The organism is Streptomyces sp. RG80 (assembly GCF_040446465.1).
Classification (GTDB): Bacteria; Actinomycetota; Actinomycetes; order Streptomycetales; family Streptomycetaceae; genus Streptomyces.
Genome location: NZ_JBEAAJ010000002.1, coordinates 331,832 through 556,817 on the forward strand (window position 1 = coordinate 331,832; position 224,986 = coordinate 556,817).

209 protein-coding genes, 2 tRNA genes and 4 pseudogenes (2 of these 215 cut by a window edge) are annotated in these 224,986 nt (G+C 71.4%); 92 read left to right on the plus strand and 123 right to left on the minus strand.

All coding sequences use genetic code 11. The features are described 5' to 3' along the window. Positions 1-185, plus strand: partial view of an SAM-dependent methyltransferase gene (locus ABKA17_RS07540; protein WP_353691099.1) — the end only. It extends 793 nt beyond the left edge of the window; only the last 185 of its 978 coding nucleotides appear in the window; its start codon lies beyond the left edge, outside the window; it ends in the stop codon at positions 183-185. 18 nt (positions 186-203) lie between these two features. Here the strand turns inward: ABKA17_RS07540 and ABKA17_RS07545 are convergent, their stop codons facing one another. Together ABKA17_RS07545 and ABKA17_RS07550 are read right to left on the minus strand one after the other, a co-directional pair. After that, entirely contained in the window at positions 204-1,103 is a 900-nt protein-coding gene (locus tag ABKA17_RS07545; protein WP_353691100.1) for a glycosyltransferase, read from the minus strand. Continuing rightward, entirely contained in the window at positions 1,100-3,157 is a 2,058-nt protein-coding gene (locus tag ABKA17_RS07550) for an O-antigen ligase family protein (protein WP_353691101.1), read from the minus strand. Before ABKA17_RS07550 ends, ABKA17_RS07545 begins: the two co-directional genes overlap by 4 nt. Positions 3,158-3,237: 80 nt before the next feature. Between ABKA17_RS07550 and ABKA17_RS07555 the strand changes: the two genes are divergently transcribed. Further along, positions 3,238-3,909 carry a hypothetical protein gene (locus ABKA17_RS07555; protein WP_353691102.1) on the plus strand — a complete coding sequence of 224 codons (672 nt, stop codon included), beginning with the start codon at positions 3,238-3,240 and terminating at the stop codon, positions 3,907-3,909. 38 nt (positions 3,910-3,947) lie between these two features. Here the strand turns inward: ABKA17_RS07555 and ABKA17_RS07560 are convergent, their stop codons facing one another. The 8 genes from ABKA17_RS07560 to ABKA17_RS07595 form a co-directional block, all read right to left on the minus strand. After that, complete coding sequence (locus tag ABKA17_RS07560) at positions 3,948-4,994, minus strand: glycosyltransferase family 2 protein (protein ID WP_353691103.1); 1,047 nt, start codon at positions 4,992-4,994, stop codon at positions 3,948-3,950. Positions 4,995-5,068: 74 nt separating this feature from the next. After that, the gene (locus ABKA17_RS07565) at positions 5,069-8,671 is read right to left on the minus strand and encodes a DUF4082 domain-containing protein (RefSeq protein WP_353691104.1); all 3,603 of its coding nucleotides are present in this window, start codon (positions 8,669-8,671) and stop codon (positions 5,069-5,071) included. Between the two features lie 69 nt (positions 8,672-8,740). Further along, positions 8,741-9,859 carry a DegT/DnrJ/EryC1/StrS family aminotransferase gene (locus ABKA17_RS07570; protein ID WP_353691105.1) on the minus strand — a complete coding sequence of 373 codons (1,119 nt, stop codon included), beginning with the start codon at positions 9,857-9,859 and terminating at the stop codon, positions 8,741-8,743. Further along, entirely contained in the window at positions 9,856-10,587 is a 732-nt protein-coding gene (locus ABKA17_RS07575; RefSeq protein WP_353691106.1) for an acetyltransferase, read from the minus strand. The genes ABKA17_RS07570 and ABKA17_RS07575 overlap by 4 nt, the downstream gene beginning before the upstream one ends. Then, on the minus strand, positions 10,584-11,723 hold the full coding sequence (locus ABKA17_RS07580; protein WP_353691107.1) for a DegT/DnrJ/EryC1/StrS family aminotransferase: 1,140 nt from the start codon (positions 11,721-11,723) through the stop codon (positions 10,584-10,586). The genes ABKA17_RS07575 and ABKA17_RS07580 overlap by 4 nt, the downstream gene beginning before the upstream one ends. After that, positions 11,720-12,694 carry an NAD-dependent epimerase/dehydratase family protein gene (locus ABKA17_RS07585; protein WP_353691108.1) on the minus strand — a complete coding sequence of 325 codons (975 nt, stop codon included), beginning with the start codon at positions 12,692-12,694 and terminating at the stop codon, positions 11,720-11,722. The genes ABKA17_RS07580 and ABKA17_RS07585 overlap by 4 nt, the downstream gene beginning before the upstream one ends. A 31-nt stretch (positions 12,695-12,725) precedes the next feature. Continuing rightward, the gene (locus ABKA17_RS07590) at positions 12,726-13,781 is read right to left on the minus strand and encodes a Gfo/Idh/MocA family protein (RefSeq protein ID WP_353691109.1); all 1,056 of its coding nucleotides are present in this window, start codon (positions 13,779-13,781) and stop codon (positions 12,726-12,728) included. 23 nt (positions 13,782-13,804) lie between these two features. Next, a complete protein-coding gene (locus ABKA17_RS07595) occupies positions 13,805-15,244 on the minus strand; it encodes an exopolysaccharide biosynthesis polyprenyl glycosylphosphotransferase (protein ID WP_353691110.1) in 1,440 nt (479 codons plus the stop codon). A gap of 258 nt (positions 15,245-15,502) precedes the next feature. Here ABKA17_RS07595 and ABKA17_RS07600 point away from each other — a divergent pair, with 258 nt between their 5' ends. From ABKA17_RS07600 to ABKA17_RS07610, 3 genes are read left to right on the plus strand one after another with little or no spacing between them, the layout of a single operon-like run. Further along, positions 15,503-16,345 carry a glycosyltransferase family 2 protein gene (locus tag ABKA17_RS07600; protein WP_353691605.1) on the plus strand — a complete coding sequence of 281 codons (843 nt, stop codon included), beginning with the start codon at positions 15,503-15,505 and terminating at the stop codon, positions 16,343-16,345. A gap of 25 nt (positions 16,346-16,370) precedes the next feature. Beyond that, entirely contained in the window at positions 16,371-17,672 is a 1,302-nt protein-coding gene (locus tag ABKA17_RS07605) for an MFS transporter (RefSeq protein ID WP_353691111.1), read from the plus strand. Between the two features lie 32 nt (positions 17,673-17,704). Beyond that, positions 17,705-18,727, plus strand: a complete 1,023-nt coding sequence (locus tag ABKA17_RS07610) for a TolB-like translocation protein (RefSeq protein ID WP_353691112.1) — start codon at positions 17,705-17,707, stop codon at positions 18,725-18,727. Between the two features lie 10 nt (positions 18,728-18,737). Here ABKA17_RS07610 and ABKA17_RS07615 read toward each other — a convergent pair whose 3' ends face one another. Continuing rightward, entirely contained in the window at positions 18,738-20,117 is a 1,380-nt protein-coding gene (locus tag ABKA17_RS07615; RefSeq protein ID WP_353691113.1) for a glycoside hydrolase family 43 protein, read from the minus strand. A gap of 233 nt (positions 20,118-20,350) precedes the next feature. Here ABKA17_RS07615 and ABKA17_RS07620 point away from each other — a divergent pair, with 233 nt between their 5' ends. From ABKA17_RS07620 to ABKA17_RS07635, 4 genes are all read left to right on the plus strand, one after another. Further along, on the plus strand, positions 20,351-21,778 hold the full coding sequence (locus ABKA17_RS07620; protein ID WP_353691114.1) for an amidase: 1,428 nt from the start codon (positions 20,351-20,353) through the stop codon (positions 21,776-21,778). Positions 21,779-21,804: 26 nt separating this feature from the next. Beyond that, positions 21,805-22,023 carry an NfeD C-terminal domain-containing protein gene (locus tag ABKA17_RS07625; RefSeq protein ID WP_353691115.1) on the plus strand — a complete coding sequence of 73 codons (219 nt, stop codon included), beginning with the start codon at positions 21,805-21,807 and terminating at the stop codon, positions 22,021-22,023. Positions 22,024-22,156: 133 nt separating this feature from the next. Beyond that, a complete protein-coding gene (locus tag ABKA17_RS07630; protein WP_353691116.1) occupies positions 22,157-23,638 on the plus strand; it encodes a flotillin family protein in 1,482 nt (493 codons plus the stop codon). 43 nt (positions 23,639-23,681) lie between these two features. Then, positions 23,682-24,128: a type II toxin-antitoxin system PemK/MazF family toxin gene (locus tag ABKA17_RS07635; protein WP_353691117.1), complete on the plus strand. Its 447-nt coding sequence runs from the start codon at positions 23,682-23,684 to the stop codon at positions 24,126-24,128. Positions 24,129-24,134: 6 nt separating this feature from the next. Here ABKA17_RS07635 and ABKA17_RS07640 read toward each other — a convergent pair whose 3' ends face one another. Next, positions 24,135-24,950 carry a TIGR02452 family protein gene (locus tag ABKA17_RS07640; protein ID WP_353691118.1) on the minus strand — a complete coding sequence of 272 codons (816 nt, stop codon included), beginning with the start codon at positions 24,948-24,950 and terminating at the stop codon, positions 24,135-24,137. A gap of 277 nt (positions 24,951-25,227) precedes the next feature. Here ABKA17_RS07640 and egtA point away from each other — a divergent pair, with 277 nt between their 5' ends. The 5 genes from egtA to ABKA17_RS07665 are packed head-to-tail and all read left to right on the plus strand — an operon-like array spanning position 25,228 to position 29,836. Further along, positions 25,228-26,517 carry an ergothioneine biosynthesis glutamate--cysteine ligase EgtA gene (gene egtA, locus ABKA17_RS07645; RefSeq protein WP_353691119.1) on the plus strand — a complete coding sequence of 430 codons (1,290 nt, stop codon included), beginning with the start codon at positions 25,228-25,230 and terminating at the stop codon, positions 26,515-26,517. Continuing rightward, entirely contained in the window at positions 26,514-27,842 is a 1,329-nt protein-coding gene (egtB, locus tag ABKA17_RS07650; protein WP_353691120.1) for an ergothioneine biosynthesis protein EgtB, read from the plus strand. Before egtA ends, egtB begins: the two co-directional genes overlap by 4 nt. After that, entirely contained in the window at positions 27,842-28,618 is a 777-nt protein-coding gene (gene egtC, locus ABKA17_RS07655) for an ergothioneine biosynthesis protein EgtC (RefSeq protein WP_353691121.1), read from the plus strand. The genes egtB and egtC overlap by 1 nt, the downstream gene beginning before the upstream one ends. Continuing rightward, positions 28,615-29,577, plus strand: coding sequence for an L-histidine N(alpha)-methyltransferase (gene egtD, locus ABKA17_RS07660; protein WP_353691122.1), 963 nt, complete (start codon positions 28,615-28,617; stop codon positions 29,575-29,577). The genes egtC and egtD overlap by 4 nt, the downstream gene beginning before the upstream one ends. Before the next feature lie 43 nt (positions 29,578-29,620). Further along, positions 29,621-29,836: a dodecin gene (locus tag ABKA17_RS07665; RefSeq protein ID WP_353691123.1), complete on the plus strand. Its 216-nt coding sequence runs from the start codon at positions 29,621-29,623 to the stop codon at positions 29,834-29,836. 39 nt (positions 29,837-29,875) lie between these two features. On the opposite strand, the gene ABKA17_RS07670 is transcribed toward ABKA17_RS07665, so the two are convergent. Continuing rightward, on the minus strand, positions 29,876-30,367 hold the full coding sequence (locus tag ABKA17_RS07670; RefSeq protein WP_353691124.1) for a phosphatase domain-containing protein: 492 nt from the start codon (positions 30,365-30,367) through the stop codon (positions 29,876-29,878). 85 nt (positions 30,368-30,452) lie between these two features. Here ABKA17_RS07670 and ABKA17_RS07675 point away from each other — a divergent pair, with 85 nt between their 5' ends. The 4 genes from ABKA17_RS07675 (at position 30,453) to ABKA17_RS07690 (ending at position 34,180) form a co-directional block, all read left to right on the plus strand. Continuing rightward, the gene (locus ABKA17_RS07675; protein ID WP_353691125.1) at positions 30,453-31,655 is read left to right on the plus strand and encodes a right-handed parallel beta-helix repeat-containing protein; all 1,203 of its coding nucleotides are present in this window, start codon (positions 30,453-30,455) and stop codon (positions 31,653-31,655) included. A gap of 87 nt (positions 31,656-31,742) precedes the next feature. Beyond that, positions 31,743-31,913, plus strand: coding sequence for a 50S ribosomal protein L32 (gene rpmF / locus ABKA17_RS07680; protein WP_353691126.1), 171 nt, complete (start codon positions 31,743-31,745; stop codon positions 31,911-31,913). 4 nt (positions 31,914-31,917) lie between these two features. After that, the gene (locus tag ABKA17_RS07685) at positions 31,918-33,087 is read left to right on the plus strand and encodes a GTP-binding protein (RefSeq protein ID WP_353691127.1); all 1,170 of its coding nucleotides are present in this window, start codon (positions 31,918-31,920) and stop codon (positions 33,085-33,087) included. A 76-nt stretch (positions 33,088-33,163) separates the two neighbouring features. Further along, on the plus strand, positions 33,164-34,180 hold the full coding sequence (locus ABKA17_RS07690; RefSeq protein WP_353691128.1) for an LLM class flavin-dependent oxidoreductase: 1,017 nt from the start codon (positions 33,164-33,166) through the stop codon (positions 34,178-34,180). Positions 34,181-34,206: 26 nt separating this feature from the next. Here the strand turns inward: ABKA17_RS07690 and ABKA17_RS07695 are convergent, their stop codons facing one another. Both ABKA17_RS07695 and ABKA17_RS07700 read right to left on the minus strand, forming a co-directional pair. Then, positions 34,207-34,500 carry a hypothetical protein gene (locus ABKA17_RS07695; RefSeq protein ID WP_353691129.1) on the minus strand — a complete coding sequence of 98 codons (294 nt, stop codon included), beginning with the start codon at positions 34,498-34,500 and terminating at the stop codon, positions 34,207-34,209. 113 nt (positions 34,501-34,613) lie between these two features. Beyond that, entirely contained in the window at positions 34,614-35,834 is a 1,221-nt protein-coding gene (locus ABKA17_RS07700) for an AbeC-like domain-containing protein (RefSeq protein ID WP_353691130.1), read from the minus strand. Positions 35,835-36,723: 889 nt separating this feature from the next. Here ABKA17_RS07700 and ABKA17_RS07705 point away from each other — a divergent pair. Then, positions 36,724-39,078, plus strand: a complete 2,355-nt coding sequence (locus tag ABKA17_RS07705; RefSeq protein WP_353691131.1) for an ATP-binding cassette domain-containing protein — start codon at positions 36,724-36,726, stop codon at positions 39,076-39,078. Between the two features lie 32 nt (positions 39,079-39,110). Here ABKA17_RS07705 and ABKA17_RS07710 read toward each other — a convergent pair whose 3' ends face one another. From ABKA17_RS07710 to ABKA17_RS07750, 9 genes are all read right to left on the minus strand, one after another. Then, positions 39,111-39,638: a DUF1062 domain-containing protein gene (locus ABKA17_RS07710; protein WP_353691132.1), complete on the minus strand. Its 528-nt coding sequence runs from the start codon at positions 39,636-39,638 to the stop codon at positions 39,111-39,113. Positions 39,639-39,826: 188 nt separating this feature from the next. Further along, positions 39,827-40,240 (minus strand): VOC family protein, encoded by a 414-nt coding sequence (locus ABKA17_RS07715; protein WP_353691133.1) that lies wholly within the window; start codon positions 40,238-40,240, stop codon positions 39,827-39,829. Between the two features lie 48 nt (positions 40,241-40,288). Further along, a complete protein-coding gene (locus tag ABKA17_RS07720) occupies positions 40,289-40,657 on the minus strand; it encodes a helix-turn-helix domain-containing protein (protein ID WP_353691606.1) in 369 nt (122 codons plus the stop codon). A gap of 89 nt (positions 40,658-40,746) precedes the next feature. Continuing rightward, entirely contained in the window at positions 40,747-41,553 is an 807-nt protein-coding gene (locus ABKA17_RS07725; protein ID WP_353691134.1) for a lysophospholipid acyltransferase family protein, read from the minus strand. Further along, positions 41,553-42,320, minus strand: a complete 768-nt coding sequence (locus tag ABKA17_RS07730; RefSeq protein WP_353691135.1) for a GNAT family N-acetyltransferase — start codon at positions 42,318-42,320, stop codon at positions 41,553-41,555. Before ABKA17_RS07730 ends, ABKA17_RS07725 begins: the two co-directional genes overlap by 1 nt. A 156-nt stretch (positions 42,321-42,476) precedes the next feature. Next, positions 42,477-43,502 carry a hypothetical protein gene (locus tag ABKA17_RS07735; RefSeq protein WP_353691136.1) on the minus strand — a complete coding sequence of 342 codons (1,026 nt, stop codon included), beginning with the start codon at positions 43,500-43,502 and terminating at the stop codon, positions 42,477-42,479. Positions 43,503-43,601: 99 nt separating this feature from the next. Continuing rightward, positions 43,602-44,351: a succinate dehydrogenase/fumarate reductase iron-sulfur subunit gene (locus tag ABKA17_RS07740; protein ID WP_353691137.1), complete on the minus strand. Its 750-nt coding sequence runs from the start codon at positions 44,349-44,351 to the stop codon at positions 43,602-43,604. Then, the gene (locus ABKA17_RS07745; RefSeq protein ID WP_353691138.1) at positions 44,348-46,297 is read right to left on the minus strand and encodes a fumarate reductase/succinate dehydrogenase flavoprotein subunit; all 1,950 of its coding nucleotides are present in this window, start codon (positions 46,295-46,297) and stop codon (positions 44,348-44,350) included. Before ABKA17_RS07745 ends, ABKA17_RS07740 begins: the two co-directional genes overlap by 4 nt. A gap of 2 nt (positions 46,298-46,299) precedes the next feature. Next, entirely contained in the window at positions 46,300-46,971 is a 672-nt protein-coding gene (locus tag ABKA17_RS07750) for a succinate dehydrogenase (protein WP_353691607.1), read from the minus strand. A gap of 120 nt (positions 46,972-47,091) precedes the next feature. Between ABKA17_RS07750 and ABKA17_RS07755 the strand changes: the two genes are divergently transcribed. Then, the gene (locus tag ABKA17_RS07755) at positions 47,092-47,976 is read left to right on the plus strand and encodes a LysR family transcriptional regulator (RefSeq protein WP_353691139.1); all 885 of its coding nucleotides are present in this window, start codon (positions 47,092-47,094) and stop codon (positions 47,974-47,976) included. A gap of 1 nt (position 47,977) precedes the next feature. Here ABKA17_RS07755 and ABKA17_RS07760 read toward each other — a convergent pair whose 3' ends face one another. The 5 genes from ABKA17_RS07760 to ABKA17_RS07780 form a co-directional block, all read right to left on the minus strand. Next, positions 47,978-48,364 carry a nuclear transport factor 2 family protein gene (locus tag ABKA17_RS07760; RefSeq protein WP_353691140.1) on the minus strand — a complete coding sequence of 129 codons (387 nt, stop codon included), beginning with the start codon at positions 48,362-48,364 and terminating at the stop codon, positions 47,978-47,980. A 49-nt stretch (positions 48,365-48,413) separates the two neighbouring features. After that, positions 48,414-50,549 carry a putative bifunctional diguanylate cyclase/phosphodiesterase gene (locus ABKA17_RS07765; RefSeq protein ID WP_353691141.1) on the minus strand — a complete coding sequence of 712 codons (2,136 nt, stop codon included), beginning with the start codon at positions 50,547-50,549 and terminating at the stop codon, positions 48,414-48,416. Further along, positions 50,546-51,367, minus strand: coding sequence for an SAM-dependent methyltransferase (locus tag ABKA17_RS07770; protein WP_353691142.1), 822 nt, complete (start codon positions 51,365-51,367; stop codon positions 50,546-50,548). The genes ABKA17_RS07765 and ABKA17_RS07770 overlap by 4 nt, the downstream gene beginning before the upstream one ends. A 230-nt stretch (positions 51,368-51,597) precedes the next feature. Continuing rightward, on the minus strand, positions 51,598-52,575 hold the full coding sequence (locus ABKA17_RS07775) for an SCO0930 family lipoprotein (RefSeq protein WP_353691608.1): 978 nt from the start codon (positions 52,573-52,575) through the stop codon (positions 51,598-51,600). Between the two features lie 222 nt (positions 52,576-52,797). Then, positions 52,798-52,989, minus strand: a complete 192-nt coding sequence (locus ABKA17_RS07780) for a hypothetical protein (RefSeq protein ID WP_353691143.1) — start codon at positions 52,987-52,989, stop codon at positions 52,798-52,800. A 268-nt stretch (positions 52,990-53,257) separates the two neighbouring features. Between ABKA17_RS07780 and ABKA17_RS07785 the strand changes: the two genes are divergently transcribed. From ABKA17_RS07785 to ABKA17_RS07795, 3 genes are all read left to right on the plus strand, one after another. Next, the gene (locus tag ABKA17_RS07785; protein WP_353691144.1) at positions 53,258-53,386 is read left to right on the plus strand and encodes a hypothetical protein; all 129 of its coding nucleotides are present in this window, start codon (positions 53,258-53,260) and stop codon (positions 53,384-53,386) included. 15 nt (positions 53,387-53,401) lie between these two features. Next, a complete protein-coding gene (locus ABKA17_RS07790; RefSeq protein WP_353691145.1) occupies positions 53,402-54,166 on the plus strand; it encodes a bestrophin-like domain in 765 nt (254 codons plus the stop codon). 199 nt (positions 54,167-54,365) lie between these two features. Continuing rightward, entirely contained in the window at positions 54,366-54,896 is a 531-nt protein-coding gene (locus ABKA17_RS07795; protein WP_353691146.1) for a hypothetical protein, read from the plus strand. 102 nt (positions 54,897-54,998) lie between these two features. On the opposite strand, the gene ABKA17_RS07800 is transcribed toward ABKA17_RS07795, so the two are convergent. Next, positions 54,999-55,511 carry a hypothetical protein gene (locus ABKA17_RS07800; protein WP_353691147.1) on the minus strand — a complete coding sequence of 171 codons (513 nt, stop codon included), beginning with the start codon at positions 55,509-55,511 and terminating at the stop codon, positions 54,999-55,001. A 332-nt stretch (positions 55,512-55,843) separates the two neighbouring features. On the opposite strand from ABKA17_RS07800, the gene ABKA17_RS07805 reads away from it, so the two are divergent. Continuing rightward, positions 55,844-56,512, plus strand: coding sequence for a class F sortase (locus ABKA17_RS07805; protein ID WP_353691148.1), 669 nt, complete (start codon positions 55,844-55,846; stop codon positions 56,510-56,512). A gap of 31 nt (positions 56,513-56,543) precedes the next feature. Here ABKA17_RS07805 and ABKA17_RS07810 read toward each other — a convergent pair whose 3' ends face one another. Beyond that, positions 56,544-57,392, minus strand: a complete 849-nt coding sequence (locus ABKA17_RS07810) for a polysaccharide deacetylase family protein (RefSeq protein WP_353691149.1) — start codon at positions 57,390-57,392, stop codon at positions 56,544-56,546. An 89-nt stretch (positions 57,393-57,481) separates the two neighbouring features. Next, positions 57,482-60,760, minus strand: coding sequence for a bifunctional lysylphosphatidylglycerol synthetase/lysine--tRNA ligase LysX (gene lysX / locus ABKA17_RS07815; protein ID WP_353691150.1), 3,279 nt, complete (start codon positions 60,758-60,760; stop codon positions 57,482-57,484). Between the two features lie 89 nt (positions 60,761-60,849). Between lysX and ABKA17_RS07820 the strand changes: the two genes are divergently transcribed. After that, the gene (locus tag ABKA17_RS07820) at positions 60,850-61,311 is read left to right on the plus strand and encodes a universal stress protein (protein ID WP_353691151.1); all 462 of its coding nucleotides are present in this window, start codon (positions 60,850-60,852) and stop codon (positions 61,309-61,311) included. Positions 61,312-61,317: 6 nt separating this feature from the next. Here ABKA17_RS07820 and ABKA17_RS07825 read toward each other — a convergent pair whose 3' ends face one another. Beyond that, the gene (locus tag ABKA17_RS07825; protein ID WP_353691152.1) at positions 61,318-62,133 is read right to left on the minus strand and encodes an alpha/beta fold hydrolase; all 816 of its coding nucleotides are present in this window, start codon (positions 62,131-62,133) and stop codon (positions 61,318-61,320) included. A 49-nt stretch (positions 62,134-62,182) separates the two neighbouring features. Between ABKA17_RS07825 and ABKA17_RS07830 the strand changes: the two genes are divergently transcribed. Continuing rightward, positions 62,183-62,704 (plus strand): MarR family winged helix-turn-helix transcriptional regulator, encoded by a 522-nt coding sequence (locus ABKA17_RS07830; RefSeq protein ID WP_502994186.1) that lies wholly within the window; start codon positions 62,183-62,185, stop codon positions 62,702-62,704. A gap of 1 nt (position 62,705) precedes the next feature. On the opposite strand, the gene ABKA17_RS07835 is transcribed toward ABKA17_RS07830, so the two are convergent. Next, positions 62,706-63,863: a CapA family protein gene (locus ABKA17_RS07835; protein WP_353691154.1), complete on the minus strand. Its 1,158-nt coding sequence runs from the start codon at positions 63,861-63,863 to the stop codon at positions 62,706-62,708. A gap of 203 nt (positions 63,864-64,066) precedes the next feature. Here ABKA17_RS07835 and ABKA17_RS07840 point away from each other — a divergent pair, with 203 nt between their 5' ends. The 4 genes from ABKA17_RS07840 to ABKA17_RS07855 all read left to right on the plus strand — a co-directional run bounded on the left by ABKA17_RS07840 (position 64,067) and on the right by ABKA17_RS07855 (position 67,019). After that, positions 64,067-64,615 (plus strand): sigma-70 family RNA polymerase sigma factor, encoded by a 549-nt coding sequence (locus ABKA17_RS07840; RefSeq protein ID WP_353691609.1) that lies wholly within the window; start codon positions 64,067-64,069, stop codon positions 64,613-64,615. Between the two features lie 135 nt (positions 64,616-64,750). Further along, on the plus strand, positions 64,751-65,266 hold the full coding sequence (locus tag ABKA17_RS07845) for a hypothetical protein (RefSeq protein ID WP_353691155.1): 516 nt from the start codon (positions 64,751-64,753) through the stop codon (positions 65,264-65,266). A 171-nt stretch (positions 65,267-65,437) separates the two neighbouring features. Continuing rightward, positions 65,438-66,091: a zf-HC2 domain-containing protein gene (locus tag ABKA17_RS07850; RefSeq protein ID WP_353691156.1), complete on the plus strand. Its 654-nt coding sequence runs from the start codon at positions 65,438-65,440 to the stop codon at positions 66,089-66,091. A 64-nt stretch (positions 66,092-66,155) separates the two neighbouring features. Then, positions 66,156-67,019, plus strand: coding sequence for a hypothetical protein (locus ABKA17_RS07855; protein WP_353691157.1), 864 nt, complete (start codon positions 66,156-66,158; stop codon positions 67,017-67,019). On the opposite strand, the gene ABKA17_RS07860 is transcribed toward ABKA17_RS07855, so the two are convergent. The 3 genes from ABKA17_RS07860 to ABKA17_RS07870 form a co-directional block, all read right to left on the minus strand. Continuing rightward, positions 67,012-67,875, minus strand: a complete 864-nt coding sequence (locus tag ABKA17_RS07860) for an Fpg/Nei family DNA glycosylase (RefSeq protein WP_353691158.1) — start codon at positions 67,873-67,875, stop codon at positions 67,012-67,014. The two genes, ABKA17_RS07855 and ABKA17_RS07860, sit on opposite strands and share 8 nt — an antisense overlap. Before the next feature lie 64 nt (positions 67,876-67,939). Continuing rightward, positions 67,940-70,030, minus strand: coding sequence for a SpoIIE family protein phosphatase (locus tag ABKA17_RS07865; RefSeq protein WP_353691159.1), 2,091 nt, complete (start codon positions 70,028-70,030; stop codon positions 67,940-67,942). A 57-nt stretch (positions 70,031-70,087) separates the two neighbouring features. After that, entirely contained in the window at positions 70,088-71,329 is a 1,242-nt protein-coding gene (locus ABKA17_RS07870) for a DUF6777 domain-containing protein (protein ID WP_353691160.1), read from the minus strand. A gap of 136 nt (positions 71,330-71,465) precedes the next feature. Here ABKA17_RS07870 and ABKA17_RS07875 point away from each other — a divergent pair, with 136 nt between their 5' ends. Beyond that, positions 71,466-72,890 carry a lipase maturation factor family protein gene (locus tag ABKA17_RS07875; protein ID WP_353691161.1) on the plus strand — a complete coding sequence of 475 codons (1,425 nt, stop codon included), beginning with the start codon at positions 71,466-71,468 and terminating at the stop codon, positions 72,888-72,890. Here ABKA17_RS07875 and ABKA17_RS07880 read toward each other — a convergent pair. The 8 genes from ABKA17_RS07880 to ABKA17_RS07915 are packed head-to-tail and all read right to left on the minus strand — an operon-like array spanning position 72,878 to position 80,709. Then, complete coding sequence (locus ABKA17_RS07880; RefSeq protein WP_353691162.1) at positions 72,878-73,696, minus strand: amidohydrolase family protein; 819 nt, start codon at positions 73,694-73,696, stop codon at positions 72,878-72,880. The genes ABKA17_RS07875 and ABKA17_RS07880 overlap by 13 nt on opposite strands. Beyond that, positions 73,693-74,007 (minus strand): L-rhamnose mutarotase, encoded by a 315-nt coding sequence (locus ABKA17_RS07885; RefSeq protein ID WP_353691163.1) that lies wholly within the window; start codon positions 74,005-74,007, stop codon positions 73,693-73,695. The genes ABKA17_RS07880 and ABKA17_RS07885 overlap by 4 nt, the downstream gene beginning before the upstream one ends. Continuing rightward, positions 74,004-74,951: an aldo/keto reductase gene (locus ABKA17_RS07890; RefSeq protein WP_353691164.1), complete on the minus strand. Its 948-nt coding sequence runs from the start codon at positions 74,949-74,951 to the stop codon at positions 74,004-74,006. Before ABKA17_RS07890 ends, ABKA17_RS07885 begins: the two co-directional genes overlap by 4 nt. Further along, positions 74,948-75,703, minus strand: coding sequence for an SDR family NAD(P)-dependent oxidoreductase (locus ABKA17_RS07895; protein WP_353691165.1), 756 nt, complete (start codon positions 75,701-75,703; stop codon positions 74,948-74,950). The genes ABKA17_RS07890 and ABKA17_RS07895 overlap by 4 nt, the downstream gene beginning before the upstream one ends. Then, positions 75,700-77,088: an L-fuconate dehydratase gene (locus ABKA17_RS07900; protein WP_353691166.1), complete on the minus strand. Its 1,389-nt coding sequence runs from the start codon at positions 77,086-77,088 to the stop codon at positions 75,700-75,702. The genes ABKA17_RS07895 and ABKA17_RS07900 overlap by 4 nt, the downstream gene beginning before the upstream one ends. Before the next feature lie 36 nt (positions 77,089-77,124). Next, positions 77,125-78,150: an ABC transporter permease gene (locus ABKA17_RS07905; RefSeq protein ID WP_353691167.1), complete on the minus strand. Its 1,026-nt coding sequence runs from the start codon at positions 78,148-78,150 to the stop codon at positions 77,125-77,127. Next, positions 78,143-79,636, minus strand: coding sequence for a sugar ABC transporter ATP-binding protein (locus tag ABKA17_RS07910; RefSeq protein ID WP_353691168.1), 1,494 nt, complete (start codon positions 79,634-79,636; stop codon positions 78,143-78,145). Before ABKA17_RS07910 ends, ABKA17_RS07905 begins: the two co-directional genes overlap by 8 nt. Then, complete coding sequence (locus ABKA17_RS07915) at positions 79,633-80,709, minus strand: sugar ABC transporter substrate-binding protein (RefSeq protein ID WP_353691169.1); 1,077 nt, start codon at positions 80,707-80,709, stop codon at positions 79,633-79,635. Before ABKA17_RS07915 ends, ABKA17_RS07910 begins: the two co-directional genes overlap by 4 nt. Positions 80,710-80,879: 170 nt before the next feature. Between ABKA17_RS07915 and ABKA17_RS07920 the strand changes: the two genes are divergently transcribed. Further along, positions 80,880-81,581 carry a FadR/GntR family transcriptional regulator gene (locus tag ABKA17_RS07920; RefSeq protein WP_353691170.1) on the plus strand — a complete coding sequence of 234 codons (702 nt, stop codon included), beginning with the start codon at positions 80,880-80,882 and terminating at the stop codon, positions 81,579-81,581. Positions 81,582-81,589: 8 nt separating this feature from the next. Here the strand turns inward: ABKA17_RS07920 and ABKA17_RS07925 are convergent, their stop codons facing one another. Beyond that, entirely contained in the window at positions 81,590-82,729 is a 1,140-nt protein-coding gene (locus tag ABKA17_RS07925; protein WP_353691171.1) for a winged helix DNA-binding domain-containing protein, read from the minus strand. Between the two features lie 125 nt (positions 82,730-82,854). On the opposite strand from ABKA17_RS07925, the gene ABKA17_RS07930 reads away from it, so the two are divergent. Further along, positions 82,855-83,877, plus strand: coding sequence for an alpha/beta hydrolase family protein (locus tag ABKA17_RS07930; protein ID WP_353691172.1), 1,023 nt, complete (start codon positions 82,855-82,857; stop codon positions 83,875-83,877). A gap of 90 nt (positions 83,878-83,967) precedes the next feature. Here ABKA17_RS07930 and ABKA17_RS07935 read toward each other — a convergent pair whose 3' ends face one another. Both ABKA17_RS07935 and ABKA17_RS07940 read right to left on the minus strand, forming a co-directional pair. Next, positions 83,968-85,512: an alpha-L-fucosidase gene (locus ABKA17_RS07935; RefSeq protein WP_353691173.1), complete on the minus strand. Its 1,545-nt coding sequence runs from the start codon at positions 85,510-85,512 to the stop codon at positions 83,968-83,970. Between the two features lie 14 nt (positions 85,513-85,526). Beyond that, complete coding sequence (locus ABKA17_RS07940) at positions 85,527-87,359, minus strand: glycoside hydrolase family 20 protein (protein WP_353691174.1); 1,833 nt, start codon at positions 87,357-87,359, stop codon at positions 85,527-85,529. A 260-nt stretch (positions 87,360-87,619) separates the two neighbouring features. On the opposite strand from ABKA17_RS07940, the gene ABKA17_RS07945 reads away from it, so the two are divergent. Continuing rightward, positions 87,620-88,963 (plus strand): amidase, encoded by a 1,344-nt coding sequence (locus tag ABKA17_RS07945; protein WP_353691175.1) that lies wholly within the window; start codon positions 87,620-87,622, stop codon positions 88,961-88,963. A gap of 6 nt (positions 88,964-88,969) precedes the next feature. Here ABKA17_RS07945 and ABKA17_RS07950 read toward each other — a convergent pair whose 3' ends face one another. Genes ABKA17_RS07950 through ABKA17_RS07960 form a run of 3 tightly spaced genes read right to left on the minus strand, consistent with a single transcriptional unit; the run spans position 88,970 to position 90,230 of the window. Beyond that, positions 88,970-89,512 carry an SMI1/KNR4 family protein gene (locus tag ABKA17_RS07950; RefSeq protein WP_353691176.1) on the minus strand — a complete coding sequence of 181 codons (543 nt, stop codon included), beginning with the start codon at positions 89,510-89,512 and terminating at the stop codon, positions 88,970-88,972. Positions 89,513-89,527: 15 nt separating this feature from the next. After that, on the minus strand, positions 89,528-90,010 hold the full coding sequence (locus ABKA17_RS07955; RefSeq protein ID WP_353691177.1) for a GNAT family N-acetyltransferase: 483 nt from the start codon (positions 90,008-90,010) through the stop codon (positions 89,528-89,530). A 46-nt stretch (positions 90,011-90,056) separates the two neighbouring features. After that, a complete protein-coding gene (locus ABKA17_RS07960; RefSeq protein ID WP_107080540.1) occupies positions 90,057-90,230 on the minus strand; it encodes a hypothetical protein in 174 nt (57 codons plus the stop codon). 464 nt (positions 90,231-90,694) lie between these two features. Here ABKA17_RS07960 and ABKA17_RS07965 point away from each other — a divergent pair, with 464 nt between their 5' ends. Together ABKA17_RS07965 and ABKA17_RS07970 are read left to right on the plus strand one after the other, a co-directional pair. Then, positions 90,695-91,090, plus strand: coding sequence for a hypothetical protein (locus ABKA17_RS07965; RefSeq protein ID WP_353691178.1), 396 nt, complete (start codon positions 90,695-90,697; stop codon positions 91,088-91,090). A gap of 25 nt (positions 91,091-91,115) precedes the next feature. After that, complete coding sequence (locus ABKA17_RS07970; protein ID WP_353691179.1) at positions 91,116-91,922, plus strand: SDR family oxidoreductase; 807 nt, start codon at positions 91,116-91,118, stop codon at positions 91,920-91,922. A 175-nt stretch (positions 91,923-92,097) separates the two neighbouring features. Here ABKA17_RS07970 and ABKA17_RS07975 read toward each other — a convergent pair whose 3' ends face one another. The 5 genes from ABKA17_RS07975 to ABKA17_RS07995 form a co-directional block, all read right to left on the minus strand. Continuing rightward, positions 92,098-93,603, minus strand: a complete 1,506-nt coding sequence (locus tag ABKA17_RS07975) for an SDR family NAD(P)-dependent oxidoreductase (RefSeq protein ID WP_353691180.1) — start codon at positions 93,601-93,603, stop codon at positions 92,098-92,100. 103 nt (positions 93,604-93,706) lie between these two features. Then, positions 93,707-95,026: a wax ester/triacylglycerol synthase family O-acyltransferase gene (locus ABKA17_RS07980; protein ID WP_353691181.1), complete on the minus strand. Its 1,320-nt coding sequence runs from the start codon at positions 95,024-95,026 to the stop codon at positions 93,707-93,709. 159 nt (positions 95,027-95,185) lie between these two features. Beyond that, a complete protein-coding gene (glgC, locus tag ABKA17_RS07985; protein WP_353691182.1) occupies positions 95,186-96,406 on the minus strand; it encodes a glucose-1-phosphate adenylyltransferase in 1,221 nt (406 codons plus the stop codon). A gap of 48 nt (positions 96,407-96,454) precedes the next feature. Further along, positions 96,455-97,621, minus strand: a complete 1,167-nt coding sequence (glgA, locus tag ABKA17_RS07990) for a glycogen synthase (RefSeq protein ID WP_353691183.1) — start codon at positions 97,619-97,621, stop codon at positions 96,455-96,457. A gap of 40 nt (positions 97,622-97,661) precedes the next feature. Continuing rightward, positions 97,662-98,417, minus strand: coding sequence for a (2Fe-2S)-binding protein (locus tag ABKA17_RS07995; protein ID WP_353691184.1), 756 nt, complete (start codon positions 98,415-98,417; stop codon positions 97,662-97,664). A gap of 210 nt (positions 98,418-98,627) precedes the next feature. Here ABKA17_RS07995 and ABKA17_RS08000 point away from each other — a divergent pair, with 210 nt between their 5' ends. Further along, positions 98,628-99,785, plus strand: coding sequence for a DMT family transporter (locus tag ABKA17_RS08000; protein WP_353691185.1), 1,158 nt, complete (start codon positions 98,628-98,630; stop codon positions 99,783-99,785). Between the two features lie 33 nt (positions 99,786-99,818). On the opposite strand, the pseudogene ABKA17_RS47920 reads toward ABKA17_RS08000, so the two are convergent. Further along, positions 99,819-100,217, minus strand: a pseudogene (locus ABKA17_RS47920) (M23 family metallopeptidase); the annotation flags it as partial. 104 nt (positions 100,218-100,321) lie between these two features. Beyond that, a pseudogene (locus ABKA17_RS47925) lies at positions 100,322-100,970 on the minus strand (transglycosylase family protein); the annotation flags it as partial. 293 nt (positions 100,971-101,263) lie between these two features. Between ABKA17_RS47925 and gnd the strand changes: the two are divergent. Next, a complete protein-coding gene (gene gnd / locus ABKA17_RS08010; protein ID WP_353691187.1) occupies positions 101,264-102,703 on the plus strand; it encodes an NADP-dependent phosphogluconate dehydrogenase in 1,440 nt (479 codons plus the stop codon). 350 nt (positions 102,704-103,053) lie between these two features. Here the strand turns inward: gnd and ABKA17_RS08015 are convergent, their stop codons facing one another. Together ABKA17_RS08015 and panD are read right to left on the minus strand one after the other, a co-directional pair. Further along, on the minus strand, positions 103,054-103,398 hold the full coding sequence (locus tag ABKA17_RS08015) for a GNAT family N-acetyltransferase (RefSeq protein WP_353691188.1): 345 nt from the start codon (positions 103,396-103,398) through the stop codon (positions 103,054-103,056). 31 nt (positions 103,399-103,429) lie between these two features. Beyond that, positions 103,430-103,849: an aspartate 1-decarboxylase gene (gene panD, locus ABKA17_RS08020; RefSeq protein ID WP_353691189.1), complete on the minus strand. Its 420-nt coding sequence runs from the start codon at positions 103,847-103,849 to the stop codon at positions 103,430-103,432. Positions 103,850-104,038: 189 nt separating this feature from the next. On the opposite strand from panD, the gene ABKA17_RS08025 reads away from it, so the two are divergent. Next, the gene (locus ABKA17_RS08025; protein ID WP_353691190.1) at positions 104,039-105,379 is read left to right on the plus strand and encodes a diacylglycerol/lipid kinase family protein; all 1,341 of its coding nucleotides are present in this window, start codon (positions 104,039-104,041) and stop codon (positions 105,377-105,379) included. Here the strand turns inward: ABKA17_RS08025 and ABKA17_RS08030 are convergent, their stop codons facing one another. Further along, a complete protein-coding gene (locus ABKA17_RS08030; protein ID WP_353691191.1) occupies positions 105,380-109,261 on the minus strand; it encodes a glycoside hydrolase family 2 TIM barrel-domain containing protein in 3,882 nt (1,293 codons plus the stop codon). 172 nt (positions 109,262-109,433) lie between these two features. After that, on the minus strand, positions 109,434-111,323 hold the full coding sequence (locus ABKA17_RS08035) for an ABC transporter ATP-binding protein (RefSeq protein ID WP_353691610.1): 1,890 nt from the start codon (positions 111,321-111,323) through the stop codon (positions 109,434-109,436). A 215-nt stretch (positions 111,324-111,538) separates the two neighbouring features. Between ABKA17_RS08035 and ABKA17_RS08040 the strand changes: the two genes are divergently transcribed. Both ABKA17_RS08040 and ABKA17_RS08045 read left to right on the plus strand, forming a co-directional pair. Further along, positions 111,539-112,438 carry a lysylphosphatidylglycerol synthase transmembrane domain-containing protein gene (locus ABKA17_RS08040; protein WP_502994187.1) on the plus strand — a complete coding sequence of 300 codons (900 nt, stop codon included), beginning with the start codon at positions 111,539-111,541 and terminating at the stop codon, positions 112,436-112,438. 15 nt (positions 112,439-112,453) lie between these two features. After that, entirely contained in the window at positions 112,454-113,218 is a 765-nt protein-coding gene (locus ABKA17_RS08045) for a crotonase/enoyl-CoA hydratase family protein (RefSeq protein WP_353691193.1), read from the plus strand. Here ABKA17_RS08045 and ABKA17_RS08050 read toward each other — a convergent pair. The 3 genes and pseudogenes from ABKA17_RS08050 to ABKA17_RS08060 form a co-directional block, all read right to left on the minus strand. Beyond that, positions 113,131-114,108: pseudogene (locus tag ABKA17_RS08050) on the minus strand (FAD-dependent oxidoreductase); the annotation flags it as partial. The gene ABKA17_RS08045 and the pseudogene ABKA17_RS08050 overlap by 88 nt on opposite strands. Further along, positions 114,105-115,487, minus strand: a complete 1,383-nt coding sequence (locus ABKA17_RS08055) for an FAD-dependent oxidoreductase (RefSeq protein WP_353691194.1) — start codon at positions 115,485-115,487, stop codon at positions 114,105-114,107. The gene ABKA17_RS08055 and the pseudogene ABKA17_RS08050, both read right to left, overlap by 4 nt. Beyond that, positions 115,484-116,923 carry an FGGY family carbohydrate kinase gene (locus ABKA17_RS08060; RefSeq protein ID WP_353691195.1) on the minus strand — a complete coding sequence of 480 codons (1,440 nt, stop codon included), beginning with the start codon at positions 116,921-116,923 and terminating at the stop codon, positions 115,484-115,486. Before ABKA17_RS08060 ends, ABKA17_RS08055 begins: the two co-directional genes overlap by 4 nt. A 257-nt stretch (positions 116,924-117,180) precedes the next feature. Here ABKA17_RS08060 and ABKA17_RS08065 point away from each other — a divergent pair, with 257 nt between their 5' ends. The 10 genes and pseudogenes from ABKA17_RS08065 to ABKA17_RS08110 all read left to right on the plus strand — a co-directional run bounded on the left by ABKA17_RS08065 (position 117,181) and on the right by ABKA17_RS08110 (position 128,759). Beyond that, complete coding sequence (locus tag ABKA17_RS08065; RefSeq protein WP_353691196.1) at positions 117,181-118,155, plus strand: hypothetical protein; 975 nt, start codon at positions 117,181-117,183, stop codon at positions 118,153-118,155. Between the two features lie 25 nt (positions 118,156-118,180). Further along, on the plus strand, positions 118,181-119,698 hold the full coding sequence (locus ABKA17_RS08070) for an amino acid permease (RefSeq protein ID WP_353691197.1): 1,518 nt from the start codon (positions 118,181-118,183) through the stop codon (positions 119,696-119,698). 155 nt (positions 119,699-119,853) lie between these two features. Next, positions 119,854-120,930 carry a mechanosensitive ion channel family protein gene (locus ABKA17_RS08075; protein WP_353691611.1) on the plus strand — a complete coding sequence of 359 codons (1,077 nt, stop codon included), beginning with the start codon at positions 119,854-119,856 and terminating at the stop codon, positions 120,928-120,930. 148 nt (positions 120,931-121,078) lie between these two features. Next, positions 121,079-122,280, plus strand: a pseudogene (locus tag ABKA17_RS08080) (RNA-guided endonuclease InsQ/TnpB family protein). 158 nt (positions 122,281-122,438) lie between these two features. Then, positions 122,439-124,658 (plus strand): NADP-dependent isocitrate dehydrogenase, encoded by a 2,220-nt coding sequence (locus tag ABKA17_RS08085; protein WP_353691198.1) that lies wholly within the window; start codon positions 122,439-122,441, stop codon positions 124,656-124,658. Between the two features lie 233 nt (positions 124,659-124,891). Further along, positions 124,892-125,755: a helix-turn-helix domain-containing protein gene (locus ABKA17_RS08090; RefSeq protein ID WP_353691199.1), complete on the plus strand. Its 864-nt coding sequence runs from the start codon at positions 124,892-124,894 to the stop codon at positions 125,753-125,755. Continuing rightward, positions 125,752-125,982 carry a DUF397 domain-containing protein gene (locus tag ABKA17_RS08095; RefSeq protein ID WP_353691200.1) on the plus strand — a complete coding sequence of 77 codons (231 nt, stop codon included), beginning with the start codon at positions 125,752-125,754 and terminating at the stop codon, positions 125,980-125,982. The genes ABKA17_RS08090 and ABKA17_RS08095 overlap by 4 nt, the downstream gene beginning before the upstream one ends. A 23-nt stretch (positions 125,983-126,005) precedes the next feature. Further along, positions 126,006-126,596, plus strand: coding sequence for a hypothetical protein (locus ABKA17_RS08100; protein ID WP_353691201.1), 591 nt, complete (start codon positions 126,006-126,008; stop codon positions 126,594-126,596). 107 nt (positions 126,597-126,703) lie between these two features. Continuing rightward, complete coding sequence (locus tag ABKA17_RS08105; protein ID WP_353691202.1) at positions 126,704-127,483, plus strand: N-formylglutamate amidohydrolase; 780 nt, start codon at positions 126,704-126,706, stop codon at positions 127,481-127,483. Positions 127,484-127,541: 58 nt separating this feature from the next. Beyond that, positions 127,542-128,759 (plus strand): cytochrome P450, encoded by a 1,218-nt coding sequence (locus ABKA17_RS08110; protein ID WP_353691203.1) that lies wholly within the window; start codon positions 127,542-127,544, stop codon positions 128,757-128,759. Position 128,760: 1 nt separating this feature from the next. Here the strand turns inward: ABKA17_RS08110 and ABKA17_RS08115 are convergent, their stop codons facing one another. The 3 genes from ABKA17_RS08115 to ABKA17_RS08125 are packed head-to-tail and all read right to left on the minus strand — an operon-like array spanning position 128,761 to position 131,293. Next, positions 128,761-129,234 carry a hypothetical protein gene (locus ABKA17_RS08115; protein ID WP_353691612.1) on the minus strand — a complete coding sequence of 158 codons (474 nt, stop codon included), beginning with the start codon at positions 129,232-129,234 and terminating at the stop codon, positions 128,761-128,763. Between the two features lie 5 nt (positions 129,235-129,239). Further along, positions 129,240-129,815, minus strand: a complete 576-nt coding sequence (locus ABKA17_RS08120) for an RNA polymerase sigma factor (protein WP_353691204.1) — start codon at positions 129,813-129,815, stop codon at positions 129,240-129,242. 59 nt (positions 129,816-129,874) lie between these two features. Next, positions 129,875-131,293: a S8/S53 family peptidase gene (locus ABKA17_RS08125; RefSeq protein WP_353691205.1), complete on the minus strand. Its 1,419-nt coding sequence runs from the start codon at positions 131,291-131,293 to the stop codon at positions 129,875-129,877. 109 nt (positions 131,294-131,402) lie between these two features. Here ABKA17_RS08125 and ABKA17_RS08130 point away from each other — a divergent pair, with 109 nt between their 5' ends. After that, positions 131,403-134,006 carry a CHAT domain-containing protein gene (locus ABKA17_RS08130; protein ID WP_353691206.1) on the plus strand — a complete coding sequence of 868 codons (2,604 nt, stop codon included), beginning with the start codon at positions 131,403-131,405 and terminating at the stop codon, positions 134,004-134,006. Positions 134,007-134,309: 303 nt separating this feature from the next. Here the strand turns inward: ABKA17_RS08130 and ABKA17_RS08135 are convergent, their stop codons facing one another. Next, positions 134,310-136,217, minus strand: coding sequence for a LuxR C-terminal-related transcriptional regulator (locus ABKA17_RS08135; protein WP_353691207.1), 1,908 nt, complete (start codon positions 136,215-136,217; stop codon positions 134,310-134,312). 94 nt (positions 136,218-136,311) lie between these two features. Here ABKA17_RS08135 and absR1 point away from each other — a divergent pair, with 94 nt between their 5' ends. After that, entirely contained in the window at positions 136,312-137,397 is a 1,086-nt protein-coding gene (gene absR1 / locus ABKA17_RS08140; protein ID WP_353691208.1) for a beta-glucuronidase AbsR1, read from the plus strand. A gap of 268 nt (positions 137,398-137,665) precedes the next feature. Next, positions 137,666-137,914, plus strand: a complete 249-nt coding sequence (locus ABKA17_RS08145) for a hypothetical protein (protein WP_353691209.1) — start codon at positions 137,666-137,668, stop codon at positions 137,912-137,914. A 170-nt stretch (positions 137,915-138,084) separates the two neighbouring features. Here ABKA17_RS08145 and ABKA17_RS08150 read toward each other — a convergent pair whose 3' ends face one another. The 12 genes from ABKA17_RS08150 to ABKA17_RS08205 form a co-directional block, all read right to left on the minus strand. Further along, a complete protein-coding gene (locus ABKA17_RS08150; protein WP_353691210.1) occupies positions 138,085-139,212 on the minus strand; it encodes an LLM class flavin-dependent oxidoreductase in 1,128 nt (375 codons plus the stop codon). Further along, a complete protein-coding gene (locus ABKA17_RS08155; protein ID WP_353691211.1) occupies positions 139,205-140,278 on the minus strand; it encodes an LLM class flavin-dependent oxidoreductase in 1,074 nt (357 codons plus the stop codon). The genes ABKA17_RS08150 and ABKA17_RS08155 overlap by 8 nt, the downstream gene beginning before the upstream one ends. Further along, a complete protein-coding gene (locus ABKA17_RS08160) occupies positions 140,275-141,651 on the minus strand; it encodes an NtaA/DmoA family FMN-dependent monooxygenase (protein WP_353691212.1) in 1,377 nt (458 codons plus the stop codon). Before ABKA17_RS08160 ends, ABKA17_RS08155 begins: the two co-directional genes overlap by 4 nt. 22 nt (positions 141,652-141,673) lie before the next feature. Beyond that, positions 141,674-142,876, minus strand: a complete 1,203-nt coding sequence (locus ABKA17_RS08165; protein ID WP_353691213.1) for an LLM class flavin-dependent oxidoreductase — start codon at positions 142,874-142,876, stop codon at positions 141,674-141,676. An 84-nt stretch (positions 142,877-142,960) separates the two neighbouring features. After that, a complete protein-coding gene (locus ABKA17_RS08170; protein ID WP_353691613.1) occupies positions 142,961-143,032 on the minus strand; it encodes a putative leader peptide in 72 nt (23 codons plus the stop codon). 41 nt (positions 143,033-143,073) lie between these two features. Further along, positions 143,074-143,808, minus strand: a complete 735-nt coding sequence (locus tag ABKA17_RS08175; RefSeq protein WP_353691214.1) for a GNAT family N-acetyltransferase — start codon at positions 143,806-143,808, stop codon at positions 143,074-143,076. A gap of 19 nt (positions 143,809-143,827) precedes the next feature. Next, on the minus strand, positions 143,828-144,850 hold the full coding sequence (locus ABKA17_RS08180; protein ID WP_353691215.1) for an ABC transporter substrate-binding protein: 1,023 nt from the start codon (positions 144,848-144,850) through the stop codon (positions 143,828-143,830). A 129-nt stretch (positions 144,851-144,979) separates the two neighbouring features. After that, entirely contained in the window at positions 144,980-145,765 is a 786-nt protein-coding gene (locus ABKA17_RS08185) for an amino acid ABC transporter ATP-binding protein (protein WP_353691216.1), read from the minus strand. Further along, positions 145,762-146,751, minus strand: coding sequence for an amino acid ABC transporter permease (locus ABKA17_RS08190; protein WP_353691217.1), 990 nt, complete (start codon positions 146,749-146,751; stop codon positions 145,762-145,764). Before ABKA17_RS08190 ends, ABKA17_RS08185 begins: the two co-directional genes overlap by 4 nt. A 178-nt stretch (positions 146,752-146,929) precedes the next feature. Beyond that, complete coding sequence (locus tag ABKA17_RS08195; RefSeq protein ID WP_353691218.1) at positions 146,930-147,079, minus strand: hypothetical protein; 150 nt, start codon at positions 147,077-147,079, stop codon at positions 146,930-146,932. Positions 147,080-147,190: 111 nt separating this feature from the next. Beyond that, positions 147,191-148,060 carry a glutathione S-transferase C-terminal domain-containing protein gene (locus ABKA17_RS08200; protein ID WP_353691219.1) on the minus strand — a complete coding sequence of 290 codons (870 nt, stop codon included), beginning with the start codon at positions 148,058-148,060 and terminating at the stop codon, positions 147,191-147,193. 112 nt (positions 148,061-148,172) lie between these two features. Continuing rightward, the gene (locus ABKA17_RS08205; RefSeq protein WP_353691220.1) at positions 148,173-148,295 is read right to left on the minus strand and encodes a putative leader peptide; all 123 of its coding nucleotides are present in this window, start codon (positions 148,293-148,295) and stop codon (positions 148,173-148,175) included. Positions 148,296-148,523: 228 nt separating this feature from the next. Here ABKA17_RS08205 and ABKA17_RS08210 point away from each other — a divergent pair, with 228 nt between their 5' ends. Continuing rightward, on the plus strand, positions 148,524-149,327 hold the full coding sequence (locus ABKA17_RS08210) for a tetratricopeptide repeat protein (protein ID WP_353691221.1): 804 nt from the start codon (positions 148,524-148,526) through the stop codon (positions 149,325-149,327). A 4-nt stretch (positions 149,328-149,331) separates the two neighbouring features. Then, positions 149,332-149,619: a DUF1905 domain-containing protein gene (locus ABKA17_RS08215; protein ID WP_353691222.1), complete on the plus strand. Its 288-nt coding sequence runs from the start codon at positions 149,332-149,334 to the stop codon at positions 149,617-149,619. A 7-nt stretch (positions 149,620-149,626) separates the two neighbouring features. Here ABKA17_RS08215 and ABKA17_RS08220 read toward each other — a convergent pair whose 3' ends face one another. Then, positions 149,627-150,547: an EamA family transporter gene (locus ABKA17_RS08220; RefSeq protein ID WP_353691223.1), complete on the minus strand. Its 921-nt coding sequence runs from the start codon at positions 150,545-150,547 to the stop codon at positions 149,627-149,629. A gap of 69 nt (positions 150,548-150,616) precedes the next feature. Between ABKA17_RS08220 and ABKA17_RS08225 the strand changes: the two genes are divergently transcribed. Together ABKA17_RS08225 and ABKA17_RS08230 are read left to right on the plus strand one after the other, a co-directional pair. Beyond that, positions 150,617-151,480 carry a LysR family transcriptional regulator gene (locus tag ABKA17_RS08225; protein WP_353691224.1) on the plus strand — a complete coding sequence of 288 codons (864 nt, stop codon included), beginning with the start codon at positions 150,617-150,619 and terminating at the stop codon, positions 151,478-151,480. 120 nt (positions 151,481-151,600) lie between these two features. Next, the gene (locus ABKA17_RS08230; protein WP_353691225.1) at positions 151,601-153,565 is read left to right on the plus strand and encodes a right-handed parallel beta-helix repeat-containing protein; all 1,965 of its coding nucleotides are present in this window, start codon (positions 151,601-151,603) and stop codon (positions 153,563-153,565) included. A 75-nt stretch (positions 153,566-153,640) separates the two neighbouring features. Here the strand turns inward: ABKA17_RS08230 and ABKA17_RS08235 are convergent. Both ABKA17_RS08235 and ABKA17_RS08240 read right to left on the minus strand, forming a co-directional pair. Next, positions 153,641-153,714, minus strand: a tRNA-Pro gene (locus ABKA17_RS08235). 73 nt (positions 153,715-153,787) lie between these two features. Beyond that, the gene (locus ABKA17_RS08240; RefSeq protein ID WP_353691226.1) at positions 153,788-155,230 is read right to left on the minus strand and encodes an MFS transporter; all 1,443 of its coding nucleotides are present in this window, start codon (positions 155,228-155,230) and stop codon (positions 153,788-153,790) included. A gap of 176 nt (positions 155,231-155,406) precedes the next feature. On the opposite strand from ABKA17_RS08240, the gene ABKA17_RS08245 reads away from it, so the two are divergent. The 3 genes from ABKA17_RS08245 (at position 155,407) to ABKA17_RS08255 (ending at position 157,835) form a co-directional block, all read left to right on the plus strand. After that, a complete protein-coding gene (locus tag ABKA17_RS08245) occupies positions 155,407-155,985 on the plus strand; it encodes a TetR/AcrR family transcriptional regulator (protein WP_353691227.1) in 579 nt (192 codons plus the stop codon). 34 nt (positions 155,986-156,019) lie between these two features. Continuing rightward, complete coding sequence (locus ABKA17_RS08250) at positions 156,020-156,937, plus strand: alpha/beta hydrolase (RefSeq protein ID WP_353691228.1); 918 nt, start codon at positions 156,020-156,022, stop codon at positions 156,935-156,937. Between the two features lie 154 nt (positions 156,938-157,091). Next, a complete protein-coding gene (locus tag ABKA17_RS08255; protein ID WP_353691229.1) occupies positions 157,092-157,835 on the plus strand; it encodes an MBL fold metallo-hydrolase in 744 nt (247 codons plus the stop codon). Between the two features lie 69 nt (positions 157,836-157,904). On the opposite strand, the gene ABKA17_RS08260 is transcribed toward ABKA17_RS08255, so the two are convergent. The 7 genes from ABKA17_RS08260 to ABKA17_RS08290 form a co-directional block, all read right to left on the minus strand. Then, a complete protein-coding gene (locus ABKA17_RS08260) occupies positions 157,905-159,239 on the minus strand; it encodes an MFS transporter (RefSeq protein WP_353691230.1) in 1,335 nt (444 codons plus the stop codon). Between the two features lie 114 nt (positions 159,240-159,353). Continuing rightward, entirely contained in the window at positions 159,354-160,304 is a 951-nt protein-coding gene (locus ABKA17_RS08265; RefSeq protein WP_353691231.1) for a catechol 2,3-dioxygenase, read from the minus strand. Continuing rightward, entirely contained in the window at positions 160,301-161,359 is a 1,059-nt protein-coding gene (locus ABKA17_RS08270) for a 4-oxalomesaconate tautomerase (RefSeq protein ID WP_353691614.1), read from the minus strand. Before ABKA17_RS08270 ends, ABKA17_RS08265 begins: the two co-directional genes overlap by 4 nt. 32 nt (positions 161,360-161,391) lie before the next feature. Further along, positions 161,392-162,105: a 4-carboxy-4-hydroxy-2-oxoadipate aldolase/oxaloacetate decarboxylase gene (locus tag ABKA17_RS08275; protein ID WP_353691232.1), complete on the minus strand. Its 714-nt coding sequence runs from the start codon at positions 162,103-162,105 to the stop codon at positions 161,392-161,394. Next, a complete protein-coding gene (locus tag ABKA17_RS08280; protein ID WP_353691233.1) occupies positions 162,102-162,851 on the minus strand; it encodes a PIG-L deacetylase family protein in 750 nt (249 codons plus the stop codon). Before ABKA17_RS08280 ends, ABKA17_RS08275 begins: the two co-directional genes overlap by 4 nt. A gap of 49 nt (positions 162,852-162,900) precedes the next feature. Further along, on the minus strand, positions 162,901-163,551 hold the full coding sequence (locus ABKA17_RS08285; protein ID WP_353691234.1) for a GntR family transcriptional regulator: 651 nt from the start codon (positions 163,549-163,551) through the stop codon (positions 162,901-162,903). Between the two features lie 107 nt (positions 163,552-163,658). After that, positions 163,659-164,513, minus strand: a complete 855-nt coding sequence (locus ABKA17_RS08290; protein WP_353691235.1) for a LysR family transcriptional regulator — start codon at positions 164,511-164,513, stop codon at positions 163,659-163,661. A 68-nt stretch (positions 164,514-164,581) separates the two neighbouring features. Here ABKA17_RS08290 and ABKA17_RS08295 point away from each other — a divergent pair, with 68 nt between their 5' ends. After that, positions 164,582-165,514, plus strand: a complete 933-nt coding sequence (locus ABKA17_RS08295; protein WP_502994167.1) for an EamA family transporter — start codon at positions 164,582-164,584, stop codon at positions 165,512-165,514. Positions 165,515-165,625: 111 nt separating this feature from the next. Here the strand turns inward: ABKA17_RS08295 and ABKA17_RS08300 are convergent, their stop codons facing one another. Continuing rightward, positions 165,626-166,333, minus strand: coding sequence for a response regulator transcription factor (locus tag ABKA17_RS08300; protein WP_353691236.1), 708 nt, complete (start codon positions 166,331-166,333; stop codon positions 165,626-165,628). Positions 166,334-166,370: 37 nt separating this feature from the next. After that, complete coding sequence (locus tag ABKA17_RS08305) at positions 166,371-166,862, minus strand: MarR family winged helix-turn-helix transcriptional regulator (protein ID WP_353691237.1); 492 nt, start codon at positions 166,860-166,862, stop codon at positions 166,371-166,373. Between the two features lie 245 nt (positions 166,863-167,107). Here ABKA17_RS08305 and ABKA17_RS08310 point away from each other — a divergent pair, with 245 nt between their 5' ends. The 3 genes from ABKA17_RS08310 to ABKA17_RS08320 all read left to right on the plus strand — a co-directional run bounded on the left by ABKA17_RS08310 (position 167,108) and on the right by ABKA17_RS08320 (position 170,913). Beyond that, a complete protein-coding gene (locus tag ABKA17_RS08310) occupies positions 167,108-168,148 on the plus strand; it encodes a zinc-dependent alcohol dehydrogenase (RefSeq protein WP_353691238.1) in 1,041 nt (346 codons plus the stop codon). 67 nt (positions 168,149-168,215) lie between these two features. Beyond that, positions 168,216-169,358, plus strand: coding sequence for a sensor histidine kinase (locus ABKA17_RS08315; protein WP_353691239.1), 1,143 nt, complete (start codon positions 168,216-168,218; stop codon positions 169,356-169,358). A gap of 85 nt (positions 169,359-169,443) precedes the next feature. Beyond that, on the plus strand, positions 169,444-170,913 hold the full coding sequence (locus tag ABKA17_RS08320) for an MFS transporter (protein ID WP_353691240.1): 1,470 nt from the start codon (positions 169,444-169,446) through the stop codon (positions 170,911-170,913). A 51-nt stretch (positions 170,914-170,964) separates the two neighbouring features. Here the strand turns inward: ABKA17_RS08320 and ABKA17_RS08325 are convergent, their stop codons facing one another. The 3 genes from ABKA17_RS08325 to ABKA17_RS08335 are packed head-to-tail and all read right to left on the minus strand — an operon-like array spanning position 170,965 to position 173,440. Further along, positions 170,965-172,023 carry a maleylacetate reductase gene (locus ABKA17_RS08325; RefSeq protein ID WP_353691241.1) on the minus strand — a complete coding sequence of 353 codons (1,059 nt, stop codon included), beginning with the start codon at positions 172,021-172,023 and terminating at the stop codon, positions 170,965-170,967. Then, complete coding sequence (locus ABKA17_RS08330) at positions 172,020-172,862, minus strand: dioxygenase family protein (RefSeq protein WP_353691242.1); 843 nt, start codon at positions 172,860-172,862, stop codon at positions 172,020-172,022. The genes ABKA17_RS08325 and ABKA17_RS08330 overlap by 4 nt, the downstream gene beginning before the upstream one ends. 59 nt (positions 172,863-172,921) lie before the next feature. Continuing rightward, positions 172,922-173,440: a hypothetical protein gene (locus tag ABKA17_RS08335; protein ID WP_353691243.1), complete on the minus strand. Its 519-nt coding sequence runs from the start codon at positions 173,438-173,440 to the stop codon at positions 172,922-172,924. Positions 173,441-173,563: 123 nt separating this feature from the next. On the opposite strand from ABKA17_RS08335, the gene ABKA17_RS08340 reads away from it, so the two are divergent. Then, positions 173,564-173,908, plus strand: a complete 345-nt coding sequence (locus tag ABKA17_RS08340; protein WP_353691244.1) for a cupin domain-containing protein — start codon at positions 173,564-173,566, stop codon at positions 173,906-173,908. Between the two features lie 10 nt (positions 173,909-173,918). On the opposite strand, the gene ABKA17_RS08345 is transcribed toward ABKA17_RS08340, so the two are convergent. Then, positions 173,919-174,923, minus strand: a complete 1,005-nt coding sequence (locus ABKA17_RS08345) for a LacI family DNA-binding transcriptional regulator (RefSeq protein WP_353691245.1) — start codon at positions 174,921-174,923, stop codon at positions 173,919-173,921. A gap of 110 nt (positions 174,924-175,033) precedes the next feature. Here ABKA17_RS08345 and ABKA17_RS08350 point away from each other — a divergent pair, with 110 nt between their 5' ends. Continuing rightward, a complete protein-coding gene (locus ABKA17_RS08350; RefSeq protein WP_353691246.1) occupies positions 175,034-176,185 on the plus strand; it encodes a Gfo/Idh/MocA family protein in 1,152 nt (383 codons plus the stop codon). Here the strand turns inward: ABKA17_RS08350 and ABKA17_RS08355 are convergent. Continuing rightward, complete coding sequence (locus ABKA17_RS08355; RefSeq protein WP_353691247.1) at positions 176,175-177,206, minus strand: LacI family DNA-binding transcriptional regulator; 1,032 nt, start codon at positions 177,204-177,206, stop codon at positions 176,175-176,177. The two genes, ABKA17_RS08350 and ABKA17_RS08355, sit on opposite strands and share 11 nt — an antisense overlap. A 107-nt stretch (positions 177,207-177,313) precedes the next feature. Between ABKA17_RS08355 and ABKA17_RS08360 the strand changes: the two genes are divergently transcribed. The 4 genes from ABKA17_RS08360 to ABKA17_RS08375 all read left to right on the plus strand — a co-directional run bounded on the left by ABKA17_RS08360 (position 177,314) and on the right by ABKA17_RS08375 (position 181,409). Continuing rightward, on the plus strand, positions 177,314-178,480 hold the full coding sequence (locus tag ABKA17_RS08360; protein WP_353691248.1) for a phytanoyl-CoA dioxygenase family protein: 1,167 nt from the start codon (positions 177,314-177,316) through the stop codon (positions 178,478-178,480). Positions 178,481-178,494: 14 nt separating this feature from the next. Then, complete coding sequence (locus tag ABKA17_RS08365) at positions 178,495-179,271, plus strand: SDR family oxidoreductase (protein WP_353691249.1); 777 nt, start codon at positions 178,495-178,497, stop codon at positions 179,269-179,271. Between the two features lie 117 nt (positions 179,272-179,388). Beyond that, on the plus strand, positions 179,389-180,393 hold the full coding sequence (locus ABKA17_RS08370) for a Gfo/Idh/MocA family protein (RefSeq protein ID WP_353691250.1): 1,005 nt from the start codon (positions 179,389-179,391) through the stop codon (positions 180,391-180,393). After that, positions 180,390-181,409, plus strand: a complete 1,020-nt coding sequence (locus ABKA17_RS08375; protein ID WP_353691251.1) for a Gfo/Idh/MocA family protein — start codon at positions 180,390-180,392, stop codon at positions 181,407-181,409. The genes ABKA17_RS08370 and ABKA17_RS08375 overlap by 4 nt, the downstream gene beginning before the upstream one ends. Here ABKA17_RS08375 and ABKA17_RS08380 read toward each other — a convergent pair. Beyond that, the gene (locus ABKA17_RS08380) at positions 181,361-183,025 is read right to left on the minus strand and encodes a hypothetical protein (RefSeq protein WP_353691252.1); all 1,665 of its coding nucleotides are present in this window, start codon (positions 183,023-183,025) and stop codon (positions 181,361-181,363) included. The two genes, ABKA17_RS08375 and ABKA17_RS08380, sit on opposite strands and share 49 nt — an antisense overlap. An 82-nt stretch (positions 183,026-183,107) precedes the next feature. On the opposite strand from ABKA17_RS08380, the gene ABKA17_RS08385 reads away from it, so the two are divergent. Continuing rightward, positions 183,108-183,560, plus strand: a complete 453-nt coding sequence (locus ABKA17_RS08385; RefSeq protein WP_353691253.1) for a GNAT family N-acetyltransferase — start codon at positions 183,108-183,110, stop codon at positions 183,558-183,560. Here ABKA17_RS08385 and ABKA17_RS08390 read toward each other — a convergent pair. The 6 genes from ABKA17_RS08390 to ABKA17_RS08415 all read right to left on the minus strand — a co-directional run bounded on the left by ABKA17_RS08390 (position 183,532) and on the right by ABKA17_RS08415 (position 189,420). Then, positions 183,532-184,356 (minus strand): PhzF family phenazine biosynthesis protein, encoded by an 825-nt coding sequence (locus ABKA17_RS08390; RefSeq protein ID WP_353691254.1) that lies wholly within the window; start codon positions 184,354-184,356, stop codon positions 183,532-183,534. The two genes, ABKA17_RS08385 and ABKA17_RS08390, sit on opposite strands and share 29 nt — an antisense overlap. A 57-nt stretch (positions 184,357-184,413) precedes the next feature. Further along, positions 184,414-185,430, minus strand: a complete 1,017-nt coding sequence (locus tag ABKA17_RS08395) for a Gfo/Idh/MocA family protein (RefSeq protein ID WP_353691255.1) — start codon at positions 185,428-185,430, stop codon at positions 184,414-184,416. Positions 185,431-185,508: 78 nt separating this feature from the next. Then, a complete protein-coding gene (locus tag ABKA17_RS08400) occupies positions 185,509-186,408 on the minus strand; it encodes a sugar phosphate isomerase/epimerase family protein (protein WP_353691256.1) in 900 nt (299 codons plus the stop codon). Further along, positions 186,405-187,319, minus strand: coding sequence for an ATP-binding cassette domain-containing protein (locus ABKA17_RS08405; RefSeq protein WP_353691257.1), 915 nt, complete (start codon positions 187,317-187,319; stop codon positions 186,405-186,407). The genes ABKA17_RS08400 and ABKA17_RS08405 overlap by 4 nt, the downstream gene beginning before the upstream one ends. 5 nt (positions 187,320-187,324) lie before the next feature. Then, on the minus strand, positions 187,325-188,401 hold the full coding sequence (locus ABKA17_RS08410) for an ABC transporter permease (protein ID WP_353691258.1): 1,077 nt from the start codon (positions 188,399-188,401) through the stop codon (positions 187,325-187,327). Next, positions 188,401-189,420: a sugar ABC transporter substrate-binding protein gene (locus ABKA17_RS08415; RefSeq protein WP_353691259.1), complete on the minus strand. Its 1,020-nt coding sequence runs from the start codon at positions 189,418-189,420 to the stop codon at positions 188,401-188,403. The genes ABKA17_RS08410 and ABKA17_RS08415 overlap by 1 nt, the downstream gene beginning before the upstream one ends. A gap of 273 nt (positions 189,421-189,693) precedes the next feature. Between ABKA17_RS08415 and iolC the strand changes: the two genes are divergently transcribed. Genes iolC through ABKA17_RS08440 form a run of 5 tightly spaced genes read left to right on the plus strand, consistent with a single transcriptional unit; the run spans position 189,694 to position 195,137 of the window. Next, positions 189,694-190,671, plus strand: a complete 978-nt coding sequence (gene iolC, locus ABKA17_RS08420; protein ID WP_353691260.1) for a 5-dehydro-2-deoxygluconokinase — start codon at positions 189,694-189,696, stop codon at positions 190,669-190,671. Further along, positions 190,668-191,543: a Cgl0159 family (beta/alpha)8-fold protein gene (locus ABKA17_RS08425; protein ID WP_353691261.1), complete on the plus strand. Its 876-nt coding sequence runs from the start codon at positions 190,668-190,670 to the stop codon at positions 191,541-191,543. Before iolC ends, ABKA17_RS08425 begins: the two co-directional genes overlap by 4 nt. Positions 191,544-191,566: 23 nt before the next feature. Then, positions 191,567-192,448 (plus strand): 5-deoxy-glucuronate isomerase, encoded by an 882-nt coding sequence (gene iolB, locus ABKA17_RS08430; RefSeq protein ID WP_353691262.1) that lies wholly within the window; start codon positions 191,567-191,569, stop codon positions 192,446-192,448. Continuing rightward, positions 192,448-194,325 (plus strand): 3D-(3,5/4)-trihydroxycyclohexane-1,2-dione acylhydrolase (decyclizing), encoded by a 1,878-nt coding sequence (gene iolD / locus ABKA17_RS08435; RefSeq protein WP_353691263.1) that lies wholly within the window; start codon positions 192,448-192,450, stop codon positions 194,323-194,325. Before iolB ends, iolD begins: the two co-directional genes overlap by 1 nt. A 26-nt stretch (positions 194,326-194,351) precedes the next feature. Beyond that, positions 194,352-195,137 carry a GntR family transcriptional regulator gene (locus ABKA17_RS08440; RefSeq protein WP_353691264.1) on the plus strand — a complete coding sequence of 262 codons (786 nt, stop codon included), beginning with the start codon at positions 194,352-194,354 and terminating at the stop codon, positions 195,135-195,137. Here the strand turns inward: ABKA17_RS08440 and ABKA17_RS08445 are convergent. The 5 genes from ABKA17_RS08445 to ABKA17_RS08465 form a co-directional block, all read right to left on the minus strand. Beyond that, on the minus strand, positions 195,127-195,930 hold the full coding sequence (locus ABKA17_RS08445; RefSeq protein ID WP_353691265.1) for a DUF427 domain-containing protein: 804 nt from the start codon (positions 195,928-195,930) through the stop codon (positions 195,127-195,129). The two genes, ABKA17_RS08440 and ABKA17_RS08445, sit on opposite strands and share 11 nt — an antisense overlap. A 29-nt stretch (positions 195,931-195,959) precedes the next feature. Next, positions 195,960-196,943, minus strand: a complete 984-nt coding sequence (locus ABKA17_RS08450; protein WP_353691266.1) for an aldo/keto reductase — start codon at positions 196,941-196,943, stop codon at positions 195,960-195,962. Between the two features lie 85 nt (positions 196,944-197,028). Next, complete coding sequence (locus tag ABKA17_RS08455; RefSeq protein WP_353691267.1) at positions 197,029-197,697, minus strand: NUDIX domain-containing protein; 669 nt, start codon at positions 197,695-197,697, stop codon at positions 197,029-197,031. 119 nt (positions 197,698-197,816) lie between these two features. Then, positions 197,817-198,746: a carbohydrate kinase family protein gene (locus ABKA17_RS08460; protein ID WP_353691268.1), complete on the minus strand. Its 930-nt coding sequence runs from the start codon at positions 198,744-198,746 to the stop codon at positions 197,817-197,819. Beyond that, positions 198,743-199,429, minus strand: coding sequence for a class II aldolase/adducin family protein (locus ABKA17_RS08465; RefSeq protein WP_353691269.1), 687 nt, complete (start codon positions 199,427-199,429; stop codon positions 198,743-198,745). Before ABKA17_RS08465 ends, ABKA17_RS08460 begins: the two co-directional genes overlap by 4 nt. A 58-nt stretch (positions 199,430-199,487) precedes the next feature. Between ABKA17_RS08465 and ABKA17_RS08470 the strand changes: the two genes are divergently transcribed. Continuing rightward, a complete protein-coding gene (locus ABKA17_RS08470) occupies positions 199,488-200,183 on the plus strand; it encodes a TetR/AcrR family transcriptional regulator (protein ID WP_353691270.1) in 696 nt (231 codons plus the stop codon). A gap of 18 nt (positions 200,184-200,201) precedes the next feature. Here the strand turns inward: ABKA17_RS08470 and ABKA17_RS08475 are convergent, their stop codons facing one another. From ABKA17_RS08475 to ABKA17_RS08485, 3 genes are all read right to left on the minus strand, one after another. Further along, positions 200,202-200,495: a putative quinol monooxygenase gene (locus ABKA17_RS08475; protein ID WP_353691271.1), complete on the minus strand. Its 294-nt coding sequence runs from the start codon at positions 200,493-200,495 to the stop codon at positions 200,202-200,204. Positions 200,496-200,518: 23 nt separating this feature from the next. After that, positions 200,519-203,080: a GH32 C-terminal domain-containing protein gene (locus tag ABKA17_RS08480; RefSeq protein WP_353691272.1), complete on the minus strand. Its 2,562-nt coding sequence runs from the start codon at positions 203,078-203,080 to the stop codon at positions 200,519-200,521. Between the two features lie 174 nt (positions 203,081-203,254). Then, positions 203,255-204,217 carry a carbohydrate kinase family protein gene (locus ABKA17_RS08485; protein ID WP_353691273.1) on the minus strand — a complete coding sequence of 321 codons (963 nt, stop codon included), beginning with the start codon at positions 204,215-204,217 and terminating at the stop codon, positions 203,255-203,257. Between the two features lie 224 nt (positions 204,218-204,441). On the opposite strand from ABKA17_RS08485, the gene ABKA17_RS08490 reads away from it, so the two are divergent. The 4 genes from ABKA17_RS08490 to ABKA17_RS08505 all read left to right on the plus strand — a co-directional run bounded on the left by ABKA17_RS08490 (position 204,442) and on the right by ABKA17_RS08505 (position 208,524). Further along, the gene (locus ABKA17_RS08490; RefSeq protein WP_353691274.1) at positions 204,442-205,458 is read left to right on the plus strand and encodes a sugar ABC transporter substrate-binding protein; all 1,017 of its coding nucleotides are present in this window, start codon (positions 204,442-204,444) and stop codon (positions 205,456-205,458) included. Between the two features lie 123 nt (positions 205,459-205,581). Next, positions 205,582-206,595, plus strand: coding sequence for an ABC transporter permease (locus ABKA17_RS08495; protein ID WP_353691275.1), 1,014 nt, complete (start codon positions 205,582-205,584; stop codon positions 206,593-206,595). After that, entirely contained in the window at positions 206,592-207,428 is an 837-nt protein-coding gene (locus ABKA17_RS08500; protein WP_353691276.1) for an ATP-binding cassette domain-containing protein, read from the plus strand. Before ABKA17_RS08495 ends, ABKA17_RS08500 begins: the two co-directional genes overlap by 4 nt. 76 nt (positions 207,429-207,504) lie before the next feature. Further along, complete coding sequence (locus ABKA17_RS08505) at positions 207,505-208,524, plus strand: LacI family DNA-binding transcriptional regulator (RefSeq protein ID WP_353691277.1); 1,020 nt, start codon at positions 207,505-207,507, stop codon at positions 208,522-208,524. A gap of 57 nt (positions 208,525-208,581) precedes the next feature. Here the strand turns inward: ABKA17_RS08505 and ABKA17_RS08510 are convergent. Further along, positions 208,582-208,655: transfer RNA gene (locus ABKA17_RS08510), tRNA-Pro, on the minus strand. A gap of 102 nt (positions 208,656-208,757) precedes the next feature. Between ABKA17_RS08510 and ABKA17_RS08515 the strand changes: the two genes are divergently transcribed. The 4 genes from ABKA17_RS08515 to ABKA17_RS08530 are packed head-to-tail and all read left to right on the plus strand — an operon-like array spanning position 208,758 to position 212,708. After that, a complete protein-coding gene (locus tag ABKA17_RS08515) occupies positions 208,758-209,291 on the plus strand; it encodes a DUF309 domain-containing protein (RefSeq protein WP_353691278.1) in 534 nt (177 codons plus the stop codon). Positions 209,292-209,339: 48 nt separating this feature from the next. Then, positions 209,340-210,113, plus strand: coding sequence for a precorrin-6A synthase (deacetylating) (cobF, locus tag ABKA17_RS08520; RefSeq protein WP_353691279.1), 774 nt, complete (start codon positions 209,340-209,342; stop codon positions 210,111-210,113). Between the two features lie 58 nt (positions 210,114-210,171). Next, complete coding sequence (locus tag ABKA17_RS08525) at positions 210,172-212,244, plus strand: MDR family MFS transporter (protein WP_353691280.1); 2,073 nt, start codon at positions 210,172-210,174, stop codon at positions 212,242-212,244. A gap of 44 nt (positions 212,245-212,288) precedes the next feature. After that, the gene (locus ABKA17_RS08530) at positions 212,289-212,708 is read left to right on the plus strand and encodes a hypothetical protein (RefSeq protein WP_353691281.1); all 420 of its coding nucleotides are present in this window, start codon (positions 212,289-212,291) and stop codon (positions 212,706-212,708) included. On the opposite strand, the gene ABKA17_RS08535 is transcribed toward ABKA17_RS08530, so the two are convergent. Continuing rightward, the gene (locus ABKA17_RS08535) at positions 212,695-213,441 is read right to left on the minus strand and encodes a cobalt-precorrin-6A reductase (RefSeq protein WP_353691282.1); all 747 of its coding nucleotides are present in this window, start codon (positions 213,439-213,441) and stop codon (positions 212,695-212,697) included. The two genes, ABKA17_RS08530 and ABKA17_RS08535, sit on opposite strands and share 14 nt — an antisense overlap. Before the next feature lie 126 nt (positions 213,442-213,567). Between ABKA17_RS08535 and ABKA17_RS08540 the strand changes: the two genes are divergently transcribed. Continuing rightward, a complete protein-coding gene (locus ABKA17_RS08540) occupies positions 213,568-214,371 on the plus strand; it encodes an HAD-IIA family hydrolase (protein WP_353691283.1) in 804 nt (267 codons plus the stop codon). Here ABKA17_RS08540 and ABKA17_RS08545 read toward each other — a convergent pair. Together ABKA17_RS08545 and ABKA17_RS08550 are read right to left on the minus strand one after the other, a co-directional pair. Beyond that, the gene (locus ABKA17_RS08545) at positions 214,357-215,130 is read right to left on the minus strand and encodes a sulfite exporter TauE/SafE family protein (RefSeq protein ID WP_353691284.1); all 774 of its coding nucleotides are present in this window, start codon (positions 215,128-215,130) and stop codon (positions 214,357-214,359) included. The genes ABKA17_RS08540 and ABKA17_RS08545 overlap by 15 nt on opposite strands. 164 nt (positions 215,131-215,294) lie before the next feature. Further along, a complete protein-coding gene (locus ABKA17_RS08550; protein WP_353691285.1) occupies positions 215,295-216,482 on the minus strand; it encodes a thiolase family protein in 1,188 nt (395 codons plus the stop codon). A 168-nt stretch (positions 216,483-216,650) separates the two neighbouring features. Here ABKA17_RS08550 and ABKA17_RS08555 point away from each other — a divergent pair, with 168 nt between their 5' ends. The 5 genes from ABKA17_RS08555 (at position 216,651) to ABKA17_RS08575 (ending at position 219,604) form a co-directional block, all read left to right on the plus strand. Then, entirely contained in the window at positions 216,651-217,448 is a 798-nt protein-coding gene (locus ABKA17_RS08555; RefSeq protein WP_353691286.1) for an alpha/beta hydrolase, read from the plus strand. Positions 217,449-217,493: 45 nt separating this feature from the next. Then, positions 217,494-217,751 (plus strand): WhiB family transcriptional regulator, encoded by a 258-nt coding sequence (locus ABKA17_RS08560; protein ID WP_353691616.1) that lies wholly within the window; start codon positions 217,494-217,496, stop codon positions 217,749-217,751. Continuing rightward, on the plus strand, positions 217,748-218,227 hold the full coding sequence (locus tag ABKA17_RS08565; protein WP_353691287.1) for a Dps family protein: 480 nt from the start codon (positions 217,748-217,750) through the stop codon (positions 218,225-218,227). The genes ABKA17_RS08560 and ABKA17_RS08565 overlap by 4 nt, the downstream gene beginning before the upstream one ends. 100 nt (positions 218,228-218,327) lie before the next feature. Then, positions 218,328-218,660 (plus strand): DUF3140 domain-containing protein, encoded by a 333-nt coding sequence (locus tag ABKA17_RS08570; RefSeq protein WP_353691288.1) that lies wholly within the window; start codon positions 218,328-218,330, stop codon positions 218,658-218,660. 110 nt (positions 218,661-218,770) lie between these two features. After that, on the plus strand, positions 218,771-219,604 hold the full coding sequence (locus tag ABKA17_RS08575) for an SAM-dependent methyltransferase (protein WP_353691289.1): 834 nt from the start codon (positions 218,771-218,773) through the stop codon (positions 219,602-219,604). Here ABKA17_RS08575 and ABKA17_RS08580 read toward each other — a convergent pair. From ABKA17_RS08580 to ABKA17_RS08605, 6 genes are all read right to left on the minus strand, one after another. After that, a complete protein-coding gene (locus ABKA17_RS08580) occupies positions 219,601-220,296 on the minus strand; it encodes an SDR family oxidoreductase (RefSeq protein WP_353691290.1) in 696 nt (231 codons plus the stop codon). The two genes, ABKA17_RS08575 and ABKA17_RS08580, sit on opposite strands and share 4 nt — an antisense overlap. Next, on the minus strand, positions 220,293-221,168 hold the full coding sequence (locus ABKA17_RS08585; RefSeq protein WP_353691291.1) for a cupin domain-containing protein: 876 nt from the start codon (positions 221,166-221,168) through the stop codon (positions 220,293-220,295). Before ABKA17_RS08585 ends, ABKA17_RS08580 begins: the two co-directional genes overlap by 4 nt. After that, complete coding sequence (locus tag ABKA17_RS08590) at positions 221,165-222,517, minus strand: amidohydrolase family protein (RefSeq protein WP_353691292.1); 1,353 nt, start codon at positions 222,515-222,517, stop codon at positions 221,165-221,167. Before ABKA17_RS08590 ends, ABKA17_RS08585 begins: the two co-directional genes overlap by 4 nt. A 64-nt stretch (positions 222,518-222,581) precedes the next feature. Beyond that, positions 222,582-223,562 carry an alpha-ketoacid dehydrogenase subunit beta gene (locus ABKA17_RS08595; protein WP_353691293.1) on the minus strand — a complete coding sequence of 327 codons (981 nt, stop codon included), beginning with the start codon at positions 223,560-223,562 and terminating at the stop codon, positions 222,582-222,584. Beyond that, positions 223,550-224,527 (minus strand): thiamine pyrophosphate-dependent dehydrogenase E1 component subunit alpha, encoded by a 978-nt coding sequence (locus ABKA17_RS08600; RefSeq protein ID WP_353691294.1) that lies wholly within the window; start codon positions 224,525-224,527, stop codon positions 223,550-223,552. Before ABKA17_RS08600 ends, ABKA17_RS08595 begins: the two co-directional genes overlap by 13 nt. Continuing rightward, positions 224,527-224,986, minus strand: partial view of a M24 family metallopeptidase gene (locus ABKA17_RS08605; protein ID WP_353691295.1) — the final stretch only. Its footprint extends 866 nt past the window's final position; only the last 460 of its 1,326 coding nucleotides appear in the window; its start codon lies off the right edge, out of view — the gene reads right to left on this strand; its stop codon occupies positions 224,527-224,529. The genes ABKA17_RS08600 and ABKA17_RS08605 overlap by 1 nt, the downstream gene beginning before the upstream one ends.

Here is a 224,986-nt window from a genome sequence, read left to right on the forward strand (position 1 = left end):
TGGTGGAGGAACGGCCCTACGGGGGCACGGTGTTGCACATCGCGTTCTCCGGCATCGCCCACAACTTCAGGGACGACAAGCCGGAGACCCTGGAGCTGCTGGAGCGCTGCTTCGCCATCGAGGACGCGGCGCTGCCGGAGGTCGGGCACGACTTCATCGCGATGGTGTGCCGAGTCAGGCCGTAGGACGAGCGCGGCTCCCTGTCACGGTCCCGGTGTCTTTCGCAGGGCTCCGGGCCTGACCAGGGCGCCGGCTGCCGCTCGGCTCGCCTTCCTGCCCAGTGCCGCGCGTGCGGTCTCCCGGAGCAGGACCGCGCCGCGGAAGGCCGCCGTGGCGACAGCGCCGTGCCGACGCCCGTACAGCCGGACCCTGTTGAGCGTCAGCAGGGTCCACAGCCGGGGCGACACCTGGGAGTCACCGCCCAGGTGCACCGCCTCGGCCGCCGGCTCCAGCTGGGTGGCGTACCCCAGGTCCCGGGCCCGCAGGCAGAACTCCGTCTCCTCCGAGTAGAGGAAGAAGGACTCGTCCCAGGCCCCGCAAGCGGCCAGACACTCCCCCGAGACGGCCATGAGCGCGCCGGTCGCCCAGTCCGCCCGCGTGGGCCGACGGTACGCGGCGGGGTCGGTGACCAGCTCGCTCAGGCGCGGGAAGCGCCCGGCCCGGCGGTTGCCGATGACGGCCTCGCCGAGGGCCCGCAGGACGCTCGACTCCCGGCGCAGCGAGTGGTGCGGTGTGTCCCGGCCCTCCTCGTACAGCAGAGGTACGGCGATCCCGACGCCGTCGCCGAGGCTGTCGACGAGGAGTTTGGCGCAGCCCTGCCGCATCCGGATGTCGGGGTTGCAGACGAGCGCGACCTCGTACTCCCCGGCCGCGCCCAGCGCCGCGTTGACGCCCGCCGCGTACCCGGCGTTGCGGCCGGTCTGGACGACCGTGGCGTCCGGGGCCAGGGTGCGCAGCACCTCGACGGTGTCGTCGGCGGAGTCGTTGTCGGCGACGACGAGCCGCCAGTCCAGGCCGGCCATGCCCTCGGGCAGCGCGGCGAGGAACCCGGGGAGCACCGCGGCGCTGTTCCAGGTGACGACGATGACGGCGACAGTGCTCAACGGGACTCCACGAGTTCGGGGACGCGGGCTTCGGACGGCTCACCGGGCGCGGGGACCGCGGCCTCGGTCCGGGCCTTGGACTCGGCCTCCGCCTCGGCCGCCTCCCGGCGGATGAAGCCGAGGTAGCTGCCGCCGGCGCCCAGGACCAGGAAGAACATCCCCGCGTACATGGGGAAGCTCAACGCGTCGAAGGTGGCGCTGATGACCAGGGCGACCAGCGCCGAGGCGAGGAAGGCCTGACCCAGTTCCCGGTCCGAGTCGTTGCGGGCGAGGCGGCGGACGGCACCGCCGGTGTGGATGCCGGTGACGAACAGGGCGAGCAGCGCGACGAGGCCCAGGATGCCCATCTCGGCCAGGGTCAGCATGTACTGGTTGTCCGTGAAGAAGTACAGGTCGGGGGTGAAGGTGCCGAACCCGCGCCCGAACCAGGGGTGTTCCTCGAGGTAGGGGACGATCGCGCTGTACTTCACGGTGCGTGCCTGGGTGCTGCTGTCGGAGCCGGCCAGGAAGCTGGCGAAGAGGTTGGTGATGGTCCCGATCAGCCCGGGGATGATCACCTTGAAGCCGGCCACCGAGCCCACGATCAGCCCGATCGCCGCCCAGCGCCGCTGCGGCTTCCAGCGGGGCACCATCACCAGGATCACGATGAAGGCGCCGATGATGGACGTCCTGGACACGGTGAGCGGGAGCGCGCCCGCCATGATGGCGACGGGGGCCCAGCGGCGCAGGGCGCCCGCGTGCCGTCGTACCGGATCGAACGCCTGGTGGACGGCGAAGGGGACGAGGATGGCCAGCATCCCGCCGAACTCCAGGGGGTGGGCCGTGGTGGAGCGCGGCCGGGTGAACGAGCCGCGGTCCATGGCGCTGATCCCGGCGGAGCTCGACTGGAGGCCGGGGATGTGGATGGAGTCGGCGATGTTGGTCGCGGCGAAGAAGTCGTAGTAGCCGATCAGGGCGACCACCGTGCCCAGCACGACGAGCCGGCGCATCAGGGTCTCCAGCCGGCTGCGCTCCTGGATGCCGGCCGAGGCCAGCACCACCAGCGCCACCCACACGCCGAGCCCGATCAGGCCGCGGTCGGCTCCGAGGACCTCCTCGTGGGAGCTGTCGCGGGTCGCGTCCGCGAGGTACGACAGCAGCACCGCCGCGGCGAGCAGGCACATCGCCACGCGTGGCAGCCGGGTGCCCTTGGCCGGGACGATCCGGCCGCCGAGCCAGGTCGCGAGGTACCACAGGAGGCCGAGCAGGGCGAAGACGTTGGCCGGGGTGCCGACGCCGCCCAGCGCGGGCAGGGTGAGGTTGGAGGGGACGAAGAAGGCCAGCGCGAGATAGCCGGTGAGGATCGTGGTGGCGTCCAGCCGGCGCACCAGCAGTCCTCTGGGGGCCCGCTCGGGGGGCTTCAGGCGGTGGCGTCGGGGCACGTATCCGGCCTGGGCGCGTCCGCGACGGCGGACCACCGCGACGCCCTCGGCCAGGATGGACAGCAGGAACGCGCCGACGAGCCCGACGATGACGACCGCCGCGATGCTCTGGTAGCGGCTCTTCGGCTCCGAGACCGGGGTCTGCGGCAGGACGACCGGCGCGGTCTGCACCAGGTACGTCTTCGGCACCTTGGAGGCGGCCTGGAGGGCCTTGAGCTGTTCGCCGGCGAAGTCGGTGAGGACGGTGGTCTCGTGGAGCACCTTCTTCTGGTCGGTGCCGGTGACGCTCAGGGTGAGCAGCGGGCTGTCGGCGTCCGGTGCGAACCCGACGGTGTAGCGGTCGGTGACGCCGCGGGAGTGCAGTTCCTTGGCCGAGTCGCCGGACTGGAGCGTCCTGATCAGCACGTCGGCCGTGACGACCAGCGAACCGCCCGCGTTCGACAGGGGGTTGCCGAAGGTCGGTGCCAACTCCGCGATGGCAGTGGAGTCGAGCAGGGTCACCGAGCTCTGGGACTCGTAGGAGACGGGGACGGTCCGGTACAGGTAGCCGCCCGCGAGGAGGCTGATCAGGGTCAGGGGCACCATGAAGTACCAGCGCCTGCGCATGATCGCCAGAAGATCGCCGAGACTCATGTCCGCTCCCCCCGGTTCGCCGATCGGGTGGTGACTTGTCCCGGTGCCTGCGAGTATCGGTGGCGACGGAAGGAATCCCTGTGTCGCCTCGTGACGTCGCCGAAGCGCTGCTCCGCCGCTGGTACGTACTGGTGCTCGCGCTCCTGCTGACGGCCGCCGGAGCCTACCCGGTGCTGCGCCCGACCCCCCAGTACCTGAGTTCGGCGGTGGTCGTCCTCAAACCGCCGGCGACGGGAAACCAGCCGAACCAGCTGACGAACCTCCAGCCGCCGCTCGCCACGCTGTCGTACGGGGTGATCCAGCAGCTCGAGTCGCCCGCCGGGCGGGCGGAGTTGGACGCCGCCGGGGTGCACGGGAGCTACCAGCTGATCCCGCGCAACAGCGGCACCAGCGCGACGCCGCGCTATCTGATCCCCTCGGTGCAGGTGCAGGCGCGGCGGGGTTCCGCCGTCGCGGCGGACACGGCGGTCGGTCAGGTCATCGAGGTGTATTCGCGGCATGTGGCGGAGCTCCAGGACGCGCAGGGGGTCGCGGCCGGTTCGCGGATCAGCGCGTCCGTCCTGGTCGCGCCGAGCGCCGCCCTGGTGCAGGGCACCAAGAGCCGTGCGCTGGCGGGGGTGGCGCTGCTGGGGGCGACCGCCGGGATCCTGGGCGCGCTGTGGTGCGACCAGTTCGTGCTGCGGCGCCGTCGCGGGACCGCCCCGGAGCGGGAGCTTCGCCGCGAGGCGGACCGGGTTCCGGTGGCGGGCTGAGCGACCGCGCGCGGTCGGGTGCGAGTCGGGCATGTGCATCAGATTCCGCGGCGCTTCCAGGACTCCCACCACAGCCACTCCCGGCCGCGTTCGGCCACGGCCGACCACACCAGGGGCTGGAGATAGGGCATGGCCTTGGGGCCGATGCGTCGTCTGAGGCGCAGTGCCCGGTACTCGGGCAGCGCCGCGTACCCCGGCAGGCACTCCTCGGCGAAGGCCACGCACTCCTCGACCGGTACGACGTCCGTGCGTCCCCGGTCGTAGGCGCGGTAGGCGCGGCGCAGCGCGTAGCGGGCGAGCCGGGTGTGGACCTGCTCGGCGAGGCGGTCGGCGTGCGGCAGCCGGTCGGCGCACTTGGCGAGCGCCGAGTCGTAGGCGACCAGGCGCTGGCGCAGGTCGTCGAGCTGGCCGCCGAAGTCGGTGGTGGACATGTTGTTGCCGTGGACGCGGTAGAAGGCCTGGTCGGCGCCGCGGATGTAGCCGACGTCGGCGTGGGCGGCGAGCCGCATCCACATCTCGATGTCGCCGGCGTGCGGCAGGGCCGGGTCGTAGCCGCCGACCTTGCGCTGGAGGCCGGTGCGGACGACGACCTCGGGTGAGGTGATGCAGCCGGTGCCCTCCCGGAACCGGCGCTCCAGCCACCACTGGCCGGGGTAGACGACCGAACCGGTGCTGCGGGTACGGGCCTTGGGCAGCGGTCCGCCGTGCTGGAAGCGCAGGGGGCGGCCGTAGGCGAACCCCGCCTCGGGGTGTTCGTCGAGCAGTGCGGCGGCCCGGACCAGGGCGCCCGGCACCAGCCGGTCGTCGGCGGAGAGCAGGGCCACGTAGTCGCCGTCGGCCCACTCCAGCAGGCCCTCGTTGTAGGTGGCGATGTGGCCCTTGTTGGTCCGGTGGACGTGGACGTCGATCCGCGGGTCGGAGGCCGCCAGCTTGCGCGCGGTCTCCGCCGAGTCGTCGGGCGAGGCGTCGTCGATGATGAGGACCCGGACGTCGACGCCGTCCTGTTCGTCCAGGACGCTGCTCACGCAGTCGGCCAGGAAGTGGCCGTACTTGTAGCAGGGGATGACAACACAGACGGTGCTCATCGGTGGGGAAGCCAATCCCCGGTGGCGGTCCGCGCCGCGCTGGGCGCGGACCGCCACCGGTGGGTTCTGATCGGTCAGTTCTTCTTGGTGCGGACGGACTTGCTGGTGAGGGTCCAGCTACGGGACTTCACCTCGTGGTGCTTTCTGTCCTTGGCCGTGACCGTGACCCTGAACTTGGTGCCGTCCGGCAGCGGGGCCGTGAGGTGGACGGTCACCTTGTGGGTGGCCCGGTCGTAGAACGCGACGGCCTTGATCTTCAGCTTCCTGGCCTCGGCCGCCTTGGCGCCCTGCAGGACGGTCAGGGTCGCCTTGACCGACGACGGCTTGGCCGAGGCGGGCACGGACATCACCAGCGGGCTGTCCTGGTCCGCGGTGGACTCCACCGTGGACGAGGCCGCCTCCGAGGAGGTGCCCGCCGCCTGGGACGCGCTCGGGTTGTCGGCGGTGAACAGCGGCCCTACCCAGTAGTTCGCGGATCCGTAGGAACCGTTGGGGAATGCCGTCGTGCTGCCGTACTTGTAGAGCCCGTTGTGATGCGCGGTGGTGTCGGCGGTGGCCGTCAGCGGATACGACTTGTGCGCCGATGCGAAGTAGCCGCCGTCCACCGCGTAGTTGCCGTTCGGCGCGTGGTACGAGGCGACGTACGCGGTGCCCGCGGTGACGGCCACCGGTGAGGCGAACGTCATCTGCTGCCAGCCGGACGCCGACTCCGCGGTGAAGGTGCCGGTCGCGAGCAGTGTGCCGTCGTCCGACCACAGGCTGCCGGTGTGGGTGCCGGTGTTGGTGGCGCCCTTGTAGAAGGTGACGCCGGTGATCCAGCCGTCCGCCGAGGACGTGAACCGGGTGCCCAGTTCGACGGAGTTGGGGTCGGCGGTGACCGCGGGGGTGGCCGGTACCGCGTTCGCGTTCCACAGCGTGCAGGGGCAGGTGACCGCCGGTGGCGTGGAGCTGGTCGTGAAGGACCAGGTCACCGGGTTCGCCATGGCGTTGCCCCAGACGTCCGAGGCCTGCACGGACGCCGTGTACGTGGTGTGCAGCTCCAGCTCTGTCGAGGGGGTGAAGGTCGCCTTGTTCGACGCCGGGTAGGTGAGGGCGCCCGGCACGTTGTTGCCGTCCGGGTCCTTCAGGGTGAACGTCACGTTGTCGATGTCGACGGCCGCGCTGAAGGTGGCCGACACCGGCGCCGTGATCGCCGCTCCGGTCGCCCCGGAGGTCGGGGAGGTGGAACTGACGGTGGGCGGGGTGGTGCTGGCCGTGGAGGTGTCCAGGACCACGTCGACCCAGTAGTTGCTGCCGGAGGAGGCCGAGGACGGGAAGGCGCTGGTGGAGCTGTACTTGTAGACGCCGTTGCCGCCGTCGGTGCCGGACTTCAGGGCGGTGAGCGGGGCGAGGCCCGCGTCGCTGTTGGAGAAGTAGCCGCCGTCGTAGGAGTAGCCGCCGTTGGGGGCGAAGTACGAGGCGACGTAGGTGGTGTTGGCCTTGACGGTGACCGGGGTGGCGAAGTTCAGCTGCTGCCAGCCGGAGGCCGTCTCGTTGGTGAAGGTGCCGGTGGCCAGGCGGGTGCCGGAGGCGCTCCACAGGCTGCCGGTGTGGGTGCCGGTGTTGGCCGGCGACTTGTAGAAGCGGACGCCGGTGATCGAACCGGCCGTCGTGGTGCGGATCTTGACGCCGAGTTCCAGCGGACCGCCGTCACCCGCGTTGACGGTGCCGGGGACCGCGGTGGCCGGCCAGATGGTGCAGGGGCAGGCCTGCGGGCCGACGGTCAGCGGGATGGTGGTGACGGCGCCGATGTTGACGCTGTCGTCGACCGCGCGGACCTTGATGGAGGCCGAGCCGGGGGTCGTGGGCGTCCAGCTGTAGCTCCAGGACGTCAGACCGGTGGTGGCCTTCCAGGTCGTACCGCCGTCGGTGGAGACCTCCACGCGGGCCACCACTCCGCCGGAGTCGGTGGCGGTGCCCTTGATGGTGACCGGCTTGAGCGCCGGGACGGTGACCCCGGAGGCCGGGCTGGTCACGGTGATGGCCGGGCCCGTGGTGTCGGTGGAGGCGGTGGCGGCGACCAGGTTGCTCTGCCGGCTCAGCGGCTGGACGCCCATGTCGGCGAAGATGTTCACGGTCGCCTGCTGCATCCGGACGTCCTCGGTGACCACCACGTCCTCGGGGTCGTACGTCGGCAGGTTGGTCAGGCCCCACGACCACTGCACGGTGCCCGCTCCGAACACCAGGGCGCCGGAGTCCTGGTCGCGGAACTCGACGAGGTTGTGCGTCGCGGTGCCGTTGCCGTACATGTTGCCCCAGTCGAGGCGGTACTTGCCGTCGTCGATGTCGACCGTCGTGGACGACACGTTGATCGCGCCCGCGGGCCTGGTGGCGTTGTCGAGGTCGCTGTCCCACTCGTAGCCGAGGGTGCCGGTCGGGAAGGTCGCGGTCTGGCTCGATGTGAGGTTCGCGATGGAGGTGTCACGCCAGATGCGGTTCTTGCCGTACGAGCCGGGGACGGTGATGGCGTCGGCGCGGTAGCCGTTCACGGTGAACATGGAGCCGGTGAGGATGTTCGGCGGCTGGTAGGCCTGGCCGTAGTCGGTGCTCTTCGGATCCATCCAGGTGCCGGTCCACTCGCCGCTGGGGTCGGCGATGCCGTTGTTCTGCACCATCTTGGTCATCTTGTAGCAGACCAGGGTGCGGCTCGAGGTGCTGGTGCCGTCGATGCTCGGGGTCAGCCGGGTCTTCCAGAAGACCTCGTTGCCGCTGAAGAAGCCCTGCCGGACCCCGGCCTTCCGGGCCGCCAGCACATTGCTGTACTGGCTCTGCGTCCAGTACTCGTCATGGCCGGAGGACAGGTACACCTTGTGCTTCTTCAGCAGGGTGCCGCCGTTGTTCGACACGTCGACGCCGGAGAGGTAGCTGACGTCGTAGCCGTTGCGCTCCAGCCAGGACAGCATCATGAACTCGGAGCCGTAGATGCCGTTGTCGCCGCCGATGTCCAGCGGGCGGTTGTAGCTGACCTCGTAGGCACGGCCGTCGGGCGCGGGGCCCGCGCCGCCGTAGAAGTCCTGGCCGCCGTAGTCGTTGTAGGCCTGCCAGGTCTGGTCGCTGGTCTGCACGACGATGTCGGAGGTGCTGGAGTCCTTGCGGACGACGAACGGGTACGGCATCAGGCCGTCGCCGTCGGTCTGCGTCAGGTTGGCGATGTACAGGCCGGACACGGCGTCGCTGGGCACCGTCCAGCTCGCGGTCACCGGCCAGTTGCCGCAGTCGACCAGACCGGTGGCGGCCTTGGTGGTGCAACTGGCGGGATTGTTCGTGTAGTTCGCCGGGTAGGTCACCGCCGCCTGGGCCGCGGTGGAGATCTGGCGCGCTCCGTCACCGCCGTACCAGCCGAGCCGGTAGATCTGGATCTGGTACGTGGTCTTCGACTGGATCTTGAACTGGACGGTGTCGCCCGCCTGCACGCTCTCCTTGGTGGTGAACCCCTTGATGTCACCGTAGGAGTTGGGCGAGTACCAGTCGGACATCGGGCTGCCCGCCTTGGAGTTCTCGCAGACGATCGCGTTCGAGCCCGACCCGCACGGATCGGCTGCCGCCTGGGCGGTCCCCACCTGCGGGAACACCGCGAATATCAATGCCACGACGACGGCGAGGCGCCCGCCCCGGAGCCGTCTGCTCCATCTGTTCATATGTACCTCTCAGCGGTGCTGTGCAGGAGCGACCCGTGCAGACGGGCTGGAGCGTGAAACCTTGAGCGGTCAGCCGCGCAGCGCGTGGGTGAGCGTGTCCACGACGCGTTGCTGCTGTTCGGGGGTGATCTGCGGGTAGAGCGGAAGCGACAGGATCCGGTCCGCCGTCTGCTCGGCGTGCGGGAAGTCGCCCCGGGTATGGCCGAGATGGCCGTACGCGGGCGTGAGGTGGACCGGGGCGGGGTAGTGCACCCCGGCGCCGATGCCCTCGGCGTTGAGCTTGCCGACGAGGTCGTCGCGGTCCGCGTCGGCGATCCTCACGACGTAGAGGTGCCAGACGTGGACGTTGCCGGCGTCGGTCGTGGGGAGCGCGATCCGGCCGGTGGCCGCCAGGTCGGCGAGGAGCGTGTCGTAGCGGGTGGCGGCCGCCCGGCGGGCCGCGTTGCCGTCCGCCAGCCGGGCCAGCTTGGCGCGCAGGACGACGGCCTGGAGACCGTCGAGCCGGCTGTTGAATCCGGGGACGTCGTGGCGGTACTTGGCGACGCCGCCGTGGTTGGCGATCGCGCGGATCAGGCCGGCCGCGTCCTCGTCGTCGGTCAGCACCGCGCCCGCGTCGCCGTAGGCGCCGAGGTTCTTGCCCGGGTAGAAGCTGGTGGCCGCGATGCCGCCGCTGCCCGGGGTGCGGCCGTCGCGGCTCGCGCCCTGGCACTGGGCGGCGTCCTCGACGATCCGTACCCGGTCCGGGAGTTGGCCGGCGAGGGCCGCGGTGTCGGCCATCTGTCCGTACAGGTGCACGGGCACCACCGCGCGGGTGGCCGGGCCGACCGCGTCCAGCGCGGCCTGCGGGTCGAGCAGGTAGCTGTCGGGCAGACAGTCCGCGAGGACCGGCCGTGCGCCGGTCCGGGCCACGGCACCGGCGGTGGCGATGAAGGTGTTGGCGGGGATGACGACCTCGTCGCCGGGCCCCACTCCGCTTGCGCGCAGGGCGAGTTCGAGGGCGTCGGTGCCGTTGGCGACGCCCACGCAGTGCTCGATCCGGCCGAAGTCGGCGTACTCGCGCTCGAATCGGCGGACTTCCTCGCCGCCGACGAAGGCGGTGTCGGCCAGGACCCGGTCGAAGCCGGCCCGTACCTCGTCGGCGACCTCTCGGTGGGCCGCCTTGAGGTCCACGAGCGGAATCTGGTTCATGTCAGCGGTCCCCCCACTGTTCGCGTCGCGAAGTCGTCCGATCGCGCCACGAGTCGGTCTGTGTGTGTCGCGAGTTCGTCGAGCGCGGGCGCCTCCGCCGCGCGCAGCCGTCGGGCCGGGCTCCCCACCCAGACCTCGCCCGGCGGTACGTCGCCGAGCACACTGCTCCCCATCCCGATCTGCGACCAGGCGCCGACCGTCGTGCCCTCCCGGACCAGGGCCCCGGAGCCCACATAGGCCCCGCGTTCCAGCCGCACCCCGCCGCCCAGGCGGACCCCGGAGGTGAGGGTGGCGTAGTCCTCGACCACGTCGTCATGGGTGAGGACCACCTGCGGCATCACCGCGACATGCGCGCCCACGCTCACGGCGGCGGTCAGCACGCAGTGCGCGAGCAGCACCGAGCCGGCGCCGATCCGCGAGGTCGCCGACACCGCCGCCGTCGGGTGGACCACGGTGGCGTAGCGGTCCACGGGCAGGGCGAGCCGGCGGACCAGGCGGGCGCGGGCGGCGTAGTCGCGGGGGTTGCCCACGCAGATCACCGCACGGGCCCCGGGCAGCTCGTGGACCAGGTCGCAGCCGCCGAGCACGGGCACGCCGTCCACGTCGGTGCCGTGCAGGGCGGGGTTGTCGTCGAGGTGGCCGAGCAGCTCGAACTCGCCCGCGTCGCGTACGGCCTGTGCGGTCTCCCGGGCGAAGCCGCCCGCGCCGATGACGACAAGTCCGGTCATCCGCGGGCCTGTTCGCGCAGTGCCGCGACGACCCGGTCCTGCTGGGCCTGCGTCATGGTGTGGAACAGCGGCAGGATCAGCGACTCGCGGGTGATCCGTTCGGTGACCGGCAGCGGCGCGCCGGGGTGGTCGGCGTAGGCGGGTTCGAGGTGCGAGGCCATGATTCCGCGCCGGGCCGAGACACCGGCCGCGGCGAGCGCGGCAAGGAGGTCGTCGCGGCCGACGGGGAAGTCCTCGTCCAGCAGCACCCAGTACGACTGGAAGTTGCTCTGCCCGTGCGCGGGATCGCACACGGGGGTGAGTCCGGGTATGTCGGTCAGCAACTCGTCGTAACGGGCGGCCAGTTCACGGCGGCGGGCGATCATCGCGTCGAGCTTGCCGAGCTGGACCAGGCCGATCGCGGCCTGGACGTCCGTCATCCGGTAGTTGAAGCCGACCTCCAGGTAGCTCTCCAGGACCGGCTTGTCGCTGGCGTGCCGCTGGGCCGCCGAGGCGTTCATGCCGTGCTCGCGCAGCCGGCGCAGTCGTGCCGCCCACTCGGCGTCGTCGGTGGTGACCATGCCGCCCTCGCCCGTGGTGACGAGCTTGCGGGGGTGGAAGGACCAGGCGGCGAGCAGCGCGCCGTGTCCCACGGGCTTGCCGCCGACGGTCGAGCCGATGGCGCAGGCCGCGTCCTCGACCAGCGGCAGGTCCCACTCGGCGCAGGCGGCCCGCAGGGCGTGCACATCGGCCGGTACGCCGCCCTGGTGGACGGCGAGGACGGCCTTGGTGCGCGGGGTGCGGACCGCGTCGACGGTGGCCGGGGTGAGGTTGCCGGTGGCGAGGTCCACGTCCGCGAAGACGGGCTCGGCGCCGACGTACCGTACGGCGTTGGCGGTGGCGATGAACGACAGCGAGGGCACCACGACCTCGTCGCCCGGTCCGAGTCCGAGGGCGACGAGCGCCAGGTGCAGGGCGGTGGTGCAGGAGCTGACCGCGACGGCGTGCTCGGCGCCGACCCGCTCGGCGAAGGCCCGCTCGAAGGCGGCGACCCGGGGCCCCTGGGCGACCCACCCGGACAGCACCGCCTCGGAGGCGGCCTGCGCCTCCTCCTCGCCGAGCCAGGGGATCATCACCGGAATGCGGTCGGTGCTCACTTGGCGGCCTCCCGCTCCGCGCGCCACCACGCCACGAGGTCCTTGAGCCCGGTCCGCAGGTCGATCTCCGCGGTGAACCCGAGCCGTTCGGCGGCCTGTGAGGTGTCCGCGAGTCGGCGCACCACCGAGTTCACCGAGCGGGCCGGTCCGTGCTCCGGCTCCAGACCTGAAGCGCCCATCGCCTCCAGGAGCCCGTCGGCGAGTTCGCGCAGCGAGGTCTCCGTGCCGCTGGCCACGTTGAACACCTCGTCGGTGACGTCCGACTCGGCGGCCAGCACATTGGCCCTGGCGATGTCGCGGACGTCGACGAAGTCCATGGTCTGGGTGCCGTCGCCGAGGATCAGCGGCGGCTCGCCCGCCTCGATGCGCTCCATCCAGCGGATGAGGACCTCGGTGTAGAGGCCGTGGATGTCCATCCGGGGGCCGTAGACGTTGAAGTAGCGCAGCGCCACGTAGTCCAGGCCGTACATGGCGTGGAAGCTGCGCAGCATGCCCTCGTTGAAGGCCTTCGCCGCGCCGTAGAACGTGTCGTTGTTGTACGCGTGGTGGCGCTCGGTCGTCGGGAAGGTCTCGGCCATGCCGTAGACGGACGCCGAGGACGAGGCGATCACCTTGGCGACGCCGGCCGCGGCCGCCGCCTCCAGGACGTTGAACGTGCCGTCGACCAGCACCTCGTTGGCGAGCCGTGGCTCCTCCGCGCACTGGGTGATGCGGATCGCGGCGAGGTGGAACACCAGGTCGGCGCCCTCGGTGACCTTCCGTACGGTGTCGACGTCCCGGACGTCGCCCTCGACGACCTGCACGACACCGCTGGGCAGGGCCCGCTCGAGGTTGGCCCGCCGTCCGCGTACGAAGTTGTCGAGTACGACGATCTCGCGGGCGCCGCCTTCGGCCAGCAGGTCGACGAGGTTGGAGCCGATCGTGCCCGCTCCCCCGGTGACCAGGATCTTCTTGCCACGTACGCTGCTCAACTGCTGTGCCCTCTCAGTGAATTGATCTCGCTCAACGCCCGGCACGCAGGCCGACGACCGCGCCCTTGAACTCGAGACTGCGGGACGCCGCCTCCAGGATGTCCAGCACCCTGAGGCCCGCCCGGCCGTCGGTCAGCGGCGGACGCCTCTCGCCGATCGCCGCGGCGAACTCGTCGACCATGCTGCGCAGCGCTTCCTTCTCGCCGATCGCGGGCGCGACCATGTCTCCGGAGCGGTACGAGATGAGCATCTCCCGGCGCTCGTCGGCGCCGATCTCCTGCGGTGCGGCCATGTCCACGCCCCGGTCGTAGACCGACACCCGCTGAAGGGGGTTGAGGTCGTCCCAGAGCAGGGTGCGCTTGGAGCCGCCGACCATGGTGGTCCGTACCTTGGTCGGGGACAGCCAGTTGACGTGCACGTGGGCGATGGCGCCGGTGTTGAGCGTCAGCGTCAGATAGGCGACGCAGGCCTGTCCGGCGCCGATCGGGTCGGCTCCGTGGGCGGCGACGGCGACCGGCTCGACACCGGCGGGGAGGATGAAGTCCAGGATGGACAGGTCGTGCGGGGCCAGGTCCCACAGGACGTCGATGTCCTTCTGGACGAGCCCGAGGTTGATCCGCACCGAGTCGACGAAGTGGATCTCGCCGAGTTCCCCGGAGTGGACCATGTCCCTGATCCGTGCCACGGCGGGCGTGTAGCAGTAGGTGTGGTCGCACATCAGGGTGAGCCCGCGCTCCTGTGCCTCGGCCACCAGGCGCTGCCCGTCGGCGTAGGTCGCGGCGAGGGGCTTCTCCACCAGGACATGCTTGCCGGCGCGCAGCGCGGCCAGGGCGATGTCGAGGTGGGTGCCGGCGGGCGTGGCCACGGCGACGGCGTCGACGGTGGGGTCGGCGAGGACGGCCGCGTAGTCCGCGGTGGGCTGCACCGTGGAGTAGCCGCCGAGGACCCGCTGGGCCCGCTGCACGTCGAGGTCGCACAGCCAGCGCAGCCGGAAGCGGTCGCTGGCCTGGAAGTTGCGGACGAGGTTGGGGCCCCAGTAGCCGGCCCCGACGACTGCGACTCCGAGCGGCTCCGCGGTCTCGGTCACTTGGTTCCTCTTCTTCCGGTCCATCAGTAGGCCCCCGTTCCGCGCACCACCGCGGATCCGGTGCGCGCCAGGATCGACAGGTCCAGGCCCATCGACCAGTTGTCCACGTATCCGAGATCGAGCCGGACCGCCTCGTCCCACGGCAGGTCGGAGCGGCCGCTCACCTGCCACAGCCCGGTGAGACCGGGCTTGACCAGCAGTCGGCGCTTGACCTCCGGCGGGTACTCCTCCACCTCCTCGGGCAGCGAGGGGCGGGGTCCGACGAGCGACATGTGGCCGCCGATCACATTGAGCAGCTGCGGCAGTTCGTCGAGCGAGGTGCGCCGCAGGAACGAGCCGACCCGGGTGATGCGCGGGTCTTCCTTCACCTTGAACAGCAGGCCGTCGCTGTTCTGGTTGAGGTGCTCCAACTCGGCCCGCAGGGACTCGGAGTCGGGTCGCATCGTGCGGAACTTCAGCATGGTGAAGTGGTCGCCGAAGCGGCCCACCCGCTGCTGTCTGAAGAGCGCGGGTCCGGAGCTGTCCAGCCGGACGATCAGGGCGATCACCAGCATCGGCACGGCGAGCAACAGCAGGAGCACCGCGGCGAGCGTGCGGTCCAGGAGTTCCTTGGGCAGCCGGGAGCTGCGGGAGAGGTTCGGCGCCTGGACCCGTACCAGCGGGACGCCGCTGGTGGGCCGGACGGCCAGCCGGGCGGCCGAGACGTCCGCCAGTACCGGGGCGAGCAGGAAGTCGACGCCCTGCACGGCCGCGGTCCAGGAGATCCGGCGCAGCACGGAGGCGTCGAACTCGGGTGCGGGCAGCGCGACCACGGTGCCGATCCCCAGGGCCCGGATGACGTCGTCCATGGTGTCGACGCCGCCGAGGACCGGCAGCCCCAGTCTGCGGATCTCCGCCGCGTTCTCCGGATCGCTCAGGCACACCCCGGCGGCCTGCAGTTCCTGTACGCCCGCCCGTCGCAGCACGGCGACGAGCTCCACGATGCCGCGCGAGGGCCCGACCAGGAGTGTCGCGCTGCGGCCCCGGTCCCGCGCCCAGCGTCGGTGCAGCCGGCGGCGCAGGAGGTAGCGGGCCGACAGGGCGATGACGGCGGCCGGCATCGCAGCCATGATCATGTCATGGAAGAGGCCCATGTCGTGGGTGAACGACCAGTGCGCGACCGCGGCCAGGGCCGGCAGCGCGACAGCGCCGCGGAGCACCCGTCGGTACTCCTCCGTCCCCAGCCCCAACGCGTTGCGGTCGTAGGACCGGTGGACGATCATCGCCACGATCCAGGTCGGGGGCAGCACCAGGGCCACCGCCCAGCGGCCGTACACCGCGTGGATCACAAAAGCCGCGGCTGCGGCTGCGAAGCCGTCCGCGACCAGCAGGACTATCCGGTACTTCTGCTCCCAAGGTCTTCGGCGGCCTTGTGGAGTTCTACGTTCCACATCCAGTTGCTCATGCGTGACCTCAATGGTCATGCGCCCCCCACCACGTGCACGGTTACCCCTGACCGGACACCGCTGCGCCCCCGACACAGCGGTAGATGAAAGAAAGAAGCCTCAGCGGTTCCCCAACCGCCTCATGTCCCCTGCATGTTGGCCAGTGCCTCGCGTTCCCCACCCAAACCGGTTCGGCGGCCCTCAATCTAGACCACCGAACACAGTCACGGGAACAGTTGGACGAAACACACATCGCATTAGTGACATCGACTGCATACTGCCCAGGTGACGAGCATCGTGATCCCGGCCCACAACGAAGCGCAAGTCATCGGCCGGCTACTCGATTCACTTCTGGCCGATTCCGAATCATGCGAGAACGAGACCGACATCGTGGTCGTTTGCAATGGCTGCACGGACGACACCGCGCAGGTCGCGGCCGCCCGCGGCCCACGCGTCCGGGTGGTCGAGACACCCACGCCCTCCAAGCACGCCGCGCTGCGGACGGGGGACGACCACGCGCGCGGCTTTCCGCGCGTCTACGTGGACGCCGACGTCGTGATCACGGGCGCCGACGTACGGGCCCTCACCGAGCCCTTGGACGACGGCACTTCGGGCGTCCTCGCCACCGCCCCCGAACGGCACATCCCGCTGGACGGCTGCGCCTGGCGGGTGCGCGCCTACTACCGGGTCTGGCAGCGACTGCCCGCCGTACGCGCGGGGTTGTTCGGCCGGGGCGTCATCGCGGTCTCCAAGGCCGGACATGCCCGGATCACCGCCCTGCCGCCGCTGATGGCGGACGACCTGGCGGCGTCCCTGGCGTTCGCTCCCGAGGAGCGGCGCGTGGTCGGCGCGGCCCGCGTGGTGGTCCATCCGCCGCGTACCTGGCCGGATTTGATCAAACGCCGGATCCGCGCCGCGGTCTCCACCGCCCAGGTCGAACAGCACCAGCGGCCGGACGAGGCCACGGCCCGCACGAGCAAGGCCGATCTCACCACCCTGCTGCGCCGGGAGCCGAGGCTGCTGGCGAGCGTCGTGGTCTTCGTCGCCGCGGCGGTCGTCGCCCGCCGCAAGGCCGCGAAGGCCGTCGAGGCACAGGACTTCGGCACCTGGCTGCGGGACGAGAGCAGCCGGCAGAACTGAACGCACCGCACCAGGAGTTCCGGACATGTACCTCACCGACCGCTCCGCGCCCGCCGGGGCGGAGACCGAGCGGGACCGAAGACACGGCCCGCGGCCCAAGGTCGCCCCGGTCGTCCTCGTACTGGGCACGGTCAGCCTGATCACCGACATCTCCTCGGAGATGGTCACCGCCGTCCTGCCGCTCTACCTCGTCACCACCCTCGGCTTCAGCCCGCTCGGCTTCGGCGCCCTCGACGGCGTCTACAACGGTGTCAGCGCGCTGGTGCAGCTCACCGGCGGCCACCTCGCCGACCGGGTACGCAACCACAAGCTGATCGCCGGGCTCGGCTACGGCCTGTCGGCCCTGTGCAAACCGCTGCTCCTGCTCGCGGGCAGCATCGGCGCCCTCGGTACCGTCCTCGCCCTGGACCGCACCGGGAAGGGGCTGCGCACCGCCCCGCGCGACGCGATGATCTCCCTGTCGACGCCGACCGAGCGCCAGGGTCGCGCCTTCGGCATCCACCGGGCCATGGACACCACCGGCGCGATGCTCGGCCCGCTCGCGGCGTTCCTCATCCTGAGCGTGGCGGCCGACGGCTACGACGCCGTCTTCGGTGTCAGCGCGTGCGTGGCGGTCCTCGGCGTGGTGGTGCTGGTGCTGTTCGTGCCCGGCCGGCGGCGGGGCGCGGCACCGGAGTCCGGCGGGGAGCCGACGGCCGAGGCGCCCGAAACCGGAGCACCGGGCGGCAGGCCTCCCGTACGCATACGCGAGGCGCTGGCCCTTCTGCGCCTGCCCCGGCTGCGGGCTCTCGCGGGCTGCGCCGCCCTGCTGGGCCTGACCACCGTCAGCGACGCGTTCGTCTACCTGCTCCTGCAACGGCGCGCGAGCCTCGACGAAGGCCTGTTCCCGCTGCTGCCGCTGGGCACCGCCGTGGTCTTCCTGCTGCTGGCCGTACCGCTCGGCGCACTGGCCGACCGGATCGGACGGCACACCGTCTTCCTCGCCGGGCACGCCGCGCTGCTCACCGCCTACGGCCTCCTGCTGTGGGCCCCGGCCACCCCGGCCCTGCCCTTCGCCGTCCTCGCCCTGCACGGCCTCTTCTACGCCGCCACCGACGGGGTGCTGCCCGCCGCCCTGTCCGCCACGGTGCCCGAACACCTGCGCGCCAGCGGCCTCGCCATCGTCGGCACCAGCCAGGCGCTGGCCCGGTTCTGCTGCTCGCTGGCCTTCGGCGCCGCCTGGACTGTGTGGGGCGACGGCCCGGCACTGGCCGGCTCGGCGATCGGACTGCTGTGCTGCGCGGCCCTCGCGGGCCTGGTGCTGCGGCCGAGGGGCGAGACCCGATGAACCCGACAGAGACCAGGAACCAAGGGAAACAGATGACACCGCTCCGCCGCCGCCTGATCGTTCTCGTCACGGCGGTCCTGATCCTGGCCGGCGTGGCCACCGGCATGGTGCTGCACGCCGCCGACCGGGCCGACGAGAAGAACCGGCCGCAGGCGGGCGGACCCGCCGTCAGCGGGGGCAGGTTGACGCTCGGTCAGAAGGACCGGCTGATGTTCGTCAACGCGGCCGCCGGACCGCACCGCACGGCGGTCGCCTCGGTCCCGTCCACCGAGCCCAAGAGCGGACGGACCGCCTCGGACCTGAAGTGCGCGCGCTTCTACGCCGCCGCCGGCACCGGCGTCTGCCTCCAGTCCGACACCGGTGTCCTCAAGCAGAACAACCGTGCCCTGCTCCTGGACGCCGACCTGCGCACCCGGCACACCTACTCGCTCGCGGGCACCCCCAGCCGGGCCCGGGTCTCGCCCAGCGGCCGCTTCGTCGCCTGGACCGTCTTCGTCTCCGGAGAGTCCTACGCGTCCGCGTACTTCTCCACCCGGACCTCGGTCCTGGACACCCGCACCATGAAGCTGACGCCGAGCCTGGAGACGTTCTCCATCGTCAAGGACGGCAAGTCCTACCACGCCGCGGACATCAACTTCTGGGGCGTCACCTTCGCCAAGGACGACGACACCTTCTACGCCACCCTCAACACCGCCAACAAGACCTACCTGGTACGCGGTTCACTGTCCCGGCAGACGGTGACCACCCTGGCGGAGAACGTGGAGTGCCCCTCGCTCTCGCCCGACGAGACCCGGGTCGTCTTCAAGAAGCGGGTCCTGTCGAACACGGCCCTGTGGCGCGAGTACGTCCTCGATCTCAGGACGCTCAAGGAGACCCCGCTGGCCGAACGGCACAGCGTCGACGACCAGGCCACCTGGCTCGACGACGACACCGTCGCCTACGCCCTGCCCGCCGACGGCGAGGCCGACAGCAGCGACCTGTGGAGCGTGCCCGCGAACGGCACGGGCACGCCCCGTCTGCTCATCGCCGGCGCCTCGTCACCGGCGCCGCTGTAGACCCGGCGGCTCAGGCCCAGGCGGTCACCGGCACGAAGGAACTGTCCTGCCGGAAGAGGTCCGTGCCGGCCGAACGCTCCACCCTGAGCTGGTAGTTGTAGTGGCGCAGGTAGTACCCGGGGTAGTTGTACGACTCGAAGCGGATCGAGCCGCTCGTGGAGCCGGTGCGGGCGATGAACGTGGCGTCCTTGGCGAAGGTCGACGTGCCGTCGTTCGCGTCGAAGCGGGCGCGGAAGTCCCAGTGGCGCAGGTAGTTGCCGGAGGAGTCCCGGAACGAGTAACCATTGGAATCCGCTAGGCCCGCGACCACCGTGAAGGTCGACGCCGTCTTCTCGGCCGAGGTGCTGGAGCTGGTCACCACCGGCAGGTTGAGCAGCGCGGACTGCGACTGCCAGTAGCGGGTGGAGTAGTTGGCCGACTGGAAGGAGCGCGTGACGTTCTTGGCCAGGGTCGGACCGCCGGACACCGTCTCCTTGATGACCGTGAAGTGGCGGGCCGTACCGGAGACGACGGGCAGGGCCGCGGGGGCGGACCAGGTGGCGAAGGTGTCGTAGCTGTCGCTGTAGTAGTAGTTGCCGTCGCCGTAGCCGTCGAAGAACAGCCGCCAGGCACCGTTGTCGAGCTGCACCAGCGCCGGGCCCTCGCGGTAGCTGCCCCAGCCCGCCCAGTCGCCGGTCCTGGTGATGGTGTACGGGCCGGTGAGGCCGGCCGCGGTGCCGTACTCGATGTACTTGGTCGTCTCGTTCTTCGTGAACGCGTGGTAGGTCGAGCCGATCTTCACGATGAACGTGTCGATGTGGTTCGCGCCGATGCCCGACAGGGCGACCGGCGAACTCCACGCCGTCAGCCCGGAGTTCGTCGCCTTCAGCAGATAAGGCGTGAAGATCCACTCGTCGTTGGTGGTGGAGCAGGACACGATGACGTTGACGCTGCCGTCGCTGTCGACGAACCACTCCGGCGCCCAGGCCCGCGACAGGTTGGCGATCGGGACCGTGTAGTCGTACAGGAAGGTCCAGTTGACCCGGTCGGAGCTGCGGGCGAAGCCGATGGTGGTGCTGGCGTCCTGCCAGGTGTGGGTGGTGTAGGTGATGTAGTAGTAGCCGTTGGTGTGCTTGAAGATGCTGGCGTCGCGGATGCGGTTGCTGGGCGGGGTGTACGCGGAGGACTTCAGCAGCCGGAAGTCGAGGGCGTCGTCCGACTGGTAGACGTTGACCGTGCCGTCGTTGCTGTTGAGGAACGGCACGATCGTGTAGCGGGTCGCGGAGCCGCTGGGCGGGGCGGCGGCGTAGGCCGCGCCGGGGAGTTCGCCCAGCAGTACGGCCGAGGCGGGCAGGGCCGCCATCGCGCGCAGCAGGGTACGACGGGACGGCTTGGGGGGTCGTGTGGTCACGGGCGGCTCTCCCTCGGGCACAACGCGGCTCTCGCGTCCGAAATACCGAACTCAGTTCGGAAAGTCGATCAGAAGGTAGGGGTGGGGCTGAATCGCGTCAATGGTTTGCGCACGACCCGACGGGCCCTGTGGGAAAGCTGTGCCGAACACCCGGATCCGCGGCGGCCGAAAGCGTTCCGGGCAACCGCTTCCCGAGGTTACCGTTCGGTACACAACGCCTCGGAGGTGTCCGTATGACGCTCGACCGTGCCGCAGGCCTCGCGGAGTCCGCCCGTGCCCTGGCCGCCGGGGAGGTGACGTCCCGGGCGCTCGTGGAGCAGTCCCTGGCACGGATCGACGCGACGCAATCCACCCTCAACGCCTTCCGGGTGGTCCGGGCCGAACGGGCGCTCGCCGAGGCGGAGGCGGCCGACAAGGAGTTGGCCGCCGGGGTGCGCCGCCCGCTGCTCGGGGTGCCCGTGGCCGTCAAGGACGACATGGACGTGGCGGGCGAACCCACCGCGTTCGGCTGCCAGGGCGAGTTCCCGGCGGTGGCCCAGGACGGGGAAGCGGTACGGCGGTTGCGCGCGGCCGGAGCCGTCGTCGTCGGCAAGACCAACACCTGCGAGTTCGGGCAGTGGCCCTTCACCGAGGGGCCCGCCTTCGGCGCGACCCGCAATCCGTGGAGCGCCGCGCACACCCCGGGCGGCTCGTCGGGAGGCTCGGCGGCCGCCGTCGCCGCCGGGCTGGTATCGGCCGCGCTCGGCTCCGACGGCGCCGGATCGGTGCGCATCCCCGCGTCCTGGACCCACCTCATCGGCATCAAGCCCCAGCGCGGCCGCATCTCCACCTGGCCGCGCGGCGAGTCCTTCCAGGGCATCACCGTCAACGGCACGCTGGCCCGTACGGTCGCCGACGCGGCCCTGCTGCTGGACGCGGCGAGCGGCAACCACGCCCTCGACCCGCACCGGCCGCCCGCCGTCGACGCCTGCGAGGCCGTCGGACGCGACCCCGGCCGGCTGCGCATCGCGCTCGCCCTGAAACCGCCGTTCACCGCGCTGCCCGCCCGGCTCCAGCCCGAGGTACGGGCGAAGGTCGTCGAACTCGCCGAGAAACTGGCCGCGTTGGGGCACACCGTCGAGGAGGCCGACCCGCCCTACGGACAGATCGGGCTCACCTTCATCCCGCGCGCCACGGTCGGGCTCGCCGAGCGGGTCGGCGAGGCACCCTTCCCGGCACTGCTCGACCGGCGCACCCGGGACGCCGCCCGGCTGGGTCGCCTGCTCGGCGGGGTGCCGCTGCGGGCGGCGCGGCGCGCGGAGGCGGTCCTGCACCGCCGTATCGGCGCCTTCTTCACGTCGTACGACGTCGTCCTCGCCCCGACCACGGCCGCTCCCCCGCCGCGTATCGGCGCGCTGTTGAGCCTCGGCGGGCTGGCCACCGACCGGGCCATGATCGCGGCCTGTCCCTACGCCTGGCCGTGGAACGTACTGGGCTGGCCCGGCGTCAACGTGCCTGCCGGACTGGTCGGCGAAGGGCTGCCCGTCGGGGCGCAGTTGCTCGGTCCGGCGAACAGCGAGCCGCTGCTTCTGTCGCTGGCCGCGCAGCTGGAGGCGGAGCTGCGTTGGCACGAGGCGTGGCCGCCCGTGCCGCACATCGCGACGGACTCCCCGGCCGCGTAACGGCGTTCGCCCCTTACCCTGTGACCATGGACGATGCGTCGATGGTCGGGCTCATGGGACGGGTCACCGGAACGGTCGGACCCGGGCTCGTCGGCGAGGTGATCGTCCGGGTGCGCGGCGGCGCCGAGCACTTCCTCGCCTACCCGGCCACCGGCACCGACCGCATCGAGCGCGGCACGGTGGTGATGGTGGTGGAGTACCAGGCCCCAAGGACGGTCTACGTCCAGTCGGCGTACGACAGTTGAGCATGCTTCGTCGCAGGTGAGAGCCGTCTGCGTCAAGGTTGTGACAAGGATCGGCAAGAGCCTGTACCCGGGCGTCGCCGAGGCGCACACTCCCTTCGTTCGGTGCCGAAAGGGCACCATCCAAAGGGGGCGAATGCCGATGGTCATCGGCGTCGTTGCGGGGATCGCCGTAGTCGCGTTTCTCGCGTTGATCGGTGTGTTCAAGATGATGTGGCGGGTGGCCGAGCCCAATGAGGCGCTCATCATCTCCGGTTCCAAGCACCGGACCGAGGGCCTCGAGGAGGGCATGGGTTTTCGGATCGTCACGGGGCGCGGCACGCTGGTGCTGCCCGGCGTGCAGGCGGTGCGCAAGCTCTCCCTCGACCTCAACGAGACCGAGCTGCACGTGGACTGCGTGACCCACCAGGGCATTCCGCTGAAGGTGCGGGGCGTGGTCATCTTCAAGGTGGGCGACGACTTCGTGTCGATCGCCAACGCGGGGCGGCGCTTCCTCGACCAGCAGAAGCTGATGTCGGAGCGGGTGCACAACGTCTTCGCCGGTCATCTGCGGTCCATCGTCGGCGGGTTGACCGTCGAGGACATGATCCGCGACCGGGAGAAGCTGACCGGGCAGACGCGGGCCGCGTGCGGTACGGAGATGGAGAAGCTGGGTCTGATCGTGGACTCGCTCCAGATCCACGAGATCGAGGACCCGACCGGCTACATCCAGAACCTGGCGATGCCGCACGCGGCCGCCGTCCAGCGGGACGCGCGGATCGCCCAGGCGGAGGCCAACCGGCTGGCCACCGAGGCCGAGCAGCAGTCGTTCGCGCGGATGGCCGAGGCGACGAGGGACAGCGAGATCCTCCAGGCCGGTTACCAGGCGGAGCGCGACAAGGCCGCCGCCAAGGCCCAGCAGGCCGGACCGCTCGCGGACGCGGCGGCCCGCCAGGAGGTCGTCGTGCAGATGACCCGGGTCGCCGAGCTCGAGGCGCAGCGGACCGAGCAGCAGCTCCAGGCCGACGTGCGCAAGCCCGCGGACGCGAGGGCGTACGAGAAGCGCACCCTCGCGGAGGCGGAGCGCGACGCCCGTATCTCGGCGGCGCAGGCCAAGGCGAAGGAGACGGAGCTGGCGGCGGCGGCCGAGGCGACCCGGGTGAAGACGGCCGCGGGCGCCGAGGCCGAGGCGACCAAGGCGCGCGGTACGGCGACGGCGGCCTCGACCCGGGCCACCGGTGAGGCCGAGGCCGCCGCGGCCCAGGCCAAGGGTCTGGCGGCGGCCGAGGCGACGAAGGCCAAGGGTCTCGCCGAGGCGGAGGCCATCAAAGCGCGGGCCGCCGCCCTCGCCGAGAACCAGGAGGCGGTGGTCGCGCAGCAACTCGCCGAGAACTGGCCGGAGATCGTCCAGGCGGGCGCGTCCGCCTTCGGCAACATCGACAACATGGTGGTGCTCAACGGCGCCGACGGCATGGCGGACATGTTCGCCAAGGCCCTCACCATGGGCGGTACCGGTCTGGGCCTGGCACGTCAGCTGCTGGCGTCCATGAACCAGAACGGTCAGGCCCCGGCGGGGACTTCGTCCCTCAACGGGCTCGCGACGCCGCCGCCGCAGAAGGTGCCGGTGGACGAGAAGTAGGCCCTGGTCCGAGCGTCACGGGGGCAGCCTCTAAGGTGCCCCCGTGACTGCGTTTACCGATGAGAACGTCCCCGGCCGCTCCGGCCCCACCGCAACCGTCGAGGCCGACGCCCGCGAGGTGGGCCGGGTGCGCACCGAGTACTCCCCCGCGCACGACGGCGACCCCGACCCCGGCGAGATCGTCTGGACCTGGGTGCCCTATGAGGAGAACGACGGGCGCGGCAAGGACCGGCCCGTGCTGGTCGTGGCCCGGGAGGCGGCCGGGACGTTCCTCGCCGTGCAGCTGTCGAGCAAGCGGCACGACGGCGACCGGGAGTGGGTCGCGATCGGCAGCGGCCCGTGGGACCGCACCGGACGGGACTCCTGGGTGGACGTCGACCGCATCCTGCGGCTCCACGAGGACGGCATGCGCCGGGAGGCCTGCGCCCTGGACCGGATGCGGTTCAACCTGGTCAGGCAGCGGCTGCACGAGCGCTACGGCTGGACCTGAGCGGTCTTACGCCGAGGCCTGGAAGGTCTTCTCGAAGGCGACCCGCACCACGTTCCCCGGTGTGCGGTCCAGCACCCCGAACACCACGTGCTCGAACGCCCCCGCGAACCGCCCGCCCGGCCCCAACAGCGCGTGAAAGGCACCCGCCACCTGCGCCGGGTCGTTCATGAACACCCCGCAGCCCCACGCACCGAGCACGAGCCGCCGGTAGCCCTCGGCGACCGCCACCTCCAGCACCCGCTCGGCGCGTACCGCCAGGGCGCGCGGCAGCTCGGCCGTGCGCTCCGGTGTCGTACGCCGTACGACACCCGCGTTGGGCGCGGCGGCGGTCAGGAAACCGGCGGTGTACGGCTCGTCCAGCAGCCGGCCGCGGTCGTCCCGGAAGACGGGCACGGCCGGTGAGTGGATGACACGGTCCGTGTAGAACGCGTCGCGGTGGGCCCGGTGGTGGTCGTAGAAGTCCCGGGCCTCGCGCACGCACGCGTGCAGCGCGGAGGCGCGGCACAGGGCCTCCTCCTGGGCCTGGGCGCCGTTGAGATAGCCGCCGCCCGGGTTGCGGGCCGAGGCGAAGTTCAAAACCGCCGGGACACCGCCGAGGCGGCGCGCGGCCTCCAGGCTGCTCTCCCCCGTGACCTCGACGAACGTGTCGGCGGGCACGAACTTGGGAACCGGCACGGGCTGCGGTCCGTACATCCGCGTACCGGCCCGCGCGGCCTCGGTCTGCGCCGCGACGGACACCTCGCGGCCGCCCGGGGAGCGGTAGAAGCCCGCCTCGACGATCTGTTCCGTCTCCGTCGCGATGCCCCGCAGGCGCGCGCTCATGGCGCCACCCCCGTGGGCGCCTCGATCGCGCGCCGTGCGCGCTCCCCCGTCGTGCTCATGTACGCATCGTGGGCGATGCTGGTCATGCGGTGCAACGGAGTTTCCGGGCCTCGAGAACACCCGGCGAACACACAGGAAACGGAGATCTTCGGCCCCGAATGCGGCGATGTGCACCCTTGTGCGATTCGCTTCGAGGGTTTTGGGTGGGACGAGCGATGCCGGTCCGGCCAACATCATCCGGGCCGGCGGCATGGTGGAATCTCAGGAGGATCCCGACATGTCCGATTCAGTAACCGACTGTGGCGACTGTACGGAGCCCCGCACCGCTCTGTCCGCCGCCGAGGTGGAGGCCCTGGTCAGGGGCATCTGCTTCAAGACCGGACCGCCCCGCACCGTCGGGGTCGAGGTGGAATGGCTCGTCCACGAGCTGCGCACACCGCAGCTCCCCGTCACACCCGAACGACTCGAAGCGGCCTACGCCGCACTGCGGACCGTGCCCCTGAGGTCGGCGCTCACCGTCGAGCCCGGCGGCCAGCTGGAACTGAGCTCGCCGCCCGCCGCCTCCCTGATGGAGTGCGTCGGCACCGTCTCCGCCGATCTGGACGCCGTCCGCGCCACGCTCGCCGAGCACGATCTCGGCCTCGTGGGCGTCGGCAACGACCCCTGGCACTCGCCCCGCCGCTATCTCCACGAGCCCCGCTACGACGCGATGGAGGCCTGCCTCGACCGCACGGGCCCGGCCGGCCGCGCCATGATGTGCACCTCCGCCTCCGTGCAGGTGTGCCTGGACGCCGGCCACGAGGAGCCAGGCCCGCTCGGACACGGGCGGCGCTGGTGGCTCTCGCACCAGCTGGGCCCGGTCCTGGTCGCCGCGTTCGCCAACTCCCCGCTCGTGGGCCGGGAGCCCACCGGCTGGGTCTCCACCCGGCAGTTGCTGTGGATGGAGATCGGCGCGGGCCGCGCGGGCGCTCCCCCGCTGGCCGGGGACCCGCGCGAGGCCTGGGCACGGCATGTGCTGGACGCCCCGGTGATGTGCATCCGCCAGGACGGCCGCGCCTGGGACGTGCCGGACGGCATGACCTTCCGCGAGTGGACGCGCACCGGAGCGCCCCGGCCGCCGACCCGCGAGGACCTCGACTACCACATCACCACGCTGTTCCCGCCGGTCAGACCGCGCGGCCACCTCGAGCTGCGCATGATCGACGCCCAGCCCGGCGACGACGGCTGGATCGTGCCGCTCGCCGTGACGACGGCCCTCTTCGACGACCCCGAGGCCGCCGAGACCGCCTACCGCGCGGTCAAGCCGCTGGCCGAGCGGTCCCAGGGGCAGCCCGCACCGCACAACCCGCTGTGGCTGGACGCGGCCCGCACCGGCCTCGCCGACCCCGAACTGCACGACGTGGCCGTCCAGTGCTTCACCGCCGCCCTGGACGCCCTGCCCCGGCTCGGCGCCACCGCCGAGGTCACGGGCGCCGTCGCGGCGTACCTGGAGCGCTACGTCCAAAAGGGCCGCTGCCCCGCCGACGATCTGCTGGACCAGCTGCACGGGAAGGACCTCCGCCCATGACCGACGACGCCGAGAAGACCGACGACGCCGAGACGCTCCGTATCCGGGCGCTGACCACCCTGACCACGGCCCGCGACCGCACCACGCTGCTGACCAGCTGCGTCGAGGACCCCGACCTGACCGCCCAGCACTCGCCGCTGATGTCCCCGCTGGTGTGGGACCTCGCGCACATCGGCAACCAGGAGGAGCTCTGGCTGCTGCGGGCGGTCGCCGGGCGGGAGGCGATGCGCCCCGAGATCGACGGCCTCTACGACGCCTTCGAGCACTCGCGCGCGGACCGGCCGAAGCTGCCGTTGCTGCCGCCCGCCGAGGCCCGCCACTACGCGGCGGAGGTGCGCGGCCGGGTCCTGGACCTGCTGGAGTCCACCGCCTTCCACGGCACCCGGCTCACGGAGGCCGGCTTCGCCTTCGGGATGATCGCCCAGCACGAACAGCAGCACGACGAGACGATGCTGATCACCCATCAGCTCCGCACGGGCCCCCAGGCCCTGACCGCCCCCGACCCGGACCCCGCGCCGCTGTACACCGGACCGTCCGAAGTCCTGGTCCCGGGCGGCCCGTTCACGATGGGCACCTCCACCGAGCCGTGGTCGTTGGACAACGAACGTCCGGCGCACCGGCGGGAGGTGGCGTCCTTCTACATCGACACGGCCCCGGTCACCAACGAGGCGTACCAGGAGTTCATCGAGGACGGCGGCTACTGGGTCGACCAGTGGTGGACACCGGCCGGCTGGGACCACATCCGGCAGCACGACATCGACGCCCCGCTGTTCTGGCGCCGGGACGGCGACCAGTGGCTGCGCCGCCGCTTCGGCGTCACCGAGGTCGTCCCGCCCGACGAGCCCGTGGTGCACGTCAGCTGGTACGAGGCCGACGCGTACGCCCGCTGGGCCCGGCGGCGGCTGCCCACCGAGGCCGAGTGGGAGAAGGCCGCCCGCCACGACCCCACCACTGACCGCTCGATGCGCTACCCGTGGGGCGACGCCGACCCGGCGCCCGAGCACGCCAACCTCGGCCAGCGGCACCTCCGTCCCGCCCCGGCGGGCAGCTACCCGGCGGGCGAATCACCGCTCGGCGTACGCCAGTTGATCGGCGACGTGTGGGAATGGACGTCCAGCGACTTCCTGCCGTACCCGGGCTTCGAGGCGTTCCCGTACAAGGAGTACTCGGAGGTGTTCTTCGGCCCCGAGTACAAGGTGCTGCGCGGCGGTTCGTTCGCCGTGGACGAGGTCGCCTGCCGGGGCACGTTCCGCAACTGGGACTACCCGATCCGGCGGCAGATCTTCTCCGGCTTCCGCACCGCCCGTTCCGCGGAGGGCGTCTGATGTGCCGTCACCTGGCGTATCTGGGCACGCCTGAGCCGCTCGGCACACTCCTCGTGGAGCCGCCGCACAGCCTGTACCGGCAGTCGTGGGCCCCCAGGCGCCAGCGGTACGGCACGGTCAACGCCGATGGTTTCGGGGTGGGTTGGTATGCCGAGGGCGACCCGGTACCGGCCCGCTACCGGCGCGCCGGTCCGATCTGGGCGGACCAGTCCTTCGCGGACCTGGCCCGGGTCGTGCGGTCGGGCGCGCTGCTGGCCGCGGTCCGGGACGCCACCCTGGCGGGCGCGGACGCCGAGGCCGCGGCGGCGCCGTACGCTTCGGGGCCGTGGCTGTTCAGCCACAACGGCGCCGTCAAGGGCTGGCCGAGATCCCTCGCCCCCCTCGTGGCGGACGTGCCCGCGGCGGACGTCCTGGCCATGGAGGCCCGTAACGACTCGGCGTTCGTCTGGGCCCTGGTCCTGGCCCGGCTGCGGGCCGGTGACGACGAGGGTCAGGCGTTGGCGGACACGGTCCTGGAGGTCGCCGAGGCGGCCCCCGGCTCCCGCCTCAACCTCCTGCTCACCAGCAGTGAGTCCATCACCGCGACCACCTGGGGCGACACCCTGTGGTACCTCACCTGCCCGCGCGGCACGGTGGTCGCCTCCGAGCCCTACGACGACGATCCGCACTGGCAGGAGGTCCCCGACCGCACGCTGCTCGCGGCGAGCGGCACGGACGTACTGCTGACGCCCCTCAAGGAACCGTCCATGGAACCACTGAAGGAGCCCCGCACGTGAGTCCGTTCCTTCTCACCCGCACCCTGCCCGAGGACGCCACCGAGGCCGCCCTGCGCGCCGACGTCCTGAGCGGGCTGACCCGCACCCCGAAGACCCTCCCGCCGAAGTGGTTCTACGACGCCCACGGCAGCGAACTCTTCGATCAGATCACCGAGTTGCCCGAGTACTACCCCACCCGCGCGGAACGGGAGATCCTCGTCGCGCGCGCCGCCGAGATCGCGGCGGCGACCGGGGCCCGCACGCTCGTCGAACTGGGCTCCGGCTCCTCGGAGAAGACCCGGTACGTCATCGACGCGCTCACCGCGCTGCACACGTACGTCCCCGTCGACGTCAGCGAGAGCGCCCTCACCCAGGCCGGACAGGCGCTGATCGAGGAGCGGCCGGGGCTGAACGTGCACGCCCTGATCGCCGACTTCACGGCCGCGCTCACCCTGCCCGAGACACCGGGTCCCCGGCTGGTGGCGTTCCTCGGCGGCACGATCGGCAACCTGCTGCCGGCCGAGCGGGCCGAGTTCTTCGCCTCGGTGCGCGCCCTGCTCTCTTCGGGTGACGCCCTGCTCCTCGGCACCGACCTCGTCAAGGACGAGAACGTGCTGGTCAGGGCGTACGACGACGCGGCCGGGGTGACGGCGACGTTCAACAAGAACGTCCTGACGGTCGTCGACCGGGAGCTGGGCGCCGACTTCGACCCCGGCGCCTTCGACCATGTGGCGCTGTGGGACGCGGAGAACGAGTGGATCGAGATGCGGCTGCGCTCCCGTACCGCGCAGACCGTGAAGATCCCCGCACTGGACCTCGCCGTGGACTTCGCGGCGGGCGAGGAGCTGCACACCGAGGTGTCGGCGAAGTTCCGGAAGGAGGGCGTGCGGACCGAACTGGCCGCCGCGGGGCTGGAGTTGTCCCACTGGTGGACGGACAGCGAGGGCCGGTTCGCGCTGTCGCTGAGCACAGTGCGATGACGTACGTCTCGCGCTCCGCCGCCACCTGGGGCACGGTGGACCCATGACGAATCACACCTATCGGGTGACCGAGATCGTCGGCACCTCGCCCGACGGCGTCGACCAGGCGATCCGCAACGGCGTCAGCCGTGCCTCCCAGACCCTGCGCAACCTCGACTGGTTCGAGGTGGTCCAGGTGCGGGGTCAGATCGAGGACGGACAGATCCAGCACTGGCAGGTGGGCCTGAAGGTCGGCTTCCGCCTGGACGAGTCCGACTAGAAAAAGCGACCGAGGGGCCGGCCCGAAGACCGCGGCCCCTCAGGTCCGCCCCTCCCGCTCCTGCGCGGTCTCCAGCGCTGCGGAGGGGGCGGTCCAGCGCGCCCGTACGACGGTGAAACCGGCCCGTTCGGCGTCCTCGCAGACGAGTTCGTCGTCGTCCACCAGCACCCGGATCTCGCGGGTGCGGGCGAGACGGCGGAGGATCTCCAGCTTGGTGCGCCGGGCGGGCCTGCGGTCGTTGTCGCGCCGCATGTGGACGTTCCCCTCGGGCAGCCCCTGCGCGGCGAGCCACTCCAGGGTGTCGCGGCGGCAGCGCTCGGGGCGGCCGGTGAGATAGACGACCTCGCACTCCTCCGCACTCTCGAGGACCAGGGCGATGCCCTGCGGGAGGGGCGGGTCCTCGGGGGCGGCGCCGAAGAATCCGTCCCAGTCGCGGGGTTTCCGCTCCAGGAAGCGCTGCCGGTGGGCCGTGTCGGCGAGGGTGTTGTCCAGGTCGAACACGGCGAGGGGGCGTTTTCTGCTGTCGGTCACACGGTCCACCCTAGAACCCGGCAACCTTCTCGCGCCCGGCACCGACTCCCCTGCGACATGGACGTGGGCGAAGGCGGGAGGCCTGATGCGGAACACGGCGATCTGGGCGGCGGTCGTGGGGGCGGCGACGGTGTCGGTACTGGGGCTGGCGGGTGAGGCGTCCGGCGCGCCGCGCACGCTGGTGGTGGCGACGAACGGCAGCGACTCGGCCGCCGGCACCCTGGCGCAGCCGCTGCGGACCGTCCAGAAGGCGGTGGACCTGGCGGCGCCGGGCGACATCATCGCCGTGCGCGGCGGCACCTACGCGCTCACCGACAACATCACGATCACCACCTCGGGCACGGCGTCCCAGCCCATCTCGCTCGGCGCCTACCAGGGCGAGCGGGTGGTGATCGACGGCGAGCAGCTTCCCGCGAGCCACACACCGGTCGGCGGGAGCATCCCGCGGGCCGAGCGCGGGGCGATCCACCAGGAGGCGTCGTACTGGCGGATCTCGGACCTGGAGATCGTGAACGGCCCGTACGGGATCTACTGCGACGGCTGCAACGGCAACGTCTTCGCGCGGCTGAAGACCCACGACAACTACGAGTCGGGCTTCCAGCTCCAGGGCGCCTCCGGCAACAACCAGATCCTGAACCTGGACAGTTGGGCCAACCGTGACCCGCGCAAGAACGGTGAGAGCGCGGACGGGCTCGCGATCAAGGAAGGCAGCGGCACGGGCAACGTCGTGCGCGGGGCTCGGCTGTGGAACAACGTCGACGACGGCTTCGACGCCTGGAAGTTCACCTCGCCGATCACCCTCGAGAACACGGTCGCGTACGGCAACGGCGTCAACCGCTGGAGCTTCCCGGACTTCGCGGGCGACGGCAACGGCTTCAAGCTCGGCGGCGGCAGCCCGGCCCCCGCGGTGGGCCACACCGTGCGCAACAGCGTCGCGTTCAAGAACGCGGCGCACGGCTTCACCGACAACGGCAACCCCGGCACCCTCGCCCTGAGCCGCGACACGACGTGGGCCAACGGCGGCACCGGCTTCGACGCGGACGTCTCCGGCGGGAAGGCCACGCTCAGCGCGAACCTCTCGATCGCCGACGCACGTGCCGCGGCCGTCGGGTCGGGGACGGTGGCGAGCGGCAACTCCTGGAATCTGGGCGGCACATGGAACGCCGCTTCGGTGCTGAGCACGGACCCGGCACCCCTGGCGGGCACGCGCGGCGCGGACGGCTCGCTCCCCTCGGCGCCGTCGTTCCTGGTGCCGCGCAGCGGGGTGGCCATCGGGGCCCGCTTCTGAGGCGGCGAAGAAGGCCTTAATTGTTAATGGGATCCATTTTCATGTAGCGTCCTCGGTGCTCGCCGTCCCACCGAGGAGGTCCCTGTCATGGCTGTCCCCAAGCGGAAGATGTCCCGCAGCAACACCCGTCACCGCCGCGCCCAGTGGAAGGCGACCACGCCCTCGCTCGTGCCCGTCACGATCGACGGCGTGCGTCACCTCGTACCGCAGAACCTGGTGAAGGCCTACGAGCGCGGCCTGCTGCGTCCCGAGGGCTGAGCCCATGCCGTCGTACGACCGTCTGCCGGTCACCGTTCTGTCCGGGTTCCTCGGGGCGGGCAAGACCACCCTGCTCAACCATGTCCTGGCCAACCGCGAGGGCCTGCGGGTCGCCGTGATCGTCAACGACATGAGCGAGGTCAACATCGACGCGGCGCTGGTGCGGGGCGGCGAGGCCGCGCTGTCACGGACCGAGGAACGCCTGGTCGAGATGACCAACGGCTGCATCTGCTGCACCCTCCGCGACGACCTGCTGGAGGAGGTGGACCGGCTGGCCCGGGAGGGCCGCTTCGACCACCTGCTCATCGAGTCGTCGGGCATCTCGGAGCCCCTGCCGGTCGCCGCGACCTTCTCCTTCGCCCGCGACGACGGGGCCACCCTCGGGGACGTCGCCGCCCTGGACACGATGGTCACGGTCGTGGACGCGGCGAACTTCCTGCCCGAACTGGACAGCGGCGACGAACTGGCCGAGCGCGGCCTCGCCCCCTTCGAGGACGACGAGCGCACGGTCAGTGATCTGCTCGTCGACCAGGTCGAGTTCGCGGACGTGATCGTCCTCAACAAGCTCGACCTGGTCGACGCGGACGCCGCGGCCCGGCTCCACGCCACCCTGCGCCGCCTCAACCCCGTCGCCCGGATCGTCGAGGCCCGGCACTCCCGCGTGGACCTCCACCAGGTCCTGGGCACCGGCCTGTTCGACCTGGACCGCGCCCAGCAGGCGCCGGGCTGGGTCCAGGAACTCAACGGCGAGCACATCCCCGAGACCGAGGAGTACGGCGTCTCCTCCACCGTCTTCCGCTCCGAACTCCCCTTCCACCCGGCCCGGTTGTGGACGTTCATCACCGAGGACATGGACAGCGGCTCCTACGGCCGGATCCTGCGCTCCAAGGGCTTCTTCACCCTGGCCAGCCGTCCGCACGTCACGGGCCTGTGGTCGCAGGCCGGCTCGGTGGCCCGCTTCGAGCCGTCGGCGGCGCGGGACGAGGAGGCGCCGTACGCGCAGGAACTGGTCTTCATCGGGACGCGGTTGGAGCAGGCGGAACTGCACAAGGCACTCGCGACCTGCCTCATGACCCCGGACGACAGCGTGCCTGCCCCGGACCCCTTCCCCGCGTGGGACACGTACGGCATCGACGACGCCTGCGAGCACGAGCACGCCGTGGCCGCGCACTGATAGGTGACGTCACGTAATGCGGGATGACGCCGAGTGACGCCGGGAATGCCACGGCGTCCCCGGCGTTGAACCCCCTGTGACCTCGCTGCTCGCCACCACCCGCTTCTCCGTCCTCGACCGTTCGCGCACCCGCGAGGGCCACTCGGACGCCGAGGCGCTGCGCGACACCGTGCGCTTCGCGCAGCGGCTGGAGGAGCTGGGCTACCACCGCTTCTGGGTCTCGGAACACCACGGCGTGCCCGGCGTCGCCGGATCCGCGCCGACCGTGCTGGCCGCCGCGGTCGCCGGGGCGACGCGGACGATCCGGGTGGGGACGGGCGGCGTGATGCTGCCGAACCACCGCCCGCTGGTCGTGGCGGAACAGTTCGGCGTCCTGGAGTCCCTCTTTCCCGGCCGTATCGACATGGGCCTCGGCCGCTCGGTCGGCTTCACCGACGGCGTCCGCAGAGCCCTGGGCCGCGACAAGGACGACGCCGACGACTTCGCCGCCCAGCTCGACGAGCTCCTCGGCTGGTTCCGCGGCACCTCCCCGACCGGCGTGCACGCCCGCCCCGCGGAGGGCCTGACGGTGCCGCCGTTCGTCCTCGCGATGGGCGAGGGCGCCACCATCGCGGCCCACGCGGGCCTGCCCATGGTCATCGGCGACCTCCGCAACCGCGAGAAGATGCAGCGCGGCATCGACCACTACCGCACCCACTTCCGCCCCTCCCCCTGGGCCGCGGAGCCGTACGTCGTCGTCTCCGGCACGATCGCGGTGGCCGCCACCCCGGACCAGGCCCACCGCCTCCTCATCCCGGAGGCATGGTCCATGGCCCACTCCCGCACCCACGGCACCTTCCCGCCCCTGCCCCCCGCCGAGCGCGTCGACTCCCTCACCATGCCCCCGAAGCAACGCGCCCTCTACGAATCCGGCCTCACCGGCCACATCACCGGCACCGAGGACCAGGTGGCCCACGAACTGGAGACGGTGCTGAAGGAGACCGGCGCGCAGGAGATCCTGGTCACGACCAGCACCTACGACCGGGACGCGCTGCTGGACTCCTACCAGCGGCTGGCCAGGATCGTCGACGAGGCGAGGGCGCCCTCCGCGTAGGGCGCAGAGGGCGCGGAGGGAACAGTTCAGAAGAGCGCCGCCACGGCCTGCTGCACGGCGGTCGCCGCGCCTGCCAGTGCCGCTACGGTCCGACCGATGACGCCGATGGTGTCGGCCGCGCCCTCGATGGTGTCGCGCTGATCCGCCGGATTACCGAGGGCTCGCTCGATCCGGTCAGCCGCACGCAGCCCGGCGTCCCGGTTCTCGTCAGCCTCAAGCCGGTACAGGGCGTCCCGGAACTCCGTGAGGCTGGCGCGCACTTCGGCCACGACCTGGTCGTTTCCCAAGGGCTGCGACACAGATTGCCGGACGTTGCTCACGTTGCCTCCAGCGCTCGTCGACTGGATGACGTTGTTGTCGCGCGCCCTCACCTCCGACGAGACCTGCTGTCGACCTGTCCTGCTCCGCCAGCCACCTTCACGTCGAAATCGGTTCATTCCTCGTCCTCCCCCTTCTCTTCCGTCTTCTCACTCTCGTCCCGGTCGTCATGCCGACCCGACTGCCGGTCCTGCGTCTGACTGGCACCCTGGTGTACGCCATGGGCGTCCCGGCCCGCGGTGACCGCCTGGATGATGTTGTTGTCCCCGGCGTGGATGATCGTCATGATCTTCTGCGCCTGGCGCTTGAAGTCCGTGACGTCGACCCCCTGGCGCTCGAGGAACTCCTCGACCGTGGAGAACATGCACTGCTGAACGATCGACACATGCCGCACCGCGTCCTCGGACACATGCATGTCGCCTGTGTAGACGGGCGAGTAGCGTTCACGCAGGCTGGTCGGCATCGGGCGCTTCGGGACCTCGGCCAACTGGTCCTCCGCCACCGTTCGTTGCTGGTTCTCACGTGCCCACCACCGCAGGAAACGCCAGCACCCGTAGCCCAGCACCACCAGATCGCCCACGGCCTGGACCGGCACCAGCGCGAATGTGGCGAACCTCCAGAGCACTTCGGGGTCGACGGCCTCCTCGACATCGTCGAAGAGGGGTGGGAGTACGTGGGGACGCACGACGAAGTGGAGTTCCTGACCCTCGATCACCGCCGATGCCAGGACGGTGATGACGAGTTGGCCCGACCAGGTGAGAACCTGTGCTGACAGGTAGCGGCGGACGACTATCCCGGAGCCCCTCTCGTCCGGCTCCCGCCCCCAGCGGACGTCCTCGCCGACCTCGTCGCCGGAGAGGTTTCTGGGCAGCCGGGCCCAGCGCCGGGACGGGCCGCCTCGGATGTACCGGACGTCGCATTCGAGAGGCTGGAAGGGCGGCTCGGCGATCCGCAGATCCTCCAGGTCCTCTCGCACGGCTGCGAGCAGTTCGTCGGTGCCGAAGGACTCGAAGTCCCTGCGGACCTCCTCGTCCTCGTCGTCTTTCTCGCCCTGCAACTTGATGCTGATCGTGGACCGCTGCCACAAGGCGTTGCCTGCTCCGATGAAACGCCAGTAGCGCGCCTGTAGTTCATACGGGAGAGCGTCGCCGGCCTGCGCGTGCTCGATCGCGGCGATACGGGCACGCAGTCGGGGGCCCGTCCACGGCTGACGGCCGCCCCGGTCGCAGACCAGTGCGTAGACGACCGCCACGAGCCGGTCCACAATCCGCACGCCCAAATAGGCGAGCGTGGCGTACACGAGCGCCGCCAGCGTCTCTTCACCCGCCCTGCTCATGGGGCGAAGTGTCATCACCAGCATGGGGAGCGCCACCAGCACGCCAACGCCGATCCAGGCCCTGCTCAACCAGCGGCGACGCCCTCTCGACTGCCACAGAGGTCGCCGCGGAGGTCGGGTGACCAGCAACGCGAGCGCGGCAGTGAACGCCCACAGCGCCACACCGAGCGGGAAGCGGTACGCGATCCAACCCAGGGCGATGGCCAGCACAGTCCGGCGCACCCGCCACTGTCTTCGCGCGGCTAGGCAGTGTGCGAGGACGGGGGCGAGGTCGAAGCCGTAGGAAGGCACGACACGAACACGCGAGAGCAGCACTTTTCCGATCGCCCACCGGGCGAGTGGCTCGCCCAGCGGCGGGCAGGCCGCACTCGTGGCCCCCCGCCGAGGGCGTTCGTCCGCCAGAAGGGCGCGCGCCGACTCAGGACGCCAGCCATGGGTCCCAAGGTGTCGCCATGCCCTTCTGACCGGCTCCAGTCGATCAGGGCGGGCGTGCGCCGCCGCACACAGTCGTCTGGTCGCTTCCGTACGTGGCGGGCGTTTTCCCTTGCGCACAGACGGTTCGGCCTTGGCTGTCCCGGCCGTCGTGACCGGTGTGGACTCCGGGTGCACCGAGATGGCCTGAAAGTAGCGTTCTCGTCGTGCCTGCGTGGAAGTCCCCACCCCGACGTCCTCCCCCTAGAGGGCGCCACGACGTGCACAGGCGGTCCTCTACGACGCTTCCCGGTACCGACCCACAGGATCCCGGTCGTGCGAGATCCAGGCAGCAGCAAATTCAGTCGATGTGAAGATAGGCCTGGAATGCGCGCAGGGGTAATCCGTTCTGCATAGAATTGGGGAGTTTGCCCCAACTCTTCGCCGTCTCGTCGACAGCCCGTACGGAGTTCCCTGGATGCACCACCCCCACGACCCATATGTCCGAGTCCGCGGCGCCCGAGAGCACAACCTCAAGGGGGTCGACGTCGACATCCCGCGGGACGTGCTGGTCGTGTTCACCGGGATCTCCGGGTCGGGGAAGTCGTCGTTGGCGTTCGGGACGATCTATGCCGAGGCGCAGCGGCGGTACTTCGAGTCGGTGGCGCCGTATGCGCGCAGGCTGATCCATCAGGTGGGGGCGCCGAAGGTCGGGGAGATCAGTGGGCTGCCGCCGGCGGTGTCGTTGCAGCAGCGGCGTTCCGCGCCGACGTCACGGTCGTCGGTCGGGACGGTCACGAACCTCTCGAACTCGCTGCGGATGCTGTTCTCGCGGGCCGGTACGTATCCGCCCGGCGCCGAGCGGCTGGACTCGGACTCCTTCTCGCCGAACACGGCGGCGGGGGCCTGCCCGGAGTGTCACGGGCTCGGTGAGGTGCACCGTACGACCGAGGAGTCGCTGGTTCCCGATCCGTCGCTGTCGATCCGGGAGGGCGCGATCGCCGCATGGCCCGGTGCCTGGCAGGGGAAGAACCTGCGGGACATCTTGGACGCGCTCGGGTACGACGTGGACCGGCCCTGGCGGGAGCTGGCCGCCGAGCAGCGGGAGTGGATCCTCTTCACCGACGAGCAGCCCGTCGTCACCGTGCATCCGGTGCGGGACGCCGATCGCATCCAACGGCCGTACCAGGGCACGTACATGAGTGCCCGGCGGTATGTCATGAAGACCTTCTCCGACTCCAAGAGCCCGACGCTGCGGGCGAAGGCGGAGCGGTTCCTCAGCAGTGCGCCCTGTCCGGCGTGCGGCGGGAGTCGGTTGCGGCCGGAGGCGCTGGCGGTGACCTTCGCCGGGCACACCATCGCCGAGCTGGCCCGGCTGCCGCTGACGGAGCTCATGGACCATCTGGTGGCCGAGGACGAGACCGCCCGTGTCCTCACCGGCGACCTCAGGTCCCGGATCGCCCCCGTCCTCGAACTCGGCCTCGGCTACCTCGGCCTCGACCGCGCCACCCCCACCCTCTCCGCCGGCGAGCTGCAACGACTGCGGCTCGCCACCCAGCTGCGCTCCGGGCTGTTCGGGGTCGTGTACGTCCTCGACGAGCCCTCCGCCGGGTTGCATCCGGCGGACACCGAGGCGCTGCTCACCGTGCTGGCGAGGCTCAAGGCGGCGGGCAACTCGGTGTTCGTGGTGGAGCATCACCTGGACGTGGTGCGGGGCGCCGACTGGCTGGTGGACGTGGGTCCGCTGGCCGGTGAGCACGGGGGCGAGGTGCTGCACAGCGGGCCGGTGGCGGAGCTCGCCACGGTCCGGGAGTCGCAGACCGCACGGTTCCTCTTCGACCGCTCCCCCGCACCTGTACGTGAAGTGCGCGCCCCGCGTGGTCAGTTGAAGCTCGGTCCGGTCACCCGGCACAACCTGCGCGGAGTGACGGCACAGTTCCCGCTCGGCGTCCTGACGGCCGTCACGGGCGTGTCCGGGTCCGGGAAGTCCACCCTCATCGGCGAGATCACGGAGGAGACGCCGGGCGTCGGACGGCTCGTCTCCGTCGACCAGCGGCCGATCGGACGCACCCCGCGCTCCAACCTGGCCACCTACACCGGCCTCTTCGACGTCGTACGCAAGGAGTTCGCGGCCACCGAGGAGGCCCGCGCACGCGGCTTCGGTGTCGGCCGGTTCTCCTTCAACGTGGCGGGAGGGCGCTGCGAGACCTGTCAGGGCGAGGGGTTCGTCAGCGTCGAGCTGCTGTTCCTGCCGAGCACGTACGCGCCGTGCCCGGACTGCGGCGGGGCCCGCTACAACCCCGGGACGCTCGAAGTGACGTACCGGGGGCGGAACATCGCCGAGGTGCTGGACCTGACCGTGGAGAGCGCGGCGGAGTTCTTCGCCGACACGCCATCCGTCGCCCGCAGTCTCGGCACGCTCCTCGACGTCGGCCTCGGCTATCTGCGGCTGGGCCAGCCCGCCACCGAGCTGTCCGGCGGCGAGGCCCAACGCATCAAGCTGGCCAGCGAGTTGCAGCGCGGGCGGCGCGGCCACACCCTCTACCTCCTCGACGAGCCGACCACCGGACTGCATCCGGCGGACGTCGAGGTTTTGATGCGACAGCTGCACGGGCTCGTGGACGCCGGGCACACCGTCATCGTCGTCGAGCACGACATGTCCGTCGTCGCGGGCGCGGACTGGGTGATCGACCTGGGCCCGGGCGGCGGGGACGCGGGCGGCCGGATCGTGGCGGCGGGGCCGCCGGCGGAGGTGGCGCGGGCCGAGGGGAGCGCGACGGCGGGCTATCTGGCCGCCGCCGTCCGTTCGCCGGGCCCCTCGGCCCACGCCTAGTCCGCAGTACGCCCGTTCAGCGCTTCAGGGACTCAGCGCTTCAGCGTGAACGTGAAGTCCCCGGAGAGCTTCCCGCCCAGCCGGACCGCCGAGACGAGCTTCCCGTCCACGATCAGGCGCTCGACCTCGGCCCGTGACAGACCGCACCCTTCGGCGATCAGACGCACCGGCCGGACCGGAATCCGGGCCGCGAAGCGGACCGAGACGTCGATCACCTCGTGGTCCAGAAGCACCGTTCCGCCGGTGTCCAGACGCCAGGCGCCGTCCCAGTCGAGGGCGATGCGATTGCGACGCCGTACGACCGGGTCCTGGAGCAACTCGGCTGTCAGGCCCAGGTCGTTGGCGTGCAGCAGGTCCAGCAGCCCGGGTCGTACGGAGCGGACGTTGACCCGCTCCAGGACCGTGAGTTTCGCCGTCTCCCCGCAGCCGGTGCAGAGCACGAGGAGCCAGACGTCGATCAGTTTGTGGTTCGCGTTGACACGGATCTTGCCGTTCGCCCGGAAGCGCTCGGCGGCGCAGGTGTGGCAGCGACGGCGAACGAGCGGCAGGCAGGTGGGCATGACCACCCAGCTATTGAGCACAGAAGTACACCGTTTCCAGTGAGAAGTCCGCAGCAAGAAGGAGCGCGGCACGCAGGGCGCGACGCGCGACGATTCAGCGCTCGGGGTGTCTCACACGGTGTACAACGGCACGTCCTTGATCAGACGACTGGGTCAGTCAGGACGGTAAGGGTGCCCGGCGGCGCCGCTCAACCGGTTTTCGGCTGGGTGAAGCGGATGCTGTTGCCGAAGGGGTCGCGCAGGCCGCAGTCGATGCCGTAGTCGCGTTCCGTGGGTTCCTCGGTGATCTCGACGCCACGGCTCTTGAGCGTCTCGAACGTCTTGCGGCAGTCATCGGTGCTGAAGATGAGGTGGCCGCCCATGGCGCCCTTGGTGAGCAGTTCGCGGACCTGCGCCGCGGTCTCCTCGGACAGTGCCGGCTGCCCCGGCCGCTCCAGCAGGATCTGCCGCTCCGGGTGTCCGGGGACGTTGACGGTGAGCCAGCGCATGAAGCCGAGGTCGACGTCGGTGTGGACCTCCAGGCCGAGCTTGCCGACGTAGAAGTCGAGGGCCTGGTCCTGGTCGAGGACGTAGATCTGTGAGTGTGTGATGGCGGTGAACATGCCCCTCACGCTAGCGAGCGGGCCGGGCGAAAACTTATCCAGAACTGCTCAGTCGACGGGGGCGCTCGGCCGCGTCCACGCCTTGGTGAAGCAGGTCGGTACGGCGACCGGCACGGCCTCCTTGCGGTACGCCCTCGGCGACCGGCCCACGATGTCGCGGAACGTGCGGCTGAAGGTCCCCGGACTGGCGAAGCCGACCGCGAAGCAGATGTCCGTCACGCTGCGGTCGCTCTCCCGCAGCAGGAACATCGCCCGTTCGACCCGGCGGCGCTGGAGGTAGCGGTGCGGTGTCTCGCCGAACGTGGCGCGGAAGGTGCGGGCGAAGTGGGCCGGGGAGACATGGGCGATCCTTGCCAGGGCCGGGACGTCCAGCGGCTGCGCGTAGGCGCGGTCCATGGCGTCCCGCGCCCGCAGCATCCGGCGGTTGCTCTCCTCGGTGGCGCGACTCACGACGCCATCACATCATCTGCGGCCCGGGACGCGCGCACGGCCCAGCCGGAGCGGCTCTAGGCGACCAACGCGGAGTGGATCCAGCCGGGTTGGGGCGAGGTGTCCGGCTGCGCGGCCCGGGCCAGCGTCCGGCGGTCGGGATGGCTGCCGGGCGGGATGACGTCCTGGACCTCCACCTCGGCCACCAGCCCCCGCGCCGAGACCACCCGCCACACCGAGGCGAGCAGGGTGTCCTCGCCGACGAACGCGGGCGCGGTGCTGGCCGTTCCCCCGTCGCACCGGTAGCCGAGCCGCACCGGCTGCACGGGGACGTCGGCGTCCAGGGCGGCCTGGAAGACGGCCCGCCGGAAGGTGCCCTGGGCGCGCCCGCACCAGGTGCTGCCCTCGGGGAAGACCGCGACCGCCTGCCCTGCGCGGAGCGACCGGGCGATCCGGGCGACGGTCGCGGGAAGGGCCCGCAGCCGGTCCCGCTCGATGAACAGGGCGGCCCGGCCGACCAGCGCACCCGCCACCGGCCATTGCCGGATCTCGGACTTGGCGAGCATCCGGGCCGGTCGTACGGCGGCGAGCAGCGGGATGTCCAGCCAGGAGATGTGGTTGGCGACCAGCAGCACCCCGCCGGTGGACGCGGCAGTACCGGTGACGCGGACCCGGACTCCCGCGGCCCGCACGATCCACCGGCACCACCGCTGGACCACCGTGGCGGGGATCCGCCCGCCGAGCGGCGCCAGCACGACCCCGGTGACCACCAGGAACGTGACCGCCACCAGCCGCAGCACGGCACGCGGTACGGCCGTGCCGGGTCCCGTCCGCTCCACACACGCCCCGGGGGTGCAGGGCGCGCTGGGCAGCCAGACGCTCATCAGGCGGGTACGAGGGAGAGGAAGTGCCGCAGATAGCGCGGGTTGACCCGGCGCATCGACAGCAGCACGTACAGGTCGGCGACTCCGAAGTCCGGGTCGTGCGCGGGCTCCCCGCACACCCAGGCGCCGAGGCGGAGGTAGCCGCGCAGCAGGGCGGGCAGCTCGGTACGGGCGCCGCCCGCCTCGCCCGGGATCCAGGGCAGCAGGGGCCGTACCCGGTACTCCTCCGGCGCCAGATGCCTGTCCCGCACCCGGTCCCAGGTCGCGGTGGCCAGCGCGCCGCCGTCGGCCAGCGGGATGGAGCAGCAGCCGGCCAGCCACTCGTGGCCGCGGTCGAGCATGTAGCGGGCGATGCCGGCCCAGATCAGCCCGATGACCGCGCCGTCCCGGTGCGCGGGGTGCACGCAGGAGCGGCCGACCTCGACGAGGCCTGGGCGCAGCGCGTCGATTCGGGTCAGGTCGAACTCGCTCTCCGAGTACAGCCGTCCGGCGACCGCGGCGCGCTCCGGCGGCAACAGCCGGTAGGTGCCGACGACCTGCCCGGTGGTGGTGTCGGTGACGAGGAGATGGTCGCAGTAGGCGTCGAAGGGGTCGATGTCGTGGCCCGGCTGCGGGGAGGCCAGCAGGGCGCCCATCTCCCCGGCGAACACGTCGTGCCGCAGCCGCTGCGCGGCCCGCACGTCGGACTCGTCGCGGGCTAGGGTGACGGTGTACCGCGTGGGGAGCGCGGACAGGGGCGGGGAGTCCAGAGCGGATACGGCGGTCATGGCTCACTCCAGGTCACGGGCCGGTACGGCCTGAGCGGAAGGACGGGCCGGTGGTTACGGCCTCGCGTACCTGTTCTTCCGATGCCGTCTGGCCGGTACATGACCGAATACGGGAGCCGGGATGTGAGCTTGCTGAACGGAACGGTCGGCCGACCGTCACGTCGCCGGGACGCAACCTCCGAGCCAGTAGCGCGTCTCCGCCGCGTCGAGAACACGCTCCAGGACGAGGTCTCCGGTCATCCCGGGGAAGAACCGTCCGGAGGGCCAGCTGCGCTCGTAGGCCGGCGGGTCCAGGACCAGCAGCCGTACGCCGTCGACGACCGGGATGTCGGCGGGGGTGCCCTCGTTCCACACCCATTCTCCGCCGGGCGTCATGAGGTTGAAGGAGCCCGTGGTGTGCACCTGCCCGGGCGCGTCCCGGCACACGGCGACCTCCTGCGCGGAGGGCGCCCGCCCCGGCACATGGCCGCCGCCGACGAGGGCGTCCGCGAGCAGGGTGTGCAGCTGGAAGTTGTCGCCGATGCCGCTCATCCGCATCCGGTAGCCGGTGCCGGTGGGGCGGTGCAGGACCACCAGCGGCTCGTCGTCGAGGACGAGCAGGCCGTACTTCAGGCACTTGAACTGGTGCCCGGACGCCTCCTCCACGACCCCGACCGCCCGCACCAACCGGGCGCGCAGCGAGCCGTCCAGCGCCGTGCGCACGCCCGGGTGGTTGAGCATCGCCACGCAGGCCATCTCCCACTGCGGCAACGACAGCCAGGCCAGAGCCGCCTCCGGTCCCACCCGGTCGAAGAGCGCGGCATGCGCCTCGCCGTCCTCCGGGTCCGGGAAGTCCCCGCCGCCGGTCTCCTGCCAGCGCTCACAGAACTCCCCCACCTCGGCGAGCGCCTCGGCCAGCTCCACGAAGACGTACGGCGCGCAGGGCCCCGGGTCCGCGCCCCGCTCGACACACGCGCCGACGACGACGGCCACGATGCCGCGCGGCCCGGGCGGCACGTCGGCCAGCAGTGCGGCGAGCCGCGGCGCGGCCTCGGCGATCTCCTGCGCCCCCGCCTCGCCGAGGCTCTGGTGCATCTCCTGGAACGCGCGCTCCGCCCCGTCCGGGTCCTGTGCGCGCACCGCGGTCTCGAACCCGTCGACGGCCCCGAGGAACCGCGCCCTCCCCTGCCCTGCGAAGATCATGCGCGCAGACTATCGAGATCCGAAAAGCGAGACGGGGCCGGGGAGCACCAGCCCCGGCCCCGCCCGTCCGCACGTTGTCGGCGAACGTCCTTGGCATCCCTACCGCTTGGCCGCCTTACGCGTGGCCCGCAGCCATTCCTTGTTCATGCTGGTGATGGACACCAGCGGAATCCCCTTGGGGCAGGCGGTCGCGCATTCGCCCGCCAACGTGCAGCCGCCGAAGCCCTCTTCGTCCATCTGGGCCACCATGTGCAGCACCCGCGTCTCACGCTCGGGCGCGCCCTGGGGCAGGACGTTGAGGTGGTTGACCTTGGCCGAAGTGAACAACATCGCCGCCCCGTTGGGGCACGCGGCGACACACGCCCCGCAGCCGATGCACTCGGCGTGCTCGAACGCGAAGTCCGCATCCGGTTTCGGTACGGGGGTGGCGTGCGCCTCGGGGGCGGCCCCGGTGGGGGCGGTGATGTAGCCGCCGGCCTGGATGATCCGGTCGAACGCCGAGCGGTCCACCACCAGGTCCTTGATCACCGGGAACGCCGACGCCCGCCACGGCTCGATGTCGATCGTGTCGCCGTCCTGGAAGGACCGCATGTGCAGCTGACAGGTCGTGGTGCGCTCCGGCCCGTGGGCGTCGCCGTTGATGACGAGCGAGCAGGCACCGCAGATGCCCTCACGGCAGTCGTGGTCGAACGCGACCGGGTCCTCGCCCTTGAGGATGAGCTCCTCGTTGAGGGTGTCGAGCATCTCCAAAAACGACATGTCGCTGGAGATGCCGTCCACCTCGTAGGTGGACATCGCTCCGTCGGCGTCGGCGTTCTTCTGCCGCCAGACGCGCAGGGTGAGCTTCATGCGTAGCTCCGCTGGGTGGGGTGAACGTACTCGAAGACCAGGTCTTCCCTGTGCAGGACGGGGGCGTCACCGGTGCCGGTGAACTCCCAGGCGGCCGCATACGCGAACTCCTCGTCCCGGCGCTCCGCCTCACCGTCCGGGGTCTGGGACTCCTCACGGAAGTGACCGCCGCACGACTCGGCACGGTGCAGGGCGTCCAGGCACATCAGCTCGGCGAGTTCGAGATAGTCCACCACCCGGTTCGCCTTCTCCAGCGACTGGTTGAACTCCTCACCGGTACCGGGGACCTTGATCCGGCGCCAGAACTCCTCACGGATCTGCGGGATCCGCTCCAGGGCCTTGCGCAGCCCGGAGTCGGTGCGGGCCATCCCGCAGAACTCCCACATCAGCTCCCCGACCTCACGGTGGAAGGAGTCCGGGGTGCGGTCACCATCGACCGACAGCAGGAGGTTTAGCCGGTCCTCGGTCTCCGCCAACACCTCCTGCACAGCCGGGTGTTCCTCGGTCACCGGGCCCTGGTGCGGGTTGCGCGCCAGGTAGTCGTTGATGGTGGCCGGCAGGACGAAGTAGCCGTCCGCGAGCCCCTGCATCAGCGCGGAGGCACCCAGCCGGTTCGCGCCGTGGTCGGAGAAGTTGGCCTCACCGATCGCAAACAGACCCGGGACGGTGGTCTGGAGGTCGTAGTCGACCCACAAACCACCCATCGTGTAATGCACGGCCGGATAGATCCGCATGGGGACGGTGTACGGATCCTCGTCGGTGATCCGCGCGTACATGTCGAAGAGGTTGCCGTACTTGGCCTCCACCGCCTTACGCCCCATCCGCGCGATCGCATCGGCGAAGTCCAGGTAGACGCCCTGTCCGCCGGGCCCGACCCCCCGTCCCTCGTCGCAGACGTTCTTCGCGGCGCGGGAGGCGATGTCACGCGGGACCAGGTTGCCGAAGGACGGGTAGATCCGCTCCAGGTAGTAGTCCCGCTCGTCCTCGGGGATCTGGCCGGCCGGGCGCGTGTCGCCCTTGGCCTTCGGCACCCAGATCCGGCCGTCGTTGCGCAGCGACTCGCTCATCAGCGTCAGCTTGGACTGGTGGTCACCGGTGCGCGGAATGCACGTCGGATGGATCTGCGTGAAACACGGGTTGGCGAAGTACGCGCCGCGCCGGTGCGCCCGCCAGATCGCGGTCGCGTTGGAGTTCATCGCGTTCGTCGACAGATAGAAGACATTGCCGTAGCCACCAGAAGCGAGGACGACAGCATCGGCGAAGTACGTGTCGATGCGACCGGTGATGAGATCGCGCGCCACGATCCCGCGCGCCCGCCCGTCCACCACAATCAAGTCCAGCATCTCGGTACGCGGATGCATCTCGATGTTCCCCGCGGCGATCTGCCTGCTCAAAGCCTGATACGCGCCCAGCAACAGCTGCTGACCCGTCTGCCCACGGGCGTAGAACGTCCGGGACACCTGCACACCACCGAACGACCGGGTATCCAGCAGACCGCCGTACTCCCGCGCGAACGGCACACCCTGCGCCACACACTGATCGATGATCTCCACCGAGATCTGCGCCAGCCGGTGCACATTGGACTCACGGGCCCGGAAGTCGCCGCCCTTGACGGTGTCGTAGAACAACCGGTGGATCGAGTCACCGTCGTTGCGGTAGTTCTTCGCCGCGTTGATACCGCCCTGCGCGGCAATCGAATGCGCCCGCCGCGGAGAGTCCTGGTAGCAGAACTGCACCACGTGATAACCCTGTTCGGCGAGCGTGGCACCGGCCGAACCACCCGCCAGACCCGTCCCCACCACGATCACCGTGTGCTTGCGCCGGTTGGCCGGGTTGACCAGCTTCGCCTCGAAACGACGCCTGTCCCAGCGTTCGTTGACCGGGCCGGAGGGGGCTTTGCCGTCCGTCAGCGGCTCGCCGGTCGCGTACTGCGCGAATGCGTTCATGTTCAGCTCACCAATCCGGTCATGACGCCCACGGGAACGGCGATGAAGCCGACCGTGAGCAGCAGTGCGAGGACGTCGGCGACGATCTTCAGCGCACGGTCACGGGTACGGCTGCCGGCCCCGAGCGTCTGCGCCGCACTCCAGAAGCCGTGCCGGACATGCAGGCCGAGCGCGAGCACCGCGGTGATGTAGATGACGTTGCCGTACCAGGTGGAGAAGGTGTCCACCACGTTCTGGTACGGGTGCCCCTCCTGGAAGCCGCCCGTGTGCACCGTGCCGGTCGTCAGGTCGAGCAGGTGCCACACGATGAACAGGCCCAGGATGATCCCGCCCCAGCGCATGGTCCGGGTGGCGTAGCTCGCCCGAGCCTTCTTGTGGACGTACTTCGTCGGCCGGGCCTTGATGTCGCGGCGGCTGAGCTGGTACGCGGAGGTGGCGTGGGCGATCACCGCGACGACGAGCGCGACGCGGATCAGCCAGAGCGTCCACTCGTAGTGCATGAAGGGCTCGCCCAGGGTGCGCAGCCAGTGCGCGTAGTGGTCGAACTCGCCGGGCCCGAAGAAGATCTTCAGGTTTCCGATCATGTGGACGACCAGGTACAGCAGCATGATCAAGCCGCTGACGGCCATCACCGTCTTCTTGCCGACGGAGCTGTCCCACACCGTGCGCGCCATCGACGGCCGTCGGTCCGTCCGCGTTGCCAGAGCCATGACTCAAGACGCTAGGGCCGGACGGGCCGATCGGTCCAAGACATGGTCCGGCTTGATTCCATAGTCAGCGGCTATCGTACGAGGATGCAGTTCCAGCAGCTCCAGTACTTCGTGGCGGTCGCCGAGACCAGGCATTTCACCCGGGCCGCCGACCTGGTCCATGTCGCGCAGCCGTCCCTCTCCCAGCAGATCAAGGCGCTGGAACGGGAGCTCGGCGCGGATCTCTTCCTGCGGGCGAGGGGCAACATCACGCTCACCGACGCGGGCGAGGCGCTGCTGCCGCTGGCCCGGCGGATCCTCGCCGACGCGGACACCGCACGGCACGAGGTGCAGGAGCTGGTGCAGCTCCGCAGCGGCCGGGTGCGCCTCGGCGCGACGCCCAGCCTCTGCACGGGCCTGCTGCCGGACGTTCTGCGCGCCTTCCATGACCGTTATCCCGGTATCCGGCTGATGATCGAGGAGGGCGGCTCCCACGACCTGGTCCGGGAACTGGCCCGCGGCGCCCTCGACCTCGCCCTGGTGGTGCTCCCGCTGCCGACCCCGTCCCCGGCGCTGACGACGGTGGAGCTGCTGCGGGAGGACCTGGTGGTGGTGTCGTCCCCGGACGCGCCCAGACCGGGCGACGGTCGGCGCACCGTCCGGATCGCCGACCTGGAGGGCGAGCGCCTGGTGATGTTCCGCCACGGCTACGACCTGCGCGAACTCACCGTCGCCGCCTGCCGCGCCGAGGGCTTCGAGCCGGACTTCGCGGTGGAGGGCGGCGAGATGGACGCGGTCCTGGGGTTCGTACGCGCGGGGCTGGGCCTCGCGGTCGTACCGCGGATGGTGGCGGCACGATCAGGACGCGGCCTACGCGTCACCCCCCTCACCCGCCCGGGCCTGCACCGCACGATCGCCCTGGCCCACCGCAGCGACGTGGCCCCGCCCCGGGCGGCGCGGGAGTTGCAGCGGATGCTGCTGGAGCGCTGAGTCAGTCGACGTCCGGCGGTACCGGGGTGCCCTGGTGGTAGTACATGCGCCAGCCGCCCTCCGCGCTCTGCCGACGCCACAGCGAGCTGCGGCGGGCCCGCAGGCCGTCGAAGCGCGTCTCGTACGTGAGGTGCACCAGCCCGGGGGCCAGGACGACGCCCGCGATGTCGTCCGGCTCGTAGCGGGGGCCGCCCGCCGAGCCGCCCGGATGGTCGGGCAGCCAGGCGAGCATCTCCTCGTACGTGTAGCGCCGACCGGAGGAGCCGACCTCGACGAACTCGGGGTCGAGCAGCGGCTCGAAGCGGGCGCGGGAGGCGCGGACGGCGGGGTCCATGAGGCTCAGCTCGCCGGCGATCGCCTGGCTCACGTCGTCTGATGCGTGCGTCATCCACGCATCCTCACGCACACCCCGCCGGCCTCGCGACCGAGTTCCGCGCTCACCCCGTCGCGTCCACCAGCGCCAGTTCGTGCAGTCGCTCCGGTGGGCCCGGGCGGGCGTAGTACCAGCCCTGGGCGGTGTCGCAGCCCAGTATGCGCAGTTGCTCGGCCTGGGCTCCCGTCTCCACGCCCTCCACCGTGACCGCGAGGTCGAGGCTGTGGGCGAGGGAGACGATGCCCTCGACGATCTTGAGGTCGACGGGGTCCGCCGGGAACTGCTGCATGCTCTGGGTGAAGGAGCGGTCCAGCTTGAGGATGCTCACCGGGAGGCGGCGCAGGTTGGCGAGGTTGGAGTAGCCGGTGCCGAAGTCGTCCAGGGCGATGTCGACGCCCATCTCGGCGAGCCGGCGCAGCGGCTTCAGGAGGTCGTCGTCCGCGCCGATCAGGGCCGACTCGGTGACCTCCAGGCACAGGGCGTCGGGCTCCACGCCCGCCCGCTCCAGGATGTCCACCGTGTCCTGCACCAGGCCGGGGTGGGTGAGCTGGCAGGGCGAGAGGTTGACGTTGATGCGGAGCGGGCCCGCTCCCTCGTACCGTTCTCGCCAGGCGCGGGCCTGCCGGACCGACTGCTCCAGGACCCAGCGGCCGAGCGGGACGATCAGGCCGGTGTGTTCGGCGAGCGGGATGAAGCGGTCGGGGCCCAGCACGCCGTGCTGCGGGTGCAGCCACCGCACCAGCGCCTCGGCGCCGCGCACACTGCCGTCGCCGAGGTGGACCAGCGGCTGGTACTCGATGAAGAACTCGCCCCGGTCCAGGGCCGTCGGCAGTGCCGTGGTGAGCCCGTGCCGCGTGATGGCGCGGGCGTCGGCCTCCGGGTCGGCCAGCTCGAAGCGGTTGCCGCCCGCCGACTTGGCCCGGTACATCGTGATGTCGGCGCTGCGCAGCACCTCCGCGGGACCGCGCTCCCCGGCCGGGCCCTCGACGATGCCGATGCTGCCCCGCACGGTCAGTTCACGGCCGTCGACGCTGATCGGGGCGACCAGCGCGTTCATGATCCGGGAGGCGAGTTCGTCGACCTCGCGCTCGGTGTCGGTTCCGGTGGTCAGCGCCACGAACTCGTCGCCACCCAGACGGGCGACCATCTCACCGGGCGCCGTCGTGCACGACTGGAGCCGGTCGGCGACCTCGACGAGCAGCCGGTCGCCGGCCGCGTGGCCGAGGCTGTCGTTGATGGTCTTGAAGCCGTCCAGGTCCAGGTAGCACAGCCCGAACCGCTGGCCCTGTCCCGCGCCGAGGGCCTTCTCCAGGCGCTCGAAGAAGAACGTGCGGTTGGGCAGGCCCGTGAGCGCGTCGTGCGTGGCCTCGTAGCGCAGCCGCAGGTTGAGCAGCCGGCGCTCGGTGGTGTCCTCCATCAGCGCCAGCTGGTACTGCGGGTTGCCGTCCGCGTCCCGGAGGAGGGAGACGGTCAGGTTGGTCCACAGGACCGTTCCGTCAGGGCGGGAGAACGCCTTCTCCAGGTGGTAGTGCTCGCGCTCGCCGCGGACCAGCTCGTCGTAGAGGGTCCAGGTCTGGGGCGCGTCCTCGGGGTGCGTCCACTCCATGACGTTGCGGCCGCGCATCATGGGCTCGGAGATGCCGAACATCCGCAGCAGCGCCTCGTTGACCTGGAGGATGTTGCCCTCGAGGTCGGCCATGCCGATCCCTATGGCGGCGCCCTCGAAGACCGCGCGGAAGCGGGCCTCGCTCGCGTGCAGGGCCTGGGCGACCACGCCCTGGGCCTTCAGCGCGGCGGCGGAGATCGCCTCCTGCTCGGCCAGTGTCCGCTCGCGCAGCGCCGCGGCGAATCCGGCGGCCATGGCGTGCTGGAGCCGCGAGGCCCGCACCCGCAGGTCCTCCTGGTCGCCGTCGCCGCCGCAGTAGAGGACCAGGTAGGCATCCACACAGTCCAGGCTGCGGCTGAGCGACTCCGGGTCGGTGCAGTGCACCGTGACCAGCGCGGCGCCGACCGACCGGCCCTCGTCCGCGTCGAAGGTCCGCGCCCGCAGCGCCTGGCTCAACCGGCGGGCCAGCGGCAGGAGTTGCCCCTCGAACTCGGCGCGGGTCGAGGACGTCGTGGTCACCGGGAACACCGCCCGGCTCCAGATCGTCGCGAACCGCCGCAGTCTGTCCTCCGGCCCGTCCGGCTCGGCGGTCACGCGGTGCGTCCCACGCCGGCGAAACCGGAGAACGCCCAGGGATCCTCGTCGTCGGGGTCCCAGGTCTCCGACTCCGGCCGCCAGCGCGGCATCGGCACCAGTCCCGGTTCCACCATGTCGTACCCCTCGAAGAACCGCGCGATCTCGTCGCGCGGGCGCATGATCAGCGGGTTGCGGATGTCCTTGTACACGTCGACCGTGCCCGCGGCCCGTTCGGGCGGCAGCGGGACTCCCTCGTACGAGGCGTGCGTGAGCACCAGCAGACTGCCGGGCGCGAGCGCGTCACGCAGCTCCGCCACCGCACCGTAGGGGTCGTCCTCGTCTTCCACGAAGTGCAGTATGGCAACGAGAAGCAGGGCCACCGGCCGGTTCAGGTCGATCAGTTGCTGAACTTCGGCGCTCGCGAGGATCTCCTGGGGCTTGCGGAGGTCCGCGGCGACGACGCCCGCGTCCGGGTTCCCCGCGAGGACTGCCTCGCTGTGCGCGACGGCCACCGGGTCGTGGTCGACGTAGACGACCCGGGCGCCGGGGCTGGCGGTCTGGGCCACCTCGTGGACGTTGCCGAAGGTCGGGATGCCGGAGCCGATGTCCAGGAACTGGGTGACGCCCTGGTCCGCGGCGAAGCGCACCGCGCGGCGCATGAACGCGCGGTTCGCCTGCATGATCTTGGGGAGTCCTGGCATGAACTCCATCGCCTTGCGGGCCGCCTCGCGGTCGACCTCGAAGTTGTGCGAACCGCCCAGGTAGAAGTCGTAGATCCGCGAAACGCTAGGCACCGAGATGTCGATGCTTCGTGGGGCCCAGGCGGGACGCTCCATCTATCTCTCCAAGGCGTAGGCGATCCGGTGTTCGAGCTGAGGCTACTGATCGCCTGCCAAAGGAGCGAGCCGAACCGGAAATTGACCGTCCGTTCCCGGTCACTGCCTGCGGCACGTGCCGGGTTGACCATGCCCAACTCCCGCTGAAACAAGGCAAACCGGCCCGCCCCCAGCGTGCGGTGCGCAGGGGGCGGGCCGGTGGATCGCGCGGTCTGCCTCGGAAAGGCGACCTACTTCTTGATCGGCTTGCCGTCGGGTGCCACGACGTACCAGGTGCCGCCGACACCCTGGCCGTTGGTGTCTCCGGGCTCCTTGTCCTGGGCGAAGGTGTAGATGGGCCAGCAGTCGATGGTCTGCTGCTTGACCCCGTCGGGCCGGGTGAAGCTCATCAGGCCCTTCTTCTCGACGCCCTTGGTGTCGTTCGCCTCCACCGGCGCCACCGCCGGCCACTTCTCGAGGCAGGCTCCGGTGCACTTCGAGATCGGGTCCGGCCAGGCCACGTCCTTGATGAAGCGGTAGACCGTCATGCCGTTCTTGTCGACGACGATCTCGCCGAACTCCGGGTCGTTGCGGGTGGACAGACCGGGCAGGTCGGCCGCCTCGGCGCCGCCCCCGCCGCCGCCACCGCCGGCCTTCTTGCCGTCGGCGGCCAGCGCGTACCACTTGCCGCCCACACCCTGGCCGTTGACGTCCCCGGCGTTGACGTCCTTGGCGTAGCGGTAGGCCGGCCAGCCTCCGACGGTCAGCTGCTTGCTTCCGTCGGCGCGGGTGACCTCGCCCAGCAGCGCCTTGTCGATGCCCTCGCCTGCCGAGACGTCGTCGGCGGGCACCGGCGGCCAGGTGGTCGCGCAGTCGCCGTCACAGTTGGACTTCGGCGGCTCGGCGGTGTCCGTGTCGAAGCGGTACAGGGTCAGGCCGCCGCTGTCCGTCAGCACCTTGCCGAGCTCGGGGTTGGTGACGACTGCCAGCTTGCCCGCACCGGCGACCTGGCCGCCCGCGGAGGCCGAGGGGCTCGCGGTGGCGTTGCCGATACCGGACCCGATGCCGGTGCCCGCGTTGCCCGCGTTTCCGTAGTCGCCGGCCGCGGCCGTCGCTCCGACGTTCTGGCTGCTCGCGGACGGGGCTGCTTCCTGGCCACACGCCGTCGTCAGCGCCAGCACCGCCGCAGCGCTTGCCACGAGTGAGGCGCTCCGCCAGGAGGTCTTCATCGTCAACTCCCCATTGTCGTACGGGTGTTGCGGCGCCCTTCTGCGCCGCCGCACGGCCATGAGTACGGACGGAAGTGGCTCTTGTGTTCAACGGGGGCACATTTTTCTTTCCGAGACCTGTGTAGCGGGCCGATCACTCGTTCGGGGCAATCCCCCGGTACCCGGGCACGGGACAACGCGTTCTGGGTTCATGATCTCCGTCGTGCAGCGACCCGAACCGACTCAATACGCCCCGGCCATACGGGTGTTGTTGCTCTTGACACTGACATGGCTGGCCGTGGGCGTACCCGCGAACACGGCGGCGGCCGACGCCTGTGCCTCCGCCTCGATCGGGCCGGACGGAATCAGCGCGGTGGCGGCCGCCGGAAGCCTCACCTGGCCGACGCCCTGCCCGACACCTTCCCCGACCCCCACTCCGACACCCACCCCCACCCCGACACCCACACCGACGTGCGAGCCCACTCCGACACCGACGCCACCCCCACGCCCGACACCGAAGCCCGAACCGACCCCCACACCCACCCTGACCCCCACTCAGACACCGACGCCCACGCCGCCTCCCCCCGCTCCGCGACCGGCGGCGCCCCTGCCCCGACCGACTCCCACCCCCACTCCGACGCCCACCCCGACTCCGACCCGCACCCCGCCGGCCGAGCCGGCCCCGGCCCCCGCCGCGGCGCCCGTGCACTATCCGGCGTACAAGGCCCCGGCACCCCGGCGTGCCACCGGCGGCCACACCTCGCCGCTCACCTTCGTCCTGCTCATCACGGTGCCCGCCCTGGTCGCCGTCGCCGCGTTGCGTCCGCGCTGATCCCTGGAGGCTCCCTTGCCGGAATGGCTTGTTCTCACCCTCGCGATGCTGGCCGCCTGTGGCGTGGTGGTGATCATCTCCGTCGTCCGCCACAAGGCGGCGGCCCAGGACGAGGACCCCAGCGAGACCCCGGACGTCATCGAGTACATGACGATGTGGATCGGCGTGGTGTACGCCATCGTCCTGGGTCTGGCCATCGCGGGCGTCTGGGAGGGCCGCAGCGCGGCCCAGGACCACGTCCAGGCGGAGGCCGTGGCTCTGCACGAGATCTCGGAGCGGGTCCGGGTCTACCCGGCCGACGTCCGTGACCGTATTCGGGGCGATGTCAACGCCTATGTCGGACACGTGGTGAACACCGAGTGGAAGACGATGGCCGAGGACGGCGAGACGACCCGGCAGGGCGCCGAGCTCCTCGACCGGATCCGCCGGGACGTCACCGACTACGAGCCCGCGACGGACTTCCAGGCCCAGGCCTACCAGCCCCTCGTCGACCAGGTGGCCGCGGCCGACCAGGCACGCAACGCCCGGATCAGCTCGATGGGGGCGACGATGCCGGGCGTGGTGTGGTTCGGACTGATCGGCGGGGCCGTCGTCACCATCGGCATGGTCCTGGCCCTCCAGATCCGGCGGACGGCGCGCGAGCTGATCCTCGCCGGGATCTTCTCCGCCCTGATCGCCTTCCTGCTCTTCCTGATCTGGGACTTCGACGCGCCCTACAGCAGGGGCGTGACGGCGTCGGCGGAGCCGTTCCTGAACCTCTTCCCCGACGCCAAGTCCTGACGCGCCCTCACCTGACGGGCCGCTCGGGGGACGCCGCCACGCCGTGGCCGTCCCCCGAGCGGCCCACACCTGTGCCCCATTCGCCCGACAGCGTTCGCGCACATGTGCGCACCTTCCTAGCGTTCCGATCATCGAGGTGCATTTCTGGCGCCGGCGGAAAAGGTCCGCGGCTGCTCCTCGGGGACCCGGAGGATTCACCATGCGCGCGATACGCGTAGCTGCGGCCGCACTGCTGGGCGTCGGCGCCCTCGCCCTCGCCGCACCGGCCGCCGTCGCCCAGGGCGACAACATCACGCCGTTCGGTTTCAGCGTCCTGCCCTCGACCATCGCGGCGGGCGGCCAGGTCACTCTGCAACTGGACCGGGACCACGGCGGCTGCACCGGGTCCGCGACGGTCAGTTCGGGGGTGTTCGACACGATCACGATCCCGGGCAACCGCTCCTCGGCGACGGCGGTCGTCGACTGGGACGCCAAACCGGGCGCGGTCTACAAGGTGACGTTCGCCTGTGACGGGGTGAGCGGTTCGACGAACCTGACCATCGCATCCGGGCGTACGACCCCGACGCAGCCGACCCCCTACCCGTACAACAGGGGCGTGCACGCCGGTGAGGGCGGCACCGTCGCCGGGTTCGACCTGGGGGAGATCGGGCTCGGGGCCGCGCTCATCGCCGGCTCGGTCGGAGCGGCGTACCACTTCTCGCGTCGCCGCAGCGGGGAGGACGGCGCCTGACCGCCGCCCCCTCGCACAGGCCTTCGCCCCGGAACCCTTCCCAGGGTCCGGGGCGAAGGCCTGTCTCACGTGTGCGACGGGGGCTGTCTCCGAAGGGGGAGGTCAGATCCGCTTCTCGGAGCGGCGGCGCATCCAGAAGAGCCCGCCGCCGACGACGGCCGCGGCGACCAGCCCGCCGCCGATGGCCATGTCGGTCGGGGTGGCGCCGGTGGAGCTGCTGCCGCCGAGGCCGCCGCGGACACCGCCGATGACGGTGAAGGCGTCGTCCCGGGTGAGCGGGTTCCGGCCGCCGGTGCAGTTGACCGTGATGGAGTACAGGCCCGGGCTGGCCGTCGAGCTGACGGTGGCCGTCCCCCTGGCGGGGCTGCCACCGGTCAGGGTGACCGAACCGGTGAACGCCGACGAGGTGGCGGTGCCACCGTTCGGGCAGTTGTCGACGGTGATGGTCAGCTGACCACCGCGGGCGATGACGCTGGGCAGGGCGACGATGTTGCTCGGGCTGACGGCGCTGCCCGGACCGCCCGGCATCCCGTCGCGCGCTACGGCGGCGGGGGCGGCGAGTCCGAGGGCGGCGACCGCGGCGGCAGAGGCCGCCAGGGCACGGGTGGTACGCATGTGATCCTCCGCGGAAGACGCCCCGGGAACGGTCCCCGGTGGATCGGCGAGAAAGCGCCTCCCAGAAAGACCCTCAGATGCCGTGCACGCGGGCGCATTTCGGCGATGGTCCGTCCTGGTGAGAGGACACGCCGAGCGAAAAGCGCACAATCGGATATTGCCGCAGGTCACGGACCGTCAGAAATTTCCTGCCGACGTCAACTCGGATGGCGCACCCACGGGTACGGCGCCACCCGTTCGCTGCTGTCGCGTCGCCGGTTTCGCCTGCGGTACTTAGCGTTCTCGTATGCGCGAATTGACGGGGCGACGGCCGCGTCGAGAGGGGAAGTCGAATGTCTGCGTCCGAGCTGGCCGAGCTGGCCGAAGAGGAGGAGCGGCGGAAGAAGCGCGCTCCTTGGGGCGTGATAGCGCTTGTGCTGCTGACCGGCCTCGCTCTCATTCGGAATGGTTCGGGAGAGTTCGACGTGGGTCCGCCGCAGCCGGCGACCGCCGCTGCGGCGGACAGTCGTGTTCCCGGCACCTTCGCCGGGTCCGCGGCACCGCTGTCGTACTCCATGCCCGAGCGGGTGCGGATCCCCGCGATCCAGGTGGACGCGCCGGTCCTGCCCGTCGGTCTGGACGCCGACGGCTGGGTGGGCGCGCCGCCGCCGGAGGACCCGAACCTGGCCGGCTGGTTCACCGGCGCGGTCTCTCCCGGCGAGAAGGGCACGGCCGTGGTGGTGGGCCATGTCGACAACCGGCTGGGCCCCGCCGTTTTCTACGGACTCGGGGCCCTGAAGAAGGGGAATCGCGTCGAGGTGCGGCGCAACGACGGGAAGACGGCCGTCTTCGAGATCTACGGCATCGAGGTCTTCGAGAAGAACAATTTCCCGGGCGACCGCGTCTACGGTTCCAAGGGCACCCCGGAATTGCGGGTCATCACCTGCGGGGGCGGTTTCTCCAAGCAGAACGGCTATGCCGGTAATGTCGTGGCTTTCGCCCGCCTGGTCGAGGTCCGCTGAGCGTTCCTCGACCGGGCGGGCGATTTCCGTCCTATGCGTAGTGCCGTCGCGGGACGGTGATGTGATAGCCGGAGTCCAGCAGCTGCGGGAGATATTCGCGCAGCGCCCGGACACTCTGGGAGCGGTCGCCCCCGGCGTCGTGCGAGAGCACCACGACGCCGGGGGCGGCGCCGTTCTCGACCCGGCCGACGATGGTGCGGGCGCCGGGGGCGGTCCAGTCGAGGGTGTCGACGGTCCAGGCGAGGGGCTCCATGCCGAGTTCGGCGCCGAGCTGGAACGCGGCCCGGTTCCAGGCGCCGTAGGGCGCGCGGAACCACTGGGGGCGTTCGCCGTACGCCTCCTCGATGACATCGCAGGTGCGTTCCATCTCGGAGTGGATCCGGCCCCGGCTGAGCCGGGTGAGCAGGGGGTGGGACCAGGTGTGGTTGCCGACGACGTGGCCCTCGTCGGCCATGCGTTCCAGCAGGTCCTTGTTGTCGACCGCCATCTCGCCGCACACGAAGAACATCGCGCGGACGTCGTACTCCGCCAGGGTGTCCAGGATGTGGGGGGTGTAGCGGGGGTCGGGTCCGTCGTCGAAGGTCAGCACCATGGTCCGGCCGCGTCCGGAGACCCGTAGCAGCGGCTCGTGGCGCACCAGGGTGCGGCGGGGGGCGGTGCGCGGGGGCCCGTAGCCGGTCAGGGGCTGGAGGCGGTACGCGGAGGGCTTGAGCGGGCGGCGCGCCGGGGGGCCCGCGGCGGGGAGCGCGGGTCGCGCGGGGGCGTCTCCGGTGCCCGCCGCGAACAGTGCGGCGGTGCCGGCCGCCCCGGCGGTGGCGGCGCCGACGAGCAGGGCCCGGCGTCGCGAGAGCAGCCGGGTGAGCAACTGATCCTTCGTCATGACTCATCAGTCGCCCGAACCATGGCCGACGCACCAGGACTTGACCGGTGCGGCGGCAGGAAAGCACCCGCCCGGCCTACGTCGTGTCGTCAGCGACGGCGCACCAGAGGGAACGGCAGCGTCTCTCTGATGGTGCGTCCGGTGAGGAACATGACGAGCCGGTCGACGCCGATGCCGAGGCCTCCGGTGGGCGGCATCGCGTACTCGAGGGCGTCGAGGAAGTCCTCGTCGAGTTCCATCGCCTCGGGGTCTCCCCCGGCGGCGAGCAGCGACTGGGCGGTCAGCCGGCGGCGTTGCTCGACGGGGTCGGTCAGCTCGGAGTAGGCGGTGCCGAGTTCGGTGCCGAAGGCGACGAGGTCCCAGCGCTCGGCGAGCCGCGGGTCGGTGCGGTGCTGGCGGGTGAGCGGGGAGACGTCGGTGGGGAAGTCCTTGTAGAAGGTGGGCAGCTGGGTCCGCTCCTCGACCAGCCGTTCGTACATCTCGAGTACGACGTCGCCGCGGCCGTCGTCGCCCGTGTACGGCACGCCCGCGCGGTCGCAGTGCCGGTGCAGCCGCAGCAGTTCCGTGTCGGCGTCGATCTCCTCGCCCAGTGCCTCGGAGATGGCGCCGTAGACGGTCTTGACCGGCCAGTCGCCGGAGATGTCGTACTCGGTGCCGTCCTTGCGGGCGAGCGGTGAGCCGAAGGCGGCGGTGGCGGCGCCCTGGATGAGCTCGCGGGTGAGGTCGAGCATGACGTCGTAGTCGGCGAAGGCCTGGTAGGCCTCCAGCATCGTGAACTCGGGGTTGTGCTTGTAGGAGACGCCCTCGTTGCGGAAGGTGCGGCCCATCTCGAAGACCTTCTCGAGGCCGCCGACGCACAGTCGTTTGAGGTACAGCTCGGGGGCGATGCGCAGATAGAGGTCGAGGTCGTAGGCGTTGATGTGGGTGGTGAAGGGGCGGGCGTTGGCGCCGCCGTGGATCTGCTGGAGCATCGGGGTCTCGACCTCCAGGTAGCCGCGCTCCAGCAGGCCCTGGCGCAGGGCCTGTACGGCGGTGGAGCGGGCGCGGACCACGTCGCGGGCCTCGGGACTGGCGACCAGGTCGAGGTAGCGCATCCGGACCTTGGCCTCGGGGTCGGTCAGGCCGCGGCGTTTGTCGGGCAGGGGGCGCAGGCACTTGCCGGTGAGCTGCCAGGTGGTGACGAAGACGGTGGGTTCGCCCTTGTCGCTGACGCCTGCCGTGCCGGTGGCGGTGATGTGGTCGCCGATGTCGGTGTCGGCGGTGAAGCGGGCGAGTTCGGCGCCCGACTGTGCGCGGGTGAGGGCGAGTTGGTGGTCGCCGGACCAGTCGCGCAGGGTGAGGAAGACGATGCCGCCGAAGTCCCGCACCCGCATGACCCGGCCCGCGACGGTGACCTCCTCGCCCTCCGGGACGTCGGCGAGGGTGTGGGTGCGCTCCGGGACGCCGACCGGGTAGGGGTCGACGCCCTCGGCGCGCAGCCGGTCCAGTTTCCGGTGCCGGATGCGGGCCTGCTCGGGCAGGCCCGCATCCGGGCCGGCCGACCCGGCCTCGTCCCCTCCGTCGAGGCCGAGCGCCGACAGCGGCGGCAGGCCTTCGGTGGTGGCCGGCCGCGGCCCGGCCTTCGGGTGCCCCTTTCCCCAGAGTTTGCGCAAGGAGGGTACGGAGACGAAGCCCTCGGCGATTCCGGAGGCGAGGCCGATGCGGGCGAGGGCGCCGGTCTCGCCGTAGCAGATGAAGCGGGGGTACCACTCGGGGTGGTACTTGGCGTTGGAGCGGTACAGGGCCTCCAGCTGCCACCACTTGGAGAAGAAGAGCAGCAGGCGGCGCCAGAGGCGGAGCACGGGGCCGGCGCCGATACGGGCGCCCTCCTCGAAGGCCGAGCGGAACACGGCGAAGTTGAGGGAGATCCGGCGTACGCCCAGTTTCGGGGCCACCGCGCACAGTTCGGTGACCATGAACTCCATGACGCCGTTGGGTGCGCTGCGGTCACGGCGCATCAGGTCGAGGGAGACGCCGTCGGCGCCCCAGGGTACGAAGGAGAGCAGGGCGAGGAGCTTGCCGTCCTCGTCGAGGGCCTCCACGAGGAGGCAGTCGCCGTCGGCGGGGTCGCCGAGGCGGTCCAGGGCCATGGAGAAGCCGCGTTCGGTCTCGGTGTCGCGCCAGGCGTCGGCCTTGTCGACGACCTCCTCCATCTCCGCGTCGGTGAGGGCCGAGTGGCGGCGGATACGGCAGTGGGCGCCGGTGCGGCGGACCCGGTTCACGGCCTGCCGGGTGACGCGCATGTCGCGGCCGCCGAGGTCGAAGTCGGCCACGTTCAGGATCGCCTCGTCGCCGAGCTGGAGGGCGCCGAGTCCGGCGCGGGCGTAGGCCTTGGCGCCGTCCTCGGAGGCGCCCATGGCGGCGGGCGCCCAGGCGTGTCGGCGGGCCGCGTCGAGCCAGGCGGCGATCGCGTGCGGCCAGGCCTCGCGGTCGCCGACGGGGTCGCCGCTGGCGAGGCAGACGCCGGCCTCGACGCGGTAGGTGACGGCGGCCTTGCCGCTGGGCGAGAAGACGACGGCCTTGTCGCGCCGGGTGGCGAAGTAGCCGAGGGAGTCGTTCTCGCCGTAGGCGTTCAGCAGGGCCCGGATGCGGGCCTCCTCGTCGCCGTGCAGGGCGGCTTCCATGCGCTGGGAGCGGAAGAGGGTGGCCGCGGCGTTCAGCAGGGCCAGGGCGCCGAAGAGGCCGAGCAGGAAGTACAGGGGGCGGGGTGGCTCGCCGTCGAAGGAGCGGCCGGAGACCAGGCCGCCGCAGACCCGGTTGGCGGCCCACAGCAGCCGCCGGCCGCGCGGCAGGTCGCCGGGGAAGAGCTCCACCAGGCCCCAGCCGACGAGGATGCCGAGGGCGAGCCCGGCCAGCAGGACGAGGACGGCCCGGCGGACGGCGGCCCGGCGGGAGGCGCCGTAGAACTCTCCCCGGGCGATGACGAGCAGGGCCAGCGCGAGGCCGCACACGACGAGGGAGGGGAGGGAGTCGAAGTAGAGGCCGACCGCCACGCCGAGGGCGTCGACGAGGACGAGCAGGCCCAGGTAGACCACGACCAGCCACCAGGCGACCTTCTTGCGGGCGGCGGTGGCGCCGGCGAGGAGGAAGAGGAAGACGGCGTAGGCGAGGTTGGCGCTGACCGGGACGATGAGGAGGTCGAGGAGGCGGACGACGGGGCGCAGGAGTCTGCGCAGCGGCGGGATGAAGGCGAGCAGCAGACACAGCAGTCCGAGGGCGCCGAAGAAGGCCGCGAAGCCCTCCGGCACCCTGCTGAGGAGGCCGCTGCCGGGCCGCCGTGTCCGGCCCGTGGTGTCCTTCGCCGGTACGGCCTCGACGGTGGCACTCATGTTCCGACTGTAGGAACAGCCGGGCCGCCCCGCCCGTCGAAAGGACCCGCGCGGCGTCGGGACCAGCGGTTTCCGATAGCCTCCCTGCCGTGACGGAACAGCACTCGCACCAGTTCGAGCGGGGCACGGACGGGCCCAAGGTCATCGTCGTCGGAGTGGACGGCTCCGACTCCTCCTTCAGAGCGGCGGCCTACGCCGGTGGCCTGGCCCGCCGGCAGCACGCGCTGCTCGCGGTCGTCTATGTGCAGCCGGTGCTGGCGGCGGGCGCGGCGCTCGGGGCGCCGGTCGCGGAGACCACCGACGAGATCGCCGAGGACCTGGTGGCGCAGATCCGGGAGGCGACCGAGCGCACGAAGGGGATATTCGACGTGCGCTGGGAGTTCCACACGTTCCGCGGTGACCCGTACGGCGGTCTGGTGAAGGCGGCGGACGAGCTGAAGGCGGACGCGGTGGTGGTGGGCGCCTCGGAGCAGGCCGGTCACCGGATCGTGGGCTCGGTGGCGGTGCGGCTGGTGAAGGCCGGGCGGTGGCCGGTGACCGTGGTTCCGTAGCCCCGGTCAGAGGGTGCGCAGGAAGTCCAGAAGGATCTTGTTGAACTCCTCGGGCTTCTCCAAATTCGGGTAGTGGCCGACGCCGTCCATGGTCACGGCGCGGCCGTTCCGGACGGCGCCGGCGAGTCGTTCGGCCGCGTCGGTCATGCCGGGGGCCTCCAGCGTGCCGTTGAGGGCGAGCAGGGGGACGTCGACGCGGTCCAGACGGGGCCAGGAGTCGGTCACGCGCACGTGCCAGTCCTTCTCTCCAGGTGAGTGCTTGGAGAGGGTGTGCAGGCCCATCTCCCGCAGCCGCCGCGTGATCGCGGGATCCATGTCGTCGAGGGAGCGGTGCTCGCCGGGCAGGACCCGCAGGAAGGCGGCGAGCCAGCCCTCGAGGTCACCGGCGCCGAGCGTGCGCGCGTATTCGGCCTGGATCCCGCGGGTCCAGGGGTCGGTGTACTGGAAGTCGCCGGTCGCGGCGCCGCAGGTGACCACGGCACGGACGAGTTCGGGGTGCTCCAGCATGGTGTCGGTGACGACCACTCCGCCCATCGACAGGCCGACGAGGACCGCGGGCCCCGCGTCGAGGTGGCGCAGCAGGTCGGCGAGGTCGTCGGCCCAGCGGAACGGTCGCGTCGCGTTGGCCGAGAAGCCGTGGCCCCGCACGTCCGGCGCGATCACCCGGTACTCGGTGGCGAGCTCCGGTATCTGGTCCGACCAGAAACGGTGGTCCACGAACCCGGCGTGGACGAGGACCACGAGATCGCCGGAGCCCGCGTCGAGATAGGCGAGATCGCCGTCGGTGGACGGGAAGCGGCTGAGTTCCGAAGCAACTGTCATGACAACCAAGGTGTCATCTTCGGACGACTTTGACAACCTGGTTGTCATGATGAGCTCGGTGCATGATGTCCGGGTGAACGACATCGACGCCCCGGCCAACGACGACGACGCTCCACTGCCCCCCGACGAACTCGGCCACCGGGTCGGCGAGGTGTTCGACCTGATCGGCGCGCTCTACCGGCGCGGGCTGCGCAAGCTGGAGCAGGGCGAGGAGATCGAGGGGGCGTCCGTCGGCGTGCGCTCCGTGCTCGTCCTGCTGCACCGGTACGGCGCCATGACGGTGCCTCAGATGGCCCGGATCATGGCGCTGACCCGGCAGTTCGTCCAGCGCATGACCAACGACGCGACGGACCGCGGCTGGGTCGAGGCCACCCCCAACCCCGCCCATCAACGGTCCTCGCTGATCCGGATCACCGACGAGGGCGAGGCGGTCATCACCGCGATCCTCGCCCGTGAGCACGCCCTGAACCGGCAGGTCGGCGGCGGCGAGCTGACCGAGGCCGAACTACGGGCGTGCACCCGCGTGCTGAAGGAGATGCTGCGCACCTTCGACCATGTGGACATGGACTGACCTACTCCCCCATCGTCAGCCCGTCCTTCGCCCCGCCCCGGCTCAGCACCACCTCCCGGATGCGGTCGCGCACCCAGCTCAGCTCGGCGCCCTCCGCGATCGCCTGGTTGAGGTTCACCACCCGGCCGGCGTCGACGTCGAAGAGCTGCGGGACGAACTCGGCCTTGCGCACCTCCCAGCGGCCGCCCGGTTTCGCGGGCGGGGCGAAGGTGAAGCGGCCGATGGTGGACTGGTTGCCGCGCGGGTCCTGGGCGCCCTGGTGGTTGTACATCTCGCCGGCGATCTGGTCGCCCATGCCGTAGATGACCCAGGTCCCGTTGACCTTCTCGTACGCCTGCGGGACATGGGCGTGGGTGCCGAGGATCAGGTCGATGTCGGGGCGGCCGTCCGTGCGGGCGGCGGTGAGGGAGCGCGCCAGCGCGACCTGGCGGTCGTCGGGGGTGTCCTGCCATTCGGTGCCCCAGTGCACGGAGACCACGACCACGTCGGCGCCCGCCGCCCGGGCCGCGCGGGCGTCCGCGAGGATCTTCTGCTCGTCGATGAGGTTGACGGCCCAGGGCTGCCCCTGCGGCAGCGGGTAGCCGTTGGTGTCGTAGGTGTACGCGAGGTGGGCGACCTTCGCGGCGCCCGCGCGCAGGATCGTGACCGTGCGCGCCTCGCCCTCGGTGCGGGCGCTGCCGGCGTGCCGTACGCCCTCGCGGTCGAGCGCGTCGAGGGTGCGGCGGACACCGTCGGCGCCGTCGTCGAGGCTGTGGTTGGAGGCGGTCGAGCAGCCGTCGTAGCCGGTGGCGGCGAGGCCTGCGGCGACTTCGGGCGGGGACTTGAAGGCGGGGTATCCGGTGTAGTCGCCGTCGGCGCCGTAGACGGTCTCCATGTGACACAGCGCCAGATCGGCGCGGGAGACGAGCGGTTCGACGCCCGAGAGCATCGGGCGGAAGTCGTAGCCGGTGCCGCCCGCGTCGTAGCGGGCGCGGTCGATGATGGAGCTGTGCGGGAGGACGTCGCCGGAGGCGACGAGTGTGAAGCCGCGCGGCCCGTCGGCGGACGGGGCCGGACGGCCGGGGCGTTCGGGAGGGTCCTGGTCCTGGGCCTGGCAGGCGGCGCCCGCGGTCAGGAGGGCCATCAGGGCCAGGGCCACCTGTTGTCTGCGTGCAATCATCAGCTCACCCCACTGTGATCGTATTTACGCATAAATAGGTACGAGGATGAGCGCGGCCGCAAACGGTCCGGGCACGTTCATTCGTCCTATGGGCGATGTGGAGGGAACCGTTCGTCGTACCGTTCGTCGACGCGATCGACCGTCCGCCGCAGATCCGGGTACGTGCCCTGTCCCTCACCGGCACGCTGCGATGCCATACGGCCATGACGGCCGGAATCACGCTCACGAACGGGACGACGACCGCCGAGCACGAGCTCGCCGCGCTGCAGCGCGAGCACGGCCGGCCTCTCTTCGCGCTGCTCCTGCGGCTGTGCGACGGAGACCGGCAGCGCGCCGAGGACCTCGTGCAGGAGACCCTCGTACGGGCCTGGCAGCATCCCGAGGCGCTGCGCGCCGACGACTTCGAGTCCGTACGGCCGTGGCTGCTGACCGTGGGACGGCGGCTCGCCATCGACGCGCGGCGGGCCCGGCAGGCGCGGCCGCCGGAGGTCGGGGACGCGATCCTGGAGAACGCGCGGGTGTGCGCGGACCACGCCGAACGGGCCGCGGCCGCCCTCGATGTGCGCGAGGCTGTGAAGACACTCACTCCTGAGCACCGTGAAGTCCTGGTGCTCGTGTACTTCCAGGGGGCGAGTGTGGCGGAGGCCGCGCAGGCCCTCGGGATTCCGCCCGGTACCGTGAAGTCCCGCGCGTACTACGCGCTGCGCGCCCTGCGCCGGGTTCTTCCGGGATATGCGGCCGACCTGCGGTGAAACCCATGTTGCGGCAAAGGCTCCGTAAAGTGCCTTGCTGACGACCATGGTTGAGTAATCGGCTGTCTTCATCCGTGTTCCCGACTGGGGCCCGGCAACGGGCGACGCGCACGCACCGGAGGAAGGCAGGAAGGGATGCTGCACAGAGGTCAAGAGAGCACGGACGGCGCCGGTGGCGGTGAACTCACCGTCCCCATGGCCTGGTTGTACGCCGAGTACATTGCCGACGAGCTGCTGCGAACCGGCGATCTGATGCCGCCGACGTCCTTCGAGTTCCGTGCCGGGCGGGACGCCCTGGCGCTGACCATCTTCCTGGCCGACACCGACGGAGAGCTGTCCGGCATCCGCGTGGTCTCCCAGCTGGAGACCTGGCTGTCGCTGACGGCCTACGACCAGCCCTGGCAGGACTGGGTGCGCGAACGCATGGCCGGACTCGCCGCCGAGGCGATCGAGTCCGGGGCCCCCACACCCGATCTGGACCTGGCCGAGGCGGCCTGGCAATGGTTGGAGGAGACCGAACTGCTCGCCCCGGACCTCAACGCGGTGCCGGGCGGCGGATCGGGCATCGGGGAGGACGAGGGGCCCCAGGTGTGGACGAAGGCGTGGCAGCTCGGGCTGCCGCTCGGCCACCTCGCCATTCACCTGTTCTAGCCACGAACGCAGAGTCCCGGACCTTTTTCGAACGGGACCAATCCTCACGCCCGGCCGCTCCGAATCTATTGGTTGCGATTCTGTACGGGGCTTGAGTGATTCGGCGGTCCGCTGCGTACGGGTGGGAGCAAGGAGTAACCCCACCCGCACCCAACGGCACGAGGATTCCGCATGAGGTCCCAGGAGAGGCATCGCGACGTCGCCGCGTACGCGCTCGGCGTGCTGGACGAGGCGGATGCCTTCCGCTTCGAGGATCACCTCATGGAGTGCCCTCGGTGCGCGGCTTCCGTCACCGAATTCGGCCCCATCACCCGGCAGTTGATGCTGTACCGGCGCTCGACGCCGCAGTTCGTCAGTCCGCTGGCCAAGCCCGGCCCCCGGATGCTGGACCGCCTGATGTCCGAGGTGGGAACACGCCACCGGACCGGGCGCCGGCGGTTCCTGTGCGCCGTCGCGGCGACCGTGGCGTTCGCGGTGGCCGGACCCGGAATCGTGGTCGTCGCCGGCCGGGGCGGTGACAACGCCGTGCAGATGGAGGCGACCGACGCGCGGTCCGGCGTCTGGGCCCAGGTCACCGCCGCGGACGAGACCGCGGGCACCCAGGTGGAACTGAAGGTGAAGGACGGGGCCGGCCCCCGCACCTGCCTCCTGGTGATCGTCGGCCACGACGGCTCCGAGGAGACGGTCACCACCTGGAGCGTCCCCCGCCACGACGCCCGCGAGCTGGTGATGAACGGCGCCTCGTCCTACCACCCCGACCAGATCGCCCGTTACGAGGTCCGCACCACGGACGGGGAGCGCCTGGTGACGCTCAACTCCGGCTGAGGGCGAACGCGGGGCACGGTCCCGGCGTCTCAGGAGCGACAACCGTTCGGTCCTGGGGGAACACATGCGTACACGCCTCGCGAGCACCGCCGCCCTGCTGCTTCCACTCGCCGTCCTCCTCGTCGGGTGCGGCAGTGAACCCGCCTCACGGGCGCAGACCACCGACTCCAAGTCCCGCGCCCGCGAGGTCGCCGAGGCCTGGGACGGCTCTCGGGCCGCCGAGGTGTGGCGGCAGGGCTACTACCCGCTGGCGGACACCGTCCAGCTTCCGAAGGACGCCTTCCACGACGAGGAGGACAAGGAGGCCTATCTCAACCGCAACCTCGTCCTCGACACCGAACTGCCCACCGGGTCACCGCAGAAGGGCAAGGTGACATGGGAGGGCGGCGGCGCGCTGAGCCTGCCCCTGATGGCCCCGGACGAGGCGTTCCGCGGTGTCTCCGGCAACGAGGGCGACGGGCCGCGGCTGACCGTGACCGCGGTGAAGCTCGGCGAGGCGAGCCTCCTCACCAGCCGTGGGCCGGCCACCGTCCCCGCCTGGCTGTTCACCCTGAAGGGATACGACACCCCGCTCAAGCGGGTCGCCCTCGCGGCCTCGCAGCTTCCCGAACCGCCCATCAAGCCCGCCGGGGACACCTCCGACGACCTCATGGACCTCGCCGGGCTCTCCTCGGTGAGCGAGGACGGCCGGTCCGTCACCGTCGACGCCTACCACGGGGCCTGCGACGACGGCCCCAGGGTGCATGTGCTGGAGACGGACGGCAGCGTGGTGCTGTCCGCCTCGATCGTCGGGACGAGCGACGGCTCCTGCACCTCCAACCTGCTGAGCAGGAAGGTCACCGTGAAGCTGGAGAGCCCGCTCGGCGACCGGGTGCTGCTGGACGCCTTCGCGGGCGCGCCGGTGCCGCAGGGGCGCCACGTCACTTGAGCAGCTTCGACATCCTGCGGTCCGCCAGCGGTTTGCCGCCGGTCTGGCAGGTCGGGCAGTACTGGAGGGAGGAGTCGCTGAAGGAGACCTCGCGGACGGTGTCGCCGCACACGGGGCAGGGCTCTCCGGTGCGGCCGTGCACCCGCAGCCCGCTCTTCTTCTCGGCCTTCAGCCGCCCGGCCGCCACTCCGCGGGAGCGCTCGACCGCCTCGCTCAGGGTGGTGCGCAGCGCCTCGTACAGCCGTGCCGTCTCCTCGGGGGTGAGCGACGCGGCCAGTTTGAAGGGGGACATCTTCGCCACGTGCAGGATCTCGTCGCTGTAGGCGTTGCCCACCCCGGCGATCAGGGACTGGTCGCGCAGCGCGCCCTTGATCTGGCGGCGCTCCCCGGCCAGCAGCTCCGCGAACCGGGCCTCGTCGAAGTCGGCCGCGAGCGGGTCGGGGCCGAGCCGGGCCACGCCGGGGACGTCCTGCGGGTCCCCCACGACGTACACCGCGAGCCGCTTCTGCGTGCCCGCCTCCGTCAGGTCGAAGCCGGCGCCCGTCTCCAGGGCCACGCGCAGCGCGAGGGGGCCCTTTCCGGGGCGGGGCGGGCCGTCGGGGAGCCGGTCCTTCCAGTGCAGCCAGCCGGCCCGGGCCAGGTGGGTCACCAGGTGCGGGCCGCCGTCGGTGACGAGGTCGAGGAACTTGCCGTACCGGTGCACGGCGGTGACCTCACGATCCTCCAGGGCACTCACCGGTGGGTCGTACGTCTTCAGGACGCTGATCGCCATGGGCAGCACCCGTACGATCTCGTGGCCGACCAGGTTCTCGGTGAGGAAGTCCTTGAGCGCTTCGACCTCGGGAAGTTCCGGCATACGTCCAGAGTGCCACCGGTGACAGGAGTGCTCAGCTCCAGCTCGGCTCCAGCTCGAACTCGGCTCAGCTCGGATCCGCACCGCTGCGCTCCGGCACCAGGAACTCGCACCACACGCACTTGCCGCCGCCCCGCGCCTCCACGCCCCACACGTCCGTCAGCAGGTCGACGAGGAGCAGACCGCGCCCCGAGACCCCCGACTCCCCCGCCTCCCGGCGGCGGGGAAGGGCGCTGGAGGAGTCCTCGACCTCGACCCGGAGCCGCCGGTCGGAGCCGGCCAGCACCCGCAGGGTGACGATGGCAGCGCCCTCGGTGTGCATGAGGGCGTTGGTGATCAGCTCGTCGGCGACCAGCTCGATCTCGTCGGCCCGGTCCCGGGCGCCCCAGGCGCGGACCGCCGCGCGGATCATGTGCCGGGCCTCCGCCAGCGCCTCCGGGTCGCCCGAGGCGACGTGCTGCTGGAGCCGGCCGCCGGACTGCGGGGCGTCCAGGCCCCGGCGGCGCAGCAGGAGCAGGGCCACGTCGTCGTCGCCGCCGCGTTCCTCGGCCACGTCGATGAGCAGGTCGGCGAGGTCGCGGACGTCGGCGGGGCCGGTGGCGATGAGCGCGGTGAGGGTCTGCATGCCGTCGTCGAGGTCGGCGCCGGGCTGCTCGACGAGGCCGTCGGTGCACAGCAGCAGGGTGTTCCCGGGGTCGAGCTCGACCGTGCCGACGGGGTACTCCAGGCGACCGAACTCGGCGGACAGCCCGAGCGGCAGCCCGCCCTCGACGGGGACGCGCCGGCAGCTGCCGTCGGCCTGTCGCACCAGCGGGTCGATATGGCCGGCCCGGACGACCTGGACGACCCCGGTGGCCAGGTCCGCCTCGGCGTACAGGCAGGTCGCGAAGCGGTCGGTGTCCAGTTCGTGCAGGAAGACGGAGGCGCGGGCCATCACGGTGGCGGGGGTGTGGCCCTCGGCGGCGTAGGCGCGCAGCACGATCCGCAGCTGGCCCATGACGGCGGCGGCGTGGGTGTCGTGGCCCTGGACGTCGCCGATGACGGCGCCGACCCGGCCGCCGGGCAGCGGGATGAGGTCGTACCAGTCGCCGCCGATGTCCCGTCCCAGGGACGCCGAGCGGTAGCGGACGGCGACGTCGGCGCCGCGCACGCTGGGGATGGTGCGGGGCAGCATGGCCTGCTGGAGGCCGGTGGCGAGGTCCTTCTCCTGCTCGTAGAACATCGCGCGCTGGAGGCTCTGGGCGATGCTGGAGCCGAGGGCGACGAGGACGTTGCGGTCCTCGGGGGAGAAGCCGCGCCGGTCGCTGTAGAGCAGGCCCATGGCGCCGATGGGTCTGGCCTGGGCGATCAGCGGGAGGTAGGCCGCCGAGGTGATGTCGAGGTCGGTGATGTGCGGCCACAGCATCGGGTAGCCCCGCGCGAACTCCTCCGGTGACTCGATGAAGCGCGGGGTCAGGGTGCGCACGACCTCGCTCATGGGGTACGGCTCGTCGATGCGGGTGACGTCGGTGCCGGGGACGAAGCTGCCCGCGGGGCCCTCGGCGACCAGTCTGATGCGGCCGGCCTCGACCAGGCCCATGACCAGGCTGGTGGCGCCGAGGTGGGTCAGTCCGTGGGTGTCCTTGAGGACGTCGATGACGTCGTCGACGGTCCGGGCGTGGGCGAGGGCGGCCGTGGTGAGCTGGACGACGTTGGTCTGTTCCTGCCGGGCGGCGTCCTGGCCGGCCTGCTCCCGGCGGGTTCTGAGGTCGTCGAGCTCCTGGGTGGCGTCGCGGACGATGCCGACGATCCGGCGCGGCCGGCCGGTCTCGTCGCGCCGGATGTAGCCCTGGGTGTGGGTCCAGCGCAGCGAGCCGTTACGGCAGCGGATGCGGAAGTAGGTGCCGTAGTTCTCGCTGCCGTCCTTCATGGCCTGGGAGACCAGGCCGTCCAGCCGGTACGCCTCCGGGGCCGGGACCCGGATCGCGAGGGTCTCGGGGTGGCCGTCGTATTCGTCGGGGCGCAGGTCGAAGACCTCGTGGGCCTGGGCGTCCATGTGGAACAGACCGGTGTCCAGGTCCCAGTCGAAGCTGCCCATGCGGTTGAGCGCCAGGATCGGGTCCGGGTGGGCGGGCCAGTCGTCCGGGAGTGACAGGGCGCTCGCTCCCCGATCAACCATGGGGCCACCTTGCCAGGGTTTGGCCGATTCTTCGACTGGTGGGACCGGTCGAAGACGTCAGCTCTCCCGTACGTCGGTGGGGCTGTCGAAGATGCTGCCGGTGGTCCTCGGCTCGTCCGGAACGTCCGGGATCAGGCCGCCGCCGTCGGGCAGGTCGGGGGTGTCCGGGACGGTCTCGGGGCCGATCTCCTCCCAGGTGTCCGAGGGGTTCTGGACCGTCGGCCCGTCGGGAGGCGTCGCCGTGATCGTGGCGGCGGGACAGGCGGGGTCCTCCTCGGCGGTGGGCGTCCCGGTCGTGGGGACGCCGGGGGTGACCGTGACGGTCGGGGTCACACAGTCGGGGGTGAGGCGGTCCGGGGTGGGACTCTCGCCGGTCGTGGAGGCGCCCGGGGACGCGCTGTCGATGAGGTCCGGGATCGTGCCGGAGTCGCTCGGTGCGGCACTCTCGGCGCTCTCGGCGGGACCCGACGGCGTTGTCCCGTCCGGTGCCGGCGTCTCGGCCTGTGTCGGTGGCTGGGGCTGTGTCTGTGGCTGTGTCGGTGCCACCGGAGCCGTGGGCCGTACGACCTGGTCGTGCCGGGTGTCGTGTCCGCACCGCCGCTCGATCCAGGTGTTGTCGACGATGTCGATGATCGTGAGGTGGGTGACCACGGTGGGCGCCGGGGTCACCACGACGACCTGCCCGTGCCGGTACCCGGTCCACGGCCGCCCGCTCGCACCTCCCGAGCTAGCCGCCCCCGCGGGCGTCAGCGGGTTGCCGCACGCGCAGCGGACCCGGGGCACGCCCCGGTTGTCGACGAGGACGGCGGTGCCGGCCTGGAGCACGGACTGATGGCCGGTGGCACGCCCGTCCCGGTAGCCGTGGTTGGTGACCTGGGTGTCCGCGCGCAGCACGACAGACGTCAGGGAGCGCAGATACGACGGGATCGAGCTCCGCGGGATCCCCGCGACCCGCGCGAAGGCCCGCCCTCGGTCACGGTCCGCGGCGAGGTGGCCGATCTGCCGGTTCACGTCACAGCTGCCGGACCCGGCCGTGCCGCCGTACAGGCCGGGTGTCCCGCCGGAGATCGACCGCGGGCCCGGCCGTGCCGATTGCTGCGTTCGGGTGACGGACGCGAGCGCGGCCTTCGAGGTCGCCGTGGAGTCCGTGAAGGGGTCGGGTCCCTGGGCCGCGGCCGGCTGGAGGAAGACTTCTCCGCCGGCTCTCGCGCCCTGGTCACCGGAGCCGGCGCAGCCTGCGACGATCAGTGCCGCCGAGAGCGCGCAGGCCGTGACGAAGGTCCCGGTGGGTGTACGCACCGTGTTCTCCCGCCTCATGCCGGGCAGTTCGTCACTATTGTCTGCTTCACTCACTTGGGTTACGCAAGCGGAGGCGCGGTACACGCAGCGTGACTCCGGCTTCCGGCGCGACAATGGCAGGGAGGAGCACTTGGCCGTGGACTGGTTCACCGCACCCGACTACTGGCTGAGTCGGCTGGTCTTCCAGCGGGCCCTGGCCGGTGTGTACCTGGTCGCGTTCCTGACGGCGGCCCTTCAGTTCCGCGCGCTGCTCGGCTCCCGGGGCATGCTGCCGATCCCCCGGTACGTCGAGCGGGTGCCCTTCAGGGCGGCGCCGAGCCTGTTCCAACTGCACTACTCGGACCGCTTCTTCGCGGCGTGTGCCTGGTCGGGCTGCGCGGTGTCGGCGGCGCTGCTCGCGGGGCTGGACTCGCGACTGCCGCTGTGGGGCGCCATGGTGCTGTGGCTGGTGCCGTGGGCGCTGTATCTGTCGATCGTCAACGTGGGCCAGACCTGGTACGGCTTCGGCTGGGAGTCCCTGTTGCTGGAGGTCGGCTTCCTCGCCGTGTTCCTCGGCAACGACGAGGTGGCTCCGCCGATCCTGGTGCTGTTCCTGCTGCGGTGGATCCTGTTCCGGGTGGAGTTCGGCGCCGGGCTGATCAAGATGCGCGGCGACGCCTGCTGGCGGAAGCTGACGTGCCTCGACTACCACCATGAGACCCAGCCGATGCCGGGCCCGCTGAGCTGGTTCTTCCACCATCTCCCCCGGCCGCTGCACCGGGTCGAGGTGGCCGCCAACCACGTCACCCAACTCGTGGTCCCCGTACTGCTGTTCACCCCGCAGCCGATCGCCACGGCGGCCGCGTCGCTGATGATCGTGACCCAGCTGTGGCTGGTGCTGTCGGGCAACTTCTCCTGGCTGAACTGGATCACGATCGTGCTGGCCGTCCCGGCCCTGGAGCTGCCGGGCGATCCGCCGTCCCGGGTGCCCGACGCCCCCCTCTGGTACGAGGTCGTGGTCCTGGCCGTCTGCGTCCTGATCGGGTACCTCAGCTACCACCCGGTCGCGAACATGGTCTCCCGCCGCCAGATCATGAACCGCTCCTTCGACCCCCTGCATATGGTCAACACCTACGGGGCGTTCGGCAGCGTCAGCCGGTTCCGGTACGAGGTGGTGGTCGAGGGCACGGCCGACGACGTGCCGCGCGAGGACTCCGACTGGCGGGAGTACGAGTTCAGGGGCAAGCCCGGTGATCCCCGGCGCTGGCCACGGCAGTTCGCCCCGTACCACCTGCGCCTGGACTGGCTGATGTGGTTCGCCGCTCTGTCGCCCTCCTACGCCGGCTCGTGGTTCGGCACCTTCGTGGAGCGGCTCCTGGAGGGCGACCGCGCCACGCTGCGGCTGCTGCGCAGCTCGCCGTTCCCGCCCGACGCCCCGCCCCGGTACGTCCGCGCCCGTCTCTTCCGCTACCGGTACACGAGTTGGCGCGAGCTGCGCGAGACGGGCGCGTGCTGGGAGCGGGCCCTGGTGCGGGAGTATCTGCCGCCGACCAGGCTGGCGGGCGCGACTCAGAGGTCGTAGACGCGCAGGGCGGTGGTCTCGAAGATCCGGGTGTCCGCACCCACCAACTGATGTGCGATGTCGAGGACTTCGGCGTAGCCGGCCGTCGTCGTGCACACCGGCCAGTCCGAGCCGAACATCAGCCGGTCCGGGCCGAAGGCCGTAAGGACGGTGTCCGCGTACGGGCGCAGGTCGTCGACCGTCCAGCCGGCCGGGTCGGCCTCGGTGACCATGCCGGAGAGCTTGCAGACGGTGTTGGGGTGCGCGGCGAGGGCGCGCAGGTCGGTGGCCCAGGGTTCGCGGGCGCCGGAGGCGATGGGGGGCTTGCCCAAGTGGTCCAGGACGAAGGTGAGTTCGGGCAGGGCCGCGGCCGCCTTGGCGCAGGCGGGCAGCTGGTGGGGCAGGACGACGAGGTCGTAGACCAGACCGGCCTCGGCCACGGCGGTGAGGCCCCGGCGTACGTCCGCCCGCAGCAGCCACTCGGGGTCGGGTTCGCCCTGGACCTGGTGCCGGACGCTCTTGAGGAACCGTCCGCCGGGCAGCGACTTCAGTCGGGCCAGTTCGTCGGCGGTGTCGGGGCGGGTGAGGTCGGTCCAGCCGACCACGCCCGCGACGAGGTCGTGGTCGGCGGCGAGGGCCAGGAACTCCGGGGTCTCCTCGGCGACGGTGACCGTCTGGACGAGTACCGTCCGGTCGACTCCGGCGGCGGCCGCCTCGGGGGCGAGGTCCGCCACCGTGAAGTCCCGCCGGATCGGGCTGCCTTCGGGGATCCAGTCCTGGTCGCGGACCGACAGGTCCCAGACGTGGTGGTGGGCGTCGATCGTCACGGCAGCTCCCACACCACGGGCAGCCCGGCGGCCGCGCCCCCGTCGGAGTAGTCGTGCACCACATCGAGGAGTTCGGCCATCCGGGCCTGCCAGGCCACGTTGACCGGGAGCTTCTCCAACTCGGCCAGGAGGCGGGCGTAGTCCTCGCACTCCAGGACGTGGAACAGGTCGGTGCCGCTGCGCCAGATCGTCCAGGAGGTGGCTCCGGCTGCGCTGATCGCGTCGGTGAGCTCCTTGGGGACCTCGCGGTGGGCGGCGTCGTACTCGGCGATCCGGTCGGCGCGGACTTTGGTGTGCAGGGCGACTCTCATGACGGCTCCTCGGTGCTCAGGAGTCCGGCGTCCCGCAGCTCCTGCCAGCAGGCGGCGGGTACCGGCGTCGCGAACTGGTCGGCGCAGTCGTGGACTTCGGCCGCCGAGCGGGCCCCGACCAGGACGCTGGTCACCGCCGGGTGGGCCGCGCAGAAGGCCAGGGCGGCGGCCCGCAGGGTGATGCCGTGCCGCTCGGCGATCTCCTTCATGCGCAGGGCCCGCTCCAGCAACTCCGTCGGCGCCTGGGCATAGTTGTACGTCGCTCCCGGTCTCGGGTCCGCCAGCAGACCGGAGTTGAAGGCGCCGCCGATCACCACCGAGACGCCGCGCTCGACGGCCGCGGGCAGCAGATCCGTCAGCGCGCTGTGGTCCAGCAGCGTGTAGCGGCCTGCGCACAGCACCACGTCGACGTCGGTGTCGCGGACGAACCGGGTGAGCATCGCGGTCTGGTTCATGCCGGCGCCGATCGCGCCGACCACGCCTTCCGAGCGGAGCTTCTCCAGCGCCGGGTAGCCCTCCCGGAAGGCCTCTTCGGCGTGGTCGTCGGGGTCGTGCAGGTAGACGACGTCGACGCGGTCCAGGCCTAGCCGTTCCAGACCGGCCTCCAGGGTGCGGCGTACGCCGTCGGCGGTGAAGTCCCAGACGCGGCGGTGGGTGGCGGGCACGGCGAAGCCGTTGGCCAGGTCGTCCCCGCCGCCGGTGTGCGGTTCCAGGCGGCGGCCGACCTTCGTCGAGATCACGTACTCGTCGCGCGGACGGTCGCGCAGGGCCGCGCCGAGGCGGCGTTCGGACAGGCCGAGGCCGTAGTGGGGCGCGGTGTCGTAGTAGCGGATGCCGCGCTGCCAGGCGGCGTCCACCGCCGCGCGCGCCTGCTCCTCGGTGACCTCGGTGAACAGGCCGGCGATGCCGGCGGCCCCGAAGCCGAGTCCGCGGGGCGTGCTCATCGGCCCGCCGGGCGCAGCCGCAGGCCCTGCATGCCGCCGTCGACGGCCAGCGAGGTGCCGGTGGTGGCGCCGGAGAGCGGGCTCGCCAGGTAGGCGACGGCACCGGCGACCTCGTCGGCGGAGACCAGGCGGCCGGTGGGTTGGCGGGCCTCCAGGGCGGCGCGCTCGGCGGCGGGGTCGGGGGCCTTGTCGAGGAGACGGCCGATCCAGGGCGTGTCGGCGGTGCCCGGGTTGACGCAGTTGACGCGGATGCCCTCGCGGACGTGGTCGGCGGCCATCGCGAGGGTCAGGGAGTACACGGCACCCTTGGACGCGCAGTACAGGGCGCGTTGCGGGAGGCCTGCCGTGGCGCCGATGGAGCAGGTGTTGACGATGGCCGCGTGGTCCGAGTCCCGCAGGTGCGGCAGGGCGGCGCGGGAGACGCGGACCATGCCGACGACGTTGACGTCCATGACCCGGTGCCACTCGGCGTCGTCGTTGTCCTCGACGGTGCCCTGGGCGCCGATGCCCGCGTTGTTGACCAGGACGTCGAGTCCGCCGAGCTCGGCGACGGCCGCGGCGACCGCCTCGCGCACCGAGGCGTCGTCGGTGACGTCGGCCTTGAAGGCGAGGAGCGGCTTCTGCACCGACGAGGGGTCCAGGTCGAGGACGGCGACCCGGGCGCCGCGGGCGGCCAGGAGTTCCGCGGTGGCCCGTCCGATACCGGAGGCACCCCCCGTCACCAGCGCCTTGAGACCCTCGAAGTCGCTCATACGGCCTGTCCCTTCTGTTCGATCTGCTGTTTGCTCTGCTGCTCGGTCCGCTGCGTGCTCTTCTGCTCGGCGAGGTCGGCGGCCCAGAAGGCACCGTCCGGGAAGGTGTACCGCGCGATCGACTCGGCCTTCATGGCGGCCGAGAAGCCCGGTGCGCTCGGTGCCGTGTAATGACCTTCCCTGATCACCACCGGATCAAGGAAGTGGTCGTGCAGATGGTCGACGTACTCGATGACCCGGTCCTCGGTGGTGCCGGTGACCGCCACGTAGTCGAACATCGACAGGTGCTGGACGAGTTCGCACAGCCCGACCCCGCCCGCGTGCGGGCAGACCGGTACGCCGAACTTGGCGGCGAGCAGCAGGATGGCGAGGTTCTCGTGGACGCCGCCGACGCGGGCCGCGTCGATCTGGACGACGTCGAGGGCGCCGGCCTGGAGGAGCTGTTTGAAGACGACCCGGTTCTGGACGTGTTCGCCGGTGGCCACCTTCACCGGGGCGACGGCCTCGCGGATCGCGGCGTGGCCGAGGATGTCGTCGGGGCTGGTGGGTTCCTCTATCCAGTACGGGTCGAATCCGGCCAGCGCCTTGGTCCAGCGGATGGCCTCGTCGACGTCCCAGCGCTGGTTGGCGTCGATGGCGATCCGGACGTCCGGTCCGACGACGGCGCGGGCCACCCGGCAGCGCCGTACGTCGTCCTCCAGGTCCGCGCCGACCTTCAGCTTGATCTGCCGGAAGCCCTCGGCGACGGCCTCGTTGGCGAGCCGGGTCAGCTTGTCGTCGCTGTAGCCGAGCCAGCCGGGGGAGGTCGTGTAGGCGGGGTAGCCGCGCTCCAGCAGTCCGGCCGTGCGTTCCTCGGCGCCTTCCCGGCCCTTGCGGAGGATCTCCAGGGCCTCCCCGGGGGTGAGGGCGTCGGTGAGGTAGCGGAAGTCGATCTGCGCGACCAGCCACTCGGGGTCGGCGTCGGCGAGGAGCCGCCACAGCGGTTTGTCGGCGCGCTTGGCCGCCAGGTCCCATACGGCGTTCATGACGGCGCCGATCGCCATGTGCATCACGCCCTTCTCGGGGCCGAGCCAGCGCAGCTGGCTGTCGCCGATCAGGTCGCGGTTGAGGGTCCCCGGGTCGGCGCACAGCTCGTCGACGGACCGTCCGACCACATGGTGTCTGAGCGCGTGGATGGCGGCCACCTGGACCTCGTTGCCCCGCCCGATGGTGAAGCTGAATCCGTGCCCCTCGTGCCCGTCGGCGGCGTCGGTGCGCAGGACGACGTACGCGGCCGAGTAGTCGGGGTCCGGGTTCATCGCGTCGGAGCCGTCGAGCTCGCGCGAGGTCGGGAAGCGGATGTCGTAGGTGTCGACCGCGGTGACACGAACGGGGGTCGGGGACACGGAGGGCCTCTCGGTCGGGGGCGAGTTGACGGTGGATCAGTCCTGGGCCCGACCTGTGGTCATACGGGCGATCATGAGGGCGACCAGGATGATTCCGCCGTAGATGGCCTGGATCCAGTACGGCTGAACCTGCGCCAGGGTGAGCATGTTGTCGACGGTGCCGAGCAGGAGTACGCCGGTCAGCGCGCCGAACATGGTGCCCTTGCCGCCGTCGAGGCTGATGCCTCCGATCACCGCGGCCGCGAACACGGTGAAGATCATGTTCTGGCCCTGGTTGGCGTTGATGGCCCCGACATAGCCCGTCCGCATGATGCCACCGACCGCCGCGAGCAGGCCTGCGGTGATGAACACGCCGAGCATGACGCGCTCCACTCGGATACCGGCTGCTCGCGCCGCCTCGGCGTTGCCGCCGATGGCGTACAGCGCACGGCCCAGGCGGTGGTACCGCAGGACGCCGCCCACCACGGCGAAGGCCAGGGCGGCGATCCACGCGGACACCGGGACGCGCAGGAACGTCGTGGTGGCCATGGAGAAGAAGGCATCGGGCATGTCGAAGAGGGTCTTGCCCTTGGTCGCTCCGACCAGGACACCGCGCAGGATGATCAGCATCGCGAGGGTGACGATGAAGGCGTTCAGCCGCAGCTTGACCACGAGGAGGCCGTTGAACAGCCCGACCGCCGCGCCCACGAGCAGGATCGCCAGCATGGCCAGCGGGGTGGGCAGCTCGGTGCCGAAACCGGCTTTGGCGGCGGGGAGCACCAGCAGGGCGCCGATCGCGGGGGCGATACCGACCACCGACTCCAGGGACAGGTCGAACTTGCCGGTGATGAGGACGAGCGCCTCGGCCAGGACGACCATCGCGAGCGCGGCCGACGAACCGAGAATGGTGATGATGTTGGCCTCGGTGAGGAACGAGTCGTTGACGAACGCCCCGATCACGATGACCACCAACAGGGCAGGCAGAAGGGCGAGTTCACGGGCCCGACGGAGCAGCACCGCCCTCGCGGACCGAGTGTCGGGCACGCTCACCGGCTTCATCGGCGGAGCCTTGGTGTCAGCCATGGTGGTCCACTCCTTCGATGGAGGCGATCAGCTCGTGGTCGTGCCAGCCCGCCGGGTGTTCGGCGACCACGCGGCCGTGGAAGAGGACGAGGACGCGGTCGCAGCGCCGCAGGTCGTCGAGTTCGTCGGAGACGACGAGTACCGCGGTGCCGTCCTCGCGGGCGTCGTCCACATGGGCAAGGAGGGACTCCTTGGACTTCACGTCGACGCCCGCGGTGGGGTTGATGAGGACGAGGAGGCGGGGAGCGGAGGCGAGGGCGCGGGCCATCACGACCTTCTGGGCGTTGCCGCCGGAGAGGTCGGAGACGGGCTGTTCCGGGCCCTCGGTGTGGATGTCGAGCCGCTCGATCAGCGCGGTGGCGACGGTTCGTCTGCGGTCGGTGCCGACGAACCCGAGGCGGCCGAGCCGGTCGAGGACGGTCATCGTGGCGTTGTCGCCGATGCTCATCCCGAACACCAGGCCCTGTCCGTGCCGGTCGCGCGGCACACACCCGACCCCGGCCTCCAGCGCCTTGCGCACATCCCCGAACGGCAGCCGCTCACCGTCCAGTTGGGCCGTGCCGCTCGTCGGTGTGTGCAGTCCCGTGAAGGACTCGGCGAGCTCGATCTTGCCGCTGCCGCTGGTGCCGGCGAGCCCGACGACCTCGCCGCGACGGACGGTGAGGTCGATGTTCTCGTAGGCGTCGGAGGTGAGTGCGCGGGCGTCCAGGAGGACGGGCGCGCTGTCGTCGACACCCCTTTCGCGTACCGCCTGTTCGGCGATCGCCTCGCCCGCCATCGCCTCCACGAGCGCGGCGCGCGGGAGCTCGGCAACGGGAGCCGTGGTGATCCAGCGGGCGTCCCTGAGGACGGTGACGGTCTGGCAGACCTCGTAGACCTCCTGGAGGTGGTGCGAGATGAACAGGAAGGTGACGCCGGACTCCTGGAGGGACCGCATGCGGGTGAAGAGCCGCTCGATCTCCCGGTTGTCGAGCTGTGCGGTCGGCTCGTCGAGGACGATGAAGCGGGCGCCGAAGCTCAACGCCCGGGCGATCTCGACCATTTGGCGGTCCTCGACCTTGAGGTCGGCGGTGCGCGCCTCCGGGTCGACGCGCACGTCCCAGGTGTCGAGGAGTTCGGCGGCCTCGGTCCGCAGTCTGCGCCAGCTGATGAAACGGCCCTGGAGGGGCTGCCGGTTGATGAACAGGTTCTCGGCGACGGTGAGTTCGGGGACGACGGTCGGCTTCTGGTACACGCAGGCGACCTTGCGGCGCCAGGCGTCCCGGTCGGCGAGCACGGGTGCGGGCTCGCCGTCGAAGCGGACCTCGCCCTCGTCGGGTGCCTGGAGGCCGGTGAGCACGGTGACCAGGGTCGACTTGCCGGCGCCGTTGCGGCCGACGAGGGCGTGGGACTCGCCGGGCAGGACGGTCAGCCTGCCGTCGGCGAGGGCGGTGGTGGGGCCGTAGCGCTTGACGATGCCGTGCGCTTCAACGAGTGCCGTGGTCATTTGACGGTGTTGCCCCACAGCTCGGGGTCGTCGACGTTCTCCTTGGTGACCAGCGGTGCCGGGAGCTGGTCCTCGAGGATGCCGCTGGGCAGCTTGACGATCGTGGAGCCGTGGTCGGTCGGGCCGGGCTTGAAGGTCTTCCCCTGCATCGCCGCCTTGATGTAGTACATGCCGTACTTGGCGTAGAGGTCGGCGGGCTGGGAGACGGTGGCGTCGATCTCGCCCTTGCGGATGGCGTCGTACTCCTGCGGGATGCCGTCGTTGGAGACGATCGCGATGTGGCCGGACTCGCCGACCTTCTTGAGCATCCCCTTGGACTTCAGGGTCTGGAGGGTCGGGGCGAGGTAGACGCCGCCGGCCTGCATGTAGATGCCCTTGATGTCGGGGTTGGCGTTGAGGAGGGTGTCCAGCTTGGAGGCGGCGGTGTCGGACTCCCACTTGGCGGGGATCTCCAGCACCTTCAGCTTGGGGAAGTTCTTCTTCACACAGGCGCGGAACGCCTCCGAGCGGTCACGGCCGTTGACCGAGGCGAGGTCGCCCATGATCTGTACGACCTTGCCGCTGGTGATGTTCTTGCCGAGGTAGTCGCAGGCCTTCTCGCCGTAGGCCACGTTGTTCGCCCGGACGACCATGGCGACCTTGCCCTTGTCGGGCGCCACGTCGACGGCGACCACGGGCACGCCCTTGCGTTCGGCCTGGTCGAGGCCGGCCTCGATGGCCGCGCTGTCGAGCGGGGCGACGACCAGGCCCTCGACGCCCTGGTTGAGCTGGTTGTTGATGTCGGTGATCTGCTGCGAGGGGTCGCTGTTGGAGTTGACCGTCTTCAGCGCGTCCACGCCCTCGGACTTCGCCGTCTTCGGGACGTAGTCGTTGTACGACTGCCAGAACGGCGAGGTGAGCAGGGGCAGGATCACCCCGACCTTCCCGGTGCCGTCCCCGCTCCCGCCGCCGGCCGAGCCGGCGCTGTCCTTGGTGCTCCCGCACGCGGTGAGCGCGAGCGAGGCGGCAGCGCCCAACGCCACCACTGCGACCGTCCGGAACCTGCTGCGCTTCCCCACTGTCCTGACCGGCATTCGAAGGCTCCTCATTGAGCGTGTTCGAGCAGATGCCCGCATACTTATCAGACCACTCCCCCGGGAGAACACCCTCCAGCGGCGAATCTCCCCGACTTCCGGCCGTATTGGTCGGACCACATCCGTGGCTAGACTTCGGCCACCCGGTGAGCGGTGAGTGGAGGAACGGCGTGGACGAGACAGCCCCGCAGAAGGGCACCGTGACGCAGCGCGCCATCGAGCAGATCAAGGCGATGATCGGCGAAAGGCGCCTGGAGCCGGGCCAGCGACTGCCCACCGAACGGGACCTCGCGGCCCAGCTCGGCATCTCCCGCAGCTCGATGCGGGAGGCGATCCGCGCCCTCACCGTGCTGGGCGTGCTGGAGGCCCGGCACGGATCGGGGATCTACGTCACGCAGCTCGAGGCCGGGGACCTGCTGGAGACGTTCGGTGTCGTCGCCGATCTGTCCCGGGGCCCGCGTCTGGTGGAGCTCCTGGAGGTGCGGCGCATCCTGGAGTCCACGGCGACGGCCCTGGCCGCGGCGCGGATCACCCCGGACCAGCTGGCCGAGGTGGAGAAGCACCTGACCGCGATGAACGCCACGGACGATCCCGAGGAGATCCTCGCTCACGACCTCGCCTTCCACCGCGAGATCGTGGCGGCCGCCGGCAACGACACCATGGCGGCCATCCTCGACGGCCTCTCCTCCCGCACCTTCCGCGCCCGGGTCTGGCGCGGCTACCAGGAGGAGGGCGCCTTCGAGCGGACACGCCGGGAGCACGCCGCGATCCACCGGGCACTGGTGGCACGCGACCCGGAGGCGGCACGGGCCGCGGCGGCCGCGCATGTGGGCGAAGTGGAACAGTGGCTGCGAGCCCAACTGGCCGGCTAGACGGGCAGCTAGGCGGGCAGCGTCCGCACGTCCGACTCCGGCAGCTTGTTCCACCAGTGGCCGTAGCGGCTGTACACGTTCGGCTCCCGGTCCGCGAGCAGCCCGGCGAGCTCACGGGCCTCCCGCCCCAGACCGTCCCATGTCTCGTCCGGCAGCTCGTGGAACGCCGTCGCCTCGATGCCGCCCTCGACCGGCCGCCAGACGCCGGCCACGTATCCGTCGACCAGGAGCGTCGGCAGCACGTCGCCGTTGGTGCGGATCACGAGCTTGCGGTAGTCGGGCGGGATCAGTCGGCTCCGGTCGTGGTGGGCGAGGAGCACGCTGTCCCACATCGCCATCAGACGGGGTGGCGCCGGGGTGTCGGCGGCGGGCCGCGGGGCGCCCGGGACGTCGTACAGCGTCGTGCCGCCCTCTCCCGCCAGTTCCTCCACCGCCTCGCCCAGTGCGCGCAGGGCCGTCCGGGCTCGTGCCCGTCCGACGGTGGCGAACTGGGCGACGTCCGCGATCGAGGCGGGGCCGAACGCGGCGAGGTACCGCAGGGTGAGGGTCTGCAACGCCTCCTCGTCCGACGGTGGTTCGCCGGTGAACCGTCCCTCGGGCGCCGCGACGTACGCCGGCGCGTACTCGAAGGACCACGGCCCGCCGGTCGGCACATGCACCAGCGGCGTGTACGACCGCAGCCCCCACCACGCTCCGTCCTTGCGCTCCTCGCCCACCCGTTCCGCGAGCCACGCCGTCAGCTCGCCGTTGGACCGGGGCCGGTCGGCGAACTCCAGCAGTCCCGGCTCCAGTTCGGCCGCGTCGGCCGGGGTGAGTCCGGCGGCGGCGTAGCGATACCCGAGCCGGGAGGCGTACAGCGTCGGCCGCATCGCCTCCCGGACCGTGCGGTAGTCGTCGGCGTGGACCGCGTGCAGCGTGATCCGGAGCAGGGTCGCCTTCACCAGGGTGCGGTCGGCGAAGGCGGTGTCCAGGTCGGCCGGGTCGAAGCCCTCGATCCGGTTCCACAGCGCGAGATACGGCGAGGCGGGCTGCTGCGCCTGGAGCGCGAGGAGCCGCCGGACCGCTTCGGCGACCCCTGACGGCTCCCGGCGCAACAGTAGCTGGCGGGCGAGGGTGGCCCGGTTGAGTTCTCGCGCGGTGATCGTCACGCCCCGGATTGTGCCCGCTGCGACCGCGGGGTCACCAGCTCGAACGGCCGCGGCCGCACCGCCGCCCGGCCGCCGCCCCGCTCCTCGGGCACCTGAATCCGGCCGTCCGGGAGATACTGGAGGGCATGCGGTCATGGCGAACGGCCTGTGCCGCCGCCGGGCTGACGCTGGTCGTCGCGATCGGCTGCACCGGAGGCGGTGACGACCCCGCGCCCGCGCCGACACCGAAGGAGACCTCGCCCTCGGCCCGGCCCAGTCCTTCACCGACCAGGAAACCCGTCCACCCGGTCTCCCTCCCCGCCCTGATGAACAAGAAGCACCAGGGCTCCGACCTCCGTCTCGGCACCGTCCTCGCCCGCACCGAGGCCTATACGAGCTACCGGGTGACGTACGAGTCCGACGGGCTGACGATCTCCGGGCTCATGAACATCCCGCGGGGCAAGGGCCCTTTCCCCGCGCTGGTGCTGGCGCACGGATACATCGACCCGGACGTGTACACGACCGGCCGGGGGCTCGCCCGGGAGCAGGATCTGCTGGCCCGTAACGGTTACGTCGTCCTGCACACCGACTACCGCAACCACGCGGCCTCGGACGACGACCCGGACAACGACCTGAACCTGCGCCTCGGCTACACCGAGGACGTCATCGGTGCCGCGCTGGCGCTGCGCGACTCCGGGCGCCCGGAGATCGACCGCGACCGGCTCGGTCTGCTCGGCCGGTCGATGGGCGGTGGCGTGGTCTACAACACGCTGGTCGTGGCGCCGGGCCTGTTCGACGCGGCGGTCGTCTTCGCGCCGGTCAGCTCGCGCCCCGACGAGAACATCGACCACTTCCAGCGTCCCGAGGGCGATCCGCTCGTCGCCGAGATCGACGCCGCGTACGGCACCCCGGAGCGGAATCCGACGTTCTGGCGGGAGGTCTCGCCCCGTACCTATGTGGACCGGGTGACCGAGCCGCTGCTGATCCACCACGGCACCGCGGACGACACCTGCCCGATCGCCTGGTCGGAGCGGACGGCCGCCGCGTTCACCGAGGCCGGCAAGAGCGTCGAGCTGCGCAGGTACCGGGGCGAGGGGCACACGTTCTACCCGCAGTGGCCGGCCTCCATGGACGCCACGATGGAGTTCTTCGCCCGGCATCTGCGGTGATGAAGACGGGGACGGGTGAGGCGAACTGCCGGCGTGAACGGGCGGTCACCAGGTCGCCGACGCCCTGGTGACCGCGCTGCCCGAGTACCCTCACAGCCTCGATCTGTACATGCCGAACCGGGCGATCCGCACGGTGCTCCGGGACCCGGTGACCCGTACCCGCCACCGCCGCGCCCGCACCGGAGCCGGCAGCAGCAGGATCCGGCTCGCCCCGACCGTCCCCGCCCGGGTCACCTCCGTCCAGACCCCGCCGCGCTGCGCCTCCACCACGAAGCTCTCCACCTGCTGACCGTGCGCGATGTCCTCGGCCAGCCGGAACCGGTCCACCTCGCGTTCGGTACCCAGGTCGACGGTGACCCTGCCCGGCGAGACGGTCGTACGGGCGTCGCGCGCGAGGTCCTCGGGCAGCTCCCGGTCGATACGTTCCCGGAACTCGCGCAACCGGGTCACGTCCGCTGCGGGCAGCAACCCGTCGGTGTCCGGCGGGATGTTGAGCAGGAGCACCGAGTTGCGCCCGACGGAACCGAAGTAGATGTCCGTCAACTGGTCCACGCTCTTGGGTTGTTGGTCGGCGTGGTAGAACCAGCCGTCCCGGATGGACACATCGCACTCCGCCGGCCACCACTGGAGGTAGTCGGTGCTGGGCTGGGCCCGCACCAGCGCGGCACGGCTGCCCTGGTCGGGGGTGTCGTAGGACAGCGCCCAGTCGGTGCGTCCGTACTGGTTCTCCTTCACGGGGACGACACTCCACTCGTCCTCGCGTGCCAGCCCGCTCTCGTTGCCGACCCAGCGCAGGTCGGGGCCGGTGACGGCGATCGCCGCGTCCGGCGCGAGCGCCCGTACCAACGCGTACCAGCTGTCCCAGTCGTAGCTCTCCACCTTGTCCGGCGGGATGCGACCCTGGGCGCCGTCGAACCACACCTCGTCGACCGGACCGTACTCGGTGAGGACCTCGTAGAGCTGGTTGAGCATGTGGGCGCCGTAGTCGGTGGCGTCCAGCGTGTACGTCCGCGCGGGTGTGCGGTCGTCTCCCTCGACGAGGGTGGGGATGGTCCGCGTGGAGCGGGCGCTGCCGTTGGCGTAGACGCCGTCGAGGTACTGGTTCTCGTCGGCGGGCGAGATGTAGACGCCGACCTTGATGCCGTGCCGTCTCATGGAGTCGGCGAAGGAACGCAGTACGTCGCCCTGGCCTTCGCGCCAACTGCTCGCGGCGACAGTGTGGTTGGAGTAGCGGGAGGGGTAGAGCACGAAGCCGTCGTGGTGCTTGAGGGTGAGGATGGCCAGCTTGAAGCCGCCGTCGCGCAGGGCCCTGGCCCACTGGTCGGTGTCCAGGCCGGCGGGCTGGAAGACGTCCGGGTCCTCGTCCCCCGTCCCCCATTCCAGGCCGGTGAAGGTGTTGACGCCGAAGTGCAGGAACGCGGTGCGCTCCAGAGCCTGCCAGGCGATCTGCCGTGGCGTGGGCCGGACTTGGGACGCCTTGCGCACCAGGTCCTCGGCCGTGTCGTCGGGGCTCACGGGGATGCGGTAGGCGGGTTCGGCCGGCAGGGGGGTGCCGGCGGCGGAGGTCGAGGCGAGGCCGGTCGCGAGGAACGCGGAGACCGAGCCGGCGACGAAGGTGCGTCTGGAGACGGTCATGGAGGTGGGGCTCCTCAGGTCAATCGCCATACGGCGGGCGGGTGCTGGTCGGGCGGGTACTGCGTGATCCGGCCGTTCGTCACGCTCATCGCCATCTGCGTGATGGCGTTGACGAGGCGGTATCCGTCCCCGGCGGGCCGCAACTCCCAGCGTTGCAGCGTGTTCGCGGCGGCGCAGCTGTCCCAGGTGGCCTCGACGCCCGGCTGGAGCGGCACGTTGAGCGTGAGCTTGCCGCCGCTCACGGCGAGGCAGCCGGCCGGGCCGCGCAGGGTCACATAGCCGTCCGGTGTGCGCGCCACGTCGGCGTCGAAGGACACGCCGTCCGCCTGGAAGGTGTACGTCCCGTCCGTCACCGCCGGCCTGGTCAGGTCCCGCCATCCCGGCGCGTGCCCGACAGCCGTGCCGCGCGCGGTGAACTCGGCGTAGGTGGCGTCCGGGTGCGGGTCGCCCCAGGTGGCCTGGGCGAGGTGGCGCAGGGCGGGCCAGAGGCGTACGGCGACCTCGTTCTCGGTCTCGCCGCGCCCGTTGTCGGGCCAGAGACTGATCTTCGCGCCGGTGATGCCCTGGGACGAGGTCAGCTTCTCGCCCTCGAAGCTGCGGGGGTCCCAACTCTGGTCGTACAGCGCCTTGGTGTCGCTGTGGAAGCCGCCGCGCACGAGGTAGAGGGCGTAGGCCGCGTTCGTCAACGGATAGCCCTGCGCGAGGATCTGACTGGGCTTCACCGCCACGTTGAGCCAGTGCTCGACCGTCGTACCGGCCGCCACCGGGACGGTGTTGGCGCCGGTGAGTCCGTCGTTCCAGATGCGCAGCTTCTTGCCCTTGCCCACCGCGTAGGTGTGGACGCGGTTGACGAAGTCGATGAACGCGTCCTGCGGGGTGGCGCCCGAACCGTATCTGTCCTGGGCGTACTTGAGGATCTGCGGGTACTTGGCGAAGTCGGAGCCGAGCATGTACTCGTCGGCGCCCATGTGCCAGGCGGGGGCCTTGAAGACCTGTGCGTACTCGTCGATCAGGCCGGTGTAGTAGTCGAAGGCCGCGGGCCGGGTGATGTCGAGCCGGGAGGGCTGCTTGTTGCCGTCGGAGTCGGTGAGCTGGAGGTCAGGGCGGTTCTCGATCCACGGGTCCATGTGTCCCGGGGAGTTGATCTCCGGGATGATCTCGACGTGGTACTTCTCGCCGAGGGCGACCAGCTGGCGTATCTCGTCCTTGGTGTAGTAGCCCCAGGTGTTGGCCTCGGGGTGGGCGTCGCTCTTCACCTTCAGTTCGAGGAGCAGCTGGTTGAGCTTGTTGTACGCCATCTCCCGGACGAGGTTCTCCAGCCAGGGCAGGGAGATGTGGATGTAGCAGGCGCAGACGCCGACGCCGCGTTCCTTGTAGCGCGGCACGTCGACCGTGCGTCCGGCGGGGATCCTGTCGTCCTGGGCGAGGAGCTGGAGGAGGGTTCGGGTGCCGTAGAAGGCGCCCGTCTCGGTGGCTCCGGTCACCGACAGCCGCTTTCCGGACCGGAGTTCGTAGCCCTCGGCTCCGAGCGACTTCCGGGACGGCTGGATGTCGACAACGATGTCCCCGGCGCGCGCCGCGCCCCGGACGACCGGCAAGCTGCCGTGGCCGGCCTCCCGCAGATCGTCGGCAAGGGTGTCGGCGACCCTGCGCTCGCCCGGACCGTCCGCCACGAGGCGGGCACCGGGTCCGAAGTCGTAACGGCCGGATTCCGGAGTCCAGTTGCCCAGTGCGGGCACCGTGACCGGCGGCCGGGTCTCCTCCTGGGCGACCGCGGGGACCGGCGCCAGGAGCAGGGCCAGTGCGGCGGCGACGCCCAGGATCTGACGTCTCGGAAACGTTCTCACGAGCGACTCCCATTCATCGGATGACTGATGATTGGGCGACCCTCAGGGACTGTCAATGGGACGAGAAGTCAGCCGAGTTGAGCCATTGATCGGATGACCTGGGCTTCTTCGGATGCCCGGTCGCGAAAAGTCCAAGAACACCGGCGCGAATGTCCAAGGCGGGACTCCGCCCCCGCGAAGGCCCGCCCCCCTCTCGACGTGACGCCCGAGCAGAGGCACAGTTCTCCCTACGTACTCGCCAGTACCCCCGAGGAGCACCCGTGACCAGCTGGATCGGCCGGACCGCCGCCGAGATCGCCGCCGCCGTGCGGGAGAAGCGGGCCACGCCCCGTGAAGTGGTGGCCGAGCACCTCGCCCGGATCGAGCGGCTCGACGGCCGGGTCGGCGCCTTCCGGACGGTACGGACCGAGGCGGCGCTCGCCGAGGCGGACGAGGTGGGCGGTCGCGGCGACCTGTCCGAGTTGCCGCTCGCGGGCGTGCCGATCGCCGTCAAGGACAACCTCGCCGTGCGCGGGGAGTCCAAGCGCATCGGCTCCGCCGCCACGCCGGACACCCTCTCCACCGAGGACCATGTCACGGTGGCCCGGCTGCGGGCGGCGGGTGCGGTGGTCGTGGGTCTGACGAACGTGCCGGAGCTGTGCGTCTTCGGCACGACCGAGGGCGTGCACGGCACCGCCCGCAACCCGTGGGACCTCACGCGCACCGCGGGCGGCTCCTCCGGCGGCAGCGCGGCCGCCGTGGCCGCGGGCCTGGTCCCTCTCGCCCTCGGCAACGACGGCATGGGCTCCTTGCGCATCCCCGCTGCCAACTGCGGCCTCGTCACCATCAAGCCGGGGCACGGCGTGGTCCCGGCGGGCGTCAGCGACGGCGACTGGTTCGGCATGTCCGAGAACGGGCCCCTGGCCACGACCGTCGAGGACGCCCGTCTGATGCTCGACATCCTGGCGGACACGGAGCCGGCGCCCCCGTCCGTCGCCGCGATGCGCACGGTCGCGCTCTCGCTGCGCAGCCCGCTCGCCGGCATCGCCGTCACCAAGCCGTACACGAGCGCCGCCCGGGAGGCCGCGGAGGTCCTGATGAAGGCGGGCCACCAGGTCCGCCGCGCCGACCCGTCCTACCCGATGTCGCTGAGCCTCACCTCGCTCGCCCACTGGACCGCGGGCACCTCGGAGGACGCCCAGGGCCTGGACCCACGGCAGCTGACGCGCCGCACCCGGGTCCACGCGGCCGTGGGCCGCCGCTTCGTGAAGGGGGTGCGCACCGGCACGAGCCGCGACGACCTGCGCCGCCGTCTGGAGCCGTTCTTCGAGGAGTACGACGTCCTGCTCACCCCGGCCCTGGCCCGCCGCTCCCCCCAATCGGTCCCCTGGCACGAGCGGGGCTGGCTCCGCAACGTCCTCGCCAACACCAACTACTCGCCCCTCACCCCGCCCTGGAACCTCACCGGCTGGCCCGCGATGTCCGTCCCCTTCGGCAAGCTCCCCTCCGGCGCCCCCACCGCCGTACAACTGGTGGGGCGGCCAGGCTCGGAGGCGGTACTGCTGGAGGTGGCGGAGCAGTTGGAGAAGCTGCACCCGTGGGAGCGGACGGCTCCGCTGGACTGAACCGGGTCAGCCCCAGCCGGGCGGCAGGAGGTCCCAGGAACTGCGGCCGAGCCACTCGCCGAAGGTGACGGGGCGGGCGCCACGCAGGTGATCGAGGGAGAGCGGCACGATCAGATCGCAGGTGGCCCGCCCGTCCCACCACACGGTGCCGGCGAGCGGGCCGGTCAGCGCCAGGAGCGTGGCGAAGCCACAGCCGTGCTCCTGGACGACGATCGCGCCGGCGGTCTTGCGGTCCTCGAACACGCCGCACTCGTCGTCCCAGGCCCGCCAGGCGGCCTGATAGGCCTCGTCGTCGGCGAAGTCCTCGGCGCACGGCTCACGGTCGCCGAGTTCCTCGTCCTCCGCGGCGTAGGAGTCGGGGTGCGGAAAGGGGGTGGCGAGCAACGCCCGCTCGATACGGGAGTTGTTCTCCCACCACCAGCCCCGCTCCGTCCGTGCCAGCCGGGATACAGCCCCGCCCGCGCTCACCTCCAGCAGATACGCGCGGTACTCGGCTGGAAAGGAGACCCCCAACTCCCGCTCGGCCGCAGCCACCTCGACCTCGCTCAAAGGCGGTGTCACCACCTACAGCGCCCTGTACATGACGTGCAGCCCCACCAGCCCCTGCCGCGGATGCTCGAACGCGTCCGGCACCGTGCCCAGCACCGTGAAGCCGAGGGAGGTCCACAGGGCGACGGCCGGGTTGGTCTCGACGACGGCGTTGAAGACCATGCCGCGATAACCGTCCGCCTTCGCGGCGGTCAGGATGTGCTCGGCGAGGGCGCGGCCGATGCCGCGGCCCGCGTGGTCGGGGTCGACCATGAAGCCCGCGTTCGCGATGCGGGCGGCGGGACCGCCGTAGTTGGGGGTGGTGTAGGCGGAGGCGACGACGGCGCCGGTCTCGTCCTCGACGACGTACACCCGCTTGGCCGGGTTCATCCACAGCGCCCGGGCCGCCTCCTCGGAGGTGTCCGGGTCCCAGGCATAGGTCTCGCCCGCGGCGACGATCCGGTGCCAGAAAGGCCAGATCCGCGGCCAGTCCTCGGCCGCGGCTTCTCTGATCAGCATGGGCGTGAGTCTGGCACGCCCATGCTGACGGCGATCGCGACGGGGCTCAGTCCACGCTGGGCAGGATGTGGGGCTCGGCCAGGTCGTCCTCGTATCCCGCGAGACGGATGGGGGCGGACCGCGCCCACACGTCGAGGCTGCCGAGCTGTCCGGGCCGGCGGCCCGCGCGCTCGGGGCGTTCCTTGGGCCGTTGATCGCGATTCGTCTTCTCCGGTGTCACCGCGCACTCCTTATGTGTCGGGTCACCCTCGGGGCATACCGATCAGTGTGCGATCTGTCGCCGGACGCCCGCTCGGGTGTGAGTCGAGAACAGCTCGGACGCGGTGGCGCCGGTCACTCATGTCGGAACAGGCCGTGGTGATCGGCTTGCCCCAGGACGGACGGTGGGTGTGGGTGGGACCCCGTACTGCTGTCCGTCCGCTACAGATTAACCAAATGAGCGCAGGCCCGCTCGATGGGGCTGAAAACATGAAGTAACTTTGCCAAGTCCCCTGCGTGTACTCGGTCCCGCTATGTGCAGTTTTGTCATCTGATGCCCCATCGAGACATCACCCGATCGGCCTACATCGACGCTCGCGCCTTCGAGGGCCCCGACAGCGCAGTTCAAGTCCCGTTGGCCGAATCGCAAGGCGGCCATGATCTGCTGACGGACGGGAACGGCTTGCCCGGCGGGAGGACTGACGCATGGAGCTGCGCAGTGTCGAAGAGCTGATGGATCTGCTGTACGCCTGTGGGCATCAGCACGCGCTGCGGACCGCCGCGCTGCTGCGCCGCGGCCGCCCCGCCGACAAGGAGCTCCAGGTGGCGGGGCTGGTGCACGGCATCGGGCAGTTGCTGTGCCCGGGCGACGAGACCCTGCGGGCCCGGCGCGCGGCCGAGGCCGTACGGCCCCTGCTGGGCGAGCGGGTCTATCACCTCGTACGCCGCCACGGCCCCGCCGGCGACGACGATCTGCTGCGCCTGCGGCTGGCTGACGAGGAGAGCCGGACCGCGGGCTTCGACGCCGGGGTCCTGGAGGACTGGCGCACCGTCCTGGAACTGGTGGCGGCCCGGAACTCCCGTCTCGGGGCTGTCGACTGACGGTCCGTCATGAGACGGTACGCCGATGACGGCGCCGTACGGACTTCAGGGCAGGGCCGCGATCGTCACCGGCGGCACGCGTGGCATCGGGCGGGCGATCGCCGGGCAACTGGCGTCGGCGGGCGCGCTGGTGTGCGTGACCGCGCGGGACGCCGGGGAGGTACGGCGGGTCGCCGAAGAACTCGGTGGCCTCGGTGTGGCGGGGGACGTTGCGGATCCGGCGCATCCGGACGAGGTCGTCCGGCTCGCCCTGCGCGAGTTCGGCCGGGTCGACGTCGTCGTCAACAACGCGGCTACCAACCAGCCGTACGGCCCGCTCATGGACGTCGATCCGCAGGCGTGGCGGGAAGCGTTCGTCGTCAATGTGGAGGCGCCGCTGCGGCTGGTGCAGGGCGCGTGGCGGGCGTGGATGCGGGAGCACGGCGGTGCGGTCGTCAACATCTGCACGGAGGGCGCGGGACATGTGGGACCGCGGGTAGGCGCCTATGGGACCAGCAAGGCGGCCCTGCTCCACCTCACTCAGCAGCTCGCGGGTGAGCTGGCCCCGCGGGTCCGGGTCAACTCCGTCTCCCCCGGCCTCGTACGGACCGAGATGGCCCGTTTCGTGTGGGAGCCGGGTGAGGAGGAGCTCGCCGCGGGGCTGCCGCTCGGGCGGATCGGGGAGCCGGAGGACGTGGCGCGGGCCGTCGTATGGCTGGCCTCGGACGCGGCGGAGTGGGTGACCGGCGCTGACCTGCTGGTGGACGGGGGGACGCGGGTGCGGGCCGCGTATTCCTCGGGGACGTACGCGGTGCACGAGCGGCTGCGGTCGCGGGCGCCGGGAGTGGGCTGAGTGCGCGTGCCCGAGATCAAGGCGGTTACGCGGGTGCCCTCCGACCGGGCGACAGGCCCGCGGACGGGCCTGCTGGGATCGAACCAGGAAGAACGCGTGACCATCGCACCGGGCACACCGGCGCTCCACCGTCACGGTAGAACGCCGGTAGCCGAACCCGCGAGCGAATAAGGGCCTACCACTTGCCGGGCGCGTAGTCCTTCATGAAGACGCCGTACAGGTCCTCGCCCGCCTCGCCGCGCACGACCGGGTCGTAGACGCGGGCCGCGCCGTCGACCAGGTCGAGGGGGGCGTGGAAGCCCTCCTCGGCCAGGCGGAGCTTGTCGTAGTGGGGGCGTTCGTCGGTGATCCAGCCGGTGTCGACGGAGGTCATGAGGATGCCGTCGTTCTGGAACATCTCCTGGGCGCTGGTCCGGGTGACCATGTTCATCGCGGCCTTGGCGGCGTTGGTGTTCGGGTGGCCCGCGCCCTTGTAGCCGCGGCCGAAGACGCCTTCCATCGCCGAGACGTTGACGACGTACGCGCGCCCGCTGGCCGCCTTCCTCGCCGCTTCGGCCATGGCCGGGCGGAGCTTGCTGATGAGGATGAAGGGCGCCGTGTAGTTGCACAGCTGGGTCTCGAGGAGCTCCACCGGGGAGATCTGCTCGATGGTCTGCACCCAGGTGTTGGTGTCGACGACGTCCGGGACGAGGCCGCCGGCGTCGATGGCGGTGCCGTCGAGGTGCTTGGCGACGCTGGCGTTGCCGGCGACCAGGGCGAGGTCGGCGACCTGCTGGGCGTCGAGACCGGAGATCCCGACGGGCAGCGCGGCCAGGCCGTCCACGGCGCCGGAGCCGAAGGCGCCGATCACGTGGTGGGCGGGCAGCTCACCGGCGGGCAGCGGGGCGCTCTCGCCCTCGACCAGCGCGGCGTAGGCGGAGGGCAGCCGGCGGACGGTCTGCGTGGCGTTGTTGATCAGGATGTCGAGGGGGCCCGCCTCGGCGACCTGGTCGGCGAGGGCCACGGCCTGGGCCGGGTCGCGCAGGTCGATGCCGACGACCTCCAGGCGGTGCATCCAGTCCCCGGAGTCGTCCATCGCCTTGAAGCGGCGGATGGCGTCCTTGGGGAAGCGCGTGGTGATCGTGGTGTGCGCGCCGTCGCGCAGCAGCCGGAGCGCGATGTACATGCCGATCTTGGCACGGCCGCCGGTGAGCAGGGCGCGCTTGCCGGAGAGGTCGGCGCGGACGTCGCGCTTGTCCCGGTTCAGGGTGGCGCAGTCCGGACAGAGCTGGTGGTAGAAGTAGTCGACTTCCACGTACCGGGCCTTGCAGGTGTAGCAGGAGCGGGGGCGCTGGAGTATCCCCGCGATCCGGCCCTCCTCGGTGATCGAGGACGGCAGGATGCCCTCGGTCTCGTCGTCGATGCGCTGGGCGGAGCCGGTGGCCGTGGCCTCGGTGACCGCCTTGTCGTGGGCGGTCTTGGCGGCCCGGCGCTCCTGACGGCGGCGCTGCTTGACGGTGCGGTAGATGCCGGCGGTGGCCCGGCGCACGGCGATCGCGTCGGGGTGGTCGACCTCCAGCTTGTCGAGCTCGTCGAGCACGCCGAGGCAGACGGCCAGCCGCTCGGGGTCGATGCCGGGCCCGTACACGACCTCGTCGACGGCCTCGTCCGTGATCGCCGAGCCGTCCTCTGTCACCGTCATCGCGCTGCCGTATCCCTGCTCACCGTGCGGCGCTCCGACCGCGACCGCTTTCGAACGGTGAATTCTACGGAGCGCCGGGCCGGTCCTCCAAAAACGGGAACGGTCAAGCCTCGCAGGCGGTGATGAGGGTCTCCACCTCCTCGGTGATCGCCCTGGCCAGGACATCGAGGTCCGGGACGGCCTCGGCGTCGGCGACGAGGCCGTAGTGGACCTGCCCGCGGTAGGTCGAGACGGCCACGGCGAGGGACTGGCCGCGGGCCAGCGGGGCGAAGGGGAAGACCTCCACGACCGGGTTGCCGCCGAGCTTCAGGCCGAGGCTGGGCAGGGGCACGCTGGTGACGAGGATGTCGAACCAGAGCCGGGCCGCCTGGCTCACCAGCGGTCCGCCGAGCCGGTGGCCCAGCGCGGGGACGTGGTCGGCGAGCAGGGCGACCGCGCCCGCGCCCCGGTTGGGCCCCGCGTCCTTGTTGCGGTCCATGGCCGTGCGGACCGTGTCGAGGCGGGCCAGCGGGTCGGGGTCGTTTACCGGGAGCCTCATCAGGTAGCCGGAGAGCCGGTTGCCCTGGGGGTGCGCCGTGCGCGGGCGGCGCCTGGACACGGGGATGAGGGCGCGGGGCGCGACGCCCTCGCTGCCGTCGCCCCGCTCGTCCAGCCAACGCCGCAGGGCGCCGGCGACGACCGCGATCAGGACGTCGTTGACGGTGCCGCCCTGGGCCTTGCGCACCCGGTGCACGTCGTCGAGGTCGACGACGACCCCGGCGGTACGGCGGGTGCCGCTCGGTTCGGCGGTCAGTGCGGAGGACGAGCGCACCCCGAGGGTGGACAGGGCGACGGAGGCGCCGATGTCGAGGGCGCGGCCCACGTCGGAGACGGTGCCCCTGACGAGGTCCGGCAGTTTGCGCACGTCCGGGAAGAAGCCCTTCGCCGGCTGCTCGGGACGGGGCCGGCGCTCCGGCAGGTCCATCGGGTCGAGGATCGCGGCCGCGAGGGTCAGCGCCCGCAGGCCGTCGGCCAGGGCGTGGTGGAACTTGAAGAGCACGGCGAAGGAGAAGCCGTCCTCCCCCGGCAGTACATGGGCCTCCCACGGTGGCCGGTCGCGCTCCAGGGGCCGTTCCATGAGCCGGCCGGCCACCGCGTGGAAGTCGGCGGTGGGCGCGTGCAGCCGGACGTGGTCCAGGGGGTCGAAGTCGGAGGCGGACTCGCGGGTCGCACCCCCGAAGGCCAGCGGCTGCCAGACGTCCCGGATCCGCATCCGCAGCCCCGGCACCGCCGCCGCCCGCGCCGCGAGCAGGTCGGCCGCGTGGGCGCCCGCCGCGGGCGAGTGGGCCGAGAAGACGCCGAGGGCGCCCAGGTGCATGGGGTGTGCCGCGGACTCGATGTTCCAGAACGCCAGGTCGAGAGGTGCGAGCAGGTCAGAAGTCAATGGCTTGCCTCGCGTCGACGACGGGTGAGCAAGCAGTCAATCGCCCGCACGTGATTACGGTCAAGTACGATCAAGCTACGCACAGTTAACAGCAGATTAAGTCCAGCCATGGGCACCCCAGAAGTCACAGGGGTGCCGTTCGGTGATCTTCGATGTGACTCAGGACACCTGCTGGCCCTTCCCGAGCGCGATCACCCCGCCCTTGGAGACCGTGTAGAGCTCGCCGTCCCGGTCCGGGTTCACCCCGATCGTCGCGCCCGGCGGTACCTCGACGTTCTTGTCGAGCACGGCCCCGCGCACCACCGCGCCCCGCCCGATTCTGACGTTGTCGTGCAGCACGGAACCCTGCACCACCGCCCCCGGGTCCACCCGGACGCCCGGCGACAGCACCGACCGGGTGACCTGCCCCCGGATGAGGCAGCCCGCACTGATGATCGACTCGCTGGCGATGCCGCCCGCGTTGAACCGGGCCGGGGAGAGCTGGCCGGAGTGGGTGTAGATGGGCCACTGCCGGTTGTAGAGGTTGAACGCGGGGCGCTCGGCGATGAGGTCCATATGGGCGTCGTAGTACGCGTCGAGGGTCCCGACATCCCGCCAGTAGCCCCGGTCCCCCGCGGTCTCGCCGGGCACGTGGTTGGCGCTGAAGTCGTACAGCTGGGCCTCGCCCCGGCCGGTCAGCTGGGGCAGGATCGAGCCGCCCATGTCGTGCACGGAGCTCTCGTCCTCGGCGTCCCGCTGGAGCGCCTCTATCAGCGCCTTGGTGGTGAAGACGTAGTTGCCCATCGAGGCGAACACGCACTCCGGGTCGTCCACGAGGCCGGGCGGGTCGGCGGGCTTCTCCAGGAAGCGGTCCACCGTCAGCCCGTCCGAACCCGGCGTGATCACCCCGAACGACGAGGACTCCGAGCGCGGGACACGGATCCCGGCCACGGTCACACCCGCGCCGCTCTCGATGTGCTGCGCGAGCATCTGCCGCGGGTCCATGCGGTACACGTGGTCGGCGCCGAACACCACCACGTACTCGGGCCGTTCGTCGTGGACGAGGTTGAGCGACTGAAGGATCGCGTCGGCGCTGCCCAGGTACCAGCGCGGGCCGAGCCGCTGCTGGGCCGGTACCGGGGTGACGTAGTTGCCCAGCAGACTCGACATCCGCCAGGTGGTGGTGATGTGCCGGTCCAGCGAGTGCGACTTGTACTGCGTCAGGACGCAGATGCGCAGGATGTCGCCGTTGACGAGGTTGGACAGGACGAAGTCGACAAGGCGATACGTTCCTCCGAAGGTGACCGCTGGTTTCGCGCGGTCCGCGGTCAGGGGCATCAGGCGTTTGCCTTCTCCGCCCGCCAAAACGATTCCGAGCACCGAAGGTCCGCCACGACGCATGGCCGCTCCCCTCACCCTGGTTGACCCATGCCTGCCCTCGACCGGGCCTTAGTACGCCTGTTTGAGGATCTCCTCGTAGAGCCGCACGGTCCGGCGTGCCACCGCGTCCCAGCCGAACTCCCCCACCGCGCGCTCCCGGCCGGCCTCGCCCATCCGCCGGGCGCCCTCCGGATCAGCGAGGACGGAGTCCAGCGCGCGTGCCAGCGCGGGCTCGAAGTCGTCGTCCACCGGGACCAGCAGACCGGTCTTGCCGTCGTCGACGACCTCGGGGATGCCGCCGACCCGGGAGGCGACGACGGGAGTTCCGCACGCCATGGCCTCCAGATTGACGATGCCGAGGGGTTCGTACACCGAAGGGCAGACGAACACGGCGGCGTGGGTGAGGAGTTGGATCACATCGGGGCGCGGCAGCATCTGCGGGATCCAGTGCACGCCCTCGCGGACGCCGCTCAGCTCCTGGAACAGTTCGCGGAACTCGCGGTCGATCTCCGGGGTGTCCGGCGCTCCGGCGCACAGCACGACCTGCGCGGCCGGGTCGATGTCCCGTACCGCGCGCAGCAGATGGGGCACGCCCTTCTGGCGGGTGATGCGGCCGACGAAGAGCACGAAGGGGCGGTCCGGGTCGAGGCCGATGCGGGTGAGGGCCTCGGTGCCGTGGTCGGGCCGGTAGAGCGTGGTGTCGATGCCGTTGTGCACGACGTGCACCCGGGCCGGGTCCAGGGCCGGGTAGCAGCCGAGGATGTCCTCGCGCATGGCGCCGGAGACGGCGATCACCGCGTCGGCGGACTCGATCGCGGTGCGCTCGGCCCAGCTCGACAGGGCGTATCCGCCGCCGAGTTGCTCGGCCTTCCAGGGGCGCAGCGGCTCCAGGGAGTGCGCGGTCATCACGTGCGGGATGCCGTACAGCAGCTTGCCTAGGTGGCCGGCGAGATTGGCGTACCAGGTGTGGGAGTGCACGAGTTCGCGGCCTTCGAGGCCGGCGGTCATCGCGAGGTCCACGGAGAAGGTGCGCAGCGCGTCGTTGGCGGTGTCGAGCGCGGGCCAGGGGCGATGGCGTACGACACCCGAGGCGCGTTCCTTCATGGAGGCCTCGCCCCAGCAGTGCACGTCGAGGTCGACCAGGGAGCTCAACTCCCGGGCGAGGAACTCGACATGGACGCCCGCGCCGCCGTACACGTCCGGCGGGTACTCCCGGGTCAGCAGTCCCACTCGCACCCGGAACCCCCTGTTCTCAGCGGCTGGTTGTCCTTCATGGTCACCCAGATGCGGCGCCCGGGGAAGACCGCGGGGGTCGTGCGAAGCAACAGTCGCCGCACACACCCCCGCCGGGGACCCGGTAGTAGAGGCAGCAGCTGCGGCGCCGGAAGGCGGTGCCGGTGAGGGTTCCGGTGCCGGTGAGCAGGGGGTGGGTGAAGAGCTCGGCGGTCAGGGCGCGGGTGCGGGCGGCGGCGTCGCTGCGGCCGTGGGCGCGGGCCCAGCCCTCCAGCTGCCGGGCGGCGCCGGCCAGCGCGGAGGCCGCGTTGCCGCGCAGCAGGCCCGTCGCGACCCGGTACCGGGTGCGCAGGGCCGCCGCCAGCGGTTCGAGGTGGCCCTCCAGCACGGCCTCGGCGAGGGTCGCCGCGTCGCCCGGCAGCGGACGGACCTCGGTGAGCCACAGGTCGTCCGGGGCACTGCCGTCGGCGTCCCAGCGCACCAACCGGGCGTCCAGGTCGGGGATCCGGCCGTACAGGACCGCGCAGCCGAGCGCGGCCGACCACAGACGGGCCGCGAGTCCCTGCTGGGCTACGGAGGCGGCGATGCGTGGCTCGGGGGCGCGCAGAGCATCCCGGGTCTTTTGAACACGGAAAGTAATAGAATTTCCGTAAACATCCTTTTTCTCGATGTCGTACACCTGAGCGAGAGTGGGCAGGCTTGAACGCGGTGCTGCGCCCGTACGTAGGAGAAAGAAGCCGCCGAGCGGGCGGAGCGCGGCGAGATCGGCGTCGAGGTCCACGAGGAGCAGTAGTACCAAGGCCCCTAGGGGTTGCCCTCAGAAGGGCTCTGCGTGGTGTCACCCACCTTGGGGAGGACCCACCCTCCGTAGTACTCCATCGGCAGTAGGACCCATTGCCTGCTCAGGTACGACGACGGGAATGGCTTTTCGCGGCATCGTGTTGCACATGGAAGCCGACCGTTCGCCGCGCCGGGGCATCAGCCCCTGCCTCACGCAGAGGAGCAGCTCATGAGCGCCCTCGCGTTGTCCGTGGTCCTGTCGCTCGTTTCCGCCGTCGCGTACGCCGGTGGGGCGATCGTCCAGGAGCAGGTCGCGGTGTCCTCCCCCGAGCAGCAGTTCGCGCCGTTCCGGCGGGCGAGCTGGTGGGCGGCGGTCGCGCTGAACGGCCTGGGCGGGCTGCTGCACGTGGTGGCGCTGGCGTACGGCCCGCTGAGCCTGGTGCAGCCGCTGGGCGCACTGACGATCGTCTTCGCCCTGCCGATGGCGGCGCTGTTCGTCCGCCGCAAGGCGGGGGCGACGGCCTGGCGCGGCGCGATCATGGCGACCGTGGGTCTGGCCGGTCTGCTCTCCCTGGTCGGCGCGTCCGACGCGCAGTCGCTGGACACCACCCAGCGGGTGGCCGTCGCGACGGCCACCGCGCTCGCAGTCGTGGCGCTGATGATCGCGGGCCGGGCTGCCCACCGGCACCCGGCGGTGCGCAGCATCCTGCTCGCCACCGCGTCCGGTATCGCCTTCGGTATGTCCTCGGTCTTCACCAAGACCGTCGCGGTCGACTGGACGGGCGGCGTGAGCGCGGCGGACGTGCCCTCCCTCGCCGTGATCGGCGTGCTGGCCACGGCCGGTGTGCTGCTCTCGCAGGCCTCCTACCGAGGCGCCGGTCTCGCGGCCCCGCTGGCCACCCTGACCGTCGTCAACCCGGTCGCCGCGGCCGCGGTCGGCATCACGATGTTCGGCGAGAGCTTCCGCTACGGCACCACCGGCACCCTGCTCGCGCTGGGCTGCGGTGTGGTGGCGACGGGCGGTCTGATCCTGCTGACGACGGAGCGGCTGGCCCGCACGGAGCCGCAGCCGCAGCCCCTGCCCGAGCCCGCAGCGGCACCGACGGTGCCGAAGCCCGCCACCCCGGCCGACGCTGCCACCACGGTGACCGCCGAGAAGCTGCTGGCCGGCCTGGCCGAGACCGCCACCGCCGAGGAGCTGCTCGCGGCCCTGCCCGAGCAGTCGGCGGTCCGGGAGGAGGTCCTGATCCCGGCACCGGAGTCGGCCCAGGACGCCGCACCGCAGCTCCCCGCCGACTCCCCGGTGTACCTGTACGGCCCGCTCTACGGCGCGTCGTACGTCCCGATGCCGGTCCTCGACCGTCATCGCACGCGAGTGAAATCCTGACCGCGCGCGATCACGCCCTCCGAGACCGAGACCTCAGAGCCTGACGCCGCCCGCTCGCAGATACGCGACCGGATCGACGTCGGTGCCGAAGCCGGGCCCCGTCCGCACTTCGAAGTGCAGATGCGGGCCCGTGCTGTTGCCCGTGGACCCGGAGCGGCCGATGCGCTGACCGGCACCCACGCCCTGACCGCTCTTGACGGAGATCGCCGACAGATGCGCGTACTGGCTGTAGCGGCCGTCCGCGTGCCGGATCACCACCTGGTACCCGAACGAACCGGCCCACCCCGAGCTGACCACCCGCCCCGCCGCGACCGCCTTCACCGTGGTGCCGGTCGGGACGGCGAAGTCCACACCGGTGTGGTAGCCCTTCGACCAGGAGGAACCCGCCTTGTGGTACGGCGTTCCGGTGGGGGCGGCGACCGGCGCGACGAGGGAGCCGCTGCTCTGGTCGGTGTCGTCCGAAGTCTTGTTCTCCCGGGACGACTTGGAGCCGGTCGACGACTGGTCCGTCGAGGTCTGGCCGGTCGAGGTCTGGGTGGTGGTCGTCGCCGCCTTGCCGCGCAGACTGAGCCGCTGCCCCGGCAGGATGAGGTCCGGATCGGCGCCGATGGTCTTGCGGTTGGCGGCGTAGAGCCGCTGCCAGCCGCCCTTCACCTTCTCCCGGTCGGCGATGCCGGAGAGGCTGTCGCCGTGGACCACGGTGTACATCTCGGCCGTCCCGGCCCGGGACTGGGGCGTGGTCTGCGGCTGTACGTCCGCCACCGAGCTCTTGGCGGACCCCGCGGGGTGGATGTCCGGGGTGTCGCCGCCGCGGGTGAGGCCGGCCTCGACCGAGCACACCGGCCAGGCTTTCGGCCCCTGTCCGTCCAGCACCTTCTCCGCCACCGCGATCTGCTGGTCCTTGGTGGCCAGATCTGCCCGCGGCGCGTACCGCGTACCGCCGAACGCCTCCCAGGTGGACTGGGCGAACTGGAGCCCGCCGTAGTACCCGTTGCCGGTGTTGATGCTCCAGTTGTTGGTCGACTCGCAGGCGGCGACCTTGTTCCAGGTGTCCACGTCGGCCGCCTGGGCCGTACCGGCGCCGATCAGCGGGATCGCCATTCCGGCGCCGCCCGCCGTGACGGTGAGTGAGGCGCGGTTGATCCTGTTCGGCTGATACCGGCGGTGCCGGCCGCGTACGGCCATGGAGCTCCCCCTCGACCTACGTGCATACGTGCATACGTCAGGAGGGCCAAAAGTAAGCGCCCCGAACAGGCCATGACAAGACGGCAATCGGCCGCGCTGGCCGCCGGCCGACCGGGAATCGGCCTGTGCCGCACCACGGTTGAGGCGGGTGGGGCCTGTCGCACGTATCTGGCTACGGAACGTCACAGGGCCGGACATGCGCCCGACGTACCGGCAAGTCAGGATGGTCGTTGGGGCGATACTGGCTGGCACGAACGGCACCACCGATAACGGATCCTCTAGGAGCCAACCGAATGAGCACTTCAGCGCAGATCGGCGTCACGGGCCTCGCGGTCATGGGCAGCAACCTCGCGCGGAACTTCGCCCGCAACGGATACACGGTCGCGGTGCACAACCGGACGGCGTCCCGTACGCGCGCCCTGGTCGAGGAGTTCGGCGGCGAGGGCGACTTCGTCGCGGCCGAGACCGCCAAGGAGTTCGTGGCGGCGCTGGAGCGGCCGCGCCGCCTGGTGATCATGGTGAAGGCCGGTGACCCGACCGACGCGGTGATCCAGGAGTTCGCCCCGCTCCTGGAGCCCGGCGACATGATCATCGACGGTGGCAACGCGCACTTCGCCGACACCCGGCGCCGTGAGCGCGAACTGCGCGAGCAGGGCATCCACTTCGTGGGCACCGGCATCTCCGGCGGCGAGGAGGGCGCGCTCAACGGACCGAGCATCATGCCCGGCGGGTCCCCCGAGTCGTACGAATCGCTCGGCCCCATGCTGGAGAAGATCTCGGCGAAGGCGGCCGACGGGGCGCCCTGTGTCACGCACGTCGGTGCCGACGGCGCCGGGCACTTCGTGAAGATGGTGCACAACGGCATCGAGTACGCCGACATGCAGCTGATCGGCGAGGCCTACCAGCTGCTCCGCGATGTCGCCGGGTACTCGCCCGCGCAGATCGCGGAGATCTTCCGGACCTGGAACACCGGCCGCCTCGACTCCTACCTGATCGAGATCACCGCCGAGGTGCTCTCCCACGTGGACGCGGCGACCGGCAAGCCCTTCGTGGACGTGGTCGTGGACCAGGCCGAGCAGAAGGGCACGGGCCGCTGGACCGTGCAGATCGCCCTCGACCTGGGCGTCCCGGTGTCCGGCATCGCCGAGGCGGTCTTCGCCCGCTCCCTGTCCGGGCACGCGGACCTGCGGGCCGCGTCCCGCGGGCTGGCCGGGCCGAAGGCGACCGCGCTGAGCGAGGCGGAGGCGGGGGCGTTCGCCGACCGGGTCGAGCAGGCGCTGTACGCCTCGAAGATCGTGTCGTACACGCAGGGCTTCCACGAGATCGCGGCCGCGCGCGACGAGTACGACTGGGACATCGACCTCGGCGCGGTGTCCTCGATCTGGCGCGGCGGCTGCATCATCCGTGCGGCGTTCCTGGACCGGATCCGGGCCGCGTACGACGCGCGGGCCGATCTGCCGAGCCTGCTCTCCGACGAGACGTTCGCGCGGGAGATCGCCGACGCCCAGGACGACTGGCGTGAGGTGATCGTCGCGGCGACCCGGCAGGGGGTGCCGACGCCCGGGTTCTCGGCGGCGCTGGCGTACTACGACGGGCTGCGTTCCGAGCGGTTGCCTGCGGCGCTTACTCAGGGGCAGCGGGACTTCTTCGGGGCGCACACGTATCGGCGGGTGGACCGGGAGGGGTCGTTCCACACGTTGTGGGGTGGGGATCGGTCCGAGGTCGACGCCTAGTGACTCGGGTGGTGCGGTCGTAGCGCGTGTGCAGGGGCGCGGGGCTGGTCGCGCCCGCGCGGCGGAGCCGCAAATCGATACAGCCCCGCGCCCCTGGGTGTGTCGGCCGTACCCCGTGTCGCTACGTGAGCGGTGGTCCCGGTTCCGGGTTCGGGATCGGTTCCGGGTCCGGGGGGATCGGTTGGGGGCCCGGGCCCGGAGGTGGGGTAGGGGTCGGGGGCTGTGGGGGTTCCGGGGTCGGGGTCGGGCCCGGGGTGGGGCCCGGGTGGACGGGGTCCGGGAAGGGGTTGGTCATGGTGTCCTCCGGCCAGTGGTGACGTCGGCTCTGTGGACTACTGCCCCGCCTACCCTCAGAAGCGGCCCGGATGCGCCTTCAGCCACTCCTTCGCCGCGCGCAGCAGCTCGGGGTCGGCCGGTGGGGCCTGCTCGGGGTGGCGTTCGGCCCACTTGACGACGTACGGGCACAGGGGGGCGACCACGGTGCCCTCGCGCTCGGCGACGGCGTAGAGCTCGCGGGCGAGGGAGCCCGCGATGCCCTGGCCCTCGTGGGCGGGTTCCACGATCGTGTGGACGGGGACCAGGGCGCGCCCGGGCGATTCGAGGACGAAGTACTCGACACGGCCGACCACTTCGCCCTCGCCGAGGGCTTCCAGGCGGCCGGCCGCCCGGTCGTCGCGGATCTCGATGTCGCTCATGGGCACGCTCCTGGAAGAAACCGTCTCTGGGTCAGGCCGGTACGGCCTGCGGGCTGCGCTGCTGTTCCGAGCCCGGCACCGGCTCCGCCGGGTCCGCCCCCAGGGCCACGATCCGGTTGTCGCGGTCCACGTGCACGACCCTCGGCTCCAGCGCCCGCGCCTCGGCGTCGGTCACCTGAGCGTAACTGATGATGATCACCAGATCGCCGGGGTGGACGAGATGGGCGGCGGCCCCGTTGATGCCGATCACGCCCGAGCCGCGCTCGCCCTCGATGACGTAGGTCTCCAGGCGGGCGCCGTTGGTGATGTCGACGATGTGGACGAGCTCGCCGGGCAGCAGGTCGGCGGCGTCGAGGAGGTCCGCGTCGATGGTCACCGATCCCACGTAGTGCAGGTCGGCCTGGGTGACGGTGGCTCGGTGGATCTTGGACTTGAACATGGTGCGCAGCATCGGTGCAACTCCTGAAAGTAGGCTCCCTGCCTGCGTTCTTGCAGGTCAAGGGCTGTTTCCACACCGTACAGCGGCAGCGCGTCGGGCCGCGGGACGGCTGGGGTCAGCCTACGCAACGGGCTCGGGGGACGGTCGTGACCATCGCCACAGCCGGACCGCCCTACGATGACCGTCGGACCGGGAGGAGCCATGGCCATGGATGTCAGCAGTCGGGCCTACCGTGAGCAGCGGTGGGCGGCCCGGGTGGCGCTCGCCGCGGCCGGGCTCGCGGTGCTGGTGCCCGCCGGGTACGGCGGCGTGGGCGGGGTCCTGCTGCTGGTGGGCGGGGCGGTCGGACTGGCGTTGGCGGCGGCCGGGTTGTGGTGGACGCTGACGCTGCGCGGGCCGTTGAGGTGGGCCGCCGCGCTGCTGGCCGTGGCGGTGCCCGCGGCCCTCGTCGCCCTGTTCGCGGCGACCCTGTTCTGGGCGCTGCCGGTGTCGCTGGCGCTGTGGGGCGTGGCCGTGTGGAGCGGACGGTACGCGCTGCGCGGTACCGGTGAGCACCGGGTGCGGGTCAAGGAGCGCCGTACGCCGCCGCCGCGACGGCCGTTCCTGATCATGAACCCGCGTTCCGGCGGCGGCAAGGTGGGCCGGTTCGGGCTGGAGGAGAAGGCCGCGCGGCTCGGCGCCCGGGTCGTCCTGCTCGACCCCGACCACCCGCAGGACGTCGCGGCGCTGGCCCGGGCCGCGGTCGCGGAGGGTGCGGATCTGCTCGGTGCCGCGGGCGGCGACGGGACGCAGGCGCTGGTCGCGGCCGTGGCCGCCGAGCACGATGTGCCGTTCCTGGTCATCAGCGCCGGTACCCGCAACCACTTCGCCCTGGACCTCGGTCTGGACCGCGACGACCCCGGTGCCTGTCTCGACGCGCTCACCGACGGCGTGGAACTCCGGGTCGACCTCGGGTTCGCGGGCGACCGGCCCTTCGTCAACAACGCCTCCTTCGGGGCGTACGCGGCGATCGTGCAGAGCCCGTCCTACCGGGACGACAAGATCGGCACCAGCCTGGACCTGCTGCCGGAACTGCTGACCCGCCAGCAGGGGGCCAAGCTCACCGCCCGCGCGGGCGACACCACGCTGGACTCCCCCCAGGCCGTCCTGGTGAGCAACAACCCCTACCGGACGGGCGACCCCTTCGGGTTCGGCAGGCGCGACCGGCTCGACAGCGGCGCTCTCGGCGTTCTCGGGCTCCGGGTGGACAGCGCGGCGGAGGCCGCCGCGCTGCTGCTCGACCCGGAGCCCGACGGTCTCACCGTGCTGACCGCCCGGGAGGTGGTCGTCGAGGCCGACCGGACCGAGGTCGAGGTCGGCCTGGACGGCGAGGCCCTGGTACTGACCTCGCCGGTCCACTGCCGGATCGCCCCGGCGGCGCTGCGGGTCCGGCTCCCCCGCAAGCGCCCGGGGCTCGCCCGGCAGCAACCCCGGCTGGACTGGCGCCGGTTGCGCAAGCTGGCGGCGACGGTCGGCCGTACCGCCGCCCCCCGCCGCCACTGATCACTCCACGCCGGTCGGCCGCCGCGCCGCAGCCATCGCCCCGGACACGTCCGGCAGCGGCCGCAGCCGGTAGGTGTAGGCGTAGTCGCGGTCGGCGAACAGCTTGTACTCGTTGTGGGTGTGGGCGCCCCAGCTGTCGTCGCCGCCGACGCCCATCTGGTGGTGGGCCAGCCTGAGGACGACCTCGTCGCGGGGGTTCAGCTGGAAGTCGTGGCGTACCCCCACCGACAGGTCCTCCGGGGTGAAGTGCGAGGCGTTGACCTCCAGGAGCGGTTCGCCGGAGACGAGCAGGCCGGAGCCGTCGCCGCCGGTGAGGGCGATCCAGCGGACGTCGGTCTTGTTGCCGCTCTCCTGCGGGCGAAGGTAGGAGGTCCGCTGGCCGGTGACGGTGCCGGAGTACAGGCCCACGTCGGTGGCGTTGTCGCGGTCCCAGTGGTTCTCCTCGGGCCCCCGGCCGTAGTAGCGCAGCTTCTCCAGGCGGGCGGGCAGGAACAGCAGGGTGCCCACCTCCGGGATGTACGGCAGCGAGGCGGCGCCCGGGTGCAGGGTGTTGTCGACCTTGATCTCGGCGTTGCCGAAGACCGTGTAGGTGGTGGTGTACGTCGACTCGGTGGTCGTCGGCAGGGTGCCGCTGACCTTGATCTCGACGGCCCGGTCGCGCAGCGCGCGTACGGCGACGTTCGTGACCCGGCGGTCGGCACCGGCGTCGCGCCAGGTCTGGTTGCGGACGTGCTGGCCGTTGCCCCGGTCGTTGTCGGTGGGCGCCCGCCAGAAGTTCGGCGCCGGTCCGGAGGCGATCAGCTGTCTGCCGGAGGCCTTGTAGGAGGTGATGACACCGCTCTTCTTGTCGACGGTGACGGAGAACTTCTTGCCGGTGACGGTCACCGACGCCTCGCCGTCCACGAAGGCGAGCGCCGGAACACCGTCCAGCGGTGCCGGGGTCACGGCCGGGCTGCCCGCGTCGACGGCGAGCTGCTGCTTGGCCACCTCGAAGCCGGACCTGGCCCACTTCGTGGATTCCCTGGTGGTGAAGGAGAGTTGGAGGAAGTACTCGGCGCCCGGGGCCGGGGTGCCCGGCACCTTGTAGGGCACGGTGACGTCCTTGCTCGACAGGGGCGGTACGTCCAGCTGCGCGCGGGTGAGCTTGCCGCGCTGCACGACCTTGCCGTCCGCGACGAGCTGCCAACCGCCGTCGAACTCGCGGAGGTTGGTGAACAGGTGCTCGTTGGTGAGGGTCACCGTCCCCGCAGCCCTCGAAGCCCCTGAAGTCCCGGCCGCCCAGGTGGCGTTGACGGCCTGGTAGATCTGCTTGACCTCGGCGGACTTGCCGGTGAGGCCGCGGTCGGCGGTGACGATGCCGTCGCCGGAGAAGGCTCCGTCGTTGGGGTTGTCGGCCCAGTCGCCGCCGTAGGCGTAGAACGTCCGGTCGCGGGGCCGCTTCTCGGAGAGGTCCACGGTGGCGGCGTCGAACCAGAACCGCACGCCGTCGTCGCCGGGGGCGCGGCCGTCGGAGGCGAGTTCGGCGGCGGTCAGGGCGCGGGCGTACACGCGGGCCCGCCGGATGGTGCCGCTGAACTCGCGGGTGGGGTTGTCGACGTCGGTGGCCAGGGCCAGGGACGCGGTGTTGTTCGCGGGGCGCCGGGTGGTGGTGCGGGTGGCGCGCGCCTCGCCGTCGACGTGGAGGGTCAGGGTGCCCGTGTCGGCGTCGAAGACTCCCGCGACGTGGTGTTCGCGGCCGGTCCAGTCCTCGGGCAGTGCCCAGCTGACGCTGATCCACTGGCCGCCGCCGTAGAGGAAGAACTCCAGGGCCTTGTTGGTCTGTTTGAGGGCGTACTGGGTGTCGCCCTTGGCGATGATCGGCTGGTGGCCGCCGGTCACGTGCGGGGTGACCCAGGCCTCCAGGGTGAGGGAGCCGGTGAGGTCGAGGCCCCGGTCGCGGGCGAAGACGGTGCCGCCAAAGACACCCTCGGCGCGGGTGAAGGTGCCGCCGGCGGCCTGGATCTCGCCCTTCAGCGCGGCGGGCCCGGCCTCGGTGAACCGTTTGCGTGTCGGGGTGGGCCAGGCGAGGGCCTGGTCGACGAAGTCCCAGATCCAGCCGCCCTGGAGGACGTCGTAGCGGCGGACGAGGTCCCAGTACTTCTTGAAGTTGCCGTTGGAGTTCCCCATGCCGTGCGAGTACTCGATCATCACGTACGGCCGGGTGTCGGCGGTGTCCTTCGCGCGGCCCTCGACCCGGGAGGGGCTGTCGTACATCTCGGAGCGGATGTCGCTCATTCCCGGGCGGTCGTCGCCCTCGTACTGGACGACACGGGTGGTGTCGTAGGACTTGATCCAGTCGTACATGGCGCTGAAGGTGCTGCCGCCGCCCGCCTCGTTGCCCAGCGACCAGATGACCACCGAGGCGTGGTTCTTGTCGCGGTGGACCATGTTGCGGGCCCGGTCCACGCAGGCGGCGGTCCAGTCGGCGTGGTTGCCGGGATACTCGCCGCGGATGCCGTGGGTCTCGAGGTTGGTCTCGTCGACGAGGTAGAGGCCGTACTCGTCGGCGAGTTCGAGCCACTGCGGGTTGTTGGGGTAGTGCGAGGTGCGGACGCTGTTGATGTTCAGGCGTTTGATGATCCGGATGTCCTCGACCATGTCCGCGCGGGTGAGGGCCGAGCCGCGGACCGGGTGCATCTCGTGGCGGTTGGTGCCCCGGAAGGAGACCGGTTGGCCGTTGATGCGCATCAGGCCGTCCCGGAGCGCGAACTCGCGCAGGCCGACCCGGTGGGAGAGGGTCTCGATGACTCTGCCCGCGGGGTCGCGCAGCCGGAGCACCGCGGTGTAGAGGTCGGGGTGTTCGGCCGACCAGAGGCGTGGCCGGGGAACCGCCTTGTCGGCCTGTACGGTCGTCTCCTCGCCGGCGTCGAGCGCGACGGTCTGCTGGAGGGGCCGGGACCACACCGGGTGTCCGTCGGCGTCGTAGAGCTGGGTCTCGACGGAGTACCGCCCTGCACCCTTCCCGCCGTAGTCCCGCACGCTCGCGGTGACGGACAGGGCGGCTGCCTTGTAGTCGTCGCTCAGCGGGGTGTCGAGCCGGAAGTCGCGCAGGTGCACGGCGGGGGTGGAGTACAGGTAGACCGAGCGGAAGATGCCGCTCAGCCGGATCATGTCCTGGTCCTCCAGCCAGTCTCCGTCGGAGTAGCGGTAGACCTCGACGGCTATCTGGTTGGTGCCCGGCTTCAGGTGCTCGGTGATGTCGTACTCGGCGGGGTCGTAGGAGTCCTCGTGGTAGCCGACCAACTCGCCGTTGATCCACACGTAGTGGGCGGACTTGACGCCCTCGAAGTGCAGGAAGGTCCGCCGTCCCGTCCAGTCGCGCGGGACCGTGAAGGTGCGGCGGTACTGGCCGACGGGGTTGTGGCGGGTGGGGGCGGCCGGTGGCTGCGCCTCCTCGCCCAGGCCGTTGGGGCCCCACCAGGGGTAGGTGATGTTGATGTAGATGGGGCGGTCGTAGCCGTGCAGCTGCCAGGCGGCGGGGACGGGGATGGTGTCCCAGTCGCTGTCGTCGACGTCGGTGCGGTAGAAGTCCGGGTCACGGTCGTCGGGGCGGTCGGCGTACGCGAACCTCCATCTGCCGTCCAGGCTCAGCCGGTACGGGGAGCGGGTGCGGTCGGCGGCCAGGGCCTGTCCGGTGTCGGCGTACGGCATGAGGGTGGTGTGCGGCGGCTCGGATCCCAGCCGGAAGACGGCGATGTTTCCGTTCCACTCGGGAGTGGCCGCCCCCGGATCGGCGGCTCGTGCCGGGGTGATCGAGCCGGGCAGGGCGAGCGCGCCGAGGACGGCGGCACCTCCCTCCAGCAGACGGCGGCGGCTGACGGGAGTGACGGGGAAGTGCGCCATGACCGTGACCTTCCTCGGGACGACAGTGTGGGGGCACTGCTTGAGTGAGCGTCAGATCCTGTTCGGTGCTGTTGGGAAACCGAACGCACACTAGGTTGTCGTCCCGAGTGAAGCAATGTTGTTGTCGTTCTTTGTGTGAACCTGCGGGGTTGACGCGTTCCGTGCGACTGCTCTACGCCGCGGCCTCGATCTCCGGGATCTCACCGCCGCGCTCCTCGAACTGGGTCCGGTACAGCTCGGCGTAGCGTCCGGCGGTCGCCAACAGCTCCTCGTGCGTACCCCGTTCGACGATCTGCCCGGCCTCGACCACCAGGATCTGGTCGGCCGCCCGGACCGTGGACAGACGGTGGGCGATGACGATCGCGGTCCGTCCTTCCAGTGCCTCGGTCAGCGCCTCCTGGACCGCCGCCTCCGAGGTGTTGTCGAGGTGGGCGGTGGCCTCGTCGAGGATGACCACGCGCTGGCGGGCCAGCAGCAGCCGGGCGATGGTCATGCGCTGGCGTTCGCCGCCGGAGAGCCGGTAGCCGCGCTCGCCGACCACGGTGTCGAGGCCGTCGGGGAGGGAGTCCACGAGGGCGTCGAGTCGGGCCCGGCGCAGGGCGTCCCGCAGTTCCTCCTCGGTGGCCTCGGGGCGGGCGAGGAGCAGGTTGGCGCGGACCGTGTCGTGGAAGAGGTGGCCGTCCTGGGTGACCATGCCGAGGGTGGCGCGCAGCGAGCGGGCGGTCAGGTCACGGACGTCGGTGCCGCCGACGCGGACGGCGCCCTCCTCGACGTCGTACAGGCGCGGGAGCAGTGCGGCGATGGTCGACTTGCCGGCGCCGGAGGAGCCGACCAGCGCGATGGTCTGGCCCGGTTCGGCGCGGAAGGAGATGCCCTTGAGGACCTCGTCGCCGCCCCGGGTGTCCAGGGACGCGACCTCCTCCAGGGAGGCCAGGGAGACCTTGTCGGCGGACGGATAGCCGAAGCGGACGTCCTCGAACTCGACCGCGACCGGCCCGTCGGGGGCGTCGAGAGCGTCCGGCTTCTCCTCGATCAGCGGCCTGAGGTCGAGCACCTCGAAGACCCGCTCGAAGCTGACCAGGGCGCTCATCACCTCGACGCGGGCTCCGGCCAGGGAGGTGAGCGGGGCGTACAGCCGGGTCAGGAGCAGGGCGAGGGAGACGACCGCGCCGGGCTCCAGGGTGCCGCGCAGGGCGAACCAGCCGCCGAGGCCGTAGACGAGTGCCAGCGCCAGGGCGGAGACCAGGGTGAGGGCGGTGATGAACACCGACTGGGCGGTGGCGGTGCGGACGCCGATCTCGGCCACCCGTCGGGCGCGGGCCGCGAACTCCTCGGACTCCTGCTCCGGGCGGCCGAACAGCTTGACCAGGGTGGCGCCGGGCGCCGAGAAGCGCTCGGTCATCCGGGTGCCCATCGACGCGTTCAGCGCCGCCGCCTCCCGCTGCATCCGGGCCATCCGGGTGCCCATGCGGCGGGCCGGGATCACGAACACCGGGAGCAGGGCGAGCGCGAGGAGGGTGATCTGCCAGGACAGGGTGAGCATGACGGCGAGGGTGAGCAGCAGGGTGACGAGGTTGCTGACGACTCCGGAGAGTGTGTTGCTGAACGCTCGCTGTGCCCCGATGACGTCGTTGTTGAGTCGGGAGACCAGCGCTCCCGTACGTGTGCGTGTGAAGAACGCGACCGGCATGCGCTGCACATGATCGAACACAGCCGTCCTCAGATCGAGGATGAGCCCCTCGCCGAGGGTCGCCGACAGCCGGCGGCCGAGGATGCCGAGGCCCGCCTCGACCACCGCGATGAGCGCGATGAGCAGGGCGAGGCGTACGACGGTGCCCTCGTCGTCGCCCGTCACGATCGCGTCCACGACGTGCCCGGCGAGGACCGGGGTGGCGACGGCGAGCAGCGCGGTCGCAACGCCGAGCACCACGAACCGCGCGATGCGGGTGCGGTGCGGTCGGGCGAACGTGCCGATGCGGCGCAGCGTCGCACGGGCGAAGGGGCGGGTGTCGCGCTCGGCGTGCATCACGCTCTGCAACTGTGTCCAGGCTGTGGTTTCCATGCTCATGGGAGCGAACTTAGAACCTCAAGCGTTCTTGAGGTCAACATCCCCCGGACGGCGTTCCCCGGTCGTCCCGCCCCCGCTCGAAGGATCCGATGACCGTACGCAATGCTCCGGCCGCCCTCCCGCAACCCGCAGTTGGCGCGGTACGGAAACCCTCTGAGGACGTGAGCCCCCGTCGCGTCCCCGCCCGCAGGATCCGCCAGGTCCTGTGTCTGCTCCCGCTCGTGCTGGTCACGGTCGTCGCCGTGCAGCACCGCTCGGTCCTGTCCGAGGGCTTCGGCCATCTGGAGACCGCCGAGTGGCCCTGGCTGCTGGTCGCGGTCTGCGCGACCTGTCTGACCTGGGTCGCGGCCGCCTGCACCCGACAGGGCGCGGTCGTGCAGGAACTGCCCAAACGGCGGCTGCTGGCCACCCAGTTCGCGGCCGGCGCCGCCAACCACCTGCTGCCGACCGGGCTGGGCGCGAGCGCGGTCAACCTGCGGTTCATGACGGTGTGCGGGCTGCCGCTGGCCCGCTCCTCGGCCGCGCTCGCGCTGTATCTGCTGGCCGAGTCGATCGGCCGGCTGGCTCTGCTGGCCGCGCTGCTGATCGCGTTCCCCGACGCGCTGAGTCTGGGCGCCCTCCTTCCCGAGGGCGCGATCGGCGCGCTGCTGCCCGCCCTCGGTGTGGTGCTGCTGGTTGCGGCGGGCGTGCTCGTGTTCGTGCCGCGGGTGCGGGCGACCGTGACGTCGTTCCTGCGCACCGCGCTGGGCGAGGCGCGCGAGGTGCACGCCAGGCCCGCCCGGGCGTTCGCCCTGTGGGGCGGTTCGTTCGCCTTCCCAGCCCTCCAGGCGGCCGGACTGGCCGCGGTGGGGCAGGCGTTGGGGCTGCCGGTGCCGCCGCTGCACATGGCGGTGGCGTATCTCGCGGCGACGGTGGCGGTCGCGCTGGTGCCCACGCCGGGCGGGATCGGCTCGGTGGAGGCGGCGCTGGTGGTGGCCCTGGTGGCGGCGGGCGGTCCGGCGGCGATCGCCACGGCCGTGGTGCTGGCGTACCGGATCATCACCGTGTGGCTTCCGCTGGTTCCCGGGGCGTTGACGCTCGGGGCCCTGGTACGAATGAAGGTCATCTGACCGAAGGAGCCCCCGATGTCCGTCCGGACCGAACGCAACGGCCCTGTCAGCACCGTGATCCTGTCCCGCCCGGACGTACGCAACGCGGTCGACGGCCCGACCGCCGCCGGACTCGCCGCCGCCTTCCGTGAGTTCGAGGCGGACGACTCGGCCCGGGTGGCGGTGCTGTGGGGCGAGGGCGGCACGTTCTGCGCGGGCGCCGACCTCAAGGCGCTGGGCACCGGGCGCGGCAACGAGGTCGCCGAGGAGGGGGACGGCCCGATGGGTCCGACGCGGATGCGGCTGTCCAAGCCGGTGATCGCGGCGGTCGCCGGGCACGCGGTGGCGGGCGGTCTGGAGCTGGCGCTCTGGTGCGATCTGCGGGTCGCCGAGGAGGACGCCGTGTTCGGGGTGTTCTGCCGCCGCTGGGGTGTGCCGCTGATCGACGGCGGCACGGTACGGCTGCCCCGGCTGATCGGCACCGGCCGGGCGCTGGACATGATCCTGACGGGCCGGCCGGTACCGGCCTCGGAGGCGCACGAGATGGGCCTGGCCAACCGTGTCGTGCCCACCGGCACCTCGCGCGCCGTCGCCGAGGAACTGGCCGCCGCCGTCGCGGAGTTCCCGCAGGCGTGTCTGCGCTCCGACCGGGCGTCGGTGCTGGACCAGGAGGGCCTGTCCGAGGAGGCCGCGCTGCGTGGTGAACTCCGCTACGGCATGGGCGTGTTGGCGGAGAGCCTGGAGGGAGCCGCCCGGTTCGCGTCGGGAGCGGGCCGGCACGGGTCGTTCAAGAGCCTCTGAACGGCGCCGGCCACCCGCACCCCGGCACGGGCGGCCTCGCCCGCGCTCTGCCCGGGGTGGAGCAGCCCTCCCGCGGCGAACACCCCGGCGCGCGAGGTCTCGGGGGCCAGGGTCAGCCCCCCGCGCCGCGCCAGCTCGTGCTCGGGCACGAAGTCGCCGGTGAAGACGACGGTGTCGCAGGCCAGCACGGCCCTGCGGCCGTCCCGGTGCCGGACGCGGACACCGGACAGCCGTCCGTGGCCGAGGAGTTCGGCGACGGCGGCCCCGGTGAGCAGGGGGACGCGCAGACGCAGTCGGACGTCCTGGGCGCGGGCCCATGTGACCTCGGGCCGCTCCGACTCGGTGACCATGGCCACGACGTCGGCTCCGGCGGCCCGTACGGTGTCGGCGGCCGCGTACGAGACACCCTCCGCTCCGACGATCACCGCCCGGGTGCCGATGGGCTGCCGGTACAGGTGCACCGCCTGCTGGAGCTCCCCGGTGGTGTAGACGCCGGCCGGCCGGGTCCCGGGCACCAGGCGTGCGGAGCGCGGGCGTTCGCGGGCGCCGGTGGCCAGGATCACCGCGCGCGCCCCGACGGTCTCCGGGCCGTCCGGGCCGACGGTGGCGAGCGCGAGGGGGCCGGCCCAGTCGAGGGCACTCACCCCGGTCCGTACGACCGCTCCGGTCCGTGCGGCGGCGTCGGCGAGCAGCCGCGCGTAGGCGGGGCCCGTCAACGGGCGCAGCCAGGTGCCGAACCCGCCGTGCGCGCAGTGCCGTGGCACTCCCCCGGCCCGCTGCTCCCGGTCCAGCACCTCGACCCGGCCGAGCCCCCCGGCGGCCAGCCGGGCGGCGGCCGCGAGCCCCGCGGGACCGGCGCCGACCACGAGCACGTCGACCTCGCGGGTCATCGGCGGGCCTCCTCGAACAGCTCCCGGACCGCCGCCCCGCAGTAGAACCCCTGGCAGCGCCCCGCGCGGGCCCGGGTGCGGCGGCGCAGCCCGTCGAGGTTGCCCGGCGGGACGACGCCGGCGAGGGCGTCGCGGATCTCTCCTCGGGAGACGCGTTCGCAGTGGCAGACGAGGGTGCCGTACTCCGGGTCGGCGGCAATGAGTTCGGGGCGCTGGTAGGGGCGGGGGAAGGCCTCGCCGAGGTTGGGCATACGGACGGGCTCCAGATCATGGTCGGGCCCCAACTCCAGCCCACTGTCCGCCAGTTGTTCGGTGACGTACTCCGCGATGGCGAGCGAGGCCGTGAGCCCCGTCGAGCGGATGCCGCCCACGGTGACGTACGACTGCTCCGGGTGGACGCGGATGCGGTAGTCCTCGTGCTCGGTGGCGGCGCGCAGCCCGGCGTAGACGGCGGTGACCTCCTCGTCGAGCAGCTCGGGCAGGATGCGGCGGCCCTTCTCCCGCAGCAGGGACAGGCCTTCGGCGGAGGACTGGGTGGCCCGTTTGTCGTGGACGTCCTCGGCGGTGGGGCCGAGCAGGACGTTGCCGTAGACGGTGGGGGCCACCAGGACTCCCTTGCCGAGCGCCGTCGGGACGGGCAGGAGGATGTGCCGGATCAGTGACCGGGCGAACTTGTCGAAGACGAGGAGCTGGCCGCGGCGCGGGGTGACGGTGAAGTCGTCGTGGCCGCGCTGCCGGTCGAGGGTGTCGGCGTGCAGACCGGCCGCGTTGACGACCCAGCGGGCGTGGAGAGCACCCCGGGTCGTGTCGGAGAGGCCGTCCCGCACACGGCAGTTGAGGTGCAGGTCGACTCCGTGCCGGACCGCCTGCGTGGCGTACGCCAGTGTCGTCGTCCAGGGGCAGATGACGCTCTCGCCAGGGACGTGGAGGGCGCCCAGCGCGCCGGGGCCCAAGTGCGGCTCGCGCTCGTACAGTTCGGCGCTGTCGAGCAGCCGCGTCTCCTCGTACCGGTTCCGCTCGGCCTTCTCCGCGAGCCTGGGCAGCGCGGCGAGCTGTTCCTCGTCCCAGGCGACGAGCAGGGCGCCGACCGGTTCGACGGGGATGCCCGACTCGGCCGCGTAGGCGTGGAGTCGGTGGTACCCCTCGCGGACCAGCCGTGCCTCCAGCGAGCCCGGGACCGCGTCGAACCCGGTGTGCAGGATCGCGGTGTTGGCCTTCGAGGTGCCCTGACCCACGTCGTCCTGTGCCTCGACGAGGGCGATCCGCAGGCTCGGGTACCGGGCGAGTTCGCGGGCGATCGCGCAGCCGACGACTCCGGCGCCGACGATCGCCACGTCGTACGGCGTCGTCGGCAGCGGTCCGTGTGTGGTGACCGTCATGCGGGGGTCCGGTCCAGCAGGGCCGCGACCTCGGCGCGGAAGGCGGCGCGACGCTCGGCGGCCCGGTCGGCGGTGATCCGGGGTTCGTACACGGCGGAGGGTTTCCAGTCGGGCAGCGCGTCGGCGAGCGACGATCCGGGCTGGGCGCCCAGCCGGGCGAGGGCGGCGACGCCGAGCGCGGTCGCGTCGGGCAGCGCGGACACCTCGACGGGGCGTTGCAGCAGGTCGGCCTGGGTCTGCATGAGGAGGGTGGAACGGCTCAGGCCGCCGTCCACGCGGAGCGTCGTCAGGAGCGCCCCGAGATCGGTGCCGGCCGCGTCGGCGAGTTCTGCGACCTGGGCGGCGATGCCCTCGCACAGGGCCCGCACCAGGTGGCCGGCGCCGGTGTCGAGGCCGAGGCCGGTGAGCGAGCCGCGCAGATCGCCGCGCCACCAGGGGGCGGCGAGCCCGGCCAGCGCGGGGACGAAGGTGACGCCACCGCTGTCGGGCACGGTCGCGCCCACGGTGTCGAGGTCGGCGGCGCCCTCGATGACGCCGAGGTCGGTGAGCCAGCGCACGGCGGACGCGGCGGTGTACACCTGCCCGTCGAGGCAGTAGGCGGTCTGTCCGGCGAGCCGCCAGGCGACGCAGCTCACCAGCCCCGAGGTGCCACGGGCGGGAATGTCTCCGGTGTGGGCCAGGAGGAACGCGCCGGTGCCGTAGGTGCACTTGGCGCCGCCGGGCGCGGTGACACGCTGGGCGAGCAGGGCGGCCTGCTGGTCCACGGCGAGGCCGGTGAGCGGTATCTCCGGCCCGAACTCCTTGGTCATGCCGATGTGTCGGGCGTTGTCGACGACCTTCGGGAGCCGTTCGTCGGCGAGTCCGTACAGGTCCAGGGCGCGCGGCGACCAGCAGGCGCGGTCGAGGTCGAGGAGCTGGGTACGGCCGGCGGTCGCCGCGTCGGTGACGAAGGCGCCGGTGAGCCGGTGCACGAGCCAGGCGTCGGTGGTGGTGACGACGCCCTCACGGGTGCGGTGGCAGCGCAGCCAGGCCATCTTGGGCGCGGCGAAGTACGGATCGAGGGGAAGCCCGGTCAGCTCGCGCAACTCATCGGCGTATGGGGCGAGTTCCTCGCACACGGACTCCGCGCGACGGTCCTGCCAGACGAGGGCCTCGGTGAGCGGGCGGCCGGTGTCGGGGTCCCAGCCGAGCACGGTCTCGCCCTGGTTGGCCAGGCCCAGCGCCACGACGGGCTCGCGCGCCTCGGCCAGGGCGCGCCGGCCGGCCTCGACGACCGAGGCGTACAGCTCCTCGGGGTCGACCTCGACCAGGCCGCCGGGCAGATGGCGTGGGCGCACCTCGGCGAAGCCGGCGCCGACGACACCGCGTTCGGGGCAGACGACGAGGGCCTTGGTGCCGGATGTGCCCTGGTCGACGGCGAGCACCGGACCTGTCATCGAGCCCCTCCCTCGGCGATCACAGTGCGACAGCCTGCCGTCGCCCGCCACGCCACGTCAAGCAGGGCTGACTGTCAGTCAACCCGCTTCCACCGCAAAGGAGTTCGAAAAGATCGGGAATCCGGGGAAGAGGCGGAACCTCCGCCTCTATAGTTTCCGCCGCGACCGACTCGAGCACCTCGACCGCCGCCCAGAGGAGGGCTGTTGTTACTCCACCTCGCCGTCAGAACCCGCCCGCTGCCATGGTCGGGGTGCTGATGGCAAGAGACGGAGCACGACCCGCCTACGACCCCGCGGGGCACGACACCGCACTGCGCGCCACCCTCCAGGAGGTGCGCACCGGACGCTGGATGTCGATGCGCCGACTCCTCACGGAGACCACCGCCTGGTGGCAGTGGACCCAGCGCACCCAGGTCCTCGCCACCGCCGCCGCAGGCACCGACGTGGTGCGCGCCTGGCTCGACGAGGAACCCCACAGCGTCCCGGCCACCGTGATGCACACGAGGGTCGCCGTGGAACGGGCGCTGCGGGCCCACCGCGAGGGCCACGCCCACACCCTCGACCTGTGGCGCGAGGCCTGGCGGGCGAGCCACACCGCGACCCTGGCCGCCCCGCAGGACCCCGTCCCGTGGGTGTGCCTGCTGGCGCTGGCCCGGCTGGACCGGGAGCGGCGGTGGGCCGAGCACCGGGTGCCGCCGCCCGGACCGATGCTGCCGGCGGGCCCGTGGGGTCTGCTCGCCGAGGCCGACAAGCGCGACCCGTACAACCGCGAGGCGCACCACCGGATGCTCCAGTTCCTCTACGAGCACGGCACCTCGGGGCGGCTCGCGGAGGCGGCCGGCTACGCGCACTGGGCCGCCGACACCGCTCCCCCGGGCTCCGCGCTGCACGTCCTGCCGCTGTACGTCCGGGTCGAGCGCTACCGGCGCTCCGGCGGCCGCGACGCCGCGCTCGACCTGCACTGGGTGGCCGAGGACGCCACCCGCGAGGCCCAGCGCGCGCTGTACGCCTGGTTCGAGCAGACCTTCACCGCCGAGCGCTCCCTGCTGGACCTCAACCATCTCGCCCACGCCCTGTGGGGCGCCCTCCAGTTCTCCGACGCGGCCCGGGTGTTCGAGGCGCTCGGCCCGTACTGGACGCCCCTGCCCTGGGCGTACCGCACCGATCAGGGCGACACCGCACGGGCCGTGGAGGTCTTCCTCCAGGCCCGGGCCCGCTGCCATCCCGCGTGACCCGTCACCAGTCCCGGAGGTTCGTATGTCCCGCACCACCGACGGCCGCCCCCCGCACGACGAGGAACAGCGCCTGCGCGAGCTCGGCTACCGGCCGGTCCTCGCCCGCCGCATGGGCGGCTTCGGCAACTTCGCCATCAGCTTCTCGGTGATCTCGATCCTGTCCGGCTGTATGACCCTGTACGGCTTCGGTCTCGGCACCGGCGGCCCCGCGGTGATGCTGTGGGGCTGGGCCGGCGTCGGCCTGTTCGTGCTGTGCGTGGGCCTCGCGCTCGCCGAGGTCACCAGCGCCTACCCGACGTCCGGCGCCCTCTACTACATGGCCGACCGGCTCGGCGGCCGCCGCTGGGGCTGGTACACGGGCTGGCTGAATCTGCTCGGTCTGCTGGGCGCCATCGCCGGCATCGACTACGGCGCGGCGCTGTTCGCGGGCGCGTTCGCCAATCTCCAGTGGGGTTTCGAGCCGACGCCGGAGAAGACCTTCCTGATCTTCCTGACGATCCTGCTGCTGCACGCCGTACTGAACCTCTTCGGCGTGCGCCTGGTCAGCGTCCTGAACTCCGTCAGCGTGTGGTGGCACCTGGCGGGCGTGGCCCTGATCGTCGGCGCGCTGGCGATCGTCCCCGACCACCACCAGTCCCCGTCCTTCGTCTTCACCGAGTTCGTCAACGACACCGGCTGGTCGAGTTCCCTGTACGTGGCCGCGATCGGGCTGCTGCTCGCCCAGTACACCTTCTCCGGCTACGACGCCTCGGCCCATCTGTCCGAGGAGACCTCCAACGCCTCGGTGTCGGCCGCCAAGGGCATCGTCCGCTCCATCTGGGTGTCCTGGATCGCCGGCTTCGTCCTCCTCGCGGGCCTCACCTTCGCCATCCAGGACTACGACGCCACCCGGGCCACGGACACGGGGGTGCCGCCCGCGCAGATCCTGCTGGACGGTCTCGGCACCGACGGCGCGAGCGCGCTGCTCGTGGTGGTGATCGTCGCCCAGCTGTTCTGCGGCAACGCCGAAGTCGCCGCCGCCAGCCGCATGGTGTTCGCGTTCAGCCGCGACGGGGCGCTGCCCGGTTCCGCCCTGTGGCGCAAGGTCAGCGGCCGCACCCAGACCCCGGTCGCGGCCGTGTGGCTGTCGGTGGTGGTGGCCGGCCTCCTCGCCCTGCCGTCCCTGTACTCGGCGACCGCGTACGCGGCGGTCACCGCCATCAACGTCATCGGCATCACCCCCGCGTACGCCATCCCCGTACTGCTGCGGCTGCGCGCGGGCGACCGCTTCCAGCCGGGTCCCTGGAGCCTGGGCCGGTGGAGCAGGCCGATCGGCTGGATCGCGGTCGTGTGGGTGGCGTTCGTCACCGTGCTGTTCTGTCTGCCGCAGGTGTCGCCGGTGACGGTCGACACGATGAACTACGCCTCCGTCGCCCTGGCCGTCGTACTCGTCCTCGCCACGGTGTGGTGGTACGTCGCCCGCCGTTCGTACGGGACGCCCACCGCCGCGGCCTACGGATCCGACCGTGACCAGGCGGAACTGGCCGAGGGGATCGTCTGAGCGCCGTCCCGCGCCCCCGAGGCCGTCTACGAACTCCTGTGCCGGATACGGCAGGATGAGCGGTCGCGTCCGCCGCGTCCTCACCGGCGGCGCGCTCGCTCATCCAGCAATGTCGAACAGGTGGCAATGTGACTGCATTTCAACGGGATCTCACCATGGACGACCTGGTCGTCCCCGGAATCGCCGTGGTCGCGGGCCTGGTTGCCGCGTTTCTTCTGCGGATCCTGCTCAAGTGGCTGGGCAAGCACGCCGACCGCACGAAATGGAGCGGTGACGACGTCATCGTGGCCGCGCTGCGGACCGTGGTGCCCGCGGCGGCCATCGCGGGTGGCATCGCCGTCGCCGCGGCGGCGCTGCCGCTGACGAAGACGACCCAGCGCACCACCAACCAGGTCCTGACCGTGCTGCTGATCTTCGTGGTCACGGTGGCGGCGGCCCGGCTGGTGGCGAGCCTGATGCGGTCGGTCACCCAGTCCCGCCCCGGCGTCGCCGGCTCGGCCACGATCTTCGTCAACATCACCCGCGTACTGGTCCTGGCGATCGGTTTCCTGGTGGTGCTCCAGACCCTGGGCGTCTCCATAGCGCCCATGCTCACCGCCCTGGGCGTCGGCGGTCTGGCGGTCGCGCTCGCCCTCCAGGACACCCTCGCCAACCTCTTCGCGGGCATCCACATCCTCGCCTCCAAGACCGTCCAGCCCGGTGACTACATCCGGCTGAGCAGCGGCGAGGAGGGCTACGTCGAGGACATCAACTGGCGTCAGACGACCGTGCGCGCGCTCTCCAACAACCTGGTCGTCATCCCCAACGGGGAGCTCGCCAAGTCGAACATGACCAACTTCATGCGTCCCGAGCAGCAGTTGACGATCCTGGTCCAGGTCGGCGTCGCCTACGACAGCGACCTGGAGCATGTCGAGCGGGTGACCATCGAGGTCGTCGCCGAGGTGATGACCGAGATCACCGGTGCCGTCCCCGACCACGAGCCGCTGGTCCGCTTCCACACCTTCGGCGACTCCCGGATCGGTTTCACCGTCATCCTCGGCGTCGGCGAGTTCAGCGACCAGTTCCGTATCAAGCACGAGTTCATCAAGCGGCTGCACCGGCGCTACCGCGAGGAGGGCATCCGCATCCCGGCGCCCACCCGGACGGTGGCGCTCCAGCAGGGCGCCGTGGTGATCCCGCAGCAGCGGGGTGTAGAGGAGGCGAGCGAAGTGACCTCCGCCCGCCTCGACTGACGGCGTCGTTGACCAAGGCAGCCTTCGGTCAAGCATTGCGACCTGACGGAGATGGGGCGCCATGGCATGGACAGCCGTCCCTCACTCGTTCGTATGAGCGTTCAGAAAATCGTAGGGCGAGGCGAATCCCCTCATTAGGTTTGGCGTCATGACGACACCGCAAGCAGCTGACCGGGGCGTGCACATCCGGTACACCTACCGGCTGCGCGTGTCGTCGACAGCCAAAGCGGCGCTCCTCGCGGAGTGGGACCGGTGCCGGTGGGTCTGGAACGAGTGCGTGGCCCGCTCGAAGAGGGCTCACCTCGACAGGCAGAAGTGCGGCCCAGCCGGGCTGGACAAGCTGCTGACCGAGGCTCGTGGCATCACGCCGTGGCTGGCCGAGGGATCGAGCGTTCCGCAGCAGCAGCTCATCCGCGATTTCGGCACATCCCGGGCAAAGGCTCTCCAGGACATCAAGGACAGGCTGCCGGCCAGCAGCGGGCTGGCATGCCGGGCCACAAGAAGAAGCACGAAACCGACCCGACCCTGAACTACACACGTCGCGGCTTCCGGCTCAAGAACCGTCGTCTGCATGTGGCGGGCGGGATTGTGCTGACGGTCGTGTGGTCACGGGAGCTGCCTGCCGCACCGTCCTCGGTGCGGGTATACCGGGATGTCGTCGGGCACTGGTACGCCTCGTTCGTCGTCCCAGCTCAGATCGAACCGCTGACAGCGACCGGCCGAGCGCTCGGTGTCGACTGGGGTGTGAAGGAGACCGCAACCACAACCGACGACGCCCACGATCTCCCTCATGCCGAGCACGGTCGGAAAGCGAAGGGGAAGCTGTCGCGGTACGACCGGATGATGGCCCGCCGCAAGCCTGAGAAGGGGCAAGCCAAGTCCGAGGGCTACCGGGAGGCAAAGCGGTGGCGGGCGAAGACCCATCAGAGAATTGCACGGCAACGCCAGGACACGGCCCGCAAGTGGGCAAAGCGCGTAGTGCGCGACCACGACGTCATCGCGGTTGAGGACTTCAAGCCGAAGTTCCTGGCCAAGTCCGGCATGGCCCGCAAGGCCGCTGACGCCGCCATCGGTGCCACCAAGCAGGCCCTGATCGAAATGGGCCGCAAGCACGAGCGAGACGTTCGCCTGGTGCACCCCGCCTACACCACCATGGACTGCGCAACGTGCGGAGCGAGAACCAAGCACGCACTTCCGCTGTCCGAACGTACCTGCACCTGCACCACGTGCGGCGCCGTCTCTCCCAGAGACAAGAATTCCGCCCGCGTGATGCTCGTCCGGGCAGGTCTGATCCCGGCCGGTGCTGAGGGCGTAGGACCTCCTGGAGCGCTGCTCCAGGAGGCGGCCTGAGCCAGGAATCTTCTTCCTCCGGGAAGGAGAGCAGTCAATCTGGTGCGATATCTCACGCCAGCGTGCGCCCTCCCCTGTCGCGGACCCCTGTCGAGCCCCGCCCGATCACGAGATATCTTGATGTCGAGCAATGTTGCAGACGTGGAGCGGAGCACCCGGTGACTGACTCGACCATCATCTATACGCACACTGACGAGGCCCCGGCCCTGGCGACGTATTCCTTCCTGCCGGTGGTCCAGGCGTACGCCTCGCAGGCGGGTGTCTCTGTGGAGACGCGGGACATCTCGCTGGCCGGCCGCATCATCGCGGTGTTCCCGGAGTACCTGACCGAGGACCAGCGCATCCCGGACGCCCTGCACGAGCTGGGCGAGCTGGCGAAGACGCCCGAGGCCAACATCATCAAGCTGCCGAACATCTCGGCGTCGATCCCGCAGCTCAAGGCCGCGGTCGCCGAGCTCCAGGCGCAGGGCTACGCGCTGCCGGCGTACCCGGACGACCCGAAGACCGACGAGGAGCGGGACATCCAGGCCCGCTACGACAAGGTCAAGGGCTCCGCCGTGAACCCGGTCCTGCGTGAGGGCAACTCCGACCGCCGCGCCCCCGCCTCGGTCAAGAACTACGCCAAGACCCACCCGCACCGCATGGGCGCCTGGTCCTCGGACTCGAAGACCAACGTCGCCACCATGGGGCAGAACGACTTCCGCTCCACCGAGAAGTCCGTCGTGATCTCCGAGGCCGGCGCGCTGCGCATCGAGCTGGTCGCCGAGGACGGCACCACCACGGTCCTGCGCGAGTCCGTACCGGTCCTCGAGGGCGAGGTCGTCGACGCGTCCGTGCTGCACGTGGCCGCGCTGCGGGAGTTCCTCACCGCGCAGATCGCCGAGGCCAAGGCCCAGGGGGTGCTGTTCTCCGTGCACCTGAAGGCCACGATGATGAAGGTCTCCGACCCGATCATCTTCGGCCACGTGGTGCGCGCCTTCTTCCCGAAGACCTTCGAGCAGTACGGCGAGACGCTGGCCGCGGCCGGCCTGTCCCCGAACAACGGCCTCGGCGGCATCTTCGGCGGCCTCGCCTCCCTCCCCGAGGGCGACGCGATCAAGGCCTCCTTCGACGCCGAGCTCGCCGAGGGCCCGGCCCTGGCGATGGTCGACTCCGACAAGGGCATCACCAACCTGCACGTGCCGTCCGACGTCATCGTCGACGCCTCGATGCCGGCCATGATCCGCACCTCCGGCCACATGTGGGGCCCGGACGGCGCCGAGGCCGACACCCTCGCGGTGCTCCCGGACTCCTCCTACGCCGGCGTGTACCAGGTCGTCGTCGACGACTGCCGCGCCAACGGCGCCTACGACCCCTCGACCATGGGCTCGGTCCCGAACGTGGGCCTCATGGCGCAGAAGGCCGAGGAGTACGGCTCCCACGACAAGACCTTCGAGATCAAGGCCGCCGGCACGGTCCGTCTGGTCGACCAGGCCGGCAACGCGGTCATCGAGCAGCCGGTCGCCGAGGGCGACATCTTCCGCGCCTGCCAGACCAAGGACGCGCCGATCAAGGACTGGGTGAAGCTCGCCGTCACCCGCGCCCGCGCCACCGGCGACCCGGCCGTGTTCTGGCTGGACGAGACCCGCGCGCACGACGCCAACCTGATCGCCAAGGTCAACGCGTACCTCCCGGAGCACGACACCGAGGGCCTGGACATCCGCATCCTCGCCCCTGTCGAGGCCACCAAGCTGTCGGTGGAGCGCATCCGCCGCGGCGAGAACACGATCTCGGTCACCGGCAACGTCCTCCGCGACTACCTGACCGACCTCTTCCCGATCCTGGAGCTGGGCACCAGCGCCAAGATGCTGTCGGTCGTCCCGCTGATGGCGGGCGGCGGCCTGTTCGAGACGGGCGCCGGCGGCTCCGCCCCGAAGCACGTCCAGCAGCTGGTCAAGGAGGACTACCTGCGCTGGGACTCCCTCGGTGAGTTCTTCGCGCTGGTCCCGTCCCTGGAGCAGTACGCGACCGCCACGGACAACCCGAAGGCCAAGGTCCTCGCCGACACCCTCGACCGCGCCACGGCGACCTTCCTCAACGAGGACAAGTCCCCGACCCGTCGCGTCGGCGGCATCGACAACCGCGGCAGCCACTTCTTCCTGTCCCTGTACTGGGCCCAGGAGCTGGCGGCCCAGACCGAGGACGCGGACCTCGCCAAGGCCTTCGCCCCGCTGGCGGAGACCCTCGCCGCCAACGAGCAGAAGATCGTCGACGAGCTGAACGCCGTCCAGGGCAAGCCGGCCGACATCGGCGGCTACTACCAGCCCGACCCGGCCAAGGCCGCGAAGGTCATGCGCCCGTCCACGACGTGGAACGACGCACTGGCGTCCCTGAGCTGACGCAAGCACACCGCAGGGTTCCGCCCCGGTCGGGTCCTCCCGGCCGGGGCGGTGGTGTGTCCGGGGGTGGACGGGTGTCCAGTCGGGCGGCACCGTACGGCAAAGAGACTTCCGTGACGCAATTGCGTGAGCCAAATGTCTCGGCCCAACTCCTCGCGGGTACAAGCACCTTGTGGGCAAGGCACACTTGCATCCGGCAATACTCCACAGCATCGATTGCGAGGGGTGAGGCGATGGCCACGGCCGGCGGGCCCACGGTACGGCGGCGTCAGCTCGGCGCGGAGCTGCGACGTCTGCGCGAGCAGGCCGGCAGACGGATCGAGGACGTCGCCACCCATCTCGAGTGTTCCATGTCGAAGATCAGCCGGGTCGAGACGGGCCAGGCCCCCATCAAGGCCCGGGACGTGCGCGACCTGCTCGAGTGGTACGGCGTCGGCGATCCGCTGCGCATCGAGACCGTGATGCAGATCCACAAGGACGCCCAGCAGCAGGGCTGGTGGGCGCACTACGGGGATGTGCTGCCCTCCGGCATGGCCACCTACGCGGGTCTGGAGGCCGACGCCCGCGTCCTGAGGTCGTACGAGTCGATGGTGGTGCACGGCCTGCTCCAGACCGAGGACTACGCCCGCGCGGTGATCGCCCCGCTGCCGTACAACCAGCCGTACGAGACGGACCAGTTGGTGCGCTTCCGCAAGGAGCGCCAGGCTCTGCTCACCCGGCAGCCCGACCCCCTGGAACTGTGGGTGGTGCTGGAGGAGAGCGCGTTGCGCCGACCGGTCGGGGGCAAGGACGTCATGACGGCACAGCTGAAGTACCTCGCGGAGGCGGCGGCCATGCCGAACGTCACCCTCCAGATCATGCCGCTCGCCAAGGGCGCGCACGCCGCCCTGTCCGGAGCCTTCTCCCTGCTGGAGTTCGAACCCCACACGCCTACAGTCGTCTACGTCAACTCCATGGCCGGCAACGTCTATCTGGAGAAGGAGCGCGACGTCCGCACCTTCATCCAGACGTTCGACCTGCTGCGGGCGGCGGCTCCGGATCCCCAGGAGGCGCTCGACCTGCTGGATCAGATCACAAGGGAGATGCAGAACTCATGAACAAGCGGAACGGCCCGCGCCCGCCGCAGGTCGGTCTCGAGAACGCCGTGTGGCACAGGAGCAGTTACAGCACGGGCAACGGGGCATGCGTCGAGATCACCTTCGTCGAGGAGGTGGTGGCGGTCCGGGACTCCAAGGACACGGACCGGTCGGCGCTCGCCTTCTCGCCACGCGGGTGGCGCGCGTTCCTCGCAACGGCCACCGAAGGCCGCCCGCACCAACGCTGAGCAACCGGCCAGGGGGGCTGACCGTGTACGACGTCTTATCCACCCACCCCGTAGCGTCCGACCCTTTCTACGCGGCGGAGACCTTCTGGGCCGCGGCCGGGGTCGCCGCCACCGTGGTGCTGGGGTGGTGCGGGATCTGGGCCGTGTTCCGCACGGCGTACCCCCGGCGTCGGCTCACCTGCACGGTCAGCCACGACCCACTGGTCCGCGGCCCGGTCGACGGCAGCCTGGAGATCAGTCACAACGGCATCCCCCTGACCGACCCGCACGTGGTCACGGTGGTGCTCACCAACTCGGGACGGCGGGACATAGCGAGCAGCGCCTTCGACCGCAGCGAGCCGTTCCGCCTGCGGCTGGGCGTCCCCTACGCCGAGTTGCTGAGCACCGAGTCCCGGCCCGGCGACGCCCAGGCACCCCCGGCCCGGGTACGCGGCGCCGAGCTGCGAATAGGCCCCGGCCGCCTCGGCTCCGGAACGACGGTCACCTATCGCCTCCTGGTCGACACGGTCCCCACCCACGACTTCCGGCACTCCCTGCTCGACGTGAGAGTCCAGTGCACGACCGCGTCGACCCCGCGCGGTCTGTCCCGCTCGGTGCCGATGGTGCGGCCCTGAGCACACCGCCGGCTCTGGAGAAAGGCGTGCGCGGTCACCCGCTCGTCGGCTCGCGGGCATGCTGTGATCATGCAGCACGCCACTGACAACGCCCCGGGAGCAGCCGTATGACACCGTCCTTCGAGGTCCTGCCCGGCGCCGCCGGCTCCCCCGTGATCCTGCATGTGCCGCATTCGGCGCGGGCGATACCGGCCGACGTGCGTGCGGGCATCCTGCTCGACGACACCGCGTTGGAACGGGAGCTGGATCACATCGTCGACGCGCACACCGCGGAGCTCGCGGAGGCGGCGGCGAAGGTGGCGGGGGTCGCGCCGTGGCGGTTCGTGAACCGGCTGTCGCGGCTGGTCGTCGACCCCGAGCGGTTTCCGGACGAGCGGGAGGAGATGCTCGCGGTCGGCATGGGCGCCGTGTACACGCTGACCACGCACCGGGAGGCGCTGCGGGGCGCGGACATCGATCCCGAGCCGCTCGTCGCGCGGTACTTCCGGCCGTACGCCGAGGCCATGACCGAGGCCGTGGCCGATCGGGTCGCCGCCGCCGGGCGGGCCGTGATCATCGATGTGCACTCGTATCCCAGCGAACCGCTCCCCTACGAGCTGCACGGCGACGGCCCGCGGCCGCCCGTCTGTCTCGGCACCGATCCCTTCCACACCCCGCCCGCGCTGCTCGCCGCCGCTCGGGAGGCGTTCGGGGAGACCGGGGTGGACAGCCCGTTCAGCGGGACGTATGTGCCGCTGGAGTTCTACGGGCGGGAGCCGCGGGTGTCCGCGCTGATGGTGGAGATCCGCCGGGACACCTATATGAGCGAGCCGGGCGGGCCCGCCGGGCCGGGGCTGGAGCGGCTCGCGTCGGCGCTCGCGGCGCTCGTCGACGCCGTCTCCCGCTGACCTCCGGCTGGAGCACTCCCGCGCGACACGGGGCCGCGCCGCGGTGAGGGTGGGTGGCATGACCGAGGAAACCACCACGCTCACCGGCCCTCCGGTACGGGACTGGCCCGCACTGGACCTGGACGGCACGGAGTTCGACCCCGTCCTCGCCGACCTCATGCGCGAGGGACCGCTGACCCGGATCAGGCTGCCGCACGGCGAGGGCTGGGCGTGGCTGGCCACCCGCTACGAGGACGTCAAGGCGATCACCAACGATCCGCGGTTCAGCCGCACCGCCGGGATGGACCGCCAGGTCACCCGGCTCGCCCCGCACTTCGCCCCCCGCGCGGGCTCTCCCGCCTGGGCCGACCAGCCCGATCACAACCGGCTGCGCAAGCCGGTGGCCGGCGCGTTCACGGCGAGCGCGATGAAACGGCTGCGGCCACGGGCGCAGGAGCTCCTCGATCCGCTGGTGGAGGGTCTCCTGCGGGACGGGCCGCCCGCCGATCTCGTCGAGCGGGTCCTCGAGCCCTTCCCGGTCACCCTGATCAGCGAGGTCATGGGGGTGCCCGCCGCCGACCGGGACCAGGTGCACGCCTGGGCGGCCACGATCGTCTCCACACAGGGCGGCGCCGAGGCCTCCGCCGAGGCCAAGAAGGGCCTGTTCGGCTGGATCGCCCGGACGATCCGGGAACGCGCCGACAGCAGGGGCGACGACGTGTACTCGCTGATCGGCGCGGCCGTGCGGCGCGGTGAGATCAGTGAGGAGGAGGCGGTCGGGCTGGCCGGGCCGTTGCAGATCGGCGGTGAGGCCGTCACCCACAACTGCGGCCAGACGCTGTACCTGTTGCTGACGCGGCCCGAGCTGATGGAGCGGATGCGCCATCAGCCGGAGGCCCGCCCGGGCGCCCTGGACGAGCTGCTGCGCCACGTCCCGCACCGCACCGCGGTCGGGCTCGCCCGGATCGCCCTGGAGGACGTCGAGCTGGGCGGGCTGCGGATCCGCGCGGGCGACCCGGTGTACGTCTCCTACCTGGCCGCCAACCGTGATCCGGAGGTCTTCCCCGACCCGGACCGCATCGACCTCGACCGGGATCCCAACCCGCATCTGTCCTTCGGCTACGGGCCGCACTACTGCACGGGCGCGATGCTCGCCCGGCTCCAGATCGAGCTCATGGTCGGCTCGCTCCTGGACCGGCTGCCGGGGCTGCGGCTCGCGGTCCCGGCCGACCAGGTGGCCTGGCGCCGGAAGACGATGATCCGCGGGCCGCAGTCCCTGCCCGTGACGTGGGACTGACTCAGACGGTCAGCCAGTCGGTGACGATCGCCCCCTCGTCGGTCCGCAGCCGCAACGCGAACGGGCCGACGGGGGACGCGTCGTAGGTGAAGCGCCCCATGTCGTCGGTGGTCAGCGGGGCACCCGCCTGGGGGCCGCTGAGCACCTCGATCAGTGCCTGCTGGGGCGGCAGCACCTGACCCAGCAGCTCCTGTCCGGTCACCTCGACGTCGACGGTGACCTCGCCCGCGCGGAAGGTCAGCATCCGCGGTACACCGGTGGCTCCCCGCACCGGGATGGCGTCCACCACCGAGTCGAAGGTCAGCTCGGCGATCCGGGCGTCGAGGTCGTGCAACGCGAAGGCCTCCACGGCGATCTGCCGCAGCGCCGCCGGCACCGGATCGAGGATCGCGGCGGCCCGGCGGAGCTCCTCCTCCAGCGGACCGACATCGAACTCCTCGCCGTCCGTGGCGTCTTCGTCGAAGTCGTCGTTCACGGTGCTCACACCGCCCCCCTTGCTTCCATGCGTGCCCGCAGCCGGCGCAGACAGCGCTGGCGCAGGGGTCCGATACTGCCCACCGCGATCCCCAGGGCCGCGGAGACCTCCTGGTAGCTGGGCGGTGGCGAGGCCATCAGGATGCGCAGCAACTGACGGCAGCGATCGCCGAGTTCCTCGAACTCCTGCCACAGTCGGCGGATCCGCTCGCTCTCCACCGCCGCCTCCTCGGAGTCGAGCAGCGACTGCTCGGGCGTACGGTCCTCGCTTACCCGGTCGAGCAGCTGCGGGTCGTCGGTGGGGGTGAGCCGCCTTAAGCTCTTGAGCACCTTCAGGCACTCGTGGCGTGCGGTGCTCGCCAGCCAGGAGCCGGCCTTCTGCGGTTCGCGGATCCGGCCCAGATGCTGGGCGAAGCGGAACCACACCGTCTGGTACACCTCGTGCGCGTCGGCGTCGGACAGGCGGTGCGCGCGCACGACGGACCACACCAGCGGGCTCAGCCCTTCCACGAGCGCCTTCCAGGCCGCCGCGTCACCGTCGACGGCGGACTGGACCAGCGCGCCGACATCTGCTCGGTCCACGGCCCCACCCCTCGTGTACGGCATGTCATCGTACGCCGTGACGGGGGCGAGTTCGGCCCTCACAGTTGTACGGCCGTGCTCGGGCGCCAGGTCGGCGGAATGAGCGCGGCGACGTGCGCCCCCCGTACCTCCGCGAACTCGGTGTTGTTCGCGATCAGTTGCTGCCGGGCGGCGCGCGGGTCGGTCTCCTTGTCGGCGGTCATGAACGCGGCCACCATGCCGGCCGCGGCAGGAGTGGCGAACGAGGTGCCGCTCCAGTGCGCGAACCCGTCGAACATCACCTGGTCCGGCTTGGCGGAGCCGCCTTCGTCGCTCAACACGCCCGCGTGACGGGGGTGTTGGCAGGTGCAGAGATAGGTGAAGTGGAAGCGGCAGGCCTCGTAGGTGGAGTGCTGGTAGAGGTACGGGATCGGCGCGTCGAAGCCGGTGAGGGTGCTGGTGAGGCGCTCGCCGGGGGCGTAGGCGCTGACCCAGGAGCCGTGGTTGCTGAAGCAGGCGCCGTGGTCGCCGTCGGTGCGCAGGGCGCCTATCGCGAGGACGGAGCTCGCGTACTCGGGCAGGGAGGCGTAGGCGGCGGGCCAGAACGGCGTGGCGCTGGCGTTGTTGCCGGCGGCGGCGACCAACAGGGTGCGCTGCTGCCTCAGTTCGCGCATGAAGGCGTCGACGCCGAGCAGGCCGTCGGTGCGGCCGTTGGAGGTGCCGGCCGAGAGGCTGATGATGTCCGGCCAGCCCGCCTCGTCGACGGCGGCGAACAGCGCCTCGCCGAAGTCGGATTCGAGGATGGCGCCCGCGTCGTTGAGGGTGTTGCGCACGGTGATGTTCGTGTTGGGCGCGACGGACGCGAGGATCCCCGCGATGAACGTGCCGTGGCCGACGTACTGGAGCAGGTTGCCGTGCTCGTCGGTCTCGGTGCCGTGCAGGTCGCCCTGGACGTGGGAGAGCAGCGGGACCAGGGAGTAGTCGTGGGTGAGGCCGTTGTCGATGACGAGGACCCCGACCGCGGTGTCGGAGTCGTGACCGACCTCCGCGGGCGCCGGGTTGGTGCCCTGGTTGAGCGGGGCGGGCACGGGCTCGTCGCCGGGACAGGAGTTGACCGCGATCGACACCACGTGGTTGCGGCTGACCAGACGGCGTCCGGCGCGTCCCTCGGGTTCGCGCATGATCCGCAGGGCGTTGGCGACGGCCCGGTCGGCGCGCCGGTCGCCGTGGCCGGGGTCGCCGACCTGGATCCGGGTGATGCCGGAGCGGTTGGTCTCAGGGCCCGCCCGGCGCACCTGGTCGCCGCTCAGACCGGTCGCGGCGGTGAAGTGGTCGCGCACCGTGTCCTCGACGATTCGGGCCTCCTCACCGTCCCGGGCGAGCACGACACCCTTCTCGTAGATGAACTCGGCCGAATCGTCGGGCCCCAGGGCCAGGGCGACGTCGGGCATCGAACGTTGGATCTGGTCGAACTGCTCGGTGAATCGCTGTGGTGCCATGGCGTGTCCTCCCACTGGGGCGGTGGTCGTCAGTCAGAGTCGCGGGGCCGTTGATTGATACAGCGCCAAACCTGTGTGGCGCACTACCCGGACGACTACCATCCGTTGAGTGACGGCGAGAAGCGACTCGGTTCTCGAACTGCTGCCCTTGGTGTTCGCCGCCCCCAACCAGGCGCTGGCGCGGGCGGAAGAGGTACTCGGCACCGATCCCCCACCGCTGCACGCCTCCGTCGCCCACCAGGTCATCGGCATCTGGCAACGGGACTGGGGCGACCTGAAGATCGCGCTGGAGCATCTGCGGCGCGCCCGCGACCTGGCGGCCCGCGCGGAGTCGGCGGACCGTGAGGCGGATGTGCTGGCCGCGCTCGGGGTGGCGTTGGTGCACGCGGGGCGCACTCGGCAGGGCCTGGACGCGCTGGAGCGCGGGGTCGCGATCGGCACCGGGCACACCCGCGCGCGGGTCCTGTTCCGGCGGGCCTTCGCCTCCTGGGTCCTGGGTCTGCACCGGGAGGCGCTGGACGACGTACGCCGGGCGATTCCCGTGCTGCGGCAGGCGGACGACGTGATCTGGACCGCGCGGGCGCTCACGCTGCGCGCGACCGTGCATCTGGCGCTCGGCGCGGTGGAGCGGGCGGACGCCGACTTCACCGCGGCCGAGGCGCTGTGGGACACCACCGGCCAGGACCACGACAAGGCGGACGTGGTGGAGAGCCGGGGCCTGGCCGCGTTCCGGTCCGGGGACGTGCCGGTGGCGCTGCGGCTGCTCGACGAGGCCGAGGAGCGGTACGCCAAGCTCGGCACGCCGTCCTTCATGCTCTACATCCGGCGCTGCGAGGTCCTGATGGCCGCCGGGCTCGCCCCGGAGGCGCTGGCCGAGGCGGACGCGGCGATCGGGGTGCTCGACCGGAACGGCGGGCAGTCCACGCGCAAGGCGGAGCTGCTTCTGGCCGCGGCGCGGGCCGCCCGGCTGGCGGGCGATCCGCACACCGCGATCGCGCGGGCCGCGCTGGCGGTACGGCTGTTCGCGGGACAGCGGCGGCCCTGGTGGGAGACGCATGCCCGGCTGGTGCTGATCGAGGCTCGGGTCGCCGCCGGGCGCGGCTCGGGTCGGCTGGTCGCGGACGCGGCCGAAGTGGCCGAGCAGCTGGCCGCGTTCGGGGCGCCGGCCGCGCCCGAGGCCTCGCTGCTCGCGGGCCGGATCGCGCTCGACCTGGGCTGGACGGCCGACGCGGAACGGCATCTGGCGGTGGCGGCGCGCAGCCGGCGCAGCGGTCCGCCGCTGGCGCGGATGACGGGCTGGGCCGCGCAGGCGCTCCGGGCCCGGGCGGCGGGGTCCGGGCGAGGCGTGCTGGAGGCGTGCCGGCGCGGCCTGGACGTGCTCGACGACCACCGGATGACCCTGGGCGCCGCCGAGCTACGGGCCCGGGCGACCGCGCAGGGCGCCGAACTCGCCGCGCTGGCGCAGCGGGCCAGCCTCGACTCCGGACCGCGTCGGCTGCTGGTGTGGAGCGAGCGCTGGCGGGCCACCGCGCTGTCCACGCCGCCCACCCGGCCACCGGCCGATCCGACGCTGCTCGGCGATCTGACCGCGTTCCGGGAGATCGCGGCCCGCGCGGAGGAGGCCCGGATGGAGGGCCGCCCGGTACCGGCGCTCGACCGCGAACAGCGCCGTCTGGAAAGGGAGATCCGCTCCCGGACCCTGCACATCCGCGGCGACGCGCCCGGCTACGGCAGCCGGTTCGACCCCGCGCGGCTGCTGGAGCGGCTCGGGGACGAGGTCCTGCTCGTCGAACTCGCCGTGCTGGACGGGCGGGTCCAGGTGCTGTTGTGCGGGCAGGGGCGGGTGCGGCGGTTCGAGGCCGGGCGGCTCGCCGACGCGGAGACCGAGGCCGAGCATGTGCAGGCGGGGCTGCGGCGGCTGGCCCACCCCGGGGCGGAGGCGCGGCTCCCGCTGGTGCTGGAGGCGGGGCGCCGGCTTCAGGAGCTGCTGCTCGGTCCGGCGGCGGCGCATCTCGGTTCCGGGCCGGTCGTCGTCGTACCCCCGGGCCGGCTGCACCGGGTGCCGTGGGCGCTGCTGCCGGCGCTGCGGGAGCGGGTGCTCAGCGTGTCGCCGTCGGCGAGCGGCTGGCTGCGGGCCCGGGACACCGAGCCGCCGCCCGGCGGGCGCCAGGTGCTGGTGCGCGGGCCGGGGCTGGCGACGGAGGGCGCCGAGGTGCCCGAACTGGCGGGCCGGTACGGCGGTTCGACGGTGCTGGAGGACGACGAGGCGCGCGTGCCGCGGGTCCTGGAGGAGCTCGACGGGGCCGCCCTCGCGCACATCGCGGCGCACGGCACGTTCCGGGCCGACAGCCCGCTCTTCTCGGCGCTGCGGATGGCGGACGGGCCGCTCATCGTGCACGACTTCGAACGCCTGGACCGCAGCCCGTACCGGATCATCCTGTCCTGCTGCGACACCGCCCGCTTCGCCTCCGTCGGCGCCGACGAACTGCTCGGCCTGGTCACCGCGCTGCTGCCGCTGGGCACCGCGGGGGTGGTGGCGTGCACGGCACCCGTCAACGACGCCGCGGTGGTCCCGCTGATGCTCGCGCTGCACAAGGGCCTCGACGCCGGGCTCTCCCTTGCGGAGGCACTGCGCGACGCCCGCGCGGCCCTGCCGGAGGACGCCACGCATCAGGCGACGGGGTGGGCGTTCTCGGCGTTCGGGGCGGCGTGACGCTCCACGGGCCGAGCGGGACGGACGCCTGGCCCCGCGCAGACCGAGCGAGGGCGGGGCGGCGCCCTGCATGGTGTGACGCCCTGCGGGCCGAGAGGCGGAGGCTTGGCGCCTCGACGGGCCGGGCGGGGCGGACCGATTCCGCGCGGGCGATGGCGGGCCGACTCCGCGCGAGCCACGCGAGGGCCGCCTGACGCCCCGCCCTGCGGGCCGAGAGGCGGCGGCTCGGCACCTGCGGGCACGTGGTGGCGGCCTGACCCCTCCCCCGATCACGGGGGTCAGACCGCCAGTAGGGGGGCCGGCTCAGGCCGGCTGGGCGTCGGGGAGTTCCACGAGCCATGGCAGCGCGCCCCGGCCGCCCGCGCCGAGCCGGGCGTACGCGCTGTAGAGGTGGTTGCCGACGGTGCGGATGGACAGGGTCAGCTTCTCCGCGATCTGCCGGTTGCTGAGGCCGGCGGCCGCGAGGGTGACGATCTGCCGCTGGCGGGCGGTGAGTTCGCCGAGGACGAGACCGGACAGGGCCGGGGTGCGGGCCCCCTGGCAGCGCCGGGCCAGGGCGACCGCGCGGGTGCGTGAGGTGCGTGCGGCGCTCGGGTCGCGGTGGGCGTGCACGGCCTGGGCGCGGGCCTCGGCGGCGAAGAGCAGGAACCCGCGCTCCTCCAGCCGCTCGGCCGCCCGGTCGAGGCCGGGTCCGTCGGCGCGGGCGAGCGCGTCGGCGTGCAGGGCGAACACGTCGTCCCGGACCGGGGCCGGCTCGTCCATGGGCGCGCCGGGCCGGTGGCCCCACTGCGGCCCGCCGTCGCGCGTGAGCACGTCGGTGGACTCCCCCGAGGCCACCGCGTCCTCCCACTCGAGCGCCCCCTCGCCGGTCGACGTGCCGGGTGCGCCCAGGCGTACGGCGTCGTAGGTGCGGCTGACCGTCTCGAGGGCCGTGTCGAGGTCGCCGCGGGCGGCCGCTCGCCAGGCGTCCGCGCGGGGGCCGGCGTCCAGGTCGCTGTCCGTGAGTTCGCCGGACTGCAGGACGGCCAGGGCGAGTTCGGCACGGCAGGGCGCGTCGCCCGCCGTGTCCCGCAGCCCCTCCCTCGCCCAGGCCGCCGCCTCCCGCAGCTCTCCGCGCAGCCGTGCGAACCGCGCCCGCACGGCCGCGTACCGGGCCGGCACCGGCTCCCCCTCGGCCACGAGCCACTCCCCCACGGGCGCGCACGAGGTCGTCACGTCCGCCCGTTCCATCCGCCGTGCCAGCTCGGCCGCCTCCTCCTCCAGCGCCGCCTTGCACTGCTCCGGCGTACGGGCCAGCCGCCGGGCCCGGAGTCGGCCGGCCGCCGCCCGCAGGACGGGCCCGTGCAGGGGGTGGGCGAGACGGACGGCACCGTCGTCGTCGACGTGCACCATGCCGTCGGCCTCCAGGTCCTCCAGGGCGCGCAGGTCGAGGTCGTCCATGTGCGGGGTCAACGGCTCGGCGAACGCGAGGAGTTCGAGCACGTCACGCTCCGGCCGCTCCAGCACGCCGGCCGCCCGTTCCCGTACGGTCGTCGTGACCGGCACCGGTCCCCGCCACGCCCACTCGTCCGCGCCCGGCAGCCGGCCGAGCAGCCCGGCTTCGCGCACCGCGCCGAGCAGATCGCGCAGCAGCCGCAGATCCCCCTGGCACAGGCGGTGCAGCCGGTTCACGGTGAGCGGCTCCAGGCCTTCGCCGACGCCCGCCGCCAGCAGCTGGGCCGTCTCCTCGTGCGACAGCGGTTCCAGGACGAGGCGGGGCAGCAGTTCACCGGTCCAGAGCCGGGAGACGGCACCGGGGACGGGGGCGCCGTCCGTGGCCACGACCAGGAGCCGGGTGCGGCCGTGCACGGCGAGCTGGTGGACCAGGGCGGCCGAGGCGTCGTCGAGCAGGTGCGCGTCGTCGACCAGCAACAGCCGTACGGTGGAGAGCAGTTGGACGGCCCGGTGCAGGGAGACCGTCTCGGGCAGCAGATGGGCGAACGCGGCGAAGGGGATGTGCCGGGTCTCGGGTGTTCCGGCCACCCTGGCGCAGTCGGTGCCGCGGACGGCCTCCGTGACGAGCCGGGTCTTGCCGCAGCCCACCGGACCGGTCACCACGATGCCGTGGTGGCCGGCGGCGAAGGACCGGCGGATCAGCTCCAGTTCGTCCTCCCGGCCGGTGAAGGGCCAGGGCAGTTCCAGGGTCTTCGCGTCGCGTTCGAAAGTCGTCACGCCTACAAGAGCCCGAGTACTCACGCCTGATACACAGGGACTTGAGTAGCCCTCGACTCAGGCGCCCGAGGACCACCCACGGCACGCTTGGCGCATGACCTCCCGCTACTGCTCCCTCGCGCAGCAGCCGGCCCCCGCCTTCACACCGGGGCTTGCCGCCGAGAGGCTCAGTGCGCTCATCGGCGGAAGCCGGATGTGGGTCAACAACACCGTGCTGCACTACTACTTCTTCGACGGCGAGTCCGACGCCTCGGTGATCGCGGTTCCCGGCAGCGGGGCGACCCGGCGGGTGTCGTGGGTCGGCGCCAAGGAGCAGCGGGACGTGGTGCGCGAGTGTTTCCGGGAGTGGCAGGACCTCGGCGTCGGCGTCACCTTCACCGAGGTCGCCGACCGTGGCGAGGCGGAACTGCGCATCGGGTTCCAGCACGGCGACGGCTCCTGGTCGACGGTGGGCAAGGACGCGCTGCGGGTCGGACTGCACGAGCGGACCATGAACTTCGGCTGGGACCTGACCGCGCCCGGGGAGCGCGGGACGGCCCTGCACGAGATCGGGCACGCGCTCGGCATGCACCACGAGCACCAGAACCCGTTCGCCGGGATCCACTGGGACGACGAGGCCGTGTACGCCGATCTGGCGGGCCCGCCGAACCACTGGACCCGGGACAGGACGTACTTCAACATCCTGCGCAAGCTGGACGTCCGTGAGGTGAACGGGTCCTCCTGGGACCCGCAGTCGATCATGGAGTATCCGTTCTCGGCGGGGCTGATCCTGGAGCCGGAGCAGTTCCGTGCGGGCCTCAACCCGCCGGGCACGCTCTCGCCCTTGGACAAGGAGTACGTCCTGCGCTGGTACCCGTCGGCCGGCCCGTCGCGGCCGCCCGAGCTGGTGCCGTTCCGTTCGGCTCCGCTCGGTCTCGGCCCGGGCGAACAGGCCGACTTCACCGTCGAGCCGCCGGAGACCCGCGAGTACAGCGTGGGCACCTTCGGCGACAGCGACACCGTCGTGGTGGTCTTCGAGGAGCGGGACGGGGAACCTCGCTATCTCGCAGGCCAGGACGACGGCGGAGCGCCGCACAATGCCACCGTCAGGGCCCGACTCGTCAAGGGTCGCCGCTACTTCGTCCGTGTGCGCCTGTACTCCGCGTGGGGTTCGGGGGAAACCGCGGTCATGTGCTGGTGACAGCGCATACAGGCCGCACACGGGCGATGCCGGTCCACTGTCCGGCGCCGGGGGACGGTCGCGGGAAGTCTCCTTCGGGGGAGGGGGACTTCCCGCGACCACGCCATGTCCGGGAACTCCAGGGGCAAGTGAGCAGTCTGTGGATGTGCCGGAGCTGCCGTTGCCCGGTTGTGAGGAGATCGCGGGCCGGGAGTACGGGCCGTGGGTGCGGGAGCGCGTGGTGGTCGCGGCCGTTGCCGCCGCCGGGCCGCCCGCCTAGGATCCGCTCATGCTTGCTTCGGACGGCGGCACGGGTGATGAGCTGCGGGACTTCCTTCTGACGGTCCTGTGGCTGCTGCCGATCACGGCGGGGCTGTGTGCGGTGTCCTGCGGGGTGTTCTACGGCGCCGGGCGCAGATTGCGGGCGGCCGGTGAGACGCATGCCGCGACGGCCAAGGGGCGCAACGCCGTGACGACCGGGATCCTCGCCGTGTTCCTCGCCGTCTGCTGGGGTGCCGCGGCCCTGGTGATCCGGTGAGCGTCGGACGGTCCGGGGCCCCGGAGGAGGAGCCCGCTCCCAGGAGATCGCCGGCGCGCTCGCCGGGGCGGCGGTAGCCGCGGATCGGATAGAGCCGCTATCGGCGCGGGGGCGCGGCGGGCCGTGCCGAGGCGGTCGTCCGCGGCACGGCCCGTGGGTACGCCCGGGCATCAGCTCGACTGGGCGGAGTGACCTCGCTTTCGCCATTCCTCCGCGAGGAGTTCGTACGAGCGCACCCGGTCGGTGTGGTCGTGGGTGATGGTGGTGATGAGCAACTCGTCGGCGTCCGTGGCCTCCTGGAGCTGTTCGAGGCGGTCGGCGACGGTGGTCGGGGAGCCCACGAACTGGGTGTCGAGGCGGTCCTGGACCAACTCCCGGTCCTCGTCGGTCCATGCGCGGGCGCGGGCCTCGTCCGGTGTCGGGAACTCGATGGCGCCCTCGGCGGTGCGGATGCTGCGGACCCACGGGCCGTACCCGCTGGCCAGCTCGCGGGCGGTCTCGTCGTCCTCGGCGACCACGACGTCGGCGGAGACGCTGACGTACGGCTTGTCCAGGACGTCGGAGGGCTCGAAGAAGGAGCGGTAGCCGTCCACGGCCTCCAGGACGGTGGCGGGGCTGACGTGGTAGTTCGCCGCGAACCTGAGGCCCCGCGCGCCGGCCGTCTCGGCGCTCGTGCCACCACTGCTGCCCAGGATCCACAGCTCGACGTCAGCTCCCTCGCCCGGCACCACGTGTGCCTCGATGCCCTCCGGGGAGCGGTAGGTGCCGGCCAGCAGGGCGAGGATGTCGTCGATCTGCTCGGCGTACTCCTGCGACTCGGCGCCGGGCAGCAGGAGCAGCTTGCGCTGGAGGGCGATGCGGGGCGAGCCGAGGAGGCGGGCGAAGGAGAAGCGGGGCGGGATGAGCAGACCGTTCGGGGCGCGGCCCGGCGCCTCGGTCGTCCGCTCCGCCGGTGGCCGGCCGCCCGAGCGACCGAGGCCCAGGTCGAAGCGGCCCGGGTGCAGGGCGTCGAGGAGACCGAACTCCTCGACCGTGTTCAGCGCGGTGCGGTGACCGAGCTGGACGGCACCCGAGCCGAGCCGGATCGTGGAGGTCGCGGCGGCCGTGAGGGCGAGGACGACCGCCGGGGACGTGCCGGCAACACCCGGGTTGAGGTGGTGCTCGGCGAACCAGTAGCGGGCGTAGCCCAGCCGCTCGGTCCGCTGGGCGAGGTCGATGGAGTTGCGCAGGGCGTCGGCGGCGGTGGAGCCGGTCGAGATGGGGACCAGGTCCAGGACGCCGAGGGGGATCTCAGGCATGGGCGGACTCCTGACGTACGGGTCCCCACGGGAACGGCGGGTCCGGGATGTCGCGCCGCAGCACGGGGGCGACCTCGGCCTGGAACAGTTCCAGCGAGTCGCGGTGCTGAGTGTCCGTCAACCCGCTCGCGTCGGCGTGCAGATGCAGGACCGAGTGCCCGAACTGCTCGTGGTAGCGCCGCACTTTGTCGATGACCTGCTGCGGGCTGCCGATCAGCGCGGAGCTGCGCTCGACGAAGTCCTCCACGGTCTCGAAGACCACCGGCAGCCCGAACTGCCGCTGGAACGCGAGAGTCGACTCGAAGATCGGCCGGTAGATCTTCAGCGCCTCCTGGGAGGTGGGCGTCACCAGCAGCCCGGCCGTCCCGGCGCCGACCGCGATCCGCGCCGGGTCGTGGCCGTAGTGCTCCCAGCGTTCGCGGTAGTGGCGGATCAACTCGGCGTACGGCTCTATGGGGTTGGTGACGTTCGCCGAGAACAGCGGGTCGCCGTACCGGGCCGCCAGGTCCACCGACTCCTTGCTGGTGGCGCTGCCGTGCCAGACCCGGATCGGCCGCTGGTAGGGCCTCGGCCACACCTCGGCGTCCGTGAGCTCCGGCCGGAAGCGGGTCTTGGCGGTGACCTTGTCCTGCCGCCAGATCTTCCGGAAGACCTCGTAGCTCTCGGCGTTGCGGTCCCACTGGTCCTCGGGCGTGACCTGGAACAGCTCGCGCTGGGCGGCGCCGTTGCCCTTGCCGATGATGAGGTCGAGGCGGCCCTCGGAGAGGTGGTCGAGGGTGGCGTAGTCCTCGTAGGCGCGCACCGGGTCGAGCAGGCTCAGGGTCGTGACCGCCGTGAAGAGCCTGATGCGTTTGGTCAGGGCGGCGACATGGCTGAGGACGACGGTCGGCGAGGAGGAGATGAACGGCCGCTCGTGCCGCTCCCCCACCCCGAAGCCGTCGAAGCCCAACTCCTCGGCCAGCACCGCGTTGTCGAGCACCTCGCGGAACCGTTCGTGCGTCGACTTCCGCACGCCCGTGACCGGATCCGGGCGGTGCACGATCAGCGTGATGGCGAGGAACTTCACGACGCCACCCGCTGCTCGCCCGTCGTCTCGTCCGGGTGGGCCAGGCCCAGGTGGTCGCGCAGGGTCGGGCCCTCGTACTCGGTGCGGAAGACGCCCTGTTCCTGGAGCAGCGGGACGACCTTGTCGGCGAAGGCGTCGAGGCCGGTCGGGGTGATGTGCGGGACCAGGATGAAGCCGTCACTGGCGTCGGCCTGGACGTAGTCGTTGATGGTCCTCGCCACTGTCGCCGGGGAGCCGACGAAGTTCTGCCGGTTGCCCGACTCGATGACGAGGTCACGGATCGACCAGTTGTTGGCGGCGGCCAGCTCGCGCCATTCGCGGGCGGTGGCCAGCGGGTCGCGGTACATCCGGACCTGGGCGCGGCCCTTGGCGATGTGCTCGCCGCTGACGTCCGGGTCGATGTCGGGGAGCGGGCCCTCCGGGTCGTACGAGGACAGGTCGCGGTTCCAGACGAACTCCAGGTGCTTGAGGGCGGTGGCCCCGCTGACCTGCTGTCGGCGCACCTCCTTGGCGAGCTCCTCGGCCTCCTCGTCGGTGTCGCCGAGGACGAAGCTCGCGGCGGGCAGGATCAGCAACTGGTCATGGCGGCGGCCGTACTTGGCGAGGCGCCTCTTGACGTCCGTGTAGAACGCCTGGCCTGCGTCCAGCGTGGCGTACCGGCTGAAGATGGCGTCGGCACTGGACGCGGCGAACTCGCGGCCCTCTTCCGAGTCGCCCGCCTGGAAGACGACCGGGCGGCCCTGCGGGGAGCGGGGGACGTTGAACTGGCCGTGGATGTCGAAGTGTTGGCCGGTGTGGACGAAGGAGCCCGCCTTGGCGTCCCGCAGGAACTCGCCCGAGGCCTGGTCGACGAGGATCTCGTCGCCCTGCCACGAGTCGAAGAGCTCGTTGGTGGTGGCGAGGAACTCCTTCGCGCGGGAGTAGCGCTCCTCCTGCGGGAGGAAGCCGCCGCGCCGGAAGTTCTCGCCGGTGAAGGCGTCCCAGGAGGTGACCACGTTCCAGGCGGCGCGGCCCCCGGAGAGGTGGTCGAGGCTGGCGAACTGGCGGGCCACCTCGTAGGGCTCGTTGAAGGTGGAGTTGATGGTGCCGGTCAGGCCGAGGTGCTCGGTGACGGCGGCGAGCGCGGCGAGGATCGTGAAGGTGTCGGGGCGGCCGACTACGTCCAGGTCGTAGATCTGCCCGCCCTGTTCGCGCAGCCTCAGTCCCTCGGCGAGGAACAGGAAGTCGAACCTGGCGCGTTCGGCGGTCCGCGCGAAGTGGGCGAAGGAGCTGAACTCGATGTGGCTGCCGGCCTCGGGGTCGCTCCACACGGTGGTGTTGTTGACGCCCGGGAAGTGGGCGGCCAGATGGATCTGCTTCAGCGGCTTGGTCATGGCTCTGCGGGGTCCTTCCGGCTCAGGCGGCGGCGTAGCGGTTGGCGGGGCGGGCGAGGCCCAGCAGTCCGCGCAGGGTGTCGGCCTCGTAGGCACGGCGGAAGGCGTCGCGGCGCTGGAGTTCGGGGACCAGGCCCCCGGTGATGGCGGGCAGGTCGTGGCCGAGCACGGCCGGGCGCAGCCGGAAGCCGGTCAGACCGGCGGACTGCAACTCCTGGAGCAGGTCCGCGAGTTGGGCCGGGGAACCGGTGAAGATACGGGCGTCGCTCTCGTACGGCTCTCCTGCCGCGGCGTCGAGGCGCTCGCGGCGGGCCGCGGCGGCCGCGGGGTCGTCGTCGAGGAAGACCACCAAGTCACCGAAGACGTGCAGGGGTTGGTCCGCGCGGTCGGCCTTCTCCTGCTCGGCGCGGATCTCGGCGACGATCGCCCGGGCCTGGTCGGTGTCGTGCGGGGTGACGTAGCCGACGTCGGCCTGGCGGGCCACCAGCCGGTACGGGACGGTCTGGTGCGCCAGCGCGCTGACCAGGGGCTGACCCTGCGGCGGGCGCGGGGTGATGGAGGGGCCCTTGACGCTGAAGTGCTTGCCCTCGAAGTCGATGTAGTGCAGCTTGTCGCGGTCGATGAAGCGGCCGGTGGCGACGTCCCGGATCTCCGCGTCGTCCTCCCAGCTGTCCCAGAGCCGGCGGACGGCCTCGACATGGTCGGCGGCCTCGTCGAAGAGGTCGCTGACGAGTTCCTGTCCGGCCGGGCTCTGCAGTTCGGCCAGGCTCAGCGGCGGGACGGTGCGGCGCCCGAAGTGGTCGGCCTCGTTCGGGCGGGGTGAGATCTGCACACGCAGCCCGGCGCGGCCGGTGCTGACGTAGTCCAGGGTGGCGATCGCCTTGGAGATGTGGAACGGCTCGGTGTGGGTGGCGATCACGGTCGGCACGAGGCCTATGTGCCGGGTCAGGGGCGCGACGCGGGAGGCGATCAGTACGGCGTCGAGGCGGCCGCGGACCTGGTCGGTGCGGTTGTCCAACTCGCCGAAGACCGAGGACTGGAGGCCGAGGCCGTCCTCGAAGGTCACGAAGTCCAGCAGGCCACGCTCGGCCTCGGCGACCAGGTCGGCCCAGTAGGCGGCGGTGAACACGTCCCGGGGGCGGGCGACCGGCTCGCGCCAGGAGGCCGGGTGCCAGCCGGTGCCGTCGAGGGCGACGGCGAGGTGCAGCGGGGAAGAAGGGGACACGAAAGGGGTGCCTTCCTGGAGATCCGTATGGGAACGCCGGCCCGGGCACACGGCACTCAGGGCAACGGCGGCGGAGCAGTCAGGTCAGGGGCGACAGAGGGCGCCGGCGACGCGCTGCAGATCGATGTGCCGACGGAGATGGGGGTGGCGCAGCATGTGCCTGCCTCCCACCGTCGTAGCGCGCGTCTCGTTCTGGGTCACAACGCCCAGGCCCTGGTGTCTGTTCCCGGTGTGCGCACCTGGAGGATGGTCGTACGACGGCGGAGCGTGAAGCCGATCGACTCGTACAGCCGGATCGCGGCCGCGTTGTCCGCGGCGGCGTGCAGGAACGGGGTCTCCCCGCGCTCCCTGATGCCGGCCGCGACCGCGCGCACCAGTCGGGTGCCCAGGCCCTGGCCGCGGTGGGCCGGGTCGGTGCAGACGGCGCTGATCTCGGTCCAGCCGGGCGGATGGAGACGTTCGCCGGCCAGGGCGACGAGCCTGCCCTCGTGCCGGATGCCCAGGTAGGTGCCGAGGTGGATGGTGCGGGCGAGGAAGGGACCGGGCCGGGTGCGCGCGACCAGGTCCAGGATCTCGGGGACGTCACCGGGACCGAGCCGTACGGCCTCCGGGTCGGGTCCGGCCCGCAGGTGGGTGTCGACGAGCTGCACGCCCTGCCCGCCGCCGACGATCTCCCACCCGTCGGGCACGGACTCGACTCCCTTGATGCGTACGGTGGTTGCCGGTCCCACGAGGGTGTGCAGGTCGGTCCAGGCGGCCGGGTCCGCCGGGTCGGCGAGCGCGGCGAACGCGTACACGTCCGCCGGGTAGCGCGCCGCCCGGCCGATCCGGTCGGCGAAAGGGGCGTGCGGCCCGTCCAGGGCGGCCCAGACGGGGTTGTCCAGGAGACGGGTTCCGAGGGCGATCTGGTGGACCACGGCGGCCTTTCGCACAAAGGGTTCTGACGGATGATCAGGAGTTGGTGAGCGGCAGCCCGGGCGGGTTCACCTCGGACTTGGCGATGGCCTCGCCCGAGAGGTTCCAGGCCTTGAGCCACTTCGCGTACTGACCGTTCTCGATCAGGTGGTTGATCGCGGCGGCCAGGGGCTTCGCGAGGCCGCTGTCCTTCTTCGCGGTCGCGGCGATCAGGCCCTGGAGGGTCTCACCAGCGCCCGAGAACTGGCCCGCGACCCGGGTCGCCTGGGGCGTGTTCGCGGTCTGCGTCGCGTGGTAGGAGAGGCTCGGGTTGGGGCCGAAGAAGGCGTCGATCTTGCCGCTGTTCAGCGCCAGATAGATGCTGTTGGTCTCCTGGAAGTACTTGACGGTGAGCTTCTTGCCCTCCTTCTCCAGCTTCGCCTTCCACTCCAGGAGGAGCTTCTCCTGGTTGGTGCCGTTGCCGACGGAGACGGTCTTGCCGGCGAGGTTCTCGTAGTTGTTGTCGAAGTTCCAGGGGTTGTCCTTCTTCACCTCGAACGCGAGATCGTCCTTGCGGTAGGAGGCGAACTCGTACTTCTGTTTGCGCTCCTCGGTGTCGGTGACGTTGGAGAAGGCCACGTCGACCTTGCCGCTGTCGAGGCCGATGAAGAGGTTCTCCCAAGTGGAGCGCCGCACCTCGGGCTTGAGGCCGAGGACGGCGGAGACCAGACGGCCGAGGTCGACCTCGGAGCCGGTGAGCGACTTCTGGTCGCTGCCGACGAAGCCGAGCGGCGGGACCCCGGAGGGCAGGGTGCCGGAGCCGATGACCAGCTTGCCGCTCTTCTTGATGTCGGCGGGGAGCAGGGCGCTGATGGACTTCACCTCGGACACCTTCAACTCGGTCTCGGTGGCCGCGCCGTTGGAGAGGCGGCCCACGGTTACCGTGCCGGCGGTGTCGGAGGTCCTGGTCGCGGCGTCACTCTCGCCCCCGCAGGCGGCGAGCCCGGTGGCGAGGGTGGCGACGGCGGTCGCCGCGGTGATGCCCCGTATCAGGCTGCGTCGGGAGAACTGGGTAGGCATGGCTGTCCTTTGTGACTGGGAGAGGGTGGTGAGGGTGCTGCCGTGGGGGGAAGTCGTGGGTGGTGCTCGGGCACCTCGTGCCGGAACGCCTGGCGCGTAGGAGCAGCTCGCGGGTCAGGGAACCTTGCTTCAGAGCACCTTGCTGAGGAAGTCCCGGGTGCGCTCGTGCCGCGGCTTGTCCAGGACCTCGGCGGGCGGGCCCTGTTCGACGATCTTTCCGTCGTCGATGAAGACGACCCGGTCGGCGATCTCGCGGGCGAAGCCGATCTCGTGGGTGACGATGATCAGAGTGGTCCCGCTCTTCGCCAGGTCCTTGATGACGGCGAGGACCTCGCCGACGAGTTCCGGGTCCAGGGCGGAGGTGGGCTCGTCGAAGAGGATGACGCCCGGCCGCAGCGCGAGGGCGCGGGCGATGGCCACGCGCTGCTGCTGTCCGCCGGACAACTGCCGTGGGTAGGCGTTCTCCTTGTCGGCGAGGCCGACCCGGTCCAGGAGCTCGCGGGCGAGTCGCTGGGCCGCGGTCCGGTCGAGCTGTCCGGTGGCGGCCGGGGCCGCGGCGACGTTCTCCAGCACGGTCAGGTGCGGGAAGAGGTTGAAGTTCTGGAAGACGAACCCGATTCTGCTGCGCTGGGCGAGGATGGCACGCTCGCTCAGCTCCTTGAGCCGGTCGCCGTGCCGGCGTACGCCGATCAGTTCGCCGTTGATGCTGACGTGGCCGATCTCCGGCTTCTCCAGGTGGTTGACGACCCGGAGCAGGGTGGACTTGCCGGAGCCGGACGGGCCGAGGATCACGGTGACCTCGCCCGGCCGCACGGTCAGGTCGACGCCGTCCAGGACCCGATGGGTCCCGTACCACTTGTGGACGTCATGGACCTCGACGGCGGCGGGCACGGTCGTGACGGTCGCGGTGGTCATACGGCGGCCTCCCTGCGGATCCGGGCGCGCAGGTCGGTGAGGGCGGTGCGCAGCTTCTGCAACGGGGTCGGCGGCAGGGCGCGGGTGGCGCCCCGGGCGAAGTACCGCTCGACGTAGAACTGGATGACGGAGACGACCGTGGTCAGGATGAGGTACCAGACGGTCACGACCAGCAGCAGCGGCACGATGTCGCCCGGGTAGGTGGCGCCCATCGTCTGGGCGGCGCCGAACAGGTCGAGCAGCGAGACGTAGAACACCAGCGAGGTGGCCTTGACCAGGTCGATGAGCTGGTTGACGTAGTTCGGCGTGATGGAGCGCAGAGCCTGTGGGAAGACGACCTTGCGGAACTGGTAGCCCTTCGGCAGGCCGAGTGCGGCGGCCGCCTCGTGCTGGCCCTGGTCGACGGAGAGGATGCCGCCGCGGACCGCCTCGGCGGCGTACGCCGCCTGGTTCAGGCTCAGACCGACGACGGCGACGGCGATGTCGGTGGCGAGCCGGGACTCGTCGAAGGTGAAGAAGGCCGGCCCGAAGGGGACGCCCACGCTGAGCGTCTGGTACAGGGCGCTGAAGTTGTAGAGGAAGAGCAGGATGACGATCAGCGGGATGGAGCGGAACGTCCAGATGTAGATCCAGCTGACCGCTCGCAGGACAGGGCTCTTCGAGAGCCGGGCCAGCGCGAGGACGACGCCGCCGAGGAGACCCAACACCGCGCTGTAGGCGGTGACTTCGAGAGTGATCAGCAGTCCGTCGAGAATCGTCGGCCGCAGGAACCAGTAGCCGAACCGGTCCCACTGGTAGAAGGGGTTGGACACCAGGCCGTGCACGAACTGGGCGGTGAGGACCAGCACGACGGCGGTGGCGATCCAGCGGCCGGGCCGCCACAGCGGCAGAACCCGCTGTGCGGTCAGTGGTTTTGACGGGGTGTCGGCTGACGGCGGCGGCGGTGCCTCGGTGACGGACACGGCGGCGCCTGGGGGTTCGCTCACGGCGGGACTCCGGCGGGGTTCGGGTTCCCCCGGAAGCGGGCGCGCGCAACGCGGCTACGACGACCGCTCTACGGCGGGTCGTGGCACACGGGGACGCACGGGAACCGGGGGCTGGGCGGACAACGACACACCGCTCGGGCGGTGTTCGTCAGAAACGCGGGGCTGCGGAAAGGAGATGTCAGCCCTGACAGCGGGCGCGGCCCGGTGCGGTACACAGCGCGCTGTTCACGCGCAGGAGGTCGACGGTCCGGTCGGCGACGAGGAGGTTGACGTACGGCAGTACGCGGCTCGAGGCGCGGCGCGTGGCCGTCCTGGGAGCTGCGTACATGTCCGTCACCGTCACTTTTCGTCGGAGCGTCGAAGGCCCTCGGGGCCAAGAGTGCCGTAAGTGAAGCCAGTTGTCCGTGCGTCTGTCAACGCCGGTCCACCAGGTGGAACGTCATCGGCCCCGCGCGGTGTGCGCCGCCCAGTCGAGGATCTGCACGGCGGCACCGGCGGCCTCCAGGCCCCGGCAGTGGGCGTGGTGGCGGCGGGCGATGCCGTCGAGGTCCAGGTGCGCGCCGAAGGCCGGGTGGGCGGCCAGCCGGCGGGCGTAGGCCCAGACGACGGGGTGGTCGGCGATCCGCTGCACGGCGGAGGCGTCCAGGTGGTGGCGGTGCACGGTGTCGAGCTGGACCAGCGTGACCCACAACTCGACGTCGGCGGCGGTGATCTGATCGCGGATCAGGTACTCGCGTCCGAGGAGCCACCGCTCCAGGGACCCCAGGGTCTCCAGGAGCCGGTCGAGCGCCGCGGCCCGCGCGTCCGGGTCGGCGCCCGCGGAGCCCGCCTCCTGCGCGGCCCGCTCGATGCCCTGCCCGCACAGCCGCTCCACCGCCTCGGTCTCCGACTCGGCGCCGCACGGGTACAGCGCCGGGCGGTCGCCGCCGAAGTACCGGGCCAGGTCCCGGGTGATGTCCGGGGCGTGGGTGCTGACGATGCGCCCGGACCAGTCGTCGCTGAGCACCGGACCGACCGCGGCGCCGGTGTAGCGGTGGGCGCTGGCGTCGTAGAGCGGGCGCAGCGCGGAGTGGCCGCCGTCGGGACGGTCGGGGACCGCGGGCAGGATCGTCACCGGACAGGCGTCGTCGAGGCCGAGCAGGCTGTGCACGACGGCGATGCGCAGCCCGTCGGGACAGGACGGCGTCAGATGGACGCGATAGCGGCGCGGCACGGCGTAGTGCCCACTGCGGGCGTCCTGCCCGATCCGGCCCCGGAAGACGGCGGCGGGCCGGGTGGTCGCGGCGGCGGCGAGTGGCGTGACGGACATGGATCTCCCCGGGGATGGGCGCGCGGACGTACGCGCGGCGGAAGCGACGTCGGGCCAGGACAGGGGTGCGCGCCGGTGCGCGACAGCAGGATGGCGGGGCGGTGGGGCGGGCTCAGCCGAGGCGGCTGATGGCGCTGCACACCCGCTGGAGGTCGATGTGACGGCGGGAGGTGAGCAGGGGCGACGGCCGGGACGTACGGCTCACTCGGCCGTCGGTCGACTCCAGGCGCCTCATGTTTCCCTACCTGTTCACTAGGATTCCCATCTGGAGTGTCGATCGGCCACGGGACGGCGTCAAGAGGGCGTCCACGAGGCGGTCACCCGCGCTCGGGCGAGGCGGTCGACCCGCGCTCGGGCAACACGCCTTTCCGGACTCCGTCGACGTGCGTCGGCCACCTTCTGGTGAGGGCCGCCGCTGGCTACTCTGGGAGCGCGGCCAACGATCCAGGCGGGGGCGGGCTCCATGGCATTGCTGCGCGAGCGCCATCTGAGTGCGTCCACGATCGGTACCGCGGGCAACGCCTCCGCCGCCCTGAAGCTGCTCACCGAACTGGAGGCCGACTGCCGCGCCCGGCTGGGCGAAGTGTCCTGGTTCACCCTCGTCGTACGGCACGGGGTCGCGTACTGGACGGGGGTGTGCGGCCGTTCCGCGCGGGCCAGGGAGCTGACCGGGGAGTTGCTCACGGTCTACGAGGAGCGGCTGGCCGACCGGGATCACCATGCCCTGCGCCTGCTGCGCGACGACCTCGCCCGCTGGACCGGAGAGGCGGGCGACCCCCTCGACGCCGTACGGCAGTACGCCGATCTCCACCGGGACACCGAGCGGGTGCTCGGCCCCCATGCCCCGCACACCCTCCTGGCCCGCCACAACACCGCCTACTGGACCGCGGCACAGGGCGCCCGCTCCCTCGCCCTCGCCGACTTCCGGGACCTGCTGGCCGACGAGAGCCGGATCAACGGGCCCGCCCACCCGCACACCCTCGCCGTACGCCACAACATCGCGTACTGGACCGAGGCCGAGGGCGATCCGCAGACGGCCCTGGGTCTCTTCGCGGCCCTTCTCGACGACCGCACCGCAGCGCTCGGCCGCGACCATCCGCACACCCTGCTCAACGCCTTCCACGTGGCCCGGCTGACCCGCCACCACCGGGACCCGGCGGCCGGCACCGCCGAACTCACCGCGCTGCTCCCCGAGTTCGTCCGGGTCTTCGGCGAGGAGCATCCCTGGCGGGGGCGGCTGTGCCGGGAGCTCGATACGCCAGACTGACCCCATGGAGCTCTCCTTCAGCGGCCGTGTCATCGAGTGGCGCGGTCCGGCGCCGTACTACTTCGTCCCCGTGCCGGACGAGGAGTGCGCCGACATCCGCGAGGTGGCGGCCCAGGCGACGTACGGCTGGGGGGTGATCCCGGTCCGGGCCCGGATCGGCCAAGTCGCCTTCGAGACCTCGCTGTTCCCCAAGGACGGCGGCTATCTGCTGCCGGTGAAGAACGCCGTGCGCAAGCCGCAGGGGCTCACGGCCGGCGACGAGGTGAGCGTGGAGCTGACCGTCCGGCTGTGAAGAGGGCTCAGCGCCCGCCGGTGCGGACCGCGCCCACGCTCGCCGCGACCACCAGCGCGATCGCCGCGCACTCCCGGGGCGACAGCCCCTGACCCAGCACCAGCCAGCCGGCCAGCGAGGCGACCGCGGGCGCCAGGCTCGTCAGGACCGCGAAGGTCGCCGCGGGCAGTCGGCGCAGGGCGAGCAGTTCGAGGGTGTAGGGCACGCCCGAGGACAGCACGGCGATCGCCAGGCCCAGCGCGAGCACGCCGGGTTCGAGCAGCGTCGCACCCGCCGACGCGACGCCCGGCGGCAGCGTGACCAGGGCGGCGACGGCCATCGCGATCGCGAGCCCGTCGAGCTTCGGAAAACGGGCCCCCGCCCGGGCGTTGAGCACGATGTACGCCGCCCACATCGCCCCGGCTCCCAGAGCGAAGCCGACCCCGCCCACGTCGAGTCGGCCGAAGTCCCCGGAGCCGAGCAGATAGACGCCGACCAGGGCGAGGGCGGCCCACAGCAGGCCGGCGGCGCGGCGGGCGACGACCACGGACAGCAGCAGCGGCCCGAGCACCTCGATGGTGACCGCGGCTCCCAGCGGGATCCGGTCGATCGCCTGGTAGAAGAGCAGGTTCATGCCGCCGAGGGCCAGTCCGAACCCGGCGGCCACCGCCCAGTCGGCGCGGGTGTGTCCGCGCAGCCGGGGCCGGGCCACGAGAAGCAGGAGCAGCGCGGCGAACGTCACCCGCACCGCGACCACGCCGAGCGCCCCCGCCCGGGGGAACAGCAGGGCGGCGAAGGCCGACCCGAACTGGACGGACACCGTGCCGGCCAGCACCAGCCCGACACCGCCGAGGCTGCCGCGCCCGGCGGCGCGACGGAGGAGGGCGGGGCCGGCCGCCGTCATGGAAGGGTTGGGCGCCGTGGACGGGTCGTGCGCGGTGGAGGTCATGCGCCTCACGCTAGGAACCCGTCCGCGCCGTGTGAAATGCCGGTTCCCGTGCGGTTATGCTTCCGAAGCATGACCGTCGAGCTGCGGCATCTGCGCGCTTTCCTCGTCATCGCCGAGGAGGGCAACATCACCCGCGCCGCCGCCCGCCTCCATCTGGGCCAGCCCGCGCTCTCGCGCACCCTGCGCCAGCTGGAGCAGCACATGGGCGCCCGGCTCGTCGACCGCTCCACGCACCACCTGGACCTCACCGCCGAGGGCCGGACCTTCCGCGACAAGGCGGCCGCCGCCCTCGCCGCGGTGGACACGGCCCTGGACCCCCGGGGGCTGAAGAGCTGGCCGCTGCGCCTCGGCCACCCCTGGGCGGCGCTCGGCGACCACACCATCCCGCTGCTGCGCCGCTGGGACGAGACCCGCCCGGACGTCCCCCTGGAACTGCTCCGTGTCGACGACCCCACCGGAGGCCTCGCCCAGGGCAAGGTCGACGCGGCGCTGCTGCGCGGCGCGGTGCCCCCGGCCGGGCTGCGCACGGAGCTGCTGCTGTCGGAGGAACGGTTGGTGGTCATGGCGGCGGACAGTCCGCTGGCCGCGCTCCCCCGGGTCGCCCTGGCGGACGTCGCCGCGCACCCGATCGCCCTCAACACGGTCTCGGGCACGACGACCATGGACCTGTGGCCGCCGGGGTCCGGCCCGGCCGCGACCATCGAGGTCACCAACACCGACGAGTGGCTCATCGTCATCGCCGCGGGTCGCGCCGTGGGCATCACCACGACGGCCACCCCCAGCAACCACACCCACCCCTCGCTGGCCTTCCGCCCCCTCACGGACGCGCCGGCCGTCCCCGTCTTCCTCGCCTGGCGCGAGGGTCCGGGACACCCTGCTCTCCCGGACCTGGTGGCACTGGCCCACGAGGTCGTGGCGGCCGGAAGATCCTGAGGCCGGCGACTTTGGTAGCCGCTCGCATCGACCGAGGATGACCCTCGCGTCGACGATCGCCCGATACCCACCGCCCTACGCGGCCCCCAGGCTGGATGCGAGACCCGTCGAGGGGGAAGCATGGCGATCCTGTCCAGTCCGTCCAGAGCCGGCGCGCTGACCACAGCGGCCCTGATGATGTCGGCGCTCCTGTCCCCGGCATCGGCCCAACCACCGTCCGTACCGGACCAGTTGTACGTCGCCCCCTGGGGCGAGGACTCCTGGCCCGGCACCCTGAACCGCCCCTTCGCCACCCCGGCACGCGCCCAGCAGGCGGTACGGGAGCGGTCGTCGCGCATGACGTCGGATCTGGTGGTGAACCTGCGCGGGGGGACGTACACCCTGAAGAAGCCGCTGCGGCTGACGGAGGCGGCGGGCGACTCCGGCCGGGGCGGCCGGAAGGTGATCTACCAGGCGTACGGCTACGGGACCCCGCGGCAGGAACGGGTGACCCTCAGCGGTGGCCGCGAGATCTCCGGGTGGCGCCCGGATCCGCGGCTGCGCGGGTTCTGGCGTGCCGACGTGGGCGGCCTGGAGACCCGGCAGCTCTACGTCGACGGGCGGCGCGCGACGCGACTCGCGCGCGAGGGCGCCGGGTTCGAGGGCACGCTGAAGGTGACGAGGACCGGCTATGTCACCACCAGTGCCGTGCCCGGGAGTTGGCGGAACCCGGCGGACATCGAGTTCGTCTACCGCGGCGGCTATGTCGAGGGCCGCTGCGGAGTCGCCGCCGTCTCCGGCCGCACCATCACGATGGACCAGCCCTGCTGGGACCTGGCCCAAGCCCTGTACGGAGGGCCGGAGTTGCTGAAGGAGCCGACCGCCGTCGAGAACTCCCCCAGCTTCAAGGCCAAGCCCGGCAGCTGGTACCTCGACCGCTCCCGCCCCGGCCGTCACGAACTGCTCTACTTCCCGCGCCCCGGACAGGACATGCGGCACGCCGAGGTGATCGCCCCGGTCCTGGAGAGCCTGGTCACCGGCACCGGCCGGCCCGGCCACCCGCTGCACGACATCGGCTTCCGCGGGCTGACCTTCGCCCACGCCACCTGGCTGGCGCCCAGCGAGCCGGCCGGGTTCCCCGCCGCGTGGAGCCTGTATCTGCGCCCCGGGAAGGGCGACGACGCGCGACTGCTGACTGTGCCCGGCACGGTCGCCTTCCACCACGCGGAGCGGATCACCCTGGAGGGCAACCGGTTCACCCATCTCGGCGCCCAGGCACTGGAGTTGTCGCGCAGCAGCTCGTACAACACGGTCGACGGCAATGTCATCAGCGATGTCTCCGACGGCGGCATCCTGATGGGGGTCACCCCGCCCGCCGAGACGGGCACCAGCCGCGGCAACCGGATCACCAACAACTGGATCCACCGCACCGGCCAGGAGTACCACGCGTCCTCCGCGATCTGGGACACGGCGACCCGGGAGACGACCATCGCCCACAACCAGGTCGACGACGTGCCCTACACCGGCATCCTGTCCGGCCCGGCCGAGGACCTGCGCGGCCTCATGCACGGCAACCGCATCCTCGGCAACCGCGTCTTCGCGACCAACCGCCTCCTGCCCGACGGCGGCGGCATCTACCTGCGGGGCGAACAGGGCACGTCGTTCGAGGACGGTGCCCTCATCAGCGGCAACGCGGTCACCAGCAGCGACCACGGTGACTGGAACGTCGGGATCTACACCGACGACAGCACCAACTGGACCACCGTGGCGGGCAACGCGGTCTACGACTACGTCGCCGCCATCGGCGGGTGCAGCGAGGAGTGGGGCGACCGGCCCGTGCGCAACGTGCGCTACCGGGACAACTTCTGGGACGACGCGGTGCCCGAGTGGCTGGAGCGACGGGACTTCCCCGGAGCCTGGCCGCCGGCCGACAAGGAGCATCCCGACGAGGGCTGCGGGGACCCGCACGACCTCGAGTTCACCGGCAACACGCTGCTGCCTGCGCAAAACCCCGGCCGGGCCTGCGCGGCCGACGCCGACTGCGCCGCCGTACTGGCGAACGCGGGGCCACTGCCTCAGTATCGGCAGCGGCTGGGGATGCGCTGACAGAGCTCCGAGACAACTCCGCGAGAACGACGAAGGGTCTCCACGGGCATCCGCCCGTGAAGACCCTTCACACCGTCGGGACGACAGGATTTGAACCTGCGACCCCTTGACCCCCAGTCAAGTGCGCTACCAAGCTGCGCCACGTCCCGGTTGCGACTCCCCCGGCCGAACCGCGGGAACACGCAGGTAAACCCTACCTCATGGACGTGACCGGGGCGGACGTCAGCCGCGTACGGCGGTGGGCCGTGCGACCTGGGACGGTTCGCCGGCGGCCCGCGTCGTCCCGGTGACGCGGCCGGCCCTGCGGGCCGGGACGAGGAGTGCGGCCAGGGCGGCGGCCAGGCACAGCACCGCGAGCAGGGTGAAGCCGTGGGTGTACCCGGAGCCGTACGGCAGACCGGAGGGCTGGAGCCCACCGGTGACCAGGACGCTCGTGACCGCGGCGCCGATGGAGCCGCCGATGGTGCGGATGTTGGCGTTCATGCCGGTCGCGGCGCCCGTCTGCTCGGGCGGGACACTGCCCACGATCAGGTTGGCCATCGAGGCGAAGGCCAGTCCGATGCCGAGGCCGAACACACCCGCGACGACGGCGACCTGCCACTGGGCGGTGTGCCAGAGGGCGAGGAGGCCGAGGGCCAGCGCGCCCAGGGCGGCACCTGTGGTCAGCAGTGCCTTCGCTCCGACCACGGGTTCCAGTCGGCCACTCAGGAGTCCGGAGCAGAACATCGCCACCAGCATCGGCAGCATCAGCAGTCCGGAGGCCGTGACGCTCGCGCCGAACCCGTACCCGGCCGAGCTCGGCGTCTGCACGAAGGCGGGCAGGAAGGACCAGAGCGCGTACATGCCCGCGCCGAAGAGCAGCGCGACGGTGTTGGTGGTCCACACCGCGGGCAGCCGCATCACGCGCAGGTCGATCAGCGGCGAGCGGGAGCGGGACTCGGCGAACAGCCACAGCGCGAACAGGACGACGGCGAGGGCGAACAGACCGATCACCCGGGCCGAGCCCCAGCCCCACTGGCCCGCCTGGCTCAGCGGCAGGAGCAGCGCCACCAGCCAGGCCGACAGCAGGGCGGCGCCGAGCCAACTGACCCTGCCCTCGGCGCGGTTGGGCGACTCGGGGACATAGCGCAGGGCGATCAGCGTGGTGAGCGCGACGACGGCGACGGGGATCCAGAACAGCCAGCGGTAGTCGAGCGCGGAGACGATGGGGCCGGCCGCGACGATGCCGACGCCGCCGCCCGCGGCGATCACGGCGGACAGGTTGCTGATGCTGCCGCTGACCTCGGAGGGGGCGAACTCGTCGCGGATGATGCCGAAGGACAGCGGGAACAGGGCGCCGCCGACGCCCTGGACGACCCGGGCGACGATCAGCACACCGATGGTCGGCGCGAGGGCGGCGAGCAGACAGCCGGCCAGTACGACCAGGAGGACGGCGACGAGGGTGCGCTTCTTGCCGATCAGGTCGCCGACCCGGCCGAGGATCGGGGTGAAGACCGAGGCGGACAGCAGATAGGCCGTCATCACCCAGGTCGCGGTGGACTGTGAGGTGTGCAGTGCGTGCTGGACGGTCGGCAGGGCCGGCGCGATCAGCGACTGGAGCATGGCGAACACACCGGCACCGGTCGCGAGGACCGCGAAGGTGAGACGGGTGGACTTGCGGGGCATGGAGAGCCTCTCCGAGCACAGGGTGCGGCCGGAGCCTCATGGGAAGCGGTCGCGGAAAGGACGATGGGAGCGCCTCGACTGATAAAGTGGAGGCATGCCTCCACTCTAGCGGAGGCGTGCCTCCGCTTCAACCCGTAACGGAGGTCGACCTCCGTTTCACCCCCCGGGAGGCGTCCGTGACCGCCCAGTCGTACCCCGTCAGCGAGATCGTCGCGTCCCGCCGGCCCACCCGGAAGGACGCCGCCCGCAACTACGACGCCCTCCTGGCCGCCGCCCGCGAGGCCTTCGCGGAACACGGCGCGGAGGCCTCGCTGGAGGACGTCGCACGGCGGGCGGGCGTCGGCATCGGCACGCTGTACCGGAACTTCCCCACCCGGCGCCATCTCTTCGAGACCGTGTACGCGGACGAGGTGAACACCCTCGTCCGGGTCGCCGAAGAGGTCGCCGACCAGGAGCCCTGGGACGCCCTGACGGCCTGGCTCGACCGGTTCGCGGGCTACATGGTCACCAAGCGGGCCGTGCGCGAGGCACTCAACGACGAGTCGGAGATCTTCGCGGCCTGCCGCGACTCGATGTACGCGGCCGGCGGACCCCTCTTCGAACGCGCCCAGCGGGCCGGACAGGCACGCGAGGACATGGACTTCGTCGAGCTGCTCCGCATGGTCGCCGGCATCACCGCGACGGCCTTCGACGACGACGCCCAGCGCAAGCGGGTCATGTCGATCGCCCTGGACGGCGTCCGCACTCGGATCTAGCTCTTGCTTGTGTGACTCGAGTAAGTTCGGCCGCATGTCCCTCCTGGCCAGACCCCCGCTCGCCGGCCTCACGGCACGGGCGATGCAGCGCGCCACCCGGCTCGCCGACCGCCGTATGACCCCCGTGACACACGCCCGCTTCCCCGAACACCCCCGCAACACCCGGGAGTTGACGATCCCCACCGCGGTCGCACCGGCCCGGGCGACGGTCTATCTCCCCGCCACCGACGGGGACGCGGCGCCACCGGTGCACGTCAACTTCCACGGCGGTGGATACGTGATGACGCTGACCGAACTGGACGACCCGCTGTGCCGGTACCTCGCGGCCGAGGCGGGCGCGGTCGTGATCAACGTGGACTACGTCGTCGCCCCGCAGCACCCGTTCCCCGCACCGCCCCGGCAGGCCTACGAGGTGGTCCGCTGGGTCGCCGAGAACGGTGCCGCGCAGGGCTGGGACGGGACCCGGCTCACCGTGGGCGGGCAGAGCGCCGGCGGCGGGCTCGCGGCGGCCGTGGCACGGCAGGCGCTGGAGGAGGCCGGGCCCGCCATCGCCCTCCAGGTCCTGCACTATCCCCCGCTCGACCTGGCCACCGGCGCCCGCGACAAGAAGGCGGCCATCGCCCGGCCCATGCTGCGGCCCTGGATGGCCGACGTCTTCGACACGTCGTACTGCCCCGACATGGACCTGCGCCGGGACCGGCTGGTCTCCCCCGCGCACCCCTCGGACACCGCCGACCTGAAGGGCATCGCCCCGGCGCTGGTCGTCACGGCCGAGTACGACCTCCTCAAGGCGGAGGCGCTCAGTTACGCCGACCGGCTGCGTACCGTGGGCGCGCTGGTAGAGCACCACGACGTCGCGGGCGCCGACCACGGCTACGACGGCAAGGACGACGTGAAGGCGCGGGAGGTGTACGCCTTGATCGCTTCCCGTGTGAGGGAAGCGGTGCGGTGAGAAGCGGGGCCGCGGCCGCCCCTCGGAAACTGCTACGAGCACCAGGCTGGAGCGGTTCGACACCACTTACATCCCGTCGCCGATCCCCCATCTCTTCCGCAACATCGGGGACACTCCGCCAGGCATCCCCTGGCCCGAACTAGGCTCCCGGTTCATGCGATTGACAGTTCTCGGCGGCTGCGGCGCCTGGCCCACCGCCACTCAGGCATGCAGTGGCTATGTCGTCGAGGACGAGGGCTTCCGGCTCCTCGTCGACCCTGGATACGCCACACTGCCCCGCCTGTTGACGCACCTCAGCGTCGACGCGGTGGACGCCGTCCTGCTGAGTCACGGCCACCCGGACCACTGCGCCGACCTCAATCCCCTGCTGCGGGCACGAGGATTGAGCGACGCCCCCCCGCCGCCCCTGCCGGTGTTCGCACCGCACGGGGCGGCGGACGCCGTTCTGGCGCTGGACAAGCCGAGCATGCTCGCGGACGCCTACGAGCTCCACGAGTTCAGTCCCGGCGACCGCATGGACATCGGCCCGTTCCGCACCGACACCTGGCTGCTGCCGCACTTCGTGCCCAACGCCGGTATCAGGCTCAGCACTTCGCGGGCCACCCTCGCCTACACCGGCGACACCGGTCCCAGCCCCGACATCCCGCGCCTCGCCGAGGGTGCGGATCTCTTCCTGTCCGAGGCGACGTACCTCCGCCAGGTCCCCTCCTCCGGCGACGCCCCGTATCTACTGACGGCGCTACTGGCCGGGCAGTACGCCCAGCAGGCGGGCGCACAACGGCTGTTGCTCACCCATCTGTGGCCCGGCACCGACCCCTCGGACGCCCTCAAGACGGCGGCGGAGACCTTCTCCGGCCCCGTGGACGTGGCCGTCCCGGACCTCGCGATCGCCCTCTGACACGGCACGAAGCCGGCCACCGCCCTGACATTGCGGTGGCCGGCTTCGGCATGTGCCCCCTCGGGCGGCTCAGTGGGCGCCGACCAACTCCTGGTCCGCACCCGGCTTCTCGGCCTGCTTGGAGCTGCGCACGGCCGCGATGCCGATGAAGACCATGGACGACAGTCCGGCGATGGCGAAGGCGGTGAAGCCGAACTCGCCGTTGCCCGCGGCGAGGAGCTGGCCGCCGAGCCACGGGCCGAAGACGGCGCCGAAGCGGCCCATGCCGGAGGTCCAGCCGACGGCGGTGGCCCGGCTGTCCGGGGTGGAGCGGATGGACACCGTCGCGTAGATCATCGTCTGGGCGCTGTTGAGGAAGACACCGGTGAAGAAGACGACCACGGTGGTCACGCCCATCGGCATGTGGACGCTGAGCAGGAAGACACCCGCCGCGGTGAGCGCGAACCAGATCGCCGAGATGCGCGGGGCGCCGAAGCGGTCGGCGGCCCGGCCCGCGACGAGCATGCCCACGATGCCGCCGAGGTTGAAGACGACGACGAAGGTGAGGGCGTTGGCGAGCTCGTAGCCCTCGGCGCGCATCAGGGTGGGCAGCCAGGTGGCGACGCCGTAGACCAGGAGGAGTCCGCCGAAGGAGGCCAGCCAGTACAGCAGGGTCTGGATCCACTCGCCGCCGCGGAACAGGTTGGCGAGGGCGTCGAAGCGGTCGGCGGCGGACTTCTTCCCGGACCTGTCGGCCGGCAGCTCGACGTCGTACCGCTCGGCCAGCGCGCGGGCCTCCTCGGTGCGGCCCTTGGCGACCAGGAAGCTCAGGCTCTCGGGGAGGAACTTGGCGAGCACCGGGGCGAAGAGCAGCGGGAGGACGCAGACCCAGAAGGCGGCACGCCAGCCGACGGGGTCGATCAGCCACTTGGCGACGTAGGCGGAGAGGATCCCGCCCGCGTGGTGGGCGGTCATCAGCACGCCGATGACGATGGCGCCGCGGCCGCGCGGGGCGTAGTCGGAGACCATGCTGATCGCGGTGGGGAGCAGGCCGCCGAGCCCGACGCCCGCCAGGGTCCGGCCGAGGCCGAAGACCGCGACGCTGTCCGCCATGGCGCACAGACCGGAGGCGAGCGAGAAGAGCGTCACGCAGGCGACCATCAGCTTCTTGCGGCCGATCCGATCGGCGACGGTGCCCGCGGTCAGCGCGCCGATCAGCATGCCGAAGGTGGCGTAGGAGCCGAGGTCGCCGGCCTGGTCGGGGGTGAGGCCGAAGGTCTTCGTCTCCAGCAGGTGCGGCAGCACCGAGCCGTAGATGAACATGTCGAGGCCGTCGAAGAGCACGGCCAGCCAGCACAGACCGACGACCAGGAAGGCCAGTCTGCTGCCGCGAGCGGAAAGGGACGGGGAGGGGGAGGAGGACATCGTTGGTTACCTCTCGTGCTTGGTGCGCTAGACGCTAAGGAGCCGTCCGCCAAGAGTCAACGTTTTTGTCAACAATCTCATCGACAATCATTGGCGGACCGCTCTCTGCCCAGCTCAGGCCACCGGAGGTGTCCCATGGGTGTGGAACGAAGCGATGGTCTGAAGGCCCCAGGCCTGTCCCTTCTTGCGCTCTTCCTCGGTCCAGGTGACCAGCGGCCAGTCCGGCGCCAGCACCAGCCGGGTGAGCGGGTTGCACAACTCGATCCGGTTGCCGCCGGGCTCGTAGACGTACAGGAAGAACGTCTGCTGGATGGCGTGCTTGTGCGGCCCGGTCTCGATGAACACCCCGGTGTCGATGGCGAGATCGGCCGCCCGCAGGATGTCCTCACGGGTGTCGGTCGCGAACGCGATGTGGTGCAACCGGCCTTCGCTGCCGGTCCAGTCGGAGGTGTAGACGACGTCGTACGACTTGTTCGTGTACGTCAGCCAGCGCGCCGCGATCTTCCCGCTGTCGAGCCGGATCTGCTCGGTGGGCCGGGCGCCGAGCACGTTCTGCTGGAACTCGGCGTTGGCGAGCGCGTCGGCGGCGAGGAAGTTGATGTGATCCAACCGCCGTACGCCGACTCCCCTGTTGGGCTTGGCCTGCGGCTGGTTCTTCAGGGCGGGTTTCAGTTCCTCGGGGGCCTGGTAGTACTCGCTCTCCCAGTACAGGGCATGTTCGTGGCCGTCGGGGTCAGTGGTGACATAGAGCTTGCCGAGGCCGGGCTCGTCCTCGACCCACTTGCCGGTGCCGCCCGCCTCCTCGTTGGCCTTGATACGGCGGTGGAGGGCCTCCTCGCTGGAGGTGCGCAGGGCGAGGCGGCCGAGGCCGGGCTGTTCGCGGGCGGTGAGGACCAGGCTGTGGTGCTCGTAGTCGTCGTAGGTCCGCAGATAGACGGTGTCGCCGTCCTGTCCGTTGACCGTGAGGCCGAGGTAGTCGGTGAAGAAGGCGACGCTGGCGTCCAGGTCCGGGGTGAACAGCTGGGTGTGGCCGATGTGCGCGATGTCGCCGAGCGGCGGAGTCATCGGTGACCTCCTCGGGGTAGTGCGGCGGCCCTGGGGAAGACGGTGCCGTCGAAGAGCTTGCGGGCCGTCCGCACCACGGCGGTGCGACGGGCGGAAGGGAGGCCTTCGGGAGTGGTCCCGAGGCTGCTTTCGATGTCCAGGAATCCGGTGGGATGTTCTATGCGAATTCGGTCACTGTCGGGGCAAAGCTCCGCCAGGTCCGCGCCCACGCCGCCTTCGATCCGCAGCCCGGCGGCCACGCTGGCCGCGCCGAGCACGCCGATCGAGGTGTGGCAGCGCACCGGGATGAAGGTGCGGGTGGTGACCGCGCCTCCGTGGCGGGGCGGGGCAAGGAGCGTGAGCTTAGGCACCGTGGTGTCCGAGACATCGCCGAGGCCCATCAGCCGGCCCGCCTTGAGACGGATCCGGTGCAGCCGGTCGGCGAGCGCCAGATCCTCCTCCAGGTCCTTGGGCGACTCGTGCCCGGTGACCTTCAGCGCGGTGGCGGCGATCAGCACGACCGGCATGCCGTTGTCCACGCAGGTCACCTGGACGCCGTCGATCTCGTCGCGGACGCTCCCGGTGGGCAGCAGCCTGCCCGTGCCCGCCGGGAACTCGATCACGACGGGTGCGGCCGTCCCCGGCACCCCTGAGATCTCGGCGTCGCCGGTGTAGTCGACCCTGCCGCCGGGAGTGGGGAAGGTCGCCGTGGCGTGGTCGCCGCTGTTGACCATGCGGATCCGGACGGAGGTCGACTCCTCCCCCGCCGGGACCAGTCCGCGCTCGACGGCGAACGGGCCGACGCCGGCGAGGATGTTCCCGCAGTTCTGACGGTCGCTCACCTCGGGGCGGTCGACGGCGACTTGGAGGAAGAGGTAGTCGACGTCGGCCCGCTCATCGGCGGACGGCGAGACGACCGCCACCTTGCTGGTGAGCGGGTGCGCGCCGCCGAGTCCGTCGATCTGCCGCTCGTCGGGGCTGCCCATGATCCGCAGCAACAGGTCGTCGCGCGGGGCGGGTTCGGCGGGGAGGTCGGCGGCGAGGAAGTAGGCGCCCTTGGAGGTGCCGCCCCGCATCAGCAGACAGGGCACCTCCTCGGGCACGGAGGTCACGACGACTCCCCCGGGTTCGCCGCGTACTCGTCGTACGACTTGTACTCGACGCCGAGGTTCTTCAGCGTCTCCCGCAACCCGTAGCGGTCCAGGCCGAGTTGGCCGTCGATGAAGGCGGCGCGGGTGGCGGCCTCCTTGGCCTCGCGGGCCGCCGACTTCTCGACCGTCTCGGCGACGCGCTCCCGCGGAACGACCACGACACCGTCATCGTCGGCGAGGATCACGTCGCCAGGGCGGATCACCTGGCCGTCGATGGCGATCGGCACATTGACCGAGCCGCCCGTGGCCTTGACCGTGCCCTGCGAGGAGACCGCGCGGGACCAGGCGGCGAAGCCCATGTCGCGCAGCTCCTGGGTGTCGCGGATGCCGGTGTTGGTGACGACTCCGCGCACTCCGCGCTGTTGGAGCGCGGTGGCGAACAGCTCGCCGAACAAACCGTCGGTGCACGGGGAGGTGGTGGTGACGACCAGGATGTCCCCCTCGCCGCACTGCTCGACGGCGGCGTGGATCATGAGGTTGTCGCCGGGCCAGCTGAGCACGGTGACGGCGGTACCGGCGACTCGTACGCCCTGCTGGACGGGCCGAACTTCCGGGCCCAGCAGGCCCGTTCGACCCATGGCCTCGCTCACCGTCGCCACGCCGTAGCCGGCCAGCGCGTCGACGTCCTTCAGCTCCGCCTTCGGCGGGTCGGTGACGATCACGCCGCTCATGCCAGCTCCTTCGCGATCTGCGGGTAGGGGCGCATGTACGCCTCGGCCATGGTCTTGTGGGCGAGGCCCAGGTTCGGGCCGGCGTTGCGCTTGAGCTGGACGCCCCGGCGGACGGCGAGGTCGGTGTAGTAGTCCCACAGGTGCTGCTGGGCGCCGAGGCACTCCATCGCCTTGCGCTTGGTGTCCCAGACCTCGGTGATGTCGAGGAGCACCTCGGGCTTGAAGCCGCTCATCTCGGGCTGGTGGGGCTCGAAGAAGAAGACCGGCGGGGCGCCGATGATCTCGCCGGGGCCGGGGTAGCCGATGGCCTGGGCGAGGACGCGGGCCTCCAGGGCCATGCGGTTCGCGGCCGGGTGGTCCCCGTTGTAGGGATCCTCGGTGGGGTGGGTGAGCACGACGTCGGGCTGGGTGTCGCGGTAGACCTCGACGAGCCGGTCGGTCAACTCCGGGGTGACGAGCAGCGGGTAGTCGCCGGCGTCGAAGAAGCGGACCTCGGCGCCGAGGGTGGCGGCGGCCCGCTCGGCCTCGTCCCGCCGTATCGCCTTGATCTCGTCGAGCTTCTTGCCCTCGCGCCACGCCTTGGCGGACTCGCCGCGCTCGCCGAAGGTCAGACAGGCGATGGTGACCTTCTCCCCACGGGAGGCGGCCAGGGCGATGGCACCCCCCGCACGCCACACGAAGTCGCCGGCGTGCGCGGTGATGACGAGTGTCGATCGTGGGCTGGCGGGCGCGTTGGCCTGGGTCATGCTGGATTCTCCTCGGTAACAGGTGAACGCCCGCCCCGAACCACGGTGATCAGTCGCGCAGCGCCTCGATCACGCTGGTGAGGTGGGCGCGGACGGCCGTCTCGGCCGCCTGCGGATCCCTGGCCCTGATCGCCTCGATCATGGTCAGGTGCTCGTTCAGGGATTGCTGCGGACGCCCCGGACGCAGCGCCAACTGGAAGCGGTGCCGCACCAGTTGGGCGTTGAGCCGCTCCAGCAGCTCCTGCGCGGTCCGCTGGTCGGAGAACTCCCGGATGCGGACGTGCAGTTCGTGGTTGAGGTCGGAGTAGGTGACCGGCTCGCCGTCGGCGACGGCCTTGGACATGGCCGTACCGAGGTCGGTGAGCTCGACCAGCTGCTCGTCACTCGCCGCGACCGCCGCCTTCGCCGCGCACAGCCCTTCCAGGACCATGCGGCACTCCGTGATGGCGACCGCTTCGTCCACGGTCACCACCCGCACCCGTGAACCACGGTTGCGGATCCGCTCCACGAGCCCCTGGGACTCCAGATCGATGAGTGCCGCACGGATGCTGGCCCGTGTCACACCGAACTGCTCGGCGAGCTCGTTCTCCACCAGCCGCTGCGCCGGTGCCATCTCGCCGTGCAGGATCGCCTGCCGCAGCTGCGCGAGCGCATGCTGTTTGGCCTGCTCCCCGGTGCTCGGACGGGCTTCTTTCGGCATCGTGCCCTCCCTGAGTGAGTGCCTGTCGAACCTAAATCTAGCCAAACAAGATTGTCAACAATTTTGTCTGCTGTATTGCAGCCATACTTCTCGTCCATGGTCGCAGCTCAGCCCTCGCGGTACAGCGAGGCGAGCAGTTCCATCACGGCCTGAACAGCGGGGTGCGGGTCGTCCCGCCACCACGCGAGGCGTACGGCGACGGGCTCGGCGTCGCGCACCGGCCGGTAGACGACTCCGGGTCGCGGGTACTGGCTGGCGGTCGAGTCCGCGGTCATTCCGACACAGCGGCCGGTGGCGATGACGTTCAGCCAGTCGTCGACGTCGTGTGTCTCCTCCACCGCCGGCCGGGCCTCGGCCGGCCACAGGTCGGGGGTGGTGGTGCCGGTACGGCGGTCGACGAGGAGCGTGCGGCCGGCGAGGTCGGCCATCCGCACGGACCGCCGGCGGGCCAGCGGATCGTCGGCCGCCATCGCGCACAGCCGGCGCTCCAGACCGAGGATGGCCGACTCGAACCGGCGGTCGGCCACGGGACGCCGTACGACGGCCAGGTCGCAGGCGCCTTCCGCGAGGCCCGCGGTCGCGGAGTTGACGCGCACCAGGTGCAGGTCCGTCTCCGGGTGCTCCTGACCCCAGCGGCGCTGGAAGGCGAGGGTGTGCCGCCCGAACGCCGCCCAGGCGTAGCCGATCCGCAGCTGGGCGTGGCCCGAGGTGGCGTCCCGGACCAGATCCTCGACCTCGGCGAGCACCCGCCGGGCGTGCGCGACGACCCTGAGTCCGGTGGGCGTCGGGGTCACCTCGCGCGAGGTGCGCCTCAACAGCCGTACGCCCAAAGCCCGTTCGAGCGAGGCCAACGTTCGGGAGACGGCCGCCTGGGAGACGCCCAGGGTGAGGGCCGCGTCGGTGAAGGTCCCCTCGTCGACGATCGCGACGAGACACCGCAGCTGCCGCAGGTCCACATCCATGACCCAAGCGTATAGATGGCTCCGCGGATGCATTTTGCGCAAACACCGAGGGCGCGCACGATCGGCGCATGCAAGAGGCTCCCGCACAGCCCGCGGTCTCTCCCCTGCCCACACCCACACCCACACCCACGCCCATCCCCACCCCGTCCCGGACGAGCCTGTCGGGGGCGGCCGTCATGGTCGGCAGCGGTCTGTCCAACCAGGTCGGTGCGGCGGTCGGTTCGCTCGCCTTCCCCATCATCGGCCCCGTCGGGGTCGTCGCGGTCCGCCAGTACGTCGCCGCGGCCCTCCTCCTCGCCGTCGGCAGGCCCCGGTTCAGGTCGTTCACCTGGGGGCAGTGGTGGCCGGTGCTGCTGCTGGCCGTGGTGTTCGGGACGATGAACCTCTCCCTCTACACCGCCGTCGACCGGGTCGGTCTGGGGCTCGCGGTGACCCTGGAGTTCCTCGGTCCGCTGGCCATCGCGCTGGCGGCGACCCGGCGGCGCGTGGACGTCTGCTGCGCGCTGCTCGCGGCGGCGGGTGTCGTCACCCTGATGCGCCCGCGGCCCTCCACCGACGCTCTCGGCATGGGGCTGGGCCTGCTGGCCGCCGGATGCTGGGCCGCGTACATCCTCCTCAACCGCACCGTCGGCCGCCGTATCCCCGGCGCCCAGGGCGCGGGTGCCGCGGCGGCGGTGTCGGCGCTGATGTTCCTGCCGGTCGGGGTCGTCGTCGCCGTCCGGCAGCCACCGACCGCCTGGGCGGCCGGCTGCGCGGTGACCGCCGGCCTGCTGTCCTCGGCGGTGCCCTACCTCGCGGACCTGGTCACCCTGCGCCGCGTACCGGCTCCGGCGTTCGGCCTGTTCATGAGCGTCAACCCGGTCCTCGCCGCCGCGGTCGGCCTGGTCGTCCTCGACCAGCACCTCGGCGGACCGGAGTGGGCCGGCATCGGAGCGGTGGTCACGGCGAACGCCCTGAGCATCGGCACGTCCCGATCCAAGGCCTCAGCGCCGGGCCGGTAGCCGGACCCCCGCCACAGACACCCCCGTCGACCCGAGCCGGCCGCCACCACGACCGCCGCCACCACCACTGCGAACGCACCCGGCATCGGCCCATCCCGCTCCCGACCAGGCCTAACCGCCGAGCCAGTACCCGAACCCCCGGCGTGTGTGGATCAGTGCGGGCCCTTCCCGGTCCACCTTGTGGCGGAGGCGGGAGACGAGTTTCTCGATCGCCTGGTGGCCGCGGAACTCGCCCCAGACATGGCGGCTGATCTGCTCCTTCGACAGCACCCGGCCCGCGTTGGCGAGGAGATGGCGCAGCAGCCGGTACTCGGCGGGTGTGAGGTCCAGGGGCCTGGAGCCGCGGCGGGCGCGGCAGGTCGTGTCGTCCAGGACCAGGTCACCGTGGCCGGGCCTGCCGGGACGCGGTCCGGGGCCGCGGCGGCGCAGCAGTACCTGCGCCCTGGCCAGGACCTCGGCGACGCGCACGGGCTTGATGACGTAGTCCTCCTCGCCCAGGCCGAGTTCGGGCAGCAGCCGGTGCAACGAGTCGCAGGAGGCCAGGAAGAGCAGCGGGGGCCGGTCGGCGGGTGCCATCCGGCGGCCCCGGCCGAGGTCCGCCAGGTCGGGCAGCCCGGTGTCCAGGACCACCAGGTCGAACCGCTGCCGGCTGAGCCGCGCCAGGCCCTCCGCGCCGGTGCTCGCGGCGCCGACCCGGTAGCCGGCCAACTCCAGGGTGGTGGTGAGCAGTTCGGCGTCACCGGGGTCGCCCGCGACGACCAGGACGTGCTGTCCGTCGCCGCGGGGTGGTGACGGTTTCTCCAGGAGATGCGCGTACATGGCGAGGCCAATCGTGGGGGTCCGGACGGCGGTACGGTCAGGCGGAGAGCGACGGGGCGAGCGGGTCCTCGGCGTGGCCGACGAAGTCGTCCACGAGCCGGTGGAAGAGGGTGGCCAGCTGTCGCATGTCCTCGGCGGACCAGTGGGCCAGCGCCTGTTCGAGGTACTGGCGGCCCACCTCGCGTATCCGGCCGACCGCGGCCAGCCCCTCGTCGGTGAGCTGGACGCGCTGGGCTCTGCGGTCGTCCGGGTCGGCGACGCGGATCACATAGCCGCTCCGCTCCAACTGCCGCAGCTGACGGGTGACATGGGAGGCCTCCACGGAGAGCCGGACCGCCAGCACCCCGGGGCGCAGCGGCTCGCTCTCGGCGATGTGCCGCAGGATCGCCACGGCCGCGCGGTCGAGCGGCACTCCGGCCATCGCCATGAGCCGCTCGTGCCGCCGGCTCCGCCCGGCCAGGTACGCGACCCGGCTGAGGACTCGCTCTATCTCGGCCAGGGTCGCCGTGGCCGGCGCGTCTGCGGTCATGACACCACCCTAGGGGTCGTTGCCTGACTTAAGCAATGCAAGTGATTGCTTGACTTAAGTAATAGTGATGTGCTTGCCTAACTCAAGTAACCGGGGTCGCATTGAGCGGATGCGGCCCCGTCGCGCCCGACCCGTGGGGACGGGGTACGGCGCCGCCACCGGCCCTGGGACCGGCCCACTCCCCCAGGTCCGCCCCGGGGTCCGGTGGCACCTCTTCGCCGCACCTGGAGAAAGTGAGACCCGAGATGGCCACGATGAAGTCCGCCCTGACCGCCAAGGACACGGTCGACGTACGGGACGTCGAGCGTCCCGTGCCCGGCCCCACGGACGCCCTCGTACGGATCCGCGCCTGCGGGATCTGCGGCACCGACACCTTCTTCCTGCACCTCGGCGGCATGCCGGCGGGCGCGGACGGCTCGATGCGGGCGATCCCGCTGGGCCACGAACCCGCCGGCGAGATCGTCGAGGTCGGCGCCGAGGTCACCGACGTCAAGGTCGGCGACCGGGTCGTGGTGAACCCGCAGGGCGTGCCCTCCGGGATCATCGGCTGCGGCGGCGCCCACGGCGCCATGAGCGAGTACCTGCTGATCGAGGGCGTCGAGACCGGCCGGAACGTGACGGTCTTCCCCGACACCGTGCCCTTCGAGGTGGCCTCCCTGAACGAGCCGATGGCGGTCGCCCGGCACGCCGTCAACCGCTCCGGGGCGGCCCCCGGCGACAAGGTCGTCGTCTTCGGCGCCGGGCCCATCGGACTGGGCGCCGCCATCTGGCTGAAGCTGCGCGGCGTGGCACACGTCGTGGTCGTCGACATCCTTCCCGAGCGCCTGGAGACGGCCCTGGCCATCGGCGCCGACGCCGTCATCGACTCGGCCACGGAGAACGTCACCGAGCGTCTGACCGAGCTGCACGGCCAGGCCGCCAACGCCCTCGGCCAGCCCCGCCCCGGCACCGACATCTACCTCGACGCCGCCGGTGCTCCCGCCGTCTTCCAGGCCGTCGTCGACAACGCCAAGTGGCACGCCAAGCTGGTCATGGTCGCCGTACAGAAGAAGTCCGACGCCATCGACCTCGGCGGCATGCTCCGCAGCGAGCTGACGCTGATCGCCTCCCAGGGGTACCCCACCGAGATCTTCGAGGTCACGCCCGAACTCGTCGAGCACCACGAGCTGTTCGCCAAGCTGATCAGCCACCGGGTGCCTTTCGGCGAGGTCGAGCGGGCCTTCGAGCTGGCGCTGACGCCGGGCGCCGCGGAGAAGGTCGTCGTCACATTCGACGACGAGGCGTAGGCGACCTCCGGCATACGGGGCTCCCGCCGTGCGCGGGACCCCGAGGCCCGGACCGGGACCCCACCCCATGACCGACATAGCGCAACCCCGCCCCCACGCCCTCGACGCGGTCGTCGCCGCCGCGCTGTTCGCCTGCGCGGTCCCCGGCAGCCTCGTCACCCTCCCCGGCCACGACCTCCGGGTCTCCTGGTGGCCCGGAGTACTGCTGGCCGGCGTCGCGTGTCTCGCACTGCTCTGGCATCGCGGCCGCCCCCGTACGACGGTCGCGGTGACCCTGGTCTGTGCCGCGGCCTCGTGCGCGCTCGGGTATCTCCTCACGGTCCTGCTGCTGGGACCGCTGATGGCCGCGCTGTACTCGCTGGCCGTACGCACCGACCGCAGAACCGCCAACACCGCCGCCGGCGCGGCCATCACGGCCCTCGTGATCACCTCACTGGTCGCCGGTCCCACCGACGAACCGCTGGTGCTCAAGTCGCTGGGTCCCATCGCCTGGCTGCTGCTGCCCACCGCCCTCGGGACCGTGAACCGGCTGCGCGCCGCCTATCTCGACGCGGTGCGGGCCCGCGCCGAGGACGCCGAGCGCAACCGGGAGGAGGAGACGCGGCGTAGGGTCGCCGAGGAGCGTCTCCGTATCGCCCGCGACCTGCACGACGTCGTCGCCCACCACCTCGTCCTCGCGGGCCTCCAGGCCGGCGCGGTCGCCAGGCAGCTGCCCGGGCAGCCGGAGGAGGCCGGGCGGCTGGCCCTCGAGCTGAGCGGTACGACGGCGACGGCGATGCGCGAACTCAAGGCGACCGTAGGCCTGTTGAGGGACACCACCGACGAGGAGGCCCCGCCGGTCGGACTCGCCCGGCTGGCGGATCTCGCCGCCTCGTTCCGGCACACCGGCCTCACGGTGACCGTCGTCCGCGAGGGCGAGCCGCGGCCCCTCTCCGCAGGTACGGATCTCATCGCGTACCGCATCGTGCAGGAGGCGCTCACCAACGTCACCAAGCACGCCGACACCCGTGCCGCCGAGGTGCGGCTCGGCTACTCCCCCGGGATGCTCCGCATCACGGTCACCAATGCCGGCGACCCCGCGCCCGCCGCCACGAGCGGCGGATACGGCCTGGTGGGGATGGATGAGCGGGCCCGTTCCGTCGGTGGCCGGGTCCGGGCGGGGCGTCGGGCGGAGGGCGGTTTCGAGGTCGTCGCCGAGCTGCCGACGTAACCCTCAGCACCCACTTGCTTAAGTCAAGCAATACACTTATGGTTGAGTAACTCAAGCAATCCTTCTTGTCCACGGAGGCCCTGCCATGTCCGACGCCCTTGCCCGACCCACCGCAGCGGGGCCCGCCCCGACGCGGTCGAACGCCATCGTGGCGGTGCTCGCCTTCGCCGGGATCGTCGTCGCGCTGATGCAGACGCTCGTCATCCCGATCGTCCCCGAACTGCCGAGGCTTCTTGACGCCTCGGCGTCGAACACCGCCTGGGCGGTCACCGCCACCCTGCTCGCGGCCGCCGTCGCCACCCCCGTGGTCGGCCGCCTCGGCGACATGTACGGCAAGCGCCGCATGCTCCTGGTCAGCATCGTTCTGCTGATCTCCGGCTCGGTCGTCTGCGCACTGGCCGACTCCGTGGTCCCGATGATCGTCGGACGCGCCCTGCAGGGCCTGGCCGCCGGCGTCATCCCGCTCGGCATCAGCATCATGCGCGACGTACTGCCCGCCGAGCGGCTCGCCGGGTCCACCGCCATGATGAGCGCCTCGCTCGGTGTCGGCGGCGCCCTCGGCCTGCCCTCCGCCGCCTTCATCGCGGACAACTTCGACTGGCACATCCTCTTCTGGACCTCCGCCGCCCTCGGCGTCGTCTCCTTCCTGCTCGTGCTGCTGCTCGTGCCCGAGTCCGACGTGCGGGCCGGCGGCCGCTTCGACCTCGTCGGTTCGCTGGGCCTGTCCGCCGGACTGGTGACCCTGCTGCTGGCCGTCTCCAAGGGTGGCGACTGGGGCTGGACGTCCGCAGGCACCCTGGGCCTCGGCATTTCCTCGGTGGTGATCCTGCTCGCCTGGGGCCGCTACGAGCTGCGCAGCAGCCGGCCACTGGTCGACCTGCGCACCACCGCCAAGCCCCAGGTGCTGTTCACCAACCTCGCCTCGGTCGCGCTCGGCTTCTCGATGTTCGCGATGTCCCTGGTCCTGCCGCAACTGCTCCAGCTCCCCGAGGCCACCGGCTACGGCCTGGGCAAGTCCATGCTCACCGTCGGCCTGGTCCTCGCCCCCCAGGGCCTCGTCATGATGGTCATGTCCGGCGTCTCCGCCGCCGTCACCAAGGCCAAGGGCCCCAAGCTCACCCTGATGATCGGCGCCCTGATCGTGGCCGCCGGCTACGGCCTCAACATCGTGCTCATGTCGGAGGTCTGGCACCTCGTCCTGGTCTCCTGCGTCATCGGCGGCGGCGTCGGCTTCACCTACGGCGCGATGCCCGCCCTGATCATGGGCGCCGTCCCGGAGTCCGAGACGGCCGCGGCCAACAGCCTCAACACCCTGATGCGCTCGCTCGGCACGTCCTTCGCCAGCGCCATCGCCGGTGTGATCCTGGCCCAGATGACCACCGACTTCGGCGGCTACGCCCTGCCGTCCGAGAACGGCTTCAAGGTGGTCATGGCGATCGGCGCCGGTGCGGCTCTGCTCGCCTTCGTGATCGCCTCCTTCATCCCGAAGAGGCGGACCACGGTGGTCGGCGCCGCCGACAGCCCGGCCGAGGCCGCCGAGGTCGCCAAGGCCTGATGACCGGACCGCGCCCCCGAAGCACCGCACTTCGGGGGCGCGGTCGTGCCGTCAGGGCGGGCCGCCCTCGTACGCCGCTCTCAGTACGGCGAGCGCCCCGTCCGCCGTGACCTCCCTGGGGTTGGCGTACGCCTGACCCGCCACCTGCGCGGCCACCGCCGCCAAGTCACCGTCCTTCAGGCCGAGTTCGGCGAGGGAGCGGGGCGCGCCGAGGTCTGTGGCCAGCCGCCACAGAGCTCTCGGGGCGTCGTCCGCGTCAAGGGCGCGGGCCACGGCGGCCACCGCGTCCGGGGCGGCGGGCGCGTTGAACGCGAGGGCGTGCGGCAGGACCACGGTGTGGGTCTCGGCGTGCGGCAGGCCGAAGGTGCCGCCGAGGACGTGGCACAGCTTGTGGTGCAGGCCCATCGTGGTGGCGCCCAGGCAGGAGCCGCACAGCCAGGCGCCGTAGAGGGCACGGCCGCGGGCGTCCAGGGACCCTGGGTCGGCGGCGACGTCGGGGAGTGCGCGGGCCATCGCCCGTACACCGTCCTCGGCCATCAGCGCGATCAACGGGGAGGTGTCCGGGGCGTAGAGCGCCTCGACGCCGTGTGCGATCGCGTTGACGCCGCTGGTCACGGAGAGCGGTACGGGCAGGGAGAGGGTGAGTTCGGGGTCGTAGACGATGCTGCGGGGCAGGACGCCTGGATCGCGGCCGGTGCGTTTGGCGCCGTGTTCGGTCAGGCCCCAGACGGGGGTCGCCTCGGAGCCGGAGTATGTGGTGGGTACCGCGATCAGGGGCAGGCCGGTGCCCAGGGCGATCGCCTTGCCGAGGCCGATGGACGAGCCGCCGCCGACCGCGACGCACCCGTCGGCGCCGGCGGCCCGTGCCGCCTCGACGCCTCGGTCTGCGACCTCCGCGGGGACGTGCATCCGGGCCCCGGTGTGCACTCCCGCGCAGGCCGGGCCGAGCGCGTCGGCGACCGCCTGCGCGGTGTCCGCACCGCGGGTGCCGGAGACGACCAACAGCCGCCGCAGACCGAGTCGTTGGGCTTCCTCCGGGGTCGCCGTGGTCGCGGCGCCGGGGCGCAGGACGACCCTCATGGGCGGGGCGTCGTGGACGAACTCCCTCATGAACGCTCCAGTACGAGGTCGACGCGCGCGTGCCGGAAGGGGTTCGGGACGCCGAACTCCCGTGCCAGGGAAGGGTCGTCGGTCGGTGTGAAGTCGCGGACGAGGCTCTGCTTGACGGCGAACACCGCGTCGGAGTCCAGGTAGGGGTCGCCGGCCACGAAGATGTGCGTGGTGACGGGAACGTGTCCGTCGGCGGAGGCGATGAAGTGGATGTGCGCGGGACGGTAGGGGTGCCGGCCGGTGGCCCGCAGCAGGTCGCCGACGGGGCCGTCCGTGGGGATGGGGTACGAGCTCGGCACACAGGTGCGGAACCGGAAACCGCCCTCGGGGTCGGCCGTGAACAGACCGCGGCCGTTGCCCAGCGGCTGGATCCCGGGCTGCTGGACGTCGTAGTAGCCCTGGTCGTTGGCCTGCCAGACGTCGACCGTCGCGCCGGGCAGCGGAGTTCCGTCCGTCGAGAGCACCCGGCCGCTCACCACACACGGCTCACCGCCGCCCAGGAGGTCGATGTCCGCCCCGAGTTCACGCGCCGGCGACTCGGTCATGTGGAAGGGGCCGAGGACCGTGCTCTCGGTGCCGTGGCCTTCGCTGTGGATCGTCTCGACGAGCATCGACAGTCCCAGCACGTCCGACAGGAGGATGAACTCCTGCCGGGTGTCCGTGCAGGACTGTCCGGTCGCCGTGAGGAAGCGGATCGCGGCCTCCCACTCGTCCTGGGTGAGCCGGGTCTCGCGCGCGAGGGCGTGCACGTGCCGGACGACGGCCGTGAGCAGTTCGCGCAGCCGGGGGTCGGCGGTGGTGCGCAGACTGTGCAGCGCCTCGTCGGTGACGTCGGTCATGTCGACTCCTTGCCCTGCGCGTCGGTCGGCCGAACCGTGGATGCCGACCCTACGCGGCGTCACTTGATGACGGCGTTCGCCACCACGACGCCCACGCCGAGCAGCGCGTCCACGACGCCGATCAGCAGGGCGTAGGGCCAGGAGCGGTGGGACCAGCGGGCCGTGCCGACGCCGAGGACGAACAGGAGAGTGATGTTCAGGGCGAACGCCGGGTACTCCGCGCCCTTCGCCGGCCACCAGCCCCAGCCCGCGCCGGCCAGGACGAGGGCCGTGGGCAGGACGGCCGTGATCAGGGGCCACTCGTTGACCAGGACGCGCAGGGCGTCGCCGCGGCGGTGCGGGGTGCGCTCGGCGATGTAGTGGGCGTAGCCGTGGGCGAGGGCGGAGGCGAGGGCCGTGACGAGGAGCCACACGGCGTCGTAGCGGCGGGACTCCTGGTCGGTGTGGCCGTACTGGGTGAGCGCGGCGACCATGGAGCAGGCCAGGACCGCGCCGTAGACGCCGCCGAACAGCAGGCTCTCGCGGGTGTCGTGCGCGTGCCGCTCGGCCGCGGCGGCCCGGGTGTCGGTGTCGGCCATGTCCTCCACGATCACCCGGGTCCCGGCACCCCGCCAGTCCGCGACGAAGTGTCCTCCCACCTGGGCCGATACCCCACACCTTGTCCACGGCGAAGATCGGCTCCCGGTGGTTAGGGTCGTGCCATGACCCACAGTTTCGTTGTCCACATCCCCGACGCCGAGCTCGAACCCGAGCCCCTCGCCCCGGAGCAGATCGTCTCCGGCACGCCCGAGGTGACCGGGAAGGTGGTCTGGGAGTCGGAGGACGGCAGCCGGATCCGGGGGATCTGGCAGATCACGCCCGGGGTGGTCACGGACACCGAGGCGGACGAGCTGTTCGTGGTGATCAGCGGTTCGGCGACCGTCGAGGTCGAGGGCGGGCCGACGCTGGAGGTCGGGCCCGGCGACATGGCCGTGCTGCGCGAGGGCGACCGTACGACGTGGACGGTGCACGAGACGCTGCGCAAGGCGTACGCGATCAACCTGTAGGCGGCCGCGGTCAGACCGTCGGGGGCGGTGGTGGCGCCGTCGTGCCGCGGATCTCCAGGGTGGGCGCCGCCAGGTGCACCCGTCCCGCTCCCCCGCCGCCCTCGAAGCGGTCCATCAGACAGCGGGCCGCGCGGCGGCCGACCTCGTGGTTGGCGCTGTCGACGGTGGTGAGCCAGACGTGGCGCAGGCTCGCGATACGGGTGTTGTCGTAGCCGACGACCGACAGGTCGCGCGGAACCCGCAGCCCCAGTTCCTCGGCCGCCGACAGTACGCCGACCGAGGCGATGTCGTTGACGGCGAAGACGGCGGTGGGCCGTTCGGGGCGGCTCAGCAGCCGGACGGTGGTGCGGTAGCCGCCCTCCTCCGTCATGTCGCTCGACTCCACCACCCCGCTCAGGCCGTGCGCCCGCATGGTCGCCTCGAAGCTCCGCCGGCGCAGCTCGCCGACCGCGCCGTACCCCGCGATGTGCGCGATCCGCCGGTGACCGAGCCCGATGAGGTGCTCGGTGACCAGACGGGCGCCCTGTTCGTCGTCGTTGGCGACCAGGTCCACGCCCGGCAGGACCGGTTCGCGGGCGCCCGCGACGACGACCGGGATGCGCTCGGCGATCGCCCCGAGCGTGGCAGGCTCGGGCAACGTGCCGACGACGACAAGACCGTCGGCGCGCAGGTCGAGGAAGGGGCCGGTCACGTCCTGCCCGGTGCGGCGGTTGAGGCGGGTGTCGGCCATCAGCATGTGCAGGCCGTTGTCGTGCAGCAGGGAGTTGAGGCCGTCGAGCAGGTCGACGAACCAGGGGTTGCGCAGGTCGTTCAGGAGTACGCCGACCGTGCGGGTGCGCTGCTCGCTGAGGCTGCGGGCGGCGGCGTTGGGGCGGTAGCCGAGCTCCGCCATGGCCCGCTCGACCGCCTCGCGCTTCTCGGGGCGTACCTGCTCGGAGCCGCGCAGCACGAGGGAGACCAGGGACTTGGAGACGCCGGCCCGGTCGGCCACGTCGCGGATGGTCGGGGGTCTCATGCTCTGGACCGTTCCATGGGGCTGCATGTCCTGTCAAAGGGTTGACACCTGCCGAAACCGCGCTCAGGGTGGCCTGGACAGATTGTGGACCGGTCCAAAGAGGGGCTGTCATGGTGGATTCGCTCGGGGTCGCCGTCGTCGGGTTCGGCTGGATGGGCCGGGTGCACACCCAGGCGTACGCCCGTGTCCTGCACCACTACCCGAAGCTGGGCCTGCGTCCGGAGCTGGTGACCGTCGCCGAGGAGGTGCCGGGGCGGGCCGAGGAGGCCGCCGCGCAGTTCGGGTTCGCCTCGACGGCCCGGGACTGGCGGGAGGTGGCCGCCGATCCGCGCGTCCGGGCCGTCAGCATCACCGCGCCGAACTTCCTGCACCGGGAGATCGGGGTCGCGATGGCCGAGGCCGGCAAGCACATCTGGATCGAGAAGCCGGTGGGGCTGAGCGCCGAGGACGCCCGGTCGGTGGCAGACGCGGTCGCCGAGGCCAGTGTCCACAGCGCCGTCGGCTTCAACTACCGCAACGCGCCCGCCGTGGAGAAGGCCCGCGACCTGATCGCCTCCGGCGCCATCGGCACGGTCACCCACGTCCGCGTGCGACTCTTCAGCGACTACGCGGCCCACCCCGAGGGCGCCCTGACCTGGCGGTACGAGAAGGAGCGCGGCGGCAGCGGAGTGCTGGGCGACCTCGCCTCGCACGGCGCCGACCTGGCCCGGTATCTGCTCGGCGACATCACCGCCCTCACCGCCGACACCGCGATCTTCGTGCCGGAGCGGGCCCGGCCGACCGGTGCCACGGCGGGCCATTCCCGTGCCTTTGGCGGGGAGTTGGGCCCGGTCGAGAACGAGGACTACGTCAACTGTCTGCTCCGCTTCGCCTCCGGCGCCCGAGGGGTCCTGGAAGCCTGCCGGGTCTCGGTCGGCGAGCAGAACAACTACGGCTTCGAGGTGCACGGCACCAAGGGCGCGGTGTTCTGGGACTTCCGCCGGATGAACGAGCTCGGCGTCAGCCTCGGCACCAGCTACCAGGACCAGCCCGTCAGCACGGTCCATGTCGGGCCGGGCGACGGCGAGTTCGGGGCGTTCCAGCCGGGCGCCGCGAACGCGATGGGCTACGACGACCTCAAGGTGGTCGAGTGTCATCGCTTTCTGCGCTCGATCGCGGAGGGCACCCCGCACGGGGCGACGCTCGCGGACGCCGTGCACAGTGCCGTCGTACTCGACGCGATGGCGCGGTCGGCCGAGAGCGGCGCGTGGGTCAACCTGTGAGCGCCGTGGGCATGTTGTAGGGAGTCACCACCTGTATCGCGGACGGCAGGGTCGGTCCCGCGGGTGGCAGCGCGCCGTGCTCGCGCATCACCAAGTGGCAGGCCTCGCGCAGGTCTTGGCGCAGGTCGTGGTGGAGGACGGCGGACAGCCGGTGTTCGCGCAGGAGCCGGTCGTTGTCGTGGTCGAGGTCGTGTGCGATGAACACCGCGCACTCCCGGCCTAGATCCTCGAAGGCCTTCAGGGTGGCGATGTTGCCGCCGCCGATGGAGTAGACCGCGCGGATGTCCGGGTCGCGTTCCAGCGCGGCCCGGACGAGGTCGTACTGGGTGGCGTCCAGGCCCTGCCCCTCGGCGATCTCGACCAGCGCGCGGTGCGGGTGGCGGGCCCGCATGGCGCTGCGGAAGCCCATCTCGCGCTCCTCCTCGTTGCGGAAGAAGCCGCTGCTGAGGCTGGTCAGGACGTTGCCGGGGCGATCGCCCAGCCACTGGCCCATGAGGTAGGCGGCCGTGGCGCCCGCGGCTCGGTTGTCGATGCCGACGTACGCCAGGCGCGGGGTGGTGGGCAGGTCGGTGACCAGGGTGACCACGGGGATGCCCGCCCGGTCGAGCCGGCCGACGGCGGCGGCGACCTCGGGGACGTCCGGCGCCTTGAGGATGACGCCCTGCGAGCCGCGCCGCGCGATCCGGTCCAGGGTCCTGACCTGCTCCTGGACCGGGCCGGTCTCGCGGAAGTGGAAGCGGGAGCGGACCACCGCCGGGTGCAGGGCCGGCAGCTCGGCCTCCAGGGCCGCGCGGACCGCGGTGGAGAAGCGCTCCGGTGTCTGCATCACTATGTCGATCATGAAGGTGCGGCCGACCAGTCTGACCTGGGTGCGCTGCCGGTCCAGGTCGGCGATGGCCTGCTGGACCTCGCGGGCGGTGCTCTCCCGGACCCCTCCCCTGGCGTTCAGGACACGGTCGACGGTGGCCTCGCTCAGACCCGCCTGACGTGCGATCTCCCGGATCGGGAAGGGGTGGCCCATGCCGCGGCTCCTTGAGGGGTTTTTGATGGACCCGTGCCGGTTGTTCGACGGGTTTGTACTGACAAGAATGACAGCGCTGCGTCGCCCCTGTCACCGAGAGGACGTCGATGTCCTTCACCTCCGTACAACGCCGTGCGTGGCTGTCCGAGCAGGACTGCGACCTCGCCGTCCTCCGCACGCTCGTAGAGCGGACCACCGACCTCGCCGACTACCCGTACGCCGACTCCGTGGACCGTAATGTCCTGGTCTACGACAGTGCGCGCGTCGGTGCCGTCAAGGACCGCCGGGAGCTCCAGGAGGAGCTCGTCCGCGCCCTCACCGACGGGCCGGGGGTCGTGGTCTTCCGCGGCGCCTTCCCCGATCCGGCCGTGGTGGACCGGGCGAGCGAGGTCTTCGAGGCGCTGATCCGCGAGCAGTACGCGGCGGGCACCACGGCCGGGGACCACTTCGCCAAGCCCGGTGACAACGAGCGGGTGTGGAACGCGCTGGAGAAGGCGGCCCTGTACGACCCCTCCACCTTCGCCGACTACTACGCGAGCCCCGTGCTGGCGCTGGTGTCCGAGGCCTGGCTCGGTCCCGGCTACCAGGTCACCTCCCAGGTCAACGTGGTCAACCCGGGCGGCCTCGCCCAGACCCCGCACCGCGACTACCACCTCGGGTTCCTCTCCGACGAGGCGGCCGCGGCCTATCCCGCGCACGTGCACCGCCTCTCCCCCGTGCTCACGCTCCAGGGCGCGGTCGCGCACTGCGACATGCCCGTGGAGTCCGGGCCGACCCTGTACCTGCCGTACTCGCAGCTCTTCGAGGCGGGCTATCTGGCGTGGCGGCGGCCGGAGTTCACGGCGTACTTCAAGGAGCGGCACGTCCAGCTGCCCCTGGCGAAGGGCGACGCCGCCTTCTTCAACCCGGCGCTGCTGCACGCCGCCGGGACCAACCGCACCACCGACGTACGGCGGGTGGCGAACCTGCTCCAGGTGTCCTCGGCCTTCGGGCGCGCGATGGAGACCGTGGACCGGGAGACGGTGGTGAACGCGGTCTACCCCGTGCTGCTGCGGCGCGCGTCCGAGGGCGTGGGCGAACAGTGGCTGGAGAACGTGATCGCCGCGAGCGCCGAGGGCTACCCCTTCCCCACCAACCTCGACAGTGATCCGCCGGTCGACGGGCTGGCCCCGCCGTCACAGGCGGATCTGGTCCGGCGGGCGCTGCGCGAGCGGTGGACGCCGCGCACGCTGCGGGACGGGCTGCGAGCGGGCGCCGAGCGGCGCGAGAGCTGAAAGGACAGCGGTTCATGGGACTTCTCGACGACAAGGTCGTCCTCGTCAACGGCGGCAGCCAGGGCGTGGGCGCGGCGATCGCGCGGGCCGCGGTGCGTGAGGGCGCGGTGGTGGCCGTGTCCGGGCGGCGGCCGGAGCCGGGCGAGGCGCTGGTCGCCGAGCTGACGGCCGCCGGGGGCAAGGCGATGTTCGTACGCGCCGATCTCGCGGACGCCGAGCAGGCCAAGGCGTCCGTGGCCGAGGTGGTCACCGCGTACGGCCGGATCGACTGCCTGGTGAACTCGGCGGGGCTGACCTCCCGGGGCACGCTCCTGGACACCACGCCCGAGCTGTTCGACCAGCACATCGCGATCAACCTCAAGGCGCCGTTCTTCGCGATGCAGGCCGCGGTCGCCGACATGGTGGGCCGTGGGGCCCCCGGCACGGTCGTCAACATCATCACGTCCTCGGCGCACGGCGGGCAGCCCTTCCTCGCCCCGTACGTCGCCGCGAAGGCCGGGCTCATCGGGCTGACCCGCAATGCGGCGCACGCGCACCGGTGGGACCGGGTGCGGATCAACGGCCTGAACATCGGCTGGACCGCGACCGAGGGCGAGGACGCGACGCAGAAGGCGTTCCACGGTGCCGAGGACGGCTGGCTCGAGGAGGCCGCGGCGAGGCTGCCGATGGGCAAGCTGGGCCAGCCGGACGAGATCGCCGACTTCGTGGTGCTGCTGCTGTCGGACCGGTCGGGCGTGGTCACCGGGTCTGTGATCGACTGGGATCAGAATGTGCTGGGGGGTCTCGACTAAGGATTTGCCGTGGTTTGTCGGTGGTCGGCTGCGGGTTGTCCGTGGCTGGTCGCGCAGTTCCCCGCGCCCCTGACGGGGCGCCCCCGCCCCGCCTGTTTCAAGGAGTGACCCCCCCTCATGCGTATTGGCATTCTCGGCCTCGGCCGTATCGGCGCCTTCCACGCCGAGACCCTGTCCGGACTCGACGTCGTCGAGTCGCTCGTGCTCACCGACCCGTTCGCGGACGCCGCCAAGGCCGCCGCGGAGAAGTTCGGCGGCGAGGTCGTGGACTCGCCGGAGGCCCTGCTGGCCGCCGGTGTGGACGGCATCGTCGTGGCGGCCGCGACCGACGCCCACCCGGCGCTCATCCGGGCCGGTGTCGAGGCCGGCATCCCGGTCTTCTGCGAGAAGCCCGTCGCCAAGCACATGAGCGAGGGCGTGGAGGTGCTCAAGGCGATCCAGGGCACGGACGTGCCGATCCAGATCGGCTACAACCGCCGCTTCGACGCCGGTTTCGTCGCAGCGCGGGCCGCCGTCCAGTCCGGTGAGCTCGGCAAGCTGCACACCGTACGGTCCACCACCCTGGACCCGGCGCCGCCGCCGGCCGCGTACGTCGCCGCCTCCGGTGGCATCTTCCGGGACTGCTCGGTGCACGACTTCGACATCATCCGCTGGGTGACCGGCCGCGAGGCCGTCGAGGTGTACGCCGTCGGCGGCAACCGGGGTGCCGACTACATCAAGGCGGCGGGCGACGCCGACACCACCGGCGCCCTCCTCACCCTCGACGACGGCACGATCGCGGTGATCTCCAACTCCCGCCACAACGCCCGGGGTTACGACGTCCGCATGGAGATCCACGGCTTCACGGACTCCATCGCGGTGGGCCTGGAGGACAAGCTGCCGCTGCGCTCGGTCGAGCCCGGGGTCACGTTCCCGGCCGGCACTCCGCACGACTTCTTCATGGACCGGTTCACCGAGGCCTACCGCGCCGAACTCACCGCGTTCACCGAGGTCGTCGCGGGCACCCGCACCTCCCCCTGCACGGTCGAGGACGCCCTGGAGGCGGGCTGGATCGCCGAGGCGTGCACACTGTCCCTCAACGAGCACCGCCCCGTCACCATCGAGGAGGTACGGCAGGCATGAGCGAGCCGGGCCGGGAACACCTGCGTATCGGAGTACTGGGAGCCGCGCGCATCACCAGCAGCTCCCTCGTCGACCCGGCCCGGATCACCGGCCACCGCCTGGTCGCGGTGGCCGCCCGCGACCGGTCCCGCGCCGAGGCGTTCGCGAGCGAGCACGGCGTGGAGCGGGTCGTGGACTCCTACGCCGACCTGCTCGCCGACCCCGAGGTCGACGTCGTCTACAACCCGCTCCCCAACGGCCTGCACGGCCCGTGGAACCTCGCCGCCCTCGCGGCCGGCAAGCACGTCCTGAGCGAGAAGCCGTCGGCGAGCAACGCCGAGGAGGCCGCCGAGGTACGGGACGCGGCGGCCAAGTCCGGGACGGTCTTCATGGAGGCCTTCCACTACCTCTTCCACCCGGTCACCCGGCGCCTGCACGAGATCCTGGCGAGCGGCGAGATCGGGGACCTGGAGCGGGTGGAGGCGCTGGTCGCGATCGGCTCCCCGCCGGACACCGACCCCCGCTGGTCGCCGCCGCTGGCCGGCGGCGCCGTGATGGACCTGGGCTGCTACAGCCTGCACGCGCTGCGCCGGCTCGCCCCGTTCGCGGGCGGCGCGCCGCGGCTGGTCTCCGCACGGGGCGGGGAGCGCGCGGGCGCGCCGGGCGTCGACGAGTGGCTGGACGCCGACCTGGAGTTCCCGGGCGGCGCCACCGGGTCCGCGCGCTGCCACATGGCCTACGACGGGCTGGACATGAGCATCCGGATCACCGGCAGCCGCGGTGAGGTGAGCGCGCCGAACTTCGTGCTGCCGCATCTGGACGACCGGGTCGTGGTGCGCACGAGCGAGGGCGAGCGGACCGAGCGGCTCGGCACCCGGTCGTCGTACACCTACCAGCTGGAGGCGTTCGCGGCCCGGGTGCGGGAGGGTACGCCGCTGCCGCTGGACGCGGACGACGCGGTGGCGACGATGGAGCTGATCGACGCGAGTTACCGTTCGGCGGGGTTCGAGCCGCGGCCGCGGTCGGTCCTGAAGTAGTAGGTGCCCCCGGGGTACGGCTCCCCCGTGGCGCTCTCCCAGGCACGCGTCACCTCGTCGGACCGGACCAGGTCGAAGGCCCTGAAGCACCTGGCGTGGACGTACTGGGTGTCCGCTCGGTCGGCGAGGTCGGTCAGGGAGCGCAGGTCGGCGAGTGTCGAGTCGAGGTCACCGGTGACGACCCTGGCGAGCAGGGCGTCGGCGAGCACGTCCCGGATGGTCGCCAGTTGGGCCTCGACGCCCGGAAGGTCGTCGTGGTCCAGCAGGACGGCCTCGGCCTCCTCGTAGCAGGCCACGGTCGCGGTGAGGTCGCCGGTGGACCGGAGCGCCTGGCCGAGGACGTGGAGCCGGCGGGCGGTGAGCGGGCCGTGGGTCCGCCAGTCGGACTCGGCCAGCCTTCTGGTGAGCGTGACGGCCTCGCGGGCGCTCGTCACGGCCGACTCGGCGTCCGACGCGCCTTCCTGACGGATACTCAAGTTGGCGAGGACACGGGCCAGTTCCGGCTCGTAGGCGGGGTCACGGGCCGCGGCGCGCCGGTATGCGGCCACACTGCGCCGCGTCACCACGACCGCCTCCGTGTTATCGCCGGCCCGCCGATGGCAGCGGGCGAGGTCGTCCAGCGTCTTCGCGAGCAGTGGATCGCCCTCCTGCGACCGGTCGGCGTACAGGTCGGCCAGTTCCTGGAGGGTGCTCACTTCCTCGTCGTGCGCGTCCGCTTCGGAGAGCCTCTCGGACAGACACTCCAGCGCGACAGTCAGCCATGCCGCTCCCGCCGGGGTCCGCGCCTCGGCCACCGCCGCCTCGGCCGTGGCACGGGCCGCGTCCCGGTCTCCCCTGGCGCTGTGACAGCGGGCGAGGTCCACGAGCAGGCGTACGCGCAGGGGGCGCACGATCTCCGGGAAAGAGAAGGCGGCCGCTCCCCCCACGGACTCCCGCGCCTCGGGAGCGAGCGCCAGGGCCTCCTCGTACCGCCCGAGATCCGTCAGGCCGCCGACCAGTTCCACGAACACGCGCGGCATGACGAGCAGTACCCGGCTGACTTGCCGCAGCGACATCGACCGCAGCAGGGCGGCGCACTCCTCGTACACGAGCACGGACTGTTCCGTGTGCCCGAGCACCCCGAGCACCAGCGCGTAGGTGCGCAGGGCGCCCGGCAGGGAGCCCAGGGCGCGGTCCCGGCGGGCCGGAGCCGGGGCTCGACGGTACGCCTCGACGCACTGCCGGGCCTCCTCCAGCGCCTCCTCGGTCCGGCCGCACTCCAGGAGCGACTGGGCCCGGACGAACCGCAGATGCGCGGCCTGCGCCGGCGACAGCCGGGCTCCGGGCACGGTGGTCGCGGCGTCCACCGCCACGCACGCCTCCTCGTACCGGTCCACCAGGGTCAGCGTCTGCGCGTGCAGGGCCAGGGCACGCGCCAGCCGGTCCGGGGCGCCCGGGCGCGCGCGGTACAGGGCGACCGCCTCCTGTGCCCAGGACAGCCGGCGCTCGGACGGCCGTGGCCGCACCAGCACCCAGCCGGGGGCGGCGCACCGCAGCAGGACGGCACCGAGCAGCGGACCGCCGATGCCCGGCGCCAGGCGGGCCAGGCCACGGAAGACCGGCAGCAGAACCCACATACGCGCCCCTTCCCCCTGTTTCCCGTGTGCCGAGCGCCGGCCGAAGCCGCGCCGCCTCCGCCACGCCTGCCATGATCGGCCCATGGCCGTACACATCGTCCCCGCCCAAGTCGCCGACATCCACCAGGTATTGGCAAACCACTCCCGCTACTGGGGCGACCGCGACCTGCGTTCGCTCCATCTCCTCGCCCTGGTCCAGGAGTTCGGCTCGACGTGTCTGGTCGCCCGTGCCGAGGACGGCATCCGCGGCTATCTCATCGGCTTCGTGACACCCGACGGCACGGGGTACGTGCATCTGATCGCCACCCGCGACGACGCCCGTGGCACCGGCCTCGGCCGCGACCTGTACGCCGCCTTCACCGCGGCGGCCCGTGCGCAGGGTGCCGTCCGGCTGAAGGCGATCACCTCCGTCGCCAACGAGGGTTCTGTCGCCTTCCACCGCGGCCTGGGCTTCGAGGCGCGGGTCGAGGAGGACTACAACGGGCCCGGGATGCCGATGGTCGTCTTCACACGAGCTCTCCCCGCCACACCGTGACCGCGCCGCCGGTCAGTCGGACCCGGTCGCCGCGCACCTCGGTGCGGACCAGGCCCGTCCGCGCGGACGCCTGGAGACCGACCAGCCGATCCCGCCCCAGGCGTGCGGCCCAGTAGGGCGCGAGACCGGTGTGCGCGCTGCCGGTGACCGGGTCCTCGGGGATGCCGTTGGCGGGGGCGAAGAAGCGGGAGACGAAGTCGTACGGCCCTCCCGGACCGTCCGCCGCGGCCGTGACGATGACGGCGCGCAGCCCCTCGCGGACCGTCAGCGCGGCCAGGGCGGCCAGGTCGGGGTTCACCGTCCGGACGGCGCCCTCGTCAGGCAGGACGGCCAGCAGGTCGCCGAGGCCGCGGGTGCGGTAGGTCGCCTCGGGCTCGGTGCCCAGGGCCGTGGACAGGCCGGGCGGCGCCGGGATCCCGGTGGCGGGCGCGGCGGGGAAGTCGAGGGTGATGCCGTCGCCGTCGAGGTGCGCGACGAGGGTGCCGTGCAGCCGGCTGCGGAACCGGAGCTCGCCGCGCAGCCCGCGTGTGGTGCGCAGGACGTGTGCGGTGGCCAGGGTGGCGTGGCCGCACAGCTTGGCCTCGACCTTCGGGGTGAACCAGCGGATGGCCCAGTCGGCCTCGGCCCCGGCGGGCAGTGGCAGGGCGAACGCCGTCTCGGAGTGGGCCAGTTCGGCGGCCATCTGACGCATCCAGACGTCGTCGGGCCAGTCCCCGGCGGGCAGCAGACACACGCCCGCCGGGTTTCCGGCGAAGGGGCGATCGGTGAAGGCGTCGACCACGTGGAGGGGGAACATGGCCGGACTCTAATGACGCCGGTCTCCGCCCGGCTGGTCCAGTCGGAAAGAAGTGGATCAGTACAGCGACGGTCGCTCCACCAGCTCGACCTCGACCCGGCCGCCGTCCCGCAGGGCCCGTACGCCCGCCTCGCACACGGCTGCCGCCGCGTACCCGTCCCAGGTGCTCGGCCCGGTGACCTCGCCCCGACGCGACGCGTCGACCCAGCTCTGGAGCTCACGGTCGTAGGCGTCGGCGAAGCGGTCGATGAAGTCCTGGGCGATGGTGCCGCCCCAGCGCCCCGCCATGTTGGTGACCATGGCGTGGCCGTCGCCGATGCGGGCGGTGCCGCGTTCGCAGACCACCTCGGCCTGGACCTGGTAGCCGAAGCCGCAGTTGACGAAGATCTCGACGTCGACGACCGCGCCGCCGTCCGTCTCGAAGACCACGAACTGCGGGTCCTGGAGGCCCTCCGGGGCGCTCGCCGTCGGGGTCGGCCGCAGCACGGTGACGGCGGTGATCTCCTGGCCGAGCAGCCAGCGGGTCACGTCCGTCTCGTGCGCCACCGAGTCACTGACGAGCATCTCGCTGGTGAAGAAGGGCGGACTGGCCGCGTTGCGATGCCGGTTGTGCAGCATCAGCGGCCGCCCCAACTGGCCTGTCTCCAGAAGGGACTTGAGCTTCATGTACTCGGCGTCGTAGCGCCGCATGAAGCCGACCTGGACCCGGCGGTGCCCGAGCTTTCGCTCGGCCTCCAGCACCCGCAGCGCGGATGCCGAGTCCGGGGTGAGCGGCTTCTCGCACAGGACCGGCAGATCGCGCTCCAGGGCGGCGAGCAGCGCCGCCTCGTGCGCCGGGCCCGACGAGGCGATCAGTACGGCGTCGACGTCGGGCGCCGCGAGCGCCGTCGCCATGTCGGTGTACGCGGTGCAGCCGTCGACGCGGGCCGCGACGGCCTTGGCCCGCTCCGCGTCGACGTCCACGACGGCGCTCACCCGCGCCCCGCTGATGACCTCTTCGATCCGGCGCACATGGTCGGCGCCCATCTTTCCCGTACCGATGACCGCGACTTGGAGCGGTGCACGCCGGCTCATGACCGTCCTCTCGGACTCCGCAGAATCAGGCTCAGGCTCGCTGGAACAGGCTTCGCAGGAACGCGCGGGTGCGGAGGGTCAGGCTCCGCAGGACCGCAGGAACTTGCGGGTGCGTACGGCGATCGGCAGCGGCTTGTCCGGTTCGCACGGGTACATGTCCTGCTCGACGATGGCGAACAGCTCCACGCCGAGCCTCTGCGCCGCGACCAGCACCGGCTCCAACTCCGGTACGCCGGACGGCGGTTCGCACATCACTCCGCGCTGCACCGCCGGACCGAACGGCACCTCGTTCGCCACGACGTCGGCGAGGATCGCCGGGTCGACCTGCTTGAGGTGGAGGTAGCCGATGCGTTCGCCGTACGTCTCGATCAGCTTGACGCTGTCGCCGCCGCAGTAGGCGTAGTGGCCGGTGTCCAGGCAGAGGTTGACCAACTCGGAGTCGGTGGAGTCGAGGAACCGCTCGACGTGGTCCTCGGTGTCGATGTGGGTGTCGGCGTGCGGGTGCACGACGATGTCGAGGCCGTACGCCTCCTTCACCTCGTGGCCGAGCCGCTCCATGCCCTTGGTGAGGTACGCCCACTGCTCGTGGGTCAGCTCCGGGGGCTCCAGGATCTCGGCGGTCTTGTCGTCCCGCCAGAAGGAGGGGATGACGACGAGGTGCCGGGCACCCATCGCCTGGGTGAGGGCGGCGACCTGGCTGACGTGCTCCCAGGTCGACTCCCACACCGAGGGTCCGCGGTGCAGGCCGGTGAAGACGGTGCCGGCCGACACCTTCAGGTTCCGCCGGGTCACCTCGTCCGTGAGGCGGGCCGGGTCGGTGGGGAGGTAGCCGTAGGGGCCCAACTCGATCCAGGGGTAGCCCGCTTCGGCGACCTCGTCCAGGAAGCGTTCCCAGGGGACCTGCTGGGGGTCGTCCGGGAACCAGACGCCCCAGGAGTCGGGGGCGGAGCCGACCCGGATGCGGTCCAGGGCGGTCACGACGCGTCTTCCTTGGTCGTCGCGACCGGCGCCTTGAGGTCCTGTGCCTCCGGGAGTTCTTCGACGTCGACGCCGCGGACCTGGGACAACTCGTGCTTGAGGGCGGCGAGTTCGGAGCCGCCGGCCATGTGGTTGGTGAGTTCTTCGAGGCTGACCTCGTCGCGGGCGGCGTTGAGTTCCATGGTGCCCAGGCGCAGCACGCTGAAGTGGTCGCCGACCATGTAGGCGTGGTGGGGGTTGTGGGTGATGAAGATGACGCCCAGGCCGCGGTCGCGGGCGGCGGCGATGTACTTCAGCACCACGCCGGACTGCTTGACGCCGAGCGCGGCGGTCGGCTCGTCCAGGATCAGCACCCGGGCACCGAAATAGACGGCGCGGGCGATGGCCACGCACTGGCGCTGGCCGCCCGACAGCGTCCCGATGGGCTGTTCGAGGTCGTCCAGGACGATGCCCATGTTGCGGAGCTCTTCGTCGGCCGTCTTCTTCATCTGCTCGATGTCCAGGCGGCGGATCGGCCAGGGGCCCTTGGTGAGCTCGGAGCCGAGGAAGAAGTTGCGCCACACCGGCATCAGCGGGACGACGGCGAGGTCCTGGTAGACGGTGGCGATGCCCTTGTCGAGGGCTTCTCGGGGGGTGGTGAAGCGGACCGGGGCGCCGTCGACGAGGAACTCGCCCTCGGTGTGCTGGTGCAGCCCGGAGATGATTTTGATCAGGGTCGACTTGCCGGCGCCGTTGTCGCCGAGCACACAGGTGACCTGGCTGGGGAAGACCTTCAGGTCCACGCCGTGCAGGGCCCGGATATTGCCGTACGCCTTGCCTGCGTTGCGGAGTTCGACGATCGCCCCGTCGGTGGCGGGGGCGTCGTCGGCGAGGACGGCACCGTGGGTGCCGGCTTCGTTGGTGGATGTCATTGCGGTCACCTCCGGGTCGCCGTGCGGCTGACCCACAGATTGATCAGGACGGCGCCGAGCAGCATCACGCCGAGGAAGGCCTTGAACCAGTCCGGGTTCCAGCCGGCGTAGACGATGCCCTGCTGCACCATGCCGAACATGAACGCGCCGAAGACCGGGCCGATCGCGGAGCCGGCGCCGCCGGTGAGCAGACAGCCGCCGATGACGGCCGCGGAGATGTAGATGAGCTCCTGGCCCACGCCCTCGCCGGACTGCACGGTGTTGAAGGAGAACAGGTTGTGCATGCCGACGAACCAGGCGCCGAAGCCGACCAGCATGAACAGGGAGATCTTCGTGAAGGTCACGGGGACACCGACCGCGCGGGCGGAGTCCTGGTTGCCGCCGACCGCGAAGATCCAGTTGCCGTACTTGGTGCGGAGCAGGACCCAGGTCGCCAGCGCGGCGAAGACCAGCCAGTACACGATGGTGATCTTGATCTGGACGCCGCCGACCTCGAAGGACGAGGCGAACACCTTCTTCGCCTGGGAGAAGCCGTCCATGGTGCTGATGTCGTCGGTGGCGACGTTCCCGGTGACCAGCTTGGTGACCGCCAGGTTGACGCCCTGGAGGATCAGGAAGGTACCGAGGGTGATCAGGAAGCTGGGCAGACCGGTCTTGACCACCAGCCAGCCGTTGAGGAAGCCGATCGCCAGCGACACCAGGAGGGCGGCGATCACACCCGCCCACACGTTCAGCGTGAGCTGGTAGGCGAGCATGCTCGCGGTGAGCGCCGAGGTGATGACCGCGACGCCGGAGGAGAGGTCGAACTCGCCGCCGATCATCAGCAGCGCGACCGGGAGGGCCATGATCCCGATGGTCGACGACTGGTAGAGGATGTTCGCCATCGAGCTGCCGTCGCGCACCGGCGGGGCGGCGACGAGGAAGAACACCCACACCGCCATGGCGCCCAGGAAGACACCGACGTCGGGGCGGGCCAACAGGCGCAGGGCCAGGGGCCGTTGAGCGGTCCGGCCGTCGGTTTCCTTCCGGCCGGGGGCCGGCGGTGTGGTCACCGCCGGCTCGGCGTGCTGGGTCATACCCATCACCGGGTGCCCTTCGAGGCGAACTCGGCGACCTTGTCGACGTTGGACTTGTCGACGAAGGCCGGGCCGGTCAGCACCGGCTGCTCACCGCCGCCCATGTAGTTGCCGTTGTTCTTGTACAGCCACAGCGAGTCGATCGCCAGGTAGCCCTGGAGGTAGGGCTGCTGGTCCACCGCGAACTCGATGGTGCCCTTGCTGATGGCGCCCGTCAGGTCCTTGTTGAGGTCGAAGGTGGCGATCTTGGCCTTGCTGCCCGCGTCCGACACCGACTGCACCGCGGTCAGCGCGAAGGGGGCGCCGAGGGTGACGACGTAGTCGATCGACTTGTCCTGGCTGAGCTTGGCGGTGATCGTCGACTGCACGGACGGCATGTCGGTGCCGTTGACGTTGAGCGTCTGGAGCTTGCCGTCGAAGGTCTTGTCGACGCCGTCGCAGCGCTGGGTCAGGCCGATGTTGCCCTGCTCCTGGACGACACAGACGGCGTTCTTGGCGCCGGCCTCGTTCAGTCGCTTGCCGAGCGCCTCACCGGCGACGGTCTCGTCCTGACCGAAGAACTCCATCAGACCGAGCTTCTGCCACTCGCTCACACCGGAGTTGAGGCCGACCACGGGGATCCCGGCCTCCTTCGCCTTGGCTATGACGTCCTTGAGGGCGTCCGGCTTGGCGAGGGTGACGGCGATGCCGTCGACCTTCTGGTCGATGGCGTTCTGGATGAGGCCGGCCTGCTTGGCCGCACTCGGGTCGGCCGAGTAGACCAGCTTGACGTTGTCCTTGGCGGCCGCGGCCGTGGCGCCCTTGCGGACGATGTCCCAGAACGTGTCACCGGCCGACTGGTGCGTGACCAGGGCGATCGTCATGCGCGGAGTACTCGCCTTGCCCGCGGAGGCGCCGTCCGCGCTCTCCTCGGACTTCTTGCCCCCGGAGCTGCTGGAGCAGCCGGCGAGGGTCAGGGCAGCCGCCGCGGCGATCGCCACAACAGGGGCGAATCGACGGGAACGGGAGTGAGAAGAGCGGTCCATCTTTCCTGCACCTCACTGTGCTTCACGGGGGGAAAGGGAGAGAGATCTCGGGGATCCGAGGCCCGGGATCTTGGCATGTCCGGGTCGCGTGCCGCAAATACGCGGGTTGTACTGGGACGGGATCCAATCCCTTGGCGGTCCCACTGTCAATACTTTGTTAAGACATCATTTCACAATCAGGTCCGAATGTAAGTACAAACCATTGACAGGTTCACCCTTCGAGGCCTACACCTGGGAGGCGACAGGCCCCCTGGGACTCGAGGAGCGTCACACATGGCCGATTCATCCCAGCCCTTCGACTTGATCACGATCGGCCGCATAGGAGTTGATCTTTACCCACTCCAGTCTGGCGTGCCACTGAGCGATGTGCAGAAGTTCGGAAAGTTTCTGGGTGGTTCGGCGGCCAATGTTTCGGTGGCGGCTGCCCGGCTGGGCCGCACCGCCGCCGTGATCACCCGCACCGGCGACGACCCCTTCGGGGCCTATCTCCACACGGCGCTCAGGGAGTTCGGCGTCGACGACCGCTGGGTGACCCCGGTGGCCGCCTACCCGACGCCGGTCACGTTCTGTGAGATCTTCCCTCCCGACGACTTCCCGCTGTACTTCTACCGTCGGCCGAAAGCTCCTGACCTGGAGATTCACACCGAGGAGCTGGACTACTTCGCCATCCGCGCGGCCCGTATCTTCTGGATCACCGGCACCGGTCTGAGCGAGGAGCCGAGCCGTTCGGCCACCCTCGCCGCGCTCAAGGCCCGCGCCAAGGCGGGTACCACCGTCTTCGACCTGGACTGGCGGCCGGCTCTGTGGAACGACACGGCCTGGAGCGACCCGGAGGAGGCCCGCCCCTACTACGCCGAAGCCCTGCGGCACGCCACGGTCGCCGTCGGCAACCTCGACGAGTGCGAGATCGCCACCGGCGTGCGCGAGCCCCGCGCCTGTGCGGAGGCCTTGCTGGAAGCGGGAGTTGAACTCGCGGTCGTCAAACAGGGCCCCAAGGGTGTGCTGGCCCTGCACCGCGACGGCACGACCGCCGAGGTCCCGCCGGTCCCCGTCGAGGTGGTCAACGGCCTCGGCGCGGGCGACGCGTTCGGCGGCGCGCTCTGCCACGGACTGCTGTCCGGCTGGGAGTTGGAGCGGATCATGCGGTACGCCAACGCGGCCGGCGCGCACGTCGCCGCCCGGCTGCCCTGCTCCACCGCGATGCCGACGACGGCCGAGGTCGAGGGTCTGCTGAGCGGAGTCGCGTCGTGAGCATCGGCATCCGCGACCTCGCCTCGGTCCGGGCCCGGCACCCGGAGGCCGTCACCGAGGCGGCCGCCCGGCGCGTCCGGCGCCCCCTGATCGGCGACAGCGGCCGCCTGATGATCGTCGCCGCGGACCACCCGGCCCGCGGCGCCCTGGGCGTGGGCGACCGGAAGCTGGCCATGGCCGACCGCGCCGACCTGCTGGAACGCCTCTGTGTCGCGCTGTCCCGGCCGGGCGTGGACGGGGTGCTGGGCACCGCCGACATCCTCGAGGACCTGCTCCTGCTCGGTGTGCTGGAGAACAAGGTCGTCATGGGCTCGATGAACCGCGGCGGCCTCGCGGGCGCCGCCTTCGAGCTGGACGACCGCTTCACCGGCCACCGCGCCCGGGATCTCGCCCGGCTCCGCTTCGACGCGGGCAAACTGCTGCTGCGCATCGACTACGCCGACCCGGGCTCACTGACCACCCTGGAGTCCACCGCCCGCGCGATCGACGACATGGCCGCGCACCGACTCCCGCTGTTCGTCGAGCCGTTCATCTCCCGCCGGACCGGCGGCAGGGTCGTCAACGACCTCTCCCCCGAGGCCGTCACCAGGTCGATCGCCATCGCCTCGGGCCTCGGCGGCACCTCGGCCTACACCTGGCTGAAGCTGCCCGTCACCCACGACCCCGACGACATGGCGCAGGTGCTGGAGACCTCCACCCTCCCCGCGGTACTGCTCGGCGGCGAGGTCGACGACCAGGAGGCCGCCTACGAGCGCTGGCGCAAGGCCCTCAGGCTGCCCACGGTCCAGGGCATGGTCGTGGGCCGGTCGCTGCTCTACCCGGCCGAGGGCAGTGTGGAGACGGCGGTCGACACGGCCGTCGGACTGCTGTGACAGGGAAGGACACGGAGGCACCGATGACGTATCACCTCCCCGCGGGAAAGGCCCTGGGCGGCCCCTATGCCGTCGACGTGTCCCCCGAGTCGGCCGGCTGGGGCTACTCGAGCCTTCGCGTCCTGGAGCTGCGGCCGGGCGGCGCCCACACCTTCGACACCGGCGAGAGCGAGTGGATCGTCCTGCCGCTGACCGGCGGCTGCACGGTCACGACGGCCGACGAGTTCGGCGGTGACACCTTCCGACTCCACGGCCGCGACAGCGTGTTCACCGGCGTCAGCGACTTCGCGTACGTCCCGCGCGATTCCCGTACGACGGTCTCGACGACCGGCGGCGGACGGTTCGCGCTCACCGGGGCGCGCTGCACCAGACGGCTGCCCGCCCGCTACGGACCGGCCTCGGACGTGTCGGTGGAGCTGCGCGGCAGCGGCAACTGCTCCCGCCAGGTCAACAACTTCGGGGCGGCGGGCCGGTTCGAGTGCGACAAGCTCATCGCCGTCGAGGTGCTCACCCCCGGCGGCAACTGGTCGTCCTTCCCTCCACACAAGCACGACGAGCACCGGCCGGGCGAGGAGTCGGTTCTCGAAGAGATCTACTACTTCGAGATCGACGGCTCCAACGGCTGCGGCTATCAACGGGTCTCACCCTCCGGCCGGGGCCGCAACACCGACGTCCTGGCCGAAGTGCGCGGCGGGGACGTCGTGTTGATCCCGGACGGCTGGCACGGGCCGTCCATGGCCGTGCCCGGCCACCACATGTACTACCTGAACGTCATGGCGGGCCCCGAGGCCGAACGCGCCTGGCTGATCTGCGACCACCCCGATCACGCCGGGATCCGCGACACCTGGCCCGGCCGGCCCGTCGACCCCCGCCTCCCCCTCTACACGGCACCGGAGAAGTCCTGATGAGCACGCCCACCCGCCGCCTGACCGTCGCCCAAGCCCTGGTGCGGTTCCTGTCCGTCCAGTACACCGAGCGGGACGGCGTACGGCACCGGCTGATCGCCGGGACCTGGGGCATCTTCGGCCACGGCAACGTGGCGGGACTCGGGCAGGCGCTGCTGGAGGCCGGCGAGAACGTGATGCCGTTCCACCAGGGCCGCAACGAGCAGTCCATGGTGCACGCGGCGGTCGGCCACGCCCGCCACCTCGACCGGCTCTCCGCGCAGGCCGTGACGACGTCCATCGGCCCCGGCGCCACGAACCTGGTCACGGGCGCCGCCCTGGCGACGATCAACCGCATCCCGGTCCTCCTCCTGCCCGGCGACTACTTCGCCACCCGCGCCGCCGACCCGCTCCTCCAGCAGCTGGAGCACCCGACGGAGGCGGACGTGTCGGTGAACGACACCCTGCGCCCGGTCTCCCGGTACTTCGACCGCGTCACCCGCCCCGAAGCCCTGATCCCGTCCGCGCTCAACGCCATGCGGATCCTCGCCGACCCCGCCGAGACCGGCGCGGTCACCCTCGCCCTCCCCCAGGACGTGCAGGCGGAGGCGTACGACTGGCCGGAGGAGTTCTTCGCCGAGCGGGTGTGGCGGGTACGGCGTCCCGCCCCCGACCCCGTCGAGCTGGCGGCGGCGGTCGCGGCGATCCGGGCCGCCGAGCGCCCCCTGATCGTCGCGGGCGGCGGCATCCACCACAGCAAGGCCGAGGAGGCACTGAAGGCACTCGTGGACGCCACCGGCATCCCGGTCGCCTCCACGCAGGCGGGCAAGGGCTCGCTGCGCCACGACCACCCCGCCGACCTCGGCGGCATCGGTCACACCGGCACGGCTGTCAGCGACGACCTCGCCCGCACCGCGGACCTGGTGATCGGGGTGGGGACGCGGTACACGGACTTCACCACCGCCTCCGGCACGCTCTTCCGCAAGCCCGACGTCCGGTTCCTCAACCTCAACATCACCGGCTTCGACGCCCACAAGCTCGCGGCGCGGACGCTGGTGTGCGACGCCCGGGCAGGGCTCGAGGCATTGACGCGTGAACTGTCCGGCCACCGTGTGAGCTCGGCTTACGAGGCCGAGTACCGCACCGGCAAGGAGCGCTGGGAGCGGGTGGTGGACGCGGCTTTCAGCGCCGCCGACGAGAACGCCGTCCCGACCCAGACCCAGCTCCTCGGCGCCCTCGACGCGGTCGTCGGCGAGGACGACGTGGTGATCAACGCGGCGGGTTCCCTCCCCGGCGACCTGCACAAGCTGTGGCGGGCCCGCGGCCCCCGCCAGTACCACCTGGAGTACGGCTACTCCTGCATGGGCTACGAGATCCCGGCCGCCATCGGCGTCCAGCAGGCCGGCCCCGACACGCCCGTGTGGGCCCTGGTCGGCGACGGCACCTATCTGATGATGCCCACCGAGATCGTCACGGCCGTCCAGGAGGGCCTGCCGATCAACCTGGTCCTCATCCAGAACCACGGCTACGCCTCCATCGGCGGCCTCTCCGAGACGGTCGGCGGCGAGCGCTTCGGCACCGCCTACCGCTACCGGGCCGCCGACGGCACCTTCTCCGGCGCCCCGCTCCCCGTGGACCTCGCCGCCAACGCGGGCAGCCTCGGGATGGACGTACTGCGCGCCAAGACGGTGCGCGAACTGCGCGAGGCCCTGGCCGCGGCCCGCGCCTCCGACCGGCCGACCTGCGTGTACGTCGAGACGGACACCGTCAATCCGGCCGCTCCCCCGACCGAGGCGTGGTGGGACGTGCCGGTCGCCGAGGTCGCCTCCCGCGAGGCGGCATCGACCGCCCGCGAGGAGTACGACCGCCAGGTCGCCGACCGCCGCCGCCACCTGTGAACCGACAGCAGAGGGAGGTGCGTCCCATGGCGAAGACCGGCGGCTCCGCACGTGCCGCAACCGCCCCCGCACTCGATGCCCTGGACTTCGCCCTGGACCGGGGCAGTCCGGTGCCGCTCTACTACCAGCTGGCCCAGCAGCTGGAGGCGGCGATCGAGCACGGGGTGCTCGCCCCGGGGAACCTCCTGGGCAACGAGATAGACCTGTCCGTACGCCTCGGCCTGTCCCGGCCGACCGTCCGCCAGGCGATCCAGTCCCTCGTCGACAAGGGCCTGCTCGTCCGGCGGCGCGGGGTCGGCACCCAGGTGGTGCACAGCCAGGTCAAGCGCGGCCTGGAACTGAGCAGTCTCTACGACGACCTGGAGGCGGCCGGACAGGGCCCGACCACCGAGGTCGTGCGCAACGAGCACGTCCCCGCCTCCGCCGACGTGGCCGCCGCGCTGGGTGTCGCGGAGGGCGCTGACGTGATCGTGCTGGAACGGCTGCGCGCCACGCACGGCCAGCCCGTCGCGATCCTGTGCAACTACCTGCCCGCGACCCTCCTCGAACTCGACTCCGCCCGGCTGGAGTCGACGGGCCTGTACCGCCTGATGCGCACGGCGGGCATCACCCTGCACAGCGCCCGCCAGACCATCGGCGCCCGCTGCGCCACCGCCGAGGAGGCGGCGCGCCTGGACGAGCCGCCCGGCGCGGCGCTGCTGACGATGCAGCGCACGGCGTACGACGACACGGGCCGGCCGGTCGAGTACGGGACGCACATCTATCGCGCGTCCCGGTACGCGTTCGACTTCCAGCTGCTGGTCAGGTCCTGAGGCCCGCGGTGAAGGGGGTGACGGGCCGCTCCAGGCGTTCGCCGTCCACGGTGAGGTCGACGGCCTCGTTGTAGAAGGCGAGGAGGCCCTTGACCGGGGCCGCCGGGGGCAGGGGGTCGGGGTAGCTCCACACGATGTTGCGGGGGACGTCCTCGTCGCCGCGCCAGGTCCAGTACTCGGCGGTGCCCTTGTACGGGCAGCCGGTGTGGTGGTCGGTCGGCACGAACAGGTCGAGGCGGACGTCCTCGCGGGGGATGTAGTAGCGCGTCGGGAGCGAGGTCTCGAAGAGCAGCACCGGGCGCCGGGTGTCGGCGACCACCCGGCCGGCGATCTCGACGACCACGTGTCGGCTGCTGGGCAGGGCGTCCACCCGTTTGTGCGGGTCGCGGGGGTGGATGAAGATCTCTTCCTCCTCCTCGTACCAGTGGTCGAGGCCGCTGTCCCAGTGCCGGAACCACTCGAAGGCGATGTGCCCGGCGAGGTCGTCGGCGGGGAAGGTCCAGGCGGCGTTCTCCACGAGCTCGCCGTCGACCTCGAGGTCGTAGAAGACCTGCGATCCGTTGTGGGCGCCCGTGCGCGGGTTCTTGGCCGGGCGCAGGAGGTCCGTGCGGACGTCGTCGCGCGGGAACGCGTACAGCGGGACGGGTACGCCGGGTTCCCAGACGAGGACCGGGCGGCGGCTGTCGACGACGGCGACGTCGCCCTTGTAGCCGCGTACCCAGCGGCCGCCGGGCTCCCAGAGGAGGCCTTCGGGCGTGCTGCGGATGGACTGCGCGAACGGATGTACGGTCATGACCGGGCTCCTTCGGCTCCCTCACGAGCCTAGTGCGCGGCGTCCAGGCGGGCCCGCTGCTCCTCGGTCAGTTCCAGGTCGACCGCGGCCAGGTTCTCCTGCAGCTGGGCCACCGAGGACACCCCGGCCAGCGGGAGGATCGGCAGGTCGCCGCCGATCTGCCAGGCCAGGACGACCTGGTTGACGGTGGCGCCGGTCTCCCCGGCCACCTCGCGCAGGACCTTCAGGCGGGCCGGGGTGCCCGGGTGGTCGAAGTCGGCGGGCAGCCGGTCGGGGTGCGTGTAGGCGCCCTTGAGCAGCGGCGAGTAGGCGACGAGGGTCAGGCCGGGCTCCTCGCGGAGGTAGCCGAGCAGGTCGGGTCCGGCGTGGCCGAGGCTGCCGTCGGGGAAGAGGTCCTCGGGGACGTCGTAGCGGGGCCGCAGATGGCTGTGGGCGTACTGGAACACCTCGTAGCCCGGCAGTCCGGCGGCGGCCGCGATCGCGCGGGCCCGCTCCACCCGCCACACCGCGTGGTTGCTGACGCCGAGCAGTCCGACGGAGCCCTCGGCGACCAGCGCGGCGAAGCCCTCGACGGTCTCCCGCAGCGGCACCGTGTGGTCCTCGATGTGGGCGTAGAGCAGGTCCAGCTTCTCCACGCCGAGCCGTTCCCGGCTGCGTTCGGCGGCCTCGCGGATCACCTTCGCCGAGAGGCCCTCGGCGTTGTCGACGTAGCTCGTTCCCGGGGCGAGCGGGCGGGCGCCGAGCTTGGTGGCGATGACGATCTCGGCGCCGACGCCGCGGCTGCGCCGCCAGCGGCCGAGGAGTTCCTCGCTCTGGCCGCCCTGGCCGCCGTCGATCCAGAAGGCGTAGTTGTCGGAGGTGTCGATGAAGTTCCCGCCGGCCTCGACATAGCGGTCGAGTACGGCGAAGGCGGTCTCCTCGTCGGTGCGCGAGCCGAACAGCATCGCGCCGAGGGCGAGGACGGAGACCTCGCGGCGGGTCGTCGGGTCCGTGCCGATGGTGCGGTACTTCATGAGGGGTCCCTCCCGTTCGCGCACCCGCGTTCGGGGTGTGCGAACGGGAGTCTGCAACTTGAAGTGCGCTTCAAGGCAAGGGGATTCACTTTTCGGCGGCGAACGGCCCCTCCAGTGCGGCCCATTGCAGCAGCATGATGGTCTTGGCGTCGGCGATCTCCCCGGTGCGGATCATCTCCAGGGCCCGGCGGAAGGGCAGTTCGAGGATCTCGATGTCCTCGCCCTCCTCGTCCAGGCCGCCGCCCTCGTGGGTGTGGGTGGAGGGTCCGTACTCGGCGGCGTAGAAGCTGACGCGCTCGGTCACGGACCCCGGGCTCATGTAGACGTCGAAGACGTGGCGGACCTCGCCGATGGTGTGCCCGGTCTCCTCCACCACCTCGCGGCGTACCGCGATCTCCGGGTGCTCGTCATCGTCGTCGAGCAGTCCGCCCGGTGTCTCGACGAGCATGCCGTCGGGGTGCCCGTTGACGTACACCGGGAAGCGGAACTGCCGAGTGAGGAGGACGGTTTCGCGGGCGGCGTCGTAGAGCAGCATGGTGGCGCCGTTGCCGCGGTCGTGGGTCTCGCGCTGCTGGGTGCTCCAACTGCCGTCGGCGAGCTGGAGGTCGAAGGTCGTGGCCCGCTCGACGTACCAGTGGCTGGACAGGAGTTTCACCTCGCGGACCTTCACGCGGGGGTTGCCGGTCAGGTCGAGGCCGGTGCGGTCGAGTCCGGTGCGGCCGCGGCGGTCGGGGGTGTCGATGCCGGCGGTCATCGGACGGTCTCGGTCGGGCGGAGGTGCGAGTTGGTCATGCCCGCTGTCTATCACCCCGGGCAGGCGGGCACGCGCCACGGAGGCATCCCGCACTCCGCGGCCCGTGCCCCTGTCTCACCTCATCCGCGCACCTTGGCGGTCATGGAGAACTCGTCGGCCTCGGCGAGGTCGAAGTCCCCGTGGTCGCTGCCGAGCCCCTGCGCGACCAGTGCCGCCGCAGCGCTGCCCAGGATCGCGGACTCTCGCGGCGTCCGGCCGAGGCTGATGCCGCGCAGGAAGCCGGCGGAGAAGGCGTCGCCGCAGCCGGTGGTGTCGACGACGTCGACCTCGAAGGCGGGGACCGGCTCGGTACCGTCGGCGGTCACCAGCAGTGCGCCGTCGCCGCCCCGGGTGACCGCGACGAGTCCGGCCCCGGCGGCGATCAGCTTCTTCGCACCGGTCACGAGGTCCGCCTCGCCGCTGAAGCCGAGGACCTGGTCCTCGTTGGGCAGCAGGTGGTCGACGTACGGGAGCAGCGGTTCGATCTGGTCGAAGGTGCCGAGTTCGCCGGGGGCGAGGAGGTCCACGGAGGTGACGACGTCGTGCTCCTTGGCGTGCGCGAGGATCCGCGCGGCGACCTCGGCGCCGATCAACTCCGGTCCGCCCAGGTGGAGATGGGTCGCCTCGGCGACCGCGTCCCAGGGGACGTCGTCGAGGCCGTAGGTGATGTTGGCGCCGAGGAGATGGAGGGTGGGGCGGTCGCCGTTGGGGCGGATGGGCAGGACGGTCGCGGAGGTGGAGGTGTCGATGCGGCGGACGAGCAACTCCGTGTCGATACCGGCCTTCTGGAGCAGCTGCGTGAGCAGGTCGCCGGTCGGGTCGGTGCCGATCGCGCCGGCGGTGCGGACCTGCGCGCCGAGCTTGGCGAGGGTGAGGGCGGTGCCGGCGGCCGTGCCGGCGGCGGTCATGCGGATGTCCTCGACCAGGGTGGCGCCCTGGCCCTCGGGTATGGCCTCCACCGGCCGCACCAGCACGTCCAGTACGTGCACACCCATCGTGACGACCTTCATCGATTTTCCTCCTGCACGGGTGATACGGATTGCGTGGTGCCGTAGTTGCGCGCGATGGCGGCCTCGATGACCGCGAGTTGCTGCCGCTCGTCGAGAACGCGGGGGGTGCCGACGGCCGCCGCGCGCTGGTACACCCCGCAGGCCCACTCCAGCAACAGGGCGTGTTCGACGGCCTTGTCGAGGGTGGGGGCGTGGGTCACGGCCCCGTGGTTGGCCATCAGGGCCCCGCCGCGGCCCTCGAGCGCGGTGAGCACCGACTCGGCGAGCTCCGGGGTGCCGAAGGTGGCGTACGGCGCGACGCGTACGCTGCCGCCGAGGGAGAGCAACTGGTAGTGGATACAGGGCAGTTCGTCGAGGACCAGGGAGAGCGCGGTGGCCATCGGCGCGTGGGTGTGGACGACGGCGCCGGTGCCGTAGCGGTGGTAGACGCCGAGGTGCAGGTCCAGCTCCGAGGTGGGCCGCAGAGCGCCGGACACGATCTTCCCGTCGAGGTCGACGACGGTCACCTGGTCCGGGGTGAGGTCGGCGAGGACGGCGCCGGTGGCGGTGATCGCGACCCGGTCGTCGACCCGCACGCTGACGTTCCCGGCGGTGCCGATGAGCAGCCCCTCGGCGCCCAGCCGGCGGCAGGCGTCGGCGACCGCGGCCCGTTCCTCGCGCCACGCCGAACTTGAGTCGGTCATGCGCGCGACGCTAACCTAAACGTGAAACAAAGTCACGTTCACGTTCGGAGGTCGTTACGTGGGTGAGCCCACCGCGGACACCGACTGGGCGGCGGGGGTCGCCTCCCTGCGCCGCACTCCCCAGCAGGCCCGCAGCAAGGCCCGGCTGGCCCGGGTTCTGGAGACCGCCGAGCGGGTCCTGGTCGAGGAGGGCGTCGAGGCGCTCACCACGACCCGGATCGCGGCCGAGGCGAGGGTGTCGGTCGGCTCGCTGTACCAGTACCTGCCCGACCGGGGCGCCATCATCGAGGCCCTCGCGGCGGGCTACTTCGCCAAGCTGGAGGCGGCGATGGACGACCTGGTCCGCGCCGCGGCCGCCGAGCGCTGGCCGGACCCGGTGGGGGTCCTCCTCGACGCGTTCGCCGGCATCTACCGCACCGAACACGGCTTCCGCGCCCTGTGGTTCGGCAGCGGCCTCACCGAACAGACCCGCGCCGCCGACCGCGAACACAAACGCCGCATGGCCGACGGCATCCGCCGCATCCTCCTCACCCTCGACCTCGCCGAGGACGACGAGTCGCTGGCCCGCACCTGCCACGCCGCGATGCTCGCCGCGGACGCGCTCGCGCAGGAGGCGTTCCGACGGGACCGGGAGGGGGACGCGGCGTTGCTGGCGGAGGCGAAGGTGATGTTGCGGGGGTATCTGGGGGATGTGGCGGGGCGCTACCGGGGCGGGGCCCCGGCACAGGGCCTCCGGGGCAGCCGGAACCGGTAGCGGAACCCCCGCGAGGCGTCAGGTGACCGGGTTCAGGAAGGTCAGTACCGAGGCGTCCTCCTCGATCAGCGGGGTGAGGGCCGCGTTGAACGGGCCGCCGTACGGGGCCTTCAGATGTGCCTGGAAGGCGTCCTCGTCCCGGTACACCTCGAAGATCCAGTAGGCGCGCGGGTGGGACGCCTTGGTGTAGACGTCGAAGACGAGGTTGCCCTCTTCCTCGCGCACCTTCTCGGTGTACTCCAGGATCAGGCGGGTGACCTCGGCCTCCGCTCCCTCACGGGCGGTGAACTCGGCGAGCAGGGTCTTCTTCACGGGTCGTGTCCTTACGGTGGGGTTCAGTCGCGGTAGGAGTCGAGGTGCCAGACGCGAGCCTGGTCGAGCTTCACCGAGCCGTTCTCGGCGAAGATCTCCACTCCCTGACTGGCGGGGTCGGGGAAGATCTGGTCGGTGATCACGGCCTCGCCGCTGCCGCCGAACACCTCGACGGACGACCAGTCGACGAGGATCCGCAGCTTGACCTTGCCTTTCACGGCCTTCAGCGGTGCGCTCTGGACACCGGGGAAGGTGCTGCTGAAGTCCACGGCGCCGGAGCGGGTCCGGTCGACGTACAGCTCCTGCGCCACGGCGTCGTAGCCGATGACGGTCTCCTCGCCACCCGCGCCGGTACGCACCTTCAGGCCGAAGCGGTCGGCGTCCTTGAGCGAGAAGGTCGCCTCGATGTCGAGCGCCTTGCCTCGGGCCGCACGGCCGATCAGGGGCTTCGAGGTGCTCCTGATCGTGACACCGGCCGCCGTTGCCGGGCGGCTCTGCCGCAGGGACGCAAGGCCGCTCACCGGCTTGCTGGTCAGCGTGACCCGGCCGTCGACCGTGCGCAGGGCCATCTCCCGGGGAGCGCTCTGCGCGCCGCGCCACGGGGAGGTGGGGACGGCGCCGCTGTAGTCCCAGTTGGACATCCAGCCGACCATGTACCGCTTGCCGCCGGGTGCGTCCTCCCAGGACACGGCCGCGTAGTAGTCCTTGCCGTAGTCGGCCCAGTCGGCGCGCTGCACAACGGACTTGGCGGGCCTGTCCGCCTCGGTGAACCGGTCGGCCAGGATGTGACCCCAGCCGGCGTTGTTCATGTCCACGATCTGGATCCGCGCCTTCTTGCCCGCGTAGGGACGCAGGTCGAAGGAGGCCCAGTCCAGGTTCTCACTGTTGGAGCCGGTGGCGCTGCGCACGACCTGGCCGTCGACGATCAGGTTGACCGAAGTCTCCTGGGAGACGGGCTGGGCTTTGGCGTCGGAGAGCATGATGTGGTCGACGTTGAGGTGGCCCCAGCCGCCGGTGTTGTCGTCGACGACTCTGAGCCGCGCCTTCCTGCCCGCGAGATCGCTGACGTCCCACGAGGCCCAGTTCAGTGCTTCGGCGTCCTTTCCGGTCGCGCTGCGCACCACTTGCCCGTCCACGACGAGCTCGAGGGCCGTGGGATTCGCGGAGCCCGAGGGGTGGTTGCCGCCGCCGATCAGGAAGTTGATGTGCTTCTTGTCGATGGTGAACTCCGGCGAGGTGAGAGTGCCGGTGGTCGAGTCGCCGTTCAGGTAGGTGTTGACCAGGCCGCTGCCCCGGAATCCGGAGACCTCCTGCTGGTTGGGCAGGGTGCCGGTGGCCGGTGCCGAGCCGAAGGCGTCCCCGGTCGTCGTCCAGCCGCCGTAGCCGCCGGCCTCGAAGTCGGCGAGGACCGTGCCCGCGGGCGGGTCTCCCTGTTCCAGGACGGTGCCGGCCACGTGCGGGTGCAGTCCGCCGCCGACCTTGAAGTTCAGGTAGGAGCTGTCGACGGTGAACTCGGGTGAGGTGAGGGTGCCGGTGGTGCCGTCACCACTGTGGAAGCTGTTGGCGAGGCCCGTGCCGTCGTAGCCGGCGACCGTTCCCTGCCCGGCCAGGGCACCGGCGGCGGGCGCGTCGCCGAACGCGGTGCCGGTGGTCGTCCAGGTACCGAAGTCGCTGCCCTCGAAGTCCTGCACGACCGTGCCGGTGGGCGGGGTGTAGGTGCCCTTGTCCTCGGCGGTGAACTTCTTGCCGTCGAAGTCCCCGACGAAGTACTGGGAGCCCGAACCGCCCGCGACACCACCGGGGTTCATGCTGACGACCAGGACCCACTTGATGTTGTTCTCGTCCCCGTCGACCGCGAGGGGGAACAGGTCGGGGCACTCCCACACGCCGCCCGTCGCGCCCTGCGGCCCGAACTCGCTCTGCAACTCCCAGTCCTTGAGGTTCCTGGACGTGTAGAACCGCACCTTGTGCTCGGTGGACAGCGACACCGTCATCACCCAGCTCTTCGTCGGCGCGTACCACTGGACCTTGGGGTCGCGGAACTCCTTGGAGCCGATGTCGATGACGGGGTTGCCCTGGTACTTGGTCCAGGTGCGGCCGCGGTCGGTGCTGTAGGCGAGCGACTGGGCCTGTATGCCCGTGTCCTTGAAGTAGCTGGTGTAGATCGCCACCATGGCCGGGTTCTTCTTGGTGCCGAAGCCGGTGGTGTTGTCCCGGTCTACGACCGCGCTGCCGGAGAACACCATCTCCTCGTCGTCGTGCGACAGGGCGAGCGGCAGTTCCTCCCAGTGCACGAGGTCCTTGCTGACCGCGTGCCCCCACGACATGTCGCCCCAGGAGTTGCCGTTCGGGTTGTACTGGTAGAAGAGGTGGTACTCGCCCTTGTAGTACACGAGGCCGTTGGGGTCGTTCATCCAGTTCTTCTCCGGCGTGAAGTGGAACTGGGGCCGGTAGGTCTCGGTGTACGGCGGGGAGTCGGCGGCTACGGCCTGCGGGGCGAGCGGGGCTGCGGACAGGGCGCAGACCGTCGCCACCGCCGCGATCATCCGTATGCGGGCATGCCGGGATACACGTCCAGAGCTCATGGTGTCTCCTGCTGAAGCGGCGCCTTGCCGACGCCGTCGTCCACGGTGTCGGCAAGGGGGTGTCATCGTTGACTTGTGTCATCGATGACATCGAGTGGCCCGATGATGGGGGAAATCCGGCCAGTGCGTCAACGGGTGGGCCGCGATGTCCTGTTGGGCAACCTGCTCGAACCGTCAGACGCGGTCGGCCGCGGCGACCTGCCCCAGCTGGTGCTGCCACGGCGGGTTGGGGCCGGCGACCGAGCAGGTCAGGGCCGCCACGCGGGCGCCGAAGCGGCAGGCTTCCTCGACGTCGTCCAGGCGGACTTCCGTCAGCCGGCCGCCCAGCAGCCCGCGAGCGGCGAGGTGGTGCAGCAGTCCGGCGGTGAAGGAGTCCCCCGCCCCCACCGTGTCGACGACGTTCGTCGCGACGGCGGGCACCTGGACCCGTTCGCCGTCGAGTGAGGCGAGGGCGCCGTCGGCACCGCGTGTGATCACGACGAGCCGTGCCCCGGCCGCGTGCCAGAGGTCGCACGCCCGCTCGGGCGAGGTGCCCGGCAGCAGCAGTTCCAGGTCGTCCTCGCTCAGCCGCAGCACGTCGGTGAGGGCGCACCAGCGCGCCAGACGGGCGCGATAGACGTCGGGATCCACCAGCAGCGGCCGCACATTGGGGTCGATGCTGATGGTCGCGCGGGGCGCGGCCGCCGCCAGGAAGTCCTCCACCACCGCCGCGCCGGGCTCCCGCACCAGGGCCAGGGACCCGGTGTGCACACACGCGCTCTCGGAGAGGTCGACCCGCGCCAGCTCCTCGGCCGTCCACTGCCAGTCGGCCGTGTTCTGTGCGTGGAAGGAGAACGCGGCCTGCCCCCGGTCGTCCAGCTCCGCCACGGCCAGGGTGCTGGGCTCCGTGGCCGCGACGGCGTTCGACAGGTCCACCCCGGACGCGTCCAGGTGGGCCCGGAACAGGCGCCCGAACACATCACCGGACAGTCGTGCGAGGAAGCGGGCGGGGGTGCCGAGGCGGGCCAGCGACACGGCCGTGTTCGCAGGTCCGCCGCCCGGCAGTACACGCAGGGCGAGTTCGTTCGAGGCGCTCGCGGGCTCGGTGAAGGCGTCCGCGACGCACTCCCCCAGGACGGTGATCTGGCGCGGGTTCATGGGCTGCTCTTCTCTGCGGACGACGAGGCGAAAGCGGGCACGGATCGGGCGGCCGCCGGGGGCGTTACGGACTTGTGTCCCGCGCAAGGCATTGACGTTGCCGGGAGACGGAGTCCATCATCCTGGCCATGCAGTGTCAACGATGACATAAGTCAACGATGACACCCCGGGCGGCGTGCTCTGAACCGAACCCCGTGCCGCTCGCGATCCCACAGGAGTCGATCATGTCCCGTACCACTCGCCTGTCCTCCTCCCTCCTCAGAGTCGCCGCCGTCACGGGCGTCGCGGCCCTCACCCTGACGGCCTGCGGCTCCGGTTCCGGATCGGACTCGTCCAGCTCCGGATCGGGCGACGTCAAGGTCGGTCTGATCACCAAGACCGACACCAACCCGTTCTTCGTGAAGATGAAGGAGGGCGCGGAGAAGGCCGCCAAGGAGAACGGCGCCGAACTCGTCACCGCCGCGGGCAAGTTCGACGGCGACAACGCCGGTCAGGTCACCGCCATCGAGAACATGGTCGCCTCCGGTGTGAAGGGCATCCTGATCACCCCGAGCGACTCCAAGGCCATCGTGCCCGCGATCGAGAAGGCCAAGGCCAAGGGCGTCCTGGTCATCGCCCTGGACACGCCGACCGAGCCGGAGAGCGCGGTCGACGCCCTCTTCGCCACCGACAACGTCAAGGCCGGTGAGCTGATCGGCGAGTACGCCAAGGCGGCCATGAAGGGCAAGAAGGCGAAGATAGCCGCCCTCGACCTCGCGCCGGGCGTCTCCGTCGGCGTCCAGCGGCACGAAGGTTTCCTGAAGGGCTTCGGCGCCACCGACAAGGACGTCGCCTGCGCCCAGGACACCGGCGGCGACCAGGCCAAGGGCCAGACGGCGATGGAGAACTGTCTCCAGAAGGAGCCGGACATCAACGTCGTCTACACCATCAACGAGCCCGCCGCCCTGGGCGCGTACACCGCGCTCAAGGCCAAGGGCCGGGAGAAGGACGTACTGATCGTCTCCGTCGACGGCGGCTGCACCGGCACCCAGGCGGTCAAGGACGGCAAGATCGCCGCGACGTCCCAGCAGTACCCGCTGAAGATGGCCGCCGAGGGCGTCAAGGCCGTCGTGACGTACGCCAAGGACGGCAAGAAGGCGTCCGGTTACACCGACACGGGCGTCACGCTGATCACCGACAAGGCGCAGGACGGCGTCACCTCCAAGGACACCGCCTACGGCCTGGAGAACTGCTGGGGCTGAGCCGTCCCCCTCGACCGTACGACGCCGCCTCCCCCTTGAACGGGGCGGCCGGCCCCTCCTCCCCGACCGCGGGGACGGCCGCCCCCTCGTTCCCAGGACTCTGTCTTCCGACAAGGACTTCGCATGACCGCCACGTCCACGCCTCCGAGCACGTCCTCGCCGTACGCCGGGCTCAAAGCGCCGACCACGGCCCGCAGGCTGCTCACGGCGCCCACCACCGGCCCGCTGGCCGCCCTCCTGTTGGCCTGCGCCTTCTTCTCCCTCTCGACCGAGCAGTTCCTCACGGGCGGCAACTTCTCGCTGATCGTGCAGCAGGTCATGGTCGTCGGCACCCTCGCCATCGGCCAGACCCTGATCATCCTGACGGCGGGCATCGACCTGTCGTGCGGTGCCGTGATGGCGTTCGGCAGCATCATGATCGCCAAGATGGCCGCCGAGGGCTCCCTGCCCCCGCTCGCCGCCATCGCCCTGGGCCTGGTCGTCTGCGGCGGCTTCGGCCTGCTCAACGGGCTGCTGGTGCAGAAGATCCCGCTGCCGCCGTTCATCGTCACCCTCGGCATGCTCAACGTGGCGTTCGCGCTGACCCACATCTACTCCGAGGAGCAGACGGTCACCAACCTGCCGGGCCCGCTGACCGCGCTCGGGGAGACCTTCCCGCTGGGCCACACCGACATCACGTACGGCTCGCTGGTCACGATCGCCCTGTTCCTCCTCTTCGCCTACGCGCTGAGCAGCACCGGCTGGGGCCGGCACGTCTACGCGCTGGGCAACAGCCAGGAAGCGGCGCGGCTGAACGGCATCCGCACGGGCCGGCTCACCATCGGCATCTACACCGTCGCCGGCATCCTCTACGGCATCGCCGCCCTGCTGCTGATCTCCCGCACCGGGGTCGGCGACCCGCAGGCCGGACAGACCGACAACCTCGACAGCATCACGGCCGTGGTCCTCGGCGGCACCAGCCTCTTCGGCGGCCGCGGCTCGGTCCTGGGCACCTTCATCGGCGTCCTCATCGTCGGTGTCTTCCGCAACGGGCTCCAGTTGATGGGCGTCGCCTCCATCTACCAGACCCTGATCACCGGTGTCCTCGTGATCCTCGCGGTGACCGTCGACCAGATCTCCCGGAAGAAGGCCCGATGAGCACCAACTCCTCCGCCACGCCCGTGCTTCAGGCGCGCGGCCTGGTCAAGCGGTACGGCCATGTCACCGCCATCGACGGCGCCGACTTCGACCTGATGCCCGGTGAGGTCCTCGCGGTCATCGGCGACAACGGCGCCGGCAAGACCAGCCTGATCAAGGCGCTCACCGGCGCGGTGACCCCCGACGAGGGCGAGATACGCCTCAACGGGAAGCCCATCACCTTCTCCGGTCCGCAGAGCGCACGCGCCCACGGCATCGAGACGGTCTATCAGGACCTCGCCGTGGCCGCCTCCATGGACATCGCCTCGAACATGTTCCTCGGGCGCGAACTGCGCCGCCCCGGCGTCCTCGGCAATGTCTTCCGCATGCTGGACAAGAAGCGCATGCGCCAGGAGGCCGCCGAGCACATGGCCGACCTGAAGATCGGCCTGCGCTCGCTGACGCAGTCGGTCGAGACGCTCTCCGGCGGCCAGCGCCAGGCGGTCGCGGTCGCCCGTTCCGTGGCCTGGGCGCGCAGCGTCGTCGTCATGGACGAGCCCACCGCCGCTCTCGGCGTCAAGGAGTCCGGGCAGGTCCTGGACCTCATCCGGCGCGTCCGGGACAAGGGCATGCCGGTCGTCCTGATCAGCCACAACATGCCGCACGTCTTCGAGATCGCCGACCGGATCCACGTCCACCGCCTCGGCAGGCGTGCCGCCGTGATCAAGCCGTCGGACTACTCGATGGCGGAGGTGGTCGCCATCATGACCGGCGCGCTCACCGTCGACGCGGCCGGAGATACTGTCGTAGCGGACTCGGAGGCTGCCAAGGCCGCCGGAGTACAGGCCACCTGATCGCACGATCCGGCCCTCACAGTTTCCGGCCGAGGCCGCGGCCGGAACCGAGGGCCCACAGGAGACGGTTTCCTCCATGGCAGCCAGCCGCCGCCCCACCCTGGCCGATGTCGCCCAAGAGGTGGGCGTGAGCGCCAAGACGGTCTCCCGCGTCCTCAACGAGGACGGCCCCGTCTCGGCACAGACCCGGGAGCAGGTGCTCGCCGCAGTGGCCAAGCTCGGCTTCCAGCCGAACCTCATGGCCCGCAACATCCGCGTCGGCGGACCCGACACCACCATCGGGCTGGTCATCCCCGACCTCGCCAACCCGTTCTTCGGAGCCGTGGCGCGAGCGATCGAGGACACCGTACGAGAACGCGGACTGACCCTGCTCATGGGCTCCTCCGCCGACGACCCCGACCGCGAACGCGCCCTGACGGACAAGTTCCTCGCCCGGCGCGTCAGCGTCCTGTTCGTCGTGCCGTCCGTGGGCGCCGACCACGCCCACCTCAGGTCCCACCGCACATCGGGACTGCCCGTGATCTTCCTCGACCGCCCCGGAGTCGGCCTCGCCACGGACAGCATCGTCAGCTCCAACCGTGCGGGAGCCCACGACGGCGTCGCCCACCTCGTCGCCCACGGGCACCGGCGCATCGGCTTCGTCGGTGACCTGCCGCTGAAGCTGTACACCCGCCGTGAACGTCTGGCCGGCTACCGCTCGGCGCTACAGGAAGCCGACATCCCCTACGACCGCGCGCTCGTCACCAACGCCCATGACCAGCAAGGGGCCGAGGCCGCGACCGCCCAGTTGCTCGACCTGGCCGATCCGCCCACAGCGCTGTTCGCCGGCAACAACATCGTCGCGCTGGGCATAGTCGCCGAACTGGCCCGCAGCAAGCGCAAGCACGTGGCCGTCGTCGCCTTCGACGACGTAGCACTGGCAGAGGCACTCGAGCCGGCCCTGACCGTCGTCGCCCAGGACCCCGAGGAGATCGGCACGACGGCGGCGACGACCGCCCTCAGCCGCCTCGACGGCGACCGCTCACGCGCCCGCACCATCACCGTGCCCACCCGACTGATCGTGCGGGGCTCGGGCGAGCGCGGTCCCCGAGAATGATCGAGGGGCCGTTTCAGATCTTCTCTGAAACGGCCCCTGACCTGCGACTTCGTAAAGTCGGGACGACAGGATTTGAACCTGCGACCCCTTGACCCCCAGTCAAGTGCGCTACCAAGCTGCGCCACGTCCCGGTGCGTTCTCGCGCGGTGAACCGCGTGATCGCGCGAGGAGCACTTTACCCCACGTGACCGCCCGCTTCGAAGGGGGACCGAGCGGCGCGGGACAATCGACGCATGGGCAGTACATCCTCAGGACAGCCGGCCGACGCTCGGGACCGGGACGACGAGGGGCGGGCCCGGAACGCCCGCCCGCGCGACGGGCTCGGGCGACCCCTGCCGTACGGCGCGGACGGAGTGGAACGGCAGCCCGAGGGGGTCGTACGCGCTCCCGAGCAAAGCGTCGTCGTGGCACAGCAACTGCTGGACGCGGGGAAGCCCTTCCACGCGCACGAGGTCTTCGAGGACGCCTGGAAGTCGGGCCCCGAGGAGGAACGGACGCTGTGGCGGGGCCTCGCCCAGCTCGCGGTGGGGCTCACGCACGCGGCGCGGGGCAATGTCACGGGCGGGGCGCGGCTGCTGCGGCGCGGGGCCGGGGCGGTCGAGGAGTGGGCGTCCGGTGGGGGGCCGAAGGAGCCGTACGGGATGGACCTGACCGGGCTCGCGGAGTGGGCCCGGGCCCTCGCCGCGGACGTGGAGCGCGGCGCCGGGCCGGTGGACGCGGCGGCACGGGCGCCGAGGCTGCGTCCCAGTCCCGGTTCCAGGCCCTGACGCGGACGCGGTGCCGTCACTGTCAGTGGCGTACGGCAGACTCGGGGCGTGCGAAAGATTCATGTCATCGGTATCGGCGCGGGCGACCCCGACCAGCTCACCCTCCAGGCGGTCAGGGCGCTGCGGAGCACGGACGTGTTCTTCGTCCTGGACAAGGGCGAGGTGAAGAGCGACCTGACGGATCTGCGCCGGGACATGCTGCGGACGCACATACCGGAGGGGACGTACCGGGTCGTCGAGGCGCGGGATCCCGAGCGGGACCGGAAGGCGGGCGGCGCGGGCTACTCACCGGCCGTCGGGGACTGGCGCAGCGCCCGGGCCGCCATCTACGAGCGGCTCATCGCCGAGGAGTTGGGCGAGGACGAGAGCGGCGCGTTCCTGGTGTGGGGCGACCCCGCGCTGTACGACAGCACGCTCGGGATCCTGGAGGAGATCCTGGAGCGGGGTGCCGTCGACTTCGAGTACGACGTCGTGCCCGGCGTCAGCAGCGTCTCGGCGCTCGTCGCCCGGCACCGGACCGGGCTGAACCGGGTCGCGCGGCCCGTGCAGATCACCACCGGGCGGCGGCTCTCCGAGGGGTTCCCGGAGGGGGTGGACGACGTGGTCGTGATGCTGGACGCCCACCAGGCCTTCCGGGGCTACGCCGACGAGGACATCGACATCTACTGGGGCGCCTACATCGGCACCCCGGACGAGATCCTCGTATCCGGCCCGATCGCCGAGGCCGCGCCCCGTATCGAGCGACTGCGGGCCGAGGCCCGGGAGCGCAAGGGCTGGATCATGGACACGTATCTGCTGCGCCGCAACCCCGGGGAGCGTTAGGGCACCCGAGCGGCCGTCACCGCGTGCGCCGGTAGGCCACCGGTGTGACCGTGGCCTCGTGACCGTCACCGAGGAAGTCGCGCCGCCCGCCGCAGAGCCGCCGGTACTGGACAAGCGTCGCCGCAACGTCGTCTTCGTGACGATCATGCTGGGCATGCTGCTGGCGGCCCTGGACCAGACGATCGTCGGCACGGCCCTGCCGACGATCGTGTCGGATCTGGGCGGAGCCGAGCACATGTCGTGGGTGGTGACCTCCTATCTGCTCGCGGAGACCGTCTCGACGGTGCTGGTGGGCAAGTTCGGCGATCTGTTCGGCCGCAAGGTGGTCTTCCAGGTCTCGGCGATCGTGTTCATCACGGGCTCGTTCCTGTGCGGTCTCGCCGGCAACATGACGCTGCTGATCGCCTGGCGGGCCATGCAGGGCATCGGCGCGGGCGGGCTGATGGTGACGTCGATGGCCCTCATCGCCGATGTCATCCCGCTGCGGGAGCGCGGCAAGTACCAGGGCGCGATCGGTGCCGTGTTCGGTGTCGCGACCGTCATCGGGCCGCTGCTCGGCGGGCTGTTCACCGACCACTTGACCTGGCGCTGGGCGTTCTACGTCAACGTCCCGATCGCGATCGTCGTGGTCTTCGCGGCGGCCCGCACCATCCCGGTGGTGAAGTCGGCGTCGCGCCCGGTCATCGACTATCTCGGCATCGCGCTGGTCGCGGCGGGCGCCAGCGCGCTGATCCTGGCGACGAGTTGGGGCGGCAACGAGTACGCGTGGGGTTCGGGCGTCATCATCGGCCTGTTCGTCGGCGGCGCGCTGGCCCTCGGTCTGTTCTGCTGGGTCGAGACCCGGGCGAAGGAACCGATGCTGCCGATGCGGCTGTTCACCAACCCGGTGTTCACGGTCTGCTCGATCCTCAGCTTCATCGTCGGCTTCGCCATGCTCGGCGCGATGACGTATCTGCCGAGCTACCTCCAGTACGTCGACGGCGACTCGGCCACCGTCTCCGGCGTGCGCACCCTGCCGATGGTCATCGGCCTGCTCATCGCGTCCGTGGCGAGCGGCAACGTGGTCAGCAAGACCGGGCACTACCGGACCTTCCCGATCGTCGGTTCGCTGGTGATGGGGCTCGGGCTGTACCTGATGTCCCTGATGGGGCCGGGCACCGGGGCCTGGCTGGAGTCGCTGTACATGTTCGTGCTCGGTACCGGTATCGGCCTGTGCATGCAGGTGCTGACGATCGCGGTGCAGAACACCGTCGACTACGCCGACCTCGGCACCGCCACCTCCGGCGTCACCTTCTTCCGCACACTGGGCAGTTCCTTCGGCACCGCCGTCTTCGGCACGATCTACGCCAACTCCCTGACGCCCAACCTCGAAAGCGCGGTGGCTCAGGCCGCGCGGGCGGGCAGCGGGCTGGACCCGGCGACGATCGCCAAGGCGGCGACCAGCCCGGACGGCGTGCACGATCTTCCGGCCTCGGCGGCCGCCCCGATCATCGACGCCTACGCCGACACCATCCAGACCGTCTTCCTGTGGACGGTGCCGGTCGCGGCGCTCGGTTTCCTGGTCGCGCTCTTCCTCAAACAGGTCCAACTGCGCGACAGCGCCCGGGCGGGTTCCACCGACATGGGCGAGGGGTTCGGACAGCCGTCCGGCGCGGACTCGCAGCGGGTGCTGGAGGCGGCCGTCGGGAAGATCATCGGCGCGGCCGGTGTGGACGACGCGCGCCGGATCGTGGCGGCGTCCGACACCCGGCTCGACATCGCCGGTGCCTGGGCGGTCATGCAGGTGGAACTGTTCACGCGGATGGTGGGCCACGCCAGCCTCGGCCTGATCGCCGCCCGCCGTCACATGCCGCCCGAGGTCCTGCTACCGGTCTTCGACCGCATGGTCGACGAGGGGTATCTCACCCGCGCCGGCAACCTCTTCTCCCACACCCAGGCAGGCACCCGCGAGGCCCATGTCGTCGGCAGGGCCTGGGCGACGTGGCTGGAGGAACGGGTCCAGCAGGACATCGGCCGCCCGGCGGGCACGGACCTGAAGGCCGCCGTCGACACGATCTCCAAGCGGCTCCTGGTCGAGGACCTGGGCAACGGGCTGCCGGAGCGACCGAGGGAACTGGCCGGCGCCCGCTGAGAATCCGGGTGCGGGGCGGCTCGGACGGTTGCCATACTCCGGGCATGTCCACACCCGTCCGCTTCCACGATCCCGGCCTCGACGCGTCCCACTTCAGCGGCTCGGTACTGGTGCGCTGCCCGCGCTGCGACCGCATCGCGCATTTCGAGCGCAGCGCGCCGCCGGAGCCGCGGGTGATCTGCCGGTCCTGTGGTCTGTGCCGGACCACGAACCGGTGTGCGTGGCCGCGGTTGTGGCTGCGTGCCGAGACCCGGCACGGCGTGGTGACGGCGTACAACCTCGAACACCTCGACCTGCTGCGGCGGTTCGTGGCCGCGGACCTGCGCGAGCGGGACCCCTGGTACGGGCACGGTCGCAAGATGACCTACATCGGCCGGCTGCCCGCCTGGATCAAGAGCGCCAAGAACCGCGGCGAGGTGCTGCGCGCCATCGACCGTATGCGGGCCTCCGTCATCTCGGGCTGAAGCCGAGCCGCTCCAGGACGGCGGCGACATCGGGCACGCTCGGCACGTTCGCGGGCAGCGGGGGACGTCGTACGACCACGACGGGCAACGCCAGTTGGCGGGCGGCTGTGAGTTTGGCGGCCGTGGCCGCTCCCCCGCTGTCCTTCGTGACCAGGACGTCGATGCAGTGTGTGGACAGCAGCGCGGACTCCTCGTCCACAGTGAACGGGCCCCGGGCCAGGAGGACTTCGGTGCGGGGTGGCATCGGCGGGTCGGGGAGTTCCACGGAACGTACGACGAAGTGAAGTTCGGTCAGGTGCGCGAAGGCCGCGAGGCCCAGGCGGCCGGTGGTGAGGAAGACCCGGGGGCCGAGCAGCGGCAGCAGGCCGGCCGCCTCCGCCAATGAACCGACCGGGAACCAACGGTCCTCGGGGCCCGGCCGCCAGCCCGGACGGCGCAGAACCACCGTCGGGACACCGGTCACGGCGGCGGCCCGAGCCGCGTTCGCGGTGATCGCCTCGGCGAACGGATGCGTGGCGTCGACGAGGGCATCCACCCGCTGCTCGCGCAGCCAGTCGGCGAGCCCCTCCGCACCGCCGAAGCCCCCGATCCGAACGTCCCCCGTGACGGCCCCCGGCCGGGCCACCCGACCCGCGAGCGAGGTGGTGACGCGAACGCCGGGCAACACCGTGAGCGCGGCGGCGAGTTCCCGGGCCTCGGTGGTGCCGCCGAGGATGAGGACGTGGGGGGACATGAGGTAGAGCGTACGAAGGGGGGACGGGAGGGCGGACATGGGGGTTCGGCCGTATGCCCGGCGATGTCCCTCCCGTCGCTCTCCGGGAATCACGCAAACCGCTTCGGGACGTTCTATCGTCCTGACATGGAGTCCGTGCGCGCCGTGCTGATCGACATCGACGGGGTTCTCACCGTGTCGTGGGAGCCGTTGCCGGGTGCGGTGGAGGCGTTGCGGGAGCTTCGCGGGGCCGGGCTCGACGTGGCGCTGGTCACCAACACGACGTCTCGGACGCGGGCGTCGATCGCCGGGACACTGGCGGAGGCGGGGTTTCCGGTGGCGGCGCGGGACATCCTGACCGCGCCCGCCGTCACGGCCGCGTATGTCGCCGAGCACTTTCCGGGGGCGCGGTGCGCGCTGCTGAACAGCGGGGACATCGGGGAGGACCTCGGTGATGTGGAGGTGGTCGACGCCGGGGACACCGCGGCGGTGCCGGACGTCGTGATCGTCGGGGGTGCGGGGCCCGAGTTCGACTACGCGGCGCTGAACCGGGTCTTCGGGTATCTCCAGCGCGGGGCGCGGCTGGTGGCCATGCACCGGAACCTGTACTGGCGTACCGACGATGGGTTGCAGCTGGACGCCGGAGCCTTCCTGGCAGGGCTGGAGAAGGCCGCCCGTACCGAGGCCGTGGTGACGGGGAAGCCGTCGCGGGCGTTCTTCGCGTCGGCGCTGGCCCGGCTCGGCGCCGGCGCGGACGAGGCGGTGATGGTCGGTGACGACATCGAGTCGGACGTGCTGGCGGCGCAGGCCGCCGGGGTCACGGGCGTGCTGGTGCGGACCGGTAAGTACCTGCCTCAGACCCACCGGGCCGCGAGCGGCACACCGGACCATGTGATCGACTCGTTCGCCGAGCTGCCCGCCCTGCTGCGGGCGTGGTCAGCGCAGCAGTAGCTGGAGGCCGCCGATGATCGTCGCGGCGATCACGAGCTGTTCGAAGAGCCGCTGGTTGATCCGGTTCACGGCCCATTTGCCGAGGAGCGCGCCGGGGACGACGAACGCCACGAGTGCGGCGTCGATCAGGAGCGAGTGGCCGTCGATCAGTCCGAGGCCCACGCTGAAGGGCACCTTGGACGTGTTGACGATGAGGAAGAAGAACGCCGAGGTGCCCAGGAAGCCGAGTTTCCTGAAGCCCGCCGACAACAGGTACAGCGACATCACCGGCCCGCCCGCGTTGGCGACCATGGTGGTGAAGCCGCCGAGGACGCCGTAGGAACGGGCTTTGACCCGGCCCGCCTTCGTGGTGACCGCGTCCGGTTCGTCCTCTCGCTCCGCGGTGCGCCGGCGCCACACCGTCACGGCCGCCATCAGCAGCAGGATGGCCCCGATCGAGGTCCGCACCATCGCGTCGTCCGCCCACATCAGGAACACCGTGCCGGCGACCACGCCCGCCGCGACCGCCGGGAACAGCTTCCACAGGGTGGGCCAGTGCGCGTGGCGACGGTAGGTGAGGACCGCGAGGACGTCCCCGGCGATCAGGATCGGCAGCAGGACGCCGGTGGAGGCGCGGGCGGGCAGGACCGCGGCGAAGATGGCGAGGCTGACCGTGTTGGCCCCGCTCACGGCGGTCTTGGAGAAGCCGACGAGGAGAGCCGCGAAGGCGAGGGCGGCGAACTCCCAGCCGGTCAGGTGCCAGAGCGTCATCGTGTTCATGCGGAACCCGATGCTATGTGCAGCCAACCCGTGTCCGTAAGCACCGTCTCGCGGGTTGGTCCTGCGTCAGCGCCGTCCCACGCGTCCGTCCTGCGGGCCGGTCCTGCGTCCGCCGTCCCGCGCGTCCGTCCTGCATCGGTGGCGTCCCGCGGTCCGTCCTTCGTTCAGTGCCGCTCGACCAGGACGGCGCTCCCCTGCCCCACCCCCACGCACATCGTCGCCAGTCCGCGCTCCGCGCCCGTGCGCCGCATCCGGTGCAGCAGCGTCGTGAGGATCCGGGCACCCGAGCAGCCGAGCGGATGGCCGAGGGCGATCGCGCCGCCGCTCGGGTTGACGAGGTCGGGGTCGATGCCGAGGAGGTCCACGCAGGCGAGGGCCTGGGCGGCGAAGGCCTCGTTGAACTCGGCCTCCTGGATGTCACCGACACTCCAGCCGACGCGGGCCAGCGCCTTCCGCGTGGCGGGGACGGGGCCGAGGCCCATCACATCGGGGTGAACGCCCGCCGAGGCACCGGCGACATAGCGGCCTAGGGACTCCAGGCCCAGGTCGTTCAGGGCTTCCTCGCTCACCAGGAGCAGGCCCGCCGCACCGTCGTTCATCGGCGAGGCGTTGCCCGCGGTGACCGTGCCGCCCTGCCGGAACACCGGCTTCAGCCGCGCGAGCTTCTCATGGGAGGTGTCCTCGCGGACGCATTCGTCGGTGTCGACGACCACGCCGTCCGGCCGCTCCACGGGCAGCAGTTCGTTGTCGAAGTGGCCGTTCTTGCGGGCCAGGGCGGCGCGTTGGTGGCTGCGCAGCGCGAACTCGTCCTGGCGGTCCCGGGACACGCCATGGCGGGCGGCGACCTCCTCGGCCGTCTCCCCCATCGACAGCAGCCCATGCAGCTCCTTCATCGCCGGGTTGACCAGGCGCCAGCCGAGCCGGGTGTCGACCGTCTCGATGCGATGCGGCAGGGCCTCGTCGGGGCGCGGCAGGACGAAGGGGGCGCGGCTCATCGACTCCGAACCGCCGGCCAGCACGATGTCGGCCTCGCCGGCGGCGATGGTGCGGGCGGCGGTCGTCACCGCCTCGAGTCCCGACGCGCACAGCCGGTTGACCGTGGCGCCCGGCACGCTCTCGGGCAGGCCCGCGAGCAGCGCCGCCATCCGGGCGACGTTCCGGTTGTCCTCGCCGGCCTGGTTGGCGGCGCCCCAGTAGACGTCGTCGATCCGCGCCGGGTCGAGCGCGGGCACCTCGGCGACGAGCGCGCGGATGACGGCCGCCGCGAGGTCGTCGGGGCGCACGGCGGACAGGGCTCCGCGCAGTTTGCCGATGGGGGTGCGGCGGGCGGCCGCGAAGTGGACGGGACGCACGGCATGACTCCACGGTCGAGTTGGTCGGCGACGGGCCGGGGCGGGTCGAGTCGGGTTAATTAGCACTGCTAGTTTCGGACTATAGTCCGCCCTTCCGCCGCCTGGGAAGATCCCGGGAGAATCCGGGGAAGATCCCCCGGAACCTTCACCGACGCAGCTGGAGGAGACATGGCCGAAGCCCGCGAGCACACCCTCGACGGAATCGTCGTACGCGAGTGGCTGCACCCCCGACCGCGCTGTCTCGTGCTCCTGGTGCACGGATACGGCGAGCACATCGGCCGCTACGAGGAGGTCGCCGGCGTTCTCGTGGCGCATGGCGCCGCCGTCTTCGGACCCGATCACCGGGGCCACGGGAAGTCGGCGGGCGAGCGCGTGCTGGTCGAGGACTTCGAGGACGTGGTCACGGACGTCCATGCCGTGGCCGAGTTCGCCCGGACGGCCCACCCGGACGTGCCGCTCGTCGTCGTCGGCCACTCCATGGGCGGCCTGATCTTTGCCCGCTACGCCCAGCGCCACGGCGCCGGACTGACCGCCCTCGTCCTGTCCGGACCGGTCATCGGCGACTGGGAGCTGCCCCGGCAGCTCAGCGCCCTCGACGAGATCCCCGACATCCCCATCAACCCGGCGGCCCTGTCCCGCGACCCCGCGGTCGGGGCGGCGTACGCGGTGGATCCGCTGGTCTGGCACGGGCCGATGAAACGGCCGACGGTGGAGTCGTTCCTGCGCACGCTGGAGACCGTGGCGAAGGACGGTGATGTCGGCCGGCTTCCGCTGCTGTGGCTGCACGGCGACGACGACCGTCTGGTGCCGCTCTCCGGCAGCCGTCCCGGAGTCGAGCGGCTCAGCGGCGGCGTCCTCACCGAGCGGATCTATCCGGGCGCCCGGCACGAGGTGTTCAACGAGACGAACCGGGCAGAAGTCTTCGTCGACCTCACCCGTTTCCTGGACGGCGTGCTCGGAGGCTGATGACCGCCGCGTTTGCACCGGTTCGCCCTGGGCACCCGCGCCCGCATGGAGTGGTTGCGGCAGGCTGCCTGCGTGGGCGAGGACCCTGAGCTGTTCTTCCCCGTGGGCACTCAGGGGCCCGCCCTGCGGGACGTCGCGGCGGCCAAACGCGTCTGCGCCCGCTGCCCGGTGACCGCCGAGTGTCTCGGCTGGGCGCTCGGCAACGGCCAGACCTCGGGCGTCTGGGGCGGCACCTGCGAACAGGAACGCGTCGCACTGCTCCGTAACGGCATGGACCACGCCAGAAGGAGGAGCACCGTATGACCGTGGTGAGGAGCACCCTTCCCGAGGACGCCCGCAAGACCGCGGGGGACGCGCTGCAAAGCACCCTCGTGGATCTTCTCGGTATCTCGTTGATCGGGAAGCAGGCGCACTGGAACATCGTCGGACCGCGCTTCCGCTCCATCCACCTCCAGTTGGACGAGGTGGTCTCGGCGGCCCGCGCGTTCTCCGACACGGTCGCGGAGCGTGCCGCGGCGATCGGCCTGCCGCCCGACGGTCGGCCGGAGACCATCGCCGCCGCGTACACGCTGCCCGGCGCCAAGGACGGCTGGCAGCGCGACAACGAGGTCGTCGCTCTGCTGCTCGAGACGCTGGAGGCGGCGATCGGGCGGCTGCGGGAGCGCATCGCCGCGACCGAGAAGGCCGATCCGGTCACCCAGGACCTGCTGATCGGCATCACCGCCGAACTGGAGAAGCAGCGCTGGATGTTCGACGCGGAGAACTGGCCGCGGGACTGACGACCCCGACCACGACCACGACGGACGATGCACGCAGCACGCAGCACGCAGCACGCAGCACGCAGCACGCAAGGTACGACGCACGACGAAGGGGCACCCGATGACCGACGCCCTCGAACTCGACGCGCTGTGGGAGGACTTCCACCGCGTGGTGAACATGACCTCCCAGGAACTGGCGTCCTGGCTGCGGGTCAGCGACGCCGGCGAGGACACCGAGCCACTGCCGGAGCACGCCGGATCGCCCACCGGGCAGCACGTCCTCGCGATCCTGCAGAAACGGCGCACGGATCTCACCGAGGACGACGTCGAGGTGATGTACGAGGTGGTGGACACCGTGTCGGCGCAGACCGACTCGGAGAACGAGCCGGCGGCCGAGGAGACGCGGCTTCGACACCGCCTGATGACGCTGGGCCACGACCCGCTCAAACCGTAGGCCTCGCACCGCAGTTGACCTGAATCAGGTGGCCGAAGACCCACTCCGCCGGTCCCGGACGCTCGTGCGAGACTGCTCGCGACCTTGACTAGCGAGCAGAGGAGCCACACGTGACCGGGACCGAGCCGGCCGCCCAGCGGATCGACACGACCAAGCCGCACCCGGCCCGCGTCTACGACTGGTACCTCGGCGGCAAGGACAACTACCCGGTCGACGAGGCCCTCGGCCGTCAGATCGCCTCGCTCAACGGCGACGCCCCGCGGGCCGCGCGTGCCAACCGCTGGTTCATGAACCGGGCCATCCGCCAACTGTCCGGCAAGGAGGGGATCCGCCAGTTCCTGGACATCGGCACCGGCATCCCCACCGAGCCCAATCTCCATCAGATCGCCCAGAAGGTCGCCCCGGACGCCCGGGTCGTCTACGTCGACAACGACCCGATCGTCCTCGCCCACGCCGGCGCCCTGCTGCGCGGCACCGAGGAGGGCGTGACGGAGTACATCGAGGCCGACGCGCGTGAGCCGCACAAGATCCTCGAACAGGCGGGCCAGATCCTCGACTTCGACAAGCCCGTCGCCCTGTCGCTCATCGCGCTCATGCACTTCGTCGCCGCCGAGGACGGTGCGTACGACCTGGTGGACACCCTGGTCGGCGCGCTGGCTCCGGGCAGCGCGCTGGTGCTGTCCGCGATGACCGCCGACTTCGAGCCGGAGAACGTACGCCGGGGCATCGAGGCCTACGCGGCGGGCGGGGTGACGCTGGTGGCCCGTACGCGGGACGAGTTCGGCCGGTTCTTCGAGGGACTCGACGTTCTGGAGCCGGGGATCGTGTCGGTGAAGGACTGGCGTCCCGAACTCGCGGTGGCCGAGACGCCGGACTCCACCGAAGGACCGGTGTCGCTGTACGGGGCAGTCGGGATCAAGCCCTGGCCCCGTAACCAGTCCTAGCCCAGCAACCACCCCCCGTCCACGGCGAGTTCGACCCCGTTGACCGAACGGTTGCGCAGCAGGAAGTCCACGGCGTCCACCACGTCCGCCATCGCGGCGAGCCGTCCGGTGGGCGTCCTGGACCTGAGGCCGGCGAGCACCTCCCCCGGTTTGGCCGCCCAGTACGGGCTGTCACCGACGACACCGGGATGGACGGCGTTGACCCGCACCGGGGCCAGCTCGACGGCGAGGGTGTTCACCAGTCCGCGTACGCCCGCGTTGACGGTCGCCACGGTCGTCGCACCCGGGTAGGGCCGCTCCTTGGCCTGTCCGCCGAACACCACGATCGCGCTGTCGTCGTGCAGCCGGTCCCGGAGCGCGTGCACGACCTCGGTGTAGCCGACGAGCTTCAGCGTCACCAGGTTCAGGGCCGCCTCGATGTCGTAGTCGCTCACCCGGTTGTCGTCGCGGGCGACCCCCGAGAGGACAAGGTGGTCGACCGGACCGCCGAGGTCCCGCAGCGCCCCCGCGATCTCCCGTGGGCGCGACAGGTCCAGGGCGATGCCCCGCGCCGCGCCGGTCTCCTTGGCCGCCGTGCCGGCGCGATGGGCGTCCCGGCCGGTCAGGATCACCTCGTCGCCGCGCGCGGCCCGGAAGCGGGCGAACTCGCGGCCGATCCCCGACGTACCGCCGACGACGAGCACACTGCTCATGACTCCAGGGCCTCCCTCAGATACTCCCAGTCCCGCGTGAACCGGTACGAGTGACGCGACGGCGGCTGCGGTGCCTGTGTCTCCAGCCAACGCAGCGGCCCCGTACCGACGTTGGTGAACCCGTGCACACAACCGGCGCCCGCCCAGGCCACGTCACCGGGTCCGAGCCGGTACACCGAGCCGTCGAAGGTGGCGTCCACGGCCCCTTCGAGGATCAGGTAGGTCTCCTCGAAGGGGTGGTCGTGGGTGCCCGCGACGCCGTCGGGCGCGTACTGCACCATGAACATCGTCGAGGCGACCGCGCCGAGATCGGCGTCGACCATCATCTTCACGGTGATCCCGCTGTAGACGAGCAGCGCGGTGCGCATGCTCGCCGAGACCGCGAGCAGGTCCTGGGACTGCTTGCCGGGGTCCATCTGCGCGGGCTCGAAGTGGCCGAAGGAGCGGGTGCGCGGATCGCGGACGTCGATACGGGCGGGGGTGCGGCGGGGCAGTGCGGGCACCGCGTGGGTGTCGTGGCCGTAGCGGGCGCGGGGCACGGGTGCGAGCATGTCCGCCCAGCGTGCGCCGGTGTCGCCGGTGCCCCGCCAGGCGTGCGGGACGCCGGTGGGCAGCAGTCCGTAGTCGCCCTCCTCGAGGAGGTACGACCCGTCGGGCACGTCGAGGACGACGGTCCCGTCGAGCACACAGAAACTCTCCTCGTACGAGTGCACATGCGCTCCGACCGCGCCGTCCGGCAGCAACTCGCAGACACCGAAGCCGGTATGGACGCTGCCGTCGTCCTCGCCGACCAACTCCCGCCGCCGGTACCCGTGTTCGTCGTACTCCGGTGGCGGTACGTCGGTGGCTCGGCGCACCAGGTGAGTGGTCACCGGGCGGCCTTCGCTGCCTTCGCCGCCAGCAGCCGGTCGCGGGACTCCTCCACCAGGCGCCGGGCGCGGGCCACGTCGGCGGTCAACTCGCCGTCCCGCTTGCGGATCACACCGTCGACGAGGACGGTGTCCACGTTGGAGACGTCGGCGGACAGCGTCACCGCGGCGGCCGCGTCGTGCACGGGCGCCACGTTCAGCGCGGTGGCGTCGATCGCGACGACGTCGGCCCGCTTGCCCGGAGTGAGCGAGCCGGTGCGGTCCTCCAGACCGGCCACGTGCGCACCGTTGCGGGTGGCGATCTCCAGCATCCGACGGGCCGTCAGCATCGTTTCGGGCACCGGGACATCGGCCTGCCAGCACTCGGCGTTGACGCGGGCGCGTTCGGCGCCGAAGGCCGCGCGGATCTGGGTGAACATGTCGCCGGGGACGGTGGTGACGACGTCGATGCTCAGGGAGGGCCGCAGTCCGTGCTCGATCGCCTTCACCACCGGCGGCCAGCCGTGCCCCATCTGCGTCTCGACCTGCGGCGCGATGGAGACCGTACCGCCGCTGTCGGCGACCATCCGCCACTCCTCCTCGCTGAAGTAGCAGCAGTGGATGTAGGTGGTGTCGGGGCCGAGGAGCCCCAGGTCGTGGAGCTGCTTGGCCATGCCGAAGCGGCCGGCCAGGCGGCCCATGCCGACGTGGACGGTGATCGGGATGCCCAACTCCCGTGCCAGGCCCCACTCCGCGATGACGACGTCGTTCACGCAGAAGCCGGGGCCGCGGGTGGCGAGGGCCATGGTGAGCAGGGAGTCGTCGGAGGCGAAGTGCGTGTCGTGGATGCGGCGTACGTCGTCGCCCGGGATCGCGATCTTGCTCTCGAACCAGTAGTCGGCGAGGGAGGTGTTGGCGCTGCCGTAGGCGTACTGGGCGCGGATGCCGGTCTCGGCGAGGGCCTGGATGGCGGCGTCGGGGTGCTCGGGGGTGTTGTTGATGTGCGACCAGTCGACGAGCGTGGTGATGCCGGCGTTGAGGCACTCCAGGGCGCCCGCCAGGTTGGCCGCGTAAACGTCCTCGGGGGTGTAGAGCGGGGCGAAGGTGTCGAGGATGTCGACGAAGTAGTCGTCGAGGGTGGCGTCGGGCGCGACCCCGCGGATCGAGGCCTCCCAGGTGTGCCGGTGGGTGTCGACGAAGCCGGGGATCAGGATCCGGCCGCTCATGTCGAGGACTTCGGCGTCGGCGCTGATCTCGGGCTGTACGGCCACGATCTTCCCGTCCTCGACGAGGACGTCCCCTCGGGGGAGGTCCCCGATGTCGGGGTCCATGGAGATCACATGACCTGCGCGCAGGAGTGTCCGAACGGTCATCGCCCTTCCTCCTTCGGGGTGTTCGCGGTGTTCGGGTCTTCGGGTCTTCCGGTGTTCGGGGTGTTCAGTACGCGGTGAGGTCGCGGACGGCCGCCACGACCTTGTCGACGGTGGGGATGACCCGCTCCTCCAGCGCGTCGGCGAACGGCAGCGGGACGCACTCCCCCGCCACCCGGCGCACGGGCGCGTCCAGCAGACCGAACCCCTCGTCGGCGACGACCGAGACGACGGTGGCGCCCCAGCCGCCCTGGTACGGGTTCTCCTCGACGGTGACCAGCCGCGAGGTCCGGGCGAGCGAGGCGAGGACGGTGCTCATGTCCAGCGGCACCAGACAGCGCAGGTCGACGACCTCGGCCTCGATGCCGTCCTCAGCGAGCAGTGCGGCCGCCCTGAGCGCCACCGGGACCATCGCGGCGAGGGCGACCAGCGTGATGTCGGCACCCTCGCGCACGACGGCCGCGCGGCCCAGCTCGACCACATGCTCCGGCGGCGGAGGCGGACCCTTCGACGCCAGCAGGCCCTTGTGCTCGAAGAACACCACCGGGTCGTCGCTGCGGATCGCCGCCGCCAGCATGCCGATCACGTCGGCGGGGGTCGCCGGTGCCGCGATCTTCAGGCCGGGGACGGTCAGGGCCCAGTTCTCCGTGGCCTGCGAGTGCTGGGCGCCGAAACCGAGCCCGCCGCCGTTGGCGGTGCGCACGACGAGGGGCACGGTGACCTGACCGCCCGTCATGTAACGCACCTTGGGTATCTCGTTGGCGAGGTAGTCCCAACAACAGGCCAAAAAGTCCGAGAACATGATCTCCGCGACGGGTCGCATCCCGGTCATGGCGGCGCCCATCGCCGCGCCCACGATGGCCTGTTCGGAGATCGGCGTGTCCCACACCCGCTCCGGACCGAACTCCTCGAACAGCCCGGCGGTCATCTTGAACACCCCGCCGGCCGCCCCGATGTCCTCCCCCAGGCACACCACGGCCGCGTCCCGCCGCATCTCCCGCGCGATACCCTCGGCGACGGCCTCCCGGTAGGTGATCACGTCCGCCATGCTCCACCTCCGTCGGCCCATACGTCGGTCAGCGCCTGGTCCGGATCGGGCGCGGGCGCGTTCTTCGCCGCCTCGACCGCGTCCCGTACGACCGCGGTCGCGCGCTCGTCGGCGGCGGTGAGCGTCTCCTCAGGCACGCCCAGTTCGACGAGCCGTCCCCGCGCGAGGTCCAACGGGTCGTGCTTGAGCCAGCGTTCGACCTCCTCGGCCGGTCGGTAGGTGGCCGGGTCGGACCGGCTGTGCCCGAAGTGGCGGTAGGTCGCGGCCTCCAGCAGGGCGGGCCCGTCTCCTGCCCGGGCCCGCTCCGCGAGCCGTGCCACCGTCTCCTTGACGGCCACCACGTCGTTGCCGTCCACGGTCTCGCCCGGGATGCCGTAGGCGGGCGCCCGGTCGGCGGCGGGCCGGGCGACCGCGGTGACGTCGGCGATCGGCGTGTACTCCATGTAGAGGTTGTTCTCGCAGACGAACAGCACGGGCAGCTTCCATACGGCGGCGAGGTTGAGCGCCTCGTGGAAGGCGCCGATGTTGGTCGCGCCGTCGCCGAAGAAGGCCACCGCGATCTGACCGGTGCCGCGCAGCCGGGCCGACCACGCGGCACCGGCCGCCATCGGGAGGTGGGCGCCGACGATGGCGTAGGAGCCGAGCATGCCCGTGGCCGCTTTGGTGAGGTGCATGGAGCCGCCCTTGGCTCCGCACAACCCCGTTGCCCTGCTCATGAGTTCGGCGAGGCACTCCTCGGGGGTGGCGCCCCGGGCCAGGGCGTGATGGTGGCCTCGGTAGGTGGCGAAGACGTAGTCGTCGGCGCGCAGGGCGGCGCTCGCGCCGACGGCGATGGCCTCGTGTCCGGCGGCGAGATGGGTGGTGCCCTTGACGAGGCCTTGCAGGAAGAGGTCGTGGGCGGCTTTCTCCGTACGGCGGATGACGGCCATCCGCTCGTAGAGGTCGAGGAGTTCGGTCGGTTCCATCAGCGGTCCCCGGTGTTGAGGTGGGACTGCGACTCCCGCCGGGTGTTGAGCTCGCCGCCGACCGTCCAGTACTTGCGGCCCGCCACCAGCAGTTCCTCCGCCGGGAACTTGGTGATGACCTCGCAACCGTCGGCGGTGACGACCAGTTCCTCCTCGATCCGGGCCGCGGACCAGCCGTCGGCGGCCGGCCAGTAGGTCTCCAGGGCGAACACCATGCCCTCTTCGAGGACTTCGGGGTGGTCCAGGGAGACCAGGCGGCTGAAGATGGGCTTCTCCCAGATGGACAGGCCGACGCCGTGGCCGTACTGCAACGCGAAGGCGGCCGTCTCGTCCGGGAAGCCGAACTCCTCGGCGCGCGGCCAGACCTGGACGATGTCGGCGGTCGTCGCGCCGGGCCGGACGAGGGCGATCGCCTGGTCCATGTACTCCCGGCAGCGCACATACGCGTCCCGTTGCGCA

Coding starts and splice junctions, on each gene's coding strand:
- ABKA17_RS07550 (WP_353691101.1), bottom strand. CDS start 3,157: ATGAGTCTCGGCGATCTTCTGGCGATCATGCGCAGGCGCTGGTACTTC.
- ABKA17_RS07560 (WP_353691103.1), bottom strand. CDS start 4,994: ATGAGCACCGTCTGTGTTGTCATCCCCTGCTACAAGTACGGCCACTTC.
- ABKA17_RS07565 (WP_353691104.1), bottom strand. CDS start 8,671: ATGAACAGATGGAGCAGACGGCTCCGGGGCGGGCGCCTCGCCGTCGTC.
- ABKA17_RS07570 (WP_353691105.1), bottom strand. CDS start 9,859: ATGAACCAGATTCCGCTCGTGGACCTCAAGGCGGCCCACCGAGAGGTC.
- ABKA17_RS07575 (WP_353691106.1), bottom strand. CDS start 10,587: ATGACCGGACTTGTCGTCATCGGCGCGGGCGGCTTCGCCCGGGAGACC.
- ABKA17_RS07595 (WP_353691110.1), bottom strand. CDS start 15,244: ATGACCATTGAGGTCACGCATGAGCAACTGGATGTGGAACGTAGAACT.
- ABKA17_RS07605 (WP_353691111.1), top strand. CDS start 16,371: ATGTACCTCACCGACCGCTCCGCGCCCGCCGGGGCGGAGACCGAGCGG.
- ABKA17_RS07610 (WP_353691112.1), top strand. CDS start 17,705: ATGACACCGCTCCGCCGCCGCCTGATCGTTCTCGTCACGGCGGTCCTG.
- ABKA17_RS07620 (WP_353691114.1), top strand. CDS start 20,351: ATGACGCTCGACCGTGCCGCAGGCCTCGCGGAGTCCGCCCGTGCCCTG.
- ABKA17_RS07625 (WP_353691115.1), top strand. CDS start 21,805: ATGGACGATGCGTCGATGGTCGGGCTCATGGGACGGGTCACCGGAACG.
- ABKA17_RS07630 (WP_353691116.1), top strand. CDS start 22,157: ATGCCGATGGTCATCGGCGTCGTTGCGGGGATCGCCGTAGTCGCGTTT.
- ABKA17_RS07640 (WP_353691118.1), bottom strand. CDS start 24,950: ATGAGCGCGCGCCTGCGGGGCATCGCGACGGAGACGGAACAGATCGTC.
- egtA (WP_353691119.1), top strand. CDS start 25,228: ATGTCCGATTCAGTAACCGACTGTGGCGACTGTACGGAGCCCCGCACC.
- egtB (WP_353691120.1), top strand. CDS start 26,514: ATGACCGACGACGCCGAGAAGACCGACGACGCCGAGACGCTCCGTATC.
- egtC (WP_353691121.1), top strand. CDS start 27,842: ATGTGCCGTCACCTGGCGTATCTGGGCACGCCTGAGCCGCTCGGCACA.
- ABKA17_RS07665 (WP_353691123.1), top strand. CDS start 29,621: ATGACGAATCACACCTATCGGGTGACCGAGATCGTCGGCACCTCGCCC.
- ABKA17_RS07675 (WP_353691125.1), top strand. CDS start 30,453: ATGCGGAACACGGCGATCTGGGCGGCGGTCGTGGGGGCGGCGACGGTG.
- rpmF (WP_353691126.1), top strand. CDS start 31,743: ATGGCTGTCCCCAAGCGGAAGATGTCCCGCAGCAACACCCGTCACCGC.
- ABKA17_RS07685 (WP_353691127.1), top strand. CDS start 31,918: ATGCCGTCGTACGACCGTCTGCCGGTCACCGTTCTGTCCGGGTTCCTC.
- ABKA17_RS07700 (WP_353691130.1), bottom strand. CDS start 35,834: ATGAGCAGGGCGGGTGAAGAGACGCTGGCGGCGCTCGTGTACGCCACG.
- ABKA17_RS07705 (WP_353691131.1), top strand. CDS start 36,724: ATGCACCACCCCCACGACCCATATGTCCGAGTCCGCGGCGCCCGAGAG.
- ABKA17_RS07710 (WP_353691132.1), bottom strand. CDS start 39,638: ATGCCCACCTGCCTGCCGCTCGTTCGCCGTCGCTGCCACACCTGCGCC.
- ABKA17_RS07715 (WP_353691133.1), bottom strand. CDS start 40,240: ATGTTCACCGCCATCACACACTCACAGATCTACGTCCTCGACCAGGAC.
- ABKA17_RS07720 (WP_353691606.1), bottom strand. CDS start 40,657: ATGCTGCGGGCGCGGGACGCCATGGACCGCGCCTACGCGCAGCCGCTG.
- ABKA17_RS07725 (WP_353691134.1), bottom strand. CDS start 41,553: ATGAGCGTCTGGCTGCCCAGCGCGCCCTGCACCCCCGGGGCGTGTGTG.
- ABKA17_RS07730 (WP_353691135.1), bottom strand. CDS start 42,320: ATGACCGCCGTATCCGCTCTGGACTCCCCGCCCCTGTCCGCGCTCCCC.
- ABKA17_RS07735 (WP_353691136.1), bottom strand. CDS start 43,502: ATGATCTTCGCAGGGCAGGGGAGGGCGCGGTTCCTCGGGGCCGTCGAC.
- ABKA17_RS07740 (WP_353691137.1), bottom strand. CDS start 44,351: ATGAAGCTCACCCTGCGCGTCTGGCGGCAGAAGAACGCCGACGCCGAC.
- ABKA17_RS07745 (WP_353691138.1), bottom strand. CDS start 46,297: ATGAACGCATTCGCGCAGTACGCGACCGGCGAGCCGCTGACGGACGGC.
- ABKA17_RS07750 (WP_353691607.1), bottom strand. CDS start 46,971: ATGGCGCGCACGGTGTGGGACAGCTCCGTCGGCAAGAAGACGGTGATG.
- ABKA17_RS07755 (WP_353691139.1), top strand. CDS start 47,092: ATGCAGTTCCAGCAGCTCCAGTACTTCGTGGCGGTCGCCGAGACCAGG.
- ABKA17_RS07760 (WP_353691140.1), bottom strand. CDS start 48,364: ATGACGCACGCATCAGACGACGTGAGCCAGGCGATCGCCGGCGAGCTG.
- ABKA17_RS07770 (WP_353691142.1), bottom strand. CDS start 51,367: ATGGAGCGTCCCGCCTGGGCCCCACGAAGCATCGACATCTCGGTGCCT.
- ABKA17_RS07775 (WP_353691608.1), bottom strand. CDS start 52,575: ATGAAGACCTCCTGGCGGAGCGCCTCACTCGTGGCAAGCGCTGCGGCG.
- ABKA17_RS07795 (WP_353691146.1), top strand. CDS start 54,366: ATGCGCGCGATACGCGTAGCTGCGGCCGCACTGCTGGGCGTCGGCGCC.
- ABKA17_RS07800 (WP_353691147.1), bottom strand. CDS start 55,511: ATGCGTACCACCCGTGCCCTGGCGGCCTCTGCCGCCGCGGTCGCCGCC.
- ABKA17_RS07805 (WP_353691148.1), top strand. CDS start 55,844: ATGTCTGCGTCCGAGCTGGCCGAGCTGGCCGAAGAGGAGGAGCGGCGG.
- ABKA17_RS07810 (WP_353691149.1), bottom strand. CDS start 57,392: ATGACGAAGGATCAGTTGCTCACCCGGCTGCTCTCGCGACGCCGGGCC.
- lysX (WP_353691150.1), bottom strand. CDS start 60,760: ATGAGTGCCACCGTCGAGGCCGTACCGGCGAAGGACACCACGGGCCGG.
- ABKA17_RS07825 (WP_353691152.1), bottom strand. CDS start 62,133: ATGACAGTTGCTTCGGAACTCAGCCGCTTCCCGTCCACCGACGGCGAT.
- ABKA17_RS07830 (WP_502994186.1), top strand. CDS start 62,183: ATGAGCTCGGTGCATGATGTCCGGGTGAACGACATCGACGCCCCGGCC.
- ABKA17_RS07835 (WP_353691154.1), bottom strand. CDS start 63,863: ATGATTGCACGCAGACAACAGGTGGCCCTGGCCCTGATGGCCCTCCTG.
- ABKA17_RS07840 (WP_353691609.1), top strand. CDS start 64,067: ATGACGGCCGGAATCACGCTCACGAACGGGACGACGACCGCCGAGCAC.
- ABKA17_RS07845 (WP_353691155.1), top strand. CDS start 64,751: ATGCTGCACAGAGGTCAAGAGAGCACGGACGGCGCCGGTGGCGGTGAA.
- ABKA17_RS07850 (WP_353691156.1), top strand. CDS start 65,438: ATGAGGTCCCAGGAGAGGCATCGCGACGTCGCCGCGTACGCGCTCGGC.
- ABKA17_RS07855 (WP_353691157.1), top strand. CDS start 66,156: ATGCGTACACGCCTCGCGAGCACCGCCGCCCTGCTGCTTCCACTCGCC.
- ABKA17_RS07860 (WP_353691158.1), bottom strand. CDS start 67,875: ATGCCGGAACTTCCCGAGGTCGAAGCGCTCAAGGACTTCCTCACCGAG.
- ABKA17_RS07865 (WP_353691159.1), bottom strand. CDS start 70,030: ATGGTTGATCGGGGAGCGAGCGCCCTGTCACTCCCGGACGACTGGCCC.
- ABKA17_RS07885 (WP_353691163.1), bottom strand. CDS start 74,007: ATGAGAGTCGCCCTGCACACCAAAGTCCGCGCCGACCGGATCGCCGAG.
- ABKA17_RS07890 (WP_353691164.1), bottom strand. CDS start 74,951: ATGAGCACGCCCCGCGGACTCGGCTTCGGGGCCGCCGGCATCGCCGGC.
- ABKA17_RS07895 (WP_353691165.1), bottom strand. CDS start 75,703: ATGAGCGACTTCGAGGGTCTCAAGGCGCTGGTGACGGGGGGTGCCTCC.
- ABKA17_RS07905 (WP_353691167.1), bottom strand. CDS start 78,150: ATGGCTGACACCAAGGCTCCGCCGATGAAGCCGGTGAGCGTGCCCGAC.
- ABKA17_RS07910 (WP_353691168.1), bottom strand. CDS start 79,636: ATGACCACGGCACTCGTTGAAGCGCACGGCATCGTCAAGCGCTACGGC.
- ABKA17_RS07915 (WP_353691169.1), bottom strand. CDS start 80,709: ATGCCGGTCAGGACAGTGGGGAAGCGCAGCAGGTTCCGGACGGTCGCA.
- ABKA17_RS07930 (WP_353691172.1), top strand. CDS start 82,855: ATGCGGTCATGGCGAACGGCCTGTGCCGCCGCCGGGCTGACGCTGGTC.
- ABKA17_RS07935 (WP_353691173.1), bottom strand. CDS start 85,512: ATGACCGTCTCCAGACGCACCTTCGTCGCCGGCTCGGTCTCCGCGTTC.
- ABKA17_RS07955 (WP_353691177.1), bottom strand. CDS start 90,010: ATGCTGATCAGAGAAGCCGCGGCCGAGGACTGGCCGCGGATCTGGCCT.
- ABKA17_RS07965 (WP_353691178.1), top strand. CDS start 90,695: ATGGAGCTGCGCAGTGTCGAAGAGCTGATGGATCTGCTGTACGCCTGT.
- ABKA17_RS07970 (WP_353691179.1), top strand. CDS start 91,116: ATGACGGCGCCGTACGGACTTCAGGGCAGGGCCGCGATCGTCACCGGC.
- ABKA17_RS07975 (WP_353691180.1), bottom strand. CDS start 93,603: ATGACGGTGACAGAGGACGGCTCGGCGATCACGGACGAGGCCGTCGAC.
- glgC (WP_353691182.1), bottom strand. CDS start 96,406: ATGCGTCGTGGCGGACCTTCGGTGCTCGGAATCGTTTTGGCGGGCGGA.
- ABKA17_RS08000 (WP_353691185.1), top strand. CDS start 98,628: ATGAGCGCCCTCGCGTTGTCCGTGGTCCTGTCGCTCGTTTCCGCCGTC.
- gnd (WP_353691187.1), top strand. CDS start 101,264: ATGAGCACTTCAGCGCAGATCGGCGTCACGGGCCTCGCGGTCATGGGC.
- ABKA17_RS08015 (WP_353691188.1), bottom strand. CDS start 103,398: ATGAGCGACATCGAGATCCGCGACGACCGGGCGGCCGGCCGCCTGGAA.
- panD (WP_353691189.1), bottom strand. CDS start 103,849: ATGCTGCGCACCATGTTCAAGTCCAAGATCCACCGAGCCACCGTCACC.
- ABKA17_RS08025 (WP_353691190.1), top strand. CDS start 104,039: ATGGCCATGGATGTCAGCAGTCGGGCCTACCGTGAGCAGCGGTGGGCG.
- ABKA17_RS08030 (WP_353691191.1), bottom strand. CDS start 109,261: ATGGCGCACTTCCCCGTCACTCCCGTCAGCCGCCGCCGTCTGCTGGAG.
- ABKA17_RS08035 (WP_353691610.1), bottom strand. CDS start 111,323: ATGGAAACCACAGCCTGGACACAGTTGCAGAGCGTGATGCACGCCGAG.
- ABKA17_RS08045 (WP_353691193.1), top strand. CDS start 112,454: ATGTCCGTCCGGACCGAACGCAACGGCCCTGTCAGCACCGTGATCCTG.
- ABKA17_RS08055 (WP_353691194.1), bottom strand. CDS start 115,487: ATGACGGTCACCACACACGGACCGCTGCCGACGACGCCGTACGACGTG.
- ABKA17_RS08060 (WP_353691195.1), bottom strand. CDS start 116,923: ATGACAGGTCCGGTGCTCGCCGTCGACCAGGGCACATCCGGCACCAAG.
- ABKA17_RS08065 (WP_353691196.1), top strand. CDS start 117,181: ATGGCAAGAGACGGAGCACGACCCGCCTACGACCCCGCGGGGCACGAC.
- ABKA17_RS08070 (WP_353691197.1), top strand. CDS start 118,181: ATGTCCCGCACCACCGACGGCCGCCCCCCGCACGACGAGGAACAGCGC.
- ABKA17_RS08075 (WP_353691611.1), top strand. CDS start 119,854: ATGGACGACCTGGTCGTCCCCGGAATCGCCGTGGTCGCGGGCCTGGTT.
- ABKA17_RS08090 (WP_353691199.1), top strand. CDS start 124,892: ATGGCCACGGCCGGCGGGCCCACGGTACGGCGGCGTCAGCTCGGCGCG.
- ABKA17_RS08095 (WP_353691200.1), top strand. CDS start 125,752: ATGAACAAGCGGAACGGCCCGCGCCCGCCGCAGGTCGGTCTCGAGAAC.
- ABKA17_RS08105 (WP_353691202.1), top strand. CDS start 126,704: ATGACACCGTCCTTCGAGGTCCTGCCCGGCGCCGCCGGCTCCCCCGTG.
- ABKA17_RS08110 (WP_353691203.1), top strand. CDS start 127,542: ATGACCGAGGAAACCACCACGCTCACCGGCCCTCCGGTACGGGACTGG.
- ABKA17_RS08125 (WP_353691205.1), bottom strand. CDS start 131,293: ATGGCACCACAGCGATTCACCGAGCAGTTCGACCAGATCCAACGTTCG.
- absR1 (WP_353691208.1), top strand. CDS start 136,312: ATGACCTCCCGCTACTGCTCCCTCGCGCAGCAGCCGGCCCCCGCCTTC.
- ABKA17_RS08145 (WP_353691209.1), top strand. CDS start 137,666: ATGCTTGCTTCGGACGGCGGCACGGGTGATGAGCTGCGGGACTTCCTT.
- ABKA17_RS08150 (WP_353691210.1), bottom strand. CDS start 139,212: ATGCCTGAGATCCCCCTCGGCGTCCTGGACCTGGTCCCCATCTCGACC.
- ABKA17_RS08160 (WP_353691212.1), bottom strand. CDS start 141,651: ATGACCAAGCCGCTGAAGCAGATCCATCTGGCCGCCCACTTCCCGGGC.
- ABKA17_RS08180 (WP_353691215.1), bottom strand. CDS start 144,850: ATGCCTACCCAGTTCTCCCGACGCAGCCTGATACGGGGCATCACCGCG.
- ABKA17_RS08185 (WP_353691216.1), bottom strand. CDS start 145,765: ATGACCACCGCGACCGTCACGACCGTGCCCGCCGCCGTCGAGGTCCAT.
- ABKA17_RS08195 (WP_353691218.1), bottom strand. CDS start 147,079: ATGTACGCAGCTCCCAGGACGGCCACGCGCCGCGCCTCGAGCCGCGTA.
- ABKA17_RS08200 (WP_353691219.1), bottom strand. CDS start 148,060: ATGTCCGTCACGCCACTCGCCGCCGCCGCGACCACCCGGCCCGCCGCC.
- ABKA17_RS08205 (WP_353691220.1), bottom strand. CDS start 148,295: ATGAGGCGCCTGGAGTCGACCGACGGCCGAGTGAGCCGTACGTCCCGG.
- ABKA17_RS08210 (WP_353691221.1), top strand. CDS start 148,524: ATGGCATTGCTGCGCGAGCGCCATCTGAGTGCGTCCACGATCGGTACC.
- ABKA17_RS08215 (WP_353691222.1), top strand. CDS start 149,332: ATGGAGCTCTCCTTCAGCGGCCGTGTCATCGAGTGGCGCGGTCCGGCG.
- ABKA17_RS08220 (WP_353691223.1), bottom strand. CDS start 150,547: ATGACCTCCACCGCGCACGACCCGTCCACGGCGCCCAACCCTTCCATG.
- ABKA17_RS08225 (WP_353691224.1), top strand. CDS start 150,617: ATGACCGTCGAGCTGCGGCATCTGCGCGCTTTCCTCGTCATCGCCGAG.
- ABKA17_RS08230 (WP_353691225.1), top strand. CDS start 151,601: ATGGCGATCCTGTCCAGTCCGTCCAGAGCCGGCGCGCTGACCACAGCG.
- ABKA17_RS08240 (WP_353691226.1), bottom strand. CDS start 155,230: ATGCCCCGCAAGTCCACCCGTCTCACCTTCGCGGTCCTCGCGACCGGT.
- ABKA17_RS08250 (WP_353691228.1), top strand. CDS start 156,020: ATGTCCCTCCTGGCCAGACCCCCGCTCGCCGGCCTCACGGCACGGGCG.
- ABKA17_RS08255 (WP_353691229.1), top strand. CDS start 157,092: ATGCGATTGACAGTTCTCGGCGGCTGCGGCGCCTGGCCCACCGCCACT.
- ABKA17_RS08260 (WP_353691230.1), bottom strand. CDS start 159,239: ATGTCCTCCTCCCCCTCCCCGTCCCTTTCCGCTCGCGGCAGCAGACTG.
- ABKA17_RS08265 (WP_353691231.1), bottom strand. CDS start 160,304: ATGACTCCGCCGCTCGGCGACATCGCGCACATCGGCCACACCCAGCTG.
- ABKA17_RS08270 (WP_353691614.1), bottom strand. CDS start 161,359: ATGCGGGGCGGCACCTCCAAGGGCGCCTACTTCCTCGCCGCCGACCTC.
- ABKA17_RS08275 (WP_353691232.1), bottom strand. CDS start 162,105: ATGAGCGGCGTGATCGTCACCGACCCGCCGAAGGCGGAGCTGAAGGAC.
- ABKA17_RS08280 (WP_353691233.1), bottom strand. CDS start 162,851: ATGACCCAGGCCAACGCGCCCGCCAGCCCACGATCGACACTCGTCATC.
- ABKA17_RS08285 (WP_353691234.1), bottom strand. CDS start 163,551: ATGCCGAAAGAAGCCCGTCCGAGCACCGGGGAGCAGGCCAAACAGCAT.
- ABKA17_RS08290 (WP_353691235.1), bottom strand. CDS start 164,513: ATGGATGTGGACCTGCGGCAGCTGCGGTGTCTCGTCGCGATCGTCGAC.
- ABKA17_RS08295 (WP_502994167.1), top strand. CDS start 164,582: ATGCAAGAGGCTCCCGCACAGCCCGCGGTCTCTCCCCTGCCCACACCC.
- ABKA17_RS08300 (WP_353691236.1), bottom strand. CDS start 166,333: ATGTACGCGCATCTCCTGGAGAAACCGTCACCACCCCGCGGCGACGGA.
- ABKA17_RS08305 (WP_353691237.1), bottom strand. CDS start 166,862: ATGACCGCAGACGCGCCGGCCACGGCGACCCTGGCCGAGATAGAGCGA.
- ABKA17_RS08310 (WP_353691238.1), top strand. CDS start 167,108: ATGGCCACGATGAAGTCCGCCCTGACCGCCAAGGACACGGTCGACGTA.
- ABKA17_RS08315 (WP_353691239.1), top strand. CDS start 168,216: ATGACCGACATAGCGCAACCCCGCCCCCACGCCCTCGACGCGGTCGTC.
- ABKA17_RS08320 (WP_353691240.1), top strand. CDS start 169,444: ATGTCCGACGCCCTTGCCCGACCCACCGCAGCGGGGCCCGCCCCGACG.
- ABKA17_RS08325 (WP_353691241.1), bottom strand. CDS start 172,023: ATGAGGGAGTTCGTCCACGACGCCCCGCCCATGAGGGTCGTCCTGCGC.
- ABKA17_RS08330 (WP_353691242.1), bottom strand. CDS start 172,862: ATGACCGACGTCACCGACGAGGCGCTGCACAGTCTGCGCACCACCGCC.
- ABKA17_RS08335 (WP_353691243.1), bottom strand. CDS start 173,440: ATGGCCGACACCGACACCCGGGCCGCCGCGGCCGAGCGGCACGCGCAC.
- ABKA17_RS08340 (WP_353691244.1), top strand. CDS start 173,564: ATGACCCACAGTTTCGTTGTCCACATCCCCGACGCCGAGCTCGAACCC.
- ABKA17_RS08345 (WP_353691245.1), bottom strand. CDS start 174,923: ATGAGACCCCCGACCATCCGCGACGTGGCCGACCGGGCCGGCGTCTCC.
- ABKA17_RS08350 (WP_353691246.1), top strand. CDS start 175,034: ATGGTGGATTCGCTCGGGGTCGCCGTCGTCGGGTTCGGCTGGATGGGC.
- ABKA17_RS08355 (WP_353691247.1), bottom strand. CDS start 177,206: ATGGGCCACCCCTTCCCGATCCGGGAGATCGCACGTCAGGCGGGTCTG.
- ABKA17_RS08360 (WP_353691248.1), top strand. CDS start 177,314: ATGTCCTTCACCTCCGTACAACGCCGTGCGTGGCTGTCCGAGCAGGAC.
- ABKA17_RS08365 (WP_353691249.1), top strand. CDS start 178,495: ATGGGACTTCTCGACGACAAGGTCGTCCTCGTCAACGGCGGCAGCCAG.
- ABKA17_RS08370 (WP_353691250.1), top strand. CDS start 179,389: ATGCGTATTGGCATTCTCGGCCTCGGCCGTATCGGCGCCTTCCACGCC.
- ABKA17_RS08375 (WP_353691251.1), top strand. CDS start 180,390: ATGAGCGAGCCGGGCCGGGAACACCTGCGTATCGGAGTACTGGGAGCC.
- ABKA17_RS08380 (WP_353691252.1), bottom strand. CDS start 183,025: ATGTGGGTTCTGCTGCCGGTCTTCCGTGGCCTGGCCCGCCTGGCGCCG.
- ABKA17_RS08385 (WP_353691253.1), top strand. CDS start 183,108: ATGGCCGTACACATCGTCCCCGCCCAAGTCGCCGACATCCACCAGGTA.
- ABKA17_RS08390 (WP_353691254.1), bottom strand. CDS start 184,356: ATGTTCCCCCTCCACGTGGTCGACGCCTTCACCGATCGCCCCTTCGCC.
- ABKA17_RS08395 (WP_353691255.1), bottom strand. CDS start 185,430: ATGAGCCGGCGTGCACCGCTCCAAGTCGCGGTCATCGGTACGGGAAAG.
- ABKA17_RS08405 (WP_353691257.1), bottom strand. CDS start 187,319: ATGACATCCACCAACGAAGCCGGCACCCACGGTGCCGTCCTCGCCGAC.
- ABKA17_RS08410 (WP_353691258.1), bottom strand. CDS start 188,401: ATGGGTATGACCCAGCACGCCGAGCCGGCGGTGACCACACCGCCGGCC.
- ABKA17_RS08415 (WP_353691259.1), bottom strand. CDS start 189,420: ATGGACCGCTCTTCTCACTCCCGTTCCCGTCGATTCGCCCCTGTTGTG.
- iolC (WP_353691260.1), top strand. CDS start 189,694: ATGGCCGATTCATCCCAGCCCTTCGACTTGATCACGATCGGCCGCATA.
- iolB (WP_353691262.1), top strand. CDS start 191,567: ATGACGTATCACCTCCCCGCGGGAAAGGCCCTGGGCGGCCCCTATGCC.
- iolD (WP_353691263.1), top strand. CDS start 192,448: ATGAGCACGCCCACCCGCCGCCTGACCGTCGCCCAAGCCCTGGTGCGG.
- ABKA17_RS08440 (WP_353691264.1), top strand. CDS start 194,352: ATGGCGAAGACCGGCGGCTCCGCACGTGCCGCAACCGCCCCCGCACTC.
- ABKA17_RS08445 (WP_353691265.1), bottom strand. CDS start 195,930: ATGACCGTACATCCGTTCGCGCAGTCCATCCGCAGCACGCCCGAAGGC.
- ABKA17_RS08450 (WP_353691266.1), bottom strand. CDS start 196,943: ATGAAGTACCGCACCATCGGCACGGACCCGACGACCCGCCGCGAGGTC.
- ABKA17_RS08455 (WP_353691267.1), bottom strand. CDS start 197,697: ATGACCGCCGGCATCGACACCCCCGACCGCCGCGGCCGCACCGGACTC.
- ABKA17_RS08460 (WP_353691268.1), bottom strand. CDS start 198,746: ATGAAGGTCGTCACGATGGGTGTGCACGTACTGGACGTGCTGGTGCGG.
- ABKA17_RS08465 (WP_353691269.1), bottom strand. CDS start 199,429: ATGACCGACTCAAGTTCGGCGTGGCGCGAGGAACGGGCCGCGGTCGCC.
- ABKA17_RS08480 (WP_353691272.1), bottom strand. CDS start 203,080: ATGAGCTCTGGACGTGTATCCCGGCATGCCCGCATACGGATGATCGCG.
- ABKA17_RS08485 (WP_353691273.1), bottom strand. CDS start 204,217: ATGAACCCGCGCCAGATCACCGTCCTGGGGGAGTGCGTCGCGGACGCC.
- ABKA17_RS08490 (WP_353691274.1), top strand. CDS start 204,442: ATGTCCCGTACCACTCGCCTGTCCTCCTCCCTCCTCAGAGTCGCCGCC.
- ABKA17_RS08495 (WP_353691275.1), top strand. CDS start 205,582: ATGACCGCCACGTCCACGCCTCCGAGCACGTCCTCGCCGTACGCCGGG.
- ABKA17_RS08500 (WP_353691276.1), top strand. CDS start 206,592: ATGAGCACCAACTCCTCCGCCACGCCCGTGCTTCAGGCGCGCGGCCTG.
- ABKA17_RS08505 (WP_353691277.1), top strand. CDS start 207,505: ATGGCAGCCAGCCGCCGCCCCACCCTGGCCGATGTCGCCCAAGAGGTG.
- ABKA17_RS08515 (WP_353691278.1), top strand. CDS start 208,758: ATGGGCAGTACATCCTCAGGACAGCCGGCCGACGCTCGGGACCGGGAC.
- ABKA17_RS08530 (WP_353691281.1), top strand. CDS start 212,289: ATGTCCACACCCGTCCGCTTCCACGATCCCGGCCTCGACGCGTCCCAC.
- ABKA17_RS08535 (WP_353691282.1), bottom strand. CDS start 213,441: ATGTCCCCCCACGTCCTCATCCTCGGCGGCACCACCGAGGCCCGGGAA.
- ABKA17_RS08540 (WP_353691283.1), top strand. CDS start 213,568: ATGGAGTCCGTGCGCGCCGTGCTGATCGACATCGACGGGGTTCTCACC.
- ABKA17_RS08545 (WP_353691284.1), bottom strand. CDS start 215,130: ATGAACACGATGACGCTCTGGCACCTGACCGGCTGGGAGTTCGCCGCC.
- ABKA17_RS08555 (WP_353691286.1), top strand. CDS start 216,651: ATGGCCGAAGCCCGCGAGCACACCCTCGACGGAATCGTCGTACGCGAG.
- ABKA17_RS08560 (WP_353691616.1), top strand. CDS start 217,494: ATGGAGTGGTTGCGGCAGGCTGCCTGCGTGGGCGAGGACCCTGAGCTG.
- ABKA17_RS08565 (WP_353691287.1), top strand. CDS start 217,748: ATGACCGTGGTGAGGAGCACCCTTCCCGAGGACGCCCGCAAGACCGCG.
- ABKA17_RS08570 (WP_353691288.1), top strand. CDS start 218,328: ATGACCGACGCCCTCGAACTCGACGCGCTGTGGGAGGACTTCCACCGC.
- ABKA17_RS08580 (WP_353691290.1), bottom strand. CDS start 220,296: ATGAGCAGTGTGCTCGTCGTCGGCGGTACGTCGGGGATCGGCCGCGAG.
- ABKA17_RS08590 (WP_353691292.1), bottom strand. CDS start 222,517: ATGACCGTTCGGACACTCCTGCGCGCAGGTCATGTGATCTCCATGGAC.
- ABKA17_RS08595 (WP_353691293.1), bottom strand. CDS start 223,562: ATGGCGGACGTGATCACCTACCGGGAGGCCGTCGCCGAGGGTATCGCG.
- ABKA17_RS08600 (WP_353691294.1), bottom strand. CDS start 224,527: ATGGAACCGACCGAACTCCTCGACCTCTACGAGCGGATGGCCGTCATC.